This window comes from Paraglaciecola sp. QJM3NY_14 (assembly GCF_056173245.1).
On the sequence record NZ_CM149664.1, the window covers coordinates 2,652,886 to 2,883,571 of the forward strand.

Sequence of the window (230,686 nt, forward strand, 5' to 3'; positions counted from 1 at the left end):
ACGTTTTTCATATTATTTCCTTTACATGGCGATGGTCACAATCGCTAAATTTGAATGATAGAATTATCTACTTGGGTGAATGAATACTCACTGAATAAATTGCTTACCTTTGCTTAACAGAAGGTGCTAGCGACTAGCGCGGGTTCTTATATGATTATCTAACAACAGGTAATCTTTCATCTGCACCCCACTCACTCCATGAACCGTCATAAACTTGTATATTTTGATACCCGGCCTCATTAGCGGCCAAGGCTAAAACACAGGCTGTTACCCCAGAACCACAACTGAACATTAACTTGTCATTCTCACGAACACCTAATGCATCGAATTTAGTCCGCAGTCGTTGGGTGCTTAACAATTGTGCATTCTCAATGCAGTCACTAAAAGGTAAATTCAACCCATTTGGCATATGGCCGCTGCGAAGGTGAGGTCTCGGCTCTGCTACCTTTGCATAAAACCTATCCGCTGAACGGGCGTCTATGACATGACAGTCAGGTGCATCAAGTGCTGCTAATACACCGCTGGCATCGATCATAAGCTCAGCATGAAATTGACTAATAAAGTCTCCCTCTTGCTTCGCTTGCGACAACGTTTCGGCACATTTGAATCCCGCTTTTTGCCATTCAGGAAAACCACCATTTAACACATAGACCAGCTTGTGGCCCATGCACGTAAACATCCACCACACGCGTGGTGCGCTGAACACCCCCTGATTATCATAAACAATCACAATACTGTCTTTATTCACCCCAAGTTTTCGCACTTCTTGCTGAAATACCTCAGAACTGGGCATAGTGTGAGGAAGTGAGCTAGATGGGTCGCAAATCTGATGTTCAAAATCAAATACTTGAGCTTTAGGGATATAACCAGCAGGCATGGGTTCTGGCTCGCCTGTGGTGATCACGTTCATCGTACTCATGAAAACCATTATGTTCGCATCATCCAAATGCGCATGTAACCATTGTGGGCTGACAAGGGCTGAACTGTTTTGCACTGTGTTCTCCATTATAAATGTCGAGTCAATAAATCAAGAGTATTCTGGGTATCTGTTCACTGTTACGTGTTGAGCAAATATTCACATTATCAACCACTATACATGATCGTTTTAGCCGATGCGGATTAGCTCACTTCATCAATTTGTAATCACGATAATGTTTACCATTCAATGAGTAAGCGTGTATTTGATTGATGTGTGATGCAAATGTGTGTATCAAAATAGAGGTAAATTGCACCATTAAAGTGCAACCTTGCTTAAAATGTGCATCCTACAATACCTAACGGATATTTATTCCTTCAATTACAACACGTTAATGAGATATTCCAGACTGACCATTTGGTCAAATAATTGCAATGGACTCAGCCATCTTGACTAAACTTTATCAGTCAACAGCAACGGACACTCTTATGAACATCGTACAACAAATTCGTCGTTACATTTATAAACACCACCTCAATCTGCACAACAATTCGAACCCGACACTCCAAAACAATCGATATTCTTATCGTTACATGAATCACTATTTACAACTTCTCGTTTTCTTTGGTTGTACTTTGCTCCCCTTAAGCACAAAGGCAGGCACGCCAATGACCCCCAAACCGCATTGGTTTGAGTCATTTAAGCAACGGGCTGATAACACAGCCTTATATAACTTTTTATATGCGCTACCAAAAGGAGGTGACCTTCATCACCACCTTGGCGGTTCGGGCTTCAGCCATTGGTGGTACAACCTTGCTACTGATGAAAAAAACAATGGTGGATATCGCTATTACACTAAGGTGTTTATCAAACAATGTCATGGCTATGGCAGCAATGAATTTGGCGGAAATCCGCAATTATTGTTATTCAAGACGATTCAACACAGCCACTATGCAGCGCTGAGTGATTGCGAGAAAAGTGAATATCGCGAACTCACCGCGTTGTCAAACGAGCAAAAATCCGCATGGATGAATAGCATTAGATTAGACAAGCCGTTTGAAGGACGGGCTGAATTTTTTGAAAAGCATTGGACTCGCCTGGGCGATCTGAATCGCAATCCAATCATCATGGCAGAATTATTGGTTAAAAATATGCAGTCTTTTGCACGAGAAGGGTTGCGTTATATTGAAGCGCAAACCAATGCTAAAGGCGGCATTAAACCAGATGGCTCTCACTATTCGCCGGACGAGGTAGTCGATATATTCCGTCAACGGTTAGCCCAAAATGATGCCATCTCCACGGGTGTCACCGCTCGATTGCAATATGCGCTATTGCGCTTTTTACCCAACGCCGAACAAGAGCTCGAATGGATGTATCGCTTTGTTGATAGGCACAAAGACATCTACGTGGGTATTAATATGGTTGGCCGCGAAGACAACGATAAGGGTTATCCATTACGGTTTTTATCCACCTTACGAAAATTACGCCAGCGCATCCCGAATATACCGCTGGCTATCCATGCAGGTGAGGTAGATGAACCCAATTTTCATGTTAGGGACACCTTATTATTAGGCGCGAATCGAATTGGGCATGGTGTTAACTTAATCGACGATCCTGGCACCATGTTATTGATGCGTAACGACCGCTATTTAGTAGAGATTAACCTTGTTAGTAATTTACTGCTTGAATACGTCGATGAATATCATCAACACCCCTTCCCTGAATACCTGCGCACCGGGATCCCAGTAGCGTTATCAACCGACGACCGCGGTATGTGGGATTCAAATATGACAGACGAGTACTTTGTTGCCGTTAAAGAGTTTAATTTATCCTGGCAAGAGCTGACTGGTTTAGCCGAAAACTCACTCAAGCATGGTTTTGTTGACGAGCAAACTAAACGCGCGCTGCTGGCTGATTATCATTCCCGTATCAACGCATTTGAACGGGCGTTTTTAGACCAAGGGGCTAACAGTTTTAGTCAAACACCTGACCGTTACGGCAAATTTATCTGTCGGCAATACAGACTTTGCCAACCACAAAATAACTGAACCCCGAAAAACTTGTTACCCATAACAGATTAAAATAGGCCAACATATGCAGACTACTCGCCCCAAAAACGGTGAAATTTTATATTCTTTAACAGATGTCCCTTCTGTTGGTCATAGCACCACTGCTGCGCTTCAGCATATTATGGCTTGCTTTATTGGCATCATTACCCCCACATTGATCATCGGCTCTGTGCTTGGCTTACAGGCTGAAATACCTTATCTGATCAGTATGGCGCTGATGACATCCGGCGTATCCACCTTTATTCAAGCTAAAAAATTTGGGCCTGTCGGCTGCGGGCTTATCGCTGTGCAGGGAACGAGTTTTACTTTCATCAGCGCGCTGTTAGTCGCCGGTACTGCAATAAAAAGTCGTGGTGGGTCGAATGAAGAAATTATGGCTCTGATGTTTGGTTTATGTTTTTTTGGTGCCTTTGTTGAAATTGTATTAAGTCAATTTATTCAGCATTTAAAAGCAGTGATTACCCCGCTCACTACAGGGATCGTGATCACCACTATCGGTATCACCTTAATTAAAGTTGGCATGACCGATTTATCCGGCGGGTTCAATGCACCGGATTTTGGCGCGCCGCATAATCTCATCTTAGGCCTGAGCGTACTTATTACCGTGATTGCCCTTAATGCATCTAAATATCCGCTGTTGCGCTTAAGCGCAATATTCATTGGCATGTTAGTAGGCTGCATCATTGCTTGGTATCAGGGGATCCTGTCATTCAATAATATGCTGTCATCCCCTTTAATTAGTATACCTGAGCCGTTTAAATACGGTGTCACCTTTGACTGGGAACTGTTTATTCCGATCGCACTGGTGTACTTCCTAAGTGCAATTGAAACCTCGGGAGACTTAACCGCCAACAGCCTTTTTTGTAAGGAGCCAATTAAAGGGCCGATTTACCTCAAACGCATAAAAGGTGGAATTTTAGCGGACGGCGTTAATTCTATGTTGGCAGCCATGTTTAATAGCTTTCCCAATACCACATTCGGGCAAAACAATGCGGTAATACAAATGACGGGTGTCGCCAGTCGTCATGTTGGATTTTACATCGCTGGCTTTCTGGTATTACTTGGCTTATTTCCAGTTGTTGGCAGTGTCTTGCAGCTTATGCCTAAACCTGTGCTTGGCGGCGCGACGCTTGTTATGTTTGCCACTATTGCGGTTGCGGGCGTAAAAATACTGACCAGCGAGCCTATAGATAGACGAAAAAGCCTCATTATCGCAACGTCTCTAGGATTAGGTTTAGGTGTCATGATGGTACCTGAGACACTCGCCCAATTACCGCAATTAGCCAACAACATACTTTCATCTTCGGTGACCACTGCCGGTTTCTGCGCGATTATCATGAGCATTGCTATACCCGAGCCAAAAGCTGGTGAGCTGGAAGCAGATAATGTTGAGTCACAAGACCCGTCACTAGCGCCTCGATTCAATCACCCAGCAGTCACAGTGTTAGCTGATGAATCGCCAATCAACGAGTCTGAGCGGCAATGAGCAGCAACGAGAACAGCAACAAGTGAACGAATTTACCATTTCATAAGATTAAACACGTTCATTAACACCACCTATTTTTTACATAGCTACAAAAGTAATACCCATTAGTATGCATTTTTTGAGGGACGCACGTTATGCAAGCAAGCACATCACCGACGTTATGGCTTAAATCTCCAGAAGCGGTATTCACCGCCAACAACCAAAATGCTGGCAACGGCTTATTGATCCAAGGTAGCCGTATTATTGAATTAGTAAAAAGCGGCGAAACACCAAAGTTACACTTCGATGCTATAGAAAGCTGCACCGGTAAAGTGATCATGCCAGGCATGATCAACACCCATCACCATTTCTATCAAACCCTGACGCGTTGTGTGCCTGGGGCGCTCAATAAACCACTGTTTCCTTGGTTAACATTTTTATACAAAGTATGGAAAAACCTAGACGAAGAGATGCTATACAGTGCAACTAAATTAGCAGGGCTTGAGTTAATGAAGTCTGGCTGCACAACCATTGGAGATCATCATTATGTGTTCCCAAAACGACTCACTCATGCCATTGACGTTCAGGTTCAAGCGTTAGCAGAGTTAAGTTGTCGAGGTATTCTGACGCGAGGCTCCATGAGCTTAGGCCAAAGCAGTGGGGGGTTACCTCCAGATTCTGTTATACAAAATGAAGACATTATTCTCAAAGACTCCCAGCGCGTGATTGACGCCTATCACCAATCCGCTAACAAGCATGCCAGCCCGATGTTGCAAATTGCGCTGGCGCCCTGTTCGCCATTTTCTGTTTCTCAAGAATTGATGAAACAAACCGCCCTTTTAGCCAAGCAAAATGATGTATTGCTTCATACTCACTTAGCCGAGACCGAAGACGAAAATGCATTTTGCCAGCGCATCTACGGTGCACGCCCATTAGATTATTTAGAACAATGCGGCTGGTTAACCGACAGAACATGGCTAGCCCATGGCATTCACTTCACTCCAGACGAAATTGTCCATTTAGGCAATGCGAAAGTCGGTATTGCCCACTGCCCTTCTTCAAACATGCTGTTGGCGTCAGGCATATGCCCTACGTTGGATTTAATGAAAGCAGGTTGCCGAGTGGGTTTAGGAGTAGACGGCTCAGCATCAAATGACTGTTCGAACATGATACAAGAAGTTCGCCAATCCCTGTTACAACAAAGGTTACGTTATGGCGCTGTCGATATCACGGCTGAATATGCCTTAGGGCTCGCAACGAAAGGTTCAGCCTCTTTGCTTCATCGACATGACATTGGTGAGATCCACATAGGCAAACAAGCAGATTTAGCCATTTTTGACTTAAGCGAACTACGTTTCTCTGGAGCCGGAGACCCAATCGCGGCCATAGTGACGTGCGGTGCACATCAAGTTGATAAACTGATGCTGGCAGGTAAATGGGTTATAGAAGAGGGTCAACACTACTCAATTGACGAACAAGAACTGCAAATCGAGCATACAAAACTCGCCAAAAAGCTGCAATCTGCAGTGAATTAAACTAAGTCTGCAGGTATCGTGAATTTATTTAACCAATAGGTTCACGCGCCACATGGTCGTGTTACGGTGCAAATAAGTCATTTTCGAGCCATTTTGGTGCAACTAATAATGCTGCGCTACTATTTTGTGTCACCCTCATCGTGTTTGGTCTAATAAAAAATAAAATATATCATAAATATCAATACCTTACTTATTAGACTAATTACCTGACCATTTGGACAAGTCTTTGGCACCCTTCATGCTATTAGTCCGTGTAGCAACACCATAATTTCAAACTATACACACATCCATAAGAATAAAAGTGAGAGGAATACAGATGAACCATCCCTTATTTAAAAGCTCAACCTTGAGCAAAGCTGTTTTGTTAGTATTAGCCATGTCGCTAACTCCCACCATATCGGCTCAAGAATCGGCAACTCAGGAAACCGCCGATGTAGAGCGAATTGAAGTAACGGGATCACTAGGTAGTCTACCTGGTCAAGGCGTAGAAGCCGTTTTCGGCTTCGGTAAGTCAATTTTGGAGACGCCCCGTTCAGCATCCACCATCAGTGATGAAATGCTAGAGCGCTTTGCCGTCACCGACATAGACGATTTAGTTGCCTTCTCGCCTGGTACGTTTACTCAATCATTTTTTGGTGTCGCAGGCTCACTTGACGTGCGTGGTACGCCAGGCGAAACGTATTTTCGCGGCGTTAAGCGCTTAGACAACCCAGGTAACTATCCGACTCCTATTGGTGCATCAAGCCGCATTGATATTGTGCGTGGCCCTGCATCTCCAATTTATGGCCCAGCCAAAATCGGTGGCTACTTAAACTTTAATCCCAAGTCAGCACGCGCCAGTGGTGGCCAGTATCTTGAAGAAAATGAAGGCGCTTTTTCCTATACCTTAGGGTCATGGGATAAAAGTGTCATGACCGCAGAAATCGGCGGCCCTGCTACATTGGGCGGCAAAGAAGCAGGTTTCTATTTGTACGGCGAGGTTGAAAATTCAGGTAGCTATTATGAAAACTCAGGTACCGACCAAACCGTGCTACAAGGCTCATTCAATATCGATGTAACGGATAACCTTCGTTTCGAATTCGGCGGTATGTACCACGATTACGACGGTAACCAAGTGGCTGGTTGGAACCGCTTAACGCAAGATCTAATCGATAACGGCACCTATATCACAGGTACAGCGAAAAACATCGACACAGATGGTAGCGGTGCAATTTCTCATGAAGAATATGGCGCAGTGAACTTAGCAGGTAATGGTTTCTTTTACGCCGTGCCTTCTTTGTTCACAGATGCAGATGCTACTGATCTAATGCAATTAGAAAATGTGGGTACGACCACATTGGGCCGCAATCAAGTATTGGTCGCAGCTGATGATGTCTTGCAAAACACGGTACAAACCTTGTATTTCGATGCGATTTACTACAGCGATAACGGCTGGGAAATCAAAAATCAATTCTTCTATGAAGACTATGAAAACTTAAACGAGAACGCCTATGGTTTCGCGCAGTTTCACAACAGCTCAGTCGTTGAGAACAAACTTATCTTCTCTACTGAATACGAAAGCAACTCGTTGCTAGCACAATTTCAAGTATCACCGTCGATTCGTCACACCAACTTTTTACACGGTGATGATTTCACCTATGAGTTCTTCAACCGTCGCGATTTAACCATGGAATCCACAGCGCTTGATAGACGTGAAATGGCGACTCGTATCAACGACAATTACGATAACTACGATAAGGGCAATTATACCGATTATGGTATCGCTGCCATGACAGACCTAACATGGGACTGGGGTTTGAATATTGTATTAGGTCTGCGTTACGACACCATCGACATAGAAACAACAAGTCGCGGTGATTTATTGCTCGAAAAAGGTGACATTCTGTCAACCAGTGAAACGGTTGACGGTACGTCATGGAATACCAGTATTTCATATAAAACCGAGTTTGGCTTGATCCCTTATGTGACACTGGCTGAGCAAGCAACCTTAGTGGCCGGTCAAGGTGCGGAAATTGGCTACGGTCAGTTAATCGATGATGAAGGCAATAGCTACAACGGCGCATTTGATACATCTGAACTCACTGAGTTTGGTGTAAAAGGTTCATTCTTAGACGATTCGTTATATTTCGCCTTGTCTGTATATGAACAAGAGCGTTCTGATTTTAACGCACAAGCAATTGTGACCAACGCTACCACGCAAAACAAAGGTACCGAATTTGAACTACGTTGGGTAGTGAACGACCAACTAGTAGTCGGGGCCGGTTATACCAAAATGAAGGTGTATAACTTAACCGCGTACAACGACGGCAACGGTGGTTCATTGTTCGGTTTCTTAGGTGCTGAAGATTTAACCAGCTTAACTGACCCATCATTGGTGTTTGGTGGTAACCCAGTCGGTTTAACACTGATCCCTGAAGGTGCAAGTAAAGAATCAGCCAGAAAAGCCGGTATCCCTGAAAACATCTACACGTTAAACGCCACTTATGACTTCTTAAACGGTTATGCGGCGAGTGCCAGCATTGTGCGAGCTGATGAGACTTACTCTAGCTTCTCACAATCTGTGAAACTACCTTCGTACACCTTGGTGAATGCAGGTGTGACATACACCACAGATACTTGGTCAGCCAGCTTGAACATCAAAAACTTAACGGATGAAGAGTACTATCGTGCTAACTTCCCTGATTTGTTTGGTGCACAAATTGTGTTGCCTGAGCTACCACGTCACTATCAAGCGTCGGTATCTTATAAGTTCTAATCACCATTCATGTTTATAGGTGATTTATTCCAACAGACAGGTATGCTATTTAGCATGCCTGTTTTTTTATATACGGTTACATTATGCTAAAAACGTTTTCCAAATCTGCGCTTTGTCTCTCCAGTATCCTTTTTTTAAACCTTGCGTTAACTGCATGTCAAAGCACGACGCTATCATCAACTACATCGCCAACAAGCGCTGCAACCACGTCGCAAGCCGCCACTGAAATCACCCAACCTCTAGAAATTAAAGTCGTTGTGGTCACCATGTTTGAAATTGGCGAAGACGATGACGACAAGCCCGGCGAATTCCAAATGTGGAAAGAAGGCCAAAATCTAGATACCCGCTATGCATTTCCTATGTCACATCACGATATTTACGTGAATAAAGACACCGGCGTTATGGGCATAGTCACGGGTATGGGCACAGCAAAGGCAGCTGCGGCTATCATGGCCTTAGGGTTAGATCCTCGCTTTGATTTAACGCACGCCTATTGGTTAGTCGCTGGCATAGCCGGGGTTGACCCGCAAGATGCCTCAATCGGCTCAGCTGTGTGGGCCAATTGGTTGATTGATGGCGACTTAGCGCATGAAATTGACGCCCGTGAAATTCCTAAAGACTGGAAAAGCGGTTATTTTCCCTTATTTAGCGTAGAGCCTATCAGCGCAGAGCCAACAACGCCGAGCGATGAAAAGGTGCAAGCCATGAATGGTGAGGCTTATCAGCTTAACACTCAGCTAACCAAATGGGCCTATGAGTTAAGTAAAGATACTGCACTAAGCGACTACCCTGCCATGTACGAATTACGTGAAAAATACCTCAATTACCCCAATGCCCGTAAGCGTCCGTTTGTATTAATTGGCGACCACATGGCGGCAGCTACTTTCTGGCATGGAAAATTACTAAATGAATGGGCCAATGATTGGTCAGCCTATTGGAGTAACGGCCAAGCTAACTTTGTGACCTCAGGCATGGAAGACACCGGCAGTTATCAATCGATGATCTATTTGGATAACGCGCAAAAAGCTGACAAGTCGCGTTTTATGGTATTGCGCGCTGCTAGCAACTATTCAATGCAGCCCGACAGTCTAACCGCCGCAAACAACCTTGCCATGGAAAGCGGAGAGAATGGCTATGCTGGAATGCAATCAGCCCTTGAATCTGCCTACAGTGTCGGCAGTGTAGTGGTGAATGATATCATCGCTAATTGGGATATTTACAAAGATGCCCTGCCCTATGAGGCGTCAAAAGTGGCCCCAGATGAAGATACATTAAACGAGATGTTAACCCCGACCACTGAGCCAGTGGATGCCAAACTCAGCGCAGAAGAGCTAATAAAATCGCTTAATCTAACGGGTCATGTGGAAGGCGGCTTTTATCGTCAAACATTCAAAGCGGATCACCGCCCCATGTTAAGCACAGAGCATGGGGAACGCGTCAATATGACATCTATCTACTATTTGCTCAGTGCGAAATCGCCCATCGGTCACTTTCACATGAACCGCTCGGATATTATGCATTACTTCCACGTGGGTGACCCCATTACCTATTATTTGCTCAATCAAGACGGCAGCCTTGAAACTCATATACTCGGCCCTGATCCAACCCAAGGTCATGAGATGCAAATGGTGGTAAAAGGCGGTACGTGGAAAGCATCAAAAATATCCACGACCGGTGATTATGGTTATGGGCTTATTGGCGAAGCCGTCGCGCCGGGTTTTGAATATCAAGACATGCAGTTAGCTGAACAAGCAGAACTTGTCAGCACCTTCCCGCAACACAGCGATTTGATTAAAACCTTAACGCGCTAAGCGGCTCGCCAGTCGCGCTATCATGCAAACGATTTGGCCTAGTTTTCACTGGGCCTTATTATGTTCATTTGCGCTTATTCTCGCCTACTTCCTCTTATTTACACCCACCATTTTTATTGCAACTTATTCTGTGAAGCCTTGTCTCTAATATTACTGTGATAAAGACGGTTATTACCATTAAACACAGAACTCTTAGATTAAAGAATTTTTAGATTAAACCGACTCTACTGCCCGGCATTGCTAAGTAGACAAACCATAGCTTGTTTTATGCCACGAACTGCAAAAGGAACATCTTATGCCCCAGTTTTATCTATCACGTGTTACACAAAGACGTGTTGCTATGCTCATCGCTGGTGTCGCGATGAGCACATTGTTCACGGCCAGCACACATGCCCAACAAATGGGCAGCCCACTTGATTTTGTTAATTCGCAATTAGCTGAACAAATGAAAAATCAGGTACGCGCCATGAGCGACCCTGAGTTAGTAAAGGCGCGAGCACAATTACAAAGAAAGTACTACGAAGCACTTATTGAGGCTGGTTTTAGCAAAGAAGAAGCGATGAAAATTATTATTGCGGCGGCACAAGGAGATGCTAACTAATACCTTTCTACTCGTATAAATACGGTAAACATAAAAAAAGGGCCTGCTTTTAGCAGGCCCTTTTTGCGCATTATTCTCACTGAGTGTTATAACTTAGAAAGTGTACTGCACGGCAACACTGGCGTAATCAACATCGCTGTCGAAGCTGTCGATTTCTGACAAAATGCCGATTTCATCACGTTCAAACTCTAAGTCAAAGCGTGTGTATTCTAAGCGCACATCCCAACCTTCTGACACAGCGAAAGATGCACCCACGCCATAAAACAAGTCATCACCGTCTGTGCTGTCATTCACACCGGCTGCGTTGATGTCAGCGTCCCACCATAACTGTCCGCCTTTAGCGTACACGGTGATATATTCGTTGACTGGCAAACCCGCTTTTAAGCCAAGTGTATAGCCGTCAACTTCGGTGTTGAACGTATCGTTACCGTACTCGCCGAAATCAATGTAACCACCTTCAATCGATACGTATTGGTTAAACTGTGTGCCGATATACACATTGGCTGCGTTATCGTCACGATCAAAGTCTTCATCTCCATCCACATCTACTAAACCATAACCGGCACCTACATAAATACCGTGGTGATCAACACCATCATTCGTCGCAGCAAAGGAAGCACCTGAAGTCATAAGTAAAGAGGTCGCTGCTAGTGTCGTAAGGGTAAATTTTTTCATAGTTTATCTCCGTATTGCTTAATCAAGAGTGTTGGTTACAAAGCAAAGCTATTCACGTTGCTGAACTAGGCTTAAACAAGTGTTATGCCAAACCAATCCTAAGAATATAAATTCGCTAAAATACAATAACTTAACCTTTTACCGCCATATATTAGATAGGCCTTTCACAGCGTTCGCTTGTGAACAAACTGCTTGAGTGCTTGCAACTTTTACTGGCCAAAAAACAACCCGTTCGCTCGCGGTGTTCCGGTGTTTTTCATCTAACCGACAGCATCGATTTGCGCATACTTTGGCTCGTGACGAATAAGTGGGGGTTTACGCCAAACTATCGTTTGTTTGACCTAACCTAAAAAATTAGAAGTCGAGAAAAATCAGATAACACACTGATTTAATTGTAATAAAAGTTAATTTTTTACATGGCACAACTTCTGCTGTGTTAAGAAGAAAACAGACCAAAGCGCTACAAAGTTTACTTAACGCGTCACCACATGGTCTTTACACACATATTTAGCATCATAAAAATAACGATATAGGGGAATAAAATGACGATTAAAACGATACCGTTTATCAGTTTTAACGCACTCACGATACTTACATTACTTATGAGCACTGCACTGCTTTCGGCTTGTGGCGGCGCAGATGCCACCAGCACTGAGCCCGAACAAGCATTGGTCATCTCAGTGCCCGTAGAAGCAGGCGCACTGCATATCGGCGAGATTTCCTCTAATTACACCACCACAGCGGTACTTGAAGCCAAAGAAGAAGCCTACGTAGTCGCCCGCGCTTCGGGCATCATCGAACACATTTACGTAGAAGAAGGTGATTACGTCACCAAAGGTCAAGTACTTGCGCAGTTAGAGCCAGAGCGTTATCGCTTAAACCTCGCACGGGCAAAAGCGGATTTAATTGGCATCGAAAAAGAGTTGGCAAAAATAGACAAGGTGTATAACCAAAAGCTAGTGAGCGACGACACCTACGATAAAATTAGCGCCCAATACGCATCCACTAAGGCGACGTTATCGCTGGCGCAGTTAGACTTAAAAGAAGCCACTATCGTTGCGCCTATTTCTGGTTATATTGCCGCACGTAACGCCAAAGTGGGTAATTTAACCGAATCATTTCAACGTGCTCAAATGTTCCATATCGTCGAACAAAACGAATTACATGGCGTTGTCTACTTACCTGAAAAAGAACTGTCTCGGGTGCATAAAAATCAAGCGGCAAAATTAACCTTAAGTGCATTGCAAGACAGTACGGTCACTGCCTATGTTGAGCGCATCAGCCCAGTCATTGATGCCGCCACTGGCACGTTTAAAGTGACGCTTCGTGTACCAAATGATAAAAAATTGCTTAAAGCCGGTATGTTCGCCCATGTCAGTTTGAATTACGACACCCACCAGCACGCTACTCTTATGCCTCGTAAAGCCATGCTCAGCATTGATAATAAAGTCAATGTGTTTGTGGTAAATCACGGCCTTGCCCACAAACAAGAAATTCAAGTGGGTTATCAAGAGGGTGACTATGTAGAGATACTCAGTGGCTTGAAAGGCAACGAGCATGTGGTGATTACCGGTCATCAAAATTTGAAAGACCAAGCACCTGTAGAAGTGGTTAATGCCGATTCACTTATGCTACAGGCACATTCACCTGTTGAAGAGCCAGTTTCTAGCACTCAAAAGTCCATTGAATTTAACGGTGACGACGCGGGCGAAGCCGCAGATACAGACCCAACAGCCTCAAACGCCGATCACACTCGCTAAGTAAGGACACCTAGCATGAATATTGTTGATATAGCAGTTAAGCGCCCGGTCGCGGTGTGGATGTTCACCTTTGCCATTGTGTTATTTGGCATGGTGTCGCTGTCACGCTTACCCATTAACCTATTACCTGAATTATCCTACCCTACCCTGACTATTCGTACCGATTATGTGGGGGCAGCACCTGGCGAAATCGAACAGCTTGTCTCTAAGCCTATTGAGGAAACCATTGGCGTTGTTAAAGGCGTGCGTAAGGTCACGTCTTCATCTACCTCTGGGCAGTCCGATGTGCTACTGGAGTTTGAATGGGGCACTGACATGGACATGGCAAGTCTAGAGGTACGTGAAAAGCTCGATACCTTAATTTTACCTTTAGACGTTGAAAAGCCTGTGTTGCTGCGTTTCAACCCAAGTTTAGATCCCGTCATGCGCCTCGGTTTCGGTATTGGCAGCATCAGTAATACCGGAAAAAACGTTGACGTCACTCAAAGCGCCGCCCTTGATGTAACTAGCATGAAACGACTGCGGGAGTACGCAGAGCAACAAATTAAGCGTAAGTTAGAATCCATCAGCGGTGTAGCGTCGATCAAACTAGGCGGCGGCTTAGAAAGCGAAATTCACGTATTGGTTGATCAACAAAAGGCCAGTCAATTAGCCATCCCCATGAGCGACATCATCAAACGCTTAAAAGAAGAAAACGTTAATGCTGCAGGTGGGCGTGTCGACGATGGCTCTCAAGCTTACACCGTACGCACCCTTAATCAGTTCACTAGCATACAAGATATGCAAAATGTGTTTGTTGCTCGACGTGACAACAAAAATATCCGCTTAGGTGATATTGCTGTTATTCAAGATGCTTATAAAGAGCGGGATTCAATTACACGGTTCGACGGGTTAGAAGGTGTCGAAATTGCCATTTACAAAGAGGGGGATGCTAATACAGTACAAGTTGCGCAAAATGTAAATGCAGAACTGCGTCAACTAGAAAGCGCATTACCGGCTAACTACAAAATACAGCTGATTTACGACCAGTCAGTATTCATTGCTAATGCCATCGACGATGTAAAATCTGCAGGCATAATAGGCGGCGTGCTGGCGATGGTGGTGTTGTATTTATTTCTACGTAATGTTTGGCCCACCCTCATCATTTCTCTTTCTATTCCTGTGTCTATCATTGCCACGTTCAACCTTATGTATGGCAACAACATCAGCTTGAACATCATGAGTTTGGGCGGTATTGCGTTGGCCATCGGCCTATTGGTCGATAACGCCATTGTCGTGCTTGAAAACATAGAGCGGCACAAGCAAACACAAAGCGATGTTAAACAGGCGGCAGCACAAGGAACGAAACAGGTATCCATGGCGATCATCGCCTCTACCCTTACCACCATGGCGGTATTCTTTCCTTTGGTATTTGTTAAAGGTATCGCCGGTCAATTGTTTGCCGATCAAGCCCTGACCGTTACCTTTGCGTTAGGAGCCTCTTTGCTTGTTGCCTTAACCGTTATTCCTATGTTGGCGGCACGAGCGCGCTCGAAACCCGCTCATGGCGACACGTCCCTAGGTGTAACGGACAACGCTAACACGCATCAGCAAACACCACGCCCGTTAACAAACCCCTTTTATGACACCATTGACTTGTCTGGTGCAGGCTTTGACTCTGACTTTGACCCTAGCCTTAATAACAGCTCTGGTGGTCAGGCTGGTGTTAAAAGTGGCGGCGAACCAAGTGTCACTAAACGGATCTTCGCCACTCTCGCGCTGCCTTTTGTGTGGTTATCCCGTGGGGTGTTTCATTACCTACCCCTTATTTTATCTACAGCAGTACTCATCGTTTTTAGAGCGTTAGCTAAGCTAATGGGCTTTATTTTCAAACCGCTGCTATGGCTATTTGATAAAGGCCTCAACTTCGTGTCTTTTTACTATGCACGCTTACTAAAACTTGCACTGCGGGCACCCGCGTTGCTGCTGGTTGGCATAGTGGCAATGGCCGCCAGCTCATTAATGTTTATTCCGCGGCTCGGTATGGAGCTCATCCCGAGTATGTCTCAGGGGGAATTCTACGTTGAAGTCACGTTACCAAGCGGCACATTGCTCAGCCATACCGATAATACCTTATCCGCATTGTCCGCCTTTACCGAGGCGCAGGACGGCGTAAAACGCACTTATTCATTGGCCGGCACTGGCAGTTTAATGAACGCGTCATCCAACCAGGGCGGCGAAAACTGGGGCAAATTAAATGTTGTGATGCAAAGCAATGCAACAAGTGAGCAACTAAAAAGCCTACAACAGAAAATGCGAGACTACTTACTAAGACAAGCTGGGGTGCAGGCAGAGTTTGGCCAACCTGAATTGTTTAGCTTTGCAGCTCCGTTATCTATCGATTTAGTTGGCTACAACCTCACTAGCTTGGCTAAATACAGCGCAATCTTAGTAGACGCCCTACAACAAGACTCGCGTTTTAGCGATGTCACCAGCTCCCTGCAGCGAGGCACACCAGAGCTTAAAATCACCTTTGATCACGCAAAACTTGCTCAACTAGGCTTAAGTGCACCCCAAGTATCCACACTGATAAACGCCAAAGTCGGTGGTGAAGTGGCAAGCCAGTTCAATTTAGATGATCGCAAAATTGATATTCTGGTGCGCAGCCTCATCACGCAGCGTGATTCAATTGAGGATATAGGGCGCATTATAGTGAATCCTGGGGCACAGCGAGCCATTGCTTTAAATGCCGTAGCGGATTTGAGCATGTCTATTGGACCAAGTGAAATTACCCGCATCGGGCAAGAACGCGTCGCGGTGATATCTGCCAATCTCGCCTATGGTGATTTAGCCCAAGCTGTTGAGATGGCTAATCAACATATTAAAGACATGAACTTACCGTATTCGCTGCAAGCACGAGTGGCCGGGCAAAGCGAAGAGATGAAAACCAGTTTCGCGTCTTTGAAGTTTGCTCTGGCACTGGCTGTCTTCTTAGTGTATTTGGTCATGGCATCTCAATTCGAGTCGCTGTTGCATCCACTATTGATATTGCTCACTGTGCCGCTGGCATGTGCAGGCTCCATATTCGGCTTGTTTATCACTCAAACGAACATCAGCGTGGTGGTGTTTATTGGTCTTATCATGTTGGCAGGTATTGTGGTGAATAATGCGATTGTGCTTATTGACCGCATTAATCAGTTGAGGACAGAGGGCGTAATAAAGACACAGGCCATTATCGAGGCCGCCCACAATCGACTTCGTCCTATATTGATGACAACCTTAACCACTTCCCTAGGGTTACTGCCGATGGCGCTTGGGCTTGGCGAAGGTGCTGAGATGCGCATTCCTATGGCAGTCACCGTGATATTTGGCTTGCTGTTCGCAACGCTGCTCACCTTGTTCTTTATTCCGTGTTTATATGCCCTGTTTGATCGCAAATCAGATGCATTAATGGCGCAAAATGCGCAACCGACGAGCATGACAAACAAGGCGCTAGGTTATGAATAAGCCCGACATGCAACAGAATCAACAAGAGCAAGCCAAATTCGCCGCTGCAGGCGCCAGCTTAGCGGCCTTTGCTATGCGACGCCCCGTGACAATAGGAATGTTGTTCTTGTCCATGTTATTATTTGGCATCTTGGCCTCGCAACTATTACCGCTGGAGAAATTCCCCAGTATTGATATCCCTGAAATAGCCATTCGAATTCCTTATGAAAATGCCACACCGGCTGAAATAGAGAAAATGATCACTCGCCCAGTGGAAGAAGTACTGGCCACCATGTCAGGCATCAAGCGCTTACGTTCGAAGTCAACCGAAGACGCGGCTGAAATACAGCTACAATTTGCCTGGGACGAAAACCTCAAAGCCAAGGGCATTGAAGCCAGAGAAAAGATAGACGCCATTCGCAATGACTTACCTGCAGATGTAGAGCGAATTTTGGTTTATCAATTCAATACCAGTGATTTACCTATTTTCCAGTTGAGGGTATCCAGTGAGCGTGACTTGTCAGATGCCTATGACTTACTTGAGCGCAACCTTAAAATACCCATTGAACGAGTTGCAGGTGTGTCAAAAGTTGAGTTATACGGCGTGCTTAAAAAACAGATCGCTATTCGTATAGATACCCAAAAACAAGCAAGTTTGGGTATTACCAATACGCAACTGCTCAGTGCGCTGCGCCAAGCAAACTTTGCTATGACCACAGGCTCTTTTTACGACCTAGAACAAAAGATAACCATCAATCCACAGGGCGAATTTAGCAAAATAGAAGACATTAACGCGTTGATCATCAAAAAGGGCGTACTGTTAAGTGACATCGCCCGAATCGGTTATGAAAGCCCTAAGCGCACAGAGGGCAGACATTTAGATAGAACCTACGCCGTTGGCTTTAATATCTATAGGGAGTCAAACAGTAACTTGGTCGCGGTGTCCGATGCAGTCATGAAAGTCATTAACCACGCCGATGAGAGTCCTGCCTTTACAGGCATCACACTTTTCGTGATGGATGATGAAGCTGCCAGTGTGACCGAGTCCTTGGGCGATTTACTCAATGCAGGCTTACTCGGTGCACTGCTATCCGTTATGGTGCTGTATACGTTTCTACGAAACTTAACCACAACATTAATCGTTGTTTTATCTGTGCCCTTTTCTATTTGCATCACGTTAGGGTGTATGTACTTTATGGGGTACACCATCAACATACTGTCCATGATGGGTTTGATGCTTGCGGTGGGCATGTTAGTGGATAACGCCGTGGTAGTCACCGAGAGTATTCAACAAGAACGCAATCATTATTCTAACCCAATTGACGCCACAAAAGCTGGTGTGGGTAAAGTCAGCTTGGCGGTGATTGCAGGGACGACCACCACAGCAATAGTATTTTTACCTAACATAATTGGCGTTAAAGTGAATCTCACCATCTTTCTTGAGCATGTGGCCATTGCTATTTGTATTTCATTGTTTGCGTCTTTGCTTATCGCTCAAACCTTGATCCCCCTGCTTACTAGCCGATTATCCAGTGGCCTATCGAGTAAAACCGTGAATGCAACTGCTCAAGCACCTGGCATGGGTAAACTCGCCAAACAATACCAACGCGTCCTTAGCTGGTCTCTAACGCACCGTGGCCTAACGTGTGTTATTGCTCTACTGATACTCGTCAGCACGGCTATTCCTATGCAGTTTGTCACTGGGGATGATGATGACGACAACAACAGTCGGTTATGGCTTAACTATGACATACAAGGCAATTACAGTTTAGCTGAGGTCGAAAAGTCAGTCGACAAAATGGAAGCTTACTTGTACGCCAATCAAGATGCGTTTCAAATTGAGCAGGTCTACACCTATTTTACAGCGGGTGAAGCGACGTCAGCGCTGACCCTAAAAAATGATATGCTAATCTCCAAAGGCGAACTAAAAGAGCGGATCCTCAAAGATATGCCTAAGTTTGCCCGCGCTCGTCCATCCTTTAAGTGGGAAGAAGATAATGGCGGTGGTCTGCAGCTAACCTTATTAGGTGACTCTTCTGCATCCTTAAGTGACGTCGCTGAACGTGTATTACCAGCAATTAAGCGAATTGATGGCCTGACTGACGTGGGAATTGAGGGCAATAATCAGAAATTCGAACTGCAAGTGATTGTCGATCGAAACAAAGCTTATCGTTATGGGTTATCCGCCAGTGATGTTGCCAACACTATTGCCAGTGGTTTACGCGGTACTAACCTTCGTACCTTTAGAGACGCTGAAAGTGGTGAGATTGGGATACGTATGCTGTTCGATGAAGCACTGCAGGAGTCTATTACAGAACTCAAAAACCTCACCATTTCTCGCATTGGTCAGCGAACCATTACGCTAGATATGGTCAGCGAAACCAAAATCGTACCGCGCTTAGCAGAAATCCGCCGTAGTTACCGTCAAACCTCCTTGACTATAGGTGCCAATATGGAAGAGGACGTTACGCTGCAGCAAGCCAAAGAGCGGATCGAAAACGTGATGCAGTACCTCACCCTACCCGATGGCTATAGTTGGACCTTTGATGGCAGTATCGATAGACAAAACCAGAATGAAGCTGTCATGCAAACTAACATGTTATTGGCCATTTGCATGATTTATATCGTAATGGCTGCACTGTTTGAATCACTACTGTTACCCACCGCAGTCATCACCTCATTATTATTCTCACTGACCGGTGTGTTTTGGGCGTTGTTTGTCACAGGCACCGCTATGTCGGTCATGAGCATGATAGGCATGCTGATATTGATGGGAATTGTGGTGAATAACGGCATTGTGCTGGTCGACCGGATCAATCAGTTGATTGGTCAGGGTATAGCAATCAATGCCGCTGTCATTGAAGCATGTTTAACCCGGGTGAGACCTATTTTGATGACAGTTGCGACGACTATTGTTGGCTTAGTGCCATTGGCTGTGGGCAATACCTCTATTGGCGGTGATGGCCCGGCCTATTCCCCTATGGCAATAGCGATCATTGGTGGCTTAACCTTTTCTACCGCGACCAGCTTGGTGCTCGTTCCTCTGGCGTATGTATTACTGCTGCGCATGCGAGCGAAAACCGCACACTTAATAGAGACCTCGAAACAATGGGCGAATAAAGTCGTTAAGATTTAGCGTGGCGATGAAGCCTTTGAATTGTCATACATAAATTGAGAATTCAAAGGCTTTGGTTTAGGCTATCGAAAATTTTTCCAGTCGAGTTGCTATGATCACCCATCAGCCAAACCCTACCTATTTACCAAGCGAAGCCCGCTACCAAAATATGCCCTACAAACGTTGTGGTAAAAGCGGTATTCAACTACCCCGTTTATCCTTAGGTTTATGGCAAAATTTTGGCGAAGTCGATACATACAGCAATGCTCAAGCGATGGTACACAAAGCGTTTGATTTGGGGATCAATCATTTTGATTTAGCCAACAATTATGGCCCTCCCTACGGCTCTGCTGAATCGACCTTTGGCAAGATAATGACAAAGAGCTTAGCGCCGTATCGCGACGAGTTACTGATATCCAGTAAAGCCGGTTACGACATGTGGCCAGGCCCGTTTGGCATTGGTGGCTCACGCAAGTATTTGCTTGCAAGCTGTGACCAAAGCTTAAAGCGCACAGGACTTGAATACTTTGACGTGTTTTATTCCCATCGCTTTGACCCGGACACGCCGCTGGAAGAAACGATGCAAGCCTTAGATTATATCGTGCGCTCGGGACGTGCTTTGTATGTGGGCATTTCAAATTACAGCGCCGAGCAAACTCTACAGGCTATCGCTATTCTTAATGATTTAGGCACGCCATTGTTGGTGCATCAGCCCCGCTATAATATGTTTGACCGTTGGATTGAAGAGGGTTTGACCGATGTGCTTGCGGACAACGGCGTTGGCTCAGTGGTGTTTTCCCCATTAGCCCAGGGCTTTCTAACCAATAAGTATCTTAGGGGTATCCCTGAAGGTTCACGCGCTTCACGCACTGAGCAAATCCATCTGAGCGCTGACCATATCACTCAAGACAAAATAGCAAAGGTGCAAAAGCTCAACAAAGTAGCCATTGAGCGCAATCAGAGTTTAGCGCAGCTTGCATTGGCTTGGGTACTTCAACCCCAGGCTGTGACCTCTGCAATTATCGGCGCTAGCCGAGTGGAACAAATTGAAGACTGCGTAGCCGCTTTGAACAACCTACAATTTAGCCCAGAACAACTTGCCAACATTAACCAGATATTGGCGGGTTAATGGGAATATCGACAGAAATGCAAAATAATATTGATACTGATAGCAAAAACCAAGGCACCGCTGATGGTCAAACTGCAGACGGCAGCGAAGTTAAAAAGGACAGCGTCGCCCTGTGCATTATTAATCCTAAAAGCCCACAAAATATGGGCAGTATTCTGCGTGCAGCCGGATGTTATGGCGCTGATACCATCTACTACACAGGGGAACGTTACGCGCGCGCTCGAGCGTTCAATACCGATACTAAAAATGTCGGTTTAAACATTCCAGTTGAACAGATCACCACACCTGAGCCAGCGCCCGGCATAGCCATGGTGGCTGTCGAATTAGTAGAGGGCGCTACGCCCTTACCTCACTTTAGTCACCCTAAACATGCATACTATGTATTTGGTCCAGAAGATGGCTCTATTGAACAAAGCGTTTTAGATAGATGCCAACATGTGGTGTATGTACCGACTAAAGGCTGCATGAACTTAGCAGCGACGGTGAACGTATTACTTTATGACCGTCTCGCCAAATCGAACAACACCCAATACGGTGACCAAGTGATTGTTGCGAGTCGAGACACCAATAATAGGACCAGTGTGCTAAATAAAGCACAATCACAGGATCAGTAAGCGCCGACAATTAGCGTATTTTATGTGCACAACAGTGGTGATGGTTTACGCACAGCGGGTGTCGGACACCGCGTGTCGGTCACCGCGTATCTCGCTCTTTTCACGCATTAAGCTGGCGATTACGTGGCGTTATACATAGTGAAGGCATATTAGACAGATATTTATTTTAAAGGCGCGCACAGGTTACGCGTAACATAAAGTAGTGTATTTAAGAATAAGTTAACCGTAATAATTTCATTTTCTAGGATGAACACGTGAACAAAACTACATATTTATTTAGCAGCCTAGTACTGAGCATACTCTTTGTGCTCACCGCTTGTTCTGAACAATCAGAGGTTAAGCACGAAGTCATTCGGCCCATTGCCTGGGCAAAGGTAAAAACGCATGACTTGACCCAAGTGCGCAGATTAGCCGGTGCCACTGCCGCAATTGAAAAAGCGTCACTGAGCTTTTTGGTTGGCGGTAAAGTCGATGGTGTATCGGTTAATCTAGGCCAGAAAATCACTAAGGGTCAAGTGCTAGCCACACTCGACCAACGCAGTTTTAATCTTAACTATCAATCCGCTCAAGCGAAATATGCCCAAGCTAGCTCCGCATTGAACGAAGCTGAAAATGAGTATCAGCGCTATAAAGAACTTGTTGAACAAGGGTTGGTATCAAAGTCTGGTTTTGACAACGCAGAAGCAGCGTATAAATCAGCCCTAAGTAACGTTGAAGTCGCTAAAAGTCAGCTTGAACTAGCCACCAAAGACCGACAAGACAGTACCCTTCAAGCACCCTACGATGGCGTTATTACTAAACGTATGATCGAGCCATCACAGCAAATTTCTCCGGGACAAAGCGTATTTGAAGTTGAAGGTCACGGCGGTCTTGAGGTTCATGTGTCAGTACCTGAGAGTTTAATTCAACAATTATCCAACGGTATGATTGTTCCTGTGCGTTTCCCTGCTGCGCCAAATGTTGAACTAACGGGTGTTATCACCGAAGTGGGTACTCGAGCTGAAACCGCAAATGCATTCCCTATCACTATGGTCTTAAACGGCAGTTCACCGCAACTGCGCGCTGGAATGACGGCTGAAGTAGACATCACTTATATCAATGAGACATATGAAAACGCCTTGTCCCAAGTAGGAGATGGTCAAAGCACTGAGGGCCAATCTGCCGATGACCAAAGTGCTAAAGGCAAGAACCTTGGCGGTCAGATGAATGGCGCAAATGTAACGGCGAAAGAAACCATGATCATTCCTGTGTCTGCGTTAGGTGCGGGCTTGAATCAAACTAAGTACGTATTTGTTTATGACGACGCTACGCAAACCGTGTCAAAACGAGACGTAGTGGCCAGCAACATTTTGGGTAATGAGGTCTTTATCGCAAAGGGCCTCAAAGCGCAGGAAATTATCGCTATCGCGGGCGTGTCCTTTCTGCGAGATGGTCAGAAAGTGACCTTGCTCGATGCCAATGTAAAACGCTTCAACTAACGGCTGAGCACTATGAATCTTACGGAATTTTCTTTTAAACATCAGAAATTGGTACTGATGATCGTTGCTATTTTACTTATCAATGGCGTCATCTCCTACTTCACCCTGCCTGCACGTGAAGATCCAAGCATCACTATTCGTGAAGCAATTGTGAGTACTGCGTACCCTGGTATGTCGCCTGATCGTGTCGAGCTATTGATCACCAAAACACTAGAGGAAGAAATCCGCAAAATACCCGAAGTGGAAAAACTACGCTCGTCTTCCTCTACCGGTTTATCCGTTATTCACGTAGAAATATACGACCGTTACTTTAACTTAGATGCAATATGGCAAGACGTGCGCAATAAGGTGGCGCAAGCACAAGCCTCACTTCCAGAAGGAACCAGCGCTCCTTATGTGAATGATGAGTTTGGCGATGTATCAGTACTGACATTGGCACTCACCGCAGATGGTTTTGACTTAAGTAAGATGTTCGACATTTCAAAGCACACCCGGGATACCTTGTATGCGGTAAAAGGTACGAAAAAAATTGAATTACTAGGGGTACAAGATGAGCGCATTTATTTAGAAACGTCTAACGCGAAACTCTCTCAGCTAGGCATTTCTCCCAATGCATTAATGAGCGCACTTCAAACCCAGAATATCATTAGTTCGGGCGGACAAATCGACACAGGCTTATTGTCTTTTATCATTGAGCCTACGGGCAACTTTAGCAGTCTAGAAGACTTAGCCGAAACGTACATAACCATTCCAGGGACCCAAGAGTCAATTGCGCTTAGCGATATTGCCACACTTAATCGAGGCTACGTTGACCCGCCAGATGACTTAGCCTACTTCAATGGCGAGCAAGCCATTGTTTTCGCCATTTCTATGTTGCCTGAATACAATATATTGGAGTATGCCCCTCGCCTCAAAGCCGCCATTGAACAACTTGAAAGTTCTCTGCCTGTTGGATATCAGCTGCATATCGCCACGTACCAAGCCGAGCAAGTGGAAAAAACCGTTCAAGGTGTGTCTATGAACGTACTACAAACGCTCATTATCGTGTTGATTGTGGTGGTGCTCTTTTTAGGCATGCGCACTGGTCTAATCGTTGGCACGATAGTGCCATTTGTCATGCTCTCGACTTTAACTATTATGCAAGTTTTTGACATTCGTTTAGAGCGCATGAGTCTGGCCACGCTCATCATCGCCTTAGGTTTGCTGGTGGATAATGGCATCGTTATCGCTGAGGATTTTAAGCGACGTTTAGAACATGGCGAAGAGCGTTTCAAGGCCATGACCCAAGGCGGTAAAGAACTTGCGGTACCTTTACTCAGTTCATCCGCCACGACTATTTTGTTCTTCTTACCCCTGATGCTCGCTGAGCACGTTGCCGGAGAGTACACGCGTTCGGTATCCTTGGTTATCTTGATCACTTTATTGACCAGCTGGGTGTTGGCGCTATGCGTTACACCACTGTTGTGTTACCACTTTATCAAAGTGGATGAGCCTCAGGGTGGCGCTGATGCACTGGCTTCAAAGAAAGTTACAGGCCGTTACGAATCGTTCTTGCACGTGATCCTGCGCTATAAATTGCTCTTTATGGGCACGCTGTTCGCACTATTAATCGCGTCGGTATTCGCCATGAAAGTGATACCAAAACAGTTTTTTCCTGAATCTGATCGCAACCAATTGATCGTTAACATCGATTTACCCAGCGGCACATCTGAGCGGCAAACTAACACCCAAATGCGCAACATTATGGATTGGCTTGATAATGATTCAGGTTATGACTTTATTGAAAGCCATTCTGCTTATGTTGGTTTCAGCGGGCCACGCTTTGTATTGTCTCTGAGTCCTGAGGATCCCGCCGAGAATAAAGCCTTTATGGTGCTTAATATCAAACCAGATAACGACATCGCCGCATTAGCTATTAAGCTTGATGAAGATCTCGAAAACCATTTCGTCAACATCTCTGTGCGGGCTAAAAAGATGTTCTTGGGCCCGTCTGACTCAAAAACGATTAAAATCCAAGTTAAAGGCCCGGACAAAGACGTCATTTATCAAAAAGCTCAAGAGGTCATGGACCTGCTCTATGATGTGCCAGATACCCGGGACATCCGCAATGACTGGGAAAGTATGATCGCTAAGATTGAAGTGCGGGTTGACCAGCAACGTGCCCGCCGCGCATCAGTTACTTCACAAGACATCGCCAATTCTTTGCAAGCGTATTTCTCTGGTGCATCGGTCACAGAGTTTCGAGAAGAAGATGACATCATCCCTATCATGTTCAGGGCCAGTGACGCCGAGAGGCACAACCTAGACCGTTTACGCTCATTGAATGTGTTCTCTCAAGCCACGGGCAAGGCTATCCCGCTGTTTCAGGTAGCTGAGTTTTCACCGGTAAACCAATACTCGATTATTCAGCGCGAAGACATGTTTACCACTGTCAGTGTTGAGGCCAGAAATAGCCGTATGGCTGCAGAAGATTTAAAAGCAATAATCGATGCAGATATTCAAAAATTAGCCGCTGAGCTGCCGCTAAATCATCACATCGAATACGACGGTGTGATCGTGCAATCACAAGAAGCGCAACAGGCGCTTAGCGCAAGCATGCCAATGGTATTAGGCTTGATTCTGATTTTGTTAGTGGCGCAATTTAACTCATTTAGGCGTGCAGGCATTATTGTATTAACCATGCCTCTGTCCTTTATCGGAGCGGTACTGGGCTTAAGCGTTATGTTTGCACCGTTTGGTTTTATGGTGACCTTGGGCTTGTACAGCTTAGCGGGGATTATCATCAATAACGCAATTGTGTTGATTGATAGAATTGATATTGAGCGACGTGACGGTGCGTCTGATTACGATGCCATAGTGAACGCCTGTATTACTCGGGTCCGGCCTATTGCGATGACCACCATTACTACCGTGGCGGGCCTACTGCCATTGATACTCAGCCACGACCCACTTTTTTATGGCATGGCGTGTGTGATTGCTTTTGGTCTCGCTGTGGGCACGGTGCTGACGTTAGGCGCGGTACCTGTGTTGTACGCTGGATTTTTCAGGGTCTCCCGGGAAGAGTCGGCCAGCGCCGATTAAACAGGTCCCTCGTAGGTATAAAAGTAAAGGGAATGCTTAATGTGAACAAAAAAACCGGCTCACGTACCAGAATAACGTGAGCCGGTCTTTTTATATCTAGCAATTATTCTGGTGGGCTTTCAAGCGCAGCAATGGTCACTGGCACGCCGTTAAGCACTGCATTGCCAGACAATTCATCGAGGCACATTTCATCGGTCAAATCGTTGACACTTACGCCACTGTTTTGCTCAGCTAACGACCAGCTACTACCCGCTTTATTGTGACCCCAGCCATGAGGGATAGAAATCACGCCAGGCATGATCTTTTCAGTTAGCTCAGCGGCAATTTCCACTTGGCCTACCCTAGATGTAACAGTAATAAACTGCCCATCTTTAATATTAAAGCGCGCTGCATCATCTGGATGTATTTGCGCACTGCAACGGGGGTTTTGGCCTTTTTGATTGCTCTTCACGCCTTTCATCATTCTTGGGCTGTTATGTAACCAAGAGTTATTTGATTTCAAGTGACGGCGACCAATCAAATCTAACGTAACTGCTGAACGAGCGTTCAAGGGAGACAAATCACTGAAAAAATGGTGCTCAACTCTAGGCAAATCAGCCATGAAGTAATCAAATGCCATGCTGATTTTTTTGTCTGTGTGATAAATAGCCCCGGGTAACTCAGGTTGTAAAGGGCCTAAGTCGATGCCGTGAGGCTGATCGCGCAAGGTTTGAATACTAATATCGTGCTCGCCATTGGCGTAACGACCGGATTTGAGCATGTCGTCCACCACCCCAGTAGGCTCTTTATCCCACAATTTGGCATAATGCTCAGTGGCTTTACCATTTAGGTGATCGATGCGCTCTGCTAGGCCAAGGTATATTTGCCAATCTGTTTTGGTATCCGCTGGTTGGCTAAATAATGCAGGTGAAAATTTCGCACTGTTACGCACCGCGAAATTATGAAATACCACGTCGTAATGATCCCGCTCTAGAGCGGTGACGGGTGGCAAAATAATATCCGCGTGGCGACTGGTTTCGGTAATGTAGAAATCTACCGCCGCCACAAACTCTAGTTGCTCAAAGGCCTTATCTAGCTGTTTGCCATTTGATGTGGTGAGTACCGGGTTGCCCCCACCTATCACCATGGCTTTAATTTGCCCATCCCCTGGGGTGGTGATTTCTTCTGACAATGCAGCGACAGGATACTCACCCGCAAAGGCTGGCAACTTACGTACACGCGAGCTGTACTTACCCATGGTGCCACGCCCAGAGTGAGGTAAGGTATCTGCCGCAGGTTGGGTGAACATCATGCCGCCTCGGCGGTTGAAGTTACCGGAAAGCATGTTGAACAACATAATAAGGTACTGGGTCAATGTGCCAAAGACTTGCACACTCGCGCCCATTCTGCCGTAACAAAAAGCCGACTTTGCTGCGCAAAACTCGCTCACCATTGTCTCTATTTCTTCGCTGCTTATCCCTACTCTCTTTGCCACTCGCTCTGGTGAGTACGGTTTTACATATGCTTCAACTTGCAGTAAATCCGGAGCGTGCTCTAGTAGCTCTCCTGCATCCACTAAGCCTTTGGCAAATAACGTATGTAACATGGCTAACATCAGCAATACATCACTACCTGGTTTAATAAAGTGATGGTCGCAGCTTATATCTGCCGTTTCTGATTTTTTAGGATCGATCACCACCACCTTGCCGCCACGTTTTTGGATCGCTTTCAAGCGACGTTTAATGTGCGGCACTGTCATGATACTGCCGTTTGAAGCTAGAGGATTACCACCTATGATCATGAAATAATCGGTGTGATCAATGTCACCAATTGGAATTTGCAGCTGATGCCCAAACATCTGTCGACTCACAATATGATGAGGCAATTGATCAACAGAGGTCGCGGAATAGCGATTATGGGTGTTCAAGGCGCGATAGAAATACGGACCAAATAAGATGCTGCCCATATTGTGGGCATTTGGGTTACCTAGGTAGACCCCAACTGCATCTTTACCGTGCTTATGTTGAATGCCATGTAATTTTTCGGCGACCGTATCTAGTGCTTCTTCCCAGCCAATAGGTTCAAAGCCTGAGGCTGTTTTACGCATAGGTTGGCGTAAACGTTGTGGATCGTCGTATAAATCTTTAAGGGCAGCCGCTTTTGGGCATACGTGACCTTCGCTAAAGGGGTTCTTTTTGTCCCCAGCAATGGAGATAATTTCACGTTCCACTGTGGTCACTTCAATGCCACACATGGCTTCGCATAGGGTACAGGTTGAAAAGTGTTTTTGCGGCTGTGCTTGCATCACAACGTTATCCTTTAATTTACGTAAACAGAACGTTATAGATTTAACATCTTATACACAAGCATCATCGAAATTTATTAATCAGTCCTTCAGGCCTTGCTGTATGAGGTTCTCATCTAAACTCGGGGCCGAGTCCTTTGAGCATACTTAACAGTAATTTGTGTTTCTTCAGATCAACAGGTTTATGAATTATCTCGCTACTCGCGGGGTATTGCTCTAAACAATTATGATTAACGAAGTTACGGCTAGGGCGGATCGGCCGATGGGTTAAACCGCCTGCACAATTAGGGCATACATTTGACAATATCTGTTCAACACACACTGCACAAAAGGTGCATTCGAATGAACATATCATGGCATCTTTGGCATCAGGTGGTAATGCTTTGTTGCAGTGCTCGCACGTAGGACGTAGGGCTAACATAATGTTTATTCTCATCCTTTTTTCAAAATGTAAGTAATTGTTATCAAGTTGTATAGACACTCAGGCGCAATTAATTTACCCTTGTGAAACAAGACGTTAAAAGGCTTGGGTCAAGGTGTAAATGTACTCGTCTATGACGAATGTCTCAAGGAACATAATTGAATATAACCGATACAAGTGCACAGGATACCGTGCTCGAAAAACCTTCTTCTAAGAAAAGCCTATGGGTTGTCGTCGCTGTTCTGTTTCTGTGCGCAGCGCTTATTTATGTATTTTGGAGTACGGTACGTAACTGGTCGTCTGCGGATACCAGTCTGTCGATGCGAAATGTGCGGGTAGCCACAGTGACCGTAAAAGACTTTGTACGAGATTTATCCGTCCAAGGTCGTGTTGTTGCCGCCGTTAGCCCTCGTCTTTATAGCCCAGCGCAAGGCACGATCACCTTTGAAGTTGATGCCGGTGACAAAGTAACGAAAGGCCAATTATTGGCAACTATTGAAAGTCCAGAATTAACTAATCAGCTCAAGCAAGAAGAATCTAGCTTACAACGTAATAAGCTGGAATTAGACAGACAACGGATCCAAGGCAAAAAACTCGCCCTAGAGAAACAAAAAGCCGCGGATTTGGCTAAGGTTGCCACCGTAGCAGCAGAGCGTGAAAAGCGCCGCGCCGATAATGCCTATGCCACCCATGCCATAAGTCAAATTGATTTTGAAAAAGCCCAAGACGATTTAAAAAATGCGCAGTTGGTGCTCAAGCATGCATTGCAAGACGCCAGCTTAGATCAAGAAAGCCTCGACTTTGAGTTAAAAACCCAGCAGTTATTGGTACAACGCCAAGCGTTACAGGTATCAGAAACTAAGCGCCAAGTTGATCAGCTTCAAGTGCGCTCTCCTGTGGATGGCATCGTTGGCAACCTTGCGGTGCAACAGAAAAATCAGGTTAGTAAGAATCAACCGATTTTAAGTGTGGTGGATTTATCCGAATTTGAATTAGACGTTGATATCCCCGAGAGTTACGCAGACGACTTAGCAATCGGTATGGATGCACAAGTCAGTTTAAACTCTCAACAATACGCCGCTGTTTTAGTGACTATTTCCCCCGAAATTGAGAATAACCAAGTTGCCGGGCGTGTGCGTTTCGCCAAAGAAAACCATCAAGGCGAAGCCCTAAAGCAACCAGAAGGCCTAAGGCAGAATCAGCGACTGAGCACAAGAATACTCATGGAAAACAAGTCATCTGTGTTAACCCTACCCCGTGGTCAATTTTTACAAAGTGACAATGGTCGCTTTGCCTATGTCATTAAAGACAATATGGCATTACGCCAGCCTATTACGATAGGTGCGCGCAGCTTAAGTGAAGTGGAAATACTGGCCGGTTTGACCGAGGGTGACCAGGTTATTATCTCATCAACCGACGCCCTTGATGGAGCTGAGTCAGTGCTGTTAGCACGCTAGATTCACCAGTTCGTTAACACCACTGTCTTTATGCGATAAACAACAATAACCACAAGGTGAAGTATGTTAGCAATGAATAATATTGGTAAGGTCTTTACTACTGATGTAGTGCAAACCCATGCACTCAAAGATTTTACTTTACAGGTCAACGAAGGGGATTTTCTGGCCGTAACCGGTACCTCAGGCTCAGGTAAAACCACATTCTTAAACGTGGCAGGTTTGCTAGAAACGTTCGATAGCGGCGAATACACTCTTGATGGGCAAGATATTCAGGGCTTGACCGACCGCCAGCGCAGTCAATTACGCAATGAAAAGATAGGCTTTATTTTTCAAAGCTTTAATCTAATTCCCGATTTAAATTTATTTGATAATGTAGACGTGCCTCTGCGCTACCGTGGCTTTAATACTGCCCAGCGTAAGGAGCGAATATTGAATAGCTTAGAGCGAGTTGGCTTAGGCAAGCGTTTAAAACATTTCCCTGCTCAGTTATCAGGTGGTCAGCAACAGCGAGTCGCTATCGCTCGGGCGCTAGCAGGCTCACCACGATTTTTACTGGCCGATGAGCCAACAGGTAACCTAGATAGTGAGATGGCAAAAAGTGTGATGGCGTTGCTACAAGAAATCAACCAAAGTGGCACCACTATTATCATGGTCACTCACGACCAAAGTTTAGCCCAGCAGGCTCAGCGACAAATAGTGGTGCGCGATGGCCGTGTGTGTGACTCAAGTACATCAAGCACTTCGCCCCAAGCAGACAGCGTTCAACGTGTTTAGCTATTACTGCCGCTTGGCAATAAACAGTATTTTTCGCTCTAAAGTACATAGCGCGTTAACCATGCTAACCATCGCCTTGGGGATCGCAGCTTGCACTATTACACTAACGCTTGTTACTAGTATGTCAGCAAACCCAATAGCCCATAAAAGTGCACAATTATTTCGCGTTCAACTGGATAGCTGGGATCCGAATCAAGCCGCTGTGGCGCCCAACCTTCCCCCCGAACTTGTGACCTGGACAGATGCCAATAATATCGTACAGGCAAAATACGCTAAGCGGCAAAGCGCCAGTGCTATTACTTGGGGTATGGTGAACCCTGCAAAGCAAGGTTTAACACCTTTTTTGGCGGTGATGCGCGTGACCAGTAAAGACTTTTTCCCTATGTTCGATGTGCCGTTTATTTACGGTGCGGGGTGGGATGAAAGTGCCGAGCACAATAATGATTACGTGGTTGTACTGAGTAAAGAGACTAACCAACGGGTGTTTGATGGCGCTAACTCCGTGGGGCAAACCTTGACCATGCTTGGTGCCACCTTTACGGTTGTTGGCGTTTTAGACGACTGGCATCTTTCACCGAAATTTTACGACATGTCTTACGGTGCATTTAGCGACCCTGAAGAGATGTATCTCCCGCTGGGTTTAAAAGCGGAATTCGAATTGCCCCACGGCGGCATAACCAGTTGTTGGAAGGCAGTGGAAAGTGAGCGCTACGATGCATTTTTGAATTCGGAATGCGTCAATTTTCAACTTTGGGTGGAGCTTGATGATCCTAACGAGCTGCCCAAATTCAGTCTCTTTTTGACAAACTACGTCGAACAACAAAAGTCTCTGGGCCGCTTTCCGCGCCCGATTAACAATCGCTTGTTAAACGTAGAGCAGTGGCTCGATTACAAACAAGTGGTTAAACAAGATGTGCAAGTCATGTTTTGGCTGTCATTAATGTTTTTGCTGGTTTGCCTAATCAATGCCGCAAGTTTACTCAGTGCAAAGCTACATGCCAAGCACAGTGAAATAGGCCTGCGCCGAGCCCTTGGCGCTAATTTTGGCCAAATTGTTATGCAGTATTCACTAGAAATTGTATTAATAGGTTTTTGTGGCGGCGTATTGGGTATCTTTTTAGCAGTAGTTGGCTTGCAAGGTGTTGCTGCACTTTATGCCGGATACGGCCATTTAGTTCACTTGAATATCACCATCGCCAGCGGTGTAATTGCATTAGCAGTGTTAGGCACTATCGTAGCCGGCCTTGTGCCCGTGTACACAGCGTGCAGGCCGATGCCCGCCATGCAAATCAAGCAATAAGCAGATCATGTAGATGAACGTATTTCTTAATGTAGGTCCAATCTTTCGCGCCTTAACCCGGCAGCGTTTCAGCGCTATATTAGTTGTCTTTCAAATAGCAATTACCATGGCCATCATCACCAATGGTTTAGCAATAACTTGGGATCGTTTCAGTCATATTGAACGCCATACTGGTATTGATGAACAGCACACCTTCTTTTTGACCAGCTCTGGTTTTACGCGAGACTTTAACCCTAGAGCGACAATTGAAAATGACTTGAGGCTCATTCGCGCCACAGATGGTGTGATTGACGCAGTGCAGACCAATTCGTTTCCTCTGTCTGATAGCGGTAACTGGTATGAATTACAAACCAGCACCGATAAAGACGCTGCGCTCATCCCTGCAGCTAGTTACAAGTTTGATGAGCATGGTATTAACACCTTTGCTTTAACGCTAGTGGCCGGCGAAAATTTCAATGAGCAAGATACCCTATGGCTTAACGAGGCGGACAGTAAATGGCCAAGTCACGTATTGATCAGTAAAGCCACAGCGACGGCATTATTCGGTGAGTCAGATTGGCAAAGTGCGGTAGGCGAAACAATATATGTCAATCAAAGCACGGCTATTGTGGTCAAAGGCATAGTCGAACAATTGCATGCGCCTTGGGTCGAATGGCAGCACGTTGAAAATAGCATTATCTCCCCTGCCCGAGTGACCCATAACTCAGCACGCTATGTGATCCGTACCCATGCCAATAGATTAGATGATCTGATGCAAAGCCTGTCAGCAATACTCGCTAAAGAAAACACTCAGCGCGTCATACGTAAAATAAAGAGTATTCAACAAGCTAAAAACGAAATTTATGCCGCAGACATTGCGACTGTGAGCATTCTATTAGTCGTGATTATTGTATTAGCATTTGTGACCGCCATGGGGGTAGCAGGCTTGGCCAGTTTTAATATTGATAAGCGTCGCCAGCAAATTGGTATACGCAGAGCCCTGGGGGCAAGTAAACGACAAATTTTGCAGCATTTTATGCTTGAGAATGCATTGCTTTGCGCTATTGGCGCTGCTCTTGGCGTTGTACTCACCTTGGTGTTAAACATCTTTCTTGTTTCACAGTACGCACTTATCCCCTTGCCTATTTTCTATTTACCGATAGGCATATTTATCATCTTTGTGATCAGTCAATTAGCGGTGATTAGACCCGCAGTGCGCGCAATGAGCGTATCACCCGCCATGGCGACCAGAAGTATATAATTTATTGGCTGATCAATGGATATTACTCAACACGGATAAAGCACCAATGCCGTTTGATACATCATTTGCTGGCGCAGGCCTGCACGCTGCTGCTGCATAACCGACAACAAATGTTGCCATTGTTGTGGGCAGTGCAGCGATAAATTTGCTAGAAATTTGAGTTGTACATCTGGGTAATGTTGTTTAACTAAATGTGATGTTAGCCAATCTATTTTTGGCATTAAAAGATGGGAATATTGGCCCGATAGCGCAATACGCAAACCCGCTAAATCGAAATCGCCAAAATAAATCCTTGGGCAACGGGGACGCGCGTGTCGCCATTGTTCGAGCAACGCCTTAGTACCGCTGCTGTGTTCACTGTCACCACGGTAAATAACCAAAAGCTTAGCTAGTTCTTGCGTCACCTGCCCTTTAAAGCGATGCCAATCATTAAAACTATCGCGGTTTTCGATGACCAGAAGGTTGTCGAAATCCGCTAAATTCACCCTAGCTAAATCCAGTTCTACATTAACCTGCTCACACGGGTAAAACTGCTGATTAAACGCGTTGAGTGTTTGCATGTCATTTGATAACAAAGGCGCTTGATTAGAAAGCGCACACAGCACTAACGATTGCGTGGGTTTTATTCGTCCTTGCTTTTCATCAGTGCTTTTTAAGGCTGCACTTTGATGTGTATCCTCGCTAAAATCAGCAAAAATATCCTCACCCACACTCAACAAATAATTGTCGCGTATGGCCTCAATGCCATGACGAGTAAAACGGAAGTGCTTTTGCTTATTTAACCATTGCCCAGGCTGAATAAATTCTTGCTCGCACCAGGCCATAATATGGCTGACTGTGGCTATTTTGCTGGTGCGGGTCTGCTCATCATGCAATAAAGCAAAGTACTGTTCTTTGAGCAGCAGCTTGGCCTTAGGCATCAATGCGTCAGTCATAAATGCTAGCTCGCGGCCTGAAAATCACCGAAGAAACGCATGCCTAATTTAACATCTTGGATAATGTGCAGGTGGTTAAACGGACTCTTGCGCGCGCTGTCTTTTTCCAGCATGAAGCTTTGCTTATTTTGTTGCGGTAGGCCTTCGTATTCAGCCACAATCTGAAACAGCCACATTTCAGGCTCCCACGAAAGCTCATTCTCGGCGAGGTAATCGACCCCGCTGATCGCCGTGCTGCTCTCAATGACATGCAAGAAGAAATCTTCAACATCTTTGGCCAACTGCTTTTGCTCTGTGGCCACCAAATCTTGTACTGACGTGGCAAAGCCTTGAGTTTGCTTTTCTGAATGCGACTCAGGCACTAGATCTCGTGGGATAGCTCGTGCAATTTCAGCCAGTGCATAACTGTCTTGTGGCTTATCAAGGGCAACAAATGCTTGCGCAATGATACCGTGCGCTTGATTGATCACAGCGGGTACTTGACTGCGGTTTGGGTAATCCCCGACTTTGAAATTTGGGTGTTGACGTAAAAACGCACTCATTCGATTGACCAACAAAGCGCGCTCTTGTTGATGACGGAAACGCGCCATTAACAACACCAAACGTTTTTGTACTTCCAGCAAAGAGCCCGAATGCTCGGATATACGCGCTTGTAGCTGACTCACGAGGAGTTTTCGTAGGCCGCCGTCACTGCCAGCAAGTTGAATTAAATCATCAAAGCTAATGATTTTGAATCCATCGAGAATACGTCTTAATTGACGCTGCGCTAGTTCAATTTCAAGAATTTTATCATCTAGACTGCTGACAAAACCAAACTCGGTATTAAGCCTATGCCAGAGGCTTTCAATGGCATCGCCAAACTGCCCAGTCATGTCATGTACCCGCTCAGTCAGCAGTTGCATATGATGCTCACTTGCTGCGTAGTCGCCTTTTTGCCTAGCGGCTTGCAACGACTGCACTCGGGTATGAATTAAGTCTAAATGTTCGCCCACATCAGAGTTGATCTGGCGTTTGCGCTCATCTTGGGTTAACCCAGCGATGAGCTCATTAACATTAGGGCGTAAACTCAGGGGTTGCTGCTCATCTGGGCGCCATAAAATACGCCCATTGATTAATTTTTCAAGCGCCTGTTGGCTAAAGCTGCTTTCATCCACATGGCCTTGCAAATAACCTTGCATAAGGGCTTCTGCATGTTTGCCAATCAGCTCTAGGCGCTCTTTGCCCAGTTGAAATAACGGATTGCTCTGGGCATTACTTTTGCCTTCGTTGATGTTGCTCAAAACATGGCCTCTTGCTCAGGGGCATCTTCGTCAATGGGCACATTTTCTTCGTCTTTTATAAAGCGCACTAATTCGATAAGTTGCTCGACTTTACCGGTCACAATATAAAACAAGCGGTCTTTATGGGGCTGATAGATGTAGCCCAATTCTTTGATGCGCTTAAACACTTGCTTGATCTGCATATCAGCTTTGTCACTGGTGGACTTAAAAAGCTTGTCGTTAGATAACTGCCCTAACCGCTGAATAAGGGATTGGTTATCTACCACTTTTGATTCAAAGTCTTGCAATTTGATGGTGTCACCTGCACTAAGAGCACCATCGCGACCCATGGCTTCTTGCACCAATTGCATCCATTCGAGCATGGGTAACAATGATTGCACCGTCGCATTGAATTGTTGACTGAGTTGCTGCCGCGCTTGTTGATTAAGATCGCAATAGGCTAAGAAGTACACGGCGCCGTCTTCACTTTTTGCCACGCGGCGATTGAGAGGGCGCAAAAAATGATTCAGATCTTCAACCAGTTGTTCGTTTTGCAGTTTATGAAAACTGTGCTCGTCAGTCACCGCACAAATAAACTCGCCTTCAAGTAAACGCTCGAGTAATGGGCCATTTTCTATCATGCTGTCACCTGTGGTTTTTCGTTATCTGCTGTGTGGTTAGCATTGCTGCTGGATAGGCTATTTTGTTGCAAGCGTTCAGCAATACGACTGAGCTTAGGCTCTATCTTCTCAAGGCGTTGGCGCTGCTTATCGATTAAGTATCTGTGTTTAAACAGCATCAATACATCAGACTCAGGGTTAGGAAACGCCCCTAAAATATTGATGTAATTGGTATCACAGGCAGCGAACAGCTTTTCAACGTTGTGATAGGCAAGCGTACCAATTTCATCGATAGGCCAATGGATATCAATATTCGCTTGGTTTCTTAGCAAACGCGTAAAAGCCAGTAAGAACTTACACAAAATCAAATACGCCATACCGTGACTGGATGACTCCAGTAATTGCCTGTCATTTTTGATCACCAAATCTGAGCCGCCTTCATTTAGGTGCAGCTCTAATCGCAGCAAAGACTCAATGCTGTAATTGGCATCGTTTGGCAGCACTTCAACCACATCCGCTAAAGTATCTAAGTAGGTTTCACTGGGCAAAAAGGCATCGGATTTATTCCAGCTATCATACTGCTCGGCAAAGCGTTTAAGAGGAGTCCAGAAATTCAGTTCATCCACGGTGGAGATAATTTTTACCTCTGAGCGGGCAATCCCATCTAGGGTCAAATCATCTGATACTTCGTCGGTGAGGCGTTTACTCTGCAGTGAGATCTTACGGTTAATATCGCTAAACACAGTAAAGAATTTATTTAGATCCCCGCCTATGGTTTCACCCTGCTCAACGATTTGTCGCTGACGAGAAGCTAAAATACTCAACAAACGCTGCAAAATAGGTAGGCGGTCACGCACGTTGGCATCTTCATCAAGCACGCTAAACGCTTGTAGCATGGTATCTAAAAAGTCTTTGCCGGCATCTTTGCCGAGATTCGCTTCAAACTCTGACAAAGCCTCTTTAAGTTTTTTCTCACCGCGGCTGCGACTCTCAAGCGCCTCGGTACAGCGACTAATACGCTCGGCTTGATCGCCTAAATTAATATCGCTTTCATCATTCGCTTTAAATGAAAAGGCAATATTGGCTAATTGGCGCACCATAGGTTCAATTTCGGTGATCAATGCACTGCAGGCCGATAAGCGTTTTTCAATCGCTGACAAGGCTTGGCTTAACTCAGTGCGTTTGTTTTGGTATTGACGTTGCAGCGTACTTTGTTGCTGAGTTAGTTGCTGTGCAGATGCTTTAAGCTCGGCTTCTTGCTCAAGTAACATTGGGCGTTGTTTCAGCCAATCTGACTGCATAAATGCTTTATATTCGTTTAGCTCTTCGCGGCGACTGGTTACCGTTTGAATTAAGCTTTTTAGGCTTTCGGTTTTCTGTTTGAGTGCCTTGAGGGTATTTGGGTCGATATCTTTGTTAGCAAGCTCTTGGTTAAATGCCTCTTCAAGCTGTTTAATTTGCTCACGATTTTGCTGACGTTTTTGCTCAACTTGCTTTTCTAATTCATCTATTTGCTCATCAAGCACAGCCACTTCATCCTGCCAACCAGATTTAAATTCAAGCAGCTGCTCGTCGTAATCGGATTTAAGCAAGGCAATGGCGTCAGCTTTTTGCTCAAGTATTTGCTTTTTCTCTTGAAGTAACGTGTCTAGGGCCGCTTGTGCTTGTTGACGACGTTTTTGTAGCGCTATTTTGAGCTCGTCTGAGTAACGCTGCTTAGCGCTTTGGGCGTAACTGACTTCTTGCTCAGCTTGCTCAAAGGCACGATTGCGCTCTGCGACTACTTCGCGCTGCATTTCAGCTTCTTGATGCAATTGATCAAGCTCTGCTTCAGCGCTTTTTTGTTCTTTTTCGGCTGCTAATAAGTGTTTTGTTGCTTGCTCAAGCGCCACGCGCAATGCGGTTTCATCTTGGGCATAAGCGGGGGCATCAATCACTGAGGTATCTAATTGCACACCCAATAAATGTTGTTCGTCTGAGGTCTCTACTAACTTAGGGGAAAGATCTTTTCGCTCAAGCAAAGGCTCAACAATCAATTTCCCTATGGATTGCTCCCAACCGGGTTTATTGTCTCGTAAAAATTGACGCAGGCTGTCTTGCTCAGGGGAAAGCTGCTTATGCAATTGTTGTAGATGATCTTTACTTTGGCGGGTAGCAAGACGGGCTCTGTGCAGCGTTTTGTCAGCTTCATCACGTTTGTGCTGGTACTGCTGATGCAAAGCTTCAGCTTGTTTTTTAGCACCAGAGCTTTGTTGCCATGCTCGCTGGGCGAGCTCTAAACGTTTATCGGCCAGCGCCCCATTTTCCATTTCTTCATCGGTGGCAGAAGCATGCTTCGCTTGGTGCTCTTGGCGCACAATACTGCGCTCAACGTCCATCAGCTGTTGTTCAAACTCTGACCCTTGCTGCTCTTTACGCTGCTCGAATTGGCTGCGCAGAGCGCTTTCTTTTTCATGATGGGTTTGACGAACAGTTTCTTTTTGCTGCCTGATGACCTTCACGCTTGCCTGATTTTTACGAGATAGGCGCTCTAATGACTCAGATAATTTAAATTTCTGCTGCTCAAGTTGGCTTTGCAGATCTTTGTGTTGCTCTATGAGTAAGTTGTATTGCTCTAACGTTTGCTCGTATTCTTCCCGCGTTAGGGGTAATGCATCCATGTCTTTTTGCAGCTGTTCTATATCTGAGTCTTGGTACTTTTCGTACTGCTGCTGCAGGTGATCTAAACGAGAGGATTTGGCGGATAATTGCTCGTTGGTTTCACTGAGCCGGCTGTTCAGTTCGCCTTCTGCTTGCTCGAAGATATCTTTTTCAGCGCGTTGCTGGGTTTTATAGCTGTTCTTCTGTTCCTGCCCATCGGCTTTTTCTGTGGTTAGGTGCTGTAAGTCTTGTTCCAGTAACGGCTTCAGTAATAACAATTGCTGTTCAATGACATTGAGCTGCTCTGTTTGCTCCTGAATTTTTTCGTAATCACCCTGCATGCTTTGCAAACGCATGGTTTGGCGCATTTGGGTGATCCACTCACGGGCTTTGGTGTTTTTTACTGTCGTGGTGGGTTGTACTAAACCATCTTCTTCGAAAATGGCAGCCAGCATAGTACGCAGAGTATCCATCTTGCCTTCTTTAGCATGTACCGCACTGACTAGCTTTTCCATGTGGCGTATACGATGCGCACTAGACACCAAGCTGTATCGGCTTGCCAGTTGTCTTAACTTGGTGTTTTCACGCCCTGTTCCACCCACACTGGCATCGTTTTGAATAATGCCGCGAAACTCACTGGTGGCTTGAATTTTATGAGAGAAGTCTATTTGTAGTTGCCTGAGCTGCTTGATCCATTGATCTGGCAGCATCGCTTGTGCTTCGCCGTTTTCCATTTCAACAAGAATCTGCTCGCTGTTATAAGGCGCATCGATAAGACGATACTGCACCCCATCACTGCCTTTGCGCGTTAACACCACCTGACATTCTTGACCGTCTTCGCGCTGATATTCGTAAATTAAATAGCTATTGGCGTGGGGCAAATAGAATTCATCGAATTTTTTACGGGTCTTGGGCACCACTTTACTGGGCAGCTCGCCATAAAAAACGGGGATCAGGCGTTGCAAAGTGGTTTTACCCGATGCATTGGTGCCACAGATGTTACTGTGACCAGATACGTCAAGTTCAACAAAACCAGGAAGGTGACAATTAATTAGAATGATGCGGTGTAACCCAGGCATAGACGTCCTTTACTCAGGGGTAGAAAACATAAGCCAAATACATTGGCTAACTTCGTAACCCTAAATTTTACCTAGATTTATGCCGCTTGAATACCTTGAATATGAGTGGATTAACAAAGCTTAGTGATTAACGGATAGGGTTATAGACAGTGCGGATAAAAATTCGCGTTCTAACATGTGCGCTTATCTGTGCAAATATCGACTGCTTTAATGTGTCAAAGCACGCTAGGTGTGAACCGTTAGCGTTTAGTTCATCTCAAGCTTGCAGTTCCTATGACCTTTCACGAGGGAAAAGACCGATCCCGAGGCGAATTTGTTTTGGCTTTTACTTATTGAAATAGTAAGAATTAATTCTGAAATATCGGTTGGTTGCGGAGCAGGATTTCAACCTACGACCTTTCGCGGATACGAAGAGCTAGCCCAGAGGCGAATTAGCTTTTGATTTTGGAAATATAAGAATTAACTCTGAAGTATCTGTTGGTTGCGGGAGCAGGATTTGAACCTACGACCTTTCGCGGATACGAAGAGCGAGCCCAGAGGCGAATTAGCTTTTGATTTTGGAAATATAAGAAATAAACTGAAGTATCGGTTGGTTGCGGGAGTAGGATTTGAACCTACAACCTTTCGCGGATACGAAGAGCTAGCCCAGAGGCGAATTAGCTTTTGATTTTGGAAATATAAGAAATAAAACTGAAGTATCGGTTGGTTGCGGGAGCAGGATTTGAACCTACGACCTTTCGCGGATACGAAGAGCGAGTCCGAGGGCAAATTAGCTTTTGATTTTGGAAATATAAGAAATAAAACTGAAGTATCGGTTGGTTGCGGGAGCAGGATTTGAACCTACGACCTTTCGTGACTATGAAGAGCGAGTCCGAGGGCGATTTTTCTTTTCGCTTTTGATCTTAGATGAGATTGTACGAGTCAACACTGAAGTATCGGTTGGTTGCGGGAGCAGGATTTGAACCTACGACCTTCGGGTTATGAGCCCGACGAGCTACCAGACTGCTCCATCCCGCGTCCGATGTGGTGCAATATATAGAGACGTTCAGCGCAATACAAGAGAAGTTTTACTTATTAATACTGACTGCTGGTTTATCCCGCAGTTCGTGCTTATTTTAAGCGTTTAGCAGAAAATAACTCCGTTGATAAAGACCACGCCTGCTGCTACTAAAAGTTAATCATTACCAAAGAGCTCTCACACCTATCACCCACATCAATTTAAAACACCTTTCAATCAACTCTTATACTGTTTATACCCAAATTTCAGTGAGGATCGCAGATAAGGTATTTGATGTGTTTAACGATATGCCTTTATATCGATTAGTTTGGAATGTGAATTACGTTCTAACAACTCCAGGGGTCTACACAATTTCCCCCCAAGGTTTTGTTGTTTGTGTAAGCAGGATTTGAAACATTGGGCTTTCGCGGATACAAAGAACGAACCCAAGGGCGATTTAATTTTGGCTTTTAACTTTTTGAAATAGTAAGAATTAATTCTGAAGTATCGGTTGGTTGCGGGATCAGGATTTGAACCTAAGACCTTTCGCGGATACGAAGAGCGAGCCCGAGGGCGATTTTGCTTTGGGAAATACAAGAAATAATTCTGAAGTATCGGTTGGTTGCGGGAGCAGGATTTGAACCTAAGACCTTCGCGGATACGAAGAGCGAGCCCGAGGGCGAATGTGCTTTTTTTTGACTTTTTTGAGAATAAATCTAGAGGTATCGGTTGGTTGCGGGAGCAGGATGTGATCATACGACCTTTCGCGGGTACGAAGAGCGAGCCCGAGGGCGAATGTGCTTTTTTTAATTTTTTTGAGAATAAATCTAGAGGTATCGGTTGGTTGCGGGAGCAGGATTTGAACCTACGACCTTTCGCGGGTACGAAGGGCGAGCCCGAGGGCGAATATGCTTTTTTTAACTTTTTTGAGAATAAATCTAGAGGTATCGGTTGGTTGCGGGAGCAGGATGTGATCATACGACCTTTCGCGGGTACGAAGAGCGAGCCCGAGGGCGAATGTGCTTTTCTTAATTTTTTTGAGAATAAATCTAGAGGTATCGGTTGGTTGCGGGAGCAGGATTTGAACCTACGACCTTCGGGTTATGAGCCCGACGAGCTACCAGACTGCTCCATCCCGCGTCCGATGTGGCGCACTTTATATATCTTGATTGGCTATTGCAAGTACAATCAACAACGATCTGTTTAAATGGTCACTAATCATACAAACGGAACATTTTTTAAAGCAATATATAAATTCAGACGGTTCGTATACATTTTTTGAATGCTTTCTTGTGCCAGTCGCGCCTATTAAAAATAGCCCATGAAGTTACGTACTTAATTTCTGTAGAGATACAACAATTACTCGTGTGCTCATATGCTGTACTAGATGCGATTACAACTCATTACAAAATTTTCATTTTGTTACAAATTACTTTTTTAATCGAGCGTTTTATTTACCATCACCTCTATAAAATGTGAATGATAATCAGTAACATAGTCGAAAATTCAGTGTTGTAACCAAGTACTACGTATAGTTGGTCAGGATTTATATGTCTTTCATCGCTCGCCTTAAGTTACAACTTAAAGATTATTTCTATCTACAAGATGACTATTCCCCCTTAGCCAGAGTCGAAGCTTGGCGCATAAGCTCGCTCCGCATCATGCTCGTTTCGATTTTACTCTTGTGTTCTGTGTTTGTAATTCAAAGCGCCTGGCAAAGTGTGACAGAAAGAATAGCCTATGTTATTCCCATGTCCCTTACCTTTTATATTGCATTGACCGCTATGCTTTTCATCTCCCGCCGTCACTATTACTTGAGTTCTTGTGGTTTGATTGGCTTAATAGTGTTGGCAGCAATCAGTTTCAACGCCACCCAGAACAATCAAACCTTATCTATGCTCGGCCCTGTCGTCATGTACTCTACGCCATTTGTTGCTTTTATTTTATTAGGCTGGAAGGCGGGATTGTTTTGTATTTTTCTAAACTTTTTACCACTGTATATTTTAATAAACCAGATTTCATTAGCAGATTATTTCACCCCTTTTCCAGTACTAAAACATGCTAATTATTACTTGCATGTCATCTTGTTCGTTTTTACCAATATTTGTATTCCGTTGGCCATCGCTCGAGCGAGTATCGCAGCAAAGCGAGGTAACCAATTTAACATTGAGCGTAATCAAATACTCACTAGCCAAAACCAGTTATATCACGCTCTTTTTGTTGATGCTCAGACGGCGAAAATCATCGTTGATAACAAAAGAAATATTATTGAAGCCAACGACGCTGCTATCTCTCTTTTGCGCAACAATTTGCCTAAACAGTTTATCGGGGAACGAGTCGACAGCATTTTTCCGGAATTATCAGAACAAAATGACAAACTAGTTGTTAATCGTACTTTAGGCGCAAAAATGAAAGTACTCGAATTGAGTGCTCAGTCGATAAACGATGAGTTACACACCTTGATAACGATTCAAGATGTAAGTGCTAAAGCATTACTTCACAAGACTTTGGCGGTGCAAACCCAAGCAAGACAACGCCAGAAGCTATATGACGAGAACATTGGCTTGCCGAACCGACAATGGTTAGAAAATAAACTTTCAGCCAATGCGGCGCAATTCAATACTGTCATTTCGTTATGTGCGATTAGAATAAACAATGCTCACTTTATTGAACAAAAATACGGTTTCTTATATTTGCCAAAAGTGCTTAAAAGACTATCAACGATATTAAGTGAACAAATAGGTGATCGTAGTTGTATTGCAGTTCTTGATAAACATAGTTTAGGTTTCGCGATTTCCATTCTGGATGATGCAATCATCAAAAGTGCAATGCAGCAAGTGGTTTCAACACTCCCTAGAAGTATAGTGTTTGATGAAATCACCATACACGTTGATTGTAAGGCTGGTGTAGCTACTCATCAAATAGACGAAGATGTAAGCCAGTTAATCAATAACGCGCTGCATGCGGTGACAGATAATGACGCGGTGATAAACTATTATGAAACTGGCAGCCAACAGCGTTTCATTGAACATCAGGAAATCAGTATTTTACTTAATGAAGCGCTATCGAACGACGAATTATACGTGGATTACCAGCCTAAAGTGCGCGGCGATGGCACCATCATTGGTATGGAAGCGCTGCTGAGGTGGAATTCCCCCATCATTGGTGGCGTATCCCCAGGGGTATTTATTCCTATCGCTGAGCAGTCTGGTTTAGTGTTGAGACTCACCCGTTGGTTAGTCAACCACGTATGCATGCAGATAAGGCAATGGGAAGACGAAGGGCTGGATATTGTGCCTGTTGCGATTAATATTTCGGGCCCCGACCTAGATCAGCCTGATTTTAAAAAGTACCTAATTAATTGTGTAGTTGAACAGAACATCAAACCTCACTTCATCGAGCTTGAATTGACTGAGTCGGCCAAAACCCGAAATATCCCCGACGCCATAGCCACAGTGCAGTATTTAGCAAGCTTTGGATTCTGTATCACCTTAGATGACTTTGGTGTGGGCTACTCTGGTTTATCTAAATTAACCAACTTCCCAGTACAAAGAGTAAAAATAGACCGCCAGTTTATTACTAATATTCAAAGTGATGCTAAAAATGCGCAAGTTGTCGAAGCTATTGTGGCTATGTGTAAGGTGTTTAAGATTGATGTGTTAGCTGAAGGCGTTGAAGACCTACGAGAAGTAGACTGCCTATTAGAAATGGGGTGTAAAAGTTTTCAAGGTTTCGCATTCGCCCGACCAATGAGCAGACAGAGCATCGCAAAATTGATAGATAAGACGCAAATGCCAAACGTAAAGCTGCCATTACAACGTAAAAATATGATTAACAATTAATCCTCTGCCTTAAAAGGCAGCCTTGTTGAGGCAATTACATTTAGTGAAAGCTGACCTGCCCAATTCAGAATAATTAAAATAAGTTCATTCGTGCCACTTACTCAAATTTTTGCTTAATATCCAGTACGCTGGTCCAACTGTGATTAAATCATTCCTATCGAACAGCGTTCAATGCTCATAGGAATGATTACAGGAACAATTAACCGAATGTTAGACCCATTGCAGCGAGTGCTTTAGAACGCATTGATATGGATTGTGCCTCCTGCTCTACCCTTTCCACTTGTTCAAGATTATGTTTAGAGGCATCACTGATATTAGTAATGTTCGAACTGATACTGGCTGCGGTTGAACTTTGCTCGTCAGCGGCTATGCTCATTTGACTAGCTGATTGTGCGATATCACTCACATCGTCATATACTTTGTTCACCAAATCTTGAGTTTGTCTTGTTTCTTCAACGCAAGACTCTGCCGCGTTCTTCCCTTCATCTAACGTCTGTGACCACGTTAATAAAGTGCTTTGTATTTCTGAGACCGATGTCTGAATTTGAGTCGTCGCATTATGCGTTCTGCTAGACAAAGCACGCACCTCATCTGCTACAACTGAAAACCCTCTTCCGTGCTCCCCTGCTCTAGCTGCTTCTATGGCGGCATTTAAGGCAAGCAAATTAGTTTGGTCGGCAATCCCTTGAATCTCTTGCATAACATCATTAATGCGATCAGCTTCTTCTGCTAACGATGCCGCAGAGCCAGCAGATTTAGCCACATCAGTGGCTAAATCGCCAACTTTGTTCATGGTGTTTGACATAGCATCTGTTGCTTGGCGGCAATCTTGGTGAACACTGGTCACTTTTTCTGATGTGTGGCTAATATTACGAGTCACTTCATTGATGGATGCCACCATTTCCTCAACCGCAGTGGCGACTTGAGTTAATTCATATGCTTCATCTTCTACGCTTTTCTTCGTTCTCATCACGGCTTGCTGTAAAAACTTTACACCCGCATCTAAGGATGAAGTGCTATCAACCACTCGTCCGAGTATGGTGCTCACTTTCCCTTCTTGCATTTTCAATGCAAAAATACTAACCCCTGCGATCCCATCTGATGCGAAAATGGCACGGGAGACACTGTCATATTGAGCTCGTAGAGATTTTGCGTGGCGCCGCACATAAAGCAACTCCCCCTTAAAAATGACATAAGGTAGAGGAAAAAGGAACAGAGCAAAAAATGGAGACACAAAGGTTAATGCAATGAACACTGTTGCTAAAAAACTATAGAGCATGTCTTTGGCGCTCCATTTATCATCGAACCAACCAAATGCATTGCCCCCTTTATTCAATTTGGCATACAGTTGCTGCGCTTTCTTTTTGTAAGACCCGATAAGGTGGGTTCTTACGGACTGGTATCCCTTGAGTTCACCTTCTTCAAAAACAGGCGTAACGAACGCATCGACCCAATAATATCCACCTCCTTTGCACCGGTTTTTTACCGCTCCTCTCCATGCTTGTTTTGCCTTGAGTTTTCCCCACATGTCAGCAAATGCCGCTTTGGGCATGTCTGGATGTCTAACTATGTTGTGGTGTTGACCAATCAACTCTTCGCGAGAAAAACCTGAAACGTGACAAAAGTGGTCATTCACATATTGAATAATGCCGTTAGTGTCAGTCGTTGATACTAATTCTTCCCCAATTGCTACAGATACTTCACGCTCAATACTATCGTTCTGCACTTTACTCATGTTAGCTCCTTGCTGTAGCGTCTAGTGATAATCAGTGCCTAAGGATTGATAGGAATTCATACACTCACACTCATTTCTTTGTTTCTATCTGCATTTATAGTGGGTATCGACAAGCGACTCAAAAACTATACTAAAGTCTATGTTATTTTAAAGGTTATCAATAGGAAAGATGTCTAAATGGAAAATGAAGTGACGTTTCGTTAAGTCATTAAAAACAAAAATTTAATCATATTAAAAGTCAGTACAAATATTACTAAAACATTTAACCGGTCATTTACTGACGTAGTGGTTTATTCGTCTTGCCAGCGGTGCTTAATTTCTAAAATTTCAGGCAAGCAACCTTTAAATAAGGCAACAAGAGCGGGATCAAAATGCTTACCACTTTGTGCATGAATGAAATCCACTGCCTCTTGTACGGGCCACGCATCTTTGTAAGGTCGTTTGCTTGTGAGTGCATCGAACACATCAGCTATGGCGACGATACGGCCTTCTAGAGGAATATCTTCTCCCTTTAACCCATTCGGATAGCCTGTGCCATCCCATTTCTCATGATGTGTTAGTGATACCGTTTTCGCTAGCGCAATCAGATCTGAGTCTGAATCACCCAGTATTTCAGCACCGATTTCCGGGTGCGTTTTCATAATGGTGAACTCTTCATCGGTTAATTTTCCCGGCTTGAGCATGATGCTATCCGGAATGCCGATTTTACCTATGTCATGCATGGGCGCTGCGTGCAGTAAATTGTCGGCAGCGGTTTCGGTCAAACCATAGGCCAACGCCATAATTTTAGAATAATGACTCATGCGCAAAATGTGGGTGCCTGTTTCATTATCTTTGTATTCTGACGCCCTACCCAAACGTTGGATCACTTGTAAACGGGTTCGCCTTAACTCATCAGCTTGTACTAAAGATAAATGCGTACGTACTCGCGCCTTAACAACCGCTGGTGAAACCGGCTTAGTGATGTAATCAACTGCACCGACTTCGAATCCTTTGGCTTCATCAACTTCGTCATTTAGCGCAGTAACGAACATGACCGGAATCGCTCTTGTCTGTCGGTTATCTTTGAGACTTTTACACACTTCGAACCCTGTCATACCGGGCATCATGACGTCTAATAGAATTAAATCGGGTAAATCCCGCTCTACCAAGCGCAGCGCTTCTTCACCACTTTTAGCAAACGATAATCGGTATAGATCGCCAAGGATCCTCTTTAGTACTCTTAGGTTAGCCGGCTCATCATCGACGATAAGTACTTTTTGCTTGGTATTATGCTCACTTAACATGGTGTAAATTCATTCTCTTAATTCTTTGGACGTTTGTTACGACAGACTCGACATACTCAGCTGTTGTAATTGATGAACAGCTTGTTCAAATTCAAAATCATCTAATGCGTTTTGTATGCTTTTGCATCTATCCAATATAGTCTTATTTGCACCGTCAACCAGTGCTTGTGCTGTCTCTTCGTCGTATTCATTGTTTTGCGCTGAAGTTATAAGCGTTTCAATAATATCGACAAGCTCTTTTTTACTGAGTCTTTCATGGTTGTCTAGCTGAGAGTCTGTATCCGCTCCAACTTGCTGGGTGGCCAGGTAGCTATTTATTGCACCGAAGGCGCTATCGATATCTTTAAACACACTACCAAGATCTTGTGTGTTTTTTATCATTGCGCAGCGCTCTGCATCACTGATTAAATCGCTCAGCTGGGTTAGCGCTAGATTGCCGCTCAGCCCTTTAAAAGTATGCAGCTTGGTTTGTATTTCCTGCCAATTAGGAACCACTTGTATGCCCCCTAGTTCAACAATATTACTTTGGTTGTTTTCCATGAACGCTCTAACTTCTTTGAGCCAAACGCTCTTATCACCCCACAAACTGATCCCCTGGCGTTCATTTATTACATGTGAATCGTTAGAATTGACCTTATTAGGTTCTTCAATTTCACAGCTTAAATCGACTCCCAAAGCTTGGGCAATTTCTACATTTAAAAGCTCTATATCAACGGGCTTATTGGCAAATCCATCCATCCCTGCGTCTAAAGCAGCTTGTTTGTCCTCGGCTAATACGCTGGCGGTAAGGGCAATGATCGGCAAATAGGGCAAACTTTCAGTCTGCTCTTGTTTACGCCGCTCTTTTGCAGATGTGAGGCCATCCATGATGGGCATCTGAATATCCATCAATACAAGGTCAACCTTTTCGCTACGCATCCTAAGCAGTGCCTGTTTACCATCGCGAGCCGTCACAACCGTATGTCCTTGACGCTTCATTAACAGTGACAGCAGGTCGATATTTTGTTGAATATCATCAACAATCAACATAGTTAAAGGGGGTAAAGTACAGCGCTGATAAATCACGTCCATTGACTCATCAGATTTAGGCGGCGCGAGAGGCAAAGAAAACGAGAAACAGCTTCCTTTGCCAAACTCACTGGCTGCCGTTATTTTACCGCCCATGAGTTCAACAAGTTGTTTGCTGATCGTCGTTCCAAGGCCAGTGCCTCCAAAACGCCTACTCATACTGGCATCGGCTTGTCCAAAGGCATCAAATACCAAGGCTAGCTGCTCTGGCGTCATCCCTATACCAGTATCACTTACCGAGAAGTCAATACAGCCACTCGGTTTTACGCCTATGTTGATATCAATTCCGCCCTCTAAGGTAAACTTAATTGCGTTGCCAACTATATTGGTCAGAACCTGGCGGATCCTGTCCGGAGCGCCGTGAAATTGATTCTCCACGGTTGGATCAATATTGACATTCAGATACAAATTTTTGTTGCTTGCACCAAGCCAAAGCGTTGAAACAACCGAGTCAACTTCTTCTATTAATGAGAAGTCGCGCATCTCTAAATCAAATTTCCCTTTGTCTAGTTTGGCGCTGTCTAAAATGTCGTTCAAGAGGTGCAGCAAGGACTTTGCAGATTTATTTATTGTAGTAAGGTGCTTTTTCTGGTCAGGCTCAATTGCATCATCTAACAAGATGTCACTGAAACCTATGATCGCATTCATCGGGGTACGGATCTCGTGGCTCATATTGGCTAAAAAAGCAGCCCTCGCAGAAGCAGCTTGTTCAGCTTTGTCCTTGGCTAAGAGTAGTGATTGTTCCATTTCCTTACGTTCGGTGATATCCATGATAAAGCCATCTAGCCATCGTTGCCCTGACTCCTCGTCATCAACATGTGTACCATAACCAAGCAACCAACGAATATCGCCCTTTGCATTGTATATACGGTATTCCAGTTGAAATTCCCCATGGGGAAGTACTTTTTGCGTAATATCCGCAATATCGTCTGGGTGAACATGTTCATAAAAATGGCGCTTGGGATCAGGCGAGATGTAATCTTCCGCTGGATAACCTGTTATTGATTCAACCGCGTCACTGATAAACACCATGGGCCAGTTTTCCATATTCTTGCAGCGATAAGCAATACCTGGAATATTGCTGATCAAAGAGCGAAATTGTGCTTCGCGTTCGCGCAGTGCTCGCTCCATTTCGATGCGATACCGCAAGTCGGACATAAATGCCACGAAATGACTTTCTTTATTTAACCGAACATGACCTATTGCTAAACGTATCGGGATCAAACTGCCATCGAAGTGCTTAATAAGAGCGTCTCTTCCTCGACCTAAAGCATGGCCATTGTCCTGAGTACGATCGATAAGGTACTGATTAAATTCGTTGATATTCTCCTTTCTTATTAACACGCGCACATCTTGTCCAATGATGTCGTCAGAACGACAACCGACTAACTGGCAGAATGCGTCATTGGCGCTGTCTACAATGCCGTTACTGTCAAACCCTAACACCCCATCCACTGACGTGTTTATGGTTGCACGCAACCGTGCTTCATTTATTCGTGCTTTCTCAGTCAACTCTTTATATTTAAGCACCATGTTTGAGGCCAGTACGAGCACGATAATCCCAATGGTAATAAGCGCCACAGTGAAGCCTAAATATTGAGAAATGTACGCGCTTTGACTTGAAAATTCGAAACCTGGGGGGCGAACAAATCGTGCGGCTGCCATGCCTATATAATGCATGCCTGAGATAGCTAACCCCATAACGATTGCGGAAATGACGTTACGGTAAACTTTACCGTAACGCATAGTATCCATGAAGGTCAGCCCGAAGCGGATCCATAGCGAGAGCATTGAAAATACCACGGCAAAAACTATAGAGAGCGCGAACGTACCCAGGTCGTAACGCAGTTTTGGTGCCATTTCCATCGCACTCATGCCTACATAGTGCATAGTACCGATACCTGCCCCCATCAGAATGCCGCTTACCAGCAAACGATTCACAGAAACTGTTTTACGGGTGATGGTCGTCAGCGCAACCCAAGACGCTAAAATACTTGGTAGAGTTGAGGTAGCCGTGAGGCCAGCACTGTAGGCAATAGGTGTGCACAAAGAAAACGCCAACATACCGACGAAGTGCATCGCCCAAACTCCCCCGCCTAAGGCTACACTGGCTACGAGGGACAAGATCCTTCTTTTAATAACATTTTCCATGTAAGCACTTTGAGATGCGACGAGCATTGCCATGAATGACGCAAAAATCGCCAAACAGACTGATACAATAACCAACATCAGGTCAAATTCGCCTACGATCAGTAAATTGTCGTCTACGGGCGCAAACATTGTTTTTACAGCTTCATACATAAATATCGGACAGATAAAAAGGACAGAATAGATGCTTAAGGTATCGACTTTTAACCCAGTAACACCAGCTTTAATTTTGATAATGGTATGAAAAACCATATCTTTACACAATGGCAGTGAGAAAGATGATAAAATTTCCCACTTTCTAGATGAAAAGTATTTAAAATCTGCTGCTTAGAAATTTACCATGATCCGTAAATGAGGCAGGCTTATTTTATTTCCCAGATTACCGGAACACTATGCAACATTTCGAATACCAACAAAACAAACACAAACTTCAGATACTCAAACGGCTTTACATTCCTTTGGCATTGCTGTCATTAGCAGGTTTTTACATCGCCTGGACGTTAACGCAGTTTTCATCACAAGAACTTTGGCTCATTGCACGCAGTGCGTTGGTGGTGTTAGGTCCAATTGGACTACTTGTCATTGCACTGTTCACCTTTCATTATTGGATAAACCAGTGGCGCCAAACCGACTTTCCTTCGTTAACAATTGAGGATACACATTTATGTTTAAAAGACGGTGACGTTCACGAGATAGTGTATTTCGATAAGATGCACAGCATACGCTTAGTAAAGTCTGGCTCTACCCGTGAGGCGATCCAAATTATATTGCACAGTGGGCAAAGCATATTGATCCACAGTAACTTCCCTATCGAGCCAATTAAAACGCTGCTTAATGACCTACTTGATTGCAAGCTATAAGCTGTTAACCCTGCCTTAACCTTAAACGTCATAAACTATCGGTGTATTTTACTCATCACATCAATATGTTTTTGTGAGTAAGCCAGTCAATTGAGGTCGTTTGTTAAACGATCACCCTCGAATAATCCCGAGGGTTGGCTGTGCTAACATTCGTAAAACTTTGTTTAATGTGTCACAAAAGAGCCACCAACATGATTAATGTATTACTGGTTGAAGATGACATCGATTTAGCCAGCACCGTTGTCGACTACTTTGAACTTGAGTCTATGCAATGTGACCATGCCAGCAATGGGCTCATGGGTTTACATTTGATTGAACGCCAATCATATCAAGTCATCATCTTGGACATCAATATGCCCAAGATGGATGGTATTACCTTGTGTAAACGCATGCGCGAATTAGGTATTGATACTCCCGTACTCATGCTAACCGCTAGGGATACGCTGAATAATAAGTTAGAAGGGTTTCAAGCTGGTAGCGATGATTATTTGGTTAAACCATTTGCGATGCAGGAGCTGATAGCTCGCATTCAAGTACTTGGGCGTAGACGTAGCGGTGAAGTAAAGCGCTTATCGGTGGGCGACCTTAATTTTGATTTAACCCAGCGTATTGCTTCATTCAAGCAACACCCTCTCAAACTCTCCCCCACTGCGCTTAAAATTCTCGAGGTCCTCATGCGTGCCAGCCCGCAAACCGTTACTCGGCAAAAGATTATTCAAAGCGTTTGGGGGGACGATCAACCAGACAGCAATAGCTTAAAAGTCCACATTTATCACTTGCGTAAACAGCTCGATGCTTATGAAGCATCGATTACGTTAGATACTGTCGCCAGTGTCGGCTTTGCAATAAAAAAGAAAGCATAATGAAAAACGCGATGAAGATCCGCCCAAGCTTAAAACTGTATTTTTTTATCACTATGGTGTTACTCGGGTCCGTCATGACAATCGGTCTATCGATGCTTACCGTCAATTATTTTATCGATGGGTTGGACCGCGGATTAAATGGCGTTATGCGCGAATTGGTTATGACCACAGATGTACAGGATGGCCAACCTGCGAATTTCGCAGACTTTCAGATTGCGAGTCGTTGGCAGGATACTCCCGCTATAATTCAGCAGCGTTTTGATTCTCCCCCCATAGAGGAAAACGAACTATTAAAATCGAAAGACCAAAAATCGTTCTTTTCCTTACCCAATAATCTGTATTTTATCGCTATGATCCGCAATCAAGCTGGCGAACCGCGCTACATTTCTAAAATTATGTTGGATAAATTTAAACCTCAGCATAAAGCTAAGCCACTACTGTCAAGGTTTTACTGGATCATTATCACAGCAGTCTTAGTCATTACTATGTTTGCATGCTTGCTCATAATTCTGATGCGCAAAGTGGCTAAACCAGTGGAGTCACTTAGAGATTGGGCAAAAGCACTAAACCATGAAAACGTGCAGCTTCCCCCGCCCGATTTTACTTATAACGAACTTAACACCCTCGCCATTATCATCCAAAGTAGCCTTAATTCAGTCAATGAAAGTTTAGCCAGGGAGAAGACTTTTTTAAGTTACGCCAGTCATGAATTGCGCACGCCCATTTCTGTTATTCGCAGTAATGTTGATTTATTGCGGCGACTATGTGGCCAGACCCAGATGACAGAGAAACAACAGATAACCTTGGCACGTATCGAGCGTGCAGGCCTGACCATGAGTGACTTAACCGATACCCTATTATGGTTGAGCCACAATGATGAACAACCCGTGCCAATGGAGCGGGTTCAACTCGACGAAAAAGTGCAGCAGTTGTCATCTGAGTTGGTATATCTGTTAAATAGCAAGGAAGTAGATGTAAACGTCCAAGTGGAGAAATTTGCGTTTAATACCGCCCAGACGGCCTGTCACATTGTGTTGAGCAATCTAATTCGAAACGCCTACCAGCACACGCAGCAAGGTACTGTTGATGTAATTCAAAAAGGGAGTAGCGTCATTATTATCAATACCGCTGCACAAGACGAGAACACGGAAAACATACCGAATCTAGGAAAATCGACTAATTCTCTGGGTTATGGACTGGGTTTACAATTAAGCGAAAAAATCATCCATAGACACGGTTGGCAATATGAGGTGACCGATCAACCAGGTTGTTACCAGGTCAAAGTCGATTTTCAAGCTGCCAAGTAGGAGAAATTTGTATTTCTAGGTCATACTAAAGATCATGTTTACATGGGGTTACCGTTTAAGTAACTTAAAGGTGTGATGTATAGGAGTACAAATTGAAAGCCGCGCCGAGACCTTCAAACGATAAACAACGCGTTAGCGCTTTACATGAGCTAAACATATTGGACACAGTGGCCGAGGAGCGTTTTGACCGCATCACCCGCTTAGCTGCTCATTCTTTTGGTTGTCAGTTCGCGTCAATTTCATTTATTGATGAAGACCGTCAATGGTATAAATCTGTGGTTAATTTTCCAGCCACTGACTTAGACCGAAATATCTCCTTTTGCGCGCATACCATTACTCAGGATAAAGCACTGGTCGTCAAAGACGCTCACCTTAATGTATGTTTTAAAGACCACCCATACGTCATCAGTAACCCATTCTTACGCTTTTATGCAGGAATAAAAATCACCATGGATGGTTACCACGTGGGCTCTTTATGTGTCTTTGATACACAGCCCAAGTCATTTACTTGCTCTGATGAATTGATACTACAAGATTTAGCCAATATGGTTGAAAGTGAGCTGCAAAAAGAACAACTGACTCATGCAGCACAAACGTTACGGCAATATCAGAACAAATTAGACGAAACCCAAAAGCTCACTCGCGTTAGAAACACTATTTTAGAAAAAATTGTTCACTCTGTATCCCTTACATCCGTGCTACATGAGATCGTCAAATCGGTAGAGCTTGAATATCTGAACCAAAAATGCAGTATTTTGTTGCTCAAAGATAAAAAGTTGTTATGTGGAGCCGCACCTTCTTTGCCCAGTTTTTATAATGACGCGATCAATGGTATAGATATTGGCATAGGACAAGGCTCATGCGGAACAACCGCCTTTACTGGGGTGCGCACCGTGGTCGAAGATATCAGTAGCCATCCTTACTGGTCTGCATGGACAGAACTCGCTGAAAAAGCTGAACTCGGCGCCTGTTGGTCTGAGCCGGTCAAAGCATCTGACGGCACGGTATTGGGCACTTTCGCCATTTATCACGCTTATCCTGCCGCGCCCAGCAAGGAAGAAATACAACGAATTGAACAATTTGCTTACATTACAAGCATCGCAATAGAACGCCAGAACACCAGCGATTTGATATGGCACCAAGCCAATTTTGATGAGCTAACGCAGCTACCTAATCGCAATATTATGGGGGAGCATTTAAAACAAGCCCTAAATGTGGCGAAGCGTAACCAAACTCAAGTTGCTGTGATGTTCTTGGATCTTGACAATTTTAAAGACATCAATGATACGCTTGGGCATAGCGTAGGAGATGACCTGCTCGTTGATTGCGCCCAGCGCATCAAAGACTGTATTCGTCATAAGGATATAGTAGCCAGGTTAGGTGGCGATGAATTTGTTGTCATCATAAATGATATTGTAGATTTCAGCGGCCTTGAAAAAACCGCGCAAAAAATACTCAAAGGCCTATCTAGGCCTTACCATTTACAGAGTGAAATTGTGCATACTAGTGCGAGCATAGGCATCACTATTTATCCTGACGACGCTGATGATGTGTCTAGCTTATTAAAAAATGCTGATCAAGCAATGTATGGTGCGAAAGCAATAGGTAAGAACAACTATCACTATTACACCAAAAACATGCGAGACGCCGCTGTGAAACGAATGGCGCTAATAACAGATTTGCGTCATGCTATTGATAACGATGAATTTTTCATTGTTTATCAGCCTATCATCAATTTACTGGATCAGAGCATCACTAAAGCAGAAGCGCTAATAAGATGGCGACATCCTATTCGCGGACTTGTGGGGCCTGATGACTTTATTCCCGTTGCTGAAGAAACGGGCTTAATCTTAGATATCAGTGATTGGGTCTTTGAACAGGTATGTCGAGATGTATGTCAATGGCGCCAAGCACTGTGCCCAACATTGCAAATCAGTATTAATACTTCCCCCGTGCATTACACTGACCCCGAGCATTGTATTACCCTGTGGCTAGAAAAAATGTTGATAAATCGCACACCACCACAAGCCGTGCTCTTGGAAATCACCGAAAGCCTGCTGATGGACGCGAACAAAAGTATTTCCACTAAACTGTTTCAATTCAGGCAAGCCGGAGTTGATATCGCATTAGATGATTTTGGCACAGGGTATTCGTCAATTTCTTACTTAAAACGATACCCCACCGACTTTCTTAAGATAGATAAATCGTTTGTTCATTCCATGACAGAGGTCAGTAACGACAAAGTACTGTGTGAAGCCATTATCGTTATGGCCAAGAAATTAGGCATAAAGGTCGTTGCTGAAGGCATAGAAACGCAAGAGCAATATCATATTTTGCAGAAAATGGGGTGTGATTATGGCCAAGGTTATTTATTCGCTAAACCCCTTGAGCACCAAGCTTTTAATGCGTTATTGCAGCAGCATAAATCAACCTAAAATTGCGTCGTCCCATCCAAGCCCCCTGAGCCGTGTTTGTATATCCCATCGCTACTGGATAGCGTGCGCTATTTGTTGATAGAATCAACTAAACCAGCTTATAGGCGTCATATTAATGCATTCGCACTTCATAGAGCATATCTTTGCTATTTCAGAACGTTATCGAGTCACGATCAGGGCCGCCATAGATGCGAACGAGTTAGGCATAGGTGCTATGCACGTAAGAAGCTTGACGGTAATAGCAGAAACGCCAGACTGTACTGCAAATCATATCGTTACTCGACTGAGCCGTGACAAGGCACAAGTTGCAAGATTAGTAAAAGAACTACTTGCAGCCGACTTGATAAATAAAGACGCTCATCCGGAAGATAAGCGCAGCCAAATTTTAACGTTGAGTAGCGCTGGCAAAACATTGATGACACAACTCAAAGCTGCGAAAAAAACAATACAGTCACAAATGACCCAAGGGTTAAGTCCTCAAGAAATCGACCTTTTTGACACTATTGCTCATAAAATAGCCGACAATTTAGTACGTGAAGATACACTCTAGCGCGGAGCACCTACTGCCCCAGCGCTGCCATTGCTTCGTCTGTATATCGCTGTCCAAATACTTGGCAGCGTTCAATTTTAAGATTGATGTCTACCCATTGTTGCTGGCTAATGATTAATTCTGCGGCTGAAGCGTTTTCGACAATTCTTGAGGGGTTTCGTGTACCAGGTATAGACACATAATGTGGGCTTTGCTCAGCTATCCACGCTAAGGCTAATTGCGCCGGCGTACAATTTAACGACTGTGCAATATGATGTATCGCATCCACAAGAGCCAAATTATTGGCGAAGTTTTGTTCTGAAAAACGAGGATTCGTTAGGCGCCAGTCACCCGCCTCCAAGTCATCACGTGACGTGATGGCTCCAGTTAGAAAACCGCGGCCTAACGGGCTGTATGCGACTAATCCTATTCCAAGCTCATCACAAGTTGGTAAGATGTTCGTTTCAATGTCTCGGCTCCATAATGAATATTCGCTCTGCAATGCGCTGATAGGATGCACAGCATGAGCACGCTTTAGCGTATCACTGCCCGCCTCTGATAACCCCAGAAACCTCACTTTTCCTTGAGTAACCAAATCAGACATCGCACCGACGGTATCTTCGATCGGGACGTTAGGATCCATACGGTGCTGGTAGTACAAATCAATACAATCTGTACCCAATCGTTTTAAGCTTGCTTCACAAGCCTGTTTCACATAGTTAGGATGGCCATTAAACCCTAGAAAGCCGCCCGTATCATCGCGCATAATGCCAAACTTAGTGGCTAATGTGATCTTGCTTCGCGCGCCTTTGTGCTGTTTAAAGAACGTTCCAATAAGTTGCTCATTCGTTTTTGGGCCGTAAATATCGGATGTATCCCAGAAAGAGACTCCACTGTTGACGGCTTGCTCTAAAGTTGCAAATGAACGCTCGCGATCTTGGGTGCCGTAAAAATCTGACATTCCCATACACCCTAAACCGATACTGGACACCGTTAACCCTTGTTGACCTAATTGCCGCTTGTGCATTGCGCTGACTCCTTCAAAATAAATATGTAATGGGCAGATACAATAATAGCGGTGCCAGATATTTTTATGATTGGGTGATCCTCGAAAAACATTGCCTAATCCTACAATCTAGTACAAAGCCTCTTTTTCATTTTCGCGTAGGTGGCATACTAAATCACAATCAACAAGCTAAAACCTAGGTGTCGGTTATGACAGAGTTAATTAAAAAAGTATTTGAACTGGCGCCACATGAGGGAGACTTTAATACTAGCGTTCCACATTTAAGCCTATTTCGTAGAGACACGCCAACGATGAGCCCTATGCCTGTCATATACCAACCTAGTATATACATGGTGTTACTTGGCTCTAAAGCGGCCTACCTCGGCAAAGAACGCTATCAATACGATCCCATGCATTACTTAGTCAGTTGCGTGCCTTTGCCGCTGGAGGGGCAAATATTACAAGCCAGCGAGCAACGTCCCTATCTCGCCGCACGCATTAGCCTTGAAACCCACATGATCAATGAGTTATTGATGCAGATGCCAGATGAACCAGAAGCCCCCGTCACAGCAATCGACAGACAGAGTAACGACGGTACGTCATATAGGGGAATTTATGTCAGTAAAATGAACACTGACATTCAACACACCTTATCGAGGTTACTAGGTTGTGCCCACTCAACGACAAAAGCGCATGTACTAGGTCAACTCGCACTTAAAGAGTTAATTTACCACATACTGAACGCAGAACACGGCTCATTGCTACGGGCGTTTGCATGCCAAGACAGACAGCAATATCACATAGCAAATGTACTGCAATTTATTAATCGTCACTATGCCTCGAGCATGGATATTGCAACACTGGCCAGTAAAGCCAATATGAGTGAATCGTCGTTTTATCATCACTTCAAAGCAGCGACAAATACTTCACCCATTCAATACATCAAAATGGTGCGCTTACATGCTGCTAAACGAAAAATGATGTTTGAACAGCACAATGCCACCTCCGCTGCCTTTGAAGTTGGCTATACCAGCGCGTCTCAATTTAGTCGTGAATACCGTCGGCTTTTTTCAGTTCCTCCAGCACAAGACGCACGCACTGCTTCTAAGGTATGATGGAATGTCACTCTTGTTAGGATCCCTATGCGTACGTCAACGTTTTCCCTTTTGTTTCGCTTTATTTTCCTGTTGTCCTTTATCACAAGTGCATTTAGTTATGCAGACGATGAGTTAATACCCAGCATTGAAGAAATTCAACAACGTTTAAAAACTGCCTCAGATGCAGCACAGATTTCTGAACAACAAAAAGTCGAAATTGAAACCTCGTACCAGCAAGCGATTGAAAACATCCGTGCAACACAACAATTTGAACAGCAAAGCGAAAAGTACAAGCAAGCCATTAAAGATGCGCCAAAAACACTAACGAACATTAAGCAAGCCCACATTAACTTTACTCCGCCCACATTACCCAATAAGCCTCTTTCACTTCAAACCTTGGTTACTTTGTCAACAGATACCGAGGGTGAGGTCACCAGTGGTCGAGCAAAGGTATCTGAATTAAAAGCGGCACTAGATGATGAGCGGCGTTTACTGCTGCGCCAAATCATCAGTGATACACAAACTGCAATCGATACTACCAATGCTAATTTAGGGGCCGATGAAAGTGCTAACCCTAGCCAATTGGCGACAAGCGTAGCACAAGCCACCCAGCGTAAAATGCTGCAAGCCAAGATAGATTCACTGAAGCAGCGCCTCGCTTATCGTCCGGATCACCTCGCCATTCTTGACGCAGAAATCTCGTTTGAACAAAAAAAACTGAGCGCTCACCTTGAGTTACTTGACGCATTGACCAGATTACAAAATCAATTGGATGAGAAAGAAAATGCCTCTATGTTGGCTCAGCTTGAAGCAACTACTGCCTCTTTAATCAGCGCGCCAAGCACACTACAGGACATAGCCAAGCAAAATGAAGCATTAGCGAAAAAAGCCGCATCATTAACGGAACAACAAGACGCCACGAGTCAAAAGCTTAACGAGATCCAAACGCAAATAAATGAACTGAATAACAAATTTTCCTCCTTAAACAGACTCCTTGAGCTTGAGGTGTACGAATCCTCAGCAATATTTGGTAATGCGCTGCGACAAGAATGGGAATTAGCTTCACGCTTCGTTAATGGTGACGAGTGGATCAAGAAAACGGAGGGCTCATTGGTGGAGAATCGCGTTGCCATGTTCAGCATTAATCAACGCCGGGCACCCTTTGATACCTTGGAAATTAACGCGTTAATGAATCAAATCGGACAAGATAATGCCCGCTGGAAAGACGAGGTTAAAAGCTTAGTTGACCAGCGCAGAGAGTTAATATCTCAGCTAGGTTCAATTTATACCCAACACGTTGATGTGTTATCCGTGTTGCTCGATAAATTGCGCTATTTAAACGAACGCACCGAAACCTATAGCGACTTACTTGAAAGCAACTTATTTTGGATACCTAGCGCCACTCCGTTTGATTTAGGAACGATTGCGGCTGCGGGCACGTCTGCCAGTTGGCTCTTTCGTGCTGAGCACTGGCAAAATGTTTCTCAGGCAATCAATGCAAACTTACAACACAATCAAATCGGCGTAGTAAGTATATTCGTCGCCTTGATTCTTACCCTCTTGTTCAGAAAGCGTATTAAACAACGTCTCACACAAATAGCCCCATTAGTTGGTAAGGTACAAACTGATGCCTTTCAATATACCCTACTGGGGTTAGCCATTACCTTTGGGTTATCTTTGCCGCCTGCGCTATTACTCTTCGCAGCCGCATTACTTTGCGATGCACAATCAGGCTTCGCCAATAGCCTGAGTAATGCTTTTTTTGTCGGTGGATTAGTGATGCTCTACTTGGAATTTATGCTGCAAATTGTGCGTAAAAATGGACTGGGGGAAATCCACTTCAAATGGAGTGAATCGAATCTGGCTTTGCTACGTAAAAATAATCGTTTATTGATTATTGTTTTTATCCCTGTCGTCATCATTATGACCCTGTTGAACAATCAAGCCAGCGTGGAGATCCGGGAAGACTTAGGACAATTTGCGTTGATTATATTGAGCTTTTCCTTAGCTATTGCGGGCACCAGGGTTACGCGTAACGCCTACCAGCGTTACCGCACCTCACAGCACAGCGCTAAGCGTTTTTCCTACTTTTTGTATTCGTTGTTAATACTAGTCCCCGTATTCTTGATCATACTGTCGGCTATTGGCTATCAATACAGCGCTCAGCGCATCCTCGCTTTGCTACTCGAATCTGCGTGGTTGTGTACCCTCGCCCTGCTTTGCTACTACACGGCAGAGCGCGCGGTTTCGGTTAATGCACGACGTATCGCACTTGAAAAAATACGCAGTAAACGGGCAGCCTCGATTGTCGCCAATGCGCAACAAGAAGCCGCTGAACAATCCGGTGAAGGCGTACCCGAAATCATCGATACCCAAGAACTCGACAGACATACAATAACGGCTCAAACCAAAGCCGTTATCCGCCTAATTATTTGGTTGATGCTGCTAGCCGCTTTATCTATGGTCTGGCAAGACATATCACCCATCGCCTATTCGTTAGACGATATCGTCATGTGGGAAATTAGCAGCGACGACCCAAATTCCCCAGCACAACGCATCACGCTATGGAGCTGCTTGTTAAGCTTGGCCATTCTTGTTATCAGTTTTGTCGGTGTTCGAAACTTACCAGGTTTATTAGAAATGACTATCTTGGGGAGGTTAAATTTGTCCCCCGGCACGAGTTACGCTATTACCACTATGCTCAAATACAGCATAGTGATCATCGGGATTATTGTATCGGTGAATATACTTGGAGCCCAGTGGTCTAAACTACAATGGCTTATTGCTGCGCTGGGCGTGGGTTTGGGTTTTGGTTTGCAAGAAATTGTGGCTAATTTTGTATCCGGTATTGTTATCTTATTTGAGCGCCCTATACGCTTAGGCGATACCATCACTATTGCCGGTCACAGCGGCACCGTAACGCGGATCCGTATCCGTGCGACCACCGTCAGTGACTGGGACAGAAAAGAGCTTATCATCCCTAATAAAACCTTTATTACCCAAGATTTTATTAACTGGACATTATCAGACCCTGTCACCCGTATCGTAATACCTGTGGGTGTTGCCTATGGCAGTGACACTGATAAAGTCGTATCGTTACTCCTTCAAGTTGCGACTGATAGTCACAATGTATTTGACGATCCCGCTCCCGCCGCTTTGTTTTTAGCATTCGGGGCGAGCAGCCTAGATTTTGAGTTGCGTGTTTTTGCCCGTGCCGTTGTCGACAGAGCCATGGTGACCCATGAGTTACACATGCACATTGAAAAAGCGTTTAAACAGGCGGGTATTGAGATTGCGTATCCCCAACAAGATGTTCATTTAAACGTGTCAGATGCCATCGATGTGAATGTGCATTCTGACAAACCCGCTATGCCCTAGCACGCTATTTGATTAAATGTCTTAATGTAAGAATCGCGCTGTCAAACCCGAGCTTTGAAACCCAAACTGTAAAACAGGCCCTTAGCCTATTTCGCTCAAGATTGGTTAATCGCTTCACTGAAAATAACTCTAGGTGAATAACATTGCTGCTTTTAACGAGCATACGAATACAGGTAGAATGCCGCCCTAAGTTGCAGTTTAATTTAAGGTATTCATGCTCTTGCAAAAATCAGTAGCCCCTTTCGCGACGCTTTCTCTTGTACTACAAAGTTCCTTCGTCGTTGCGCAACAATCACCTGTTGAAGTCATCGTTGTTAGCGGCTCCCATCAAAACACTGACATAATGGCACTTAGCAGCAATGTTAATCTTATTGGCGAGCAAGAGATTGAGCGAGTCAATGCTGCCCTTGCCAGCGATATACTCAATCGAGCCAGCGGCGTATACGTGCAAGCTAACAATGGTGTTGAAAACTTGCCTTCCCTACGCTCGCCTATTCTCACAGGCCCGGGCGCTGGGGGGGCTTTTCTATTTATGCAAGATGGCGTGGCGACACGTGCTGCTGGGTTTGCCAATAACAATGGTTTAGCCGAGTTAAATTTGGCCCAAGCGGATGGCATCGAAGTTATCCAAGGCCCAAATAGCGCAGTATATGGTTCTAACGCAGTGCACGGTGTTATCAATGTATTGAGTCTCACGCCGAGCAATGGCGCAGACGTAGGCATCACATTTGGCCCTAATGATAGAGTTCAGTTTAACGGTGCATTGGGTCACATTGACGATAAAGGACCTGCAACCCAAGGCATCGGCCTGAATATGCAGGTTGTTGACGATGGCGGTTATCAAAACGACAGCGGTTTTACCTCGAGTAAATTAGGCTTACGTCATGATTATCAGCGAGACCAACTGACTATCCAAAGCTCACTGTCTGGTTTTGATCTTGACCAAGACACTGCAGGTTTTATCGCCTCTGGTGATAACGGTGAGGGTTGCTTTAGCTCTAACGTCGCGCCCGATAAATTATATAAAGATCGCTCAGCAATGGAGAAAAACTGTGATCCCGATGCGTATCGGCAATGGTCTTCCATTCGAGGCGCAACGCATATTGCTTATCAAGTTAACAACGATGAATTGATTAACGTTACACCGTATTTTCGAAGTAACAGTATGGAATTTCGCCAGCACTACCTCCCCTCACGCGCTATCGAAGAAAACAGTCACTTTAGCCTGGGTGTCAATTCTGATTACCAATGGCAAGTAAACCAATCCGTCTCCCTTGTGGTTGGCATCGATATAGACTGGACGCAAGGTGAACTGACCGAAACCCAAGAGCAAACAGACCGCTTTAGTTTCGGAAAAGCAAGACAACAAGGTGTGCATTTTGACTATGAGGTCGATTCATCGACCCTTGCACCATATATCCAAGTCAATTGGCAATATAACGAGGCGCTTGTCTTTACCACCAATGTTAGATTTGATAGCACAGAATATGACTATGATAATTTAATCGCGAATGGCACAACCAAGGCGGATGGCACATCTTGTATCAACAATGACGGTCAAGCTGTGAGTTGCTTGTATCAACGCCCAGAAGATCGCACTGACCGTTTCAATAACACCAGTGCCAAAATAGGCGCTAATTACCGTGTAAGTGATAATATCTCTTTGTTTGCGAATTGGTCTAACGGGTTTCGAGCGCCTCAAACGACGGATTTATATCGGCTCCAAAACCAACAAACCATAGGCACTATTGATTCCGAAGAAATTAACAGTATTGAAGCTGGCATAAGAGGTGCCTATCAAGTGTTAACGTTCCAAGGGGTCATATACCGAATGCAGAAGGATAACTTTTTCTTTCGTGATGACGATGGTTTAAATGTAACTAATGGCGAAACAAACCATAGCGGTGTTGAACTAACAGTTAGCATAAACGTTTTAGATAACTTACGTTTTTTGGCCAACTATGCGTACGCAAAGCATGAGTATGACTTTGATCGTTTAAGCAGTGGCGTTGTAAATGGCAACGAAATCGATACTGCCCCTCGTCAACAAGGCAACGCCCGCTTAGAATGGCAGCCCACGAATGCCACATCCCTAGCGTTAGAGTGGCAACACATTGGCAGTTACTTTCTTGATCCAGCAAATGAACATGAATATGCCGGACACGACTTGTTCAATATACGGGCCCAATGGCAAATCAATAAGCAGGTACGCCTTAATGCCAAGCTTGAAAATGTCTTCGATGAAGAATATGCCAGCCGAGCGGATTACGCGTTTGGCTCCTACCGGTATTTCGGTGGACAGCCTCGCGCGATATATTTAGGCGCAAATTACGCTTTTTAGTCGTTAAAGACATCAGATGGGCCAACGCCATTGAGCAGTATTGTTTTGCTTTAGTAAAATTTAAAGCGGGCTCTGCTGCTTCTGGCGATTAAATTTATCTGCATCCACACCTTTCTTCCAATAGCCAGTAGCGAATAGATTCATGCGCTCATAACCTAAGTCATCCAACAATATGCCTTTTATTGTTCGCACGCTACGCGCTTCTAAGCCGAAAAATACCTGAGTGTTGTCACAGGGCATTATTTTAGCGACCCTTTCAACGTGTTGTTCGAGTGTATGGCTTGATTCATCTTCGATATGCCACTCTATATTGAGGTGCACCCCCGCATCCATGGCGATCACATCAGCGCGTGTGGGTACAGTAATAATCGATTTTAAGTTTGCCTGTTTCGGTATGTATCTAGCAAAACCATTAACTGCGTTTATAGAGGTTAGATCACCAATAAGTAAGTAGTTGTCTTCATTGTAGTTGCTTAACTTAGGGGCTCCAGGGCCGGCAATTGCTGCGAAGTCCCCTACTTTGGCCGCACTAGCCCAATTCGTCGCTGGACCTGCGTGTCGATTGACTACAAAATCAATGGTTAACGCTAACGATCCTGCATCAAAGCTGCGAATGGTATAAGAGCGCTTAAATGCTGGTTTGGGTGCATCAAAAGCGAGTTCAGGAAATTGTTCCCCCGGATGAGGTACCAGTACCTTTACATGAGCACCTTCTTTTCCTTGGGGGAAACCAGCCAGTTGTTCTGAACTAAATACGATCCGACGTAAATGTGGCGACAATGATTCTACGCGTGTAACGCTAACTAAACGTGCTTTGGGTTTCATCTCAGCTCCTCAAGTGGTTGACAATATCAACTATATACTGATTACAATGATAGTCAATCATTAAATGAGAATTATTACTATTTACTACTTTGGAAGGGTAATCATAAACAAAACGCCTGATCGTAATGATCTAGGCGCTCTATTCTTTTGCTGAGTGTACTTTTACAAAAATATACGCCGATTATGCCACCGCAGCTGGTGGTACCATCTTACCGCCTGTGCCGATTTGCGCTGGTGGCACCATTTTCCCACCGGTTCCTATGAGGCTAAACGCGCTATTTGATAAATCAGCGACAGTAAAGCTAGGAGGTACCATCTTACCGCCTGTACCGATTTGCGCTGGTGGCACCATTTTCCCACCGGTTCCTATGAGGCTAAACGCGCTATTTGATAAATCGGCGACAGTAAAGCTAGGAGGTACCATCTTACCGCCTGTACCGATTTGCGCTGGTGGCACCATTTTCCCACCGGTTCCTATTAGGCTATACGCGCTATTTGATAAATCGGCGACAGTAAAGCTAGGAGGTACCATCTTTCCGCCTGTACCGATTTGCGCTGGTGGTACCATTTTCCCACCGGTTCCTATTAGGCTAGACGCGCTATTTGATAAATCAGCGACAGTAAAGCTAGGAGGTACCATCTTACCGCCTGTGCCGATTTGCGCTGGTGGCACCATTTTCCCACCGGTTCCTATCAAGCTTGGTGGAACCATTTTCCCACCCGTACCTATCGCAGATGCTGAGCTAGAGGCAAAAATAGATAAAACAACAGTGGCAGTAAGAGTGAATTTTTTCATGACTTAGATCCTATTAATATTTTCAGCGGAGAAATTTCCACCAAAATGATTATCAAGGATCTATATCGGCAATGTCACATATAAGGTTAAAATATGAACATATACACAGTATGTTGGGAAGAGACGAGTTTAGGCTTTAAACCAATTTTTCGATATTAGTATGTAACCTTGGATGAGGACCAAAAGGGCAGAATAAGTAGTTAGCCCGTGGAATATGTAGGGTGCGGCGTAGTAAACAAAGGTACTTGGAAGGTCAAAGACACGACGTAAAACGTACTCGACTAATATAAATTGGTGCAATAGTATGTAAAAGAAAACCAGTTGGTATAGGGTGTGATCCAGATCCAGCGAGCTATATTGCTTAGGAAAGTACTTCGCCATAATAAACACACGTGCAAAGAGGAAATGCCTAACCCACAGGTTTATCGTTAGCAACAGAACGTACCAAAAGATCATTGCTGCTTCTTGGGAAGTCAAATACCAATAAGCCTCAGCCCCAAGACATAGCACAACCACAATCGCTGTCGGCCATCGAAGACTATCTTCACTAACTTTATACAAGGTCCAACAGGTCACTAGATACGTAGCCAGTTTTAAAGAGACCTGGAATTTTTCGCTGATAACAAGAGGATAAAGTAATTCTGAAGACAAATTAGCGGCTGCAGAAATAATAATAATGCTGACAAGGTTAATGTCGCGAATAAATAACACGGCAACAAACCCTAATAGGGCTAGGTAAATTTTTTCGAACAGTAATCCATCACCGTAAGTGAGAAATCCGGCACATACAAAAAGAACCGAACCAAAGATTTTTGGGAGACGGGAAGAGCCTACAAACACAGGGACTTAGAATCTATCCGTGATAAATTTAAAGTAGCCTACGATTTGATTGACGAAATTGTTACGGGTTTCTTCTTTGGCCTTACTACGGCATACAGACCACCACTTTTTCACAACCTCAATTTGCAATGTTCGCAAAGATTCTGGCTTATTATTCTCTATCGCTGAAACCGTTTCACGACTCAACCCCAAGCGCAGCGCTAAATCACCTTGAGTATAACCCGCCTCTTTTCTGAGGTTTCTTAATATGACCGGCAGTTCACTGCTGTGTAAATCCATGATTAGTTTGCCTAAAAAAGCGGTTAATTAATTCGACTGTTAATGGTAACTATTTTACGACACCTAAGTAAAGAAAAATCCCCCATAACCACTAGAACATATATAGAAGCGTATTGAGAGGCTTATGCAAATTGCTTATAATTCAATCAACATAAAGACTAATTGACTTTTATTAATAAGTCACTTTGTTAATCAGTAGCCAGCGTATCGTCCACCTCAACGCTATTAGAGATACTTTTTTTAACTAATAATCGAGCGGTTTCGTGTTCAGCATGCACAAATGCGCATATCCCCATTCCCATTAGTGCCCTTTTCTCTTCTTGGCTATTAATTTTCACAATCACCTTAGCCTGAGGATGAAAGTTCAAGACGGCTTGGCAAATAATTTTCTTTTTGACTAAATTCGTCACGGTTAAAATAACACTTGCTGATTCTTCTATTTTCAATGATTCCAGAACGGGTCGTTTGTCTAAGTGTCCAAAGTAAGCCATGTAGCCCCGTTCTCGAGCAAGTAGTACATGTTGTAAATTATCGGAAATAATGATGAAACGTATGCCCTTCGCTTTAAGCTCCTTTGCCACAATACGTCCGACAATGGCAAAGCCACAAATGACGGTGTGCTGCTGTTCATTGATGGGGGTGATTTTATCTGACTCGAAGAATTCAACCACGAAAAATGAAGCTAACTTATAGATATTGTTGACCATAAAAGGCGTGACTATCATCGACAGCACGGTCACGAGAATAAGGAAGCTACCTAACTCGTTAGAAATTATATTTTCTGACAACGCCAGCGAAAATATCGCAAATGAAAATTCGCCTATTTGGCACAAAGCGATGGCAGTTTTAACTGCATCACTTTTATTTGACTTGCGGCGTATTAGCGCAAAAATAAATAGCGCTTTTGTCAGCATAGCTAATGCTAAAACACCCAGTACCATGAAGAACTCGTGATAAAAATAAGCGATATCTATTTTCGTGCCGATGGAAAAGAAAAACGCACCAAGCAAAATGTCTTTATAGGAAGCGATGTCTGACTCAACTTTGACATGAAAATTGGTTTCCGCGATGATCATACCGGCTATGAATGCACCTAATGAGTAAGTAAATCCCATTTCATGGGCAAGCAATGAGGCACCGATCACAATGGTCAGCACAGAGCCCAAAAATAGCTCTTCCAGTTTAGCATTTGTGGAAAAATGCAGCAGCCATTCAATAATCTTCTTGCCCAGCGTAAACATGAACACAATCACCAAGGTGGCTGACAGTAAGGTATTCAAAAGCACGTCACCTACAGACAGCTCGCTATTTGCTAAGAAGCTTATTAATAGCAGTATGGGGATCACGGCTAAATCTTGAAAAATCAGGATCGCCACCGATTTTTCACCATAAGGGGTCACAACGTCTTTTGATTTTTTCAGGTAACTTAAAACAATGGCTGTCGATGACAAACTAAACGCCAATGCAATAATCACCGACGCCGTAATTGTTTGTGAAAATAGATAGTAAGCGATAGCAAAAATGAGCAACGCACTACCCACGACTTGTACGAACCCATTGATAAACACCAGTTCCTTCATTTTTTTAAGCTTATTAAATGAAAGCTCTAAACCAATGGTGAACATTAAAAAGACAATACCAAATTCGCCTATCAGATCGAGAGAGTGCAACTTTTCGCTATCATCGAAATGGAAAATATTGCTAATAATGGTCCCTGTCATGATGTAGCCGATAATATGTGACACAGAAAGCTTCTTCAGCACTATGTTCAAGACAGTTGCAATGGCCAACGAAATAAAAATTATCAGTAAAACAGAATCCATGTATCTCAATCCAAATTCAATCTCAGCACAACGCTACATTGCACTAACAAACTTATAACAAAAAGGAACTTAAACAGTTATATTTTGCATTTATAGGAATAAGTAGAATATACCCGGCCTTTTAATATGTCTATTTGTATAAAATTGAAGATTAATCAAATCTGAGGGAATGCCCATGACAGTTTTCACAATGCCACTATAATTTGGGCTCAGGAACTCGCTTGTTCTATCGTGCTAGAAGATTTAATTCACTAAGTAGATTCGGCTTTGTAATGCTAACCCGTGCCTAACGTGGAGTAATAGCAATTTAAAACAAAACGATAAAGACATAAACATGAAAGCCGTTAAACAACTATTCATTGCACTTGATGCTGTTTCTTTACACATAAAAATTGACCTGAATAACGCTTTCCGTATTCACTTCGGACGTGTCAAATTCGAATCTATCCCAAGTAGTAAATCTTTAGCTTTTGCACTATTTTGTACATTGACGTTCATCGGCTGCTCATCAAATACCGCCGAAGCCCCATTAGCGCGTCATGCCTCATATGCTCAAACCAATCTATCGCCAACGTCAATGAACCCTCAGAGCATGCACTGAATATTGAGAACAACATTTTTGCTGGGCAAATCGCACCTAAGCTATCAGGTATAGGAGAGCATGGTTTTTATCCATCTACCGGCAATAAAGATGCATACGTATTTTTTAACCAAGCCATAGCCCTTACATATGGATTTAACCACTTAGAAGCACACCGCTCGTTTAAACAAGTCGCAGCGCTAGATCCAAGAAGCGCTATCGCTTTTTGGGGCCAAGCATTAGTCTTAGGCCCAAGTATTAATGGAGCATTGGAGCCAAGTGCAGTGCAGCCCGCTCATGAAGCCATAACTCAGGCACTTGCGTTAATTGAGTGCGCTTCTCCTAAAGAAGCTGCGCTTATTCATGCACTCAGGCAAAGATACTCCCTAGACGAGTCTCTATCTGATCGTAATCGTCTAGATGCAAACTATGCAGATGCTATGCGAGCACTGGTCATGGAATATCCGGATGATGCCAACCTTCGCACCCTATTGGCTGAAGCACTCGTGGTTATTCATAGCTGGGATTACTGGAAAAACGATGGTCGACCTAAAGAATCGACCGATGAAATATTAGCGATGTTAGAAGGCGGACTAAAGCTCAGCCCATCTCATGCAGGGCTAAATCATTATTACATTCACGCTGTAGAAGCTTCAAAACAACCTGAGCGGGGGCTCGCCAGTGCAAAAATACTTGAAACGGCAGTGCCTGGTGCGGGTCATCTGGTGCATATGCCTTCACATATTTATATTCGTACTGGTCGCTATCAACAGGGGGGACTGAGTAACGAACACGCCATTTTGGTCGATAATAACTACATCACACAATGCCGCCAACAAGGGGTATATCCATTAGCTTACGTACCACATAATCGGCATTTTTTATGGTCGATGGCTAGTATGCAAGGCAATAGTCAAAAAGCAATCAAAGCGGCTGAGCACATGGCGGCGCATATAGACACGCGTCTAATGACGCAAGAAGGTCTTGGAACCCTCCAGCATTATTGGGTACCACCTAGGTATGCTTATGTACGTTTCGGTAAATGGGAAAAAATCATGAACATTCCCAAACCTGCGGCAAAACTCTTATATCCGCTAGCGGTGTGGCATTACGCCCAGGGTAGCGCACTTAGCTCTAATGGACATATCTTGCAAGCGAGAACCCACCTACAACACTTGAAACAACGAGCGAAGAACAAAAACCTCAAAGATATAACAGTCTGGCAAATAAATGATGCCTACAGTGTCATTAATATTGCTGCGCTAGTGCTTGAAGGCGAAATAGAAACCAAGGCCAAGAATTATTCCGCTGCCATTGACGCGCTTACAAAAGCCAGCGCGCTTGAAGACTCACTTAACTATAATGAGCCTTCCGATTGGCACGCCCCTGTACGCCAGTCACTTGGAGCCGCACTACTTGCAGCCGGTGAATCGATAAAGGCCCAACACGTCTACCAAGCCGATTTACACGTATTTCCAGAGAATGGTTGGTCCCTTTATGGCTTACATCAGGCACTACTGGCTCAAGGGCTATCAACGGAGGCCAGCAAAGTTAACAAGCGATTTTTAAAAGCGTGGCAGCACGCTGATTTTGAGCTTAATGGTTCAGTAGTGCATTGAACAATGCCATTGAAGTATCAAATAGAATTTAAAGAATGCGGCACGTTTGCTTTCAATTAACATAGTGATTAAAACATGTGGACGTTATCAGTAATCTTATATTGTGAGTCGCTAATTAAGGCCGTATCATTGCGCCACAAATCAGCCAACTAGAGCTCACCATGACAGATACCCACATCGACTCAGCCGATTTTATGGCGCAAATTAAAAACACCCAAGAGTTATGGGCGTTACAAGATAAAACCAGTGACGGCTGGGTAATATTAGATTCGATTAATTTTGAAGACACGGACGTGATGCCACTATGGTCAAATGCGCAGCTCGCCAAAGAGCATTGTGTAGATGAATGGGAAGACTATATCCCCAAGGCTATTTCAGTATCAGATTGGCTGGAATTTTGGGTTGAAGATTTAGCCGAAGATAATGTTGTTATTGGTATCGAGTGGCGCGACGGTGGTGAATATTTAGAAGTAGAACTGGCAGACTTCAGTCAGATGCTCGCAGAAGTTGAAAAATTCTAAACATTTCGGTAAACAGAGGATTGAGGTTTGGTTTGTCATTTAATTCCTGTGGACCTACACCAGGTGTAAGTGACCTTATTTAATATACGGAGCCAAACTTTACTAGTATCGTCTCATTGAGGTCAATACCGTTTTTCAAAATTTCCGCTCTTTGAACCTCTACTTCGGCAATAGCTCCCGTTTGCAAGAACACAGGCGGATTTCTTGGTTACCCCACCCCTAAAGGCGTGCCCGCGGCAATATAATCACCTGGCTTTCACGTCATGCACTCGCTAATGAGTACAAGTGTGGATACCACGTCGAAAACCATGTCGTTGGTATTTGCTTGTTGCATCTCTTGACCATTTACGCGCATTTCAATATCCAGCCCTTTTTACACCTAGCGACAACCGATCTGGTGTGAGCAGATAGAGCCTAACGTTAAACAATGACTTTAACTAAGATGCCCATGACCTGCACTGTAGCAAAGATAAGCGCCCATGACATGTCAGACTAAAAAATTTGGCTTAAACACCAAGCAAACATAAATGCCAAGCTACCGAGTAAGGTCTCCATTACCGTCCATGTTTTCAAGGTGGTTTTTTCATCCATATTTAACAGTCTACTGACCAACCAAAAGCCAGAGTCATTAAAGTGAGACAACACCGTCGCGCCACCCGCAATAGCGATAACCAAGCAACACAAATCTATCGCAGACAAACCCGGCGTAACGGCAACCATTGGCGTTAATAGCGCAGCCGTAGTGGTCAGTGCAACTGTCGCTGAGCCCTGGGCCACGCGTAAACTGGCAGAGATAATAAAACCCGCTACGATAATCGGCATACCAGTATCGGCTAGTAAGCCTGCTAAAGCATCGCCAATCCCACTGGCTCTAAGCACACCACCAAACATGCCGCCAGCGCCTGTCACTAAAATCACCCCGCAAATAGGCGCTAAAGAGTCCCCGCACCACTGCTCAATTTTTCCCATGCCATAGCGACGGCTAAAAAGTGCAATGCTGACTAATAATGTAATAAGTAGCGCTACCGGTGTTTTGCCCAATAAACGCAACGTATGCACAAATGCACTTTCACCTTGGATAACATTCGCAGCAATCAACGTATTAAGGCCAGTATCCATAAAAATTAAGCACACGGGCAAGAGTAAAATCAGTATCACGCTAGAAAAGCTGGGCAATTCGCCACTGGTTAAATCCCTCGATGACTGTTCGTCTTGATTGAATAGCGAATGCAAAGGAATATCAAAACGTTTACCCGCATATTGACCGTATAGGTAAGCGCCCAGATACCAAGTAGGAATAGCAATAGCTAACCCCACCATCAACAGCAAACTAATATTCGCACCTAAGAATTCTGCTGCTGCAACAGGCCCTGGGTGCGGTGGTACGAAAGCATGCATCACGGCAAATGCGCCAGCTGCCGGCAAGGCATAGGTTAATACCGAGCCATTGAATCGCCGGGCTACGCTGAAGATAATGGGCATCATCACTATTAACCCAGCGTCAAAAAAGATTGGAAACCCAAAGCACAACGAAGCGACACCCAGTGCTAAAGGCGCTTTGTCTTCACCAAAACGATTGACTAAGTTGTCAGCCAATACTTGCGCCCCGCCCGAAACTTCGAGCAACTTGCCTATCATAGCGCCTAAGCCTACCAGTAATGCCACCGATGCGAGCGTACCACCGAAGCTGCTCATCAAAGTTGGCACCACTTCCATGATGCTGATCCCAGCGGCTAATGCAGTCACTAGACTCACAAGCGACAGAGCGATAAAAGCATGCAAACGAACACGCACAATTAGAAATAACAACGCTAGCACAGCGCCAAGTGCTAGCGTTAATAAGTACCAGGGTTCATGTGTAAAAGGCTGATTAAGCATATTGAATGTTCAATTTGTTGTAAGTTAACAACAAATTAACACTATCAAAGGGGAGATTCACCTTCTAATGATGAATAAAATTCAAAAAGACTATAAGGGTGAGCACGACTATTACTAGCCCAGTGTTCGCCCTTAGTAGATTAAATCTTCGGCTGGAATGCACCTGGCACACTTGAGAGCAAAATCAAAAGCGATACCTCGTTTTACTTTGTTTTTGTATTTATACTCTAGGATTATTTTTGAGCCGCAACTACCGATATTTCGACTAATAATTCAGGTCTTGCCATAGAGGCTTGAACGCACGCCCTTGCTGGTGCATGCCCATCTGGCACCCAGGCGTCCCACACGGTGTTCATCGCAGCGAAATCTGTCATATCCTTAATATAGATAGTAGCTGACAAAATATGCTCACGATCAGAGTCAGCACTCAACAAAAGCGCATCCACTTTGTCCAACATGGTTTGAGTTTGCTCTTCGATACCTTTATTGGCATCGGCTGCCACTTGGCCGCAGAGGTAGACCGTTCCCTGATGAATAACCACTCGACTCATACGTTGTTTAATTTCTTTACGCTCGATTGTTGCCACAATAGCCCCTGTGATTTTTAAGATTAACGAAAACAAAGGCCGAGATAATAGCAACAACTAAGTGATGAATGTATGTTTTTGCCTGCTAATGCTCTGTATCTTGCGAATGTCACCCATACGAGTTGGGTAACATGTTTTTTTGCATCTTAGTTTTTATTACATCTTAATTTTCATTACACAATGTAAGCTCAACATCGTACTTACCATTCATTAACTCAGTGACAAAAGCGCTCGCTTGGGTCATGTCAGCGAGGACATAAACGTGATGTTTAGCGCGAGTAAGCGCTACATAAAATAAGCGTCTTTCTTCTGCGTACGTAAACGTTTCTTGTTTGGGTAAAAGTGCCTCTACCACAGGTGAAGTGACTTTATCTGCCGGAAAGCCATGCTTGCCTGCAGTCATGCCGGTGATAATGGCGTAGTCCGCTTCCTTTCCCTTCGCTGCGTGAAACGACAAGCAACTTATAAGTAGCTTAGTGTATCGCTTATTGAGCGCTTCCAGACCTTCTCTATCCGGTAGTTGAAACCAAAAACGCGCTAGAATGTAGACTGTAGGCTTTGAGCGCTGCCGCAGTGTATTCTTCTTGCTGCTCTGTGTTGGTCCAATTTTTTCGGTCTTCCCGCGCTTATTATGTTGCTCAGATATTTCATCCACTTTGCCTGCTAAAGTAGCTAACGCTTGGTGCAGTAACTTTTCAGTATTTGATGACTGAGTCTCGCTGTTCAATCGAGTATCACTGTATAGAACCCTTATTCTTGGGTCCGCTACTTTAACGAGAGAGCGAATATTCTTGGTTATCTGCGCCGGATTTCGACTGATAAATTGAGTGGCCACATCACCAATTCTATTATTGAAACGAAACGTCTGGTCTAAAACATTTTCACTGCTGTGGCCGAAGTACTGGGTAAACTGCGTAGTCAAGCTCACATCTGCGCCACTAAATCGATATATGGCTTGCCAATCATCGCCAACACAAAATATAGACGCCGATTGACTTTGTTTGCGCGGTAACACCTCACGGCTTGAAGGCACACTCTCATTTTTTCTTGGTAACGCGCTAACAGAACGCGTGCTGTCTCTTAGTGATCGCACTAAACGAGCTCTAGGCTCTGAGATATCCTGAAACTCATCCACCATTATGTATCGCCATGGTGCTGTAAAATGCCCTTTTTCCACATACGTTATCGCTTTGCTGATCATATCTTCAAAATCAATGTAAGCGTGCTGGCTCAAATGCTTCTGGTAATGCTGAAATATAGGCCGCAGCAAAGTAAAAGCAATTTGTGCTTGCTTAGAATCAATTGCTTTGTCCTTTGAGGTAATATCTGCCAGCACAGCTTTTACACTGAACTTACTAGAAATAGCTGATTTGTATAAGCCGATTAACTGACAAAACAAGATTGCAAGTTCGCTCAAATAATTAGATTTTTGTAACGTGTTCAGCATCTTTTCATTTGATAAAGGAACGTTACTGACTTGTAATTTATTGTCAGAACGTTTTAGTACGCTGTTCAATTTTCCGTTAACGTATTGATAATAAAATAGTTCAATACATCTTGAACCATGATAGCTATACAGTTGTCGTTTATTTTCCATCATTGCTTGATAACGATTGTTATCGGTATAACTGGGTGTATTATCCTCATCATCTAGCACGTAATATTCGATATACACATCAGCGTGTGGTAAATAAAAATCTGCTCTGTTCCCACCCATATGCTTATTTTCAACGTCAAAAGCATATTTAGCTTGGTAACGATATTCAATGCCATTTCGATACAACCAGTTAGCAATGTGCAGGTGTCCGAAACAATTTACCGGCTCCCCTTTCAACGTACGCACATTGTTTTCATTCAAATAACGGGAGTAATCAGATAAAGCGTCAAAATCGAACGGACTCATTGATTGATAGTAATAGTTGCTTAAGTATTCAATCACTTGTTTTTGATAGGATACATTTTGCAGCTGATTTTCTAGGCTTGCCAATACCCATTGATTTTTCTTTTGCTCGTCATTCACCCATGGGGATAAGGTCGGCTTTTTACCTTCGACGCTGGTAATAATGTATAGTCCCAAGCTGTGAAAGGTGCTGGCTTTGATGCTTTGTCCGTCTAGCTTGTGCTTAATGCGCTCGTCTATTTCAGTGGCGGCTTTTTGACCGTAAGCCAGTAGTAAAATATCGTCTGGTTTCGCTTGACCGCTCGTTAGCAAGTAGCCTGCTCGGCCGACCATTACACTGGTTTTTCCGGTCCCTGCTCCAGCAAGTAGTAGATTATTGTCATCATCTATAATACAGGCACGACGTTGTTTGTCTGTTAAAGGGTTTGACTCAACTCGCTGAAAAAAATCTGCATGCAAATGAAGTTGTTTTTGAATGTAGCCTTCTCGTATTGCCGCAATATCCGCTTGCTCCCAATGATGCATTGCCTTTAACTTTGTAACAGCCTCTTTTACGGTACTGTCCAAAGGAGCATTCTGCGCCCAAGTGTGCCATCGTGGATACTCAAGCGCTACGCGCTGCTTAATGGCGATGACGTGTGAATGCCTGAGATACCTTGCTTGCGTCGCATTTTCTATGTTATTCACCAACTGCAATAATCTGCTTTGGTGGTAATTCCCCCACTCAGCCTGAATCTGACCTGCTTGAAATTGGCTACTACGGTATCCCAAAAAATGCAGTTCATGAGCCAATGCGTTTACCTGGAATATCATCGTAGCGCCAAGCCAGCGCCACTCAAAGACAGGTGGAATATCAAAATGTTGCCAAGATAAAAAGGTGACAGATTTCTTTCCACCGCTGCCTATATGGTTAGCACCCAAAAGTGATTTTAATTCTTTTGATAGTCTGGCACCTTCTGGAAAATACACACCGGACTCATCGAATTTAAGATCTACCTGTAGCGGGGAAAAAATTCGACCAAACCAGCTTAGGCTAATGAATCGTGCTTCTTCGGGGTTTGGGTCACGTGCTGATGGGGGCGTTATTGCATAATGTGGAGGATTGTCCGCACTTGGCGGTAAGGAATTCGAATGCAAGGAAACCTACTTGTTAATGAGTTAACTGAAAAAGAAAAAAGAAAATAACAAACTGGAAAAACAGTACGGGAGGCACAGTAGTACTTACTTTTTGTATGAATGGCACGTAAACAGCACAGACGTAAAGGCTAAATAAAAACAAAGTTAGAATAAACCAAAATATCGCCGCCATCTCATCACCGGATTTGGCTCTAAAAGGCGGCGTTGCTCAGCTGATGTTACTCTTTTAGTAGGTTCTTTTCACCCAGCCTACCAAATACCAACTGTCTGCTGCATTTTTGGATTTACGGATAGCGCTGATTTCTTGCAGATTTTTTAAGCTGCTTTCTAACTCATCTTCCATCAGAGCGCTGCGCTCATAACGGATCAAGTGAGAGTTAATTTTAGTCAACAAATCTTTACCGCTGATCGTATTAGTCCTGCGGGCTCTGACAAACCACATACACCAGATCACCATGGCGTCGTTTTCACTGATGGTCACCTCTTGCAAATCACTTATCAGGCGCAGCAGCTCAATGAAGGCGTAAATCCCCAGCCATGGCTCCTGCTTGTGCTGAAATCCACTGGGTTGGCTTCTCTCAATATGCTCAATCAACGTACTGATACTAAGCTTTATATTGCCGGGTTTAATCGCGTCTGCCGTTTGTTGATTAGTGCCGATGTTTGGATCTGTTTCATCGTTTGAGATGGGCTTTTTAGGGGCTCTAACTGAAATTGCAGGATTAAGGGTGGTATTGATAAGCTCTTCGGTAGAATCTGCCTCAATCCCCACCTTCAGCAGTGACGAGCGCAATACTTGATTCACTTCTTGCTTTTTACTATTAGCCACATCGATATCAGGTTCCATTTATGTACCTCCATTTTCATTATTATTTATGCACAAACTGAGGTACTTACTAACCTGACGTGTTCTTTTTAAGGCGTTGAGCCCTCAATTATCAGGACTACCATACGCTGCTTATATCTGCACATGCCGACAATAAATATTGTTTGTATGTAAGCTTCATCAGTTTGTTTAGGCTTATTCATAATCTCATACCATCTGCTTGTTGCCCGGTACGGTAAATTTGAATGCCTTAGCGCTTTAAATGCATCGCTATGCTACCACATAAACGCTCGAATATCTCGCTGTTAACCTATTACGCAACGTATCCAACGTGCAATTACCGGTGATAAACAGTGCATATCGTGACTTATGGCAGCAGAACGACAGGTAGATGCGTTTTTCACCCGCTGACTCGCTATCTTGAGCTATGCAGTGGCCTGTATACTCGCGTTGTTATTTAAATAGAAAGCACCCTTTAATAAGTTCTGTACTTTAAATAGATACTGCTTTTTAGATACGTGCAGCGCTTAGAATGCCAGCCAATTGTGTCGTTGCTCAACCAGCGTTTAAGTTTGAAAATGTACCTGAACTTGACCTTGAACTTGAGCTTGAACTTGAACTTGAACTTGAACTTGAATTTAACGACGAGACCATTGATAAAACTTGTGAGCATAAACGTGGCGACATAAAACATTGAACCGCTTTTTGCTCGGCACTGCCCACGCTTCCTTTGCAAATGCTACATAGGCAGTAAGAAAAAATTTACCTTCTAATTGCCCATTTCCCCGTGTTAACACGAGGGTATTGTATACCTCTAGCCTCAATCACCCCTTGGGGCACGGGTTCTTTATCCATCTTTACAATACCTTTGCAGATAATTCGACATTGGCATAATAGTTGATTTCTAGAAGAGTCGTTAAAGCGCGAATATCCGCTCGCAGGGACACTGAAATGTCTACCACAGTTCATTCATTCAACACCTAAAATGGAGAGAAATATGTTTTTTGAATCTTGGAGTGAAATAACGCGCATTGTCACTACTACCTTGATTATTTATCCCTTTTTGATCTTAGCGACACATTTAGTAGGGAAACGCTCATTTGCTAAAATGAACAACTTTGATTGGATAATCACCGTAGCAGCAGGCTCCATCTTAGGCTCTGCTATCTTGTTGAAAGACGTGGTCATTGCTGAAGTATTGGTCGCGGTTAGCCTACTTTTCCTTTTACAGTATTTACTTACCTGGGCCAGCGCCCATTTTTCGACTTTCGACAAAGTGGTAAAAACCTCGCCGCAACTCGTATTTTTCGACGGTGAGTATATAGAGCATGCGATGAAAGATGCACGCCTGACCCGCATTGAAGTAGAGGCAGGTGTTCGAAAAGCCGGTTTCGGTGATTCAAGCCGAGTCATGGCAGTGGTGTTTGAGGCTGACGGCGAGTTAAGTATCGTTCCGAAAAGTGAAATTCATGATCAACTTATTATGAAGTTACGCAGTGACGCCAGCTAATACCTATTGGCCAATCATTACAACCTCAGGGGTAAACGCCTTGTCCATTGCCCTTAACAACCTCAGGTATTGAAGATGACTGATGACTACTTTCATGTCCTCAACCTAATTGGTGTCGCTTTTTTTGCTGTATCAGGCACGCTGCTCGGCTACGAAAAAAAAGTGGGTGGCTTTGGCGTGGTCGTGGTGGCAAGTGTGACCGCATTAGGTGGTGGCTCTCTTCGCGACTTATTGCTGAATGAGCCGGTATTTTGGGTCGCCGATCCAGACTATTTGTACTCAACCTATGCTGCAATCTTCATATCAGTCGCATTTATTCGCTACCTGCCCCATGTTTCGAACTATTACTTCTTGCTTCTGGATGCCGTGGGCATGGCCATTTTTAATATAGTCGGTATTGAGAAATCTTTAATTGGCGGAACGGGTATGCTCATCGCCATAACCATGGGCACCACTACAGGTATTTTTGGTGGGCTGATCCGTGATGTAATTTGCAGGGAGGTCCCGTCAGTTATGCGGGGGGAACTGTACGCCTCTGCATGTGTATCGGGCGGTTTAGTCTATGCTGTGCTTTTCTCTTTTGGCGCGCCGTACATATGGTGTATTTTGGGCTCGTTATTTGCCACTGTCTTCTTGCGAATGGGGGCACTTCACTGGAACTGGCGGCCAAAAATATTCAAGAAACGCCATTATAAAGACTAACTTGCCATAAACTCATAGTAACAGAGCATTGAAGCGACTTAGCACGTCGCCCAACTGCGCATCAGGTTATGGTACACGCCAGTTAAGCGTTTTACTTCAGCATCGTTACTGCCCAGCTCAACTGTAAGTGCTTGAATAGATTGGTCCAAATCAAACAACATACTGCGCTGATCGTTACTGCGCACTAGACTTTCAATCCAAAAGAACGAGGCTGTTCTGCGCCCTTTTGTCACCGGATTAACTTGATGAAGGCTATTAGCAGGATACAGAATCACGCTACCCGCATTGAGCTTAATTTGCTGCAAACCAAACTGGGTTTCGATACTGAGTTCGCCGCCATCGTAGGTTTTTGGCTCTGATAAAAACAACGTGGCAGATAAATCTGTGCGTAGCATCTGATGACTATTTGGAATAGGCATCACAGATGCATCTACGTGTAACCCGTAATGCTCGCCGCCTTGGTAGCGATTAAATTTAGGAGGATAAATTTTATTCGGCAGTGCAGAAGACATAAACAACGCATTTCCCGATAATTTACGAATGACCGTATTTCGAAGTTCGATAGCCAATGCACTGCCATCGTCAAGTTGTTGATTATATTTTACTTTTGAAGCCTGACTACCCGCGGTGTGTTTACCATCTAGCCACTGGCCTTTATCTAATGCTTGGGTGAATTGGGTAACTTCTTTTTTAGACAGTAGGTCTTCAATAACGGTTAACATGGGCCTCTCTTTCGTTTATGTGTTTTTGCATTTTTTTACTTTGCTCGTAAGGTTTTTACGTCGTTATCGTCTTCGCTACACTTTCGCGCGAAATACAAAATCAGCCAGCTGATTAACGTTAATAAATGCAATCTAGGGTAATATCACTGATGGTTTCACATCCGGTTAATGCCATTGCAAGCTCTAACTCTTGCTGAAGTAAGGTCAGACTATGGGCAACTCCCAGTGCTCCTGCAACAGCCAGGCCATTTAGTACGGGGCGGCCAATTAATACACCGTTAGCACCTAGGGCTATGGCTTTAAAAATATCGGTACCTCGGCGAATGCCACTGTCTAACAGTATGGGAAATGCCTCACCTACTGCGCTTCGTACTGGCGGTAACAAATCAATGCTCGGGGCAAGGCCGTCTAGCGTGCGCCCGCCGTGGTTCGAAACCACAATACCCGCGCAACCACTTTCGACCGCTAACAAAGCATCCTGTGGATGGCTAATGCCCTTTATCCAAACAGGTAAGTGCGTATTGGTGCGCAGCCATTGAATGTCGTCCCAATCGGGCGCATCAGCCATCAAGCCGTTGAGTAACACACTTTGTCCAGGCGATAATGACTGTGCCTTTGAGGTGGGATAATTCACCAAATTTGCTGCCATCACACTGGGGGGTAATGAAAAACCAGCTCTTTGTTGGCGATTACGAAGGCCACTTACAGGAGCATCTACGGTGACCACTATGGAGGTATAACCTGCTTTCTCTGCTCGTCTTACCAAGTCAAGTGTATGCTCTGGATCCGGCTGCATGTAAAGCTGGAACCATTTACCTGTATGTTGCGCAGCGCTGATCTGTTCAAGTGGAAAGGTCGACAAGGTGCTGGTTAGCATCCCCATGTTAACCGCGTTAGCCGCTTCCACTGTGGCTAGTTCACCCTGTGGGTGCAACAAGCTTTGATACGCTAAAGGGGCAATCAACATTGGCCAACTAAACCGGTCTTTGCCCAAGGTAATTTCCGTGGTGCCTTTGGTAAATTTACGCAACACGCGTTTATTCATGCCGATAGCATCAAATGCAGTCCTATTCCGATTCAGGGTAATGTCGTCCCCTGCTCCGCCAGCAATATACTCATAAATACCGTGAGGCATATAGTCTTTCGCTAAACGTTCATAATCACTGATAGCAATCACATCGGCTGGAATTTGACTTAGTTTAGGTAACACGTAATGATCTTTTTTCATGGCTAAATCTTAACCCAAAACAAAAAAGGGAGCACGTTGTAAACCAACCTACTCCCTTGATTAAATTACACAAATTGTAATAAAACGTTTTTAGCTAAAATTAAAACTCGTACGTTAACGTTAGCTTGGCGTTTCGTGCTGCACCAATATAGGTAAATGCACCACTACGGTATGCTGCTAAGTAGTAATCTTTATCTGTCACGTTAGCAACGTTAAGACGAAGATTTAGCTGCTCACTGAAGGCATAGGTCGCGAATACATCGAACGAGGTGTAGCTAGGCACTTTATACGAGTAATCATCGATACCAGTGTTATAACCAGCTGCAGAGTCAGGCTGACCTGCGTACATCTCGCTTGAGTAGGTCATAGTGCCACCGAACGAGAAAGCATCGCTTGCTTGATAACGTAACTGCCAAAACGCACTGTTATCAGCAAAATTACTCAACGTGAGGCCTACACTGTCGGTGTCGAATGACTCAAGCACTTCGGCATCCATAAACGTCACACCAAACTGAGTGCTTAAGTCTTCGGTAATATTGCCTACCACTGAGAATTCAGCACCTTTAACGCGGTTTTTGCCCGTGTTTAGCGTACCGATACTGGCGTAGTCATCGTCACCGATGCTTTCCATTACGTCGTCTTTGGTGATTTGGAAAATAGCAGCGGTTAGCAACAACTTATCGTTATATACGTTCCATTTCGTGCCTAATTCGAAGTTTTCGGTGTCTTCCGGTTTACTGTCTGTTACTTGTTGAGGGTCGCCACAGATACCGCCGTAACCACAGTTGCCACCTAAGTCAGACTCGCCACCGTTGATGTTGCTTGATGTGCTGTAGGTCAAGTAAACATTAGCATCTTCGTTGATGTTGTATACCACGCCAACATGACCATTCCAAAGCGTGTCAGAATAGTCGTAAGCCGTAGCAACACCTCGACTGGTCACGACATTGTCGTAGTCGAAGCTATCAGCACGTACGCCAGCAAATACTGACCAAAACTCGTTAATATCAACCGTGTCCATGATTGAGACTGATACAGTATCAATAGAGTAATCAGAGTCTTGTGCACCCTTTTCAATGCTGCGACCCATAACACTGTTGATGTTATCAATATAGTTACCGTTTGCATCTACGATACAGAAACCAGCTGATGCACCACCGCGACCAGATGTCACACAGTTGGTATCACCAGTATTAGTCACATTATAAACGCCATTATCTACATCAAGAGCACTGTACTCTGCGCTCACTACAAAATTATGCTTTAAACCGCCAAGATCACGGGTTAAATATACGTTTAGCTGATCCGCGAAGTAATCCACCTCTTGCCAACCTTGGTGTGTGCTAAGGCTAACGGTTGCTGCGCTTGGTGCGTCTGGATCGCTAGCGTCACGGTTGGTGCCGCGGGCGCCTGTCGTCACATAACCGTTATCGGTCGTCCCGTAACGCATTAAGTTTTCAACACGCGTATCACTGTCTATTTCGTATTGCGCGCGCAAGGTAAAGGTATTAATTTCGGACTCAAGAAAGTCTTGTCCATCTTGAGAGTAAACAGGCAAATCCGCCACTGGCTTACCGCCGCCCGCAACAATATAAGTACCCAAGTCAGGGGTATCTTCTGCTTTTAAGTAGTAGTAATCAGCGGTAAGTTTTAACTTATCTGTTGCTTTGTAATCAACAGAAAGCGCAAGACCATTTCGTTCTTGATCGGCAGGGCCACGATCTGGAATTTCTTTATACGAATGCAAAATATTGGCGCGTACTGCTAGGTCGTCATTGATGCGTTTGTTGCTATCAAGGGCGATACGGCGGTAATCGTCTGTGCCTAAACCTGCTTCGAGCTTAGAGAAGTCATATTCCGTGCTCGCTTGCTTAGTAATGCTGTTAACCGCACCACCTGTTGAACCACGACCAGCAAACGTAGAGCTTGGGCCTTTCGTGATTTCAACTTGCTCTGTTGCAAAACTTTCACGGGTTGTCATGCCTGGATCACGTAAACCATCAACAAACACGTCACTGCGCGCTTCATGGCCGCGGATAATGTAACGATCACCAAACGCATTTCCGTTTTCACCTGTACCTAGGGTAATACCAGGTTGTGCCGCGAGGATGTCTTTTAAGTCAGTTCTTCCAGATTCTTGAATTTGGGTTTGCGTCAGTACGCTGATGGTTTGCGGTGTATCGGCCAGCTCTTTTACATGGCGTGAGTCGCCTGAAACTTGGGCTTTGTAGGGAGCACCCGCTTGTGCGTAAGGGTTGGTATCAACGGTACGCTCTTCAATTTGCATGGTGTCCAATACAATGGGTTCGTCTTCTTGAGCCATAGCAAACGGACTCATTAACATGCCGGGAACGCTTAATGCTAACAAGGTTTTATTAGTGTTAACCTTAGGTGAGCGAAGGCTCAATGGCGCTATTTGACACGTCTTTTTTCTACTCATGGGTAACTAATCCTTAAATGCTGAGTTGGTGATTAATGAATATTCAATGGGGATCACGAGCGTGATCTTTTCTCGTTTAATTGAATCGGGTACAAGTGGCAAAGGGTTGGCCTTTTGCAACATATCAAGCGCAGCCTTGTCCAGTTCAGCTGAGCCTGAGCTTTTTTTGATGCTAGAGGCCAATACATAGCCATCGTGATCGATGGTGAATTGCAACTGCACCACGCCTTCAATTTTTTGCTTCTTCAATTCTCTTGGGTAGGTTTTATACTTGCGCAAATGCGCCTGCAACTGCGCGAAGAAGTCATTCGCATTCCCAGCTCGGCCACCGGAGCGTGCTGAGCTAGCACTGCCGGTACCACGATTTGTGGCTTTTTGTGCAGTCGGTGCTGGTGCATTTTGCTGTGCTACTTCGGTAGTCGTCTTGGGCACGTCTTGCTGCTTTGTCTCGGTCTTTGTTACCTGGGTTTTGTTTACTGGCGATTCAGGAGCCTCATCTTTAGGTTCGACTATTTTTTGCACCGCATTTTCAGCTGAAACTTGCTCGATTACAGGTACGTCAATGCGATCCAATATTGGCTCAGGGTCGGTTTTCTCAATGACTGGCTCTACTTTAGGCTCAATGATGGACTGCGGCTTTTCTACTAGTTCTGGCTCAACTGTCGGCTCTGGTTCAGGCAACGGTTCAGGCTCTGGCTCTTGAGGAGCCTCAAGGGTTTCTTCTAATTGTTCAGACTCAACAAGCTGTTGATCTTGATACGCTCCGAGCATCCCTAAACCGACTTCAATACCGTCTTGTCCTTCTCCCATAGCACTGCCCTGTACTTCTTCGGGGGTAATTGAAAGGGCAGCAAATACGCTGGCGTGCAATGCGGCGGCTACAGCGATCGCTACCAACCACTGGCGTTTATGCCCGCTAGTATGAAAACTCGGCGAAAGTAAACCAATGATGCCTTGTGATTGATTGGCCATGCGCTGTTGTTCAGTGTTTTGTTGTGTAGCAGCACGCATCAACTTGCCTCTGTCGTTAGGGTGAATAAGTTGATGGTGCTAAACCCTGCAGCGCGTAACATATCTAGCACTTTGTCTAAATCTTGGTACGTCACTTGTTTGTCGGCGCGCACAGCAATATTGGCTGGGTGCTCCTGTAATAGTGTGCTCAATGCTTCTGGTAATTCGTTAACGCTGACAACCTCATTATTGAGATGGATCTCATTGTCTTTTGATAGTTGTAGGGTTATTGGTTGTGCGATAGCCGGTTTGGTTTGGCTATTGTCTGGCAAGGTTAATCCTGCATCCTGAATCTGCTCGATTTTCCCTGCAATCATAAAGAAGATAAGTAACAGAAAAACGATGTTAATCAATGGGATCAGATTGTCGTCACTGTTCGCTTTACGTTTTGAGCCCTGTGCTTGATTAAATAAGCTCATTGTTGCCCCGCTATCGCGTTAGCCTGAGGACGAGACTTACCCAAAGTAACTTGCGTAAAACCCAATACCTTCATGCGTGAAAGCGCATCAACAATGACTTGTACTTGCGTATCAGCTGCTGGCTGTAACACCGTTGGCAAATTTGTTTCAAACGCATTTGACAGGGCTGAATCTGTCAGCGTTGCGCTGTTGCCAACTGACAGTTGTGCATCGGATAACTGCCCGTCCGGACTTAAACGTAATAGTTGTGGTTTGCTGTCAGACAACACACTGGCCGCCAAACTCGATTGCATTTCCACAGTACTGAACTTAGTGAAGGACGAGGTCAGCATAAAGAACATCAGAAGAATAAATACCACATCGATTAATGCAGTCAGACTGATACTTTGTTTTCGGCGTTGCGGCAGTAGCAGGCTAGACATAGTAACTACTCAGCGCCTTGATGACTTGTGGGTTGCTGCTTAGTCGGCGATGGCTTTGAGCTAGACGCGTTTTTATTGTTCATTGCAGAGCTGTTAGCACTCGCGTAGATGGTGAACACGCGCTGGAGGTCATTTTGAATGGCTTGTGCCTCAACTTCCGCTTTACGTTCGAAGTAGCTATTAAGCATGGAAACGGGAATAGCCACAGCTAAACCAACCGCTGTGGTAAGAAGTGCTTGCCAGATCCCACCAGATAACACGGCAGGATTAACCTGAGCCCCGGCAGATTCCATAGCTTTAAATGCTTCTATCATGCCGATAACCGTACCAAAAAGCCCCATTAGGGGGGCTAACGTGGCGATAACTTCTAATACACGTAGGTAACTATTGAGCTGTGCGATGGCGAGTTGTGCTTGGCGATAAATTTCATCTTTGATGTCGTCTAATGCCAACGAGGATTTATCGATTAACTGCACCGTACTGCTAATGAGTGCTACGCGATAATTACGCTGACCATTCACTAGCAACAATGCTTGAGCGTGTTTACCTTGTTGTAAAAAACCGAATGCTTGTTCAATTGCATCAGCGGGTTTTGGGCGCGTGCTATAAAATTGCCATGCTTTAAATACACCGACACTTAACGCAACCACGGATAGGCTGATCAAAAGCCACACCACTACTCCACCATTTACAAGCAAATCAATCACAGCAACATCCTAATAACAATCTAAATGAGAACGATTATCAATTTACAACGTTATAGGATTTGTGACAACTGTTTATTGAACTAAATCTAACGATAATTGTCGATTTTTCTTATTTTGGTTATAAAGAATTCAATAAAAGCAGCATGCAAGTTATACACAGGCTCAAATTGACAGGGATAACCAATGTCAAACTAGCAACCAGCAGAGATTTATAAATAAATGATATTGACTTGTATTTAGAGTGTCAGGAGTGAATGTCTCTCAAAAAACAATGCTAAAAAGCCGAATGTTTTGCATTTGCGTATAAAAACGCAAGGGTGGAGGCACAGTTCATGCCTAATGACACACCAATGAACGCCTGATTTGCAAAGGATCTGTAGCGTCAATCAACACAAAGAAGAGGTACTTATACTGAGAAAAATACACAGGCATAGACACATGCTTAGAGAATAAAATGTCCGCTTTATCTTTTGCTCTTACCCTAACATTATTTGTTTTTCAGCAGATCTTGTAATGCTTTGGGTAATCGACCGCGTAGCTGATAAGTCAGTTTTTGTTCGTGCTTTTGCCAAAGGATCCCCAGATAAACAATACTCGCGCCGAATAATGTGAGCATAATAGGAAAAAGCCAGCTGTCTTTAAACACGTCATAAGCTAAGTATCCTAGATAACCACAGACCCCCAGTGCACCAAAGATAACCAAGACCCTACGTACCAACACAATGCCAAACCCCATCATAAGAAGATTGATACAGCAATAGGCTAACTTAGACAACTCGCTTTGAGAATGCTGCATAGACAAACCACACCAAAAAGCAATGGTGCCAAACAGGTACAACCAAAACGCATAATCCAGTGAATTGCGGGAGCGAATATCGACCCAAAATGCTAGGCCTAAAATGAGAAGGCCCATATACATAGAAACCACTGCACGTAATTCGAACTCGGGATAATCTGCGGTTAACATAACCGCGAGATCCATCGATAAGTACCACAGCGTGAGTGCAATGGGCATCAGCAAGAATGGATAGCGATAAATTCTCGCTAATACTGCTCCTACGGCTAATGTAGCCAACTCCATATACAGCCAGTGCCAATGAACGTAGCGATGATAATCACGGTAGTTGTCTTCACTCGGCCATACCCCCAATAGGTGCTGCAATCCAAAAACGGCTAACGGTGTTAAGCATATGACAAAGGTGGCACATATGCCTGCCACAGCAGGTAAGCCTTTCTTTGCCGAACGGTTGGCTAACATTATTCCTGCTATAGCGTATACCACACACAGCGTAACAATGCCCCACCCCCCAAATGACTCCCAGCCTAACGTCATAAAAAGTGTCATTGCGCCGATAGCGACAAGACCACCGAAGTAATAAAGCAGATGGGTGAAATCAAACTTTGCAGTGGTACTCGGTAAACCGTCAACGAACAGACTTAAGCGCTCAGCCTGTTCACGACTTAGGATACCCTCTTGCACCGCTTGTGCTAGCTGGCTCTGACTAATATCCATATGACTTTCTCCCTTTTAACGGTGACTTATGCAATGGCGTCTTGGCTCTTTTGCTGACTCACATCATCAAGCAATAGTAATAGCGAGCGATAAGGAATTCCGCTGTGCTGACTTAGCCCTATCTCGCACGTGCGACTATTACTGTAGCCTGCAGTGCAACTAGCTGGTATTTGATCCTTCAAATGGCGCAACGCGCTGGCATTTAGCTCAGGAACAAACATCCCTTTGTCCCCCGCAAAACCACAACATTCAATGCCCTGGGGCTCTATCACTGTTTCACTGCAGGTTCTTGCCAACGCCTGCAAATACGGTGCAAGGCCCATTTTACGGCTGCTACAGGTAACATGCAGCGCGACCGGCTCGACTTGCGCGGTAATCTTCAAATCGGCGATAACGTGCTTCACCATAAACTCGCTAGTCTCGAAAATTTGTAACCCTATTACATCTTTCAGTTCTTGGATTTGTTGCTTGCAAGGGCTCGTGTCAAACACAATGGGTATTTTTCCATCGCTGCTAATATCCCTTAATTGCTCAGCTAATTGTTCGCCCTTTTGCTGGGCCAAATCAGGGAAACCTTTACTGCTAAACGGCATACCACAACACAATTCATCAAGCTTTTCAGGCAACATGACCTGATAACCTGCCTTGCTGAAAATAGAGCGGGCGGCATCATATGTAGAGCGTTTCTCATTGTCTGAAGCAGCGGCCCCCATGTTGCGACTGGCGCAGCTCGCAAAATAGATGACTTTCTTGGTTTTAAGTGCACCGTCAATGGTTATTTTTTTCCCTTTACTGGGCCACTGACTTTGCCACAAAGGCAGATTTTTCGTAGATAATCGGTGCATTTTCGCACCTATCTTGTTAGTTAAAGGATCTCCTAGCAGTTTGGTGGCACTGCTTGAGAGCGCAAAACCAACTCCCGCAGATTTACTCACCAGCGAGAAGTGTTCTGCACTGAACTTAGCGATTATTTCGCCGACGTTTGTTTGTTTTTCGCTGCGTAACTGCCTAATTAAATCACCTGTATTGATTCCCACGGGGCATCGCTGGGCACACAGCCCAGTCGCTGCACAGGTATCTATGCCCATATACTGGAAGTCTGTCTCTAACTGTTGCAGCTCTTGGGTTTCACTGTCGCTTACACTCTCTGCTTCGCGCAATTGTTGTATACGCCGCCAAATCGCAATGCGCTGTCTTGGGGTATAACTCAACGCTTGAGATGGGCACACAGCCTCGCAAAAACCACACTCGATACATTTATCGACTATTTCATCTGCTTTTGGCAGGAGTTTAAGGTTTTTGATGTGACTTTGGGCGTCCTCATTGAGTATCACCCCTGGATTCAAAATTCCCAGTGGGTCAATAATCTCTTTGAGTCTTTTCATCACACTGTAGGCTTCATTCCCCCACTCTAACTCAACAAAGGGGGCCATGTTTCTGCCCGTGCCATGCTCTGCTTTAAGTGAGCCCTTAAATTCCACCGCTACAAGCTGAGCGACTGCTTGCATAAAATCATCGTAGCGCTGTATTTCACTCTGATCATCAAATGCTTGGGTGAATACAAAATGTAAGTTTCCCGCAAGCGCGTGACCAAATATGATTGCCTCTGAGTATCCGTACTGATCAAATAATTGATGTAAACGCTGGATCCCCTCGGCCATATTTTCGATAGGAAAACACACATCTTCAATAATTACAGTTGTGCCCGCTTGACGCACCGCACCTACTGCGGGAAACGTACCTTTTCGAATCGCCCACAATTGCTGGTTGAGTACAAGATCACGACTGAACGCAATAGATTGCACTGGCGCATAGGGGACTATACAGCGCTCGATATTAGCGCAATTTTCCGCCAACGCTTCTTGGCTGTCGGCACTGGTTTCAATGAGCAGCGCAGTGTAACCATCATAAGGCGTACAAAATGCATCAGGCAGCCCTGGTTGGCCCTTCACTGAATTAAGCGCGCGCTGATCCATCAGCTCCACTGCATCTACGTTTTGCTTTTCAAGCGACTTGACTAAAGCGCAGGCATGTTGAGCACTGGCAAATAAATACAGACCACTGGCTTTGTGTTCATGCTCTACAACGGTTTGGTAAGTAATGTCGGCGATAAAACCAAGCGTTCCCTCAGAGCCAATCATTAAATGCATCAGCACGTCCAGCGGCTCCTGATAATCGATTAATGCATTGAGAGCATAACCACAGGTATTTTTAAGGCGGTATTTATGGGTAATTAACTCGCGTAATCTTTCGTTCCCTTGGCACATTTGGGCCAGCATTTTAACCTCGTTCAGTAACGATGAGTGCGCCTCGCGAAACTGCATCTCACTGCCAGCATCACTGGTATCGACCACACTGCCGTCAGCTAAAACTATGGTCATGTCCTTTACAGTGTAATAACTATTGTGCGCTACACCGCAGCACATACCAGAGGCATTATTGGCTGCGATCCCCCCAATTTTACAGCTATTGATAGAGGCTGGGTCGGGCCCGATTTTACGACCGTAACGTGCCAGTATCCGATTAGCATCGGCACCAATGATGCCAGGTTGCAGCTTGATTCGAAGACCGTCATCGAAGATCTCATGTTGGCGCCAGTCGTCAGTTAACGTAATGAGCACTGAATCAGATACCCCCTGCCCTGACAAACTCGTACCTGCTGCTCGAAATGTAACAGCCACCTCAAATTGATGACTCAGGGCAAGTACTGATTGTACCTGTCGAAGGTCTGATAGTTTTAGGACGAGCTGAGGAATGAGTTGATAAAAACTCGCGTCTACTCCGAGTGCTCTGCGCCGGCTAATATCTTGAATAATCGCCTCAGGAGGTAATAGGGTTTCAATTTCACGCAGGTATTTGACAGGCAACGGCGTCATTTTATTGTCCTAATAAATCTAGTAAAGGATTGAGTTGGGAAGAAAATGGCATTTATGAGCAAAGAACAATAATGCCCAAAACATGCTAACTCGAATAAGAAGGGAAAGAATCGCATCTTGTGGGTAAGGCATCAAGTACAAACCATAACAGCTTTTATGCAATTAATTTTATCCAGGGTACTACCCATTTGACAATCACGATTACCGCTAAAGAAGGTTATATCTCACGATTGACTACTCAGGATGTCCAAGCTAATCCTAAGCACTGGCCTTTCACAGTGTAAACGCCTCTATTAGCTTCATGTCTAAGATTAGCACCTCATCAACAGATGAACGCTTTTGTGAAATATACTCCTTGGACAAAGTGGTTGGTATCAGCGCTTGGCGGCATTGAAGCACTGACTGTTTAAGTATGAAGGTTTGTTGAAAAGGTCGCTAATTCTTGTTTTGACGTGTTGAGCGCCAGAGCAACTGACATGATAAATCAGGCAATTGATCTGTAATTTCGGAAAATCTGTATGCTTTCAACATATACAACATCAATACTCACTATAGGTAACGAAGCATGTAGGTTGTTCAATATTGCCCAGAGCCTCTTAAAAGTAAGTGTCGAATAGTGATAAAAATGATAACAAGGTAAAAATAATGTAAATTAATACTATTAATCAGTCAGTTATAAGACCTATAAAATATCTTTTAATACCAGTAGCCTAGGCTTAAAACATTTTTGATTGGTCATTTCTGGTGCCCTCTAAGCTGACCAGAAAACGTTTTGACCGCGCTTTATGATAAAACATTATCAAATTATGAAATTCACTATGTTTTATTACATGGCCACTTTCAAAGATTCACTAAAAGTGTTTAAAATAGTACACAAGGCGAGCTTGATGTTACGCCAGTATTTTTCGCCTTAAAGGATGATGACTTGGCTCTTGCATGTCAGGTCAATTCGAATCGCACATACCGTTTTATCGCCACAGCAAACTGAAGGGTTAGTTAATGAATACACACAAATTGTCCGCAGAGTTAGCCAAGTTTGGCATTACCGATGCCACTGAAATTCTACATAACCCCTCTTATGACGTATTGTTTGAGGAAACGACACACCATAGCCTTGAAGGCTATGAAAAAGGAGTCGTGACCGAATTAGGTGCCGTCAACGTGAACACAGGCAAATTCACCGGCCGCTCCCCTAAAGACAAATACATAGTGCGCGATGATGTTACCAAGGACACCGTTTGGTGGTCTGATCAAGGTAAAAACGATAATAAACCGATTTCTCCCGCCGTGTGGGACGACCTCAAAAGCACAGTGACAAAACAACTCAGCGGCAAACGCCTGTTTGTGGTTGATACTTACTGCGGCGCAAATGAAGATACCCGCTTAAAAGTACGCTTTATTACAGAGGTCGCATGGCAAGCTCACTTCGTCAAAAACATGTTCATACGCCCAACTGATGAAGAATTGATTAACTACGATCCAGATTTTGTGGTGATGAATGGCGCGAAAACCAATAACCCAAATTGGCAAGAGCACGGAATTAACTCTGAAAATTTCGTGGCATTTAATCTAACCGAAAAAGTACAACTGATTGGTGGCACTTGGTATGGCGGTGAGATGAAGAAAGGCATGTTCTCAATGATGAACTACTTGCTCCCCCTTAGAAACATTGCCTCTATGCATTGCAGTGCAAATGTAGGAAAAGACGGCGATGTTGCAATCTTCTTCGGTCTGTCCGGTACCGGAAAGACCACTTTATCGACGGATCCAAATCGAGAATTAATCGGCGATGACGAGCACGGTTGGGATGACAATGGCGTGTTTAATTTTGAAGGCGGCTGCTACGCCAAAACCATCAATTTAAGTAAAGAAAACGAACCTGATATCTATAATGCGATTCGCCGAGATGCTTTGCTTGAAAACGTGACTGTTGATGCCGATGGTAAAATCGACTTTGACGACAACAGCAAGACTGAAAATACCCGAGTATCTTATCCTATTCACCATATCGACAATATTGTGAAGCCCGTCTCGCGCGCAGGCCACGCAAACAAGGTCATTTTCTTAACGGCCGATGCATTTGGTGTGCTTCCTGCGGTATCAAAATTGACGCCTGAACAAGCCCAATACTATTTCTTATCTGGCTTCACCGCTAAATTAGCGGGCACTGAGCGTGGTATCACTGAGCCTACACCGACGTTTTCTAGTTGCTTCGGCGCAGCGTTTTTAAGCCTTCATCCTACGCAATATGCTAATGTGCTTAAAAATCGTATGCAGGCTGCTGATGCGCAGGCTTACTTAGTCAATACAGGTTGGAATGGCACCGGCAAGCGCATCTCGATTAAAGCGACTAGAGCCATTATCGACGCAATTTTAGACGGCTCTTTAGATGATGCTGCCACGACCACCCTACCTATTTTCAATCTACAGATACCGCAAAAATTAGGTGAGCTAGACACAGACATTCTTGACCCGCGTAAAACCTATGAAAATGAAAGTCAATGGACCGATAAGGCAACAAGCTTAGCGGAATTGTTTATTGATAATTTTGATAAGTTCACGGATACCGATAATGGTAGAGTGCTGGTTGCGGCCGGGCCCAGCCTGTTTAGCCATGCTAAAAGCGCGTAGAACACGCTAACCTTATTTACTGAATATTGTTAACATAAGCAGGTACACCTAAGTGTATCTGCTTAGCTCCTCTTCCACTTTCTAATTCCGATCCTCGTCAGCATTACGATTCATCGCTTACTTCATCGCTAAATACTGTGCTTTGACGATATTGCTGCTTTTTAATCTTTGAATTTGTGTTATCGATCATAACGACATCACAATAAAGTGATGCAGCCTACCTACAGAGGTGCATATGTCTTATATCGATGGTTTTGTTGTTGCCGTGCCAAGCGCAAATAAAGAAGAATACAAAGCGTACGCCAAACAGTGCATTAGAATTTTCAGAGAAGAATACGGCGCATTAAGCTGCACAGAATGTTGGGGCGAGGACGTGCCTGAAGGTGAAGTGACTTCTTTTCCTCAGGCCGTACAAGCAAAAGCAGATGAAACCGTGGTGTTTTCGTGGATCACCTGGCCGTCAAAAGAAGTCAGGGACCAAGGCATGCAAAAATGCATGAATGACCCACGCTTTGACCCTGCTGCCGCCCCCATGCCATTTGATGGAAAACGCATAATCTATGGTGGTTTTGAAGTACTTGTAGATGAGTAATTAAGCCACAGTATTGCCCCTTAGTTTTAAGCAGTAAACGCTGAGCAAATGATGCATGCCTTTAAGCACATCTCGAGCAGCAGCTGGGAAGAATGGCTCGAGTTATAGGTTTGTTCGAGCCCGTCTCAAGTTACTTTAAATATACGCCCTCTCGAAATAACCTTGCCTACATTTTCTGTTGTCGCCATTCAATATCTTTCATTAAATTCCTTCAGAAGAAATAGGGGTAGCAAAAAGTAGGAAGAGTTGGTCAGACACATTAGTTTTAACAAATGAATAAAGTTATACCTATTATTGATCTAGCTCACATTCAACTTGGTTTTATTTGGCAATATATTTACCTTTAAAGATGCAGAATATACATTTTATTTTTTAAGACATGAGTTATGACATGAATTTAATCGAACTTATTGGTCAGTCCTCTTTTACAGAAATTGCAGTGCTTTTAGTGCTGGCTGCTTCATTGGGTTTTGTCGGCTTACTGTTGCGACAACCTCTCATTGTTAGTTTTATTGCTGTCGGTTTAATTGCCGGGCCTTCAGTGCTCGATATCGTGCATTCTAAAGATCAAATCACTCTTTTGTCTGAACTAGGCATAGCGATCTTGCTCTTCCTTGTTGGGATTAAGCTAGATGTAAAGTTAATTAAGTCTATTGGTGGGGTTTCGGTTTTAACGGGGCTAGGCCAAGTTATTTTCACGTCACTGATTGGTTATTTGATCGGTTTATGGCTTGGACTTGGTTACATTACTAGCCTTTATGTCGCCGTTGCGCTTACATTTTCTTCTACCATTATTATCGTAAAGCTTTTATCTGATAAACGAGAAATAGAATCCTTACACGGTCAAATTGCTTTAGGTTTTTTGATTGTGCAAGATTTGGTAGTGGTAGTCGCGATGATAGTGTTAGCGACTATTGGTATTGGCTCTAGTGGGCATGGTGATGCAAATAACTCTTCAGTTTGGCACGTTGCTATATCAGGATTGAGTTTACTGGGTTTTGTGATTGTATTTGTACGCTACATTGCGAATCCTTTAACGGAAAAACTCGCTAAAGCGCCTGAATTATTAGTTATTTATGCCATTGCACAAGCAGCATTGTTTGCAGCCATAGGAGATATAGTCGGTTTGGGCATGGAAGTCGGGGGATTATTGGCCGGCGTGGCATTAGCGTCAACACCTTATCGGGAAAGTATCGCAGCAAGACTCGCTCCTTTACGTGATTTTTTACTGTTGTTTTTTTTCATTGCTCTAGGGGCCACATTAGACTTATCAAAGCTTGGCACTCATTTACCGGCAGCTATTATTTTCTCACTGTTTGTTTTGTTTGGTAATCCACTTATTGTCATGTCGATTATGGGGCTGATGGGATATGGCAAAAGAACGGGTTTCCTAGCCGGCTTAACGGTTGCTCAGATTAGTGAGTTTTCGTTAATCTTTATCGCCATGGGCATAGGGTTAGGCCATGTACCGCAGGACATTTTAGGTTTAGTGACGCTGGTGGGTATTATCACTATTGGAGTTTCAACCTATATGATTACTTATTCACACCAACTCTATTCTTTTTTTGCTCCGTTGTTAGGTAAGTTCGAGCGCTCGGGTATACCTCGAGAGGCCTCTACCGATGAGAACTCAGGCAACCAATATCCAGTTATCATCTTTGGTTTAGGAAGACTGGGAACGGCTATTTCAATGCAACTCAAAAATGAGGGGATTAAAGTCTTAGGTATCGACTTTAATCCGGCGGCGATTAAACATTGGCATCAATTGGGGTTGGATTGTAATTTCGGGGACGCAACAGACGCCGAATTTATCATTGAACTGCCTCTCAAACATGCACAATGGATTGTGTCGACTATTCCTCATCTCCACACTGGCTTATCCTCTGAAGATAATCGAAAAACGGTTATTCAGTTAACACGTTCAGCGGGCTACACAGGGAAGTTAGCCGTTATTTCACAAGGTCGTGCCGAAACCGAAGAATTAAACTTACTCGGTGTTGAATTGGTGCTCGAGCCTTTTCAAGATACTGCAGACCGAGCCGTTCGCATACTTTATGAAGGTCTTGATATTAACGCCACTCAACAAGAAAAGGGATAATATGAAAAGGTTCAACAAATTCTTATATGTATTAAATAACGACTGTCTAAAACCCCCACCTTCATTATTACGCACTATTGCGCTAGCAAAAAATAATCAGGTCGACCTGACGGTGCTCCTTGTACTCCCTACCCTTTCAATTCCGAATTCGTTTAACACGGAAGGACTGAACCCGATAGAAATTGAACAGGTTATCTTCACTGAACAAGAGCAAAAGTTAAAGCAGTTGGTAACCTGTCTCGATGCAGACGTAAACATAAACGTGCAGCTAAAAGTTGGCAAAAGATACCTTGAAATTGTGCGTCTAGTGCTAGCTGACAAATATGACATGCTCATAAAAGAAGTGGACAAAGCAAACTGGCTCGACCATTTTATCGGTAGTGACGACATGCAGTTATTACGCAATTGTCCTTGCCCTATCTGGCTCATGAAGAAAGACGAAAAGCCCCGTTATAAAAATATTTTAGCTACCGTCGATTTTGATTCTGAAGATGTCAATACTTGCAACGATGAACTGAATCATATGATTATGAGTCTTTGCAGCTCTATCGCCGTGGCTGAATTTTCGAGAATACATGTGGCCACTGTTTACAATGCAACTCATGCAGGCTTTGTCAGCTTATGGGCCGATAACCCAGAGAAAATTGAAGAAGAAATGCTAGAGTCAGAGTTTCGTAACAGTCGTTATAAAATGGATTTACTGTTTGACAACGTAAAGCAAGAAATCGGAATAGACTCTTTTAACTTTTTGTCATTGATCCCTCATATCGTTAAAGGGACCGCGGGTGAAGAGCTCCCAAAAATAGCCAAAAAGATAGATGCGGACTTAGTCGTTATGGGAACGGTTGCCCGCACCGGAATTGCTGGATTGCTAATTGGCAACACCGCAGAGACCATTTTCAATCAGCTAAACAGTTCGGTATTGGCAATCAAGCCTCAAGGATTTGTTTCTCCTATAAAATCAACGACGTAATGCACGTGAATCGTGTGTTTCCCAGCATTCTTAGTGAATTAATAATTGGCTAAATATAATCCGCTGACAAAGAGATAGAATTAATTTGGATACCAAAACGGTCAACAACAGGCTGCTAGCTGCTGCCTTTGAGGCAAATAAGCTTAATCAAATATCGCCAATAGCGACAAAAAAAATTGCCCCATATCAAATTAGATTTGCATGCTCTTGATACCATAAATTCACACACTCTTCTTTCCAATACAGCTGAATTTCCTAAATACACGAGGCCACCATGCAAAAAACTGACACGGATATTGCACAATCTACATGGCACAGTACCTCGGCTGAGCAAACGCTTAAAAGCGTAGAAAGCTCGACTAACGGATTAACACAAGCTGATGCTGAAGCTCGTTTGTTAACTCATGGTGCTAACCGTTTGCCACAAGCTGACCGCAGCAACCCGTTCGTACGTTTTTTAATGCACTTTCATAATATTTTGATTTACGTGTTAATCGGTTCTGCAGTGATCACCGCTGTGCTTGGGCATTGGATTGATATGAGCGTTATTTTAGCGGTGGTTATTGCGAATGCTGTGATTGGCTTTATTCAAGAAGGCAAAGCAGAACAAGCGATGAACGCCATAAGGCAGATGCTAGCGCCTCGAGCCAACGTGATCCGTGACGCAGAGCGCACCAACGTTGATGGAGTAGATTTAGTTCTTGGTGACATAGTGTTACTTGAAGCTGGCGATAAAGTGCCTGCCGACCTCAGAATGCTCTCCGCTTATGGTTTAACAATTCAAGAAGCGATTTTGACTGGTGAATCAATGCCAGTCGAAAAGCAAAGTAAGGTCGTTGAAATCGGTGCGTCACTCGGTGATCGCACTTGCATGGCTTATTCAGGAACACTAGTCAGTACGGGTCAAGGCAAGGGTGTAGTGGTCGGTACAGGAAAAGACACAGAAATAGGTCGTATTAGCGGCTTGTTGTCGAAAGTAGAAACGTTAACCACGCCTCTAGTTGAGCAAATGGCGGTGTTTGCCAAGTGGTTGACTATTATGATCCTTGCCGTTGCCTCCGTGTTACTGGTGTTTGGGTATTTTGTTGAACACCATGACTTTACTGAAATGTTTTTAGCAGTAGTGGGGCTATCGGTAGCAGCAATTCCAGAAGGTTTACCGGCGGTTCTAACCATAACGTTAGCCATTGGTGTTAAAGCCATGGCTCAACGAAATGCCATTGTGCGTCATCTACCCGCGATTGAAACCTTGGGTTCAGTATCCGTTATTTGTTCTGACAAAACAGGCACATTAACTCGCAACGAAATGATGGTGGCTTCAGTACTCACGCAGCAACACTTACTCACCTTAGGAGGCAATGGCTATGAACCTAAAGGTAAGTTGACCCTAGAAACTAAAGCCGTGGCTATTACTGATTTTATACCTGATGAATTGGCGCAAGCTGCCGCGCTATGTAATGACGCCGCTCTGCGAGAGCAAGACGGAAACTGGCTAGTAGAAGGAGATCCTATGGAGGGCGCGTTACTCGCTTTTAGCGTAAAAATGGCCCTCAACCTAAAAGAAATTAACGCCACCTGGACCCGAACAGACGCCATACCGTTTGATGCTAAACATCGATTTATGGCTACGCTGAATCACAATCATGAGCAACAAGCCTGCATATTTGTAAAAGGTGCCCCAGAACAAATTTTGGCCATGTGTACACATCAAAAAGGCTTAAACGACAAATCAGAGCCAATAGATATAGCCTACTGGAACAACCAAGCTGAGACTATCGCTGGACTTGGCCAACGTGTATTAGCGTTTGCCATCAAAACAGTGACACCATCACACACCGTTTTAGAGCATGCTGATGTCACAGGCACGTTAACACTGATTGGTATGTTAGGCATGATAGATCCTCCTCGTACAGAAGCGATTAGCGCAGTTGCACAATGTTTCGAAGCCGGTATTCGCGTTAAGATGATAACTGGTGACCATAGCAAAACTGCAGCAGCTATCGGTAAGCAAATTGGCTTACAAATTACCGATAAAGTACTAACTGGTGTGGAACTTGATGATATGGACGAGAGCGCGATACGGAATGCTGTTCTTGGATGCGATATTTTTGCCCGCACCAGCCCAGAGCACAAACTACGATTAGTAATGGCGCTGCAATCTCATGGTATGACAGTAGCGATGACCGGAGATGGCGTGAATGACGCTCCCGCGTTAAAACGAGCCGATGCGGGGATTGCGATGGGCCAAAAAGGCAGTGAAGCTGCTAAAGAAGCTGCAGAGTTAGTGCTGGCCGACGACAACTTTGCATCTATCGTATCTGCAGTGCGCGAAGGACGAACCGTCTACGACAACCTCAAAAAAGTCATCAGTTGGACACTACCCACTAATGCGGGTGAAGCCATGACTATCATTGTCGCATTGTTAATGGGCATGACGTTGCCTATTACCCCTATTCAAATCCTCTGGGTCAACTTAATTACGGCAATAACACTTGGCATTGCATTAGCATTCGAACCGAGCGAAGAAAGCACGATGCGCCGCCCTCCTCGAGGGCGTAACGAACCTCTGTTGTCTAGAGAAATGATCTGGTATGTGATCTTAGTTTCTGTTTTATTCCTATGCGGTGTGTTTGGTATTCATATGTACGCCGTTGATCGCGGCTATTCTCTAGAACTAGCTCGAAGCATGGCTTTGAATACCTTAGTTGTAATGGAAATTTTTCAATTGTTTTTCATTCGCAATATCTACTCTACATCATTAACTTGGCAGGCTGTATGCGGTACTAAGGTAGTCTGGTTAGTTGTATCAATTATTACTGTGGCGCAATTTGCCATAACCTATTTTCCCCCTTTGCAAATCGTATTTGCTACAGAAGCGATCCCTTTATTCGATGGTTTACTGATCATAGGTGTAGGTATCGCCCTGTTCGTTATTCTTGAAATAGAAAAACAGATGAGGCTTTCGATGCAGCGAATTAAAGCTACCTGAGGCCTAATGAATATAAAACAGGCAGTGCTATATCTGTTCGTATCTTGTTTGAGCCACGGTTCGTTAGCAACAAGGCACCACACAAGTAAATTCACGAGCTGAATAGCTTCTTAAGCATTGCCATTGTTGCTGCACCAAAACCTCGTTCGACTTACTTTTCGATGAATGCTTGCTCAATAACATAATGCCCTTGGGAGCGTGAATTCGCTTTACTGAATCCCTTGGCGTCTAAGATAGCGGCTAAATCTTTTAACATGGCATCGTTGCCGCACAACATAAACCGATCATTTTCAGGGTCGATGTTGGGTAGGCTTAAGTCATCGGTCAATTTGTTTGACAGTAACAAATCGGTTATCCGTCCTTGATGAGGACACATTCCATCAGCCCTTTTCAAACTGTTGTATTGGTAGTCTTCTCGTGTCACTGTTGGGTAATACAGTAGTTTTTCTTGCACTATATCCCCAAAGAATGGATTGTTCGGTAGCGATACCTCTATCTCTTGCTGGTACGCCAACTCAGATGCCCAGCGCACACCATGAACCAATATCACTTTATCGTATTGATCGTAGATATTGGGGTCTTGAATGATACTCATAAATGGTGCTAAGCCCGTGCCAGTGCTCAGCAGATATAAATTTTTACCCGGCTGAAGATAACCCGCTACTAACGTACCTGTTGCGCGAGTCGTCAACATGACTTCATCGCCCTCTTTGATTTTTTGTAACTCTGACGTCAGCGCACCATCTGGTACTTTAATACTGAAAAATTCCAGCTCGTCGGCGTAATTAGCACTGGCAATACTGTAAGCTCTCATTAAAGGTTTACCCGCAAGCTCCAACCCGATCATGACGAACTGACCGCTTTCAAAGGTGAAAGATTTCTGTCTGGTGGTTTTAAAACTAAATAGCGTGTCATTCCAATGATGAACAAAAGTCACACATTCTTTAATCACATTGCGCATTCTTAAATTTCCTCCTCAAATAACTTCCAGTAGTATCCCACAACCACCTCAATAGTAATAATTCTTATTTGCATTTATTTGTAACGATAAATGTAAACAGCACTGCAAACAGTAAGCACTTTGCACCATAATCGCGCCCTAGCACTTGCTTGATGGGAATCACTTGTTAAATTAGACACCAAAAACTTAAACGTTTAAGTTCTTGGTGTTATAGGCTATCGTTAATAAAATGACAGAGTAAAAAGCTGTTAAGTCTTAGACGTGTTATGCATCACGCACCGTGGCGCAAACATTGCTGGAGTTTTGGTTATCTACAATTGCACATAATAGCAATGCAAGGTCAGCCTTAACCTATTGTTCACTGTTAGCAAATCAAGTTAGATGATATAAGCATTCACAACTTGTTATTACTCATTTTCTGCGTGGGTATCTTACTTGGGTATTACAGGCAAGGTACGCTGCGCAATTTAGGAAGCCTATTGAATCGCTTCCTACGAATTAATTAGGATTTTGTATGCACAACTTAGAATTGAACACCCAATTAGATGCTTATTATCAGCAAATAAAGTCAGTTATTTTAGACAAACAACATCCTGTCAGTGGCCTATTACCAGCGAGTACCGCCATTACGGTCCACGGGAATTACCAAGATGCGTGGGTGAGAGACAATGTTTACAGTATTTTAGCCGTTTGGGGTTTAGCCCTCGCCTACCGCAAAGTCGATAGCGACGATGGCAGAGGCTATGAATTGCAGCAACGTACCGTGAAGTTGATGCGTGGCTTGCTACGCTCCATGATGGCCCAATCCGAAAAAATAGAAGTCTTCAAGAAAACCCGCAATCCTATTGATGCTTTGCATGCCAAATACGACACCATCACAGGTGATAGCGTGGTAGGTGATGCAGAATGGGGCCACTTACAAATTGATGCGACCTCAGTGTTTCTGCTAACACTGACGCAAATGATTGCTTCTGGACTCGATGTTATCTGGTCAGACGAAGAAGTGTGCTTTATTCAAAATTTGGTGTATTACATCGAGCGTGCCTATCGCACACCAGACTTCGGTATTTGGGAGCGTGGCGCTAAAAGTAATAGTGGTAGCGTGGAATTAAACGCCAGTTCGCTTGGCATGGCAAAGGCAGCGCTTGAAGCGCTCTCCGGTTTTAATCTTTATGGCGCGAAAGGCTCATTGAGCTCAGTAATTCACGTTATTCCAGACAACATCGCTCAGTCGAACATTACCTTGAGCGCTATGCTCCCCAGAGAATCTAATACCAAAGAAATTGATGCGGCATTGCTCAGTGTCATTGGTTTCCCGGCGTTTGCCGTACCCGATAAAACCCTGTCAGATCGCGTCAGAACTGAAATCGTGACTAAACTTGAAGGCCGCTACGGCTTGAAAAGATTTTTACGTGATGGCCATCAAACCGTGCTTGAAGATGAAGGGCGTCTGCATTACGAAGATAAAGAGTTAAAGCAATTTGAAAACATTGAATCTGAGTGGCCGTTGTTCTACGCCTATCTTTATTTAGATGCTATTTTCACCGACAATAAACCACAAATTAAGCATTATCGAGACAGATTAGATAATGTACTGGTTGAACAAAACGGCTTTCAATTGCTGCCTGAATTATACTTTGTGCCCGCTGAATCAATTGATGCAGAGCGCGCAAAGCCACAATCACAAAATCGATTACCGAATGAGAACGTGCCATTAGTTTGGGCCCAAAGTTTATTTTTACTCGGTACCATGCTCGAAGATGGTTTGCTTAGGCCGGGTGACTTAGACCCCTTGGGGCGCCGTCACGGGAAACCGAAAATGCAGCCTGTTGTTCAGCTGATTTTTTTAGCAGAAGATGAGCTATTACAACAAGAGTTGGCCGCGCACGGTGTTGCTACAGAAACCTTAAGCGATATTGCACCGGTAAAGGTTTATCGGCCAGAGGATATCGCTGCGGTACATGGCCAAGTCGGCAGATGTGACAGTTTAGGGTTAACGGGTCGTATCCCTAGAATGCTAAAAAGCTTAACCACCAGCCGCGTTTATATGTTCAACAAGCAGCGCGCCGTGTGTTTAACCCCCTCTTTCATGCAACACGAGTACTTTTTAAGTTACGACATTGATTTTCTTGTGCGCCGCTTTAAGAGTGAGTTGAGCTATTTGCACTCAAATTGGACCGAAGTTGGGCGCCCGACTGTCACGGTATTATTAACGCATAACTTGTTGGATGGTGATCGCAGTTCGTTTTTTGAATTAATGGCGCAGATTGCCACAGGCGAAGTAGATGATATACCGGTTAAGCATGGCGCTATGGCGCAGCTCACCCCTACATCTGCAGTGGAACGAGTGGAGCAATTAAATGATTTAGTGCTGCCATCAGAGCCCCTACGAGATTTGTTCAGTCATTCTTGCGCCCTGTCGCTATCAGGCAATCATTTGGCGCTCACATCAGACCAAGAGCGAGAGATTGACTCACTCACTGATGCAAATGAGTTGCATGCTCGTCTTGAACACTCTAATAATTTGTATCAGCAAATTGCTCTTCTTGCCGCTATGAGCAAGATTTTATCGCTTGATAGCACCATTACCTATCACGGCCAACACCACACTGTTAGGTCGTTAATCGAAGAAATTTACTTGCAAGCAGGTCGGTTGCGTCTGTGGTCTGTGCTGCGTCACGCTTCAGGCTTGTTGGGCAAACTAGATGGTGACTTGGGCTTAGCCGTGAGCGCGTTACTTGTCGCCCAGAAGTTTATTCAAGTGGGCCGTGCTTACAGTGATGAGTCACTTATTTCTAAACCCTTACAAGACGACGAGCTGCTAGCCAAAATCAATCAATTTTGCCGAGAAGATGTGCGCGACCAAGTATTAACGCAAGAAGTGTTATTGTCCCTTGGCATGTTGGTGAAGTCTCGCCCTAAACTATTCAGCGAATTGTTAACGGTGCGCGTAAGTTACCTGATTGTACTGCTCACGAGTCAGATATCTCGGGAACATAACAAAACCCCTGATGAGGCGTATGAGCACATCATGAACTTGGCGCCTTCTGAAATTCAGGATCAGATCGAGGCGGTGCTCGAGGAATACCAAAACCTAGCTGACTTGCCGATTAAACTCGAAGAGCTTCATGCTGAATGTGTCTCGGGCAAATTGGATTGGGATCAAGACTCAGGCTTTGAAGAACTCGCTGAGCCAACTGAGGGCTGGTATGTATGGCGCCAACATCAAGGCGTAATAGACAGACGCCCCGCGGGTTTCATCCCGCAAGTTTGGAGCATATTTAAGCACACCACTGGGTTAGTTATTGGTAACAAAATGGACAAGCGTAACCGGGTTGCCAGTGATATGGTTCTCAGTGACATGACCCAAGGCGAAGCCGCATTTGCGCTGTTGATAGAGCAGATGTTAAACAACATTCAAGCGCCAGAGTATCGCCAGCTTACGGTGGAAACCATGAGCGCTCTCGGTCGCTTCTTTGAACAAAACCCAAGTTTACAGATTGATGAAGCGCTGATAGTTGATGTAACCATCGGCCATGCTGTGCACCTAGCCTACAGCGAAGTTCACCCCGAACGAATGGATAATTACGCAGAGCATAAAGGCCAAGCCTGGGATAGCTTTTATCATCGCTCTCCCATGGAAACCACCCTATTTATCGTCTCTGCGCTGCGCAAGTTGTTAACGTTACGCTCAGCAAGTGAAGGGTTAGCGAGTGAAGAGTTAGCGAGTGATGAAATAAAGAACATCGAAGCAGCAGATAGCCAACTAACCAGTGATAAAACTGCCAGCGGTGCATCACCTGCAGAAGCACAAGAGTAGGCTCAAGAGTAACCTCGAGAGTAGCCTCAACAGCCATAATTTCAGACGTTCTCAATTTTTTATAGTAAAGGTACTAGGTTTACATCAAATCTAGTGCCTTTTTCGTCAGTAGGCGAAATCGTTCACAACTGCTGCACGTGATCTTGTCAACAAACCATTTAGGCATGTTACACCGCGTTGGTTCATTACATCAGTTCTGCAGGATTGTTTAGGGAGGTATGTTCACAATAAAAAGCAAGGCGATAAAACACAAGTTCATGTGTTTATGGGGACACTGGCGATAGTATTCCTAGTAAATCAATCTGATATGGGTAAACTGCTCGGGTTTTAATTTGCCAACTTGGATGCGCATTCATGCCAGATTTAGCTCTTCTCGCGGTATTTATTCCCACTTTCTTTTTCGTTTCTATTACACCTGGTATGTGTATGACATTGGCCATGACCTTGGGAATGAGCGTGGGCGTTCGCCGCACAATGTGGATGATGATAGGTGAAGTCGTTGGTGTTGCCCTTGTCGCTATTGCCGCCGTCATCGGTGTGGCCAGTGTGATGCTCAACTACCCAAGTGTTTTTAACGTATTCAAATGGGTGGGCGGCGCATATTTAGCTTACTTGGGGCTCAAGATGTGTTTTGCTCATAATAAAGTCACCACAGATCATAACCCTACTTTTACCTCTCGCGGGAAGCTTGCGTCACAAGGCTTTATTACCGCCATTGCTAATCCCAAAGGTTGGGCGTTTATGGTGACCCTTTTACCGCCCTTTATTAGCGTAACCCAATCCCTTACTGGTCAACTTGTTGTGCTGGTGAGCTTGATCATGCTTAGTGAGTTTTTGTGTATGCTTATTTACGCCACCGGCGGCAAAAGCGTGCGCTTATTTTTAAATCGCGGCAATAACATCCGCTGGATGAACGCCATCGCTGGTAGCTTGCTAATTGGCGTCGGCGCCTGGTTAGCCTTTATTTAGGTTGGCCTCTAATTAGATAAGCCATTATTAGCGCTTCATCAAACGTGCGATGCGCAGCGCATTGCGAAGCCCAAGTATTAGCGAAGCCCACGTATCAATGAAGCCCAGGTATCACTTTTCTACTAGCCCATGGTCAACCGCATAACAGATAAGCTCAGCCAAGGACTCAATATTTAATTTGCTCTTCATATTGCGCCTATGCGCCTCAACGGTTCTAAAACTGATATTAAGAATGCGCGCGATTTCTTTACTCGATTTACCTTGGGCAACATGGGTTAAAATGAGCTGCTCCCGGGTAGTGAGCTTTTGACTGGTGTCTTTGATTGGCTTATCAATCAGCATTTTTGCAATTGAACTGCTGAAGTGGGTTTGTCCCTTAGCGACGGCCTTAATTGCGTAATACACCTCTTCCGATGTCGTGTCTTTTAAAATATAGCCAGATGCGCCCGCTTGAATCGAACTTGTCACAAACTCGGGGCTATCGTGCATGCTAAATATCAACACTTTGGTGTCATCGAGACTGTCAGTGATAATTTCAGTGGCATCGATGCCGTTCATAGAGGGCATACTGATGTCCATTAAGATCACATCAGGTTTTAAATCGAGCGCCTTTTCCAGTGCATCTTTGCCATCATGGGTCATGCCGACTATTTCAATGTCATCATAAAACGACAAACAGGCGCTAAGTCCCCCTTGTACCATAGGGTGGTCATCTACCAGCAATAGTCGTATCGGTTGCTCACTGTGTGTTTCGGTCATACTGATGGGCCTTGTGTAGCTGTGTGAGTATTAGCGTAGCTAGCTTTTGGAATTCGTGCAGTAACCTGTGTTCCGCCGTTTGACGAGCGTACGTTGAATTCCCCTAGATGATATTCTACGCGCTCGGCCAAATTTCGTAATCCTATCCCATAGTCATCAGGTTTATCTGTGTTGTGGGCATCAAAACCGCATCCATTATCGCTGATCGTCAACGTTAGCCACTTGTCTTTGATAGTCATCTCGATATTTACTTCGCTGGCGTGTGCGTGCTTTTGCACGTTAATTAAGGATTCTTGCACCACACGATATAAAGTCGTACTGATCCCATTTTGCACTAACTTTCGTACTGCTGGCTTAGTCACATTCACTGCGATCCCTGTTTGTTCACTAAATTCGGTGGCTAATGCGTCCATTGCGGCAGACAAACCCAACTCGTCTAATATTCTGGGGTGCAAATGATGGGATATTCGGCGTATTTCACTGATAGCATCTTGCAGATTACTTTGGGCGTGCTCCAACGGTTGAGGCTTATCGACCTTGGCTCTTTTCAGCCATAAACCTGTCGCTTCTAATGAGTACTTAATAGAAACCAACACTTGCACAATACCATCGTGTAATTCTCGCGATATGTGCCGACGCTCTTCCTCCTGCATGTTGATGATCTTAAGTCCCAATTCACTGATTTTTTGATCGGTCTTTTTCTTTTGACTCAAATTTAGAATCAGCCCCAGCAGAAATATAAGAAATATGGACGACATGGCCACGAGCAATATGATCTGCTTAGTTTTATTAATGTGCTGGTCAATTTCTCGCTGCAGTTTATTCAGTTGACTGTTTACGTCATCTAAGTACACACCCGTACCAATCATCCAATTCCATTTCTCAAGAAACACTGAGTAACCCATTTTTTCAGACATTTCATCCGCAGAAGGTTTTCGCCAAGGCTAACGGTGGAATCCCCCACCTGCCTTGGCGTTAGCCAGCAGAATTTGTATCGTCTTATCACCGTTTTCCCCTTCAAGCTCCCACCAATTTTTACCGACTCTGTAGGGCTCCTTAGGGTGCACCACGCCATTGCCATCACCGTCATAAACGAAAAAGTAGCCGTCGTTACCGCTGTAGGTCATATCGTGAATGATCTCGGTAACGCGGGCTTTCGCTTCATCGTCATCTATGGCACTGTTTTCATAAGCGTCTGACATGGCTGAGACAGCAAGTAAGGTGTAGTTTTTCAGCTCTTGATGCTTTTGTTCAATAAGAAAGTTTTCCAGGGTATCAACACTTTGATTGGAGAGGTCTCGGTATTCATCTGTCACTAAGAAGTACGTCAAGATAGACGTCAATACTACCTGCAGCACTGCAATAAACAGCAGTCTTAAGGGTAAAGTCATATTAATTGCGCCTTGAAGCCGAGCAAATTCAGCGTGTTAAATTATTGTGAACGTTAAAGTAGGATTATTTCAGTCTTTCCGCTTGGGCGCCAACCTACTTCTACCTAGGTAAAACTACCTAGTACAAATGGGTGTTCATACGAATAGTTACACACTCACAAACATTTAACATTCCTCTAACAGTTTTTCACTTGGCGTTAGCAAATCGCCGATGTGACCTTTGAACATTTATGAGGAATTCCCATGAAAACAACACATTTATTACTCACATTAGCACTGGCTCTAGGCCTCAACGCGCCAACCAGTGCCGCGGATGGCAAAAAGTATCGCTGGCGCCTAGCGGAAACTTGGGGCCCTAACTTCCCCATATTCGGTGATGCTAGCAAAAACATGGCAAAAATGGTCAAGGAGATGTCTGACGGGCGTCTAACCATTCGCATCGATTCAGCCAACAAACATAAATCAGCGCTAGGCATTTTCGATTTTGTAAAAAGCGGCCAATACCAAATGGGTCACTCGGCATCTTATTATTGGAAGGGCAAAGACTTTAACACCATGTTTTTTACCACAGTGCCGTTCGGTATGACCGCCCCTGAGCAATATGCCTGGTTCTATTATGGTGGCGGTATGGAGTTGATGAAAGAAACATATGATCAATACGGTATATTGTCGTTTCCTGGCGGTAACACTGGCGTGCAAATGGGTGGTTGGTTCAGAAAAGAAATTAACACTGTTGAGGATTTAAAAGGACTTAAGATGCGTATTCCTGGTTTCGCCGGTGAAGTACTGGCTAAGCTTGGAGCAAGTCCGACGAACATCCCGTCTGCCGAGCTTTACACAGCATTAGAGCGTAACACCATTGATGCCTTAGAATGGGTTGGCCCGTCTCTTGATTTACGTATGGGCTTTCACAAAATAGCGCCTTACTACTACACCGGCTGGCAAGAGCCTGCAACAGAGTTGCAGTTTATGGTTAATCAAAAAGCCTATGATTCCCTACCCGCTGATTTACAGAAAATCTTGACTGTGGCCATGAAAACCGCCGCTTACGATATGTATTCTCAGTCTACCCATGAAAATGGCGAGAACTTAAAAGCCCTACAAACCGAGTACCCCAATGTAAAAATCCGCACGTTCCCGCAACCAGTGATGAATGCCATTCGTGACGCGAATGACGAGCTATTGGCAGAGTTTGCAGCAAAAGATAAAGAAACAGCCAAAATCTTGAAGTCCATCAAGACTTACCAAGCGCAGGTACGCGCCTGGACTCAGTTCGCCGACCAAGCCTACCTAGAAGGCTTCGAGTCAAACGAGTAACAAAAAGGCTTGAAGACTCAGTTTAATGTGAGTCTTCAAGCCATTCCCTGTCCTTTTACTTACTTTTAATTTTAGGCTGGCTGCCTGTCACGGTTTGTTCCATAGGTGACGGCACATAGGCCCTGTGTCAGAGATTTATTATGAATACAGTCGTTAAGTTACTAGGCAAATTTATAGATGGCGTTGGCCATTTATGCAGTGTGCTGATGATGTTAATGATTTTGAACGTGTTTTATGACGTCATCATGCGTTACTTCTTCAATGAAGTCAGTATTGGTATGCAAGAGCTAGAATGGCACTTGTTTGCAGCCATGTTTATGTTCGGCATTGGTTATACCTTAAAAGCCGACGGCCACGTGCGCGTCGATGTATTTTACGACAACTTTAGCCCTCGAGTGAAAGCCTATATCAACTTATTCGGGGCCTTGCTGTTTGTGCTGCCCGTCACCCTGTTGATCCTTTATTACAGCTTGGACTACACCCTTGAAGCCTACGAAATGGGCGAAGGCAGTGCCGATCCAGGTGGCTTGCCCCATCGCTTTATTATTCGCGGTGTTATCCCCGTTTCATCGGTATTTCTTATTTTGTGCGCTCTGTACGTAATGCTCGAACAAATACAACGCCTCACAGGCACGTACATCCCTTCCACAGATCATAAGGACGCCATCTAATGACAGGTTTAGTTTTATTTGGCATTGCCCTGCTGTGCTTATTCATGGGGTATTCCGTGGCGTTTACCTTCGCTGGGGTATCCGTACTGATTGGTGTGATTGTGCTCGGCGCAGACCTATTCGCTTTTATGCCCTATCGCATCATGAGTATCATGGAAAACACCACCATGATGGCCATTCCTATGTTTGTTTTTATGGGCATAGTGCTGCAAAAAACCGGCCTTGCAGAGCGCCTACTCGAGTCGTCAGCCAAGTTATTCGGCGGTATATCGGGGGGCGTTGCCGTTTCTACTATTATCGTCGGCGCGTTATTAGCAGCCTCTACCGGTGTCGTTGGCGCAAGCGTCGTTGCCATGGGCGTGATCTCCTTGCCCGTCATGCTTAAAAATAATTATCACCAACCGACCGCAGCTGGTGTAATATGCGCCGCCGGTACGCTCGGGCAGATCATACCACCGTCTATTATCTTGATTATTTTAGGCGATGTAATGGGCGTTCCCGTTGGCGATTTGTTTCGCGCTGCCGTTATTCCAGGCGTATTACTGATAGTGGTGTATACCCTGTACATCCTAATTTTAGGAAAAGTTAAACCTGAGTTTTGCCCGCCGATTGACGTCACAGAAGATAAGCGAACCATCATTGTACAAGCCATTAAAGATATCTTTCCGCCACTACTGCTTATTGTTACCGTGCTGGGTTCGATTTTCACTGGTATTGCGACCCCCACGGAGTCATCAGCTATTGGCGCTGTGGGTGCATTAGTGTTGTCAGCTATGTATGGGCGCTTTTCATTCAAAGGTGTACATGAAATATCAGGCGAAACGGTAAAAGTCACCGCCATGATCTTCGCTGTGCTCGTCGGTGCTACGGCGTTTTCAATGGTGTTTAGCTACTCTGGTAGCGAATATCTTGTGGAGGACTTCTTCTTAGACTTACCAGGAGACAAATGGACCTTCATCATACTGGCCATGCTGACCATTTTACTCCTTGGCTTCTTTATCGATTTTATTGAAATTTCGTTCCTGATTGTTCCCATTCTGACGCCAGTTGCCATGGTGCTGGATATCGATTTAATTTGGTTCGCCATCTTAATTTCAATGAATCTGCAAACCTCATTTTTAACGCCACCCTTTGGCTTTAGTTTGTTCTATTTAAAAGGCGTGGCACCTAAATCTCTTAAAACCACCACCATCTATAAAGGCGTAGTGCCCTTTATTTTGATGCAAGTCTTGGTCTTGCTGCTGGTCGTTTTATTTCCTGAACACCTTATATTGCAATAACACACATAGGACACACACATGAAAAAATCTATGCTCGCGTTAGCCATGCTATCCCCCCTTGTAGCCAGCCAATCTGCACAAGCAGAAGTCACCGCTTATGGCCGAGTGCTATATGACATCGTTAAAGACGACACCTCTGATGACCTTTACTTCGGCCGCCACGAGTTCGCTGAATCTACCATAGGTGTTAAAGGCTCTGTTGAATACAATGAACTGACTTTCGGGGCGCAAGTGGAAATTGGCCTAGATGAAGGGGTATCTAATATCCTGCATGACGGCACCAACTCACGCAATCGTATTCAAGAAATATGGGTACAAGGTAAGTTTGGTAAAGTGAAAATGGGGACAGGCGCGAGTATTACTTGGATCGTTTCTGATGTGGATCAATCAGGCACTTGGTGGTCAGACCCACTAGGCATGAGCCAACGCTTTGGCTCAACTCGCCGCGGCCCGGTCGGTGAAAGCCAAACGCCATTCGTTCAAACGCAGTCCATTTTCAGCGAGCGTATCGTGTACGAATCTCCAACGTTTTTAGACGGTGCTAAATTCTACGCCCAATACGGCGAAGACAGCAGTTACGAAATGGCGATTAAATACGCCGCCAACGGTTGGCGCGTTAATGCATGGTCTACTGATTTCGGCGATGCAGACAACGATGACGACCCGCAAGCAAACATTGATGGTAATAGTACTGCTGGTTTTCTCGGAGCTGAAAGCGGTTACGGTATTCTCGCCGGCTACCTTCATGATTCAGGCGTTAACTTCAGCGCAACTTATGGCGTAGCTGACCAAGTGGACGGTGGCGACCGCGATTTTTTAAACTGGAAATTGGGTTATACCCAAGGCAAGCACGCGGTTAGTTACAGCATGGGTAATTATGCCTCAGAAGACGCCGCGGGTATTGAGGGACCTGACCATACTAGAACTACCGTCGCTTATCATTTTTCTCCTGTGGGCGGTGTCAGTTTCTGGGTGCAAGCGACCAAAGGTGATACTGACGAAGAAGAAAGCTTCAACGCATTTGCACTTGGTGGCATGGTGCGCTTTTAGTAATATTCGCTGTATCTGCATAGCAAAAAGTCCGGCTTCAGTTACACATTCCGCGTTAATGTTGCCGAACTTTTTGCGTTTCCCATTAGGTAAGGATTTTAATATGTGTACACTTTCCAAGACTGCATTAGGCATGACATTCGCTGGGTTAATGGCTGTCAGTACCGCTCCTCTCGCCCAAGAAGAGCTCGAAGGACCAGGCGTATTCTCTGGAGAAAAGGGCGAATTCTCTTTAAGCAAAATGTTCTCTGGCAAAGAAGCTCCCACACAAGACCAAGTGCAAGCCCAAGCAAAAGCAAAAGAGCAGAATAATAACTCAACCGTTACTGTCGCGGATGCTAAGCCAACAGCGTTAGGAGCAACCGCACGAAAAGACGAGTTTTCTCAGTTTAAAGCGTACAAAGTAGCAAAAACTAACAACAGCCCAGCCTACCAAGAATTTTTGCTGTGGCTCGAATTTCAAGACTACAAAAACAATAAAAGCGACTGATTAGTCGCTTTTATTTTGAACCAAATGAGCGGTTCATTATTTACATGACGCTGAAACGTTAGGCGCTATTGTGGGATAACTCCGCACGCGACACGCTCGCCGCCGCCACCTAGTGCTTTGGGTGAATCAGAATAATTGTCGCCACCCGCGTGGATCATGATTGCACGGCCTTCTATGTCATCCAATTCTAACTCTGGGGCGAATACTGGTTGGGTAGCGTTACCTTTTTCATCAACAACCAAAGTCGGTAAATCCCCTTCGTGGCCTTCTTCTGACCAAGGCACGCTGTGCTTATCGGTATCTTCTGGGTCATAGTGTCCTCCGGCTGCACCGCCTAACACTTTTTTGCCGTCTTTCATCGACGCAGAACAGTCGCCGTTTTGATGAATGTGAAAACCATGAACACCCGGTGTTAAACCACTTAAGTTAGGTGTAAACACCACGCCATCATCATCATAATCCTTAACCATCACGTTGCCGATGCTTTCACCGGTTTTCAGGTTATTCATCACTACTTTTTTGCCCTCTTCATGATGGGCGGCAATGCTTGTTGCGCTAAGAGCCAAAGAGATCGATCCCACTAGTGCTGGTAATAAAAACTTCTTCATAACGTCCTCCAAATTTTGCGATTAAAATTACCGCTGTCACTGAGTCGCCGAGATGCGGTAATCGGTGTTCGACTCAAAAAAGGGAGCATAAAATACACCAATGCGACATATACTTGCATAGACTCCTTCAAGCCGTCTATTGCAAGGGTAATAGCACTCCCCCGCTACTTAGTCGTCTAGTTGCTAAGCCCGCTTAAGATCGAATAAAAGCGTTTATTTACACAGATAGATGAATATTTTACATAGCTTTGACAATGCGTTAGCCGTGTCTCAGCCCAGATAAACAACTATTACTTTTATGTTGCGTCAATATATGCAAAATTTGCCTCGGCTAGCATTAACTTACATATTTAGAAATTTAGTATTTCATTGTAAGTATTATCCATATAGAAAGGGGAACACATGAGTCTTGAGCACGGAAATCATTTAATCACAATTGAAGATAATGTAATTGTAATTGAGCTCGCAGGAAGCTTTAACGAATTCGGTGCCAAAGCACTTACTGACGATATAAGAAAAGCAATTAAGCAGTTTGAAGGAGCCCCATTCTGTATATTGATAAACGACTTTGCCTTGGAAGGGATAACGCCAGAAGGCTACAAAGAAATTGATGAGTACAACGCGTGGCTCAATACTCAAAATATGATTGCCAAAGCGGTCGTGGTCAAAATTGACATATTATCCAAAATGGAGGAATCGCGTATTCCCGCGAAAGCCCAGCAAAATATTAAATCGTTTAAAAATATACCTGACGCTTTACTTTGGCTAAAGATGCAAACAGAACGCGCCGCCACATAACAGGTGGCGTTCTGCTGATTGTGGCCCTTCACTTATGACGTTTACCTGTCTGCAAGGCAACAAACTCAATAGGATTCCACCGCCTTGATTTTAAACCCAGATAGCCAACATAAATGCCCTATAAGTAATGACTGAGTATTAAACAGAGGTACAGGATGGAACTCCCACATGGACATTATTCAATCGTGCTTGATGAGCACATCGTCACGATTTCCCTCACTGATAATTTCAATCAGGCCAGCGAACAAGCCTTGGTTGTTCCATCCGGTGCCGTTCGAAAAATCAACGACCCGCGAATTCTCGCAAAGGCGGATCATAACGCTCGCAGCTATAGCAACGAGCCTGATGCATTTGTTTGGTTAAAGAAAGAGGCCACCATAAGCGACAAACCAGAAAATTAGTTTCTAATCCCCCCTTAACAACATGGAGAGACTCTTGAGTATCAAAAATACTGCCCAAAACTACGGTTTTCTAACATCACTTTATGAAACATGACCGAACCTTGAAGAAAATGACAAGGGGTCAGTAGTTCTGAGTAGGCTTTCACAAAAAACAGAGCATCTTTTGCAAGATGCTCTGTTGTAATGTTAAATGAAATCAGGCGTTATGTACTTGATTTAATTAATTACGCTTTGTCGTCACGTTTCTTATGATGACGTTTGGCACGCTTCTCACTGATCTCATTAAATTTTTCAAGCTGTTCAGCGGTTAATATTTGCTGCACTTTGACCCGCATATCGGCCATTTTCAACACTCTTGCTTTTGCACGTTCCGCACTTAAATCGGCGAGTTGATTAAGCTCTTGCTCATAACTGCCGTCGCTGGGATCAAGCGCCGCTAGTTGCGCTTTAAGCGACGTTTGTGTGCCCTTTGCTGGGCGGTTCGCTTTCATTTCTTCTTTCAACGCTTTAAGTTGATCTTTTTGCTCATCGCTTAAGTCGAGCACGCGTGCCATTTTATGAATGGGTAAGAAGCCTTGGCCTCTGTGACCGTCAGAATGCTTTGCACCCGCAAAAGCCGTTGTTGCAATACATGCACTTAATAAAACGCCAGTAATTAATTTTTTCATCTTAATATTCCTACTTAGTTTGGGTCATTAAAATAAATGACGTGGGTAAAAGGTTTATCTAATCAACGGGGCTCAGTATGCACATTACGTTCGATAAGTAGGGTTAAGCTAGTGTAAAGTTCAGTAAAGTTGATCCTAGATGAATGTAAAGCGGGTAATCTCTGCCTATGAAAAATGAAAAGTACAAAATCCTATTAGTAGACGACGATGAAACTCTTTGTTCTTTGCTGAGCGAGTTTTTGCAAGAAGAAGGCTTTGAGGTTGAAACGCTGCATTCAGGTAATGCCGCCACAGAGCGCTTATTGCAAAGTGATGAATTCGACACGGTAGTGCTCGATATAATGATGCCTGGCATGTCCGGACTTGACGTATTACGTAGCGTGCGCGCTAAACGCCAAGTTCCTATATTAATGCTAACGGGACGTGGCGACGACATTGACAGAATTGTGGGTCTTGAAATGGGCGCCGATGACTATTTAGGTAAACCCTGTAACCCAAGAGAACTCAGTGCACGGATTAAGGCCATCATTCGTCGCACCGAAAACTCCCTTGGCAACGGCGCAGCGGGCAAAACGATTGTGCATACTCTGTTACATGGCATAGAGCTCGATACTGGCACACGTACCGCGGTTGTGAATAACACCACCCTGCCATTAACCAGCGCGGAATTTAATGCGTTAAGTTTATTGATGGAGCGCGCTGGGCAAACCATTACCAAGCAAGACATGACGCAAGAAGTGCTAAACCGCCCACTTGAAGCTTATGATCGCGCCATGGACGTACACATTAGCCGAATTCGACAAAAACTATCCTCACAGGGGATAAACGATGTGATCAAGTCAATTCGCGGCGTCGGTTATCAGATGTTAACCGAGCAACAGCCAACCCAAAGCGACGACTAAGCATGGCAAGATTTAGCACTTTGTTAGCATCTGCGTATCACAAGATAGGCTTCAAACGCTTGTTCTGGCGTGTTTTTATTTGGTTTTGGTTATCCAGCTTGTTGGTGATGTTTGCCACCAGCTTTGTGATCATCAGTAAATACTCTTCAGAAGACTACACCAAACGCTACAGCAATGACGTGCTCACCCAAGCGGAGCGGATCGTATGGCGCTATGAGCAGACGTTGATTCCACATGCAAACCGGTCGATAAAATTAAAAAATTGGATCGATAAAAAAGAGAACCGCCGGGGTCATCTGATGTCGATGCTGATAATGGATGACACTAACCAGCGTATTTATCATTACCGCTTTAACAAAGTAAAACCTGAAAACCGCCTCGAATACTCGGTGTTAGGTCCCTCGGGGCGAAGCTACCTAGTTTTCAGCAAAAAACCGCAAGCGCCTAGAATATACACGCAACTAATGTATCGGTTCCAATCGCTGCAGTTCGTTTTCATTTTTTTTGCATCGGCATTGGTCAGTGCGTTGCTCAGCTGGAGTATAACGCGACCATTAAATTATCTCGGTTCGTTTAGTCGTCACTACGCCAACAAGCAAGAAGTTGCCCCGCTGCCGCGTGCATTGCTCACCCGAGGCGATGAGGTGGCTGACTTAGCCCAAGACATCGAATTTATGATCAATAAAACTCATGCCGCAGCCACTGCTCAGCAACAATTACTGCATGATGTATCCCATGAATTGCGTGCTCCACTGGCCCGCTTGCAAGTATCGGCTGCACTTATCGAACAGAAAAGCCCAGACAGTCGTCACGTTAAACAAATACACAATGATTGTTTGCGCATTGATCAACTTATTCAGCAGATCCTCGATTACTCTAAACTTGAACAGGGTAACCCAGCTCAGGAGCCTTGTAATATTAACGCTTTGTGCGAGCGAGTGATTAAAAACATGGCCGTTACCTATCCTAATATTCCAGTCACATTCAAAGCGGATAACAAGGCACAGTTAAATGGCTACCCAGAAGCATTATTGCAAGCATTCGACAACATCATTGGTAATGCCTGTAAATATTCATATGACGGGCAATCAGTAGACATTAGCGTACACAACAGAGAAAACAGTATCGTCGTCAGCGTACGGGATCATGGCCCTGGCGTGGATGAAAGTGAAATGGCTAAATTACTGCAACCCTTTTATCGCGCTGGCAATAAAATGCACACCAATGGGTTTGGTTTAGGGCTGAGTATCGCACTTAAGGCCATCAACAAACATCAAGGCGAACTTCGTATGTCAACACCCGGCGGTGGCGGATTGCTTGTTGAAATAATACTGCCTCAAGATACACTCGCTTAGCATATTGGGGCTCTTGCCATATATGATCAGAGCCCTCCCCTCAATATCGATATTGCGCAATATTGTGCGCGGCTGCTAAGCGAACTCTTTGATGATAGACGCTGACAAAGGCGCGCTATTATCCGTCAGTTTATTTTTATCTACCTGTTCCATGGCGTTAATAAGTTTTGTGCCCAAGACATAAGCTTTGGCATTATTGACGGCATCTACGGCTAACAACTCATTCCCTTTAAAATACCAAACCGAGAAACTATCAGGTTTATCTAACTCTTTGCGCATGACAACATCATCGTAACCTTGTGATAAGCCCACCATTTGCAACTTAACATTATATTGATCCGACCAAAACCAAGGCACAGGCTGAGTTTTGAATGCTTTATGGCAGATAGCAGCAGCGGCCACTTTCCCTTGGTCTAACGCATTTTGCACTGATTCAAGTCGCAACCATCGTTGGTAATGCGGGTTAAACTGGGCGCAACAATCACCGATAGCAAATATATCCTGTGCACTGGTTTGATTAGCTTCATTAACCACTATGCCATTGTTGATCTCCAAATTGGCTTTATCCGCTAAAGCAGTGTTCACTCGCACACCCACGCCCACTATGATGATATCCGCAGGGTATTCGCTACCATCACTGCACACAACGCTATTCTCATTTGCGTTTGTTTTTATCTCACTAACATTTTTACCATTATGTACCTCTACGCCATGCTGGCGATGCAAGGCATAAAAGTAGTCAGACATCAAAGGTGCAGTCACCCTCGCCAATAACCGAGGCTCTCTCTCAAGCACTGTTACTACCGCGCCAGATTTTCGTAACGAAGCGGCAGTTTCGAGTCCCACATAACCTCCGCCTATCACAACAACACGTTTTTGCTCACTTTGTTTAAACGCGGTAGCAATGGCATGTGCATCATCTGCGGTTCGAATAGTGTAAAGGTGCTTAGCAGAGTCAATCCCAGGGATGGGTGGAATGAGCGGGCTTGCCCCAGTGGCTAATACCAGCTGGGTATACGGATGGCGCGTACCATCATCAAGCAAAACCTGTTTGTTCTTACTTTCAACATCCACCACGCTCACCCCTAGCATCAAGCTAATGTCTGCTTTTTGATAACCTTGTTCAGGTTTTAGCAATTGGCCTGCAGGTTCATCTGCAATCAGGTGTGTTTTTGATAAAGGCGGCCTGTGATATGGCAGATTACAGTCTGCATCAATCAAGGTAATACTCCCCTCGTAACCCTCTTTACGTAGGGCAAACGCTAGGTTAACACCGCCATGACTCGCACCGACTACGATGCATCTTTGTTTTGAAATCGTTGTGCTTGTCATGACTAAGTCACCTTTTATGCTCATTTGTATTCTATGCCGATACATATTCGTGGATACTTTACTTGGGTGCAAAGTAGGTTGTTGCTGGTTAGCCTGCTACGGTCAACACTAAACCATCTAGCGCTGGCGTAATGTCAATTTGACAACACAAACGGCTGTATTCATTAGCATCATCGTCAAGCTCTAGCATGTCTTTTTCAATCTCACTGGCTTCGCCCACTAACGCAAACTGCTCCTGTGCCACATGCACGTGGCAGGTTGCGCAAGAGCACACGCCTCCGCAGTCCCCATCAATACCTGTAACGTTGTTTTCTACTGCTAGAGCCATCACTGAACCGGACTCGCCCTCGACCACAACAGGAATATTGCCTTGTGTCATAAATGTAATTTTTGCCATTTTCTAACCTTCTTTATTTTTCGCTTTCATGCGTGACAATCGTGCACGCGGATCGCTGGTAAAGTGAACTACCCACATGATGAGTAACGCGGAAATTTATCGAGGATGAATATTAACGTGCAGTTGATGAAACCCCACTTTACGTTCGAATTCGCCCAAATTTTCTATGTTTTCTTCGAAATCAATAATGTCAATTGAGCCCACTTTAGCCATCAAGGTTTCAATCAATACCCGCATAATTTGCCTAGCATGTGTGGCCCCTAAACAGTTGTGATGACTGAAACCAAAACTCACATGCGGGTTTAACTTTCTATCTAAGATGACGTCATTTGGCGATTCGAAAACACTTTCGTCGCGATTGGCCGATGCCCAGCAAAGGGACACGCGAGAATCAGCTTTAATCGCATGTTCACATACTTGAGTGTCTTGCGTGGCCACGCGGCCCATCTGGGTGAGCGGCGTGAAATAACGAATAAGTTCTTCAATCGCACGGCCAATAATTTCGGGCTCATTACGTAATCTATCCAATGATTCAGGGTGCTGCGCAAAGTAGCTGACCGTATTTGTCACGGCGTTGATAACGGTGTCTCGCCCGCCCGCAAAGGTGAGTATCATGATCCCTTTGATTTCTTCGTGTGTTAGCTTTTTGCCCTCAACCTCTGCCGCTAACAATACACTGTACAAATCGCCCTCTGGATTGGGGGATGAGGCCTTTATTTTTTCATCAATGTAATCATATAGTACGGCCGCTTTGTCGCCATCTAGGGGGTCATCTTCACTGCGAAACACATGCGTACCCCAGCCAATCCATGTATCTGCTTCACCGGCGTCGGTATTAAGTAATAAGGTAAGCGCACGCGATTGCAGGCATAGTGCAAAGTCTTCTACCACGTCAATGCTATCGGCCTTTAATACGTCATCCACCAAGGCATTCACTTGCTGAGCCAAGGTTTCTTGGTACTGCGCCTTTAAGGGGCGTTTAAACCAAGGGTCAAGCAAGGAACGAAATGCGCCGTGTAACGGCGGGTCCACTTCAAAAGGTATTTGCCGAGTGTCACGAATGTTCACTTCAGAGGGAATAACGATGCGACCTGGGGCTGCACCAGATTGAAAGGTCTTCCAATTGTGCGCTGTCTTACGCACATCTTTGAGGCGTAAAATCATAGTCACAGGATCATCTTGATCGTTCATATGCGCACACCCACTTGACACGCGAGCGTCTTTAAACGGATCAGAAGATTGGTAATTTTTCATAATAAGCCCCATGCAGTCTTGATGTTGATAACAACTGTTTAACAACTTGAGGACTATCTTAAGAGCGTAAAAGAAAGATAAATACCTAGATACTCACTAAAAATATCAAATTTCGACCTTGATTAAGGGCTGATGAGCGAAAAATAGGCGTTTATACCTAAAAAATAACATATTCGTATACAAAGGCCGATGAGAGAATAGTGTTTTCTAGGCTGTTTCTGCGATCAACATTCTGCGATTTATATCGCTTCGGTACTGATAAGGCGTTACGCCGTAATACTTTTTAAAATGAGCAATGAAGTGGGATGGGCTGGAAAATTCCATCTCGTAACTTATTTGAGTGACAGAGTATTTGCTTTGACTGAGCATTCGAGCCCCATGATAGAGCTTGTGTTGCAAAATATAATTGGCGTAAGTGTGACGAAAGACACTTTTGAATAAACGAGAAAAATGAGAAGTCGATAAGTGACATTTTTCAGCAGCCTCCCCCACCGACAAATTAACATACTTATCGTGTTTAAATAGATTAATCACCGGCAGCAAACGCGAAAATCCGTGAGATTGTTTTAGGGTATGCTCGCTATTTTGCGTCACCGCTTGCGCTTGATCCGCAATCCACAAAAGTAGTAACGACAGTAACGTAAGGCTCTTCTCACTGCGAGGTTGCTGTTCGAAACACTCCACCAGCCACCTGGTTTGTTGCTGAACGATCAACGTATTCTTGCTGTCCATTCTTAGGTGCATGCCGCGGTTAAACATTGGCTTGATAGATTGAAATTGCGGCAAATCAAGCACTTCAGGTAAGAACTGAATCAGGTACCAAGACTTAGCCTTAGGGCCTATTTCATAGTTATGCACTTCTAGCGCGGGTGTTAGCACTATGTCGCTATTGTGTAATGTAGAGTCTCCTTGGCTTGAAAAGTAGCTGCCCTGAATATCCTCAAAAATAATCAGTTCATGTACTTCATGAAAGTGCATCAAACATGAATACGGCTCTTCTTCTTGATAACTTACTTTTTGTATATCGAATAAATATTCTTTGGCTATACACAAAGGCTCACAATAGACATTTTGTTGTTTCACCGGAACCTCATTGTTAACAGTCAATCACTATCAATGTAAATCAGTCTACCCTCATTTGTGATACTTTGTCACCGGAATGTGACATAAATTGGCGCGGGTTCATGCTCTAATTTTGATACTTTTACAGAATAGAAAAACGTTGAGAGATCACCTTATGCAACACGTCGAACGCCAATCTAAAGCTATTGTGTCAAATGGCAGGGGCCAATACGAATTGGTCACTCTGCGGGTGTCGGCTCCAGGCCGAGGTGAAGTGCGAGTCAAAATACAGGCCTCTGGTTTATGCCACACCGATTGGGACTCCATTCAGAATTGGGATAAAACCTTTGTTGTTGGGCATGAAGGTGCAGGTGTCATAGACGCTGTTGGTGAGGACGTCACCGGATTGAACGTAGGCGATAAAGTAATACTTAATTGGTCAATCCCCTGTGGGCACTGTTTTGCTTGTCAGCAAGGAAATGTACACATTTGTGAAAATAACTCGCCCGTGTGCGGCAATGGCCTTTGCGGACATGCTCACGCTAGCGCGACAACGCAATCGGGTACGGCAATCGAGCGTTCGTTTCATTTAGGAACGTTAAGTGAATACACGGTCGTCAAAGCAGCGGCGATAGTTAAATTCGAGCATGACATCCCCTTTTCATCAGCCTCTATTGTGGGCTGTGGCGTTATGACAGGCTATGGCTCGGTCGTTAATGCAGCGCAAGTGAAAGCCGGTAGTACGGTCTGCGTCATTGGCTGTGGCGGGGTCGGTTTAAACGTGATTCAAGCGGCACGTATATCTGGCGCGCGAAAAATCATCGCAATTGACATCAACCAGGAACGACTTGAGCAAGCGAAAGCATTTGGCGCCACCCACGGACTTATCTCTATTCAAAACGATCTGGATTTTGCCCAAATGAGTGCATTGGTGAAAGAACTCACGCAAGGACGAGGAGCTGATTATGCGTTTGAATGTACGGCAATTCCCGCGTTAGGCTCGGCCCCTTTGGCACTTATTCGAAATGCGGGCACAGCGGTACAAGTTAGCGGTATCGAGCAGCGCATTGATTTTAACTGTGAGTTATTCGAGTGGGACAAAATTTACATGAACCCCTTATATGGTAAATGTAACCCACAAACGGACTTTCCAGCTTTATTGGACTTATATTCAAATGGCCAGCTCAAGCTCGATGAACTCGTGACAAAAACCTATTCACTGGAAAACGTGGCTGATGGCTTTGACGATATGCTCAACGGGCGTATCGCTAAAGGCGTTATCATATTTGATTAATCAGGAGACACCCTTGAGCATTAAACGACTAGAAGTATCGGCTCCTGAATATAGCCCAGCAAAGACACAATTCGTGACCATCCACTCTAGCTATTTAGATGCGCGCCACGACATCAGCTTGTATAACGCATACTCTACTAAGCCCGATATTCCGGTCATACTGTTTTTGCACGGTGTCTATGGCAACCACTGGGTTTGGATGAATCTAGGTGGCATACATCAGGTTTATGACGCTTTGCAAAATCAAGGGTTAGAAGAGTTCTTGCTGGTGATGCCATCGGATGGGGGCTTAAAAGATGGCTCTGCTTATCTGCCCCTTGGACAAACAGGTGATTATGAGAAGTGGATAATCGACGATGTCATTCAGGCGGTTAAACAAGTCAAAGCCCCCTATGTCACAGACAAAAGCCGTTGGTATATTAGTGGCTTATCCATGGGCGGATACGGCGCTTTGCGTTTGGGGGTAAAATATCCTGAGCAATTTAGTGCAATATCCGCGCACTCATCTATCACCCGAATTGAAGACATGGCGCAGTTTGTTAATACCCCTTTATCCTTTTATGATTGCGCCAATGCCAACGAAACAAACATATTATATTGGGCGGGAAAAAACGCCGCAGCTCTGCCCCCTATTCGTTTCGACTGCGGCACTGATGACCCTCTGCTTGCATCTAATCAGTGGTTAAATCGCCAATTTCTTGCCTTTGGCATCGACCACATGTACCAAGAGTATCCTGGGGCACATCAATGGTCATATTGGCATGAGCATGTGGCAAAAAGCTTTACATGGTTTTCAAACATCGAAAAGAGCCATAAAAAGCGATAAAAAGCAGCGTAGTGAGTTGTTTTTATCGCACTGAGAATGTAAATGATTTTGACAGCATTCACATTTGCTAATTAGCTCGCTCTCCTGCTAATAAGATTACCGCTTCCAGTACTACAAATCATGTAGAAACCGGTCAGATCTTGGCAGGTAGTAATTGTCATAGTCCAAAGACATCACGACCTGTTTCGCCCTGCCGATAATTTCATCACGTGGTATTAAACCTATCACGCGGGAGTCAGCACTGTTATCGCGGTTATCCCCCATAGCCAAATAGTAATTTGAGGGAATATCTACCGCGCGGAAGTTTGCTAACGCAGAGCCGTTATTTGCGACACGGATACGGTGTTGAATGCCCAGCAGATCCTCCGTGACCTCAGTGAAATCATCTATGTTGGCTAAATCTGCATAACCAATTTGTTGTCCGTTAATAAACAGCACGTTATCCATTAATGCGACGGTATCCCCGGGCACCCCTACCACACGTTTGACCAGTCTTTTTTCTGATACTGCAGAGTCGAATACAATAATGTCACCGCGCATCGGATCAGCTAACTTGTACAAAGAGTGATGAACGAAAGGGGTACTCACGTCATAGGCTAATTTATTCACGAGGATCCGGTCACCCTCGACTATGGTCGGTAACATAGAGCCTGTCGGCACTTCGTTCCAATCGGCCACAGCACTTCTAAACACGCACATCAAAGCAATGAACAACACCATCGCTCTGTTGTCTTTATACAGTTTAGTTAATTTTGTCATCATCTTAAGCCCTTGTTTATTCGAGCATTGTTTATCTGTGCAGACATGCTGCTATCGGCTGCGTGTTACCATCGCTATGCAAGTACTTAATATTGCAGCTAAGCGCCAATAATATCGTGTTCATTTGTTACCAATAATGTACGAAGCGCAAAGTGCGTTAACATTGGACTCATGATCTCCCTTGATGTTTGAATGAAAAATGAGCGTTTAATGCTACCTATGACTTTTTACCCATGTAATACTTGAATACTATTTATGCTGCTTACCTCATTTGCGCAAGTGTAAAGCGTAAGTTTTTGCTTAGCACGATATACACGGAGTTCACTTTGGATTGGAGGAAACCAATAGCACGACGAAATGCTGTTTTTTTATGTGCACTGCTATGCCATGGCAATGTCATAGCTCAAGTCGGCGTTAACCCGTTTCAAGTAGACCACATTCCTACTTATACAGAAATCAATCCGCTTAAACGTGCTATTGAGCTTGCCCGTAAGCAAGGCGAAATGAACAAAGCCGAAGCACTCACCGAGCAGTTTCAGCTGCTAGCGGTTAGCAAAAACGACGCCTTAGCACTCGCTGATGTGTATTTTGAACAAGCAAGGAATACCATGGAGCGCAATCATTATGCGCCTGCACATGACTTGCTCAAAAAAGCCATTAATGTGTATCAAGAACAAGGCGATCAGGCCGGACTCGCTAAGGCATATCGGCAGCGCGGATTAACCTATCGCTACCAATCTAACTATCCTCAGGCTTTAGAATACATCTATTCAGCTATGCAAATCAGTCAGCAGCAAAATGATACTTCTGCCGTTGCTTCTACCTACAATAGTATAGGGCTTGTGCTGGAGAAGATGGGACTGCTAGAAGGTGCAGCCCAAGCACATCAAAGTGCATTAGAAATGCATCATGCGTTGGATGATAAAAATGGTATCGCAAGCGCCCTGTACAACCTTGGTGACCTTCGACGCCTGATGGGAGACGACAAACTCGCTCTGACTTATTTTCAAGACGCTCTCAAAATAGATTTAGCCTCTGAGGAAAAGAAGTACATTGCTTACAGCCACAATAAAGTCGGCTTCCAGTTCATTCAACTCGCCGATTATGAGCAAGCTAGATATCACTTAACAGAAGCTTTGACGCTCTTTCAACAGATTCAAGCGCCAAGAGACACAGATTGGGCAATATTGTCCATGGCTACCTTAGAAATGAACTTGGGTAACTTACCCCTTTCTCGTACCATGTTAAACGGTGTTATCGAGCGAGCAATTGACAAGCGGTATAAGAGCTTATTGGTTGACGCTTATCGCACATCTGCGCAATTAGCCCTACTTGATGAAGATACTGAATTGGCATTGCAGCACATTGATGCGGGTGTGACACAAGCCAAAAAGAATAATGAATCCCATGACGAAGCGCTGCTAGAAGCGTTACGGGTAAAAGCGTATCTGCAGGAAGATGCCCTCAGGCAAGCCTTAGATGCTTTGCTTTATCAAAAAAAGTTAGACGATGAAATACTCAACACCACTCGAATCAAAACTATAGCGACACTGCAATCTCAAACAGAGTTCGTACGCCGTGCCCAACAAATTAAATTATTGGAAAAAGAACAGGCGTTAACTCAAGTCACATTGAAGCAAGCGCAATGGAGCAGAAACGTTTGGCTAGCGTCGATTGTCGTCAGTGCCATTTTATTTGCCCTTGTTTACGGTCGTATTTCCCAGCGCAGATTAAACAAGCGACTTAGCGAAGAAGTGGCACTTCGCACACTTGAATTGAGCCAGAAAAATGTCGAGTTACAAGCCGCCTATCGGGAAATGGAAGCCATTAGCCTAACCGACAAGCTTACTGGCATTAACAACCGGCGCTTTTTAGAGAATCACATAGAAACAGATTTAGAAAAAAGCCAACGAATTTATGATGATTGGCGAGATGGTAAAACACCCACACCTCACCAAGGGGATATTGTCGTTTTCATGATTGATATGGATCACTTCAAGCGTGTGAACGATGAACACGGTCATCATGTTGGTGACGAAGTGTTACGGCAACTTACAAAGCGCCTAGCGCGCGTGTTTAGGCAGTCAGATTATCTAGTGCGCTGGGGCGGTGAAGAGTTTGTTGGGATCGCGCGTTTTATAGATCGTAGTGACGCGCCCCTGTTGGCTCAGCGCTTACTTGATGAAGTCAGCGCTAGTCCATTTCGTCTTTCAGATAAAGCACTGTCTCACTACACCTGTTCTATCGGTTATGTGTGTTATCCGCCGATTTTAGAACACAGCCAGCAAACGGATTGGAAAACCTTGATCGCCCTAGCCGACGGATGCTTATATCAAGCCAAAAAAAGCGGACGTAACGCCTGGGTGGGCATTGAAAAAGTTCACCAACCGACAATGGACCTTATTGAGCTGTGTACGCAATATTTTGATGACTCGGCTCCTACTAACAAGATAACCGTGTTGACCTCGCAAAAATCCCACTAAGCGAATAATTTATCACAGTGATGATCATGTAACATTTCTATTGACTCGTACGTCTTCAATCCCCATGTTAATTTTTTGCACCCAATTGATTTATCATCTCTTCGAGCAACGATTTTGTGCGTCGTTTTCGAAGAAACCACGACAGGATCAACAAAAATGAATAAAACCAAACAACTATTTACCCACATTTCGTCACAAGGCGAACTCAATATCACGCTAAAAGAGGTCGACGTACCTAAGCCAAAGCCCCATGAGATAGTGGTGCAAATGCACGCAGCGCCCATCAATCCCTCTGATATGTGGCCCATGTTTGGCCCGGCGGATCTATCAAAAGCAACACTAAGTGATGACAAAACAACTTACAGCGCCCCTGTTCACCCAGGTATGTTGCCGCGCATTAAATCACGATTAGACCAAACCTTGCCTATTGGCAATGAAGGAGCAGGTGTGGTTGTGGCTGCTGGCGATAGCGAAAAGGCGCAATCTTTATTAGGCAAGACAGTCGCAGTGCTAACGGGCGCTTGTTATACCCAATATTGCTGCGTTCCTATTCAGGCGTGTATTGTTCATCATGACGATACCACGCCTTTGGCTGCGGCTTCGTCATTTGTTAACCCATTGACGGCACTTGGCATGGTTGAAACGATGCGCATGGAAGGCCATAAGGCATTAGTGCATACCGCTGCTGCATCAAGCTTAGGCATAATGCTGAATAAAATTTGCCTAAAAGAAGGTGTACAACTGGTAAATATTGTACGCAAACAAGAACAAGTAGATTTACTAACAAAGCTAGGGGCTAAATACGTTGTTAATTCTACTAGTGAGACGTTTAAAAAGGATTTGTACAAAGCAATAGAGGCCACCGGTGCAACGCTTGCATTTGATGCAATTGGCGGCGGTGAACTGGCAAGTGACATTTTAGCCGCGATGGAAGCGGTGGGTAGCAAAGATGCAACGGGCTTCAATACTTATGGCTCGCTTGATAACAAGCAAGTGTACATATACGGTGGCCTTGATTTCTCCCCTACCACACTCAATCGCGCATTTGGCATGACGTGGAGTGTCGGCGGCTGGTTATTGATGCGCTTCCTAGGCAAGTTAGATGCCACTAAGGTAGCCGAATTACATCAACGCGTGGCAGATGAAATTAATACCACATTCGCCATAGAATCAAGTGTAGAGCTTAGCTTTGAAGAAGCCTTAGACCCGCAAACAGTTGTTAAATATTTTGCTAAATCAACTGGCGGTAAGTACATATTGAACCCTAATAAGGGTTAATTATTTGCCTGACGTTTCACTGAGGGGGTAACCCTCAGTGAACTACTTACTGTTTACACTCACGCAGTCCTGCGTAGCATCGCCAAATCCAGCGCTTTTCGTCATCAATATTCTCACCTCGTGTTATGTTTAATGCTTATCGTTATATTGATAATAAAGTCGCGTTATGGAAAACTTTCAAAATCTTATTGAAAGTTAGGGTAGCCTTTGAAAAATCTGCATGATTTAAGAATATTTTGTGAAACCGCACAGCAAGGCAGCCTGTCAGCTTGCGCTAGGAAGATGGATTTGTCTCCTGCTGTGGTTAGCGCTTCGTTGAAACGTTTGGAAGGCGACCTGGGTGTTCTATTATTTATTCGGTCTACTCGAAATCTGCGGTTAACCCAGAAAGGCGAACAATTTTTACGCCATTGCATTGATGCACTCAGTATTTTAGATGAAGCCACCACGCAAATGCACAGCGAGGATACGGAGTTAAGCGGGGTTATTCAGCTTTCAGCCCCTTCAGATTTGGGCCGAAATTTACTACTGCCATGGCTTGATGAGTTCATGACGCTACATCAAAAATTGGAAATACGACTGCAGTTATCAGACAGCCCCGCGGACTTATATAGTCAACCAGTCGATTTAGCCTTGCGTTACGGCAAACCAAAAGACTCCGGCTTTATCGCCATTCCGGTTGCTGCTAACAATGTTCCGGTATTGTGCGCTTCACCCAGTTATATTGAACAATTCGGCTCGCCCAACACGTTGCAAGAACTCACTCAACACAATTGTTTATGTCACGGACATAATGATACTTTGCATTCTCGCTGGGTATTCAAGAAAGACAACAAAAACACCAGCATTGATGTAACCGGTAATCGGCAGTGTAAAGATGGCGACATCACCCGTAAATGGGCCATTGCTGGAAAAGGTATTGCTAGGAAGTCTCAATTGGATATCGTGCAAGACCTAATACAAGGGCGATTGATTGAGCTTGATGTAGATGGTTGGCAAGGAGAAACATTTCCTCTTAATCTAATTTGTGCTGAAAGGCGGTTACTCAGCCCAACCGTGAACGCATTTAAAATCCATCTACAACAAAAGGTCGCTGCGCTGCTTACCCAACTCTAACGCAGCAAACTGTCATCGAGCGCCTAGCACTGCTATATAGGCCTTAGTGTCACATTTGCTATAGAAGTAATTGGTTGGTATTTAACCGGTAGCCTACCCCTTTGACCGTGAGGATCCACCTTGGGTTATCCGGGTCCACTTCGACTTTTTTGCGCAGTAAATGCATGTACTGATATAAATCCGACTTGTTTGCGCGCCGTGTATCTGGCCATAGTTTCTCAATAATTTTTTCGGTGCTGCAAACATGGTCATGCACTTGCGCTAACAAGGTAAACAATTTGAACTCTTTGCTGGTTAGCATTACGTCCTTGCCCTGACAAAATACCGTTCTGCAGTTGTGATTTATGACAAAAGGACCAACCACATATTGCTCTTCTTCATCAAGTATTGTGCTATTGAGTATCATTGGTTGCAGATTACTTTGTACGGAACCAAATATCGCAGGAATACCGCGTCTATCAATAGCATTTCGCCGTTCACTATTGCGCCTTTCTTCCCTTTGATGGCTCTCATTAGCAATCACCTGACTGAGGTATCTGTCTAGACGGCCGCTTAAATCGGTTTCATCAAAATAGTTCACCCAGGACAAGTGATGATTGAATCCTGCATCACTTTTGCTGTAAATAGCACAAATGGGGATCTTTGACTGAGTATGAATTTGCTGCAATATTTTAAGATGCGAAGCCATTAGTTCTGCCGATACCGCTCGCAAATCAATCAATACCACCTTACATACATGATTGACGCTTTCAATATTGATTGGATACGTCGGTGAAACAGAGCGAAAAGAAAAATTATTGGCAATGCTGATACCCGTGAGTAAACCGATTAAAAAGCTGTCGTTTGATATCACCAGCACGCCTTGCTGTGCTTGAGTAAGCGTCATGATCTCATCCTTTAGTTGTCTTAACCAGATGGACTCTACTCACAAGACAGCCTAAATTTGAGTAAATAAAACAGAATCCTATTCTGAAATGTCTGATTAATTCACGTAACCCTAAGAAGATAGCAATAACCGAACCACTTAAATTAACATTAAGTAATACTGACACTTAATCTATACACTAATTATATTAATGTCTGTCATCAACCATTCATGTAAAAAAAACCGACATGAGAGTGTGCAGATGTTTTTAATTATTCAGTGCCAACATCCGCATTCATTAAAAAAATACGTTCATTCATTGTGTATATATTAATTAAAGAAGATTTTGTGATTTTCAAATTCCATTAAATAAACCTACCCCATATCGCCCAGAAAAAAGAGAATTTACTTTACCCTAATTTTAAAAGAACCAAGCTAATACTGGTCCTTAACGCTATTTTTGAGGTTAATTTAATATGTATTTAATGGAATTTTTAGTTTCCATTTAACTACAGTTGATGCGGGAGATTAAGAACAAGATAAATGTTCAATTTCCTTTTTCATAATTTGAATATTAAGGCGTTGCTATTTTCAGTGTGACGATCAGTGAATGGTAACCAATCGTTTTTTAATGGAGCATAAAAGATGAAATCATTTAATAAAAGTTTATTAGCAGCAAGCATGGCTGTCATACTCGGTTCAGCAACCAGTGTATGGGCAAATCCTACCAATACCGCAAACGAAGTTGCTGATTCGCAAACAGCGACAGCCAGTGCTGATAGCACCGGAGACTCTTCCGCTGCGGCAAATGAGAACTCTACCGCCAATACCGACAACAGCACTGACTCTTCTGACAACAGCGACGCAAGTTCTGCCTCTGGGTCTGAAGTTGCCGCAAATAATGGCAGCATGGCCGCAACTGATAATAGTGACAATTCAGACAATTCCGATGCGTCTGATAACAGTGATAACTCAGACAATAGTGATAACTCTGATGGCAGTTCTGCTTCAGGGTCTGAAGTTGCCGCAAATAATGGCAGCATGGCCGCAACTGATAATAGCGACAATTCAGACAATTCCGATGCGTCTGATAACAGTGATAACTCAGACTATAGCGATAACTCTGATGGCAGCTCTGCTTCAGGATCAGAAGTTGCAGCAAATAATGGCAGCATGGCCACAACTGACAACAGCGATAACAGCGATAACTCTGATATGAGTGACAATTCAGACAACTCTGATAACAGTGATAAATCCGACGGAAGTTACGCATCATCCACTGAATCTGCCGCCAACAATGGAAGTACGGCTATGAGTGATCGTTCTGACAACTCAGACAACTCAAATAACAGCGACAACTCTGACAATTCTGATAGCAGCAATAATTCTGATAACAGTGATAAAAGCGATGGTAGCTACGCTTCAGCCACCGACTCTGCGGCAAATAACGGCAGTATGGCGATGACAGACCGCTCTGATAACTCAGATAATAGCGACAACTCTGATAACTCAGATAATAGCGACAACTCTGACAATTCAGATAGCTCAAGCTCAGACAGCAGTGACAACAGTTATGCTATGGGCACTGAGGCGACTGCAAACAACGGCAGCACCGCCATGAGTGACCGCTCTGATAATTCAGACAGCAGCAATAACTCTGATAACTCTGATAATAGCGATAACAGCAACAATAGCGACAACAGCTATGCATCAGCATCAGACGCAGCAGCCAATGGCGGCAGTACCGCTAGCTCTGACCGTTCAGACAACAGCATGGCAAGTGCCAGTGCGATGGGCTCTGCAGCCGCTAATGGCGCAAGTACCGCCTCGGTAGACAACAGTGATAATAGCGACAACAGCATGGCGCGCGCCAACGCGATGGGTGCCGCGTCAGCTAATGGTGGCAGTACAGCCACCACGGACAATAGTGACAACTCAGATAATTCGGATAATTCAGACAACAGCAACAATTCTGACAACTCTGATAACGCTGACAACAGCTATGCTAATTCGTCCATGGGAGGCGCATCGGCTAATGGCGGTAGTACAGCCAATGTTGATAACTCTGACAATTCTAACAACTCAGATAATTCAGATAACAGCAACAATAGCGATAATAGCTACGCTAATGCAGCCGAAGGTGGCGCCTCTGCTAATGGTGGCAGCACAGCCACCGTAGACAACAGTGACAGCAGTGATAATAGTGATAACAGTGACAATAGTTATGCCAGTGCCGCCGAAGGTGGCGCCTCTGCCAATGGTGGTAGCACAGCCTCTGTTGATAATAGTGACAACAGCGATAACAGTGATAACAGCGACAGTAGCTCGGCTTGGTCCGAAGGCTGGGGAACGTCTGCGGCGAATAACGGCGGAGTGGCCACCACGACTTACAGTGTCAATGATTCATACTTAACTGGCACAGTAACAGGCAACTACGTCACGTACAGCTTTGATAATCAGTCAACTATCGCTAGTAATAATAGTATGTCTGATACGTTCAATGGAACCGCGGGTATCAACCAAAACGTGCAGAACCTAGGGCACAATGCCTTAGCTCAGCAACAAGTATCTTTCCAAGGGAATGTCAATGTGAACCCACAATAACCTCCTTATTGTAGGCTTCATTTCAAGGATAAATAAGTTACTGGCGGCAGCGCCAGTAACTTATTAATAAGGATACTAGCCATGAAGATATTATCGAGAGTTACCTGCGTACCATCTTTGTTACCGTTATTTTTATTTGTGTCTTTTTGTGTAACTGCACAACCAAATATAGATGAAATGCCACCCGTGTTGCTCGAAGATTTAGAGCAAGAACGTGGTATGGGTGGTGTGGTGGATGTGACCAACAACAGCCACTTAGAGGCTGTACTGACCAACAATCACAATTCAAATAGTGTGACCGGAAATAACACAATTGATCGCGGCTCGTTCAATGAAGCGGCCGGCGTTTTTTCTATTATTCAAAATACCGGTAACAACGTCATTATTCAGGACTCTACCATTATCACAGTGACCATTGCCCCTAATTAACGGATGAATAGGTGTACACATGAGACTTTTACTTTGTTTGTTACTGTTATTGACCACTTCCCCCGCTTGGGGCGGCCTAGTCGATTTTAACGGCCAATTTTCAATTAAAGTTTCCAGTATTGCCGAGCTACGCTTTAAAACCATTTACAAACAACAATATGACTTCAGCTGCGGCTCGGCTACGTTAGCAAGCTTATTATCGTTTCATTACGACGACCAAGTGAATGAATTAAGCGTGTTTAAAGACATGTTCGCACATGGCAACAAAGAAAAAATTAAGCATCAAGGGTTCTCTCTACTCGATATGAAACACTATCTGACTCGTCGGGGCTATAACGCAAATGGTTTCAAAATCACCCTCGAACAACTAGCCAGTGCGCAGCTTCCTGCCATCACGATTATTAATAACAACGGTTACATGCACTTCGTGATCATCAAAGGCAGTAATGACTCCGAGGTGCTAGTGGGTGATCCAGCAGTAGGTATTAAGTCGATAAAAATCGATGCTTTTCAACAGATGTGGGGAGACCGAATTGTGTTTGTAATACAAGACCGAAAGGATATAGCCGTTAATCATTACAAGAACGATCAACAAAACGATCATCTCGTTAGGGCAAACTTAGGGTTGGCCATCGACCATGCCAGCCTAGGGCTATTTAACGTATTGCAGCCCTCCAGCGTCGACTTTTAAGTGAAGGACTCATTTATGAATATGCCAGCAGCCGTTCGCACCTTAACCACTCGCATTAGCGCTATTAGCGTACTTTTAATGGCAACCTGCACCTACAGTACTCACGCCCTTTCTGCTAACAAATTGACTGAGCATACTCAGTGGGAGCCCGTTGCAGAAAGTGCGTTGGCAGAGTTGCGCGCTGGGTTTGTGCTGGGTAATGGCGTGGTGGTAGATTTAAATTTTCAAAAAAGCATATTCAGAAACGGCGAACTAGTCAGTCATTCCTATTTTCAAACCCCGCAAGACTTTGCTTTACTAAGTAAAGACCAATTTTCTTTGCAATCCATTTTGCCTACCAATTCATTAAATACCGTTTTACAGAACACATTAGATAACCAAACGTTATCCGCAATAACCAATATCGATATCACAATAAAAAACTTGGAGCATGCAAAACAGGCCTTTTCCCAAGACCAATTATATAACACGTATTTTAACGCCATAGCGCACCAGTAGCACCTAAGTCATAAGTGGATTCAAAGGATAAGGATGTAGCCTAGTGATGTATTAATAAGCCATATATCAATCGGCAGTTTGCCAGAACACGATGCGGCCAAAACTCATTATATTTAACTGGTAATTGCGTGAGTACTTGAACGTTAATGACTAAAGCGTCACCGGCAGTCTGAAGTTCAAACGTGTATCTTGCGCATCATCTGTCACACCGATCGCCAATGACAGACTGACGTTTGTTGAGGGCGAATATCGAAACGAGTAGCCTATAATTAACTGGCCAATATCGAGTTGGCTCCCGTCTATTTTTATATCGTTGATCTTTGATTTCAACACATGCTTATGAGAATAACTCAGACTCATGGATGCCCGTTCATTCAACGACACCCCAAGGCCGAAGCTGATCCCCGCGCTGTCACCTGGGTCAACATTACCCACCTCCTCTTCTGTGTCCATGTTGTATCCATAACTTAAATTTCCAAAAAATACGCCGGGATCAGTCGCATAAATAGCAGTAACACTAGGTTGAATACTCACATACCCCGAGCCTGTTGGCAGCTCTGTGGGAAATACCGCGCCAGGGGTCGATTGCATAAATTCAACGTCAAATGGGCTGGTACCCGTAGGAATAGTCGCTACAAGGTTTGCGACAAAAATGGGGCCTCCATCTTTTGGGTTATTGAGTTGATAACGGGTCGACACTTCAATATCCCCTAGCCCATGGCCGTCAGCGTTAAAGATCTCATCTTCACTTACCCCGACACTGACAGGGCGTGACCGCTGGCTATCACTTCGTGCGAGATAAGGCACTTTCAAATCGACTTCCCAGCGCTCGGTGATCCCATAACGGGCTGAAATACTGCCAATAAAGCTGTGTCGTTTAATTTCGCGCAGATCAATAAGCCCCACAACTAATGCTGGTATGAAAGAAAAAGCATCTAAGAAAACCCGATTGTTATCTGTATATGAATAGCCAAAAGAAGGCTCTAAGACGAATGTGCCTTTACCGGATAACACACCGCTAAAGGTATCTCCTAATTCAGGAATGGCGCTGGCGTCAATCACATTTGACGACTTAGGCGGAGCTTGTCCAACGGGCTTGTTTTGCGCCACGTTAGAGGTTGTTGATTGCGTTGGTTTAGTCTGCTTAGGTTTCGATGTTGATGTATTAGTACCAGCTACATTGTGTGATGTATTTTTATTCGCGCTTTCTTTTGAGTTTTCATCCGACCCCGTTGCCTGATTATTCGCCATAAGGGCATTCACCATGCGCGTCAGTGCTTCTATTTTTTCACCTTGCTTGGCTAATAAAACGCGCTGCCGTTCGAGTTCGGCCTCGTATTGATTGACGGATGTATCGTCGCCCTGAATATTCTGTGCAGCATAACTCATTGACGATGAACTTAGCCAAAAAGTCAGCGCAACTTTTGATAATTTGAAAGAAAAGAGGGGGGGTATCTGATTTACTACGTTTTCCATAACTAATCCTTTATTCGTTTACGAAAACATTTAAACTTTTACAACGTATAAATTAATTTATCCTGCATTAAAAATAGTGAATGAGTGAATAAAACTCAAATTTTAATCTATAAAACTGCATTCTAGTTATTAAATAAAAAGACTTAACCCCTAAAATGATAAGTGTAAAAAAACACCCGACACTAGTGATTAATATTGGGTGTTATGAGTTTTAATGTAGGTAAATAAAATAGCGTTTTATTAGTCTCTTAAAAATTGGCTTTAAATACCTTTTGAAATTTAACATTCAGTAGCGATTAAAAGAAATGGTAGCTCATTTACAATTTAATCGTACGCTGCGTATTCAATGTTTCCGAGGTAATACCTTGATCGCCCGTAGGCGCACCTAAAATAGCACCTATGGGTGCCGCCGGCGGTCCGCTAAAATCACTCGCCCCCTGTCTTGCTCCCTACCCCATAGGAGCTGTAAACAACGGTATTATCAGACCACTCGTATTTCACACTGACATTGTCGTTTAGAAAAACTATCAACATTCTGGATGGCTGGCGTGGTCTTTATGACGTTCGCATACGGCGCTATCGCGTTAAGTGGCTACGTTAAATACAAAAAATAACACCACCCTATTTCTGGATGGGACACACTTCGTAAAAAGGGCGCCATATTGCTATGGCGCCCCTTTTGATTGTAAATGCTTTAACCGATTACATGGCGCCTTTACCTAACGCTAACTCAATGGTGGTTTTGTATTCACGCAACTGTTTAGCAAGTTGCTTTTTATTGCGATTAAAACGCACCGTGGGAACCGGAATGGAAATCGCAATATTGCGCCCATAAGGGTCTTCAATCGCCACGCCAATTGCGCACACCCCTTCACAGTGTTCCTCTTTATCAAACGCTACACCATTCTTACGAATACTGGCGATTTCAGTGAGCAACTGTTCAGTGCTAGTGATGGTTGAATGGGTCAAGGCTTTAATAGGATGAGCGTCAACAAAAGCGATAACTTCTTCGTCACTCATGGTGGCAAGCATCGCCTTGCCATTGGCGCAGCTGTAGATCGAAAAGGCATGCCCTACCGCAGAGACCGCGCGTAATTGGTGGGTATCAGTGGTGACCTGATCAATAAAGATCATGTTTTCAGCGTCTTGCACAGATAAATCCACTGTCTCCCCTACTTCATCTGACAAGTTCTTCATGTGAGGTATGAGTACTCTGTCAATATCTGCTTTCGCCGCAGAGCCCAAAGACACGAGCCCCGGCCCTAAGCGCACGCGAGAGGTAGGACTTGCTGCAATTAAAAAACCTTCAGAAGCCAGTGAGTTAACGATACGCTGCACGGTTGAACGCGCAAGTTTGACGTTCTTGGCGATAGCACTAAGACTCAACCCTTCAGGGTGCCCCTCAAGCGTTCGCAAGATGTTAGCAGCACGAGAGATCACTTGTATCCTTTGGCGCGAGTTAGGTTCATTTTCCATATGGTCACCTCGTATTAGTAATATGAAAACACATACCTAAAATGTATCACGATACAATACACCTCAACCAGTTTTTATTGGTACTAAATGCACGTTATCAACCTAAGTCAAAGTAGACCGCACCACTACCTAACTATTTCTGACGGTTATCCACGCTCATTTGACCAGTACCCCGTGCGGCCAATATCAGCAATCCCGCCATAATGGCCATATTTTTTACAAAGTTCTGCGTTTCATGTGCAATATTGCCGCCTTCGGGTAAGTTCCAAAAATTATGCATAAATAGACTAATAATCAGCGTTAAGCCGGCTAATAAAAATGCCGCAAATCGGCCTTTAAAACCGATAATAATCGCCAGCCCAGCGGTTAATTGTATGACAATGGTAAGCAGTAAAAGCGGCGTCACAAGCGGAACGTTATGATGCTCCATGTACTGACTCATGGCGTCAAAACTTACTATTTTTTGTAGGCCTGGCGCTATGAAATATAAGCCAAGTAGTAACCTACCCACTAGCAGACACGCGGTTTCAAACATATTCATACGATTTCCTTATTGTTATTATTAAAGGCCACTGAGGCGCTGTTGCAAACACACTGATAATACAGCATGCGAAGGCGGATAAACTAGGAAGGGCTGCTCTTTACTGAGCATTTTTTATCGAGCCATAAGCTATGCAAAAAAAGCAGATGCTTGCGATTCTAGCAGCTCAATATTAAAAGCACTTAACCTCGTATAAATGCTTCATTGTCCCTAAAGTAAAAGCGATGGGTATGATAAACTTGCCGCTCTTTCACCCCAATGCTAAATCGATCTACACGACACACTATCGCAATGACATCTAATCAACCCTCTTGCTTTACGACGTTTTCTGCTGCTGTTTCCGCAGATATTTTGTCCTCTACGTTACCTGAAAAGTTTACGTTTCCATTTTACTACCAGCCTCACGCGTTGTGTCAGCTTGCAGCAAAAGAGCTGCAACAGCATATACTGACGCAAACAGACTGGTATCATAATTTCGGTTTAACTGACGACCCTGCATTGATTATTGGCAAAATGTTCGGAGTATTGTTGGTCAAAAACAGTGACGGCAAGCTGGGCTATTTAAGTGCTTTTTCCGGCAAGTTAGCTGAGCAAAATCACTTACCCAAGTTTGTACCTCCTGTGTTTGATATGCTGGCAAGCGATAGTTTTTTTCATGATGAGCAGCACATGATCAAGCAGATAACAGCCGAGCTTGATGTTATTTTGCAAGACTCTGCATACCAGCTTGCCAAAGACAACTTTGCCCATACCCAATCGAATTGCCTTGCTGAAATTGAACAAAAGCGTTTACGCGTCGTTGCGAATCGCGCTAAACGAAAAGCGCTACGAGATAATGCCACTGCTGAGCCAGAAAACGCTGAGCTTGAGTCGCTGTTTAAGTCCTTAGCAGCCCAAAGCATTGAAGAAAAGCTTGAATTTACCCAACACAAAAAAGATCTATTGAGCACGATAGCCTCGGCTAAAGACTCCCTCGATAAATTTGAACGACAAATACAATCCCTAAAGAAACGACGTAAAACACTTTCAGCACAGCTACAGCAGCGTCTTTTCGAGCAGTACCAATTTTTAAATGCGCTTGGGGATAACAAATCGTTGGCCGCAATATTCAGTGACACCGTTATGCGCACGCCTCCTGCTGGTGCGGGTGAATGTGCCGCCCCGAAACTGCTGCATTATGCTTATAGCCATAATTTAACGCCTGTTGCCATGGCAGAGTTTTGGTGGGGGGCTTCGCCTAAATCACAAGTGCGCAAACACAAGCAGTTTTACCCTGCATGTATTGGAAAATGCCAACCCATTTTGAATCACATGCTTGAGGGGTTAACAGTAGAAGAAAATCAGCTATTGAAAAACGCAGCTGACGGCGAGCAAATAGAGATCATTTACCAAGATGATGAAATGCTTATCATCAATAAACCGGCCCAGTTGTTATCTGTACCGGGTAAGCATATCAGTGATTCTGTTTATACCCGCATCAAAGCAATGCTGCCCCATGCCACAGGCTCATTAATAGTGCATCGCTTGGATATGTCCACATCAGGTTTGATGGTCATTGCGTTAAGTACTGCTGCCCACAAGGTGCTGCAAAAACAGTTTATCAGCCGGCAAGTCAGCAAACGCTATATGGCCCTTATTGATGGCATTGTAACTGATGAAAACGGCGTTATTACTTTGCCGCTAGCAGGTGATTTTTATGACAGGCCCAGACAGTGCGTATGTGAAAAAACCGGCAAACCAGCCCATACCACTTGGCAAGTGATTGAACGGCGCCACAAAACACAGCAAACCAAGGTATATCTGCACCCCAGAACAGGACGAACACACCAATTACGTGTTCATTGCGCCCACGAGCGCGGGTTAAACATGCCGATTGTAGGGGACGATTTGTATGGCACTCAAGCCCGTCGGTTACATTTACATGCCCAGTATTTGGGCTTGTTTCACCCGGTATCCAATCAATGGCTTGAGTTTAGCTGCAACCCTGATTTTTAAATTACCCCAGATCGGTATTTGCTAAAAGTCGATTATTTATAGCTTGAGCAGTGAAAGTCATCACTGCAATGAGTATTATACCCATTCTTCTCGCTACTATCGGTGTATATGGCTTCTCTATTTCCTTCTTTATCAAAACTGCCACTGACTACGGTAGCGCTTATTGTAGTCTGTGCAGGCTCATTTATTGGTCCTTTGGGCATGGCGTCTGTCAATATTGCGATCCCGGATCTTGCCGCTGAGCTTCAAGCCAACGCCAAAATGGTCAGTTGGCTGCCCACTATCTTTTTACTCGCGAATGTCGCGTTGATGCTGCCTTTTGGCAAGCTGGCGGATAATTACGGGCGCAAGCGCATTTATAGCTATGGTCTGGTGCTTAATGTTATTTCGTCCACCATGTGCGCTTTGGCATTTAATATTGAATGGTTATTGTTTTGGCGATTCATGCAAGGCGCAGCCGCGGCGATGATATTCGGTACCGGTGTGGCCATTTTGACCTCGGTTACCCCAGCAGAAAGACGCGGATTCGCGCTAGGGATAGCGGCAGCCTGCGTATACATAGGATTAACTGTCGCCCCAGCGGTTGGCGGCTGGCTCACAGAGTTATGGGGGTGGCGTTCAGTATTTTTATTTCAAGTGCCTTTAGTCGTTATGTTGCTGGTACTCATCAAAATGCGTATGCATGGGGAATGGAAAAACGAACGTAAAGCGAAATTTGATTGGCGAGGCTCGGGGATTTTCATTATTGCTGCCACATGTCTCGTTTTTGGGTTAAGCCAATTACCCTCCGTCTTGGGCTTTTTATTGCTGGGTATAGCATTGATTTTTATGGTCTGGTTCGTGGTTCATCAGTCAAAACGGGATCAACCGCTGATACGGGTACAGATGTTTAAGGAAAGCCGAGTATTCTCTATGTCTTTGGCCACGTCACTATTGATGTATGCCAGTAACTATCCCCTAACCTTCTTGCTCAGCTTGTATCTGCAATATGTGAAAGGATTTAGCCCGTCTGAATCTGGGCAAATTATCTTATTGCAGGCAATGGCCATGGCATTTTTAGCGCCACTGTCGGGTAAACTATCAGATAAGGTTCAGCCCAGATTACTCGCGACCACAGGTTGCGCTATTGTGGCGTGTGGCTTCTTTATTTTAAGTCGAATGGATATTGATACCCAAGCTTGGTATATCGGCAGCTCATTGCTGCTTGTTGGTATTGGTTTTGGTTTGTTCTCTACCCCTAATAACAACGCCATTATGGGCGCTGTGCACAGTACCGAGTTGGGCGTGGCGTCGGCATCATTAAATTTAGCGAGGACCATAGGTAACCTTGTTGGCATGAGCATGGTGAATTTGTTGGTGCATCATTACATTGGCGATGCGCAAATCGTGCCGCAGCAGTACCCAGCTCTATTACAGACGGTGCTTGTCGCGTTAAATATATCGTTCGGGTGTGTGGTTATCGCTTGCATCATTTCCGGCTTTCGTGGGCGAGAAGCAAAACCTGACACCCTTACCACAGTAAACGACAAAGATGAACCGGCCCCCTAGTTGAGTTATGCCAACACAAAAAAAGAGTTGCTCTAGGAGCAACTCTTTTTTTAAATATTGCCCTTAACCAAGGCCACGCTTTGTTCTACATTTATGACGCTTATTTACTCGTTCGTTTTGCCTTAGGTTTTGCTTTTGGCTTTGTCTTAGTAGCGCTTTTATCCATACGAATGACGGTCTGCGATGCCTTGTTAGTACGGCTGTTTTTACTGTGTTTACGCACCGTTTTAAGTAAAGATTCGCGGCTACTAAATGCAAAGTCAGGGCGTGAAATACGTTTAATTTTGCCGTTAATTAAACGCTCTATCCTCTCTACTGTGCGCTCTTCTTCACGGCTCACAAATGAAATAGCATTGCCCTGCTGCCCAGCGCGGCCTGTACGCCCAATACGGTGCACGTAATCTTCTGGTAAGTAAGGTAAGTTGTAATTCACTACATAATCAAGGCCTTGAATATCTAGGCCGCGGGCCGCCACTTCCGTTGCAATAAGCACCTGTAATTTGGCTGATTTAAAATCTGCGATTGCACGGCGGCGCGCGCCCTGGCTTTTATCAGCATGGCAAACTGCAGCATCAATTTTACTGGTTTTAAGAGCGGCCATCAGTTTATCCGCTTGCTCTTTAGTACTGGTAAAGACCAATACCTGATACCAGTTTTGCTCAGCTAATAACGTCTTGAACAAACGAATTTTGTCTTCTTCAGACACAGGATACATCACATGCTGCACGGTATCCGCAGCACTGTTTAATTGCGTGGCGCGAATCTCTTGGTGATTTTTAAGCAGCTTATGAGCAAGCTCGTTCACGGTAGGGGAAATGGTCGCTGAAAATAACAATGTTTGATGAGCAGAGGTGATTTGCGCCAGCATTTGGCGTACATCGGCGATAAAGCCCATGTCCAACATACGGTCGGCTTCATCGAGGACCACAAATTCAACGTTAGCCAATTCGACATTTTTCAACGTCATGTGCTCCAATAATCGCCCAGGAGTCGAAATAACAATGTCCACACCAGCTTTTAATTTACTGGCTTGGCCGCCTAATTTTACGCCGCCATAAAAAGCCGTGACTGAGATGTCAGTGAATTTCGCGTAGTTCGCAATATTGGTTGCTAGTTGTTCGGCAAGCTCTCGGGTCGGCGTTAAAATAAGCGCTCTGGGTGTACCCGGTGTCGTCTTTTTAGGCTTGTTTAACATTTGCTGTAAAATAGGCACAGCAAACGCAGCTGTTTTACCCGTACCTGTTTGCGCACTGGCTAACACGTCACGACCGCGGCGAGCAACCACAATGGCTTGCTGCTGGATTGGGGTCATTTTTTTATAGCCGCAAGCATCAATGGCTTGTTGCAATTCTGGCGCTAAATCTAATGATGAAAAGTTCATGCTAATTTCTCTTTCTGGCAGACAAAAACATAGACGCAACTTGTTTACATGCTATCTGTGTAAATAGTTGCCATGACGTTATTTATCATATCGTAACGTCTGAATGTTGAATTTGCGTGATGGGTTAAAAAACGATGGCGAAATATACAGGAAATTCTGTTTCGATTCACAACTATATCAACCAATACAGCACTTAATGAACCTAATCGGGCTATAACTGAAAATTACACGTCAAAAATGAAACAAAACACCCGCCACTTTCGCCAACAAAATGGCATCGAGCAGACCCCCTTGCTTGATTAAATATCTATTCATCAGTCTCACTCCTCCTGTTACGAATAAAATTTGGATCCCATCACATCTTGGACCGCACATCACAAAGTAAACATAAAATAGGCTTTCCAGGCACTGATGAAAAAAGTCATTGTCCTTATTGGTCAACACGTTAATACACATTTGCACTTTCGCCCAAACGAACGATGTTTCTGTATTGAGTTACGCTCATCGATTCTTAGTGGAACGTCCAAGACGTACATTGTTACAAGGCGCTTACTTCTTTTAGAGCCCTAAGATGGCGGGGGAATAACGCGTTTAGCAATAGCCAGTAGCTTCTGCCGCATCCAACTATTCAGTGGGTCGTGCACCGCTTGCTTATGCCAGTACATGTGTACAGGCAAAATGGGTACCTCGAACGGCAAAGGAACGACCTCAACGGGCATTTGTTGTTTTAGTAATCGCGCATAGGCGTTGGGCATGGTGAGCAACATGTCACAGCGACTGATGACACTGGTTGCAGCAAAGTAATGTTCACATTTTAAAGCAAACTTGCGCGCAACAGCATGTTTAGCCAGTGCCATATCTACGGTATTGACCGCAGAGTCTTTTAAGGTCACTAACGCATGCTCAGCCTTAATGTAATTAGCCAAGCTCATATCAGATAATATGGGGTGGCCTTTGCGGCAAATTAACGAAAAATGTTCATCACAAATCAATGTGTGCTGAATATCATCACTGGTTGGTGTAAGCACATCGATTACGATGTCGAGAGCTTGGCTTTCAAGAGCAGCCTCCATGTCTAGGCGGCTCACTTGGCGGCTGTGCACTGTAATATTTGGAGTGTTAGCCATCAGATCAGTGGCCAATTCAGGAAAGAATATAGACTCAAGGATATCCCTAAAACCAAACTTCATTTCGCGCTGATATTGATGGACGTCAAAGTCGCCAATGTCGTGCAAAGTGGACTCTAGCTCTGCCACCGAGCTAAGTACCCTGGGCATAATCGTTTGGCACAGTTGAGTGGCGATCATTTTGCGTCCGTGTCGCACGAATAGCGGATCCTGATATTTATCTCTGAGCCTTGAAAGTGCATGACTCACCGCGGGTTGACTGAGATGGAGTCGTTTACCTGCTCCAGTAATTGAGCCTTCTTGGTAAACCGCGACAAGAATAAGAAATAAATTTAAATCAATTTTACTATGCAACATATTCATACTTTGGAATAAAATAACATCATTCGTATTTATTCTATTAGTTATTAGACTGGTGTCAAATCATCCAAATTGGAGTAAGACGTGAGCAACAAGATTCAACAAGATGCGAAACACATGGCTATTGGCGCAGGTAAATTTAAAATTCCGATGCCGCCCTCGTTTAGTGATAAATTTGAACAACGTGAATACGAAAAACAACGCTTAGCCGCGGGTTTTAGAGCGTTTGCGCTACATCATTTTGATGAAGGTTTAGCTGGCCATATTACCCTGCGCGACTGCATAGAGCCTGATACGTTTTGGGTCAACCCTCTAGGTATTCATTTTTCGATGATTAAAGCTTCAGATTTAGTGCGTATTGATCATCTAGGAAACATTATTGATGGTGAACATGCCGTCAATAATGCTGCGTTTGCAATACATTCTCGTCTCCATATGGCTCGGCCTGATGTGAATGCGGTTGCTCACGCGCACACTAAGTATGGCAGAGCATTTTCTTCATTAGGCCAACCTCTGCTGCCAATTTCTCAAGACGCGTGCATGTTCTTTGAAAATCACGGTATTTTTGCCACGTTCACAGGTGTAGTGGCTGAAAAAGAGGAAGGCGATATGATTGCAGAATCGCTAGGCGAGCACAGCGCGGTTATTTTACAAAATCATGGTCTTATCACAGTGGGCTCATCGGTTGATGCAGCTGTGGCAAACTTTATTTTGATGGATAGCTGTTGTCAAAGCCAGTTACTGGCACAAGCTGCGGGGCCATTGACCTTAATAAATCCAGATATTGCCCGTAAGACCAAAGCAGCCAACGGCTCTGAGCTCGTGACCTGGGGCAATTTCCAGCCTTTACATTCGATGTTGTTAGCGCAAGACGCCAGTTTCCTAGAGTAGGCATTACGCCCAAACCTAGCCTATCGAGATGAACAACGCTGTTGCGCCTTGTTCATCTATTGGCGTTATCAGCCTTGTTGACGCAAGTAATCTAATGCGCCTATTACTGCAGCGACTTGGGCCAGAATGCACTCTTCCGGCGTAGCCGTTTCGCTATCAGGATAGACCTCAGTGGTTGTAGTGTAGCGTGCATTAGAAAACCCAGCACATAAGCCTAAATCTTTCAATGCATAGTTAATGACGCCGTGTTGCGTCATAGGTGCACCGATCAATTTACCTTCGCTATCAGGCAACGCGATATGCGTGACTTGCTCAACACTTTTCACCACCGCACGTTGAAATGCATCTTGCGGATTTTGGGTATCGCCGACGGTGTAAAAGCCATCAGGAATTTGCCATATATCTTGCACAACTCCGTCTCTTGCACCAAGGGCTGGTCTAAACTCGCTGTTATCCGTATCAGTCGTCTCATGTAAATCAATATGAGCGTGGATCGTTAGGCCGAGATTGCTCACATACGCCATGATTTGAGCCGCTTCTGGTGACATGCTTTGGGGTACAAATGAGCGATTTGGATCTATCGCCATTGGGTTCCAACGATTGATAGTTTCGTATCCCCACGGGCTGATACAGGGAGCGATGATAAGGTTAAAGTCCGTTAAATAATCAATCCCGTGACGCATAGCAAAACGCAATGCCCCTTGAACACCACTTGTCTCATAACCGTGCACTCCACCGGTGACTAATACAGTTGGTTTATTGAGGTCGAATTCTTTGCTGGTAATAGCATAGAGTGCGTAAGGGCCGCTTTCGTAATCCAGCGTGCCGTATTGCTCCACATTAAATTGAGAGCGAAGGCTGTCGATATGAACAACCACTTCATTTTGATAGCTTCGCTTAATGGTTTGTTGCGTTAACCATTGGTCTTTTTCAGGTTGTGTCCAAGGAATACCAGGTCTACCGATGTGATATGTGAGCTCTTGATTCATGAATTACCTTACAGATTTTTATCTAAACACGGTCCGTGACAATGCGTAGTATCATAAAGTATTTGCTGAGCAGTGTCAGAGAGAGACCAAATTATTCAAATTTAAATCAATACTCTATTGTCAGCTTATCTTGACTGTGAGGAATGGAACCTTGACGTGCTAAAAAGTCGTCGATGTTACTCAGTTGAGTAACATCGCATACGATAGGGAATGTTTATACAGGCTATACGGAAGGCTCTCGGGTAAAGCATCGACGCCTTGCTAAAGTACGTTGATTTTCCTGGCTAAGCAGCATGTCTATACCCTCTTTTTTCATAGGTGTTTTTTCGCAGCGGGTTAGTTCGCCATCCGCGACCAAGGATAAATATCGACTGCAACACACACGCAAAAAGGAAGTAAAGTTACTCAAATCTAACTCTGCTTCTTGTGATTCAAAATAAAGCTTAGTGATGAGCTGATTAACCGACATATCATCACGAAAGGCAATTTCGGCTAACACATCCCAAAAGAAATTTTCTAATCGAATTGAGGTCACAACACCTTCTATGCGCAATGACTTAGTTCTACTCAACCATTGTTCTGATTCTGCCTCAATGAACAACTGACACATACTAAAGCTCCTTTTAGAATGTCCTGACATACTTTAACGATAAATGAGTGTGTTCCAACTTGGAACCACGTACGAAGTTAATCATGAAGCACACCGGATAGGGTAACAAAACTATACTACAAAGTGCTTGGCTCTGCTTTTACCGCCGCAGTAAACCCATTTCGTGACGCAATTGACGTAAATAGTGATGCATGAAATCAGTTCTAATCCGCCCTTCTCTTTTCGCTTCCTCGGTGTGAAGCATTTCCTCTATCCTGAGCAATTTTTGAAAAAAATGATCAAGAGTAAACTGTGAATCATCGACATCTCTATACAAAGCAAAAGGATCATCAGGTTCGTATAAATCGCGCTGTATCGAGGTACCCACTTGCAAACATCTTGCAACACCTATCGCTCCAATGGCGTCTAGTCTGTCAGCGTCTTGCACCGCGCAAGCTTCTAAGCTTTTAGGTGCGACATTAGCACTGTAACTATGTGCAACAATAGCGTGATGAATATGGTCAAAATGCGTTTTTGGGTAGCCAATTTCGGATAAGAAGGTCACCGCTTTATCCGCCGCTAAGCGTGAGCTTGACGCTCTCTCAGGATGATCCTTTGGCAAAGTCACACAATCATGTAACCACACCGCGGGCATAACAACCCACTCGTCAGCCTTTTCCGCTTCACATAACTGTTTCGCATTTAGAACAACCCGCTTAACGTGTTGAAAATCATGGGCGGCGTCGGTGTCCATTTCTACTTTTATGAACTCAGCCATTTTGACCACGAATAGGTCCATTTTAGTCCACCTAATAACTCGTGCGTTACATCATCAAAGGTTGTATATTTTTCAATCACCTATTTTTAATAAGGTTATCGAATTACTTGAAGAATTAGGCACTATAATTGGTACGAAAACGAGCAGTTCGAATTACAAACAGTACATTATTCGGAATATTTACTAAACGCTAGCCTAAAAGCGGGTGTCATTTTCACACGGTATTCCGTCATCATCACCGTCCATTCTTGTATCTGGACAATGCTGTAAAAAATATTCAGCTTCAGCGCGAGATGTCATTTGTCCGCAATATTGGCGACCATCACAACGAAAATTCATTATCATGGGTGCCGGTTTTCTTGCTGGTGACGCTGATACTTTGGGTATTTGGTTAGCCCGCATTTCCACGGGAGATTGTCGCGTAGGTTTTTGCGCTTGTTGTGATTGCGAAGTATTCGATTGTGCTTCTGGCTCCCCAATATATTGAAGAGCGGCAAACAGCACAGCCGCTAAAATGATTAATTTTCCCATTTTCGAATTCTTTATCTATGCCCTAGCTTAGGGCAACAATATAACAACATTTGCCATCCAAACCAGCGTCGATAGGTATTTAAAGGCGTACATAGCTATTTTTTCTATGACCTATGCTGCTTAGTTTAATCTCGCAGTGTCCCAAGCGGGTTAATCTGTAACATCTTGTTCTGTTTATATTCTTTATGCCTTTGGGAATACCGTTCCAATAGGCTTGCCAGCCATACCCTGTACTTATCAGACTTTAGTGTTTCATTTACATCAATTAGTAAGCCGGTATGAGGTGATTTTTTTGAAAAGGAAAAGTACAGGTCGCCTTTCAGCAATCCATTAGGTGAGTCGACAATTTCACTATTAAGATCATACAGATTCAGCAAGTGTCGTCCAGATTGACGACCAAGTATCACTGCGTCAATTCTGTTAAGTTTCAACATCGATAGCAATGCTTGATGATTTTTGACGCGAATGACGTGGCTATTGTTAGCTAAATAATCATCTAGCTCATTGCCTAGGCTTACACCACGGACTAAGCCTATTAATTTGCCTTTAAGCGTTTCTAGGCCGTTAAAGTCAAAGTAATTGTCTTTATTGACAAACATAGCATTTTCATTCATTGCCATTGGCTCAGAGGAAAACACTGAATATTCTTCACGATGTGAATTTTTGAAAGAACAGATATTAAGATCAACCTCTCCTTTCTCTATCATTTGTTGGCAACGCTTCCATGGGCCTACGTAAGTAAGGTCAACATCGTATCCGAGTGCACCAAAAAGTTCAGTTGCGACCCGAGCACATACACCGACAATCTTATCGTCCTCAAGCCAATTCCATGGCGCATAATCGTGATGTCCACAGGCTGTCAATATAGGCTTGTGCTCAGCGCTCGAAACCTGAAACATCATTAAGCTTGCTATTAACCACACTACTAATCTGTAATTCAAATACTCAGCCTATATCAAATTAATCGCCTACAACGTCTCATTGTAGATTTCAGCGTGATTGAAAATAACGCAGTATGACGTAAAGCACCAATTTAAATGATGCGTAATAGTGATGCAACCAACTGATTTGAATAATAAAAGATAAAATTATCACTATGTATATAGCCACCATGCGATGGCTACCAGCGTGTTATTTGAAGATTAAAACACCTGAACTGAAGTATCTGCGTCCCATCCAAATTTCACCTCAAGCGTGTTGGTTTCACTGTCCCAACGGGTCCCACGGTTTGCGTTTAAAAACGTCGTTTTGTCTTTAATCTGTGGTAATTGTTTGTCACCCACCAGCACTTGATTAATATCTTGCGGCCAATTATGGATCCAAAGTGACACCATCCTGCTTCCCGGCATGCCTTTGAATTCTCCTGTGCGTTTAAGTTCAAACACTAAAGAATCGGGTTTGCTCTCGTCACCTTGACGCTTGGCTGTGAACGTCAGCGTTTCAAATGCCTTATTGCGAATAGCGTGAGGGTTTTTACCGTCATCGTTGTACATAACGGACGTGGACGTTAACGCGCTTTTATCCGCGTAATAATGTAAGTCGAGTGTTTTGGTTGAATAATCATCTGTACTCAGCACGGGTAACGTCATAGGGATAATAGCCCCACCTCTAGCCAAGACAGGCAGCAACTTAATGTCAGTAGGTATGGTTATCGTTTGATCACCCTCATAGCGCTCGTCACTCCAAAAATTGAACCAAGCTCCTTTGGGTAAGGTGATGCTGACCTCGTTCTGATTTGCTTGAGTGATAGGTTTAACCAATAACGCATCTCCCCAAAAATATTGATCCTTTACGTCGATGAGCGATAAGTCATTTTCGTTTTCAAAAAACATCGGACGCATCAAGGGCATACCGGTCAAACTGTTCTCAAATGCCAAAGAGTAATTGTACGGCATCATGGCGTAACGCAACTCTACATAGGTACGAAGAATATCCTTGGTTTTGCCTTTATGAAACACCGGTTCTGGGGCAATATTGTCTTGTGCGTGGGGTCTAAAAACAGGTTGAAAAATACCGTATTGCAACCAGCGAATATACATTTGCGGATCGAACACGTCGCCTCCTGCAAATCCGCCTAAATCAGAGTGAGTGTACCCCAAGCCTAGCAAGCCCATTTGCAGTGATAATTCAACTTGCGGTTTCAAGCCATCCCAAGAGCGACTCACATCACCTGTCCATGGGATCATGCCGTAACGCTGCGAGCCAACAAATCCAGAGCGCATCATAATGAAAGGCCTAGTATTAGGCGCTAGTGATACTTGATGTTGATAAACTTGTTCTGCCCACTTATGCCCATAGGCGTTATGCACTTCGTCACCAGTTGCAGAGGTTCCATTGAGGTTATGCAGAGCATCTGCTGGGTGCACCTCTGGCTCACCTAAATCTCCCCACCAACCCGCTACACCCTGTTTGTACAAAGCTGTGTAGGTTTGGTTAAACCAATCACGGGCGTCGTTATCGAACACATCAATTAGACCGGTATTGCCAAAGTAAAAATCGAATTGATAAGGATGACCTTCAGGATCTTTTACCAAGGCATTGTGCGTGACTGCCTCTTGCCAGTTTTTAGATGAAGACAGAATAAAAGGCTCAGTTATCACGACTGTTTTTACACCTTCTTTACGCAGATCACTGATCATCTTGACTGGCGTAGGAAAGGTTTTTTCGTCCCAACTCAAATTACCCATATGGCCTTTGATATCCGCTCCGAACCAATATAGGTCAAGCACGAGTGCATCCAACGGAAATCCGGATTCTTGGTATTGTTTTACCGTATCTCGCACTTCTTGCTCACTACGATAGCCAAAGCGCGAGGCGAAACTGCCTAATGCCCATCTAGGCGGTAAAGGCTGCTTCCCCGTCACAGTGACGAAATTTTTAATTAACGATGGGTAGGTTTTTCCTGCAACGACAATGTAACTGGTACGTCCACCTATCGCTTCAAAGCGCATTTCATCGCTATTGCTAGCACCTAAATCCATTTCCCCGCGGGCAGAGTTGTCGAATATCAACACGTATTTATTGCTCGACATAACAGCGGATAAACCGAAATACATCTGATTTGACTCAGTGGTGTAGCCGTAATGCGCTTTGTTATAAAGAGGAAAGCGCTGACCGCGACGATCCATCCCCACTATGCGCTCCCCCCCACCAAGTAACTTTTCATTTTCTTGCAAATCGAAACTAAAACCTCGCTTGTCAGCGTCAATGAACAAGCCTTGTTGCTCAGCTAACAGTAGTTTGTCATCACGAAAATAGCGGATCCGCAGGGGCGATTTATCTATTTGTGCACGAATACCAGGTGCGCTTAGCGTAAGGCGTGATGCATCATCTGATATCGTCAATTCTGTTTGCTTTGCGACCCCATCGATCGCAAATGATGGGAGTTGTTTAATGCCTTTGGGTTGATAAAAGACTTCAAGAGAATCACTGGCCAGTGCCGTAATGCTAAGTTTCCCTTCATCAGTTTGAATATGCAGTACTTGGCCATTCAATTCGTGTGATTGATACTCACTACTTGCCGCCGTAAATGCCAATAAAATCAGGCTAAGTCCAAATAACCGCATCATTATTTTTCGTCCAGTTGAAATGTGTATTGTTATCATAAGTAGGTGCGAATTCTCTTTAATGTGCTCATTGCTAATGCATTGCAGCAATAACATGTATCTTCAATATAGGTGTCGGTTAGGCAACTCCCAATTGATAACAAGCCTAATGTATCTCAAACAGCCATTCAATCGCATCGGTAAATGAATCACCCCAAAGTTGTTCATTGTGTTGCCCACCAGCGATGGATACGAATTGCATGTTTTCACGAGGGTGCCCCAGCTCTTTAATCAATCGCTGCATTTTGTCTGTATCAGCAATCATCCCGTCCCCCTCATTACTGCCGTATAACACGTATAGACGAGCGGAATCTTTGCTTCTATGTAGCCTGGTATCACTGAACACATCTTGCGAATACCAATAGGAGGGAGAAAAAATAGCGGCTTTGCCGAACACATCTGGGTAATTGTGTATGGCGTAGTGGGTGATTAAGCCGCCCATTGAGCTGCCCATCATCGCGGTGTTTTTTACATCGGCTTTAGTGCGATAGTTGTTGTCGATATAAGGTTTCACTACATCCACAATCAACTGCATATATGCTTTTCCTTGTGCTTCCCCAAAGCGTTTATTGGTCCATGGACTAAGCTCATTCATCCGAAAATCACCGCCGTTATCGATGGCAACAACGATAAATTTTCGTCCCGATGTTTTAGCCAGCGCGTTTAGACTTTCATCCACCCCCCATTCTTCAGCGTAAGCCGTGGCATTATCAAACAGGTTCTGGCCGTCATGCATGTAAATAACAGGGTATGACTGAGTTTCATGCTCATAATTCGGCGGTAGATAAAGGCGAACAGTTCTTTGGCGATCCAGTTCAGGTATTAAAAACGGATAAGGTAATACAGATACATTCGACGCGGCCGACGTCGGGCGCTGAATAACTTCGCCGCAACCAGATAGTACGAATAACGTGAACACCATACCCATCACTAAAAACAACAGACGACTCAAACTCGCTATCCAATTCCGCATTTATCCTGCCTTTACAATGTCGTTATCAAAAATTCTACCTGCGTGTTTTACTTCACGAGGTTCAGTACCACAGATTGTAACGATCCTAGCGTCATTGATATACGACCTTTTTGATTTTCCACGTTAATATTCATTTTTTGCTCACTGAGTAAATCGAACATCGTATATTCGCCGTCAGGTAGCCCCCATTGAGAAATTAAGTTTTCGGGGATCACTAATTCGAACTGTTTACCCCCTTGACTAAAGTTACTGACTACCACTATTTTTTGCTCGTCATTGAAGCGGCTAAATGCGTAAATAGACTCGCTGTAAGTTACTTCATTATTATCGCTGTTCTGATTAAGATTAACTGAATGCAAGTCCGCATAGTGCCCCGCCATCGCGCTTTGGCTTGCTGAGATACGTAACACCCGGCGATAGTAATCCCGGAGGGCTTTTTCGCTTGGGGCTAACATCGCACCGTCGAATTTTCCTTGGTTCATCCAGCGTTGATGCGCTGGAACGCCAGCATAATCAAAAATGGTGGTGCGAGAGGCTGAACCAAAGCCCATATTTTCACTGCCATCTTCCCCCACTTCTTGGCCAAAATAAATGAGTGTCGGCGCGCGGCTTATTAAGGCTGATACGATTAATGCCGGCTTTCCTAATTCACTGCTGCCAGCAAACTGAGGGCTAGCGATGCGCTGCTCATCATGATTTTCCAAAAAGTGCAGCATATGCATTTCTATATCCGCTACTTCTGAATGCGCTTTTGTAATAACAGAAGCGGGTAATTGACCTTGCATGACCCCTTTTAAACTGTCGTAAAAGCCGACTTTATCGTATAAGAAGTCCATTTTTCCCAGAGTAATATACTCTCGATACTTAGTCGGATCGTACACTTCAGCCAGTAAAAATGCCTCCGGATTGGTGTGTTTAATGTGCGAATTTAGGTAACTCCAAAACGCCACTGGCACCATTTCCGCCATATCATATCGAAACCCATCTACACCTTTTGCCAACCAGTACTGGGTAATATCACGAAATTTAATCCATGAGTCCGGCACACTCTTATTTGCCCAGAACACCACATGTTCATCGGCCGTTTTGTCGGCATATTGCGCGGGTAGCATAGCGAAATCATAGTTTCCATCAGGCTTAACGCCGTAATTCACTTTCACTGTTTCATACCAATCATTGGCATCAGGTTGTGCTTTGCGTGAACCATTGCCCGTCCACTTTGCGGGTGATTCTTTAAATTCCCCGTCAGCTGACGGGTGGGTTTCCCCGCCTAAAGGTTGATATCCTTGAGGGGCTTTTGGCACCATGAAATCTTGCCCAACGACATAATAAAAGTTGTTATCTCGCGCATATTCAAGACTTACATCATCCTTTTCACCGAAATCACTCATACCATCAGGTTTTGCCAGCGATTGATAATTTCTTGCCACGTGGTTAGGCACAATATCAATGATGACTTTCATGCCGTTTTTATGCGTGCGCTTTATCAGTGCCTCGAATTCTGCCAACCGGTTTGCTGGGTCATCTGCCAAATCTGGGTTAACCGTGTAATAATCCTTCACAGCATATGGCGAGCCCGCTCTGCCTTTAACCACATCGGGATCGTCATTTGAAATACCGTACTCGCTATAATCGGTGATCACATCGTGATGGGGTACGCCCGTATACCAAATATGACTGACACCAAGTTCTTTTATGCCTTGCAGGGCTTCATCGGTAAAATCACTGAATTTCCCAACGCCGTTTTCTTCAATGGTGCCCCATGGTTTATTGGTGGTATTGGTATTGCCAAATAACCGGGTAAACACTTGGTACACCACTGGCTTCACGTGCTCGTGCGTCATGTTCGCCACTGCGACGTCCCCCTTATCTTGAACGTTTTCATCTCGCTTACCCGACTCATGCGAACAGGCAAATAAACTACTAGTAAGCACTACAAGAGGCACACTCCACGCGCGAGTAAAAGAATATGAGAGCATGTATGACAACGGTAAACGCATAAAGATAGTGTCCAATACAGATAAATTAACAAATTAGTCACAAATCATACCTGCCATCCCTTACCCCGCATAGCGCCCTACATACGTATTCATCTCCATAGCAATGAAACAATCACGGTCAAGAAGCCTGTATGAGACAACCCTTCAAGTAAAGCACCAATCATTTTGTTAACAATTAATTACACTTTGTTAACCAAATAATATAATCTATTGCCCCCAACTAACCCAATTTACGTGTCGATTCAGTTTTAAGCGAGTTAGTTGAGCCTGTAAAACCACCACATACATAATAGGAACGCACTATGATAAAAGTCATTCCGTGGTTGCTTGTAACGTCGAGTTTGGTCGCGATACCAACATACATACACGCAACGACAGAGGTAGTTGTTAATTTGAATGTCAAACATTCAGTTGAAGGTAAATCTGAATTTGAGCGCAAAAACCATATAAAACTGCATTCCACGCTAAACGATAATGATTGGCAGGGTGAAGAAGACAAACTTAAGTATATGATGGAAGAGTTAGACGTTTATTTTGGTCGAGATAACGGTGGCACCGTTTGGAATTTTAACCAAGCCATTGAGGACCCAGCCAACATAGGTTATGCAGATCCGCAGAATATCATCGCTCGCGGTAAAGCTCAGCGCGAAACCAATTGGGGACAAAACAAGTCTGCTTTACATCAATACGATGGCCGAGGAGACTTGATGATAGGCGGCCAACCCAGAGCGCATTATCTAGGTAACACTTCACCTTGTTGCGGTGGAAGCGCTTGGCAAGCAAAAGGTGGCGACGCGGTAGGTGATTTCCTTGGACAATATGTTAACGAGTTTTTTCGTTCTGCGGGTGATCCCGTGACAAAGGGACACCTAGCGCCCGTTTACTTTGAGGTGCTTAACGAACCTCTTTATCAGGTAACGGATGCGCCACATGAACTCGGATTAGAGCAGCCCATCCCGCCAATCGATATTTTTACCTTTCATAACGACGTTGCCGATGCTTTTCGACAACACAACACCCATATAAAAATTGGTGGCTTTACGGTGGCATTCCCTATATTTGAGCAAAGAGAGTTTGCTCGCTGGGAAGAAAGAATGAAGCTATTTATTGATACCAGTGGCAGCCATATGGATGTGTATTCAACCCATTTTTATGATCTTGAAGACGACAATCGTTTTAAAGGTAGTCGACTCGAAGCAACATTAGACATGATAGATCAATATTCGCTACTCGCTTTAGGTGAAACCAAACCTCACGTTATTTCAGAATATGGCGGCCGAAATAGACCCATGGAAAATGCGCCTTGGTCTGCATTACGCGATTGGTGGTTTCTTAAAACCGCTAGCCCCATGTTAATGCAATTTCTCAGTCGTCCCGATTCCGTCTTAACCTCTATTCCCTTTGTCCCCATCAAAGCGTTGTGGGGCACGGCAGCAGACGGTACGCCCTACAATTGGCGATTACTTCGTCAACAAAAGGAAGCACCGAATGAAACCGGTGAAGACTGGGTATTTACTGAAATGGTCAAATTTTATCAGCTATGGTCCGATGTAAAAGGCACTCGCGTTGATACCTTTTCCACTAACAGTGATTTCCTTATTGATAGCTACGTACAAAATGACAAAGCATATGTGCTGATCAGTAATCTTACTGAACAAGCTGAAAAAATTGTTGTGCACAAGTACGGCGCGCCTGCGTCAAGTCAGCCCACAACACGCACTAAGCATCTGTATCTCAAAGGCGCAGCCCCCGCGCTTGATGAAACAAGTCATGCGTCAGATATCCAAGAAGTCACGATTGCTGCTGAAGCGACTATGGTAATCGAATACGATTACCCTTCAGACATCGTCATCAACGAAACATCACAAGAGAAAAAGTATTTTGCCACTGAATATTTAAAACCCATTTCAGCCAATCAAATCAGTCGCTTTAATATTAATTCGGTTGCTACAAGCGCGCTTGGTGAAGGCATATTGCGCGTTGTTGTTGGGCGCAAGTTAGGCAAGTCTCTCGCACCAACTATCGCTGTTAATGGAGAAACCTTAACAGCTTCAGCACAAATTTCTGGGGATATTCAGAACACCCGAGGCGACTTTTTTGGTGTTATCGAATTTCCTGTCCCCATTGACCTTTTGCGCACTAATAACGAAATAGATGTGACCTTTGGCGATGATGGGGGACATATTGCCAGCGTGAACCTTAAAGTGTTTAGCTTCACATCAGATGTCCGCCCCAGTGCTGGCCCTGTAAAGGGGATCACTATTGAGCCCACATCGGCTGTGGTCGCGGTGGGAAGCACACTACAACTAAACCCCACTATCACCCCGTACTTTGCCACCAACCAAAATTATTTTTTGCAATCCAGTGCGCCCGAGGTGGCTACTGTAACGCAAACAGGTTTGGTGAGTGCCTTAATGCAGGGGGAAGCGAGGATCACTGCAACCACTGAAGAGGGCAGCTTTATTGCTCAGGTAGACATCGAGGTTGAGTTGCCCTCCCCTACGTCGATCACATTCGATGATCAAAGCATGTACGCAAGTACGGTATATACCGCAGGTGAGGCTATGCACGTCACCACTGAGTATGATGCTGGTACGGGCCATACTGTGACGGCAGCACTTGGCGGGGTCGAATACAGACTGCGTCATTTAACCGCTAGTTTTGGCTTAATATCTGATGTTGCTATTGTGCAAGATGGTCACGCGGTCAATACTCAACGTGGTACATCTAGCGTCGAATTAGCCCTACCCGCCAATTTACAAGCCAGTGCAGACCTCCCTGATGGCGAGTTCTATTTTTTATTTGTTAGGGTGGTCTCTAGTAACGGGGAAACTCAATCAACAAGTGCTTTCCCGGTTAGTGTTGAAGCAGGCAATATTGACACAAGCCCGTCGTTAACACTGGATGATGCGCGTAAATATCGCGATACAATCTACAAAACAGACCAACAACTTACTGTAACAGCACATTATCAGGCGGGCGATGGAAATACAGTGACGAGTGAGCAAGGCGGCGTGCGCTTTTACCTACGTGAACTGGACGCAAATTTTGGCCTCATCAATGACATCATTATCGAAGATGCCTCAGCAATCGGTCAACAAGTAGGTGCTGCCACCGCTACCTTTTCACTAGCAGACTTAACGCCCAGCGCAGCCTTACCTGCTGGACATTTTTACTATTTGTTTGCTGTTTTTAATAGCACCAACGGCGATAAATATAACATTCCTGGTGTGTTTCCCATTCGTATCGAGCAAGAGGTGAGTGAGCTTTCCTTGACATTTAGCGAGCCGAATTTATATCGCACTAAAGACTACGAAGTGGGCGGTTCATTAGCGGTTTCAGTCGATTTTGATATGGGTACAGGCAACGCTGTCAGTGATGAGCTAGGCGGTATACGTTTCTTTTTACGCCATCTAAGAGAAGACTACTCTATGGTTAAAGACATCATACTCGAAGATGCCAATGCAATTGGTCAGCAATCGGGCTCAGCCAGCGTCACGTTTTCCCTTGCCAATATAGCGGCAAGTGATGCACTACCCGCCAATGATTTTTACTTTCTTTATGTACTCGTCAAGTCGACTGACGGCGCCACCCAAGACCTCGCTGTGCAACGTATCAACATCGTCAGCCCTGCGTTGGTCGGCGATTACGACCTAGATGGCGACGTGGATATCAACGACATACAAAGCTTAATCGTTGCGATTCAAATGCGGCAATCTATCGACCTGACTTTTGATATGAATAGCGATGGTACGGTTAACCTACTCGACACACGACTACTCATGAACGCATGCACCCGAACCCGCTGTGCACCCTAGCCAAACAAAATAAGAATAAGGAATATATCTCATGAAAAAATTACTGTTAATTTTAGCACTGTGTTTTAGCCTACCCAGCCAAGCGAACTTGCTTACCCTAGATGTCAGTTCGCCTGAATTAAACATAGGCGAGGCGCTTTCGGTCACCGTATCCGCTACAAATTTTGATCCATTCAGTACTCTGGGCTTTGAAATAGAATTTGACACTGATCTATTTGCTTTCGCTCCTAATTCGGTGGGCGGTGACTTAGCAAATACTGGAGCATTTATTTTTGAGGTCAGCGCACAAACGTATGGTGTTGCGATGTCTTTTATCGACTTTGAGGATTTTACGCAGCCAAACTTTAGTGCACTCACGTTTAATTTGACCGCTATTGCCTCTGGCTCCACTGACTTTACCTTAGCCAATATCCAATCCTTTATGCCCATTGACAGTGCGGCTCTAAACGCGTCAGCGCAAGTTAACTCAGTACCCGCAGCAGGCACGTTCAGCATTTTTCTTTTTACTTCATTTTGCCTCGCGCTGCGTCACCGCACTCGGGCCCGGTTAACTAGCTAAAAGGGACTAAAAAAGAGCCATAAAACACTACCACCTCGTATCAGGCGAACATCCGCACGTGTTCGCCCTGATGCGCACATTCTCCCCTGTCGGTAACGAGCAAATGGCAGCGTTATCGCACCACATTTAACTGCAGATATGACAGCAATTCCTACGTTATTTTATATCTTAACCAAGGTAGTATGATAATATCGCTCGCGTTTATACGCCCTTCCCCCTTTTCACAACTTGACTAAAAAATCGACATCGAAATCCCGTCACGTTAACTGAGTATCACATGCCCGATTACCCACGGTTACCCCATGAGCTGGAACGCTTAAGTGCGTTAAAAAACTTGAATATCATTGACACCGAGCAAGACCAATTACTTGATGCCATTACCCTTGAGGCAAGAAATCATTTTAATAGTAAATCTTGTTTAATCAGCTTAATTACTGAAGACCGTCAGTGGTTTAAATCAAAACAAGGCTTGGACGTAACAGAAACACCACGAAAAATTTCATTTTGTACATACGCCATTGCCGAGGAAGAATACTTGATCATTCCAGACTCCCTTGCTGATGAGCGTTTTAAAAATAATCCTTTGGTAACAGGCGCTCCATTTATTCGCGCATACGCTGGTAGTATTTTACATACAGGTGAAGGTTACGAAGTGGGTACATTTTGTCTGTTGTTTGATAAGCCTCGTGTGTTCACTGACGAAGATATCAGCGTTTTACGACGCTTCGGCGCCGCGGCAGAAAAAGTACTAATTGAAGGTTATAGCGTTCGATAATGTTCTTTAAGCGCGAGCTCTGACTACCTATTTTATGTGATCACAGGTTGTCTGTTTAGTACTTCAAATGATCCCTGCTATTGCTTTTTTTCAACGCCATTAAGCACTAGCACTTAATTTTTGGTATATCTCGCCACTGCGTCGTGTACTGAGGGGACAAAAACGCCCGCTTCATAGAAAAACGTTGCTCAAAGCCTTTGGCCGCCATTTGCACGGTTGAACGTCCGTAGCGCGAGTTAATATTGTCCATACATGCCATCAACCTTGAGTTGTCATTCGACGGGTTGAATAAATCATATTGATATAAATCCTGCTCATGTAAGTCCATCAACCCGACACCACATTTGTAATAATGTACACCTGGTTGAAAAAGCTGAGACATTGCACTGTCAACCGCATGAAGTATATTACGCGTGTCATTTGTGGGCACAGTGAAGCGATGAAAGAAAGAGCGCCGCACATACCCGCCATTATCATGGGGAGAATTAGTGGCAAAAAGCGTCATACTGCTGGTCACGCTTTTTTGTTTACGCAGTTTCACACTTACAGTTTCAGCATGACCAGCAAGCGCCGCTCGCAATTCATCATAATCAGTCACGCGACTGCCAAAACTGCGCGTACTGTATATTTCTTTCTTGGCCGCTCTTACGGTTTCCCAGCAGTGACGAATCTCGCCATTTAGCTCTCGCACCGTGTTTTCCACAATAATCGAAAACGCCTTTCTGATGTGCGACGGGTCACGGTTTGCAAGCTCCCACGCTGTGTGGATCCCCAGCGCATTCAATTTAACTCCTAAACGTTTTCCTATGCCCCACACGTCAGTCACAGCCAGTTGCTTCAGCACATGCTTACGCGCATCTTCATTGTCCAGCACTGCCACGCCGATAAAGCCACTCACATTTTTAGCCGCGTGATTGGCCACTTTAGCCAATGTAGGCGTCGGCCCTATGCCAACACAGATAGGCAACCTCACTTCCCGCCACACGGTTTTTCGAATACTGCTAGCATGATTACTCCAACCGTCTTGGGGCGCAGTTGCGTCTTTACCATAATATAAAAAGCATTCATCGATAGAGTACACATTGATGTCAGGGGCAAAGCGCGCGCATGTATCCATCATGCGTTGACTCAGGTCGGCATAAAGCTCGTAATTACTTGAGCGAATAACGGCACCTGCCGCTTCTAGCTCTTTTTTGACCTGAAAATAAGGTACGAACTTCTTCCCGACACCCATTCGTTTGGCAATGCCACACGCTGCACAAATACAGCCATCGTTGTTGGTCAACACCACCACTGGCTTATTGCGAATACTTGGATCAAACACTTTTTCGCAACTCGCGTACATGCTGTTGGCATCACATAGAGCGAACATTAGATTGGCTTTTTAAAAGGTCGATGCAGGCGGATCGAGCGTGTCACCACACCCTCTATTTGGAAATCATCGCCTTCTTGTAAAAAATAGGGGGGAAATCGATTACTGGATGACAGTAGACAACGCTGCACTTTATCAATCTTTTTACACACAAATACACCATTGAGGTTGGCGACCACCACGTCTCGATCTTTAATATCTTGGGCACGGTCGACAATCAGTAAGTCGCCGGAAAAAATACCGTCTCCGGTCATCGACTCCCCCTGTGCGATACCGATATAGGTCGCAGATGGATGGTCAATCAAGAGTTGGTCTAAATCTAGGCTTAGCTGGGTATATTCTGTTGCAGGGGATTCGAACCCAACAATACCGGCAGAGGCTTTAATAGGAATAAATTTCAACATATACTGTTATTATATACAGTATATGTCGAATTCAAATAACTTTAATTAATTTTTAGGGTGCAATTAGGATGCAACATGTGTGGAAGGCTTAATGTGATAGACAATGAGTTCGTTCAAGGCTTATGCGTCACCCTAGGTATCGATTTAACGATGACGCCGTTAGCGCCCAATCGGTTTATTCGCGCTGCAAGCGACGCGTAAATCATCCGCGAGCTTGAGGGTCAGCGTTTGTTTCAAAAAGCAACGTGGTGGCTGTTACTTGAACCGAGAGACACCGGCTTCAAACCCTCCAAATTTACCAGTTTTAATCCCCGCTACGATAAGCTAAATATACCCCGAACAGCTGGGTACCAACCTTTTAGGACGGCCCGTTGCATCATCGTTGCCAAAGGGTTTGGAGAAACTGAATTCGAACAGCGAGGTAATAAAAACATACCTAAGCACTACATGACGTTATTGCGCACAAAGGCGCTATCGCGTTTGGGGGCTTATACAAAAATATATCAACAAACAAAGCGCTGAGGTCAGCCTTGGCTGTTCAATTGTCACCCTGGCCTCACACCCTAAACTGGCGAATATTCACAGCACGTCAAGTCCCTTGATGCTGCCGCAGGAGGATACCTTAGATGCTTGGTTAGATACCCATTATCAGCAGATAGACAGCAAGTAGACAATTTCAACCACCTACTGCCCCCTAGAATAAGGCAAGACTAGTTTGCCACTGAGATAAATACGCCGAGCTTATACCAAGCTATTGGGTCGCCTAGCGTGATCCAGCGTGACATAATGTAATTTGTAACCCCTGTCATCTGGCGTTGAATGTCAACGGGACTTGGTTCTATCGGCCAACGTTAAGCAGAGTGGAGAAACCCTACATTATGACCATCGTCATTTCTGATAAGTATCCTAAAATCGCCAGAGCGCAGTTCAGCGCTATTCGAAGTGAAATACGGGATATTGCTAAGGTGCATAACTTAGGTAAAGTGGAAGAGTCGCTAAAATGGGGCGAGCCAAGTTTTTCAGTAAAAGGTGGCAGCCCTATCCGCATCGATTGGAAAGACAAAACACCAGAGCTCTTCAACGTTTATTTTCACTGCCAAACTCGGCTAATAGACACATTCAAAGAGGTGTATCCAAACAGTTTTACTTATCAGGGCAATCGCGCACTTAGTCTTCCTTTAACCAAAAGCATTTATGACACCCCATTAAACCAGTGCTTGTTAATCGCGATGACCTATCACAAGGTAAAACACTTACCACTACTGGGCGCGCAACCTACTTAAGCAGCGGGCGTTCTGCTATTCCTCAAACTCAACGCGCCATACTTACCCGTTACCAAGAAAGCTCACGGACCAGCACACGCAGGCAAGCGTTATACTGTGTGTTTTTTCTCGTTCACCATGATCAGTAGCTCAGCAGCAGCTTGAGCATCACATAAGGCTCGGTGATGATTATCAAGAGACAATCCGTATTCTTTGCTTAATTTACCCAACGAATAAGATGGTGAGCCAGGAAAATACTTACGCATTTCGCGCACTGTGCATAGCTTGGGCATAGAGAACGCTCTTTCTAATCGCCCGTATTCCAACTTAAAAAAGCCATAGTCGAAATTCACGTTGTGAGCCACAAAAATACAGTCTTGCATAAACGCCTCTAAATCATCTATAACTTCGCAAAAAAGTGGCGCGTCTTCGACCATATCATTACTGATCCCCGTCAAACGGGTAATAAAATGCGGCACCCGTCTTTCAGGGTTGATAAGGCTACTCCAGCTGTCGACCACCCTGGAGTCAATCACTTTAACCGCGCCGATTTCAGTAATGCGATGCCCCGGCTTGCATCCTCCTGTCGTTTCAACGTCAACCACGACATAGGGTTGTTGGGGGTTGTAACGCCACTCTACTTGACACACCCCGACGTTAAACCCGGCATTTTGCAATGCGTCGATACTCACCAGCTGATTGGCGCGAAGTTGATCCCCCGGCGCTTTCACCTCTTCAAAGCGCAGTTGCTGATTTTCAATCACCATTAAATCTGGGTAACCATCTTTTAACCCTTGGTAGTTTTTCGCCATTGCTCTTAAGTGGTCCGCTACCCATTGCCCGTTTACATGTCGTAAGAATACGCCAATGATCTCAAGCATCTTGGGGTGCCAACGAAATATACCATTAGGCTGGCCATAGTATCGACTTGCAACTTGCGTTAGGTATGCCATGGCATGGCTGGATACGCTGTTTATCTGGTGCTTGTGTTGGGGCTGGGGCTGGGGTTGAGATTGACATTGAGTGAACAGCACTAAGCGCGCTTCCACCTGAGCACCTAACTCATCGTACAGACAGTTTTCTTTTATCAGGCGTGGTCTGCGGTCAAACTCTGAGCCCGTTGCGCGCTCGGCCTCGTTAAACAATTCATGCCAAAACGTTAAACCAAATAGTGCCCTGAATAAGCGATTTTCGGTTCTATAGGCGAAAATATTTGCGGGCAATTGGGCTGGGGTTTGATCAAGAGATTCAGCCTGAAGCGCGCATTGCTGTTTACCCCCATGCGCAGCATTATCCACGCATAGATTTTGCCCCTCGTAGTAGCGTTTTACGCCTAATTCCACGCGATCTTTGTACACTTCATCAATGTAAAGTTTGTGACTGTGCTCACGTAAACGCTGGGTACGCACGCTTAACTTTGCTTGATTGAACTTACGTTGGTAAAAGTCAAACGCGAACAAACTTAGTTCGTCGTCTTTCGGTGCATCAAGTATCGCTTCAAGGGCCAACTTGGCGCGCTCTTTATCAAATTTATAGGTTTCCCTGATCAAGCGCTCTTGTGCTTTTTGGTGTGAAGATAAACGCCAAAATGCCAGCGCTTGTGTTTTAGCGTTCTCACTATCAATGGCTAGTAGGGCGCAGCCCAGCTCGTACCAAAAGTGTGCAGCATATTCATTGGCTGTAATCCCTACGGGCGTTTGTTGTAATTCTTGCTGTTGCGCAAATTCAGTCAGTCCTTCGGGGCACAGAGATCCCAAACGCTGTTTTTGCTGAGCAAAATAGAAGGCACTTTGGGCTTCTTCAATACCATCAAAGCGAGGGCCTTGCTGCTTAGATTTATTGCGCGTTTTGAGGACGCCCAAGTCCCGCATGGAGAACTTGTCTAGCGCGCTGTTGAGATTGCCAAAAAATAAAAACAGTAAGTATTGCCACTCATCAACGAATGTTTTTACTTTGAAATCGTCGCATAAGGTATGTTGGGTGATTGCCTCAGCGCTAAGCGTACGGGCTAGCGTTAATAAAACGGCTTTGGCAGCACTTTTTTTAAACGTTACCTGTTGCGAGCTTAATAATTCGATCAATTGCGCCTTGTTCAGCGTATCGAGAAAGGGACTGACATCGCTGGTAACAACCGAACGTAACACGCCACAGTCAGTGAGTATCGCTAGCTCCCGTTGGCAGTCTTCAATTTCCCCGTAGGTTAAGGTACTGCAGGCGATGAACAGGCCTTTTCGATTTACCACGCGCACAAACATGCATTGGGTGTTGTGCGCTAATTGCTCAAAGCGCTGAATAAAATCGTGATGTGCTGGCAATAATAATGCCGCGCAATGGGTCTGCGTATAAGCGAGGAACTCGTTAAAATGATCAAGGTAGTATTTCTCAGGCAATATTAGACCTGATTTCACGGGGCTTTGCATATAGGTTACGTTCTACTGAGGTATACGGGTTCTGGCACTGGCAGTCTTATCGTTCATGTAGAGTGATACTGTCAATCAATAAACAAAAGTCACCCTCTTGGCGATCGCTAATCAAAAAGCCCAGCTGTTTCACATCTAACCAATTCAGTGGTGGGGCCTCAAGCACTTTTTTGCCGCGCAACGTTGCCTTAAACTCACTCAATTTAAAGCGGAACGTTTGCCATTCATTCGCTTCAGTGGTGAACCCGACACCATAAGATGGCGCGCCTTTTTCAATACCTGCTTTCAATCGAAACTGATAGCGCTTGCCATCACCCATAACTCGAATCGACACCTGAGTTTCGTGAGGCACGTTTGATACAAATACTCGCCGATTTACGGAGGCAAAACCACCATTGTTCTCAAGTGAAACATGCCCGCTGAACACAGCGAGTTTGTCAACATGGGATAACTGTGACTTTGATACGCCACCCATTACGCCATCGTTTACCGATTGCCAACAGTCATTTTCATTAATTTTAAAAAGATTCATCGGTGACGCGCTCACTTTCTATTATCTATTGCTTATCGCCTATTTCAACAGGCCAATATTTTCATACAGTGGTTTATACAGTATTTTAACCAGCTTTACTGTTTTGACGCAAGTTGTGAATGCATATTTGCTAATCGGAAACTATGCGCAGCTGTGAGAGTTAGCGTTTATACGCTGAAGCGGCTTATAGGTTCATCATCGTATTTATAGTGCATTGCTGCTCTTTGCAGGATGGGTCAAGTACCCGAGTATTCGCTCGTTCATTGATTCATTCTTTTTGCCAGTACCAGCGCTGCAGATTGACCACGTGTTGCAACGCCCATACGCAGCGAGTATTCTACGTTTAACGATTCCAAAAAATAAGATTTTTCATGAAAATCAAAGCCATGAGTTTGTCCATTGCGATGTACTGCGTCATCGCCTTCGCAGCGCAAAATGACCAAATAATAGCACCGAGCGAAGACCAAGTGACCGATCGTTTTGCCGAACTTGCCCTTGAATGTGTGCACAAAGAATACCCCAACATCATAAAGCACATGATGACGAGCAAAGACGACGTCAAAACGCCCAAAGCGTTGTACCCTGCTTTTTACGGGTGTTTCGATTGGCATTCATCTGTACATGGCCATTGGTTGCTGACACGTATTGCCAGTCAGTACCCAGACTCAGCGCATTATCAGGATATAATGACAAGTTTGAGTCAAAGCTTTAGCCAAGCCAATATTCAGGGTGAGCTGGCTTATTTTAATCGTGAAGGCACAGGCACCAGTTTTGAGCGCCCTTATGGCTTGGCGTGGTTCTTACAGCTAACCACTGAATTACGTGAGTGGGACGACCCGCAAGCGAAAAAATGGCTAGCAACGCTTGGGCCACTGGAAGATAAAATCGTCGCGAACGTCAGCGACTGGCTACCCAAATTGTCATTTCCGATCCGTGTGGGCGAGCACAGCCAAACCGCGTTTGCCTTTGGTCTAATGTTAGACTGGAGTGAAACAGCGAACAATAGCGCCTTTAATCAACTGCTTAAAAGCACCGTAAGCCGTTTATACGCCAATGATGTTAATTGCCCATTAGCATATGAACCATCGGGCCAAGATTTCTTATCACCCTGCATTGCGGAGGCCGATTTAATGCGCCGCATTTTACCGCCCAGCGAATATGCGACTTGGTTAACATCATTTTTGCCGTCGATCCCCAAAAATGGAGACAGCCACTGGATGAGCGTAGCCACTGTCACAGATAAAAGTGACGGTAAACTCGCCCATCTGGATGGCCTAAACCTGAGCCGAGCGTGGATGCTAGAGGGAATTGCATCGGCGCTGCCAGCAGACGATAAACGAGTAGCCGCTATCCAAAGTGCAGCTCAGAAGCATCATCAAGCCGGCATAAATTCGGTGATCCACGATATGCACTATATGGGCAGTCACTGGTTGGGCAGCTTTGCGACGTACCTAACGACCGAGCGAGGGTTGCGTTAAATTACAGCGTTTTGTGCCTCGAAAGTGCAATTGTATATCACACTCACTTGGCGCCTATATATATAAAATTAGATGAAATAAAAGCGCAGTCAGTAGTAATACACTTTTATGAAGCTGACTGCTGTTACTCGATGGATAACGGGGTGCTTATTCCTCTACTTTCACCCATTGCTGATTATGTTTTTCCACTTCAAAACGCGCCCATGTGTGAAACTCGCGGCGTAAACACATATGTGTCTCATAACCACCATCACCAGCTAACACTTTGTATATTACCTTGTCTTTACTGGCATGAGTGTTTGCCGGTGCTGCATCAACGACCTGGCGAATACTCCACAATCGGCCCAATTTGCCATTACTGTATATACGCCCCGCGATAATACGGGATGGATGCGTGGTATTTTTTTCAGCATGCTTTTTGGCTAACTCCAATAAGTCCGTCAAGCCATCTGGGGTGATATCCACGTATGAATCTAACTCTTGCATAGCAGCGGCAAAATCTTCTTGGGTTAATTCATGCTCCCGCTCGGCCGATGGGGTACTAGCGCCTCTTTTTAGCTTGTGAGAAAGGTGCACCGGATAACGTCGCCAATCAAATAAACCATTAAACGCCAATGTAATAAGCATAATGACGATTAGGTTCAGCCCCAATGGCAACCATAAAAAATCATACCCCAAGGCGTTGATGTCTGCCCCGCCAACCACGATTGTAAGCGCAGTTGCTCCGCCAGGGGGATGAATGCAACGTAAGTAATACATAGCTCCTATTGCGCCGCCCACAGCAAAAGCGGCAACCCAAGACCCATGCCCTAGAAACTTTACGCTGGTTATCGCCAGCACAGCTGAAATGAGGTGCCCACCGATAACAGCCCACGGCTGCGAAAGCGCCCCGTGAGGCACAGCAAATAGCAAGACGGCGCTTGCCCCCATCGAAGCGATGATCATAATACTACTATGCATTGTTAACAGTTGTGCTTGCACTACAAAATGCATGACCCACATTATCCCAGCGATCCCTAAAGTACCCCCTAAGGCGGATATGATTTTTTCATTGTGACTGGTGGTATTAGCAGAAATGCCAAGTAGATGTCTAAGCTCGTAAAAAAAAGAATGTAGGCGCATTAAAAAATAGAATATTTAAATTTGAGCGGGGGATCTTAGTAAAAAACACGCTCTAAAGGCAAGACATTCGCTATACCTGCTGAGTGTAAGTTAGCTGTTTAAGATCTGTATTTGTTACGCTCATGCTTTTAAAGCGGCAATTAACAGAATATATCACTGCCCCTGTGGCAAATAACCGCCGCCTACGAATTGCCTAATGAGATACAATAAGTTGCAGTCTGACAACGCATTAATCCTCCTCTTCACTTAACCCCAATGTTTTTTTCACCTGCTCAAACAAGCCATCTGACTCCCCGCGAGAGGCTAAAGAGAGCCCCGCATCCGATAAATAAAAACTGTCCAGTGAAAACAAGTAATCTCGGCTTTGTGTTAAGTACGTGACTACGTCGTCTTCATGCACGTCGGCTTCTTGTAGTTGTTTTGCATATTCCTGAGACTGTCCAAGTTCGTAAAATTCTGACAACGAATTTAAATCATCTAGCTTACTTTGCAGCCTGGGGTTTCTATCGAGGTATTGTTGGAGCTGAGCGAGGCCTTTGTGTTCAGGGTCATGTTCGCTGCTAACGACCCATGCCCCCTCTTCTTGGGTGAGCTTAACATCAAAAGTAAGACCTAAACTTTTCGCTGTATCTGTGAGATCTTCAGTGACCCCGCGCATGTTGAAGCTAAGCATGTTATCTAGCGTTTGTAGATTAATGCCGTTCTCACCTGATTTTAAACGCGCTAACGCGTCATCAATGTTTCCGTTTGCTAAATTACTTTGCACATCAGACAATCCAGCAGAAATATTATTTTTCTGGGCATCTACCACACCTTGTAATGCGGCATCTGCGTCACTAGCGTTGTTAAGGTAGTCAAACAAAGTGGTCTTTGATTGTTGGATTTGCATTGCGTTGATTCCTAGATTTGCCCAAATAAAACAAAGTGGTATTTTACCGTTAGCACGCCGTGATAAATTGGCAGAGCTGCTAACGCTTATACGCATACCTAATACTGAAAATAGTGCAAACCTTGAGCCAATTGTGACAGAGACAACGTCCTTAGTCTTGAATCAGCCACACCCTGCTCATTGATACTGCAAGACGCCCTCAACACTGTGTTTAATACAAGCTCCTTATCTCAGCGAAGTATCTTTACACTTAGCGCGCGTATGTGGCTATTCGCAAGCATCTTCCTTCATGCTAAAGTTGGATAAACACCTGTTTCCCTTCACTTTTCAAAAAGGAATTCACATGAATTATTTTGTCGGCTCCTACGCCACCTCCCCTGCGTGGGAACAGTGGGACGCTGAAGCTGAACACGCTTATTTTACTAAGCTAAAGGCTCTTAAAAATGTGCAAGGTTTAGAGCACCCCTTCACCGGCTCGTTACATCCCCATGATGACGATTGGTTTATCGCTAACGTGAGTCCTGATTGGCAATTTGTATTTACCTGCGTGCCGGGCATCATGGGTGCATTGGGTAAAAACCCACACTTTGGCATCGCATCAGATGATAAAGCTGGTCGCCAAGACGCCCTCGCCTTTATGCAAAGAGCCTGCGATGCCATTGGCAAGTTAAATAAAGGCCTTGGCCGCAAGGCTGTTAAAGCCATTGAAATACAAACGGCTCCAGATCGAAGCAAAGCTGAGGGCTCGGCGAAATCTTTGCAGGCTTCATTAGAAACCATGCTCAGCTGGGATTGGCACGGCGCCGATATTGTCATTGAACACTGCGACGCACTTGTACCTGAGCACGACCACGCTAAAGGCTTCTTGTCACTTGACGATGAAATAGCGGTCATAAATGAACTTAATGCAGCAAACAATGCCAACCTAGGGCTACTCATCAACTGGGGGCGTTCAGCCATTGAAAGCATGAGCACTGAAGGCGTGTTAGCGCATATTGAACACGTTAAGGCTCACGATTTGCTCAAAGGCTTGATGTTCTCCGGTGTTACAGACCAAGATTCACCTTATGGCATTTGGAAAGACACGCACATGCCTGCAGCGAAAAACTCAACTGTTGATTTTGGCGCTGAGCATTCATTGTTGACAGAAGAAGAAATCCATCGCTCATTAGCGGCCTGTGGAGAGGCATTAACCCATGACTCGATTGTCGGTATAAAACTCGGTATTCGCCCCAAAGACGCGCCGCTTGAGCCTCGCGTGGGCTATAACCAATCTGCGTTGGCGATGATTGATAGATTTTTCAAGTAAGCAGTTTAATTGATTATGTTTCAGCTCAGCTAGCTATTACGTTTAGCCGTTTTCGATAGACGGCTGTAAACTGTGCACTTATAGGGTTTAGCCAACACACTCTTAACGTCAAAGGTGGCTCATGGAAGAAATAAAAGTAACTTGGGTTCAAGCAGCGCGCATTTGGTGGAGCTGGGCTTGGCGTTTTTTGATTTGGACGGTACCCACCGCTGTATTTTTCGGTTTTACTATCGGCTTCGCGCTGGCCTTTCTTGGCTTATCTATCGAGCCTTTTACCCCTTATATTCAAGGGTTCGGAGCCGCTCTTGGAATCTTTTTTGGTATTTTCGCCATGAAAAACATTATGGGTAAGCAATTTAATGGCTTTAAAATTATGCTGGTAAAAACCCGTGACGAGAAAGACTTCTAGACTGGTACTATCATAGGAAGTAATTAGTAACTGCAAAGTAAAACCAGCGACGGACTCCCTGCGCAGCACTTTACATAACGTCACCTCAAATACCGTAAAGTGAAGTACCGTCACCTTAACTAAGTTGCTGTGGCGCAGACATGCCACACATTCATCAAAAAGCGCTATCCACAGATAGCACTATTTGGCATTCCCCCAGTTACCAACTCAAATCATCTGGAATTTCGTAGTCGGCGTACCAGTCTTCATCTTCACTGTTCTTGGCTTTTTCTTCTGGCAGAATATCGGCGCGATACAGTACGTAACTTTCATCTCGTTCAGCAATTTTATCTGCCACCGGCATAGGAATAAGTTCATACACGTCATTGAGTTTAACGATCGCAAGCTGGCCTTGAGTAATTTGGGTATGGATGTTTTTATCAACATAAATACGCTTTATTACATTATTATCACTGAAGTTACATGCAATATCGCCCACTTTACGCGATTGTTTGTTGACGTTAATCATCTGCACAATTTGTGCTTGAACCGCTTTTTTCTCTGCTTCAGCTTTGGCCTTTTGGTTCAACTCTCTATCACGGGCTTTCTTTTGCTCGGCGGCTTTTTCAGCGGCAATTTTACTTTCGTTGGTTTGTTGAACATTGTGATTCTTTTTCTCTTTTGCTTGTTTGTGCTTTTGCTGGCGCACTTGCTTCGCTTTTTTCTTGTCAGCGAGGCCTGCTTGTAAAAGTTGTTCTTGGAGTGACAATGCCATACTCGTGCCTATTGGTTTTGTAGAATGCATAAAGCCGGCAAGATAAGTTACCGGCTTTTTATTATGGGTAATCAATACTTTATTATAAGTAATGAGGACTGGGTTTCAAAAGCGCTATTTTGCTTTTTTACGCTTATCTTCTACCGTCCATTTGTTATCTGTGTACCAAGCGGACCAGCCAGTGGCTTTGCCCTCTTCGTTTTCACTCATAACATATTGTTGCTTGGTTTTACGACTGTAGCGCACGAGCGTGTCGTTACCGTCAGGATCTTTAGCCGGCGCATCCGCCAAATAATAAAACTTAGGTGAAATGCGATCCCTAAAGCGCGCTAATTCAGCCACAAGCGGCGCGCGAGTTTCCCGTGATTTAGGGAAATTATGCGCTGCCATGAATATACCCGAGGCACCGTCACGCAATACAAAATGCGCATCTGATTTAGTACACTCTAATTCAGGCAAATCCACTGGGTCTTCTTTAGGCGGCGCAGCTTCACCGTTTCGCAGTAACTTACGGGTGTTCTTACATTCTTCGTTAGTGCAACCAAAGTACTTTCCGAAGCGGCCGTTTTTAAGCTCCATGTTTGAACCACATTTGTCGCACTCGATAATGGGGCCGTCATAACCTTTTATTTTGAACGTGCCTTCTTCAACTTCGATACCAGGGCACGTAGGCGTATTACCACACACATGCAGTTTACGAGTTTCATCCACCAAGTAGCTGTCCATGGCGGTAGCACAAATCGGACAACGTCGTTTCGCTCTCAGTAACTCAGTCTCAAGCTCTTCTTCGTCATCTACCTTGATAACTTCGTCACCAGAGGTGAGGTTCATGGTTCCAGTGCAGCGCTCTTTCGGTGGTAAGTTATAACCAGAGCAACCTAAAAACACACCGGTACTGGCGGTACGCACGTTCATTGGGCGACCACATTTGGGGCAGGCAATATCTGTTGGTACCGCTTGGTTTAAGCGCATACCGCCGTCTTCGGGATCTTTTTCCGCTAGGTGCAGCTTCTGTTCAAAATCACCGTAAAAATCATTGAGTACGTCTTTCCACGAGACTTTGCCGTTGGCAATTTCATCTAGCTCTTGTTCCATCTTGGCGGTGAAATCAAAACTCAGCAGATTATCAAAATTCTCCAGCAAGCGATCGTTGACTATTTCACCCATTTTTTCAGCATAGAAACGCTTACTCTCAAGCCGCACATAACCGCGATCTTGGATGGTAGAAATGATACTAGCGTAGGTTGATGGGCGACCAATACCGCGTTTTTCCAGTTCTTTTACCAAGGATGCTTCATTAAAACGAGCCACAGGTTTAGTAAAATGCTGCTTCGGATCAAGTTGTTTAAGATTAAGACTTTCGCCTTCTTTTACATCCGGCAACAAGAAGTCTTCTTCGCCTTTTTTACGCTGAGGGTTTTGTACTTTAGTCCAACCGTCGAACTTCAACACGCGACCTTTTGCGGTCAACTCATAACCATTAGCTGATACGCGAATGGTGCTCGCATCGTATTTTGCAGGTGTCATTTGACAAGCAACAAACTGACGCCAAATAAGCTCGTATAAGCGCTGCGCGTCACGTTCCATTTCAGATAAAGACTCTGATTTAAGCAGCACATTTGACGGGCGGATAGCCTCGTGAGCTTCTTGAGCACCTTCTTTGCTACCGTACTTTAGGGCATTTTCTGGTAAGTATTTATCACCAAAATTCTCGCCGATGTAATCACGACAGGCATCGACCGCTTCTTTGCTCAAATTGGTTGAGTCGGTACGCATATACGTGATGTGACCCGCTTCATACAAGCGTTGAGCCATCATCATGGTCTTCTTTACACCAAAGCCTAAGCGCGTGCTGGCGGCTTGTTGCAAAGTTGAGGTTATAAAAGGTGCTGATGGACGAGATTGAGTCGGTTTTGAATCACGACTCACAACCTTGTAATCAGCCCCTTCTAAATCGGATAATGCCGCATCTGTTTGCGCTTTATTGACCGGCTTAAATGCTTTGTCATTGTATTTAGCAACTTGCATACGCAGGTCACTTTGTTTTGCCGTGACTAGGTCCGCGTGCACGTCCCAAAACTCTTCGGGTACAAAGGCTTTAATTTCACGTTCACGCTCAACGACAAGACGTACAGCAACAGATTGAACACGACCAGCGGATAAGCCTCGAGCGACCTTTTTCCATAATAATGGCGACACCATGAAGCCCACAATACGGTCGAGGAATCGACGAGCTTGCTGTGCATTAACCCGCTCAACGTTGACTTTCCCAGGTTCAGAGAAGGCTTCTTGAATGGCGTTTTTGGTGATTTCGTTAAACACCACACGCTGATAATCTTTTGAGGGATCATCGATCAATTCTTGTAGATGCCAAGCGATGGCTTCCCCTTCTCTATCCAAATCCGTTGCGAGATAGATAGTGTCAGCATTTTTGGCTAACTTTTTAAGTTCGTTAACGACTTTTTCTTTACCGTTAAGGACCTCGTAATGGGCTTCCCAATCGTTTTTCGGATCGACGCCCATACGATCAACTAATTTGCGATATTCATGCTCGCGTAAATACGATTCACGCTTTTTTTCCGATAATAATTTTAGCTCTTTTGCCGGTTTTTTAGGCGGAACTTTGCCTAAAGCTTTCGTTGGAAGGTCTCGAACGTGGCCTACACTAGATTTAACAATAAAATCTTTTCCGAGATATTTATTAATTGTTTTCGCCTTTGCCGGTGATTCGACAATGACCAGAGACTTTGCCATATAATTAGTCTTAACCTTTGTATTTATTAGGGTTTTTAGATGAACCGTAGAAGAATTGTTCGTTCACCTCTATAAAATGCTTTTTAACATATATCGACAAAGTGAATAGAAAACAAGTTCTTCTTCATACTTATCCGATAATCGTCATACGTAAGCACGATTCACTGTTCATAAATTAATCACCTCGATTGGCAGCGACTTTAAAACCAGTATAATGCCGACCATGACACACCTAGATGAAGATGGAATGGTCATTTTCAAGGTCAACTTTTTCGCTTTTAGTTTAGCGAATACTGATGCGCACATGAGGATAGAATGAAGCAGTTTGAAGTGAATTTTGATGGACTCGTTGGACCAACCCACAACTATGCTGGTTTATCATACGGTAACGTTGCCTCGCTAAATAATGCGAGTGCACAGAGTAGCCCTAAACAAGCCGCTAAGCAGGGCTTGAAGAAAATGAAAGCCCTAGCTGACCTTGGTATGATTCAGGGCGTGTTGGCTCCTCAGGCGCGTCCTGACGTGGATGCGTTACGTCGTTTAGGCTTTTCCGGCTCTGACGCCAATGTTTTGCAGCAAGCTGCTAAGCAAGCCCCTGCTATATTTCAAGCCTGTTGTTCAGCATCTAGCATGTGGACAGCCAACGCCGCTACGGTTTCACCTAGTGCGGATACCGCCGATGGTAAGGTCCATTTTACTCCTGCGAATCTGACCAATAAATATCACCGCTCCTTGGAGCCCCAAGTCACTGGCAATATTCTCAAAGCCACATTTGCTAATCAGCAGTATTTCAGTCACCACAATCATTTGCCCGACAATGAGCATTTTGGTGATGAGGGCGCAGCAAACCATACGCGCTTGTGTCGTGAGTACGGCGAAAGGGGTGTCGAGTTATTCGTATATGGGCGTTATGCCTTTGATAAAAGCAAACCAGCACCGGTGAAATTCCCTGCTCGTCAAACATTTGAAGCCAGTCAAGCCGTTGCCCGCTTACATGGACTAAGTGACGACAACGTCGTGTTTATTCAGCAAAACCCAGATTTAATCGACCAAGGTGTTTTTCATAATGACGTGATTTCTGTGGGGAACCAAAATGTGCTCTTCTATCACGAGCAGGCTTTTCTGGATACGGATAAAGCATTCGCTGAAATCAAGCAAAAATACGGTGCGGGCGATTTACACTTTATCAAGGTAATGACAGAGCAAGTAAGTTTACAAGATGCCATAAAAAGCTACTTGTTTAATACCCAACTGGTGACACTGGCGAACGGCGAGATGGCGATCATCGCCCCTACCGATTGCGAAGAGAATCCTGCGGTTTCAGCTTATCTAAATGAGCTGGTTAGCCTAAATACGCCGATAAAACACATTCGCTACTACGATGTAAAACAAAGCATGCGAAACGGCGGTGGGCCTGCCTGTCTGAGGTTACGCGTAGCCATGAACGAGACTGAATTGGCCGCAGTAAATCAAAGCACTATGATGAATGATGCCCAGTTCGAACGCTTAAATAATTGGGTTGATAAACATTACCGTGACCGTCTATCGGTAGATGATTTGCGTGATGTCGCCTTGCTCAATGAGTCTCGTACAGCCCTTGACGAACTCACCCAGTTATTGAAACTCGGGTCGGTTTATCCGTTCCAAAAAGTCTAAAGCGTTGTCTTATTTTTTGGGAATTTAAAGCTGTTTAGGTTGTTTAAATCCATTAAAGAGAGCATAAAAAAAGCCCTATATCACGGTTGTGATATAGGGCTTTCTAGTTTGAAATGTTCTGTTTATAAAATGTCGTTGCAGTTGGCTGACTCACCATAAGGATTTGCGGGAGGTGCTGACGCTGAGTCTGTTAAATCGTCCGCTGCTACGCCTAAGCCATAATCATGTTGCTCAGATGACTCGCTGCCTTGAGATTCACCGTTAGCGGTAATGGATACGGTTGTCCATGCTCCAAACGCTTTTGGGTAACTAAGGGTAAATACTACCTGGCCATTTTCATCTGTCGTCCCCTGAGATTGAACTGCTACAACGTTGCCAGGTGTTAATTGTTCATCAGCGTTTATATCTTCACCTTCGTCAAGAATACCATTTCCGTTAACATCTTCGTTATCACACACCGCCGTAACATTTTTATTCCAAATGTTAGTAGTGGTATTAAACGTCCAGAATCCTTTCTCATACGTTCCCCCTTGTTTGAAAGACTTCGGCGGCGCTGAAAAGGTAATGTTGGCATTTTCCACCGGGTTAGAATCAGGGTCGGTTACAAACGCTGAGAACTCTTTTGTGTATGATGATTCAGTGGGCGATTGAATGGTATTGCCCGTACCAAAGACGATATCGAACGGCTTGTCACCCACCGTTAACAAAGTGAAGGCCGACACGCTTTGGGTATCATCTACTGTGCCGTACACCTTCACCCCTTCAAATGTGCTTAATGCATTTGAGGTATACACCGTTTTCGCAATGCCGCTTCTATCCGTTGTGGCTTGATTCGGTGAAATTTGCCCACCGCTCACATCATCCAGTAAAAAATTAATGGTTTTGCCTTTGACCAAATTGCCTCGAGCATCGCGCACCACTGCGCTAATGGTACTAATTTCACCTGTGGGGCCGATAGAGTCAGGTGTGGCATCCACTATGATGTTATCCGCTACCGTCGCAGCGAATTCTATTTGAGTGCGCGCCGTCACTTGATTGCCGTCACTGTCCGTGCCCGTCGCTGAAACCGTTGCAAACCCCGCATTATCAGATGAGATAGAGAAACTCACTAAGCCATCACTATCAGTATTTTTAGTACGCGTGGCTATGGCCCCTCTTGAGGTGGTCAACGTTACTTGAGCACCCGATACCGCAATGTTGTTTGATAACCACGTTAACCCAAGGGACTGAGCATCGTTCAGGTTAACTTCTTCAGTAGGCACACTGGTGAAACTAAAGTTATCCGCTTGAACCGCCAAGGTGAATTCACTCTCATCGTTTAGGGCACTGGCCGAAATCGTTTCAATTCCAGATGTATTGCCTGTATAAGTAACAGTGACTTGACCATTGGTGCCTGTCGTCGGTGTGGTGGTGCTTAACAGCCCGTTAGCAGCCGATAAGTTAACCTGCTGATTGGCTATACCATTGCCATCTGAGTCAAGTAAGCTAATGGTTAAATCAACGGGGTCGTTCAATATGACTGAACTTGGACCATCAATATTCACCGTGGTGCCTATAACAGATATCAATAAAGTCTGGCTCAATGTGCCACTTGTGGCTGTCACTTGAATATCACGATTCTGACGGTTATTTTGCGTCGTCAATGACGCCGTTGCTTGGCCATCATTGCCCGTTGTGCCCTGCGTAATCAGTAACGCCGCGTCAGCATCAGCTGAGAACACCACATCAACTCCTTCCATCAAAACGTTTTGCGCATTTTTAAGCAGTGCGATTAGCTCTATGCTGTCGGTGCCGCTTGAAGGCAATTGTACTGCACCTGCAAATAAGTCGAGCGAGCTGGGCTGCTCATTCACTTGTGTAGTGCCTTGTGAGGTAAAGGTTGTGCTAGCTGACTCTCCGCCAGTGAGGGTTGCTATAACCTCTCCAGAGCCTGAGCTCCCCCCCACCAATAAGGTTATGCTGGCCTCACCTGTTGTGCCGGTTGAAGCAGTACCTGAGTCATTATTAAAATCAGCTAAGCCTTCTGGGCTGAAGGTAAAGGTGACAAGCTTATCTGTCGCGATAGCCCCTGTATTGTCGGTTACCCGAGCAGTTAGCGTTAGCGGGGTATACGCACTTAGTTGCGAAGCAGTTTGCTGGTTTGAATCTGTTAAGGTCAAGGCAATTGAGTAGGTAGTGGTGTCGCTTGGGTTATCACCTGAGTTAGGTGTCTCGCCCCGGGTGATTGAATCAGAGCCGCCTCCCCCACAGGCAAATAAAGTAAACAATATAAGGCTGCTTAAAAGCAATCTTGTGCGTTGATACATACAAATAGTCCTTTGTTTTTAACAGTTAACCAATGCGGTGTGTCACACATATGAACATTTTAATTGTTCAGCTTATTGGGCAAACTTGCTAACCTATGGGCAATAATAATAAATTCAGGAAAATCATGAGCCAATCCCTCCCCTCCAACCCCGAAAAATTCAGTTTAACAGCCAGAATATTTTTCGGCATGCTGGCCGGTATCGTTATCGGTGGCCTTCTCCAGCAACTGTTTGATGATAGCGGAGATTTTTCGTTTAGTGTATTTGGGTTAGAGGTTTCTACGTATGGACTTTTAGTCGATGGTATATTTAATGTTGTCGGGCAAATTTTTATCGCCAGCCTCAAAATGCTTGTCGTGCCCTTGGTGTTTGTTTCATTGGTTTGCGGTACCGCAAGTTTGTCGGATCCCAGTAAACTAGGGCGTTTAGGCGGCAAGTCTATTCTGCTTTATATCGGCACAACCGCCATTGCCATTTCTCTAGCGGTTGGTTTTGCACTTTTGGTCTCCCCAGGTGAATCGATTAGCATGACCACGGACGCTGCCTATCAAGCAAAAGAGGCCCCGAGTCTTGGTCAAGTCATTATCAATATGATGCCTTCAAACCCAGTCAGCGCGATGGCCGAAGGTAATATGCTACAAATCATCGTGTTTTCGGTGTTATTCGGCGTGGCTATGTCGATGGCGGGGGAAGCAGGTAAACGTTTAACGTCTATGTTTGAAGATCTTAGCGAAGTGGTGATGAAACTGGTCACTATATTAATGAACCTAGCGCCATACGGCGTATTTGTTTTAATGGCCAAACTTTTCGCCACCATCGGTTTTGATACCATTGCCGGTTTGCTTAAATACTTCTTACTAGTGATGTTCGTACTAATGGTGCATGCGTTTGTGTCATACCCCATTATTTTGAAGCTTTTAAGTGGACTCAGTCCAATCATCTTACTGCGAAAGATGCGTGACGCAGCCATTTTCGCTTTTAGTACCTCAAGCAGCGGCGCGACCTTACCGGTTACGCTAGAAACGGCAACCAACAAACTTGGCGTTAAGCCTTCTGTTGCATCTTTCACCATTCCTCTTGGCGCGACAATAAACATGGATGGCACCGCGATTATGCAAGGCGTGGCGACGGTGTTCATCGCACAGGTTTATGGTATCGATTTATCCCTAGGCGATTACATGATGGTGATAGTGACCGCAACACTAGCATCCGTTGGAACAGCGGGTGTGCCTGGTGTTGGTTTGATCATGCTGGCCATGGTGCTACAACAAGTCAATTTGCCGGTTGAAGGCATTGCTTTAATTATCGGCGTTGATCGCCTACTCGATATGACACGCACCTCGGTTAACGTGACAGGTGACTGTATGGTGGCCTGCATCGTCGCCAAAAGTGAGGGAGAATTTGATATTGACAGATACAAGGATCCTGACGCAGGTAAAGAGGAAGAAACATTGCATTCGCCAAAAGCGAGTTAGCCGTTGCTCATCATGAGCGGCCGCTAACAATGCGAGCCATAGAATGATAAAAGGCAGTGCATTAAAAACGCACTGCCTTTTTTATGGTTAAGTTTTAAGGTTAAGCTATCTACCCTTCTAATGCCCCAAAACAGTGGCGGGGTTAACCCTAGCTGCCTTGCGCGCAGGATAAAGGGTTGCCAGCAAGGTCAATGCGATAGCGATGAAGCCGGTAATATAGACCTCATGCCATTTCAAGGCAGACGGTAAGAAGTTGATAAAGTAAATATCCCCGGATAAAAACTGAAAACCTGTTAGACGTTCAATACCTTGGGCGACCGAAGATAAATTTAACGCCATTAAAACGCCGCAAACCAAACCAATTACAGTGCCTATTAGGCCATTTATGAGGCCCTGGAGCATAAAAATCAGAATAATACTGCGGTCGGTTGTGCCCATTGTTTTGAGCATGGCAATTTCAGATTGCTTCTCGTTTACCGCCATCACTAACGTCGACACAATATTAAAACACGCCACACCTATCACAAGTATCAACGTGATATACACCACCACACGCACCAATTGAATATCTTGGTATAAGTGACCTTGGGTCCGAGTCCAATCAGACATGAAGACTTCATGGGGGAAACCATAACCGATCTCACGGGTAATCATGGGGGCGGCGAATGGGTCGTGATAGCGAAAACGCAGACCTTGCACGCCATGAGTGACCCCTAGGGTTACTGAGGCCAATGGCAAATGCATATAGCCAATGTGATTATCTAACTCACCGCCAATTTTAACTTCACCGACCACGGTTAACCAAAGTGTTTTAGGAGCCCGAATGGACAAGTCATCACTTAACTGAGGTAGCAGCAGTTTCACTTTATCGCCTAACGAAATACCCAGTTTAGCCATCGCTCCAGCCCCCAGCATTACGCCCTGCTGATTGGCGCTAAACACCTGCCATTGCTCGGCTGGTACACTGCTAAGCATGCCGTCATTTTCTGCGTACTTAGTATCGATGCCCACTAACTCAATGGCTTTCATTTTTTTGCCTTTCTGCAACATGCCCGTGGCCTTTGTGTAGGGCTGAACAGACTCAATGCGCGGGTCTGACTGTAAGGCTGTTACTTCTTTTTGCCAATCGGAAATACCCTGACTACTGACGGCATACAGTTCACCATGTGGAATGATTGATAAAAGTCGGTCTTTAAGTTCTCGTTCAAAGCCATTCATAACAGATAGCAACAAAATCAGTACGAAACAGCCTAAGGCTATGCCAAATGTTGACGAAGCAGAAATAAACGAAATGTAGCCATTTTGCTGCTTACTGCTGCGAAATCGCCACGCCAATTGAAAAATTAAATTCATCTAATTTCTACTTTTAATCGAGTTGTGGGCTAAGTTGCCCATTGACTAAACGCAGAGAACGGTCGAGGCGTTTCGCTAACTGAATATCATGGGTGACCACGATAAAACTTGTTTGGCTGATGTCACGCAATTCATTCAACAACTGATAGATCCCTTCACCGGTTTTGGTGTCCAAGTTACCCGTTGGCTCGTCGGCCAACACTAATTTTGGCTGATTAACCAATGCTCTGGCGATCGCCACGCGTTGTCGCTCTCCGCCAGATAACATACTTGGCCTGTGTGTTAAGCGGTGGGCTAAACCGACCTTTTCAAGCATATTCTGTGCATGGTGCATCGCTTCTTCGCGTTTTTCATTGGCAATCAAGCGAGGCATAGCCACATTTTCCAGCGCACTAAATTCAGGTAATAAATGATGAGCTTGATAGACAAAGCCGAGTGATTGATTACGAAATTTCGCCTGTTCGGCACTTGTGAAGGAAAAGATATCCTGTTGTTCAAAAAGTACGGTGCCCGATGTGGGCTGATCCAATGCCCCAAGTAAGTGTAATAAAGTACTTTTTCCTGAGCCTGAACTGCCAATAATGGCGAGCTGTTCAGATGTATTCACGCTTAGATTTACATTATTTAGTATCTGAACACTTTCTTTACCATCGTCATACTGTTTAGATAAATGGTCACATTTCAGCAGTTCATGCATATATTCGTTCTTACCTTTGATGTCAGTCTTTAGCTGTCGTTTATGATTTTGTTTGTGATGTTTTATGCAAAGCCGCGCGTTCACGGCGACGCCACATCAACCTCGCTAATTTTTTCATACTCACGTTTTTATCGTTTTCATCGACGATTTCCACTCCCAATAAGGACTCCGTGAGATCTTCGTCCGTTAAGATACCTTCTAGTCCGCCATATTCGTCCACCACTAATAGCATATTAGCGCGCCTGGTATGTAATGGATGCAAAGCTGCTGACAGTGGCATACTGCTTAACAGCGTGACCATATCCTTGCGATATACGCTCAGTGGGTTCTTTTCATTTTTGCGGATCATGGCTAGCAAAATGTCTTTTTTTAATACGTAACCCGTTATTTTCTCTGGTTCTGATTGCTCATAAATTGGAATACGGGAAAATTCAATTGTTCCATGTTTATGATAAAACGCTTCGACCGTCATGTTTTCTGGAACAGAAAAAATAACCGTACGGTGGGTCATGGCACTTTTTATTTTGAGTTCATCAAGGGCCAACAAGTTCTGTAATATATTCGCCTCTTGCTTTGCTATTTGCCCTTCTTGATAGGATTCATCCGTTAACACCGCCAATTCGGCTTTACTCAGTCCTTTTAAGGGCGAGTCATCGCTAAACCCTGCCGTCAGCTTGTTCGCCAGCAGTACAAACGGGTAGAGGCACAAGATTAGGTACTTAAGAAAATACGCTGTGGCAGGGGCTAGCTTTCGCCAGTAGGTGGCGCCCATTGTTTTTGGGATGATTTCTGAAAAGACCAGAATGAACAAGGTTAAAATAGCAGAGATAACGCCCATGTACACTTCGCCAAAGACGGCAACCGCTTGGGCTCCAGCCCCCGCAGCCCCCATGGTGTGGGCCACTGTGTTCAAAGTAAGAATTGCTGCCAGAGGGTTATTAATATTTTGAACTTGCTGGCGTAGGAGTTCTCCACTTTTGTGTTTTTGCTTCTCAAGCACAGATATATAAGCAGAGGACACACTCAATATCACGGCTTCTGCAATTGAGCATATAAAAGATACTCCCAAAGCCAAAACAATATAAAACATCAGTAAGATCAAACTAACCCACCTATTCGTCAATCGTTCGTGCAAAAATATAACATCAACACGGTAAAATTCAGAACAAGCAGTTTACCTTAAGCATACGATAATGACATGAATTTCAGCCACATAGCTAAGCATCACACAAGATAAGTTGTTTCAAATATTTGCCAAGAATCGGCGAAGATAACGTAGAATAAAACTGGGATAAAAAAAGAAGAAAAATTAATGGCGGAACGGACGAGACTCGAACTCGCGACCCCCGGCGTGACAGGCCGGTATTCTAACCAACTGAACTACCGCTCCCCATATAATTTTTGTTGTTTTGAAATTGGCGGAACGGACGAGACTCGAACTCGCGACCCCCGGCGTGACAGGCCGGTATTCTAACCAACTGAACTACCGCTCCGCTGTTTCAAAACCGAAAATATTAAAAGAAATTGGCGGAACGGACGAGACTCGAACTCGCGACCCCCGGCGTGACAGGCCGGTATTCTAACCAACTGAACTACCGCTCCAGTTTCTTTAATACTTTCAACGAGTTAAGAAGTTAATCTAGGACCTTCCCCTCAACCGCGGCGCAGATAATACGGTTAACCCCGTATCGAGTCAACTGCTTTTTCTGGATTTTATCGCTTAATTTCAATATTTTCGTTTGTTTGCCTACGCAGTGAGCAATTTGACCAAAATGCATTCAACATTAGGCTTTTTTCTTAGGGCTATCTTTCTTCGAGGCTTCCTTTTGCTTCTTATCGGCTTTATCACTTTCCCCTTGAGCATCGTCTTTTTTACGTGCAAAGGGCAATTTAAGCCGTGAAAACCATCCTGGTTTACTCTCGCTCGCGTCACTTTGTTCTGTGTTCTGGTTTAAAACCTCGCTAACCGTGAGCGGTTTTTCTCTGGTAACAAACCAAATTAGCGCCCCCCCCACAATTAATAGAAATACATTGATACCGACTATCAACATGATCAAGGTCGATGTTTCCATTTCGGGCTCAGCGTCGAGCTGAGGTTGTGCCATCAATAGCTCACCTTGTTCATCAGTGACTTGAGTGCCCTCCCCTGTTGCCGTTTCATCTATCACAGGCTCTACAAAAGGCTCTTCTGTTAAGAAACTAAATTCGGGCACATCCAGAATAAGGTCACGGCCATCTATGGTCTTACCAAATGCAGTTAACTTCACGCGATAAACACCATATTCATAATTGACGATCAGGTACTCACGTATATCCGGTGACTCGTCAGTAATGGAAAAGTTTTGAATATCGCCATTTGGAAATTTGACTTTACCGTCAATCAACAGGGATGACATATCGATATGTTCCCGGTCTGCATCGACCATCAGCTTGTGGTATCCACCTCCCCCGCCATTTTGCTCAACCGTAATATGAATGGGATTGGGATATAGCATCACCGGCTCGCCCACTTGCTCTCGTGAGAACATTGGCGTGCTTACCATAAAAGTAGGGATCCACTCACCAGCAGCCACTGACAAATTAAACTGTCCAGTGAATGTGCCATCCAGCGGAATTTCGTCCATCCCCTGGCCATTGTCTTCAAATGTTGCAATAGTTTGCGAGTCAGCACCAAAATTATTACTGTCTGGATTGTTTGTGCTGAAGAATTGCATGTTGAGCGTAACGACGTCTCTAAACTCGGTGTAATTGATGGGCTCGCCACCATTGGTGAGATAAGCGGTTTGCTTGAGAATCTCGCCAGAGAAGATAACACTGGGTAACGGCTGTGCATGAAGCGATAGCTCACTAATCACCATCACTCGGCTACCCGGCTCAATTTCGCCTATCGCTTGCCAAGGGCCTGGCATCGGTTTTTTAATACTGACCATGTCATAGGTTGCAGTATCGAACCAAAAAATATCTTCGCCATCAGCTTGAGACTGATAGATTTTACTGCCATCGGGCTTTACTAATACAACAGGTAAACTACCGTATTCGCGAAAAAAGACCATGGTAATTTCATCCACCTCGAAATCAATTCGAAAACGGTTTTGTAAAAGCTCAATACTATTTTGAAAGTCATTACCTAAAGACGTAAGTGGATTGGATGGGGCCTGTTCTGCTTGAGGCGTTTGTGCGCTAACAAAAGCAGGTAATATAAGCGCACTAAATAACAGACATTTTAACATAGCATCCCAAATGTGTTGAAAATTGGCGCTTATTCACGCCACAAACAAGAACCGCCTTCTTTATTAACCAGATCTAAACGCTTCTCGTGCTCTACTAATTCATCGGCTGTGGCGCGTAAAACCTTTAACTGATTTAACTGAGGATCAAGCCTTCGAATGCGTTCAACCTGACTGCCACCATCGGAGTTCGACTTACCAGACAAATTAAGATCCGTTTGCCCGCCAGTCATCATAAGATAAACGTCAGCGAGTATCTCGGAATCCAATAATGCGCCGTGCAATTCTCGATGGGAGTTGTCTATACCGTAGCGTTTACACAAAGCATCTAGATTGTTTTTCTGACCTGGGTGAATTTGCCGCGCCATTTCGAGTGTATCTAACACGGTACACATATCACTGGTTTTTTTGCCCGCCATCGCAGCAACACGAGCAAACTCGTGATCCATAAAGCCCACATCAAACGGCGCATTATGAATAACGAGCTGAGCGCCACTGATGAACTTTACAAAATCAGCAGCAACATCTGCAAAAAGCGGTTTGTCTAACAGATACTCGTTAGTAATACCGTGAACTTCTATCGCTTCTTGTTCAATGAGTCTTTGGGGATTAACGTACACATGAAACGTGTTACCTGTTAAGCGGCGATTTAATAACTCCACACAGCCTATTTCAATGATTCTATGACCTTGCCTAGGATCGATACCGGTCGTTTCTGTATCAAGTACGATTTGTCTCATGTTTTCTCTATTTGTTTCGGGCTGACGTTAAGTGTTGATTACATTATACTGCGAAAAATTTTAAATGATTGATAAGTGAAATGAAACACATAGAAATTTATACTGACGGTTCTTGCCTGGGTAATCCAGGGCCAGGTGGTTATGGTGCGGTGCTATTATTCAATCAGCACAGTAAGGAATTAAGCCAGGGCTTTGTTCACACCACGAATAATCGAATGGAGCTGCTGGCCACGATTGAAGCGTTAGCTAGCCTAACAGAGACGTGTAAAGTTGATTTAACCACCGACAGTCAATATGTAAAAAACGGCATCAATCAATGGATAAAGAATTGGCGCAAGAATGGTTGGCGTACTTCAGATAAAAAACCGGTTAAGAACGTTGATTTATGGAAACGCTTGGATGAGCAAGTTGGTCGACATGACGTTAAATGGCATTGGGTAAAAGGCCATTCGGGGCACCCCATGAACGAACGATGCGACGTGTTAGCACGAGATGCGGCGTCAGGTAAGAATTTATTACCCGATGAAGGGTTTCAAGGATAAGCGGTACGCAGCTAGTTCTGTGCAAAGGAGCCAATGACTGGCTCCTTCTAAGGCACTACTTGTCACTCCACACCGCATACTCATTACCGCAAGGGTCGCAGAAATGAAAGCGATGCCCGCCAGGAAAACTAAATACATCTTGTACTATCTTTCCTCCATGCGCTTTTATTTCGGCCTGAGTCGCTGCTAAATCTTCGCTATAAAGTACAACTAAAACACTACCATTGTCGGTTGATACACATTTCTGCGCACTAAACATACCACCGTCAATGCCTGCACCGGTGAAGGCCGTGTATTCTTGACCATAGTCAGTAAACTCCCAGCCAAATACCGCAGTGAAAAAAGCCTTTGTGACACGTATATCTTTCACAGGAATTTCGATGTAGTTAATTTTATGGTGTATTGACATCATTCGTCTCCAATGGTTGATTGGCAGATGCGCCCACCTAATGATTATACGATTTTTTTCACAGATTCAAGCGTAAATGAAAAATGTAAAATTCGTTAAAATGTCGCTAACGGTAATATCTCTGCAGTAAAAATCAGCAAAAGTTACATTAATTTACACTTGTAGATTCTAACGAGTAAAGATTTTCGTTAGGATGCATTATTGTTTTTATGTAAGTGAACCAAATTTTATATGTCAACCGATAAAAGTTGGACCAAGGCGCTATTTGGCGGCATCTGGTCAGTACTCAATTTTAGCCGTAAGTTATTCTTTAATATTATCTTTCTCGTTATTGCCATAGGCATAATCTCGTTATTTTTTAGGGACAACGGGCAAATAGGTGTGAAACAAGATTCAGCATTAGTGCTGAATCTCAAGGGTGACATCGTTATTCAGAAGCACGCCATTGATCCTTTCGAAGCGTTTATGCAAGAAGCTTTAGGTCAAGCAAACGAAAAACCTGAGGTTTTGTTACAAGATATATTGCTCACGTTGGATAACGCTAAGCAAGACAGACGAATTAAAGCACTCGTACTCGACTTGCACGAACTCAGCGGCGCAGGTCTTGACAAGCTTGAACAGGTTGCACAAGCGATAGACGATTTTAAACTCAGTGAAAAACCCGTTTACGCCATCGGTGACTACTACACTCAAGAGCAATATTACATTGCCAGTCATGCTGACCACGTTTACATGAACCCCATGGGATGGATGTTATTTGAAGGGTATGGTCGTTTCGGCATGTATTACAAATCAGCCCTTGAGAAAATCAAAGCAACCACTCACGTATTCAAAGTCGGTACTTACAAGTCAGCGGTTGAACCCCTGCTTCGCGACGACATGTCACAACCCGCTAAAGAAGCCAACAAGGCATGGTTAAACGGTATGTGGTCACAATACAAAAACAGCGTTGCTGAAGCCAGAGGGCTGTCTACCGATAACTTCGATGAAAAAGTAGACGAGTTTATGGTTAAGTTTGAAGACGCAAATGGCGATTTCGCCCAGTATGCCTTAGACAACGGCTGGGTAGACGGTTTAAAAACACGAGAACAAGTACTGCAAGAGCTTGTGTCGGTCGTGGGCAAAGATGAAGACGCCAAACTCGGTTATACCAATATCACCTTTAAACATTACTTACACATTGTTAACCCACCCCTTCCCCATTTAAATACAGGTATTGATAAAGTCGGCGTCGTGGTTGCTAAAGGAACGATTTTAAACGGCGAGCAAAAACCCGGTACCGTTGGGGGAGATAGCACCGCAGAATTACTACGCAAAGCGCGTTTAGACGACAGTATAAAATCGGTAGTTTTATATGTGGATTCACCTGGGGGTAGCGCATTTGCTTCTGAGATCATTCGACAAGAAATTGAAAACCTCAAGGCAGCGGGTAAACCAGTAGTTGCACTCATGAGTACCTATGCTGCATCAGGTGGCTATTGGATTTCAGCCAGTGCCGATGAGATTTGGGCTGCACCGAGTACGATAACCGGCTCAATCGGTATATTCGGTATGTTCGTTAGTTTTGAAAACACACTGGATTACCTTGGAGTGCATACCGATGGTGTGGGTACAACTGACTTCGCAGGCATGGGGATTACTCGCGGTATTGACCCGAAAATGGGTCAAGTATTGCAGCGCAGTATTGAGCATGGCTACGATCAATTTATATCTTTGGTGGCTGAGGAACGTCACATGAGCAAGGAATCTGTGGACAACATAGCGCAAGGTCGTGTGTGGATTGGTGAGACCGCTTTGAAATTAAACTTGGTCGACCACCTCGGCTATATTGATGACGCAGTCTCTGCGGCGGCCGCCCGCGCTAATTTATCAGAGTATGACGTCACCTATGTAGAGCGCTCTTTAAATAGCAGTGAGTTATTTTGGAAAGAGTTATTCTCAAATGCCTCTGTTGTGTTAGCGAGGACCCAGTTTGCTCAAAGTGACAGTAAGCTAATGAGCCTGATCAACAAAGTAACAGCCGATTTCGATAATGTGGCAAAACTTAATGATCCTCGGGGCGTTTACGCTTTTTGCCTAACCTGCGATATTTAGTAAATCTTTTAGCCGCGTCAATGTGTTATTTTTATTGAATAATACATTGGCCTGCTAATTATTCCTCAAACCATTCTACTTCATAAGTGCACACTAAGCGCCCGATAATGAACACGGCTTCCATCCCCACTACCTCACTTAATCAGATAGACATGCAAAGCAATGTTGTAGAACGCGTGCGTATTTGCATGAAGCAAGCAAATACGCAACTGCAAAGCAACCTAGCTATGCCTAAGATACACTTTAACCAAAGAGGTAGAATAGCCGGTTGTGCACGCTTGCAATCGAACGAGTTGCGTTTTAATCCGGTTCTTTTGACAGACAATTACACTACATTCATCAACGAGGTAGTGCCCCATGAAGTCGCACATTTAGTGGTATTTAACCTCTATGGGCGAGTGAAGCCACACGGCAAAGAGTGGCGAGGGATAATGCAACAAATATTTGGGTTAACAGGCCATACCTACCATCAAATGGATGTGACTAAAGTGAGCGGAAAGCGATTTCCCTATCGATGCGCATGTGGTGAAGTTCAGCTCAGCATAAGACGGCACAACAAAGTTAAACGGCAGCAGCAACAGTATATTTGCCGCCAGTGTCATAGCGTGTTGATTTGCGCAGAAACAAAAAACGATTAGAACCAGCGCTGAGTAAAGGCCTTATCGAGATCGTCAAATGCAGTTTTGAGTAAAACAGCAAGCTCTTTGTATTTCGGACGAGATTTAGCCCCCCCAACTTTACAACCTTGCTGTTGCATCTTCTGATGGATATCGCGATACCAACTCGAGGTCGTAGGGGGAAGCCATTGATTAGCCCGATGGCCTAACCACAACAGTCCTTGTACAGGGATAGATAAAAAGAAAATACCCATGGCCACAGCATTGGGCAAGGTCTCTACCCCAGTAATTGAATAAGCAGATGCGACAGTTAGTACTGCCAAAGGTGGCATGGTTTTAATGGCGAATTTAGTGGCGGAAATAACCCGACATTCAGGAAACAGTGGATACAGTTCCTTTTTAATTGGCCAAGTTTGCATATATTGCTGGCCATCTTTAAATAAAGTAAATACGGTTTGTGCCATGATAACCTACTTAATAAAATTACATGCCCAGTTCAGAGTTACTCAGAATATTAGCGAAAAGATCACTGTTTAGAAAGTTATCCTTAGGATTAGTTCGGCCTAAATAACAATGAAATATTACTTATAGTTAATTTTTCATACCATAAAGATTGAAAGTTACCTGTATAGACGCATTTCTATGCGTAATAAAAAGAGAACCGCTTTACCTCATTGGCGCTATTGCATAAAATCGCCCACAAAATTACTTTGGAGACATTCATGTCTGAATCAAGACACGTAAAATTACTTATTTTAGGCTCGGGTCCTGCGGGTTACTCGGCTGCTGTTTATGCGGCGCGCGCAAACTTAAACCCTGTACTGTTAACTGGCATTCAGCAAGGTGGGCAATTAACCACGACAACTGAAGTAGAGAACTGGCCCGGCGATGCTGAAGGACTAACAGGTCCTGATTTAATGGTTCGTATGCAGCAGCACGCTGAAAAATTCGATACTGAAATCATTTTTGATCACATCAATAAAACAGATCTGACAAAACGCCCGTTCACCTTAGTGGGTGATGCAGGTACCTACACTTGTGATTCACTGATTATTTGCACTGGGGCGTCCGCAAAATATTTAGGAATGGAATCAGAAACAGCATTTATGGGTAAAGGTGTTTCGGCCTGTGCTACTTGTGATGGTTTCTTTTATCGTAACCAAAAAGTTGCTGTGATTGGCGGCGGTAACACAGCCGTTGAAGAAGCGCTTTATTTATCTAATATCGCATCAGAAGTGCATGTTATTCATAGACGTGACACCTTTAGAAGCGAAAAGATACTATCTCAACGCTTATTAGATAAAGCAGAGAACGGCAACGTAACCCTACACTTGAATAGCACGCTTGATGAAGTGCTTGGCGACCAAATGGGCGTCACGGGTGTGCGCATCAAGTCGACCACCTCTGATGAAAGTAAAGAGCTAGATGTAATGGGGCTGTTTGTTGCTATTGGTCATCAACCGAATACGGGGATATTTGAAGGCCAATTGGAGATGAAAGACGGGTATATCAAAGTGAACAGTGGCACCGCCGGGAATGCAACACAAACCAGTGTTGAGGGTGTATTTGCTGCAGGTGATGTAAGTGACCATGTATATCGCCAAGCCATTACATCAGCAGGCACAGGATGTATGGCAGCACTAGATGCTGAGAAATTCTTAGACGCCCTATAAACGTTCTACAGATAAGGCCTCACATGAGGCCTTTTACTTCACTGAGTCAGTATGATTGAACTGTTTCAATTAGATAAATCCTTGCATTTCCCCCCGCCAGCTCACGCGTTAACTGATCCTCCCGGCCTGCTCGCTTTTGGCGGTGATTTGTCGGTAAACCGCTTATTACATGCTTATCAGCAAGGTATATTTCCTTGGTTCAGTGCCAATGAACCAATTTTATGGTGGTCACCAGACCCGCGAGGCATTTTGCTTTTAGATAATTTTAGCGTGTCGAAGAGCTTAAGGAAATTTATTCGAAAAACATCATTGCGCGTCACAGTCAATCGGCGCTTTGATGAAGTCATATATGCATGCGCCAAAGTAAAACGGCAATCTTCGGGAACTTGGATCACGGATGACATGATCAATGCCTACATAGAATTGCATCGCTGCGGTGGCGCGCACTCAATTGAAGTATGGGATGATGAAGAACTCGTTGGCGGCTTATATGGTGTTACCCCCGGTAATGTATTTTGCGGTGAATCAATGTTTCACTATGCGACGAATGCGTCCAAGCTTGCTATGTTTTACTTAGTGGAACTTTTACGCCTAAACGGCTGTGAGTTTATTGATTGTCAGTTACAGAATGATCATTTGGCTAGCCTAGGATGCATCGAAATGCCAAGGGCTGAGTTTTTAAACAGGCTCAAAGAAGCAGTGAAACACCCAATGGATCAATCGTTGTGGCTTCCTAGAGAATTAACGCAACCATAATGAAATTTGGAATTAGTCAGAGTTTTCCTTGCAGTTACTTGCCTGATGAGCAGGAAACACTGCTCGTGTACGCAGAGGAAACAGAGCACAACACCTATTATGAAATGCTAATGGCCGCTGGTTTTCGCCGAAGTGGTGCTCAGGTTTATCGCCCCCATTGTGGCGTCTGCACTGCTTGTCAGGCTATTCGCGTGCCAGTAGCTGACTTCGCACCATCCAAAGGCCAAAAGCGTATCCTCAAACGTAACAGCGATATAACGGTCGTACTCAGTGAGCAAGACAAAGCCCACTATTACTCCTTATATGAGAAATACATCAATACGCGGCACCAAGACGGCAGCATGTACCCTGCCACGCCAGAGCAATACGCAAGCTTTGCCCATGGTGATTGGTTAGACCCACTTTACATTGAGTTACACTTGTCAGGTGAATTGGTCGGCATTGCTGTAACTGACGCATTGGAAAACGCACTTTCGGCAGTGTACACGTTTTTCGAACCTTCTTTAGCTGAGCGCTCGTTAGGTACGTTTGCGGTATTGCAGCAAATTTCGATAGCCAAGCGGTTAAACAAACAACATTTATATTTAGGCTATCAAATCGATAACTGTCAGAAGATGCAGTATAAGCGCAATTTTTTGCCCCACGAGCGCTTTATTGAGCAAAAATGGCAGCTAATTTCAAAAAAAGACTGGTAAAGCTTTACACGGCCGTCGTTATTGGGCAAAATCTGCGCGGCATTTTTGAGACTTATTATTTACAGAGGTAACAGAGCTACATGGCGAAAGAAGATTGTATTGAAATGGAAGGTACAGTGTTGGATACCCTTCCAAATACTATGTTTCGTGTCGAATTAGAAAACGGTCACGTTGTTACTGCACATATTTCAGGAAAGATGCGTAAGAACTATATCCGCATCTTAACAGGCGACAAAGTAACATGTGAAATGACGCCATATGATTTATCTAAAGGGCGTATTATTTACCGCGCTCGTTAGAATACAGTAAAAGAAAAGGCCCAATGTTGCTAAAACATTGGGCCTTTTTCTATGTCTGTAATTTAGTGGTGAGGGCCGTTTGGCCCTCACACTTACCTGCTCAGCTCTCTAGGCTTCAGATTTCTCTTCTTTCAACGCTTTGAAAGTGAAAACCAGTTTCTTGTTCTTCAACGAAATCTTGACGCTTCCACCCTGGCTAAGTTCACCAAACAGCAATTCACTGGCAAGCTCTTTCTTGACCTGCTGTTGAATAACACGAGACATAGGGCGCGCGCCCATGTTTCTATCATACCCTTCTTGCGCTAACCACTGCCTTGCTTCGTTTGTTACTTCCAAAGATACACCTTGGTTATCCAACTGAACTTGCAGCTCAATAATAAACTTATCAACGACTTGCAATATCACGTCTTGCTCCAAGTGATTGAACCACACAATCGCGTCTAAACGGTTCCTAAACTCGGGGGTAAACACTTTATTGATTTCAGACATTGCATCATGGCTATGATCTTGTTGCTTGAAACCAATCGATTTACGAATAGTTTCCTGGACCCCAGCATTCGTGGTCATCACCAAAATAACATTGCGGAAGTCCACCTTACGGCCATTGTTGTCTGTCAGTGTTCCGTGGTCCATTACCTGCAATAGGATGTTAAACACGTCTGAATGGGCTTTTTCAATTTCATCCAGCAGCACCACAGAATGAGGGTGCTTAATCACAGCATCCGTCAGTAACCCGCCTTGATCAAAGCCTACATACCCTGGGGGCGCACCAATTAAACGGCTCACTGCGTGACGTTCCATGTATTCAGACATATCAAAGCGTAATAACTCAACGCCCATAATATTTGAAAGCTGTTGGGTAATTTCCGTTTTACCAACCCCCGTTGGGCCAGCAAACAAAAAGCTACCAATTGGCTTGGTTTCTGCACCGAGGCCTGCTCGAGACAAACGGATAGCGTCAGTCAATGTATCGATTGCTTGATCTTGACCAAACACCACCAATTTTAAATCTCTATCAAGATTTTTCAGCGATTCTTTGTCACTGGATGACACAGACTTTTCAGGGATACGTGCAATTTTTGAGATGATGTGCTCAATATCCGTCACACCAATGGTTTTCTTGCGTTTCGAGGGCGGCAATAGGCGCTGACTTGCCCCGGCCTCATCCATTACGTCAATTGCTTTATCTGGCAAGTGGCGTTCATTGATATATTTCGCTGACAACTCTGCCGCGGCGCGAATCGCTTTCTGCGTGAAGCGCACACTGTGATGCTCCTCATACCGAGACTTAAGGCCCATCAATATTTTTGTGGTATCAGCCACTGACGGTTCGATAACATCCACTTTCTGGAAGCGACGTGCTAATGCACGATCTTTCTCAAAAATACCTTGGTACTCTTGATACGTGGTCGAGCCCATACAGCGCAGCTCTCCGCTACTTAATTTGGGCTTTAATAGGTTTGATGCATCCATGACTCCGCCAGATGCTGCACCCGCGCCAATGATGGTGTGAATTTCGTCAATAAACAAAATTGCATCGGGATCCTTAGCTAACTCTTTCAATATCCCTTTAAGGCGCTTCTCGAAGTCACCACGGTATTTAGTGCCCGCTAAGAGGGTACCCATGTCCAGAGAGTAAATTACGGCGTTAGCGATGACGTCAGGCACATCATTGTGAACAATTCTAAAGGCTAAGCCTTCCGCAATCGCTGTTTTACCTACCCCTGCTTCACCGACCAATAAAGGATTGTTCTTTCGGCGACGACAGAGTATTTGAATACTGCGCTCCACCTCAAAGTCACGCCCAATCAGAGGATCAATTTTTCCCTCTTTGGCGAGCTCATTTAGATTCGTGGAATACTGATCTAGCATAGACGAACCAGATTCTTGACCTGCGCCCTCTTCGTCCTGCTCAATAGAATGCGGTGTCTCTTCATCATTCTTGGACACGCCGTGGGAGATAAAGTTAACCACATCAAGGCGAGTAACATCGGCTTTTTTCAGAATATATACTGCCTGCGATTCCTGCTCGCTAAAAATAGCAACCAGAACGTTGGCTCCTGTCACTTCTTCTTTACCCGAAGATTGAACGTGAAATACCGCACGTTGCAATACGCGCTGAAAACCCAAAGTGGGCTGAGTCTCGCGTTCGTTATTTGCGTCCTCAAGTAATAGTGGCGTAGTGTCTTTTACAAAATCGGTTAACTCTTTTTTGATAATATCGACATTTGCACCACACGCCTGTAGTGCTTCGGTTGCAGAGCCATTATCAAGCAAAGCCAACAGAAGGTGCTCGACTGTCATGAACTCGTGTCTATGCTCTCGAGCAAAGATAAACGCTTCATTCAACGTTTGTTCTAATTCTTTATTTAACATTTTTAGACCCTCTTACTGCGCTAAACCTGTTCCATAGTGCACATCAACGGGTGTTGATGCTTCTTGGCATACTGGGTGACTTGCATTACTTTTGTTTCGGCAATCTCGGCGGTGTAAACCCCGCATACTGCTCGACCTCGATAGTGCACGGTCAACATAATTTGATGGGCTTTTTCTGAGTCCAAGTTGAAAAACCTAACCAATACTTCGATCACGAAATCCATCGGTGTGTAATCATCGTTATTCAGCAAAACTTTATACATGGGTGGTGGCGCTAACTTTTGCTTAACCGTGTCTAGCTGCTTTTCACGCTCTATGTTTATTGTGTTGTCTTTGCTCATAATAAGAAGAATAGTGCCCTTAGTGCAAATTTTGCAGTTTTATTAACATTCGTTTATTTATCAATTTACCCTTGACAAAAACAGGTTAAAAAATCTACATTTTCTAGTGCGACATCTGTTATTTTAACATTTTCGCCTTTCCCATGGTTCATTGTGGGGATAAATATGCGTCAGTTCAAGGGATTAAAAGGAAGCAGAAGTATGGCTGTTGGCAAAGTAAAATGGTTTAACAACGCAAAAGGGTTTGGTTTTATCGTTCCAGAAGATGGTGGTGATGATATTTTTGCTCATTACTCAACTATCCAAATGGAAGGTTACCGCTCGTTGAAAGCCGGGCAAGAAGTTAAGTATGATGTGCAGCAAGGGCCTAAGGGTCTACACGCTGAAAACATCGACTTTAACGGTGAGCCCGAACAATAAAAGATTGGTCATAAAAAAAGCAGACCTGAAGGTCTGCTTTTTTATGCTTAATTAAAAATTTTTATTTATAATCTTTTAGAATGGTGTTCAATGTTGCACTTGGGCACATTGCTTGAGTCAGCAATGCATCATCTGGGTAGTAATACCCACCAATGTTTTCTGGCGAACCTTGAGTTGCATCAATCTCAGCAACAATTTTAGCTTCGTTGCTGCTAAGCGCTTTGAACAATGGCGCAAATTTAGCCGCTAATGACGCATCTTCAGCTTGCGTCGACAACGCTTCAGCCCAATACATCGCAAGATAGAAATGACTGCCTCGGTTATCAAGTTGCCCTGCTTTACGCTGAGGTGATTTACCTTCGTTTAGCAATTTCTCGGTCGCGGCATCTAATGCTTTAGCCAATACTTTCGCTTTCGCATTGTCATTTTTGATTGCCAAATCTTCAATTGATACAGCAATTGCTAAAAACTCACCGAGTGAATCCCAACGTAGGTGACCTTCTTCAACAAACTGCTGAACGTGCTTAGGAGCACTACCGCCAGCGCCTGTTTCAAACAAACCACCACCGGCCATCAAAGGTACGATAGACAACATTTTTGCACTGGTACCCAATTCAAGAATAGGGAACAAATCTGTTAGGTAGTCGCGTAAAACGTTACCAGTTACAGAAATCGTGTCTAATCCACGAAGGGCGCGTTCCATTGAATAACGAATAGCACGCACAGGCGCCATTATCTCAATGTGCAAGCCTTCTGTATCGTGATCTTTTAAGTAGGTATTCACTTTTTCGATTAGCTGAGCATCATGAGCACGCTCATCATCTAACCAAAAAATTGCCGGGTCGCCAGATTGGCGCGCGCGGTTAACTGCTAGTTTAACCCAATCTTGGATAGGCGCGTCTTTCGCCTGACACATACGCCAAATATCGCCCTCTTCTACGTCATGCTCAATCAACACATTTTCGTCTTGATCAATAACACGTACTTTACCAGCACCTGTCATTTCAAATGTTTTGTCGTGAGAGCCGTATTCTTCCGCTTTTTGCGCCATCAAACCAACGTTTGAGACAGACCCCATAGTGGTGGGATCAAATGCACCGTGGGTTTTACAGAAGTTGATCATCTCTTGATAGATAGTCGCGTAAGTGCTTTCTGGGATAACCGCTTTAGTATCATGCAGTTTTCCATCAGGACCCCACATTTGCCCAGAAGAACGGATCATTGCTGGCATTGAAGCATCAACGATTACGTCACTTGGTACGTGAAGGTTAGAAATACCTTTATCTGAGTTAACCATCGCAATAGGAGGACGGTCAGCGTAGCAGGCATTAATATCTTTTTGAATTTCAGCGCGCTGAGACTCGGGTAAAGTGGCTATCTTGTCATAAACACTGCCCAAACCATTGTTAGCATCAACACCTAATTCTTCAAATAACGCAGCGTGCTTTTCAAATAATTTCTTGTAAAACACTTTAACACAGTGACCGAATACAATCGGGTGAGACACCTTCATCATGGTCGCTTTAACATGCAATGAGAAAAGAATACCGGTTTGCTTTGCATCTTCAATTTGTTCTTCGAAGAAATCACAAAGGGCTTTCTTGCTCATAAACATGCCATCAATCACTTCGCCAGCAAGCAAATCAACTCGTGGCTTCAATACGTTTACTTGACCGTTATTGTCAGTGAATTCGATGCGCACATGACCGGCGTTTTTCACCGTTACAGACTTTTCACCTGAGTAAAAATCACCGCCGCGCATGTGGGCAACATGAGTTTGTGACGCTTGGCTCCACGCTCCCATTGAATGTGGATTTTTGCGTGCATAGCTTTTTACTGCTTTAGGGGCACGGCGGTCAGAGTTACCTTCACGAAGCACTGGGTTTACGGCACTGCCTAATACTTTAGAGTAACGCGCTTCGATGTCTTTTTCTTCATCAGTCGCTGGGTCTTCGGGGTAAGCCGGTACATTGAACCCTTTATCGTTCAATTCTTTTATAGCAGCTTTAAGTTGTGGCTTAGAAGCACTGATATTAGGTAACTTAATGATATTCGTTGCTGCGTCTTGTGTGAGCTCGCCCAACTCTGCTAGGGCATCAGGTACTTTCTGCTCGTCACTCAAATAATCAGCAAAATTGGCCAAAATACGTGCTGCTAATGATATATCGCTAAGTTCGATTTCAATGTCAGCAGATGAAGCGAACGACTCAACTATTGGTAGCAATGAGTATGTTGCCAGCGCGGGAGCTTCATCAGTTTTCGTATAGATAATCTTTGACTTCTGAGTTGTCATTATATACCTCAAATGTTGCGGTAGAGAGCTACCGGATTAGTGTAGACTGATATAAAGCACATTGGCTGCTGCTAAATAGCGGTCATTTAGTAAATTTATCAGGAATTAACACATCCGATCCTGACATCAGGTAAAGTGAGATTGAAAATTTCGCCCGAAGATAATAAACAATTCGTGCCAGAGTGCAAAATAACTCAGCTGTTTTATTCATAATAAGTTACAAGAAATGAACATTGATCAATATAAAAAGCCAAAAACGCCCGCCAGCCGTACAAAAATTGTACTTTTTAATAAACCCTTTAATGTCTTAACCCAATTTACCGATGCCACTGGCAGACAGACCCTGAAGGATTTTATCCCTATTCCTGATATTTATGCATCCGGACGTTTAGATAAAGACAGCGAAGGTCTACTTGTACTCACTAATGACGGTAAACTACAAAGCAAACTTACCGACCCTAAAAAGAAAACGTCAAAAACCTATTGGGTTCAAGTGGAAGGGATCCCACAAGAACGACAGTTACAAGCGTTGCGTGACGGAGTAGAACTGAAAGATGGTTTAACTCGCCCTGCTAAGGTTGAATCAATGCCTGAACCCGCCTTATGGCCTCGCACACCGCCAGTGCGTTTTCGGCAGTCCATTCCTACCAGTTGGCTATCTATCACCATTAGCGAAGGTAAAAACCGCCAAGTTAGACGCATGACTGCCCATATCGGCTTCCCTACCCTTAGACTAGTTCGCTATCGAATCGGAAATTGGACGTTAGACGGCATCGATACCGGTCAATATGTGGAACTCGATTAGCATCACCCGTACAACATAATGTCACATATTATGCTTACAATGCAGATGATCTATGCGCGGTTATTTGCTAGAATTCGCCACCATTTTTACTGAGACTTTACTATTTATCATGCCTTATATTCATTCTCTTAGTGCTACCGAGTTAGCCAGTAATAGCCAGAAAAAGGTTATTGTTGGTATGTCAGGTGGTGTCGATTCTTCTGTTTCAGCCTATATCTTGCTGCAGCAAGGCTATCAAGTTGAAGGCCTTTTCATGAAGAATTGGGAAGAAGACGACAATGATGAATATTGCGCAGCGGCTGACGATCTAAAAGACGCTCAAGCAGTTGCAGATAAGCTCGGCATAGTATTGCATCAAATTAACTTTGCGGCAGAGTACTGGGACAACGTGTTTGAATATTTCCTTGAGGAATACAAATCAGGACGCACGCCGAACCCAGATATCATGTGCAACAAAGAAATTAAGTTCAAAGCGTTTCTTGAATTCGCCGCAGAAGAACTTGAAGCCGATTACATCGCGACTGGACATTATGTGCGCCGCCGTGAAGTGGATGGCCATTGGCAAATGCTTCGCGGTATGGATGATAACAAAGACCAAAGCTACTTTTTGTATACCTTAGGCGAACAGCATGTTGGTCAGACGTTATTCCCAATTGGTGATATAGAAAAACCACAAGTACGCGAAATTGCTCAAGAACAAGAGCTTATCACCCACGATAAAAAAGACAGCACCGGCATTTGCTTTATTGGTGAGCGTAAGTTCACTGATTTTCTATCCCAGTACCTCCCTGCGCAGCCCGGCGTTATCGAAACGCCAGAAGGCCAAGAAATTGGCCAGCATCAGGGGCTGATGTATCACACCTTGGGTCAACGCAAAGGCCTAATGATAGGTGGTATGAAAGAGTTCGGTGACGATCCATGGTACGTGGTTGACAAAGACATGGCACGTAACGTTTTGATTGTTGGACAAGGTGCAGACCACCCTCGCCTTTACTCCAACGGTTTAATCGCCAATCAATTGCACTGGGTCGACCGAACGGGACCTGCCTCGCCAATGAAATGCAGTGTTAAGACACGTTATCGCCAGGAAGACATTGCCTGCACACTAACACCAGAATCTGACGGCAACGTGCGGGTTATGTTCGATGAGCCACAAAAAGCAGTGACTCCTGGGCAATCGGCCGTGTTTTACTTAAATGAAGTCTGCTTAGGTGGCGGGATAATAGAGAGCTATATTCGTTAATGCAAAACTCGAACAAGAAGAATTTAAACACCAGCGAAATAGAAAGAAGTCTGGCATTAGCAGGTGTATGCCAAGCGGCAGCATTAGTTAAACAAGTGTCTAAGCATGGAACGTGCGACGAGCAGGCATTCAAAGCGAGCATTGAAAGCATCATCATCACCGAACCAGATAATACTGAACAGGTGTATGGCCAAATCGGCAATTTAAAAATCGGATTTGACATGCTGCGTGCGCAACTAGGGAATAGCGCGACCCCAAAAGACACAGAAATTACTCGCTATATCGCTAATTTGCTGAGTATTGAGCGCAAGTTAGCCCGCTCAGCTAAGCGGATGAATGAATTGGGCGACAGAATTAATCATATAAAACGCCAACAACTTCACTTAGATTTGTTTGAAGGGCAAATGCTGTCTAATTTGGCCAGTATATACAGTGATGTTGTTAGCCCTGTTACCGCGAAAATTCAAGTATCTGGCGACCCAGAGCTGCTCAAGCAAAGTGATAATCAACATAAGGTGCGAGCTCTGTTATTAGCAGGTCTGCGCTCCGCTGTATTGTGGCGACAGCTCGGCGGTAAACGCCGACAAGTATTATTCAACCGGCAGCGCATTTTAGAGTGCGCTGAACAAGCATTAGCGCAAATTAACCAATCACGTTAGGAGCACACATTTCATGCAGTTATCCGCATTAACCGCCGTATCCCCCATTGACGGGCGTTACGCTGAAAAAACAGCAGAGTTACGCAGTATATTCAGTGAGTTCGGTTTACTAAAGTATCGGGTACAAGTTGAAGTTCGCTGGTTACAAAAGTTAGCGTCAACTGCATCTATCGAGCAAGTACCAGCCTTTAGCGCAGAGGCAAATACATTACTCGATAACATAGTGGCCACGTTTGATGAAAGCCACGCAGGGCGTATCAAAGAAATTGAGCGCACCACGAACCATGATGTTAAAGCGGTTGAATACTTTCTAAAAGAACAAGTAGCGGATAACGCAGAGCTGAATGCAGTAAATGAATTCATTCACTTTGCGTGTACCTCAGAAGACATCAACAATATGTCACACGCACTGATGCTTAAAGAAGCGCGCGATAGCATTATCTTGCCCTACAGTGACAAATTAATTAGCGAGCTTAAACGCCTTGCCAAGGAATATCAGAATATTCCGATGATGGCACGTACCCACGGTCAACCCGCTTCACCCACTACTATGGGCAAAGAAATGGCCAACGTTGCGTATCGTCTAGAGCGCCAGCGTAACCAAATTGCCAATGTCGCGGTGCTCGGTAAAGTAAACGGCGCCGTAGGTAACTATAACGCGCATTTATCCGCGTACCCTAGTCTTGATTGGGCGCAGTTTGCAGAAGAGTTCGTGGCTAGCTTAGGCGTGACATTGAACCCTTTCACCACGCAAATTGAACCCCATGATTATATCGCTGAATTATTCGATGCCATTGCACGTTTCAACACCATATTGATTGATTTTAACCGTGATGTTTGGGGTTATATTGCATTAGGTCACTTTAAGCAAAGAACCATCGCGGGGGAAATTGGCTCTTCCACTATGCCCCATAAAGTGAATCCTATCGATTTTGAAAACTCAGAAGGTAATTTGGGCTTAGCCAACGCTTTGTTTGGTCACTTAGCCACTAAACTTCCTGTATCTCGCTGGCAGCGCGATCTAACTGACTCAACGGTGCTAAGAAACTTAGGTGTTGGTGTGGGTTATGCCATCATTGCCTACCAAGCCACCCTGAAAGGGATCAGCAAGCTACAAGTGAATGAGCAGAGTTTACTGGATGAATTAGACAACAACTGGGAATTACTCGCAGAGCCGATTCAAACCGTTATGCGTCGTTATGGCATTGAAAAGCCATATGAAAAACTCAAAGAATTAACCCGTGGCAAGAAAGTAAATCAGCAAATCATGGCTGAGTTTATCGATGGACTCGAATTGCCAGACGAAGCGAAAACGCAGCTCAAAGCACTGACGCCTTCCAATTACATCGGCCAAGCTGTTGAGCTTGTAAACCAGATTTAAGATGCAGATTATTAGAGGGGAAATCATTCCCCTCTTTCGTGTCTTATCGCACTGCTAGGCCCCCTGAACGCCCAAATTTACACCCCACCTTTTTAGCCTATACTCAATTCCTCATGGTCAAACGGAAGACCCTATGGTCACTCAATTATTGCACGCATGGATTTGGTGTGGCATTCCTCAAAATACAACGGCTGATATTAACCCAACGCGGATAAGCAATATCATCAGCCTAATGGTGATATTTGTACTTTTGTTGCAAGTGCCCATTATTGTTTATTATTGGCACTTCGGTGGCGGATATAAAATAACCTTAGTCGTAAGTCATGGTGCGCTTTTTTGTCTCGTTCCCCTTCTGAATCGTACGGGCTTGCAACGCGAGGCAAAATTCATCTTGGTTGGTCTATTTATCAGCTACATCGCGTGGTCAAGTGTTATCTGGCAAGCTAATGTGAACGTACATTACTATTTACTGTTGGGCGTGTTCATTTGCCCTTTTATCTTTAACGCCCAAACTATCGCCATGTGGATATGTATCGAGTCTCACGTCGTTGTTTTTCTTTTGATTGATGGATATTACATTTGGCAGGTTAACCCGCAATATTTATCTGAATACCATCAGGTCGCCAGTTTTTCCAGTGCCGTTTTTCTTGCCTTATCCTGCACCTTAGCCAGTATGCATGTTGGACGAAATATGACGCGAACTCAGCAAAAGCTTTTCATGGCCAATCAACGCTCAGAGGCACTACTGCTTAATATTTTGCCGCGCCCCATCGCCCAGCGCTTAAAAACCGTACAAGGTAAAATCGCTGACCAATATGATCACGTTTCAATATGCTTTCTCGATCTCGAAAATTTCAGCTTGCTCGTAAAAACGCTTAAGGCCCAAGCGTTGGTCGACTTACTCGACGACGTTTTTAGTCAATTCGATCGATTAAGTGAACATTATGGATTGGAAAAAATAAAGACCATTGGCGATGGCTACATGGCAGCAGCTGGTGTGCCTGACATCAACAACGCCCATGCGGTGCAATGTTGCGCTTATGCGTTAGCGGTAAAAGACGCCTTTAGCGCACTACAACATAAATATCACTTAACCACTGGGCTACGTATTGGTATTGGCTCAGGGGAAGTCGTAGCAGGCGTTATTGGTCGCAGCAAATTCTGTTACGATTTGTGGGGTGAAGCTGTTACCCTAGCGGCCAGAATGGAAAGCCACGGTCGAACCGACCAGATTCAAGTGACCCAGTCTACCTACGAAATGGCCAAGCATAAATATTGTTTCGAGCCACGAGGTGAAGTCAAGATCAAAGGATTGGGGCAAATTAAAACCTATTGGCTGCTTGGGGAAATTGAATAATCCCTTTTCCATTCATCCTATTTTCAGCGCACTGTAACGTTATAAGGCACAAGGGTTTTCCACACGATGTACGTATTTGATAACTTTGATCCAACACTATTTTTAGACTCTCACTGGCAAAAACGCCCAGTCGTGTTTAAAGGGGCATTTTCGCAATTTGTAGACCCTCTTGATGAAAATGAGCTCGCGGGCTTAGCCCAAGACCCAAGGATAGATTCGCGAATAGTGTCATCTGAAAATGCCAACTGGCACGTTCAACACGGGCCAATCAGTGACTTCGAACATGCCTGCCAAGGTAGCTGGAGTCTGTTAGTACAAAGTGTTGATCAACATGTTGATGAAGCTGATGCCCTTATTCGCATGTTCAATTTTATCCCCTATTGGCGCTTAGACGATCTGATGGTGAGCTTTTCCAATACCGGGGCCGGCGTAGGTCCTCATTTGGACCAATACGATGTATTTATTATTCAAGGTAAAGGCAGCAGGCGCTGGCAAGCGGGTAAACGAGGCGAGTATTCAACTTACCACCCCCATCCAGATCTCAGTCAAATACAGGGGTTTACCCCCATCATAGATGAGGTACTGCATTCGGGAGATATGCTATATATACCGGCAGGTTGCCCGCATAATGGTGTCGCATTAGAAGACTGCATGAATTATTCAGTAGGCTTTCGCGCCCCAACACAACAAGATTTACTCTCATCACTAGCGGATTACAGTATTGATTTAGGCTTATTTAAAAAACGCTACCAAGACAAAGGATTAACCCCAAGATCTGATCCCAGTGAATTAGCCGAAGAGGAAATCCGCAGTTTTCGAAACATGCTGCATGACGCTATCGACTCACCTGATTTCACGCGTTGGCTGACTTCTCACTTCAGTGATACTCAACTAAATCAGGGTTACGATGAGCAACACAACCCAGATTATTCTTTACAAGAGATACTAGTATTATTCCAGCAGCAAACAGTGTTTGAGCGTCAACCTGGCATACGCCCTATTTACTTAGCGCAATCGGAAGAGAACACATCATTGGAGTTCTTTATTGAAGGCCAAGCATTTTTTGCTCCACCGGAGCATGCTCAAGCAGTGCGAGCATTTCTTCAGTCGCCTTCGTGGCAATTTGATTTGCACAGTGATAAAGGCACCGCTGTCACGATCAATCACTTTTGGGTACAGCTTATCAGCGAATTGGTTAACGCTGGCGCCTGGTTACCTCAAGAAGAAATGTTTTAGCGCTCAAGTATCTCAGTAGCGCTGAACAGTAAAATAACTACGCGCCATTGCAGTGCACGCTATAGTATTACTCTCGGTGTTTCTGTGCTCGGTCACTTTCAATACTCGGTAACTTTGCGCACGGCAACGGCTATCAATCTTCTTGCAAGTCGCTTATGTCCTCAATTAAATCTTCGATTTCATTGAGGGCCTTTTTCTTTTGTTTTGGGCTTAGCGATTGGCCTAATGCCTCAAGCATCGAAGCGTACACTTGATTGTTATGGGCTGATATAGCCATCAGTTCGTCACTTTGGTATTGCTCTGGGTGGGACAAAAGCGCTAAAAAGCGCGACGTAAAGTCTTCTTCATGGCGCGAGTTGAGTAACATATCGTAGGCAGCCTGCTGGATACGTTGACGATAATCCATCCATAAATCAAAGCTACTTTTAAAGTCATCAGCGTAATTCACCACTATCTCTTTTTGTGCTTTGCTTAGCTTTCCTATGAACTCTTTAACGTTATCCTGAGTATCTTCAGTGTTCTTTTCTAATCGTTCGTCAAATGTGCGATCCGCGCGTTTTTCAATGCGCTCTTCATTTTGCTTCTGTATTTGGGCAAACAAATCGTTGACTTGTTCATCGGTTAATTTTGGGGCTAAATTAACCAGTTCAGGACTAACATGATCTCTAAAGCGTACCCAATGCTGTTTGCCTTCTTCAAAATGATTCAACCACTGGGCCTTGCTAACATGCCCCGCAGAAACCTGTTGATAAACCTTTTGTAGGTGGGCTTTATACTCGCTAAGTTCGTCTTGACGATGCCAGTGCATCCATTGTTCAACGTGGTTATCTAAAAGTGATTTCTGACTTTTATCCAGCTCAACATAGTCGTCTATGTACCAATACATCAGCCAATCTATATTGTTATAAGCGAACTTTGAGCTACACCCTGTAAGTAGCATACCAAGGGTAAAAACGACTAAAATTAATTTATTCATGTCTGTCTCAATCACGCAGGTGAACTAATACCCGAATATAACCATTTAGCCACTCGAAGTCGTGACAATTTCGCCTACTCACTCTACTCTGATTGTTACTAAATATTAGCTATTAATCATATTCTTAACGTTATCTCTGTGGCTTCGGCTGACCTTTAACTCGGTACCATTGGATAAAATCAAGTGGTATTCGCCACTGATATGACTGACGAGTTTTTGCACATATTTGATATTCACTATCGCTGAGCGATGCACTCTTACGAATATGCGCGGATCCAACTCTTCTTCTAACTCTTTCATGGTACGGCGCATAATATGTGTTTGCTCTAGCGCATGTACACACATGTAATCGCCAGCGGCATCTATCCATTGAATTTCAGCGACGGCGACACGCGTTACTTCTGTGCCATCTTTAATCGCTAACACATCACCGTATTGCGTGGTATTGAGCGCTTCACCACTGGCTAATCGGCGTAAAATATCCTCGCAATCGTCCCCAGTAAAATCAGCCACTACTTTGGCCAGCGTTTGCTTATGATCTGACTCACTGTGCAACATCACGTGACTGATGACTTTATCTACCGCTGCACGCAAACGTTTCTCATCAACGGGTTTGAGCACATAATCTAGCGCATGCGCATCAAATGCCTTTATTGCATATGTGTCATAAGCGGTCACAAAGATAATCATGGGTACAGGCTGGTTAAGCTCACGCAACTTGTTGATCACTTGAAAGCCGTTTAAGCCTGGCATTTGAATATCGAGGAAAATGAGGTCTGGGCGTAACTGCGGAATGAGGGTCACCGCTTCAAGTCCGTTTTTACACTGGGCAACGAGATTAATTTCTTCGAACTGACCCAAGCGCATCGCTAAGCCTTTGCGTGCTAGAGGCTCGTCGTCGATAACAATAGTGTTAATTTTCATGCACTGCTTCTTGTGTCTCAAATGGGATACGAATAAACACTTTTATACCAGAAGGCTGGCTATTAGAAATACTAAAAGAGAAATCATTTTTGTATAACGAGTCCAAACGCTCTTGAATATTTTGCAGACCCACGCCATTTTCGCGATACATTTGGCCTTCTTCAATGTCCGCCCCTGGCCCATTATCGGTCACTTCTAGCATCAGATCTCGGCCAAATACTTTAGCTGAAATCGCAATACAGCCACCCTCTTCTAATTTTGAAATAGCATATTTAATTGAGTTTTCGATTAATGGCTGCAAAATCAAGCTAGGCACTAATGCTTCATTTGCACTGGGTTGAATGTCCCAAATAACAGTCAAACGGTCTTCAAAGCGCACTTTTTCGATGGCTAAATAAAGGGTTAATGCCTCAATTTCTTGGCGCAATGGCACTTTTTTTATAGGGTCTTTATCTAGGGAATAGCGCAAAAAGTCGCTGAGGCGAGTTACCATAGACTCAGCGGTTTTGTTGTCTTTCATTAAAATCAGTGTCGAAATGGCGTTTAAGGTATTAAACAAAAAATGCGGATTAAGCTGGTAACGTAACATCTTGATGTGTGCTTGATGCGCCATGGTGGATGCTCTGAGGCTATTTTGTTTTTCTTTAAGCAACATTTGGTAGTTTTTAATACCAAAATAGAGCCCAGTCCAGCAGCCAATCATGATTAAGGAATTCACCGTATTGGTAAAATACATGTACCATTCTTCAGGACGATATCCCTTTTTATATATTTCCCAATAGTTGATGTTTTTCACTAATGCCCACATTAGCGCAATCGTATACACGCTAACGAACACCACCATCAACATTTTCAACGGGCTGAGCTTCATAGCGCGGGCGTAAATGTAACGCAAAGGAATGGTCAATAACCAACCCGCATAGGCATTTAAGATAATCACGAACAGCCAAATACTGCGCATATCGTGCAGGAATGAACCTATATAATAAATTACCGCGAAACCACACCACCCAAGCGTGTGTAACGTCCAAAACATTCGTTCACGGGTGTCAAATAACGCCTGCCACTTCATTTAAGAAACACCATTAGAATCCAATCAAATCACGATTATACGGGAAAGAAGAAGCAAGTGCTGACGGTTGGGCGTGCGCCCTTCCCCGTTTATCGCATCTTGAGAGCTATTATGGCTTAAAACGGGGATGAGGTGTTTAGTACGCGATATTCATGCGTTTAAGCCAATGTACCCACCACCAAGCAGGCCCTACGAGTAAAAACTGTACATCCTTGAAAAAGGACGGGCTTTTACCTTCGATTTTGTGACCTACAAACTGCAGGATCCACATCACCACAAAGATAGCCAAACAGACAATCCATACTTCGTATATTGAGCTTTCAATCAGCATAATCCCGTATAAAGACACGACGCTCAATAGGGTCATAGCGGCCCCAATTGGGCCTGATAATCGAAAGTAGTACACCAACATTGGAATGACCGCAATGTGCGCCCACGTCACATCGAAGTGCATCAACAATTCAGGGCGAGGAATAGACCACAGTAGCCCCAGCGTAACAAAGTAAATTGCCGGCACGGCAATCGCATGAATTAAGATATTGAGCTTATTGGTATGGCTGTGACCATACTCGTTCAACAGAATTTCTATACGGCGCATGTACACTCTCGCTCTATTTTTAACAATAATTTAACAGTTGGTTTGAGGATACCGAAAACCTAATGTCTCGTCTATCCGCCTTTTTGCTAAGGCTATTCGGTATTGATTAACAGTTGGCTCAGCAGCTTGGCCACGTCATTTTCATCATCGCAAAATTGGATCCCGAAATAATGCCGAGTATCATCCTCTTTCTTATTTCGCACATGACCGGACAAACTGATGTCATCCCCCTCTGAATTTGGTATCAGTAACTCAAGTTCCTGATCCACAGTTGGCTTTACCCCTTTTGCGTCGCGCCCAATACTGATCATACAACCCTGATTCGAAATATCGCGCACCAAACAAGGTACAATGTGGCTGCGCTCTTGGCTATCAATTAACAACGCAGCGATGCGCGTTTGGGCTCGCTGTTCAGCGCGTAAACCGTGACTTTGAATACTTTCAGGGAATGAGGTAAATACCAACTTAGATGGCCGGGTGATCACTATGATTATTTTGACTTTGAATGCGACTATCTCTCCCGTTTCATCTTCTAAAATGCAGCGCACAATCATAGTATTATTCATGTAAATTGCGCCACCAAGACCTGCCCACTTGTTCTCATCAGGGAATCGGAAGATCAGATTTCGGCTCCCATCTATGCCCACGAATTCCGTTTTTACTCGTCTTTTTAATGTTGGCGAGTGAATTTGCAAGTCTACAATCATGCCCGGTCGCATCGATCGCAGCTTAAATAAATCATCACTTGATAGCCCGCTATTGTGTGGCAAAGGTCAAATATCCTGTAGTATCAAAAACAAAGTAAACTGTACTTTGTCCATTTAACGTAAAATTTACTTTAATATAAAGTGTTTTCGTAAAGATTCATCCTCAAATTGAATTTATTCAATGCGAATCGACTTCAGTCATCTCCATGTTTTTTAAGGTTTTAGTTCATGCTTCAACATTCTGCTGATATCCACTACACCCTCAACGTTTCTTCTCTTGCCGGGCATGTGCTAGACGTCTCATTACAGATTAATATGCCCTCAAGTGATGGTCATGAACTGACGTTACCCGCTTGGATACCCGGCAGTTACATGATCAGAGATTTCGCGAAAAATATCGTTGAAATATCCGCTCAAGACGCCCAAGGTCAGGCATTATCGATACATAAACTAGATAAACAAACTTGGAAGCTGCCAGCAAACTCTGGCCCAATAACGGTAAATTACAGTGTTTACGCGTTTGATTTATCGGTACGCAGTGCTTACGTATTTGACGATTTTGCCTTTTTTAACGGCACAAGTACTTTTTTAGCGATCAAAGAGCACCGTGAAGCACCTGTGCTAGTGACCCTAATCAGGCCTGAACAGGCCCAATGTCAGCATTGGCGCGTGGCAACTACCTTGCCCCTTGCTAAAGCCACCGAGCATCACGATTTCGGGGACTACTGCGCTGACAATTACAACGACTTGATAGACCATCCCATTTTAATGGGAAATTACGATATCGTGCCTTTTGACGTTGTTACCCCAGTAGCCAGCACCTCTTCACAACAAAGCGCTGAACATACCTGTCACTTTGAGTTAATTCTGGCCGGCGGACATCGCAGCGATACCCAGCGCATGGCTGCAGACTTGCGTAAACTCTGCGCCCATCATTTCGCCTTATTCGGCGATACGCCGCCCGTTGAGCGCTATCTGTTTATCACCATGCTAACAGGCAAAGATTTTGGCGGCCTTGAGCATATGTCTTCTACAGCACTGCTTTACAGCAGAGATGATTTGCCCAGTACCGCCCAAGCAGATCACATGCCTGATGGTTATCGGACTTTTTTGAGTTTATGCAGCCACGAATTTCTGCATACTTGGCATGTAAAACGTACCAAACCCGCTGCGCTGCAGGCCAGCACCCTCAGTCATGAAGCGTATACTCCCCAACTATGGATTTACGAAGGCTTCACCAGTTACTACGACGATTTAAGCCTTACCCGCAGTCATGTGACGAACAATGAAAGCTATTTAGAAGTATTAGGCCAAACGCTTACGCGTTTAGAGCGAAATGCGGGTCGCTTTAAACAAACCGTTACAGCCTCAAGCTTTGACGCCTGGACCAAGTTCTATCAACAAGATGCTAGCGCCATCAACAACATTGTCAGTTATTATGTCAAAGGGGCTGTTATCGCGCTGTGTCTTGATTTGCACATACGCGCGGCAAGTCAACACACTAAAAGCTTAGACGATGTCATGCGTTACTTATGGCAGCACCATGGCAAAATGGATATAGGCACGCCGGATGACATTATTCAACATATCGTACTCAACGAAATGGGTTTACCACTCGCTGCGTTTCTGCAAGATGCATTGCACACAATCAAAGAGCTCCCGGTCAGCGACCTATTGCATGACGTTGGGGTGACATTGCACAAGCGCCCACGTATTGATGCCAGCGATGCGGGTGGAAAGCCTGCTCCTCGGGTCCAAAGGACTCAATTTGGCGCAGCCTTTAAAGCTGCAGATACCGGGGTATTAGTGACCCAAGTTAGCGAAAATACGCCAGCCTATAACGCTGGACTACAAGTGGGCGATCAGCTGATCAGTTTTGATGACTGGCAAGTGTCCGCTGCAAACTTACTGACAATTTATAATCAATATGCTGCCAAAAGTAACGTGACGGTAACGGCTCTGCGCCACCAACGGCTTAAACAACTTGACCTCACCGTAGAAAGTGCCTCGCTAGACACGATTTACTTGACCATATCGGATGTGCAAAAGTTGAAAAACTGGCTGCCTGTAAGCAAATAAACGCTTCCCTCATGGTGATGCTCCCCGTAAAGAGAACAGCAAAATCACCAAGAGGGGTAGTTAATCCTGGCCCTTGCACCATTTTTGTACATTTGACTGCTTTGCCGGCAAAATTGGTGCAGGTATCACTGCTTTATCCCAGCCGTACTTTATAATTCTCTTTTAAATGAAGGTCATAGCCAAATATATCTCGGGCATGAACTTTGCTGTATACGTTAGCGCATTGTAAATTTGCTATTTATTCAAATAATAAAAAGGACACGTCCATTGCAAACACAACCACTCGATATACAGCAATTCATTTCGGATATGCCAAAAGCAGAGCTGCACGTACACCTTGAGGGCACTCTGGAGCCTGAACTAAGTTTTGCCTTAGCAGTAAAAAACCGTATTCCGTTGGAATTTGACACCCCAGAGCAACTCATCGCCGCGTATGATTTTCACGACCTGCCTTCATTTTTAAAAATTTACTACGCGGGCATGAATGTACTGATAAAAGAAGAAGATTTTTATCAGCTTACCTGGGACTACTTGACCAAAGCAGCCAGCGAAAATATCGTCTACGCAGAGCTATTTTTTGATCCCCAAGCGCATACATGCCGTGGGGTAAGTTTTGAAACCATCATTACCGGCATTCATAAAGCGCAGTTAGATGCAGAGCAAAAGCTTGGCATTAGAAGTCAACTGATTATGTGCTTTTTGCGCGAGCTTAGCGCTGAGTCAGCAATGGAGCACCTTAAACTTGCTATGCCCTATCTACCATGGTTAGTGGGCGTGGGGCTAGATTCTAATGAGCGCGATAACCCACCCGCTAAGTTTGCCGAAGTGTTCGAATATGCCAAAGCGTTGGATCTAAAGTTAACGATGCATTGCGACGTCAATCAGCACAACACTCTGGTGCACATTAAGCAGTGCTTGGACGACATTCAGGTTGACCGTATCGACCACGGGGTAAATGCCCTACAAGATCCCGCTTTGCTAGAAAAGATTAAGCACAAGCAACTGGGCTTAACCGTATGTCCTATTTCCAACCGATTCGTGGTGCAATCATTAACCTCTAATGAGGTTCGTCAAATGCTTGAACATGAATTACTGGTTACCATCAATTCTGATGATCCTGCATATTTTCGCGCCTACCTAAATGAAAACTTTATCGAGCTACAAAAAGAAGGGCAATTTAGCGCACAAGAGATGGTTACTTTAGTAGAAAATGCCTTCAAAGTTTCATGGTTAAAAGACACTGAAATCAGTCAATATCTTTATCAGGTAAGCCAGTATGTAAAACAAGCTGAATACCAAGCGGCTTAAGCGATTTCTCGCTAATTTAACGCCAATTTAGCGCTTATTTAGCGCTGTTAACCATAGAGCTTATTGTGGGTGACGCTAATGGTCATTAGCCTTATTTTCAAGAAGCTAAACGGATGTATAACTGATAACCGCGAACGTTTATCAATGGTTGTGATACACATTTTGATTGTTATCCCCGCGCTGTGAAGCGCACTATAAGGGGATAACTTCAAATGAACCGTTAAGGACCAACCATGATAAAGGCCTATGCTGCACACGAGCCAAAAGGCGAACTAACCCCCTACGAATACGACCCGGGCGAACTAAAACCGAACGAAGTCGAACTTGACGTTATGTATTGCGGCGTGTGCCATAGTGATTTGAGCGTCATTGATAACGAATGGGGGATCAGTAAATACCCAGCAGTAGGCGGTCATGAAGTAGTGGGGAGAATTCGCCAAATCGGCGATGCGGTAAAAGGCTTGAAAGTCGGCCAAGTTGCAGGCTTAGGCTGGCATGCTGGCTATTGCACTCATTGTCACCAATGCGACACTGGGGATCACAATTTATGCGCCAAAGCACGACCGACGATCGTTGGTCATCACGGCGGATTTGCCGACAAAGTTCGTGCCCAAGAAACCGCTGTGGTGGTTATTCCTGATGGAATCGATCTCGCATCAGCTGGCCCTCTATTTTGTGGCGGCATAACGGTTTTTAACCCCCTAAGCGAGTTCAATATCAAACCCACGGATAAGGTGGCGGTCATCGGTATCGGCGGTTTGGGGCACCTTGCCTTGCAGTTCTTAAACGCGTGGGGCTGTGAAGTCACCGCATTTACCTCAAGTGAATCCAAGCAAAAAGAAGCGCTGTCATTAGGCGCTCACCGCGTTATCAATTCCCGAGACAAAACCGACATCAAACAAGCCGCAGGGGAATTCGACCTTATTATTTCAACCGTGGCAGTCACACTGGATTGGGAAGCATATATAAGCACCCTAGCCCCTCGAGGACGACTGCATTTCGTTGGCGCCATTACCGAGCCGTTAAACATCAGCGTGTTCTCGTTAATGTCGCAACAGCGCAGCGTGTCAAGCTCACCAGTTGGCAGCCCAGCAACCATCGCAAAAATGCTTGAATTCGCTAAGCTGCATGACATTAAGCCCGTTATCGAAACCTACTCTTTCGATGAGATAAATCAGGCACTCGAGCACCTGCGTACAGGGGATGTGAAATACCGCATTGTTTTGAAGCGCTAAGCGTTTGATGCTATAGCATCGCGCCCTTAGGCTATCTGCCCAAGGGCGCAATGTGAATCCCTTCGATACTAAATCAGCCCCGAGGTGGTGAAGTTTCAAGGTCCTGTTTGCGCCACAAGAAATACACGACCGGCACCACCAGTAAACTCAATATCAAAGCACTTGCCATGCCACCCACCATTGGGGCAGCAATTCTACTCATCACCTCAGAGCCGGTGCCACTCGCATACATCACAGGGAGCAAACCTATCACTATCGTTGCCACTGTCATCATGACAGGGCGCACTCTTAATCCCGCTCCGTGGATAACACTCTCTCGTAGATCCGTTAAGGTTATGTGCTTGGCATCGCGAGCCGCATTTATTTGCAATTGCGCATATGCCTGATTCAGATACACCAACATGATGACGCCTATTTCAACCGCCACCCCCGCCAGCGCGATAAAACCGACGCCAACCGCCACAGACAGATTGTACTGCGCTAAATACAGTAGCCACACACCACCTATCATCGCCAGTGGTAACGTACCTAAGATGATGGCAACCTCGGCAAAGCGCTTGAAATTCAGATATAACAACAAAATGATGATCGCCAACGTCAGCGGTACGACATACGTGAGCTTGTCTTTTGCACGCTCAATGTATTCGTATTGACCGGCCCACGTGACGCTGTAGCCAGCAGGTAAGTCTAGCTTCTGTGCAAGTAATGCCTGACCATTTTCCACGTAGTGGCTGACATCGATATCTTGAATGTCGATAAATATCCAGCCATTAAGACGAGCATTCTCACTTTTGATTGCCCCTGGACCATCGTCAAGATAAACCCGAGCCACCTCACCTAAGGTTATATGCTGCCCATCTGCTGTCACAATGGGTAGCAAACTAATTTGCTCTGGTGAATCTCGATAGGCCTCTGGGTAGCGAACATTGATAGGATAACGCGCTAAACCTTCTACCGACTCACCCACATTAACGCCGCCTATCGCCATTGATACATCTTGTTGAATAGCGCGAATGCTCAAGCCATATCGGGCAGCGGCTTCTCTGTCTATATCAAGCTTGATATAACGCCCTCCCACTGCACGCTCGGCATATACCGATGCTGAGCCTTGCATAGGCGTTAATAACCGCTCGATGTCTTGCCCTATTCGTTGAATGACGTCTATGTTCTCACCCGCAACTTTGATGCCCACAGGGGTCTTTATACCGGTCGCTAGCATATCTATGCGAGTTTTAATCGGCATCACCCAAGCGTTAGTGATCCCGGGAAGCTGCAATGCGTCATCCAGAGCGTGGCGAATATCGTCTTTTGTCATGCCTTCGCGCCATTCGCTTTTAGGTTTGAACTGAATGAATGTTTCAATCATGGTCAACGGCGCAGGGTCAGTGGCGGTGTCTGCGCGGCCTATTTTACCAAACACGTTTTTTACCTCTGGTACGGTGCGTATAAGTTTGTCAGTTTGTTGTAATATTTCTCGCGCTTTGCCGATAGAAATACCGGTATACGTGCTGGGCATATACATCAAATCCCCTTCATCCAGAGGCGGCATAAATTCAGAGCCAATGTGTTTAAGCGGATAAAAACCAACCACTGTAATCATACCCGCTGCCACTAAGGTTGTTTTTGGATAGCCCAAAACGGTTTTTAGTGCGGGCATATACAAGGCGACCAAGCCGCGATTAATCGGGTTTCTGTGCTCACTTATGACTTTTCCTCGTATGACATACCCCATCAGCACAGGCACCACACTGATGGCTAAGCCGGCCGAGGCTGCCATCGCGTAGGTTTTGGTAAATGCCAACGGTGCAAACATTCGCCCTTCTTGTGCTTCAAGCATGAAAACCGGTAAAAAGCTGACGGTGATAATTAACAGGCTAAAAAACAATGCGGGCCCGACCTCAGAGGCAGACTTGGCCACAATATCCCACCGATTGGCGTCTGTCAGTGGTGTGTCTTGCATATGTTTATGCATGTTCTCAATCATCACTATCGCCCCATCGGTCATCGCCCCTATAGCGATAGCAATTCCTCCAAGAGACATAATGTTGGCGTTAATGCCCTGCCAATACATGATCACAAACGCCACGAGTATCCCCAGGGGTAAACTGACAATGGCCACTAAAGATGAGCGAACATGAAACAAAAACAATGCGCACACTAGCCCCACAATCAACAACTCTTCTAGCAGCTTGGACCATAAATGCGTGACAGCGCTGTTGATCAACTCTGAGCGGTCGTATACCGGCACCACCTCTACACCAGCAGGTAGGCCTTGCTTAAGCACCTCCAGTTTTGCTTTAAAGGCTTCAATGGTCTTTTGCGCATTTTCGCCAAAACGCATAACGGCGATACCGCCAACGACTTCCCCTTCACCGTTTAGCTCGGCAATGCCTCGGCGCATCTGAGGGCCTAGTGCAATACTCGCCACATCGCGCAACAACACAGGTACTCCCTGCTTGTTAACACCAAGTGGAATGCGAGCAAGATCGTCACGTTGTTGCACATAACCATTAATTGAAACCAAATACTCAGCTTCGGCCATCTCAACCACTGACGCCCCCACTTCCTGATTGCCTTGCTGTATCGCGGTTTGTATTAAGCTTAACGGAATATTGTAAGCACGCAGTTTATTCGGGTCGACCACCACCTGATACTGCTTAATCATGCCGCCAATAGCAGCGACCTCGGAAATACCCGGTACGGTTTGCAATTCGAATTTTAAAAACCAATCCTGTAATGCCCGCAGCTCGCTTAAATCATGTTGCCCGCTTTCGTCCTTAAGGGCATATATATACACCCAGCCCACGCCTGTAGCATCAGGGCCCAATTGCGGTTTGGCTTGCGACGGCAAATTGGGGCTCACCTGAGACAAATATTCCAGCACCCGCGTTCGGGCCCAATATGGGTCGGTATCGTCACTAAAAATAACGTATACGTAAGAGTCGCCAAAAAATGAAAAACCACGAACGGTTGTTGCTCCAGGCACAGACAACATGGCCGTGGTGAGCGGATACGTTACTTGGTCTTCCACTACTTGTGGAGTTTGACCGGGATAGCTGGTTTTAATAATGACCTGCACGTCAGATAAATCAGGGATCGCATCCACAGGCGTATGCTTGAGACTAAAAAGCCCCATGCCAACCATCATCCCTGTTAACAGCAGCACTAATAGCCGATTGTTTACGGACCAACGAATCACATGCACAATCATGGTGTTTCCTCATCGACGAATGAGAGCTTAGTGATCACAAAGTCACCGTCACGTATTTCGAAGGTAAATTGAATCGCCTTGGTTTCTTGCAGCCTATTAACTTGGGCGTGTTCAAGCTCACTACCCAGCACAAAGTTCATCGTGGTTGGCCCGCGATTCCATTTTTCAATCCCGGCGCGACTGATATTTACCTGCCTAGTAGACACATCAACGCTATTAATGACACCGCGAACGCTTGCTCGCTGAATATTTGGCTTGTTCGCATCAAAGTGGGTATCCATATCAGGCATGTCTTGCGTATCAGCCATGCTTTGCATGTTTGGCGCACCATTGGGCTCATAACGCTTAAAATCTGACGAAATACTGCTCTGTGAATCCAATAAAAACTGCGCCGAAACTACCACCTCGTCTCCCGCTTGAATGCCACTTAGTATTTCGATGAAGTCCCTGTTCATGCGCCCAAGCTTGACCTGTATAGATTTAAAATAACCATCTCCTAAAGCGAGTACCACGCGATCCTGAACACCCGTTCGAATAACGGCGCTACGCGGCACAAGTACCACGGGCAGGCTTGAGTTTGCCTTGATCGTAATATTTGCGAACATATTTGGCTTTAGCAGGCGATCGGGATTTTCGAAACGAAGACGCACACGTAAAGCCCGGGTTGTTTCATCTAACGACGGATAAATATAATCCAATTTTCCTTGCCATCGTCGCCCTGGTAAGTACCCCACGCTCATCGTCACCCCAAGCCCTTCTTCGAGCAAGTCAACTTGTTGCTCGAAGACTTCAGCCTCTACCCAGACCTCATCCAAACTGGCAATCGACATCAAGGTTGTACCCGGCTCTACATAAAACCCGTGGCGTATTTTAAGGTGTTCCAGCACCCCAGATTGAGGCGCGTAAAACGTCACGCTTTGCATTACTTCATTGCTACTATCAAGTTGGACTAATGCTTCTTGTGGCATGTGTAATGACTGCAACCGTAAACGCGCTGCTTTTATCAAAGCGTGGCTCTTACCTTTTTTCGCTAGTAAATACTCTTCCTGAGCACTGACCAACTGAGGTGAATAGATGCCATATACTTTTTGCCCTTTGGTAACAGCTTCACCTGCGGTGCTGACATACAAGGCATCAACCCAACCCTCAACTCTTGGGTGCATATGCACAATTTTGTCTTCGTTATAGCCCACGTATCCCACTGTTTGAATAGTGTTTTCAAGGGGGGCACTGCGCGCAAAGTCTGTACGTACACCTAAATTGTTCACCACATTGGGTGACACTTTTACCCGTCCTGCCTGCTCACTTTGCGAAGTGCCACTGCCATCATCGCCAGCACCATAAAACGGAATAAGATCCATGCCCATGGGGGATTTACCCGGTTCATCACGGCGGAAATTTGCATCCATTGGCGCCACCCAATACAAAGGCGTTTTTTTAGGTTGCGTTTGGGCGGAATCACCTGAGTGACTCATACCCGTATTCGATGCTTGCTCGTTAAACTGTGTGTAAATAACAAGGGCAATAACTGCACCGGCAACAAACGAAATGGTGACACTGAAAAAGGGTTTCATGGGCGATTTTCCTGATCATGCGAAGACAGCAGTGACTGCCCAGGTAGAAAATAGTTAATTTTAGCGCGCACTTTTTGCTGCTTTACCACTAATGCAAGACGTTCAAACTCCGCCTCGTTAGCTGTGATCAATACCTCTGATGCCAGTGCTAAACTGCCGTAGTCGTGACTTAAATTCGCCACGCTAACCTCTTTTTGCTCAGCAATATTCGGCAGAATAACCCCCTCGTAATGCGCTACACGCTTTTGGTATTGGCGGTATTGCACCGCTAAGTCATTTAATTGCCCCACCATTTCACGCATAACCAAGCGATACTCTGTTCGCATCGCTTCTTTTTGATGATGTGCAGCAGCCAAAGCATTATCTTGTTTAGCACGAGAAAAAAGCGGCATGTCCATGCTCACACTTACTGACCAGAAGTCAGCGCGACGTTGATTGAAGGCGTCATCTTGACGATAGGCGTAACCTAGATTTACCCCCCACAGCGGAGCATATTGTGCTGCTGCTAACTTAACGTCCCCTTCGCTAGCGCTAATAGATTGCTGCGCGGCTTTAGCTCGGGGATGCTGCGATACGACCGCCTGTAATGTGTTCAGCGTCGCTTGTGCGTTTATGGGTTCGTGTACAACGAAGCTAGGCACTGCAGAAAATAATGGCAGGTGCTGATGTGCCGCCTCATCTAAATGACAGGCTTGTAATTGCAAAGACGGCGGCACTTCGTCATGGGCAATTGTGGGGTTGTTATCATCATATCCATCTTCCCGAGCTAACCATTGGCACAACTTGGCTTGTGTTGAACGTTTGCTGCTATTGATTTCAACAATTCTGTCGTCCACTTTGGCCAAGGTGAGTTGCGCCATCAGCACATCATTTTGGGTGGCTCTGTTACGGCGACTGGCAAACGTGGTCGCGTAATTCGCTTTACTAATATCAATCAGTTGCTGCAATGTCTCTCGCAACTGCAAAGCCAGTGCAATCTCTTGATTTGCTTGGTATAAGTCTAACCACATCAGCGTCACGGTTAATGCGACTTGCTTCAAACGATCGTCACGCAGAAAAGGTTGAACAGCAGCAAGTTGTTGGTAACGCTGGCGGCTAATACGGCGACTTTGACCACGGGTGAACGATTGCTTCACCCCCACCTTAAACTGGGTCATGGGCTCTTGATCTAGCGCAAAGCCGTCGCTAGGTACGTTCAATAAACCAAATGACAGTTCAGGATTAGGTAAAGAATCACTGGCCAGCCCTTGAGCACGCAACGCGTATTCTTTTTGTTGGCTACCGTCTAACCATGGGTCTTGCTGCTGGGCTTGTAAAATGGCTTGGGATAAAGACATTCCCCAACTCATTGATGATGCAAATACTAGGGGTAACAGCAAGCAAGCTGTAAGCAGCACTTTGTTTTTGACTTGACCCAATACCTTGATACGTAGAGGGTGCACTAAAATAGTCAACGTCATGATGTGTCTCGACAAACATTTTTAAGCGATGCGATCTGAGCGCTTTATTCTGCGCATTATATTCTGCGCTCTTACACGGTAAGAGGTGCATAGCACAGGGCGCATAGTCAGTTTCACATCGCTTGCGTTATTTCGAAGAGAAAGAGTGAGTCATTCACCTCGCTTTCTCGATTAAAACAATATTTGGGCAAATTTAAGCCCAATTAGATTGTGTTAACCGCTTATGGGAGGGCGTTTTGCTCTAGATTGGAAGGGGTTCGCGGTAGAGAACAAAACACTGATGATTTTGTCGTCTGAGCGAAAGAAAATCATATCAGTAGTAGAGGCAATTATCACCCCTGCACCGCAAGCACTTTCGGGACAATGGCAAGAATCGGCAGTGTCTTCGTCGCAGCACGCCATTTGCATATCACTGGCCTGAGCCTGGTGGTCGCTGGCGATACCTGACTTAGCGAGCGTGTGCGACGCCTGCATCAAACACGGCGCATCGTCATCACTTTGGGCGGTATTTAGCGTTTGATTTTGAGTATGCGAGCGCGGCATGGAAGCATCATCAGCGCCCATTTGCATGCTGATACATGTCATTCCATTCACCCCAAAAGATTGCATGGCAAGCAGCAATACGATCAACAGGTAAGATGTAAATTTATGACTCATGAAATGCAAATACTCATCTTGTGCACTAAAAATTCGGCGTCGATATGCCAAGTAACCTTAGTTTATCCTTTAATTACGGTAACTTGCACGACAAATTTGCAGGCGTATTGTTAATGGTTGTGTTGGCGCTTATTAATTCGTCAGCACCATAGCGACAACAAATTGTCGGCGCATTAAGCTTGCTACGCGCCGTCATATTCAATACCGCCGCGTTTAGCGCTGCTGTATTACAGTCTATTGCTTTTGACTCTGTCGCTTTCTACTCTTCACCTCTCGGCTCAACTGCTCTAGGCAGTGACGGCAATACCTTACGTGCCAAAGCCACCCAAAACGGACTGGCAAATAAACTCAGGGCTATCACTGCCACGGTCACATGGTAACCATAATCACTGATAAGCTTTGATTGGCGGCCAAGCGTAGCCAATATAAAGCTGAACTCCCCAACTTGAGCAAGCATCGCCGCAGCATAAAGGCTTTTTGTCCAACTGACGTGCAATAAGCGCAGTGTGAAAGTCGCTATCAAGGTATTACCCACCAGCACCATGAGCAGCAATGAGATTAATAAGGTGCTGTTTTGCACGATAAACTGCACGTTTAGCAACATGCCGATAGACATAAAAAATAACGCAATAAACACCACATGAAAGGCTTGTAAGCTGCTTCTGATCCACATCGAATCTTTCATTTTCGCCACCAGCATGCCGCCAACAAAGGCACCTAGTGCAGTCGATAAATGCATCAACCCAGACAACAAGGCTAAGCCAAAACAACATAAAAGCGCGCCAAAAACTTGAAGTTCGTGGTTCACCTTAAGCTTATTCAACCACGTGAATTCAATGTATTCTTGATTCAGCAACCAACGTACTAGTAACAACACACCTATGCCCGCCCCAACCTGCATGGCGATCACATCGGACTGCACCCCGGTTTCATCCATCATGCCAATCACAATGACCATGGGGATCACAGCCAAATCTTGCACCAGTAACACGCCTAACACATGCTGACCTTGCTCACTATGCAACTCGTTGCTGTCTTGCATCAATTTAAGCACCACAGCCGTACTACTCAAACTCAGCACAAAGCCCAATAACACGATACGCTGCAGCGACCAATCAAGCAGACTACCGACCAAGTATACGCATGCCACACACAGAACAATTTGTAATCCTGTGCTGCCAATAGACACCCGCCAACTACGCCGTAACTTATCAGGGCTCACCTCCATACCGATGAAAAAAAGCAGCAGTATGACGCCGAACGAGCCCATGGTCTCAATCACATTAATGTCGTTAATTAGGCCTAAACATTGGGGGCCAACAATCAGCCCCGTCACAATATAGGCCAAAACAAGAGGGAGCTTGAAATACCTAAAGGCAAGTGAAAGAAATAGTCCAATCAAAGTGGTTCCCACCACTGCGGGTAGAATAGGGTCAAAATGCATAGTGCTCAATTTACAAGTTTTTTCATCTACTAAAAAGACAGCGGCTAGGCCAAAGGTTCCCGTTTGACAAGCTTTGTCACACTTTTGAGTAGTCGCACAAACGCCGTGCTGACTGTTCGTACTTAGCAGTGTTAGCGCTATCCGATAGGCAGCTATGTGGTGTAAATCGACAAGGTTGCATCTTGTTTTGTTGGTAGGCTGCTCAGAGACAGCCTCAGGGCTTTGATAATTGATGTACTTTATCGACGCATTTTTTTGACTTACTTTATTGGCGTACGCTATTGGCGCACTCTATTGGCACTCTTTGTTTGGCGCACTTCGTTGAATGAAGTATGAAAAATGTTCCCTATCAGGTGTAGTTGGTACTCAAAGACAACCAAAAGATTCAAGGCTTTTTGCACATCATTTAGCGCTGTCATCGGCTGGAAACCTTTATTCTAGGACGCTAAGCCCCAAATGCTAAATCCGGTATTTTCCTTGCTACTTTGAATCTAGAAGTGAGTTGCTGCTGTTGACGTTAGCACCGCATAAATTGAATTACAGAGAACTAAACGTCTGAAAGACAGAGGATTGCGGATTGCGGATTGCGAATGGAAAATCAAAAATCGAAACTCGCGCATTATAAACACGACAAAGAGTGCAAAAAGTAAACGGGAGGTAAAATGGCTGGTGGTTGGGCAAAAGACGGTGCAGTACAAGACCAGATAGACGCGAGCGTTGAAGAAGCGGTAGCCCGCGCAAAGAGTCAGATGTTGAAAGGCGAAAGTGCTGAATTCTGTGAAGAATGTGATGAACCTATTCCTGAGCGCAGACGCGTCGCATTACCCGGGGTTCAGTTGTGTATCAATTGCCAAACAGAGATAGAAAAGCACGCAAGTGTTACCTCCTCTATTAATCGCCGCGGCAGTAAAGACAGCCAATTAAGATGATCCGCAGCGCTCCCCATCATAGCTTTGCTGCCTGACATCGAATTGACGATTGGCTTATCAAGCTCGCCACCTGAAATCACAATGCTTGACTCTGAGGTTTGATATATATGGTCTTTAAAGCTATCTGAGCCAACTGGTGTAAACCAAATTGGGTAAAGTGAATGATGTAAACCGAATTGCTTAATGCAGATGATTTACACCGAATATGCAAAACAAACGCGTTTAAGCCAGAGAAACCAAACACAGCTCTTATAGCCACGTAAGGCTAATCCCCCAGTCTACATCGTATGGCAGCATGGGCGTTTTTATCCCTTGCCATTTTAACGTCAATTTTTACTGCTAGCATGGCTGCTGGTAAGATGGCTGTCCTAATGAACATGGTTTTTTATCGCGACATATCGCATGTGAAATACAGCTTGTTGAAAATAGCGCGCGAAATACAGGGCGTAATAAGGTCAATACATGAATAACAAAAATGGCTTAAGCCAGCTGCAAGAGTCCACTTTCAGCAAAATATTTACACTACTCGCTTTGAAATTAGGCTGCGCAACAATCCTGGCAATGATGGCCAGCAATACATTTTCAGCTAGTTTTAATTGCCAAAATGCGGCCCAAACTGACGAAAAAATAGTATGCGGAAGTACAGAGCTGTCAACGTTAGATGAACAACTTAGCAAACGGTACAAAGTCGCCATCGCTAACAATCAAGCTCAGCCGACAAAGAAACTTGAAATTCAGCGCAGCCAAACCCATTGGCTTTCACAACGCAAGGCGTGTCATTTCAGTTTTGATTGTATAAAGCGAGTTTACCGAAAAAGGATCAATTCACTCATCGCATTGTCTCGCACCGAGAGTGCTTTTTCTTGGGGTGGTAACTATCGCCAAACACCAAGTACCAGCGCAACGCGTTTAGGCTCAGCAAGAGAGCGACAACCTATCAAAGTGCTATCACAAACTGATGTCATGCTTAATGGCTACCCTTGGTTTCAAATTGAAATCGACGGGCAAAAAGCCTATCAATGGGGCGGGATCATCTGCGATCCCCTCTTCCCAAATACAACCTTTTGTGAATAAGCTGGTTTTCTTACCGCATCACAAATAGGGGCCTGTAACAATAAAGCGCATACTGATTTTAGCCATTAAATTATTGTTCTACTTCAAACGGCGGTCTTGGGCGCTCGTCCACCATCAGTTTAAACACATCAGGGCGCGAGTAATGCCCTGCAGGGTCTAAATCGTAACGCGCCTTAATGATGTCATCTAAGTCGATTTCAGCGCTGATCAAGCCTTCTTCGTTATACAATGGCCCAGCGAGTATTTCGCCCATTGGCGATACGATCATGCTGCCACCACGAATTAATGGCTTGTCCGCTGGCCATGCCTGATCGAGCATTTCGCCCTGCTTAGGTGGCCCTTGATATTGGCAGGCGCTGACCAGAAAGTTCCGTCCTTCGTAGGCAATGTGGCGCATACTTGCCTGCCAAATATCTCGGTCGTCCACGGTAGGTGCGCACCAAATATCCATACCCTTGGCGTACATAGTGCTGCGAAGCAATGGCATGTAGTTTTCCCAGCAAATGGCAGCCCCCACTCGCCCTGCCGAGGTATCCACAATAGGGATCGTCGAGCCGTCGCCCTGGCCCCATATTAGGCGCTCGCTAGCGGTTGGCATGAGTTTTCGATGCTTAAGCACCTCCCCCGCCTGAGTGATGAATAACGCGGTGCAATATAAAGTACTGCCGCCCCGTTCAATAATGCCAATCACCACAGCAGTATTACATTCACGCGCTAATTCGATTAAGGCTTGCACCTCAGGGCCATCTATTTCAACCGCTTGCTTAAAATAAGCCATATACTGTTCGCGCCCTTGTTCGGTGCGATAACCCACACGCGTGCCAAAATCAGAGCCTTTTGGGTAACCCCCTAAAAGGGCTTCAGGCATCACCAATACATCACACTGGCTATTAATAATGGCGTCTTTAAAGCCCAATATCCGCTTTAGCGTGTCGCTCGTGCCTAAGGCAGATGAGCCAAGTTGTAATGCTGCAATCGTTTTAGTGTTCATTAATATGTGTGCTTCCCAATATTCCCAAGTCGTAACGTGAATGTGCCGCATTTTTCAACGTGCTGTCAATATGCCTATTCATGCTTAGCAGTTATCCCCTCACTTGCACTGGTGTGCTGTGGGCCTTACTCTAAGATAAAAAATAAAAAGGCCTAACCATGACAGCACAAACAGTAACACCTGAAACAGAAAACCACGCTGGAACACAGGAACAGAGCGCTTCTGCTTTTCCGAATTTACTCAGCCCATTGGACTTAGGTTTCACCACATTAAAAAACCGCACGCTGATGGGCTCAATGCACTTGGGCTTAGAGGAAGAAAAAGGGGGTTTTGATAAGTTAGCCGCTTTTTATGCAGAACGTGCCAGAGGCGGTGTCGGCTTAATCGTTACCGGCGGCATAAGCCCTAACATTGCTGGATGGGTAGCCCCGTTTGCTGGGCGCATGAGCAGTTTGCGCCACGCCAAAAAACATAAAGTCATTACAGATGCGGTGCATCAAGAAGGAGGCAAAATTTGCATGCAGATTTTGCACTCAGGTCGCTACGGTTACCATCCGTTTAATGTCTCTGCGTCAGCAATTAAAGCGCCTATTGCGCCATTTAAACCCAAGGCACTCACCTCACGTGCAGTTAAACGCACCATTGCCGATTATGTGGCCTGTGCAAGTTACGCCCAAGTCGCCGGGTACGATGGTGTGGAAATAATGGGCTCTGAAGGCTACCTGATAAACCAGTTCTTCTGCGAGCGTACCAATCAACGGGATGATGAATGGGGCGGTAGCGTAGAAAACAGAGCCCGCCTAGCCGTTGAAATAGTCACCCAAACACGGCAAAAAGTCGGTAGCGATTTTATCATCATCTATCGCTTATCCATGCTGGACTTAGTAGAGGGCGGAGCACCATGGAGCGAGGTGGTTTACCTAGCTAAAGCCATTGAACAAGCTGGTGCAACGCTTATCAACACAGGGATTGGCTGGCATGAAGCGCGAGTACCTACCATAGTTACGTCCGTTCCCCGGGCAGCATTTAGCTGGATTACGCAAAAGATGAAAGCTGAGGTTTCGCTTCCGCTCATCACCACCAACCGCATTAATACTCCTCAGATCGGCGAAAAAATATTAGCTGAGGGCCAAGCCGATATGGTGTCGATGGCGCGCCCCTTCTTGGCAGACTCACAGTTTGTCGCCAAGGCCATGCGCGACGAATCAGACCAAATCAATACCTGTATTGCCTGCAATCAAGCCTGTTTGGATCATGCCTTTGCCCAAAAGCGAGCCAGTTGCTTAGTCAACCCACAAGCGTGTTATGAAACTGAACTTATTTTCAAAACAGTCTCAGTCCCAAAAAAACTGGCGGTCATTGGAGCAGGCCCTGCAGGTTTGGCGTTTGCAACCTATGCTGCACAGCGCGGCCATGATGTGCACTTATATGATCAAGCATCTGAAATTGGAGGGCAATTTAATTACGCCAAGCAAATCCCAGGCAAAGAAGAGTTTTACGAAACCTTGCGCTATTACGCCCGCATGATTGAGGTATACGGAGTGACCTTACATCTAAGAACCGTGGTAAATGCAGGGCTGCTGGCTGAGCAGAAATTTGACGAAATAGTCATGGCGACCGGCATTAAGCCTAGGCATTGGGATATTGAAGGCAGTGACCACGAAAAAGTCATGAGCTACATAGAGGTGCTAAGAGATCACAAACCGGTCGGGCGAAGAGTAGCCATTATAGGTGCCGGTGGCATTGGTTTTGATGTGGCTGAATTTCTAGTAGAAGACGAAGCCCTGACCACCCACCTTGATAAGTGGTTAGCGCATTGGGGAATAGACAAAACCATGACTCACCCAGGAGGGTTGACAGCACCTCAACTATCAGAAGTAAACCGGGAGGTGTACTTGCTGCAACGCAAATCGAGCAAAGTTGGTGCGGGACTGGGTAAAACATCCGGCTGGGTGCACCGTGCATCACTCGCCCACCACAATGTGCAAATGATCAACTCAGTTGAATACGTCAAAGTGGATGATGCGGGGCTGCATATTAATATTCAAGGTAAGCCACGCGTATTAGACGTAGACCATGTCATTGTTTGTGCTGGTCAAGAGCCACTAAGAGAACTTCACAACGGCTTACTATCCCTAAGTGTACCTGTGCATATTATTGGCGGCGCTGATGTTGCAGCAGAATTAGATGCCAAGCGGGCAATCAGGCAAGGTGCTGAGCTGGCAGCTAAAATTTAGCGCCTTTAGCACACGCTAGTACTCTTAGAAATGGCAATAAAAAAACCGCTAACGGATGAGCCATAGCGGTTTTGTTTTATCTTTTAGTAAACGCCTCATGGCAGTGTAAAGATGATTGATTGGCAATCAATAATCGCATTGGCGCTGATTGATATGCTTTGCCCTATCAGCAAAGTGTGCACTGAGCAAATCGCTTAACGCCTCACGTGCGGCGTTGGCTTGCGCCACTTCTTCGTCGGTTACCGTCTTTGCTATACGCGTGTAGTGATAACCATAAAAATTCACACCGGCACTTTTAAGGGCATTAGCCATGTTGTCAATATTGTGCTGCTTGTCATCCACAAATACCACTGAGGAATACTCATGACCTGTGCGTGCCAGTAAATCAAGCAACATTACGCCTTTATTCATGCCTTGGACCATAAATACGCCGTCCACATAGCTCACATTTGCAGTACGCCCACCGAGGGTATAGTCATAATGCAAGCCAACATCAGGTGAAGTTAAAGACTTATCGCTAAAGTCCAGTTGGTTGCGCGCTAACTCACGCATGGTGCCCGCACGATAGGCTCCAGAGCGTGCGGTTAAAATAACCACGTCGTTGCTCACACCGTTCACCAATGTCGCCATATCAGCTTGCGTAGGTTTGTTCACCGCTATTTCAAACACCATGCCTAAGGTATCGAACAAACAATTCACTTTTTCGCTGTCTTGGGTAGCAATGACTTTACCGCTAGGACTAATGGCTCGGCCTCGTTGCCAGTCATACCATTTATCACTTCCAAAAAACTCCGTCGCGGTCAGCAGGGTGTCGTCTATATCAAATACCAGCAACGTAGATTGTGCGTCTAAGGCATTAGCCTTATTAACGGCATCTTGTAGGTCATTTGATGAGTAGACCACATTAATGATCTGTCCGTGCTCTATGCTTGTCGCGGTAGCACTTTGCACGGTAGAGGCTTGCGTATTGCCATTACTGCTTAGGCCTGAGGCGCAGCCTCCTAAAAGCAGTGAAACGCTGAGCCCAAACATACCGGCATACATCAATGATTTACGCTGCAGGCGCGTTACATTGGCCTGATTTACACTAAGGTTTTTAAGCATTATTATTTTATCGTTCTATGCAAAATAGGCGAAGATAATACAACACTTACCGTATATCGTGTAGCCACAATTCCGCGTTAAAGTAGTGAAACCAACTTATTAACTCGTTATTTAACAGTATATGTGGCTAGGCTTCTGCACACCCCCTATCAAATTCACATGTTAATGAATAACAGAAAAGTTCAACTTTAATTTGT

General features: G+C 44.6%; 175 protein-coding genes, 5 tRNA genes and 1 pseudogene (1 of these 181 cut by a window edge). 89 read left to right on the forward strand and 92 right to left on the reverse strand.

From position 1 onward, the window contains the following. Positions 1-11 carry the start of an SIMPL domain-containing protein gene (locus AC0VYA_RS11170; protein WP_475488289.1) on the reverse strand. It extends 691 nt beyond the left edge of the window, so only the first 11 of its 702 coding nucleotides appear in the window; the start codon lies at positions 9-11; its stop codon lies off the left edge, out of view. Between the two features lie 143 nt (positions 12-154). Further along, positions 155-994 (reverse strand): sulfurtransferase, encoded by an 840-nt coding sequence (locus AC0VYA_RS11175; RefSeq protein WP_475488290.1) that lies wholly within the window; start codon positions 992-994, stop codon positions 155-157. A gap of 410 nt (positions 995-1,404) precedes the next feature. On the opposite strand from AC0VYA_RS11175, the gene AC0VYA_RS11180 reads away from it, so the two are divergent. From AC0VYA_RS11180 to AC0VYA_RS11205, 6 genes are all read left to right on the forward strand, one after another. Next, positions 1,405-2,964 carry an adenosine deaminase family protein gene (locus AC0VYA_RS11180; protein WP_475488291.1) on the forward strand — a complete coding sequence of 520 codons (1,560 nt, stop codon included), beginning with the start codon at positions 1,405-1,407 and terminating at the stop codon, positions 2,962-2,964. Between the two features lie 46 nt (positions 2,965-3,010). After that, on the forward strand, positions 3,011-4,471 hold the full coding sequence (locus tag AC0VYA_RS11185; protein ID WP_475488292.1) for a uracil-xanthine permease family protein: 1,461 nt from the start codon (positions 3,011-3,013) through the stop codon (positions 4,469-4,471). A gap of 134 nt (positions 4,472-4,605) precedes the next feature. Then, complete coding sequence (locus tag AC0VYA_RS11190) at positions 4,606-5,985, forward strand: 8-oxoguanine deaminase (RefSeq protein ID WP_475488293.1); 1,380 nt, start codon at positions 4,606-4,608, stop codon at positions 5,983-5,985. Positions 5,986-6,301: 316 nt separating this feature from the next. After that, positions 6,302-8,740, forward strand: coding sequence for a TonB-dependent siderophore receptor (locus tag AC0VYA_RS11195; RefSeq protein WP_475488294.1), 2,439 nt, complete (start codon positions 6,302-6,304; stop codon positions 8,738-8,740). Between the two features lie 83 nt (positions 8,741-8,823). Next, entirely contained in the window at positions 8,824-10,551 is a 1,728-nt protein-coding gene (locus AC0VYA_RS11200) for a cupin domain-containing protein (RefSeq protein ID WP_475488295.1), read from the forward strand. A 295-nt stretch (positions 10,552-10,846) separates the two neighbouring features. Continuing rightward, complete coding sequence (locus tag AC0VYA_RS11205) at positions 10,847-11,152, forward strand: hypothetical protein (protein WP_475488296.1); 306 nt, start codon at positions 10,847-10,849, stop codon at positions 11,150-11,152. A gap of 93 nt (positions 11,153-11,245) precedes the next feature. Here AC0VYA_RS11205 and AC0VYA_RS11210 read toward each other — a convergent pair whose 3' ends face one another. Next, on the reverse strand, positions 11,246-11,827 hold the full coding sequence (locus tag AC0VYA_RS11210; RefSeq protein WP_011575028.1) for a porin family protein: 582 nt from the start codon (positions 11,825-11,827) through the stop codon (positions 11,246-11,248). Between the two features lie 542 nt (positions 11,828-12,369). On the opposite strand from AC0VYA_RS11210, the gene AC0VYA_RS11215 reads away from it, so the two are divergent. From AC0VYA_RS11215 to AC0VYA_RS11245, 7 genes are all read left to right on the forward strand, one after another. Further along, on the forward strand, positions 12,370-13,587 hold the full coding sequence (locus AC0VYA_RS11215; RefSeq protein WP_475488297.1) for an efflux RND transporter periplasmic adaptor subunit: 1,218 nt from the start codon (positions 12,370-12,372) through the stop codon (positions 13,585-13,587). 15 nt (positions 13,588-13,602) lie between these two features. Further along, positions 13,603-17,073, forward strand: coding sequence for an efflux RND transporter permease subunit (locus AC0VYA_RS11220; RefSeq protein ID WP_475488298.1), 3,471 nt, complete (start codon positions 13,603-13,605; stop codon positions 17,071-17,073). Further along, positions 17,066-20,188 (forward strand): efflux RND transporter permease subunit, encoded by a 3,123-nt coding sequence (locus AC0VYA_RS11225; RefSeq protein ID WP_475488299.1) that lies wholly within the window; start codon positions 17,066-17,068, stop codon positions 20,186-20,188. Before AC0VYA_RS11220 ends, AC0VYA_RS11225 begins: the two co-directional genes overlap by 8 nt. Positions 20,189-20,279: 91 nt before the next feature. Continuing rightward, entirely contained in the window at positions 20,280-21,296 is a 1,017-nt protein-coding gene (locus AC0VYA_RS11230) for an aldo/keto reductase (RefSeq protein ID WP_475488300.1), read from the forward strand. A gap of 17 nt (positions 21,297-21,313) precedes the next feature. Further along, complete coding sequence (locus AC0VYA_RS11235; protein WP_475488301.1) at positions 21,314-21,910, forward strand: RNA methyltransferase; 597 nt, start codon at positions 21,314-21,316, stop codon at positions 21,908-21,910. A 254-nt stretch (positions 21,911-22,164) separates the two neighbouring features. Then, positions 22,165-23,388: an efflux RND transporter periplasmic adaptor subunit gene (locus AC0VYA_RS11240; protein ID WP_475488302.1), complete on the forward strand. Its 1,224-nt coding sequence runs from the start codon at positions 22,165-22,167 to the stop codon at positions 23,386-23,388. A 12-nt stretch (positions 23,389-23,400) separates the two neighbouring features. Then, positions 23,401-26,469 (forward strand): efflux RND transporter permease subunit, encoded by a 3,069-nt coding sequence (locus AC0VYA_RS11245; RefSeq protein ID WP_475488303.1) that lies wholly within the window; start codon positions 23,401-23,403, stop codon positions 26,467-26,469. Positions 26,470-26,572: 103 nt separating this feature from the next. Here the strand turns inward: AC0VYA_RS11245 and AC0VYA_RS11250 are convergent, their stop codons facing one another. Together AC0VYA_RS11250 and AC0VYA_RS11255 are read right to left on the reverse strand one after the other, a co-directional pair. Further along, positions 26,573-28,753, reverse strand: coding sequence for a molybdopterin-dependent oxidoreductase (locus tag AC0VYA_RS11250; protein WP_475491062.1), 2,181 nt, complete (start codon positions 28,751-28,753; stop codon positions 26,573-26,575). A gap of 112 nt (positions 28,754-28,865) precedes the next feature. After that, a complete protein-coding gene (locus tag AC0VYA_RS11255; protein WP_011575037.1) occupies positions 28,866-29,189 on the reverse strand; it encodes a DUF1272 domain-containing protein in 324 nt (107 codons plus the stop codon). A 143-nt stretch (positions 29,190-29,332) separates the two neighbouring features. Here AC0VYA_RS11255 and AC0VYA_RS11260 point away from each other — a divergent pair, with 143 nt between their 5' ends. The 4 genes from AC0VYA_RS11260 to AC0VYA_RS11275 all read left to right on the forward strand — a co-directional run bounded on the left by AC0VYA_RS11260 (position 29,333) and on the right by AC0VYA_RS11275 (position 33,945). Further along, complete coding sequence (locus AC0VYA_RS11260; protein ID WP_475488304.1) at positions 29,333-30,631, forward strand: efflux RND transporter periplasmic adaptor subunit; 1,299 nt, start codon at positions 29,333-29,335, stop codon at positions 30,629-30,631. 63 nt (positions 30,632-30,694) lie between these two features. After that, entirely contained in the window at positions 30,695-31,405 is a 711-nt protein-coding gene (locus tag AC0VYA_RS11265) for an ABC transporter ATP-binding protein (protein WP_041713726.1), read from the forward strand. Beyond that, entirely contained in the window at positions 31,398-32,705 is a 1,308-nt protein-coding gene (locus tag AC0VYA_RS11270; RefSeq protein WP_475491063.1) for an ABC transporter permease, read from the forward strand. The genes AC0VYA_RS11265 and AC0VYA_RS11270 overlap by 8 nt, the downstream gene beginning before the upstream one ends. Before the next feature lie 13 nt (positions 32,706-32,718). Continuing rightward, positions 32,719-33,945: an ABC transporter permease gene (locus AC0VYA_RS11275; protein ID WP_475488305.1), complete on the forward strand. Its 1,227-nt coding sequence runs from the start codon at positions 32,719-32,721 to the stop codon at positions 33,943-33,945. Between the two features lie 26 nt (positions 33,946-33,971). On the opposite strand, the gene AC0VYA_RS11280 is transcribed toward AC0VYA_RS11275, so the two are convergent. The 6 genes from AC0VYA_RS11280 to AC0VYA_RS11305 form a co-directional block, all read right to left on the reverse strand. Beyond that, the gene (locus AC0VYA_RS11280) at positions 33,972-34,880 is read right to left on the reverse strand and encodes a DUF7281 domain-containing protein (protein ID WP_475488306.1); all 909 of its coding nucleotides are present in this window, start codon (positions 34,878-34,880) and stop codon (positions 33,972-33,974) included. A 5-nt stretch (positions 34,881-34,885) separates the two neighbouring features. Further along, entirely contained in the window at positions 34,886-36,160 is a 1,275-nt protein-coding gene (locus AC0VYA_RS11285; protein ID WP_475488307.1) for a hypothetical protein, read from the reverse strand. Further along, positions 36,157-36,780: a condensin complex protein MksE gene (locus AC0VYA_RS11290; protein WP_006991898.1), complete on the reverse strand. Its 624-nt coding sequence runs from the start codon at positions 36,778-36,780 to the stop codon at positions 36,157-36,159. Before AC0VYA_RS11290 ends, AC0VYA_RS11285 begins: the two co-directional genes overlap by 4 nt. After that, a complete protein-coding gene (locus tag AC0VYA_RS11295) occupies positions 36,777-40,478 on the reverse strand; it encodes an ATP-binding protein (protein ID WP_475488308.1) in 3,702 nt (1,233 codons plus the stop codon). The genes AC0VYA_RS11290 and AC0VYA_RS11295 overlap by 4 nt, the downstream gene beginning before the upstream one ends. 940 nt (positions 40,479-41,418) lie before the next feature. Next, positions 41,419-41,495 (reverse strand) — tRNA-Met (locus tag AC0VYA_RS11300). Positions 41,496-42,538: 1,043 nt separating this feature from the next. Beyond that, positions 42,539-42,615, reverse strand: a tRNA-Met gene (locus AC0VYA_RS11305). Between the two features lie 410 nt (positions 42,616-43,025). On the opposite strand from AC0VYA_RS11305, the gene AC0VYA_RS11310 reads away from it, so the two are divergent. Beyond that, on the forward strand, positions 43,026-45,317 hold the full coding sequence (locus tag AC0VYA_RS11310) for a putative bifunctional diguanylate cyclase/phosphodiesterase (RefSeq protein ID WP_475488309.1): 2,292 nt from the start codon (positions 43,026-43,028) through the stop codon (positions 45,315-45,317). A gap of 199 nt (positions 45,318-45,516) precedes the next feature. Here AC0VYA_RS11310 and AC0VYA_RS11315 read toward each other — a convergent pair whose 3' ends face one another. The 3 genes from AC0VYA_RS11315 to AC0VYA_RS11325 all read right to left on the reverse strand — a co-directional run bounded on the left by AC0VYA_RS11315 (position 45,517) and on the right by AC0VYA_RS11325 (position 51,707). Continuing rightward, complete coding sequence (locus AC0VYA_RS11315) at positions 45,517-47,052, reverse strand: methyl-accepting chemotaxis protein (RefSeq protein ID WP_475488310.1); 1,536 nt, start codon at positions 47,050-47,052, stop codon at positions 45,517-45,519. A 290-nt stretch (positions 47,053-47,342) separates the two neighbouring features. Next, positions 47,343-48,338 (reverse strand): response regulator, encoded by a 996-nt coding sequence (locus AC0VYA_RS11320; protein ID WP_475488311.1) that lies wholly within the window; start codon positions 48,336-48,338, stop codon positions 47,343-47,345. A gap of 36 nt (positions 48,339-48,374) precedes the next feature. Continuing rightward, positions 48,375-51,707 carry an MHYT domain-containing protein gene (locus tag AC0VYA_RS11325; RefSeq protein WP_475491064.1) on the reverse strand — a complete coding sequence of 1,111 codons (3,333 nt, stop codon included), beginning with the start codon at positions 51,705-51,707 and terminating at the stop codon, positions 48,375-48,377. Positions 51,708-51,946: 239 nt separating this feature from the next. Here AC0VYA_RS11325 and AC0VYA_RS11330 point away from each other — a divergent pair, with 239 nt between their 5' ends. The 5 genes from AC0VYA_RS11330 (at position 51,947) to AC0VYA_RS11350 (ending at position 57,569) form a co-directional block, all read left to right on the forward strand. After that, positions 51,947-52,414, forward strand: a complete 468-nt coding sequence (locus AC0VYA_RS11330; RefSeq protein ID WP_011575050.1) for a hypothetical protein — start codon at positions 51,947-51,949, stop codon at positions 52,412-52,414. Positions 52,415-52,605: 191 nt separating this feature from the next. Then, a complete protein-coding gene (locus AC0VYA_RS11335) occupies positions 52,606-53,277 on the forward strand; it encodes a response regulator transcription factor (protein WP_475488312.1) in 672 nt (223 codons plus the stop codon). Then, positions 53,277-54,584, forward strand: a complete 1,308-nt coding sequence (locus AC0VYA_RS11340) for a sensor histidine kinase (protein WP_475488313.1) — start codon at positions 53,277-53,279, stop codon at positions 54,582-54,584. Before AC0VYA_RS11335 ends, AC0VYA_RS11340 begins: the two co-directional genes overlap by 1 nt. Positions 54,585-54,676: 92 nt before the next feature. Then, a complete protein-coding gene (locus AC0VYA_RS11345; protein ID WP_475488314.1) occupies positions 54,677-57,019 on the forward strand; it encodes a bifunctional diguanylate cyclase/phosphodiesterase in 2,343 nt (780 codons plus the stop codon). Between the two features lie 115 nt (positions 57,020-57,134). Next, positions 57,135-57,569, forward strand: coding sequence for a MarR family winged helix-turn-helix transcriptional regulator (locus AC0VYA_RS11350; RefSeq protein ID WP_475488315.1), 435 nt, complete (start codon positions 57,135-57,137; stop codon positions 57,567-57,569). 10 nt (positions 57,570-57,579) lie between these two features. On the opposite strand, the gene AC0VYA_RS11355 is transcribed toward AC0VYA_RS11350, so the two are convergent. After that, positions 57,580-58,575: an aldo/keto reductase gene (locus AC0VYA_RS11355; protein ID WP_475488316.1), complete on the reverse strand. Its 996-nt coding sequence runs from the start codon at positions 58,573-58,575 to the stop codon at positions 57,580-57,582. A gap of 188 nt (positions 58,576-58,763) precedes the next feature. Between AC0VYA_RS11355 and AC0VYA_RS11360 the strand changes: the two genes are divergently transcribed. The 3 genes from AC0VYA_RS11360 to AC0VYA_RS11370 all read left to right on the forward strand — a co-directional run bounded on the left by AC0VYA_RS11360 (position 58,764) and on the right by AC0VYA_RS11370 (position 65,370). Beyond that, positions 58,764-59,669, forward strand: coding sequence for an AraC family transcriptional regulator (locus AC0VYA_RS11360; protein WP_475488317.1), 906 nt, complete (start codon positions 58,764-58,766; stop codon positions 59,667-59,669). Positions 59,670-59,696: 27 nt separating this feature from the next. Beyond that, positions 59,697-63,029: a mechanosensitive ion channel domain-containing protein gene (locus AC0VYA_RS11365; RefSeq protein WP_475488318.1), complete on the forward strand. Its 3,333-nt coding sequence runs from the start codon at positions 59,697-59,699 to the stop codon at positions 63,027-63,029. Positions 63,030-63,243: 214 nt separating this feature from the next. Beyond that, positions 63,244-65,370, forward strand: a complete 2,127-nt coding sequence (locus AC0VYA_RS11370; RefSeq protein ID WP_475488319.1) for a TonB-dependent receptor — start codon at positions 63,244-63,246, stop codon at positions 65,368-65,370. Between the two features lie 60 nt (positions 65,371-65,430). Here the strand turns inward: AC0VYA_RS11370 and AC0VYA_RS11375 are convergent, their stop codons facing one another. From AC0VYA_RS11375 to AC0VYA_RS11390, 4 genes are all read right to left on the reverse strand, one after another. Continuing rightward, positions 65,431-66,195, reverse strand: a complete 765-nt coding sequence (locus AC0VYA_RS11375; protein WP_475488320.1) for a siderophore-interacting protein — start codon at positions 66,193-66,195, stop codon at positions 65,431-65,433. Between the two features lie 181 nt (positions 66,196-66,376). Then, a complete protein-coding gene (locus tag AC0VYA_RS11380; RefSeq protein WP_475488321.1) occupies positions 66,377-66,991 on the reverse strand; it encodes a hypothetical protein in 615 nt (204 codons plus the stop codon). Between the two features lie 846 nt (positions 66,992-67,837). Further along, positions 67,838-68,110, reverse strand: a complete 273-nt coding sequence (locus AC0VYA_RS11385; RefSeq protein ID WP_006992215.1) for a helix-turn-helix transcriptional regulator — start codon at positions 68,108-68,110, stop codon at positions 67,838-67,840. A 188-nt stretch (positions 68,111-68,298) separates the two neighbouring features. Continuing rightward, positions 68,299-69,933, reverse strand: coding sequence for a cation:proton antiporter domain-containing protein (locus AC0VYA_RS11390; RefSeq protein ID WP_475488322.1), 1,635 nt, complete (start codon positions 69,931-69,933; stop codon positions 68,299-68,301). A 480-nt stretch (positions 69,934-70,413) separates the two neighbouring features. On the opposite strand from AC0VYA_RS11390, the gene AC0VYA_RS11395 reads away from it, so the two are divergent. Beyond that, positions 70,414-72,132 carry a tetratricopeptide repeat protein gene (locus tag AC0VYA_RS11395; protein WP_475488323.1) on the forward strand — a complete coding sequence of 573 codons (1,719 nt, stop codon included), beginning with the start codon at positions 70,414-70,416 and terminating at the stop codon, positions 72,130-72,132. 161 nt (positions 72,133-72,293) lie between these two features. Continuing rightward, positions 72,294-72,653, forward strand: a complete 360-nt coding sequence (locus AC0VYA_RS11400) for a DUF2750 domain-containing protein (protein ID WP_011575064.1) — start codon at positions 72,294-72,296, stop codon at positions 72,651-72,653. Between the two features lie 256 nt (positions 72,654-72,909). Here the strand turns inward: AC0VYA_RS11400 and AC0VYA_RS11405 are convergent, their stop codons facing one another. The 5 genes from AC0VYA_RS11405 to AC0VYA_RS11425 form a co-directional block, all read right to left on the reverse strand. Next, entirely contained in the window at positions 72,910-73,008 is a 99-nt protein-coding gene (locus AC0VYA_RS11405) for a hypothetical protein (protein ID WP_367643188.1), read from the reverse strand. Positions 73,009-73,145: 137 nt separating this feature from the next. Continuing rightward, positions 73,146-74,531, reverse strand: a complete 1,386-nt coding sequence (locus AC0VYA_RS11410) for a GntP family permease (RefSeq protein ID WP_011575065.1) — start codon at positions 74,529-74,531, stop codon at positions 73,146-73,148. Positions 74,532-74,764: 233 nt separating this feature from the next. Next, positions 74,765-75,118: a Rid family hydrolase gene (locus AC0VYA_RS11415; RefSeq protein ID WP_473480785.1), complete on the reverse strand. Its 354-nt coding sequence runs from the start codon at positions 75,116-75,118 to the stop codon at positions 74,765-74,767. A gap of 163 nt (positions 75,119-75,281) precedes the next feature. Beyond that, a complete protein-coding gene (locus AC0VYA_RS11420) occupies positions 75,282-78,155 on the reverse strand; it encodes a UvrD-helicase domain-containing protein (protein ID WP_475488324.1) in 2,874 nt (957 codons plus the stop codon). A 226-nt stretch (positions 78,156-78,381) separates the two neighbouring features. Next, positions 78,382-79,002 (reverse strand): hypothetical protein, encoded by a 621-nt coding sequence (locus AC0VYA_RS11425; protein WP_475488325.1) that lies wholly within the window; start codon positions 79,000-79,002, stop codon positions 78,382-78,384. A 511-nt stretch (positions 79,003-79,513) separates the two neighbouring features. Between AC0VYA_RS11425 and AC0VYA_RS11430 the strand changes: the two genes are divergently transcribed. The 3 genes from AC0VYA_RS11430 to AC0VYA_RS11440 all read left to right on the forward strand — a co-directional run bounded on the left by AC0VYA_RS11430 (position 79,514) and on the right by AC0VYA_RS11440 (position 81,193). Then, positions 79,514-79,678 carry a hypothetical protein gene (locus tag AC0VYA_RS11430; protein WP_475488326.1) on the forward strand — a complete coding sequence of 55 codons (165 nt, stop codon included), beginning with the start codon at positions 79,514-79,516 and terminating at the stop codon, positions 79,676-79,678. A 300-nt stretch (positions 79,679-79,978) separates the two neighbouring features. After that, positions 79,979-80,491 carry a YetF domain-containing protein gene (locus tag AC0VYA_RS11435; protein WP_473480795.1) on the forward strand — a complete coding sequence of 171 codons (513 nt, stop codon included), beginning with the start codon at positions 79,979-79,981 and terminating at the stop codon, positions 80,489-80,491. Between the two features lie 75 nt (positions 80,492-80,566). After that, positions 80,567-81,193 carry a trimeric intracellular cation channel family protein gene (locus AC0VYA_RS11440; protein ID WP_011575070.1) on the forward strand — a complete coding sequence of 209 codons (627 nt, stop codon included), beginning with the start codon at positions 80,567-80,569 and terminating at the stop codon, positions 81,191-81,193. A 38-nt stretch (positions 81,194-81,231) separates the two neighbouring features. Here AC0VYA_RS11440 and AC0VYA_RS11445 read toward each other — a convergent pair whose 3' ends face one another. The 9 genes from AC0VYA_RS11445 to AC0VYA_RS11485 form a co-directional block, all read right to left on the reverse strand. Then, positions 81,232-81,915, reverse strand: coding sequence for a Fe2+-dependent dioxygenase (locus AC0VYA_RS11445; protein ID WP_011575071.1), 684 nt, complete (start codon positions 81,913-81,915; stop codon positions 81,232-81,234). 118 nt (positions 81,916-82,033) lie between these two features. Then, on the reverse strand, positions 82,034-83,143 hold the full coding sequence (locus AC0VYA_RS11450) for an alpha-hydroxy acid oxidase (RefSeq protein ID WP_475488327.1): 1,110 nt from the start codon (positions 83,141-83,143) through the stop codon (positions 82,034-82,036). Positions 83,144-83,243: 100 nt separating this feature from the next. Beyond that, positions 83,244-85,583, reverse strand: coding sequence for a TonB-dependent receptor (locus AC0VYA_RS11455; RefSeq protein WP_475488328.1), 2,340 nt, complete (start codon positions 85,581-85,583; stop codon positions 83,244-83,246). A 6-nt stretch (positions 85,584-85,589) separates the two neighbouring features. Then, the gene (locus AC0VYA_RS11460; protein ID WP_475488329.1) at positions 85,590-86,594 is read right to left on the reverse strand and encodes a TonB family protein; all 1,005 of its coding nucleotides are present in this window, start codon (positions 86,592-86,594) and stop codon (positions 85,590-85,592) included. Then, positions 86,594-87,013 (reverse strand): biopolymer transporter ExbD, encoded by a 420-nt coding sequence (locus AC0VYA_RS11465; protein WP_473480807.1) that lies wholly within the window; start codon positions 87,011-87,013, stop codon positions 86,594-86,596. The genes AC0VYA_RS11460 and AC0VYA_RS11465 overlap by 1 nt, the downstream gene beginning before the upstream one ends. Further along, entirely contained in the window at positions 87,010-87,435 is a 426-nt protein-coding gene (locus AC0VYA_RS11470) for an ExbD/TolR family protein (RefSeq protein ID WP_475488330.1), read from the reverse strand. Before AC0VYA_RS11470 ends, AC0VYA_RS11465 begins: the two co-directional genes overlap by 4 nt. A 5-nt stretch (positions 87,436-87,440) precedes the next feature. After that, positions 87,441-88,142 carry a MotA/TolQ/ExbB proton channel family protein gene (locus AC0VYA_RS11475; RefSeq protein WP_475488331.1) on the reverse strand — a complete coding sequence of 234 codons (702 nt, stop codon included), beginning with the start codon at positions 88,140-88,142 and terminating at the stop codon, positions 87,441-87,443. A gap of 487 nt (positions 88,143-88,629) precedes the next feature. Further along, positions 88,630-89,655, reverse strand: coding sequence for a DUF2157 domain-containing protein (locus tag AC0VYA_RS11480; RefSeq protein WP_475488332.1), 1,026 nt, complete (start codon positions 89,653-89,655; stop codon positions 88,630-88,632). A 26-nt stretch (positions 89,656-89,681) separates the two neighbouring features. Continuing rightward, positions 89,682-92,531, reverse strand: a complete 2,850-nt coding sequence (locus AC0VYA_RS11485; protein WP_475488333.1) for an FAD-binding and (Fe-S)-binding domain-containing protein — start codon at positions 92,529-92,531, stop codon at positions 89,682-89,684. Positions 92,532-93,530: 999 nt separating this feature from the next. Between AC0VYA_RS11485 and pckA the strand changes: the two genes are divergently transcribed. The 5 genes from pckA to AC0VYA_RS11510 all read left to right on the forward strand — a co-directional run bounded on the left by pckA (position 93,531) and on the right by AC0VYA_RS11510 (position 101,814). Continuing rightward, positions 93,531-95,162 (forward strand): phosphoenolpyruvate carboxykinase (ATP), encoded by a 1,632-nt coding sequence (gene pckA / locus AC0VYA_RS11490; protein ID WP_475488334.1) that lies wholly within the window; start codon positions 93,531-93,533, stop codon positions 95,160-95,162. 235 nt (positions 95,163-95,397) lie between these two features. Further along, complete coding sequence (locus AC0VYA_RS11495) at positions 95,398-95,754, forward strand: DUF1428 domain-containing protein (protein WP_475488335.1); 357 nt, start codon at positions 95,398-95,400, stop codon at positions 95,752-95,754. A gap of 391 nt (positions 95,755-96,145) precedes the next feature. Continuing rightward, complete coding sequence (locus AC0VYA_RS11500) at positions 96,146-97,852, forward strand: cation:proton antiporter (protein WP_049765954.1); 1,707 nt, start codon at positions 96,146-96,148, stop codon at positions 97,850-97,852. A 1-nt stretch (position 97,853) separates the two neighbouring features. Beyond that, the gene (locus AC0VYA_RS11505) at positions 97,854-98,825 is read left to right on the forward strand and encodes a universal stress protein (protein WP_475488336.1); all 972 of its coding nucleotides are present in this window, start codon (positions 97,854-97,856) and stop codon (positions 98,823-98,825) included. A 274-nt stretch (positions 98,826-99,099) separates the two neighbouring features. Then, the gene (locus AC0VYA_RS11510) at positions 99,100-101,814 is read left to right on the forward strand and encodes a cation-transporting P-type ATPase (protein WP_475488337.1); all 2,715 of its coding nucleotides are present in this window, start codon (positions 99,100-99,102) and stop codon (positions 101,812-101,814) included. A 151-nt stretch (positions 101,815-101,965) separates the two neighbouring features. Here the strand turns inward: AC0VYA_RS11510 and AC0VYA_RS11515 are convergent, their stop codons facing one another. Continuing rightward, the gene (locus AC0VYA_RS11515; RefSeq protein ID WP_475488338.1) at positions 101,966-102,775 is read right to left on the reverse strand and encodes a ferredoxin--NADP reductase; all 810 of its coding nucleotides are present in this window, start codon (positions 102,773-102,775) and stop codon (positions 101,966-101,968) included. A 514-nt stretch (positions 102,776-103,289) separates the two neighbouring features. Here AC0VYA_RS11515 and AC0VYA_RS11520 point away from each other — a divergent pair. Next, positions 103,290-106,595 (forward strand): phosphorylase b kinase regulatory subunit alpha/beta, encoded by a 3,306-nt coding sequence (locus tag AC0VYA_RS11520; protein WP_475488339.1) that lies wholly within the window; start codon positions 103,290-103,292, stop codon positions 106,593-106,595. Between the two features lie 354 nt (positions 106,596-106,949). Continuing rightward, complete coding sequence (locus AC0VYA_RS11525) at positions 106,950-107,564, forward strand: LysE family translocator (protein WP_475488340.1); 615 nt, start codon at positions 106,950-106,952, stop codon at positions 107,562-107,564. Positions 107,565-107,675: 111 nt separating this feature from the next. Here AC0VYA_RS11525 and AC0VYA_RS11530 read toward each other — a convergent pair whose 3' ends face one another. The 3 genes and pseudogenes from AC0VYA_RS11530 to AC0VYA_RS11540 all read right to left on the reverse strand — a co-directional run. Continuing rightward, positions 107,676-108,323, reverse strand: coding sequence for a response regulator (locus AC0VYA_RS11530; protein WP_011575088.1), 648 nt, complete (start codon positions 108,321-108,323; stop codon positions 107,676-107,678). Continuing rightward, entirely contained in the window at positions 108,320-109,192 is an 873-nt protein-coding gene (locus tag AC0VYA_RS11535) for a sensor histidine kinase (RefSeq protein ID WP_475491065.1), read from the reverse strand. Before AC0VYA_RS11535 ends, AC0VYA_RS11530 begins: the two co-directional genes overlap by 4 nt. Continuing rightward, positions 109,187-109,714: pseudogene (locus AC0VYA_RS11540) on the reverse strand (cache domain-containing protein); the annotation flags it as partial. The gene AC0VYA_RS11535 and the pseudogene AC0VYA_RS11540, both read right to left, overlap by 6 nt. Before the next feature lie 243 nt (positions 109,715-109,957). Between AC0VYA_RS11540 and AC0VYA_RS11545 the strand changes: the two are divergent. The 5 genes from AC0VYA_RS11545 (at position 109,958) to AC0VYA_RS11565 (ending at position 114,522) form a co-directional block, all read left to right on the forward strand. Next, positions 109,958-111,031 carry a TRAP transporter substrate-binding protein gene (locus tag AC0VYA_RS11545; RefSeq protein ID WP_475488341.1) on the forward strand — a complete coding sequence of 358 codons (1,074 nt, stop codon included), beginning with the start codon at positions 109,958-109,960 and terminating at the stop codon, positions 111,029-111,031. Between the two features lie 140 nt (positions 111,032-111,171). Then, positions 111,172-111,702, forward strand: coding sequence for a TRAP transporter small permease subunit (locus tag AC0VYA_RS11550; protein ID WP_475488342.1), 531 nt, complete (start codon positions 111,172-111,174; stop codon positions 111,700-111,702). Next, positions 111,702-112,982, forward strand: a complete 1,281-nt coding sequence (locus tag AC0VYA_RS11555; RefSeq protein ID WP_011575092.1) for a TRAP transporter large permease — start codon at positions 111,702-111,704, stop codon at positions 112,980-112,982. Before AC0VYA_RS11550 ends, AC0VYA_RS11555 begins: the two co-directional genes overlap by 1 nt. 18 nt (positions 112,983-113,000) lie before the next feature. Beyond that, on the forward strand, positions 113,001-114,032 hold the full coding sequence (locus AC0VYA_RS11560; RefSeq protein WP_475488343.1) for a porin: 1,032 nt from the start codon (positions 113,001-113,003) through the stop codon (positions 114,030-114,032). A 103-nt stretch (positions 114,033-114,135) separates the two neighbouring features. Then, positions 114,136-114,522, forward strand: a complete 387-nt coding sequence (locus AC0VYA_RS11565) for a hypothetical protein (RefSeq protein WP_475488344.1) — start codon at positions 114,136-114,138, stop codon at positions 114,520-114,522. A 65-nt stretch (positions 114,523-114,587) separates the two neighbouring features. Here AC0VYA_RS11565 and sodC read toward each other — a convergent pair whose 3' ends face one another. Beyond that, on the reverse strand, positions 114,588-115,130 hold the full coding sequence (gene sodC, locus AC0VYA_RS11570; RefSeq protein ID WP_475488345.1) for a superoxide dismutase [Cu-Zn] SodC: 543 nt from the start codon (positions 115,128-115,130) through the stop codon (positions 114,588-114,590). 402 nt (positions 115,131-115,532) lie between these two features. On the opposite strand from sodC, the gene AC0VYA_RS11575 reads away from it, so the two are divergent. Next, the gene (locus AC0VYA_RS11575) at positions 115,533-115,928 is read left to right on the forward strand and encodes a hypothetical protein (RefSeq protein WP_475488346.1); all 396 of its coding nucleotides are present in this window, start codon (positions 115,533-115,535) and stop codon (positions 115,926-115,928) included. Positions 115,929-116,083: 155 nt separating this feature from the next. After that, a complete protein-coding gene (locus AC0VYA_RS11580) occupies positions 116,084-116,329 on the forward strand; it encodes a hypothetical protein (protein ID WP_475488347.1) in 246 nt (81 codons plus the stop codon). 224 nt (positions 116,330-116,553) lie between these two features. On the opposite strand, the gene AC0VYA_RS11585 is transcribed toward AC0VYA_RS11580, so the two are convergent. Further along, on the reverse strand, positions 116,554-116,997 hold the full coding sequence (locus tag AC0VYA_RS11585) for a Spy/CpxP family protein refolding chaperone (RefSeq protein ID WP_475488348.1): 444 nt from the start codon (positions 116,995-116,997) through the stop codon (positions 116,554-116,556). Positions 116,998-117,164: 167 nt separating this feature from the next. Between AC0VYA_RS11585 and AC0VYA_RS11590 the strand changes: the two genes are divergently transcribed. Both AC0VYA_RS11590 and AC0VYA_RS11595 read left to right on the forward strand, forming a co-directional pair. After that, complete coding sequence (locus AC0VYA_RS11590) at positions 117,165-117,899, forward strand: response regulator transcription factor (RefSeq protein WP_475488349.1); 735 nt, start codon at positions 117,165-117,167, stop codon at positions 117,897-117,899. 2 nt (positions 117,900-117,901) lie between these two features. Continuing rightward, complete coding sequence (locus tag AC0VYA_RS11595; protein WP_475488350.1) at positions 117,902-119,254, forward strand: sensor histidine kinase; 1,353 nt, start codon at positions 117,902-117,904, stop codon at positions 119,252-119,254. Between the two features lie 75 nt (positions 119,255-119,329). On the opposite strand, the gene AC0VYA_RS11600 is transcribed toward AC0VYA_RS11595, so the two are convergent. The 4 genes from AC0VYA_RS11600 to AC0VYA_RS11615 form a co-directional block, all read right to left on the reverse strand. Beyond that, entirely contained in the window at positions 119,330-120,586 is a 1,257-nt protein-coding gene (locus tag AC0VYA_RS11600) for an NAD(P)/FAD-dependent oxidoreductase (protein WP_475488351.1), read from the reverse strand. 88 nt (positions 120,587-120,674) lie between these two features. After that, positions 120,675-120,983: a 2Fe-2S iron-sulfur cluster-binding protein gene (locus AC0VYA_RS11605; protein ID WP_473480858.1), complete on the reverse strand. Its 309-nt coding sequence runs from the start codon at positions 120,981-120,983 to the stop codon at positions 120,675-120,677. A 96-nt stretch (positions 120,984-121,079) separates the two neighbouring features. After that, positions 121,080-122,237 carry a cytochrome P450 gene (locus AC0VYA_RS11610; protein WP_475488352.1) on the reverse strand — a complete coding sequence of 386 codons (1,158 nt, stop codon included), beginning with the start codon at positions 122,235-122,237 and terminating at the stop codon, positions 121,080-121,082. A 207-nt stretch (positions 122,238-122,444) separates the two neighbouring features. After that, positions 122,445-123,320, reverse strand: a complete 876-nt coding sequence (locus AC0VYA_RS11615; RefSeq protein WP_011575104.1) for a helix-turn-helix transcriptional regulator — start codon at positions 123,318-123,320, stop codon at positions 122,445-122,447. Between the two features lie 154 nt (positions 123,321-123,474). Between AC0VYA_RS11615 and AC0VYA_RS11620 the strand changes: the two genes are divergently transcribed. Together AC0VYA_RS11620 and AC0VYA_RS11625 are read left to right on the forward strand one after the other, a co-directional pair. Further along, complete coding sequence (locus AC0VYA_RS11620) at positions 123,475-124,593, forward strand: Zn-dependent alcohol dehydrogenase (protein ID WP_475488353.1); 1,119 nt, start codon at positions 123,475-123,477, stop codon at positions 124,591-124,593. Between the two features lie 13 nt (positions 124,594-124,606). Further along, a complete protein-coding gene (locus AC0VYA_RS11625; RefSeq protein WP_475488354.1) occupies positions 124,607-125,419 on the forward strand; it encodes an alpha/beta hydrolase in 813 nt (270 codons plus the stop codon). A gap of 111 nt (positions 125,420-125,530) precedes the next feature. Here the strand turns inward: AC0VYA_RS11625 and lepB are convergent, their stop codons facing one another. Continuing rightward, a complete protein-coding gene (gene lepB / locus AC0VYA_RS11630; RefSeq protein WP_473480865.1) occupies positions 125,531-126,181 on the reverse strand; it encodes a signal peptidase I in 651 nt (216 codons plus the stop codon). A gap of 323 nt (positions 126,182-126,504) precedes the next feature. On the opposite strand from lepB, the gene AC0VYA_RS11635 reads away from it, so the two are divergent. From AC0VYA_RS11635 to AC0VYA_RS11645, 3 genes are all read left to right on the forward strand, one after another. Continuing rightward, positions 126,505-128,661, forward strand: coding sequence for a tetratricopeptide repeat-containing diguanylate cyclase (locus tag AC0VYA_RS11635; protein WP_475488355.1), 2,157 nt, complete (start codon positions 126,505-126,507; stop codon positions 128,659-128,661). A 156-nt stretch (positions 128,662-128,817) separates the two neighbouring features. Continuing rightward, positions 128,818-129,939, forward strand: a complete 1,122-nt coding sequence (locus AC0VYA_RS11640; RefSeq protein WP_475488356.1) for a zinc-binding dehydrogenase — start codon at positions 128,818-128,820, stop codon at positions 129,937-129,939. 207 nt (positions 129,940-130,146) lie between these two features. Beyond that, entirely contained in the window at positions 130,147-131,055 is a 909-nt protein-coding gene (locus AC0VYA_RS11645; protein ID WP_475488357.1) for a LysR family transcriptional regulator, read from the forward strand. A gap of 58 nt (positions 131,056-131,113) precedes the next feature. Here the strand turns inward: AC0VYA_RS11645 and AC0VYA_RS11650 are convergent, their stop codons facing one another. Further along, a complete protein-coding gene (locus AC0VYA_RS11650) occupies positions 131,114-131,941 on the reverse strand; it encodes a winged helix-turn-helix domain-containing protein (RefSeq protein ID WP_475488358.1) in 828 nt (275 codons plus the stop codon). Between the two features lie 624 nt (positions 131,942-132,565). On the opposite strand from AC0VYA_RS11650, the gene AC0VYA_RS11655 reads away from it, so the two are divergent. The 4 genes from AC0VYA_RS11655 (at position 132,566) to AC0VYA_RS11670 (ending at position 136,142) form a co-directional block, all read left to right on the forward strand. Beyond that, positions 132,566-134,524 carry a dentin sialophosphoprotein gene (locus tag AC0VYA_RS11655; protein ID WP_475488359.1) on the forward strand — a complete coding sequence of 653 codons (1,959 nt, stop codon included), beginning with the start codon at positions 132,566-132,568 and terminating at the stop codon, positions 134,522-134,524. 81 nt (positions 134,525-134,605) lie between these two features. Continuing rightward, positions 134,606-134,953: a hypothetical protein gene (locus tag AC0VYA_RS11660; RefSeq protein ID WP_475488360.1), complete on the forward strand. Its 348-nt coding sequence runs from the start codon at positions 134,606-134,608 to the stop codon at positions 134,951-134,953. Between the two features lie 19 nt (positions 134,954-134,972). Beyond that, the gene (locus AC0VYA_RS11665; RefSeq protein WP_475488361.1) at positions 134,973-135,644 is read left to right on the forward strand and encodes a C39 family peptidase; all 672 of its coding nucleotides are present in this window, start codon (positions 134,973-134,975) and stop codon (positions 135,642-135,644) included. Positions 135,645-135,659: 15 nt separating this feature from the next. Then, a complete protein-coding gene (locus AC0VYA_RS11670; protein ID WP_475488362.1) occupies positions 135,660-136,142 on the forward strand; it encodes a hypothetical protein in 483 nt (160 codons plus the stop codon). A gap of 150 nt (positions 136,143-136,292) precedes the next feature. On the opposite strand, the gene AC0VYA_RS11675 is transcribed toward AC0VYA_RS11670, so the two are convergent. From AC0VYA_RS11675 to AC0VYA_RS11685, 3 genes are all read right to left on the reverse strand, one after another. Continuing rightward, positions 136,293-137,618 carry a transporter gene (locus AC0VYA_RS11675; protein WP_475488363.1) on the reverse strand — a complete coding sequence of 442 codons (1,326 nt, stop codon included), beginning with the start codon at positions 137,616-137,618 and terminating at the stop codon, positions 136,293-136,295. 702 nt (positions 137,619-138,320) lie between these two features. Continuing rightward, positions 138,321-139,094, reverse strand: coding sequence for an IclR family transcriptional regulator (locus AC0VYA_RS11680; RefSeq protein ID WP_475488364.1), 774 nt, complete (start codon positions 139,092-139,094; stop codon positions 138,321-138,323). Between the two features lie 133 nt (positions 139,095-139,227). Then, positions 139,228-139,635, reverse strand: coding sequence for a DoxX family protein (locus AC0VYA_RS11685; protein WP_011575125.1), 408 nt, complete (start codon positions 139,633-139,635; stop codon positions 139,228-139,230). Between the two features lie 291 nt (positions 139,636-139,926). Between AC0VYA_RS11685 and AC0VYA_RS11690 the strand changes: the two genes are divergently transcribed. Then, a complete protein-coding gene (locus AC0VYA_RS11690; protein WP_475488365.1) occupies positions 139,927-141,630 on the forward strand; it encodes an RluA family pseudouridine synthase in 1,704 nt (567 codons plus the stop codon). Positions 141,631-141,738: 108 nt separating this feature from the next. Then, positions 141,739-143,178, forward strand: a complete 1,440-nt coding sequence (locus AC0VYA_RS11695; protein ID WP_475488366.1) for an MFS transporter — start codon at positions 141,739-141,741, stop codon at positions 143,176-143,178. Positions 143,179-143,278: 100 nt separating this feature from the next. On the opposite strand, the gene AC0VYA_RS11700 is transcribed toward AC0VYA_RS11695, so the two are convergent. Next, positions 143,279-144,559, reverse strand: coding sequence for a DEAD/DEAH box helicase (locus AC0VYA_RS11700; protein WP_475488367.1), 1,281 nt, complete (start codon positions 144,557-144,559; stop codon positions 143,279-143,281). Positions 144,560-145,125: 566 nt separating this feature from the next. Next, a complete protein-coding gene (locus tag AC0VYA_RS11705) occupies positions 145,126-146,043 on the reverse strand; it encodes a LysR substrate-binding domain-containing protein (RefSeq protein ID WP_473480891.1) in 918 nt (305 codons plus the stop codon). A gap of 87 nt (positions 146,044-146,130) precedes the next feature. Here AC0VYA_RS11705 and AC0VYA_RS11710 point away from each other — a divergent pair, with 87 nt between their 5' ends. After that, positions 146,131-146,937 (forward strand): class II aldolase/adducin family protein, encoded by an 807-nt coding sequence (locus tag AC0VYA_RS11710; RefSeq protein ID WP_475488368.1) that lies wholly within the window; start codon positions 146,131-146,133, stop codon positions 146,935-146,937. Positions 146,938-147,005: 68 nt separating this feature from the next. Here the strand turns inward: AC0VYA_RS11710 and AC0VYA_RS11715 are convergent, their stop codons facing one another. The 8 genes from AC0VYA_RS11715 to AC0VYA_RS11750 form a co-directional block, all read right to left on the reverse strand. Next, positions 147,006-147,926, reverse strand: coding sequence for a M14 family metallopeptidase (locus tag AC0VYA_RS11715; RefSeq protein ID WP_475488369.1), 921 nt, complete (start codon positions 147,924-147,926; stop codon positions 147,006-147,008). Between the two features lie 223 nt (positions 147,927-148,149). Then, a complete protein-coding gene (locus AC0VYA_RS11720; protein ID WP_011575132.1) occupies positions 148,150-148,536 on the reverse strand; it encodes a ribbon-helix-helix domain-containing protein in 387 nt (128 codons plus the stop codon). Between the two features lie 139 nt (positions 148,537-148,675). Continuing rightward, positions 148,676-149,314 (reverse strand): HD domain-containing protein, encoded by a 639-nt coding sequence (locus AC0VYA_RS11725; RefSeq protein ID WP_475488370.1) that lies wholly within the window; start codon positions 149,312-149,314, stop codon positions 148,676-148,678. Positions 149,315-149,488: 174 nt separating this feature from the next. After that, a complete protein-coding gene (locus AC0VYA_RS11730) occupies positions 149,489-149,824 on the reverse strand; it encodes an excalibur calcium-binding domain-containing protein (RefSeq protein WP_475488371.1) in 336 nt (111 codons plus the stop codon). A 125-nt stretch (positions 149,825-149,949) separates the two neighbouring features. Continuing rightward, a complete protein-coding gene (locus tag AC0VYA_RS11735; RefSeq protein ID WP_475488372.1) occupies positions 149,950-150,765 on the reverse strand; it encodes a substrate-binding periplasmic protein in 816 nt (271 codons plus the stop codon). 201 nt (positions 150,766-150,966) lie between these two features. Further along, the gene (locus AC0VYA_RS11740) at positions 150,967-153,393 is read right to left on the reverse strand and encodes a glycoside hydrolase family 31 protein (RefSeq protein WP_475488373.1); all 2,427 of its coding nucleotides are present in this window, start codon (positions 153,391-153,393) and stop codon (positions 150,967-150,969) included. Positions 153,394-153,535: 142 nt separating this feature from the next. Then, entirely contained in the window at positions 153,536-154,402 is an 867-nt protein-coding gene (locus AC0VYA_RS11745; RefSeq protein WP_475488374.1) for an alpha/beta hydrolase, read from the reverse strand. Between the two features lie 47 nt (positions 154,403-154,449). Beyond that, on the reverse strand, positions 154,450-156,381 hold the full coding sequence (locus AC0VYA_RS11750) for an alpha-amylase family protein (RefSeq protein WP_475488375.1): 1,932 nt from the start codon (positions 156,379-156,381) through the stop codon (positions 154,450-154,452). A gap of 323 nt (positions 156,382-156,704) precedes the next feature. Between AC0VYA_RS11750 and AC0VYA_RS11755 the strand changes: the two genes are divergently transcribed. The 3 genes from AC0VYA_RS11755 to AC0VYA_RS11765 all read left to right on the forward strand — a co-directional run bounded on the left by AC0VYA_RS11755 (position 156,705) and on the right by AC0VYA_RS11765 (position 161,554). Further along, positions 156,705-160,220: an Ig-like domain-containing protein gene (locus tag AC0VYA_RS11755; protein ID WP_475488376.1), complete on the forward strand. Its 3,516-nt coding sequence runs from the start codon at positions 156,705-156,707 to the stop codon at positions 160,218-160,220. 31 nt (positions 160,221-160,251) lie between these two features. Beyond that, positions 160,252-160,779, forward strand: a complete 528-nt coding sequence (locus AC0VYA_RS11760; RefSeq protein ID WP_475488377.1) for a hypothetical protein — start codon at positions 160,252-160,254, stop codon at positions 160,777-160,779. Positions 160,780-161,056: 277 nt separating this feature from the next. Next, positions 161,057-161,554, forward strand: a complete 498-nt coding sequence (locus AC0VYA_RS11765) for a GAF domain-containing protein (RefSeq protein ID WP_475488378.1) — start codon at positions 161,057-161,059, stop codon at positions 161,552-161,554. 106 nt (positions 161,555-161,660) lie between these two features. Here the strand turns inward: AC0VYA_RS11765 and AC0VYA_RS11770 are convergent, their stop codons facing one another. After that, positions 161,661-162,926, reverse strand: a complete 1,266-nt coding sequence (locus AC0VYA_RS11770) for a Y-family DNA polymerase (RefSeq protein ID WP_475488379.1) — start codon at positions 162,924-162,926, stop codon at positions 161,661-161,663. Further along, complete coding sequence (locus tag AC0VYA_RS11775; protein WP_475488380.1) at positions 162,926-163,330, reverse strand: LexA family protein; 405 nt, start codon at positions 163,328-163,330, stop codon at positions 162,926-162,928. The genes AC0VYA_RS11770 and AC0VYA_RS11775 overlap by 1 nt, the downstream gene beginning before the upstream one ends. 75 nt (positions 163,331-163,405) lie before the next feature. Between AC0VYA_RS11775 and AC0VYA_RS11780 the strand changes: the two genes are divergently transcribed. Together AC0VYA_RS11780 and AC0VYA_RS11785 are read left to right on the forward strand one after the other, a co-directional pair. After that, positions 163,406-163,531 carry a hypothetical protein gene (locus tag AC0VYA_RS11780; protein ID WP_301547043.1) on the forward strand — a complete coding sequence of 42 codons (126 nt, stop codon included), beginning with the start codon at positions 163,406-163,408 and terminating at the stop codon, positions 163,529-163,531. 677 nt (positions 163,532-164,208) lie between these two features. Then, complete coding sequence (locus AC0VYA_RS11785) at positions 164,209-164,613, forward strand: DUF1801 domain-containing protein (protein WP_475488381.1); 405 nt, start codon at positions 164,209-164,211, stop codon at positions 164,611-164,613. 89 nt (positions 164,614-164,702) lie between these two features. Here the strand turns inward: AC0VYA_RS11785 and AC0VYA_RS11790 are convergent, their stop codons facing one another. Together AC0VYA_RS11790 and AC0VYA_RS11795 are read right to left on the reverse strand one after the other, a co-directional pair. Then, on the reverse strand, positions 164,703-167,012 hold the full coding sequence (locus tag AC0VYA_RS11790) for an exonuclease domain-containing protein (protein WP_475488382.1): 2,310 nt from the start codon (positions 167,010-167,012) through the stop codon (positions 164,703-164,705). A 46-nt stretch (positions 167,013-167,058) separates the two neighbouring features. Next, positions 167,059-167,544, reverse strand: coding sequence for a CIA30 family protein (locus tag AC0VYA_RS11795; RefSeq protein WP_475488383.1), 486 nt, complete (start codon positions 167,542-167,544; stop codon positions 167,059-167,061). Between the two features lie 371 nt (positions 167,545-167,915). On the opposite strand from AC0VYA_RS11795, the gene AC0VYA_RS11800 reads away from it, so the two are divergent. Then, on the forward strand, positions 167,916-169,022 hold the full coding sequence (locus AC0VYA_RS11800; protein WP_475488384.1) for a DUF2891 domain-containing protein: 1,107 nt from the start codon (positions 167,916-167,918) through the stop codon (positions 169,020-169,022). 147 nt (positions 169,023-169,169) lie between these two features. Here the strand turns inward: AC0VYA_RS11800 and AC0VYA_RS11805 are convergent, their stop codons facing one another. Next, on the reverse strand, positions 169,170-170,144 hold the full coding sequence (locus tag AC0VYA_RS11805; protein WP_475488385.1) for an HPP family protein: 975 nt from the start codon (positions 170,142-170,144) through the stop codon (positions 169,170-169,172). Between the two features lie 229 nt (positions 170,145-170,373). Further along, entirely contained in the window at positions 170,374-171,033 is a 660-nt protein-coding gene (locus AC0VYA_RS11810) for a hypothetical protein (RefSeq protein ID WP_475488386.1), read from the reverse strand. 343 nt (positions 171,034-171,376) lie between these two features. Between AC0VYA_RS11810 and AC0VYA_RS11815 the strand changes: the two genes are divergently transcribed. Together AC0VYA_RS11815 and AC0VYA_RS11820 are read left to right on the forward strand one after the other, a co-directional pair. Then, positions 171,377-172,342 carry a DUF4862 family protein gene (locus AC0VYA_RS11815; RefSeq protein WP_475488387.1) on the forward strand — a complete coding sequence of 322 codons (966 nt, stop codon included), beginning with the start codon at positions 171,377-171,379 and terminating at the stop codon, positions 172,340-172,342. 121 nt (positions 172,343-172,463) lie between these two features. Further along, a complete protein-coding gene (locus AC0VYA_RS11820) occupies positions 172,464-172,751 on the forward strand; it encodes a hypothetical protein (protein WP_475488388.1) in 288 nt (95 codons plus the stop codon). 199 nt (positions 172,752-172,950) lie between these two features. Here the strand turns inward: AC0VYA_RS11820 and AC0VYA_RS11825 are convergent, their stop codons facing one another. Together AC0VYA_RS11825 and topA are read right to left on the reverse strand one after the other, a co-directional pair. Next, positions 172,951-173,505 carry a DUF2058 family protein gene (locus AC0VYA_RS11825; protein ID WP_473480930.1) on the reverse strand — a complete coding sequence of 185 codons (555 nt, stop codon included), beginning with the start codon at positions 173,503-173,505 and terminating at the stop codon, positions 172,951-172,953. A gap of 114 nt (positions 173,506-173,619) precedes the next feature. After that, positions 173,620-176,259, reverse strand: a complete 2,640-nt coding sequence (gene topA / locus AC0VYA_RS11830; protein WP_475488389.1) for a type I DNA topoisomerase — start codon at positions 176,257-176,259, stop codon at positions 173,620-173,622. Between the two features lie 315 nt (positions 176,260-176,574). Here topA and astB point away from each other — a divergent pair, with 315 nt between their 5' ends. Beyond that, complete coding sequence (astB, locus tag AC0VYA_RS11835; RefSeq protein WP_475488390.1) at positions 176,575-177,915, forward strand: N-succinylarginine dihydrolase; 1,341 nt, start codon at positions 176,575-176,577, stop codon at positions 177,913-177,915. 122 nt (positions 177,916-178,037) lie between these two features. Here the strand turns inward: astB and AC0VYA_RS11840 are convergent, their stop codons facing one another. Continuing rightward, a complete protein-coding gene (locus tag AC0VYA_RS11840) occupies positions 178,038-180,221 on the reverse strand; it encodes an Ig-like domain-containing protein (protein ID WP_475488391.1) in 2,184 nt (727 codons plus the stop codon). 125 nt (positions 180,222-180,346) lie between these two features. Here AC0VYA_RS11840 and AC0VYA_RS11845 point away from each other — a divergent pair, with 125 nt between their 5' ends. After that, positions 180,347-181,696, forward strand: coding sequence for a dicarboxylate/amino acid:cation symporter (locus AC0VYA_RS11845; RefSeq protein WP_011575156.1), 1,350 nt, complete (start codon positions 180,347-180,349; stop codon positions 181,694-181,696). A 117-nt stretch (positions 181,697-181,813) separates the two neighbouring features. On the opposite strand, the gene AC0VYA_RS11850 is transcribed toward AC0VYA_RS11845, so the two are convergent. The 8 genes from AC0VYA_RS11850 to dnaQ all read right to left on the reverse strand — a co-directional run bounded on the left by AC0VYA_RS11850 (position 181,814) and on the right by dnaQ (position 187,713). Next, positions 181,814-183,049: a lipoprotein-releasing ABC transporter permease subunit gene (locus tag AC0VYA_RS11850; RefSeq protein ID WP_475488392.1), complete on the reverse strand. Its 1,236-nt coding sequence runs from the start codon at positions 183,047-183,049 to the stop codon at positions 181,814-181,816. A gap of 13 nt (positions 183,050-183,062) precedes the next feature. After that, positions 183,063-183,746, reverse strand: a complete 684-nt coding sequence (gene lolD / locus AC0VYA_RS11855; protein ID WP_006990856.1) for a lipoprotein-releasing ABC transporter ATP-binding protein LolD — start codon at positions 183,744-183,746, stop codon at positions 183,063-183,065. Between the two features lie 40 nt (positions 183,747-183,786). Then, entirely contained in the window at positions 183,787-184,848 is a 1,062-nt protein-coding gene (locus AC0VYA_RS11860) for a CNNM domain-containing protein (protein WP_041713771.1), read from the reverse strand. 211 nt (positions 184,849-185,059) lie between these two features. Next, positions 185,060-185,136, reverse strand: a tRNA-Asp gene (locus tag AC0VYA_RS11865). 26 nt (positions 185,137-185,162) lie between these two features. Then, positions 185,163-185,239: transfer RNA gene (locus tag AC0VYA_RS11870), tRNA-Asp, on the reverse strand. A gap of 32 nt (positions 185,240-185,271) precedes the next feature. Beyond that, positions 185,272-185,348 (reverse strand) — tRNA-Asp (locus tag AC0VYA_RS11875). A gap of 182 nt (positions 185,349-185,530) precedes the next feature. Then, a complete protein-coding gene (locus AC0VYA_RS11880) occupies positions 185,531-186,976 on the reverse strand; it encodes a TIGR03503 family protein (RefSeq protein WP_475488393.1) in 1,446 nt (481 codons plus the stop codon). Between the two features lie 29 nt (positions 186,977-187,005). After that, positions 187,006-187,713: a DNA polymerase III subunit epsilon gene (dnaQ, locus tag AC0VYA_RS11885; protein ID WP_011575161.1), complete on the reverse strand. Its 708-nt coding sequence runs from the start codon at positions 187,711-187,713 to the stop codon at positions 187,006-187,008. An 80-nt stretch (positions 187,714-187,793) separates the two neighbouring features. On the opposite strand from dnaQ, the gene rnhA reads away from it, so the two are divergent. Further along, positions 187,794-188,255, forward strand: coding sequence for a ribonuclease HI (gene rnhA / locus AC0VYA_RS11890; protein WP_473480939.1), 462 nt, complete (start codon positions 187,794-187,796; stop codon positions 188,253-188,255). A gap of 55 nt (positions 188,256-188,310) precedes the next feature. Here the strand turns inward: rnhA and AC0VYA_RS11895 are convergent, their stop codons facing one another. Then, positions 188,311-188,664, reverse strand: coding sequence for a VOC family protein (locus AC0VYA_RS11895; protein WP_475491066.1), 354 nt, complete (start codon positions 188,662-188,664; stop codon positions 188,311-188,313). Between the two features lie 231 nt (positions 188,665-188,895). Here AC0VYA_RS11895 and sppA point away from each other — a divergent pair, with 231 nt between their 5' ends. Both sppA and AC0VYA_RS11905 read left to right on the forward strand, forming a co-directional pair. Beyond that, positions 188,896-190,758, forward strand: coding sequence for a signal peptide peptidase SppA (gene sppA / locus AC0VYA_RS11900; protein ID WP_475488394.1), 1,863 nt, complete (start codon positions 188,896-188,898; stop codon positions 190,756-190,758). A 107-nt stretch (positions 190,759-190,865) separates the two neighbouring features. After that, complete coding sequence (locus AC0VYA_RS11905; RefSeq protein ID WP_475488395.1) at positions 190,866-191,396, forward strand: SprT family zinc-dependent metalloprotease; 531 nt, start codon at positions 190,866-190,868, stop codon at positions 191,394-191,396. On the opposite strand, the gene yfbV is transcribed toward AC0VYA_RS11905, so the two are convergent. Next, positions 191,393-191,839, reverse strand: coding sequence for a terminus macrodomain insulation protein YfbV (gene yfbV / locus AC0VYA_RS11910; protein WP_473480943.1), 447 nt, complete (start codon positions 191,837-191,839; stop codon positions 191,393-191,395). The genes AC0VYA_RS11905 and yfbV overlap by 4 nt on opposite strands. Positions 191,840-192,097: 258 nt before the next feature. Here yfbV and trxB point away from each other — a divergent pair, with 258 nt between their 5' ends. The 4 genes from trxB to infA all read left to right on the forward strand — a co-directional run bounded on the left by trxB (position 192,098) and on the right by infA (position 194,798). Continuing rightward, on the forward strand, positions 192,098-193,048 hold the full coding sequence (gene trxB, locus AC0VYA_RS11915; protein ID WP_006990866.1) for a thioredoxin-disulfide reductase: 951 nt from the start codon (positions 192,098-192,100) through the stop codon (positions 193,046-193,048). Positions 193,049-193,099: 51 nt separating this feature from the next. Further along, positions 193,100-193,804, forward strand: a complete 705-nt coding sequence (aat, locus tag AC0VYA_RS11920; protein WP_475488396.1) for a leucyl/phenylalanyl-tRNA--protein transferase — start codon at positions 193,100-193,102, stop codon at positions 193,802-193,804. Then, positions 193,804-194,499 (forward strand): arginyltransferase, encoded by a 696-nt coding sequence (locus AC0VYA_RS11925; RefSeq protein ID WP_475488397.1) that lies wholly within the window; start codon positions 193,804-193,806, stop codon positions 194,497-194,499. Before aat ends, AC0VYA_RS11925 begins: the two co-directional genes overlap by 1 nt. Positions 194,500-194,579: 80 nt before the next feature. Further along, a complete protein-coding gene (gene infA / locus AC0VYA_RS11930) occupies positions 194,580-194,798 on the forward strand; it encodes a translation initiation factor IF-1 (RefSeq protein WP_006990869.1) in 219 nt (72 codons plus the stop codon). 108 nt (positions 194,799-194,906) lie between these two features. Here infA and clpA read toward each other — a convergent pair whose 3' ends face one another. Continuing rightward, positions 194,907-197,174, reverse strand: coding sequence for an ATP-dependent Clp protease ATP-binding subunit ClpA (clpA, locus tag AC0VYA_RS11935; RefSeq protein WP_011575169.1), 2,268 nt, complete (start codon positions 197,172-197,174; stop codon positions 194,907-194,909). A gap of 20 nt (positions 197,175-197,194) precedes the next feature. Then, the gene (gene clpS / locus AC0VYA_RS11940) at positions 197,195-197,515 is read right to left on the reverse strand and encodes an ATP-dependent Clp protease adapter ClpS (protein ID WP_006990871.1); all 321 of its coding nucleotides are present in this window, start codon (positions 197,513-197,515) and stop codon (positions 197,195-197,197) included. A 201-nt stretch (positions 197,516-197,716) separates the two neighbouring features. On the opposite strand from clpS, the gene cspD reads away from it, so the two are divergent. Next, positions 197,717-197,935, forward strand: coding sequence for a cold shock domain-containing protein CspD (gene cspD / locus AC0VYA_RS11945; protein WP_006990872.1), 219 nt, complete (start codon positions 197,717-197,719; stop codon positions 197,933-197,935). 61 nt (positions 197,936-197,996) lie between these two features. Here cspD and AC0VYA_RS11950 read toward each other — a convergent pair whose 3' ends face one another. Continuing rightward, entirely contained in the window at positions 197,997-200,228 is a 2,232-nt protein-coding gene (locus AC0VYA_RS11950; protein WP_011575171.1) for an NADP-dependent isocitrate dehydrogenase, read from the reverse strand. 226 nt (positions 200,229-200,454) lie between these two features. On the opposite strand from AC0VYA_RS11950, the gene AC0VYA_RS11955 reads away from it, so the two are divergent. The 6 genes from AC0VYA_RS11955 (at position 200,455) to AC0VYA_RS11980 (ending at position 206,909) form a co-directional block, all read left to right on the forward strand. Continuing rightward, positions 200,455-201,033: a pseudouridine synthase gene (locus AC0VYA_RS11955; protein WP_011575172.1), complete on the forward strand. Its 579-nt coding sequence runs from the start codon at positions 200,455-200,457 to the stop codon at positions 201,031-201,033. Between the two features lie 109 nt (positions 201,034-201,142). Then, the gene (mnmA, locus tag AC0VYA_RS11960) at positions 201,143-202,276 is read left to right on the forward strand and encodes a tRNA 2-thiouridine(34) synthase MnmA (protein WP_475491067.1); all 1,134 of its coding nucleotides are present in this window, start codon (positions 201,143-201,145) and stop codon (positions 202,274-202,276) included. Continuing rightward, positions 202,276-202,935, forward strand: coding sequence for a high frequency lysogenization protein HflD (gene hflD, locus AC0VYA_RS11965; protein ID WP_011575174.1), 660 nt, complete (start codon positions 202,276-202,278; stop codon positions 202,933-202,935). The genes mnmA and hflD overlap by 1 nt, the downstream gene beginning before the upstream one ends. 13 nt (positions 202,936-202,948) lie before the next feature. Continuing rightward, complete coding sequence (gene purB, locus AC0VYA_RS11970; protein ID WP_011575175.1) at positions 202,949-204,316, forward strand: adenylosuccinate lyase; 1,368 nt, start codon at positions 202,949-202,951, stop codon at positions 204,314-204,316. Positions 204,317-204,449: 133 nt separating this feature from the next. Beyond that, a complete protein-coding gene (locus tag AC0VYA_RS11975; protein WP_475488398.1) occupies positions 204,450-205,673 on the forward strand; it encodes an adenylate/guanylate cyclase domain-containing protein in 1,224 nt (407 codons plus the stop codon). 66 nt (positions 205,674-205,739) lie between these two features. Then, the gene (locus AC0VYA_RS11980; RefSeq protein ID WP_475488399.1) at positions 205,740-206,909 is read left to right on the forward strand and encodes a cupin domain-containing protein; all 1,170 of its coding nucleotides are present in this window, start codon (positions 205,740-205,742) and stop codon (positions 206,907-206,909) included. A gap of 133 nt (positions 206,910-207,042) precedes the next feature. Here AC0VYA_RS11980 and AC0VYA_RS11985 read toward each other — a convergent pair whose 3' ends face one another. The 5 genes from AC0VYA_RS11985 to AC0VYA_RS12005 form a co-directional block, all read right to left on the reverse strand. Further along, positions 207,043-207,885 (reverse strand): DUF6279 family lipoprotein, encoded by an 843-nt coding sequence (locus tag AC0VYA_RS11985; protein ID WP_475488400.1) that lies wholly within the window; start codon positions 207,883-207,885, stop codon positions 207,043-207,045. Between the two features lie 105 nt (positions 207,886-207,990). Further along, the gene (locus AC0VYA_RS11990; protein WP_473480956.1) at positions 207,991-208,809 is read right to left on the reverse strand and encodes a response regulator; all 819 of its coding nucleotides are present in this window, start codon (positions 208,807-208,809) and stop codon (positions 207,991-207,993) included. Further along, positions 208,799-209,881, reverse strand: a complete 1,083-nt coding sequence (locus AC0VYA_RS11995; RefSeq protein WP_011575180.1) for a sensor histidine kinase — start codon at positions 209,879-209,881, stop codon at positions 208,799-208,801. Before AC0VYA_RS11995 ends, AC0VYA_RS11990 begins: the two co-directional genes overlap by 11 nt. A gap of 136 nt (positions 209,882-210,017) precedes the next feature. Continuing rightward, complete coding sequence (locus tag AC0VYA_RS12000; protein WP_011575181.1) at positions 210,018-210,479, reverse strand: Mpo1 family 2-hydroxy fatty acid dioxygenase; 462 nt, start codon at positions 210,477-210,479, stop codon at positions 210,018-210,020. Between the two features lie 92 nt (positions 210,480-210,571). Beyond that, the gene (locus AC0VYA_RS12005; protein WP_473481309.1) at positions 210,572-211,198 is read right to left on the reverse strand and encodes a PilZ domain-containing protein; all 627 of its coding nucleotides are present in this window, start codon (positions 211,196-211,198) and stop codon (positions 210,572-210,574) included. Positions 211,199-211,414: 216 nt separating this feature from the next. Between AC0VYA_RS12005 and AC0VYA_RS12010 the strand changes: the two genes are divergently transcribed. The 3 genes from AC0VYA_RS12010 to ahr all read left to right on the forward strand — a co-directional run bounded on the left by AC0VYA_RS12010 (position 211,415) and on the right by ahr (position 215,808). Beyond that, positions 211,415-213,265 carry a M61 family metallopeptidase gene (locus AC0VYA_RS12010; RefSeq protein ID WP_475488401.1) on the forward strand — a complete coding sequence of 617 codons (1,851 nt, stop codon included), beginning with the start codon at positions 211,415-211,417 and terminating at the stop codon, positions 213,263-213,265. Positions 213,266-213,532: 267 nt separating this feature from the next. Continuing rightward, the gene (gene add, locus AC0VYA_RS12015) at positions 213,533-214,573 is read left to right on the forward strand and encodes an adenosine deaminase (RefSeq protein ID WP_475488402.1); all 1,041 of its coding nucleotides are present in this window, start codon (positions 213,533-213,535) and stop codon (positions 214,571-214,573) included. A 233-nt stretch (positions 214,574-214,806) separates the two neighbouring features. Further along, positions 214,807-215,808 (forward strand): NADPH-dependent aldehyde reductase Ahr, encoded by a 1,002-nt coding sequence (ahr, locus tag AC0VYA_RS12020; protein ID WP_475488403.1) that lies wholly within the window; start codon positions 214,807-214,809, stop codon positions 215,806-215,808. Positions 215,809-215,881: 73 nt separating this feature from the next. Here the strand turns inward: ahr and AC0VYA_RS12025 are convergent, their stop codons facing one another. The 5 genes from AC0VYA_RS12025 to AC0VYA_RS12045 form a co-directional block, all read right to left on the reverse strand. Beyond that, positions 215,882-219,019 (reverse strand): efflux RND transporter permease subunit, encoded by a 3,138-nt coding sequence (locus AC0VYA_RS12025; protein ID WP_475488404.1) that lies wholly within the window; start codon positions 219,017-219,019, stop codon positions 215,882-215,884. Continuing rightward, positions 219,016-220,593: an efflux RND transporter periplasmic adaptor subunit gene (locus tag AC0VYA_RS12030; RefSeq protein ID WP_475488405.1), complete on the reverse strand. Its 1,578-nt coding sequence runs from the start codon at positions 220,591-220,593 to the stop codon at positions 219,016-219,018. Before AC0VYA_RS12030 ends, AC0VYA_RS12025 begins: the two co-directional genes overlap by 4 nt. Next, positions 220,590-222,053 (reverse strand): TolC family protein, encoded by a 1,464-nt coding sequence (locus AC0VYA_RS12035; protein ID WP_475488406.1) that lies wholly within the window; start codon positions 222,051-222,053, stop codon positions 220,590-220,592. The genes AC0VYA_RS12030 and AC0VYA_RS12035 overlap by 4 nt, the downstream gene beginning before the upstream one ends. A gap of 213 nt (positions 222,054-222,266) precedes the next feature. After that, complete coding sequence (locus AC0VYA_RS12040; RefSeq protein ID WP_232283221.1) at positions 222,267-222,710, reverse strand: hypothetical protein; 444 nt, start codon at positions 222,708-222,710, stop codon at positions 222,267-222,269. A gap of 259 nt (positions 222,711-222,969) precedes the next feature. Continuing rightward, positions 222,970-224,154, reverse strand: a complete 1,185-nt coding sequence (locus AC0VYA_RS12045) for a cation:proton antiporter (protein ID WP_475488407.1) — start codon at positions 224,152-224,154, stop codon at positions 222,970-222,972. A gap of 662 nt (positions 224,155-224,816) precedes the next feature. On the opposite strand from AC0VYA_RS12045, the gene AC0VYA_RS12050 reads away from it, so the two are divergent. Beyond that, a complete protein-coding gene (locus AC0VYA_RS12050; RefSeq protein WP_006990895.1) occupies positions 224,817-225,083 on the forward strand; it encodes a DksA/TraR family C4-type zinc finger protein in 267 nt (88 codons plus the stop codon). A gap of 462 nt (positions 225,084-225,545) precedes the next feature. Next, the gene (locus AC0VYA_RS12055) at positions 225,546-226,157 is read left to right on the forward strand and encodes a lysozyme inhibitor LprI family protein (RefSeq protein ID WP_475488408.1); all 612 of its coding nucleotides are present in this window, start codon (positions 225,546-225,548) and stop codon (positions 226,155-226,157) included. Positions 226,158-226,227: 70 nt separating this feature from the next. Here AC0VYA_RS12055 and AC0VYA_RS12060 read toward each other — a convergent pair whose 3' ends face one another. Continuing rightward, positions 226,228-227,148, reverse strand: a complete 921-nt coding sequence (locus tag AC0VYA_RS12060) for a carbon-nitrogen hydrolase family protein (protein ID WP_475488409.1) — start codon at positions 227,146-227,148, stop codon at positions 226,228-226,230. Between the two features lie 158 nt (positions 227,149-227,306). Between AC0VYA_RS12060 and AC0VYA_RS12065 the strand changes: the two genes are divergently transcribed. Beyond that, on the forward strand, positions 227,307-229,385 hold the full coding sequence (locus AC0VYA_RS12065; protein WP_475488410.1) for a 2,4-dienoyl-CoA reductase FMN-binding domain-containing protein: 2,079 nt from the start codon (positions 227,307-227,309) through the stop codon (positions 229,383-229,385). Positions 229,386-229,511: 126 nt separating this feature from the next. On the opposite strand, the gene AC0VYA_RS12070 is transcribed toward AC0VYA_RS12065, so the two are convergent. Beyond that, complete coding sequence (locus AC0VYA_RS12070; RefSeq protein ID WP_011575194.1) at positions 229,512-230,489, reverse strand: DUF2608 domain-containing protein; 978 nt, start codon at positions 230,487-230,489, stop codon at positions 229,512-229,514. Between the last annotated feature and the right edge of the window lie 197 nt (positions 230,490-230,686).

What these genes read in the sequence shown, in the direction of transcription:
- AC0VYA_RS11610 (WP_475488352.1), bottom strand. Translation starts at nt 122,237, where the DNA reads ATGAAAAATTACCAATCTTCTGATCCGTTTAAAGACGCTCGCGTGTCA.
- AC0VYA_RS11370 (WP_475488319.1), top strand. Translation starts at nt 63,244, where the DNA reads ATGCTCTTGCAAAAATCAGTAGCCCCTTTCGCGACGCTTTCTCTTGTA.
- AC0VYA_RS11690 (WP_475488365.1), top strand. Translation starts at nt 139,927, where the DNA reads ATGACATCTAATCAACCCTCTTGCTTTACGACGTTTTCTGCTGCTGTT.
- AC0VYA_RS11360 (WP_475488317.1), top strand. Translation starts at nt 58,764, where the DNA reads ATGACAGAGTTAATTAAAAAAGTATTTGAACTGGCGCCACATGAGGGA.
- AC0VYA_RS11880 (WP_475488393.1), bottom strand. Translation starts at nt 186,976, where the DNA reads ATGTTAAAATGTCTGTTATTTAGTGCGCTTATATTACCTGCTTTTGTT.
- AC0VYA_RS11795 (WP_475488383.1), bottom strand. Translation starts at nt 167,544, where the DNA reads ATGAATCTTTTTAAAATTAATGAAAATGACTGTTGGCAATCGGTAAAC.
- AC0VYA_RS11245 (WP_475488303.1), top strand. Translation starts at nt 23,401, where the DNA reads ATGAATCTTACGGAATTTTCTTTTAAACATCAGAAATTGGTACTGATG.
- AC0VYA_RS11295 (WP_475488308.1), bottom strand. Translation starts at nt 40,478, where the DNA reads ATGCCTGGGTTACACCGCATCATTCTAATTAATTGTCACCTTCCTGGT.
- AC0VYA_RS11430 (WP_475488326.1), top strand. Translation starts at nt 79,514, where the DNA reads ATGCCAGCCAATTGTGTCGTTGCTCAACCAGCGTTTAAGTTTGAAAAT.
- ahr (WP_475488403.1), top strand. Translation starts at nt 214,807, where the DNA reads ATGATAAAGGCCTATGCTGCACACGAGCCAAAAGGCGAACTAACCCCC.
- AC0VYA_RS12030 (WP_475488405.1), bottom strand. Translation starts at nt 220,593, where the DNA reads ATGAAACCCTTTTTCAGTGTCACCATTTCGTTTGTTGCCGGTGCAGTT.
- AC0VYA_RS11675 (WP_475488363.1), bottom strand. Translation starts at nt 137,618, where the DNA reads ATGGAAAACGTAGTAAATCAGATACCCCCCCTCTTTTCTTTCAAATTA.
- AC0VYA_RS11765 (WP_475488378.1), top strand. Translation starts at nt 161,057, where the DNA reads ATGCCCGATTACCCACGGTTACCCCATGAGCTGGAACGCTTAAGTGCG.
- AC0VYA_RS11325 (WP_475491064.1), bottom strand. Translation starts at nt 51,707, where the DNA reads ATGTATGAAGCTGTAAAAACAATGTTTGCGCCCGTAGACGACAATTTA.
- AC0VYA_RS11655 (WP_475488359.1), top strand. Translation starts at nt 132,566, where the DNA reads ATGAAATCATTTAATAAAAGTTTATTAGCAGCAAGCATGGCTGTCATA.
- AC0VYA_RS11955 (WP_011575172.1), top strand. Translation starts at nt 200,455, where the DNA reads ATGAACATTGATCAATATAAAAAGCCAAAAACGCCCGCCAGCCGTACA.
- AC0VYA_RS11905 (WP_475488395.1), top strand. Translation starts at nt 190,866, where the DNA reads ATGAACACGGCTTCCATCCCCACTACCTCACTTAATCAGATAGACATG.
- AC0VYA_RS11650 (WP_475488358.1), bottom strand. Translation starts at nt 131,941, where the DNA reads ATGACGCTTACTCAAGCACAGCAAGGCGTGCTGGTGATATCAAACGAC.
- AC0VYA_RS11195 (WP_475488294.1), top strand. Translation starts at nt 6,302, where the DNA reads ATGAACCATCCCTTATTTAAAAGCTCAACCTTGAGCAAAGCTGTTTTG.
- AC0VYA_RS11190 (WP_475488293.1), top strand. Translation starts at nt 4,606, where the DNA reads ATGCAAGCAAGCACATCACCGACGTTATGGCTTAAATCTCCAGAAGCG.
- AC0VYA_RS11775 (WP_475488380.1), bottom strand. Translation starts at nt 163,330, where the DNA reads ATGTTGAAATTTATTCCTATTAAAGCCTCTGCCGGTATTGTTGGGTTC.
- AC0VYA_RS11465 (WP_473480807.1), bottom strand. Translation starts at nt 87,013, where the DNA reads ATGAGCTTATTTAATCAAGCACAGGGCTCAAAACGTAAAGCGAACAGT.
- AC0VYA_RS11745 (WP_475488374.1), bottom strand. Translation starts at nt 154,402, where the DNA reads ATGCGGAATTGGATAGCGAGTTTGAGTCGTCTGTTGTTTTTAGTGATG.
- AC0VYA_RS12035 (WP_475488406.1), bottom strand. Translation starts at nt 222,053, where the DNA reads ATGACGTTGACTATTTTAGTGCACCCTCTACGTATCAAGGTATTGGGT.
- AC0VYA_RS12040 (WP_232283221.1), bottom strand. Translation starts at nt 222,710, where the DNA reads ATGAGTCATAAATTTACATCTTACCTGTTGATCGTATTGCTGCTTGCC.
- infA (WP_006990869.1), top strand. Translation starts at nt 194,580, where the DNA reads ATGGCGAAAGAAGATTGTATTGAAATGGAAGGTACAGTGTTGGATACC.
- AC0VYA_RS11455 (WP_475488328.1), bottom strand. Translation starts at nt 85,583, where the DNA reads ATGAGTAGAAAAAAGACGTGTCAAATAGCGCCATTGAGCCTTCGCTCA.
- AC0VYA_RS11605 (WP_473480858.1), bottom strand. Translation starts at nt 120,983, where the DNA reads ATGGCAAAAATTACATTTATGACACAAGGCAATATTCCTGTTGTGGTC.
- AC0VYA_RS11350 (WP_475488315.1), top strand. Translation starts at nt 57,135, where the DNA reads ATGCATTCGCACTTCATAGAGCATATCTTTGCTATTTCAGAACGTTAT.
- AC0VYA_RS11230 (WP_475488300.1), top strand. Translation starts at nt 20,280, where the DNA reads ATGATCACCCATCAGCCAAACCCTACCTATTTACCAAGCGAAGCCCGC.
- AC0VYA_RS11705 (WP_473480891.1), bottom strand. Translation starts at nt 146,043, where the DNA reads ATGTTGCATAGTAAAATTGATTTAAATTTATTTCTTATTCTTGTCGCG.
- AC0VYA_RS11480 (WP_475488332.1), bottom strand. Translation starts at nt 89,655, where the DNA reads ATGGATATTAGTCAGAGCCAGCTAGCACAAGCGGTGCAAGAGGGTATC.
- AC0VYA_RS11730 (WP_475488371.1), bottom strand. Translation starts at nt 149,824, where the DNA reads ATGGGAAAATTAATCATTTTAGCGGCTGTGCTGTTTGCCGCTCTTCAA.
- AC0VYA_RS11435 (WP_473480795.1), top strand. Translation starts at nt 79,979, where the DNA reads ATGTTTTTTGAATCTTGGAGTGAAATAACGCGCATTGTCACTACTACC.
- hflD (WP_011575174.1), top strand. Translation starts at nt 202,276, where the DNA reads ATGCAAAACTCGAACAAGAAGAATTTAAACACCAGCGAAATAGAAAGA.
- AC0VYA_RS11250 (WP_475491062.1), bottom strand. Translation starts at nt 28,753, where the DNA reads ATGCAAGCACAGCCGCAAAAACACTTTTCAACCTGTACCCTATGCGAA.
- AC0VYA_RS12070 (WP_011575194.1), bottom strand. Translation starts at nt 230,489, where the DNA reads ATGCTTAAAAACCTTAGTGTAAATCAGGCCAATGTAACGCGCCTGCAG.
- rnhA (WP_473480939.1), top strand. Translation starts at nt 187,794, where the DNA reads ATGAAACACATAGAAATTTATACTGACGGTTCTTGCCTGGGTAATCCA.
- AC0VYA_RS11620 (WP_475488353.1), top strand. Translation starts at nt 123,475, where the DNA reads ATGCAACACGTCGAACGCCAATCTAAAGCTATTGTGTCAAATGGCAGG.
- AC0VYA_RS11695 (WP_475488366.1), top strand. Translation starts at nt 141,739, where the DNA reads ATGGCTTCTCTATTTCCTTCTTTATCAAAACTGCCACTGACTACGGTA.
- AC0VYA_RS11500 (WP_049765954.1), top strand. Translation starts at nt 96,146, where the DNA reads ATGAATTTAATCGAACTTATTGGTCAGTCCTCTTTTACAGAAATTGCA.
- aat (WP_475488396.1), top strand. Translation starts at nt 193,100, where the DNA reads ATGATTGAACTGTTTCAATTAGATAAATCCTTGCATTTCCCCCCGCCA.
- AC0VYA_RS12000 (WP_011575181.1), bottom strand. Translation starts at nt 210,479, where the DNA reads ATGCGCCGTATAGAAATTCTGTTGAACGAGTATGGTCACAGCCATACC.
- AC0VYA_RS11340 (WP_475488313.1), top strand. Translation starts at nt 53,277, where the DNA reads ATGAAAAACGCGATGAAGATCCGCCCAAGCTTAAAACTGTATTTTTTT.
- AC0VYA_RS11400 (WP_011575064.1), top strand. Translation starts at nt 72,294, where the DNA reads ATGACAGATACCCACATCGACTCAGCCGATTTTATGGCGCAAATTAAA.
- AC0VYA_RS11950 (WP_011575171.1), bottom strand. Translation starts at nt 200,228, where the DNA reads ATGACAACTCAGAAGTCAAAGATTATCTATACGAAAACTGATGAAGCT.
- AC0VYA_RS11560 (WP_475488343.1), top strand. Translation starts at nt 113,001, where the DNA reads ATGAAAAAATCTATGCTCGCGTTAGCCATGCTATCCCCCCTTGTAGCC.
- trxB (WP_006990866.1), top strand. Translation starts at nt 192,098, where the DNA reads ATGTCTGAATCAAGACACGTAAAATTACTTATTTTAGGCTCGGGTCCT.
- AC0VYA_RS11550 (WP_475488342.1), top strand. Translation starts at nt 111,172, where the DNA reads ATGAATACAGTCGTTAAGTTACTAGGCAAATTTATAGATGGCGTTGGC.
- AC0VYA_RS11310 (WP_475488309.1), top strand. Translation starts at nt 43,026, where the DNA reads ATGTCTTTCATCGCTCGCCTTAAGTTACAACTTAAAGATTATTTCTAT.
- AC0VYA_RS11740 (WP_475488373.1), bottom strand. Translation starts at nt 153,393, where the DNA reads ATGATGCGGTTATTTGGACTTAGCCTGATTTTATTGGCATTTACGGCG.
- AC0VYA_RS11525 (WP_475488340.1), top strand. Translation starts at nt 106,950, where the DNA reads ATGCCAGATTTAGCTCTTCTCGCGGTATTTATTCCCACTTTCTTTTTC.
- AC0VYA_RS11925 (WP_475488397.1), top strand. Translation starts at nt 193,804, where the DNA reads ATGAAATTTGGAATTAGTCAGAGTTTTCCTTGCAGTTACTTGCCTGAT.
- lepB (WP_473480865.1), bottom strand. Translation starts at nt 126,181, where the DNA reads ATGATGACAAAATTAACTAAACTGTATAAAGACAACAGAGCGATGGTG.
- AC0VYA_RS11595 (WP_475488350.1), top strand. Translation starts at nt 117,902, where the DNA reads ATGGCAAGATTTAGCACTTTGTTAGCATCTGCGTATCACAAGATAGGC.
- AC0VYA_RS11515 (WP_475488338.1), bottom strand. Translation starts at nt 102,775, where the DNA reads ATGCGCAATGTGATTAAAGAATGTGTGACTTTTGTTCATCATTGGAAT.
- AC0VYA_RS11725 (WP_475488370.1), bottom strand. Translation starts at nt 149,314, where the DNA reads ATGGACCTATTCGTGGTCAAAATGGCTGAGTTCATAAAAGTAGAAATG.
- AC0VYA_RS11460 (WP_475488329.1), bottom strand. Translation starts at nt 86,594, where the DNA reads ATGCGTGCTGCTACACAACAAAACACTGAACAACAGCGCATGGCCAAT.
- AC0VYA_RS12010 (WP_475488401.1), top strand. Translation starts at nt 211,415, where the DNA reads ATGCTTCAACATTCTGCTGATATCCACTACACCCTCAACGTTTCTTCT.
- AC0VYA_RS11275 (WP_475488305.1), top strand. Translation starts at nt 32,719, where the DNA reads ATGAACGTATTTCTTAATGTAGGTCCAATCTTTCGCGCCTTAACCCGG.
- sppA (WP_475488394.1), top strand. Translation starts at nt 188,896, where the DNA reads ATGTCAACCGATAAAAGTTGGACCAAGGCGCTATTTGGCGGCATCTGG.
- AC0VYA_RS11440 (WP_011575070.1), top strand. Translation starts at nt 80,567, where the DNA reads ATGACTGATGACTACTTTCATGTCCTCAACCTAATTGGTGTCGCTTTT.
- AC0VYA_RS11565 (WP_475488344.1), top strand. Translation starts at nt 114,136, where the DNA reads ATGTGTACACTTTCCAAGACTGCATTAGGCATGACATTCGCTGGGTTA.
- lolD (WP_006990856.1), bottom strand. Translation starts at nt 183,746, where the DNA reads ATGCATGAACTGCTGAAATGTGACCATTTATCTAAACAGTATGACGAT.
- AC0VYA_RS11685 (WP_011575125.1), bottom strand. Translation starts at nt 139,635, where the DNA reads ATGAATATGTTTGAAACCGCGTGTCTGCTAGTGGGTAGGTTACTACTT.
- AC0VYA_RS11180 (WP_475488291.1), top strand. Translation starts at nt 1,405, where the DNA reads ATGAACATCGTACAACAAATTCGTCGTTACATTTATAAACACCACCTC.
- AC0VYA_RS11265 (WP_041713726.1), top strand. Translation starts at nt 30,695, where the DNA reads ATGTTAGCAATGAATAATATTGGTAAGGTCTTTACTACTGATGTAGTG.
- AC0VYA_RS11975 (WP_475488398.1), top strand. Translation starts at nt 204,450, where the DNA reads ATGGTCACTCAATTATTGCACGCATGGATTTGGTGTGGCATTCCTCAA.
- AC0VYA_RS11720 (WP_011575132.1), bottom strand. Translation starts at nt 148,536, where the DNA reads ATGTGTCAGTTGTTCATTGAGGCAGAATCAGAACAATGGTTGAGTAGA.
- pckA (WP_475488334.1), top strand. Translation starts at nt 93,531, where the DNA reads ATGAATACACACAAATTGTCCGCAGAGTTAGCCAAGTTTGGCATTACC.
- AC0VYA_RS11580 (WP_475488347.1), top strand. Translation starts at nt 116,084, where the DNA reads ATGGAACTCCCACATGGACATTATTCAATCGTGCTTGATGAGCACATC.
- AC0VYA_RS11640 (WP_475488356.1), top strand. Translation starts at nt 128,818, where the DNA reads ATGAATAAAACCAAACAACTATTTACCCACATTTCGTCACAAGGCGAA.
- AC0VYA_RS11315 (WP_475488310.1), bottom strand. Translation starts at nt 47,052, where the DNA reads ATGAGTAAAGTGCAGAACGATAGTATTGAGCGTGAAGTATCTGTAGCA.
- AC0VYA_RS12060 (WP_475488409.1), bottom strand. Translation starts at nt 227,148, where the DNA reads ATGAACACTAAAACGATTGCAGCATTACAACTTGGCTCATCTGCCTTA.
- AC0VYA_RS11185 (WP_475488292.1), top strand. Translation starts at nt 3,011, where the DNA reads ATGCAGACTACTCGCCCCAAAAACGGTGAAATTTTATATTCTTTAACA.
- AC0VYA_RS11215 (WP_475488297.1), top strand. Translation starts at nt 12,370, where the DNA reads ATGACGATTAAAACGATACCGTTTATCAGTTTTAACGCACTCACGATA.
- AC0VYA_RS11770 (WP_475488379.1), bottom strand. Translation starts at nt 162,926, where the DNA reads ATGTTCGCTCTATGTGATGCCAACAGCATGTACGCGAGTTGCGAAAAA.
- AC0VYA_RS11405 (WP_367643188.1), bottom strand. Translation starts at nt 73,008, where the DNA reads ATGCGCGTAAATGGTCAAGAGATGCAACAAGCAAATACCAACGACATG.
- AC0VYA_RS11385 (WP_006992215.1), bottom strand. Translation starts at nt 68,110, where the DNA reads ATGGATTTACACAGCAGTGAACTGCCGGTCATATTAAGAAACCTCAGA.
- AC0VYA_RS11585 (WP_475488348.1), bottom strand. Translation starts at nt 116,997, where the DNA reads ATGAAAAAATTAATTACTGGCGTTTTATTAAGTGCATGTATTGCAACA.
- topA (WP_475488389.1), bottom strand. Translation starts at nt 176,259, where the DNA reads ATGGCAAAGTCTCTGGTCATTGTCGAATCACCGGCAAAGGCGAAAACA.
- AC0VYA_RS11495 (WP_475488335.1), top strand. Translation starts at nt 95,398, where the DNA reads ATGTCTTATATCGATGGTTTTGTTGTTGCCGTGCCAAGCGCAAATAAA.
- purB (WP_011575175.1), top strand. Translation starts at nt 202,949, where the DNA reads ATGCAGTTATCCGCATTAACCGCCGTATCCCCCATTGACGGGCGTTAC.
- sodC (WP_475488345.1), bottom strand. Translation starts at nt 115,130, where the DNA reads ATGAAGAAGTTTTTATTACCAGCACTAGTGGGATCGATCTCTTTGGCT.
- AC0VYA_RS11575 (WP_475488346.1), top strand. Translation starts at nt 115,533, where the DNA reads ATGAGTCTTGAGCACGGAAATCATTTAATCACAATTGAAGATAATGTA.
- AC0VYA_RS12065 (WP_475488410.1), top strand. Translation starts at nt 227,307, where the DNA reads ATGACAGCACAAACAGTAACACCTGAAACAGAAAACCACGCTGGAACA.
- AC0VYA_RS11815 (WP_475488387.1), top strand. Translation starts at nt 171,377, where the DNA reads ATGAATTATTTTGTCGGCTCCTACGCCACCTCCCCTGCGTGGGAACAG.
- AC0VYA_RS11235 (WP_475488301.1), top strand. Translation starts at nt 21,314, where the DNA reads ATGCAAAATAATATTGATACTGATAGCAAAAACCAAGGCACCGCTGAT.
- AC0VYA_RS11845 (WP_011575156.1), top strand. Translation starts at nt 180,347, where the DNA reads ATGAGCCAATCCCTCCCCTCCAACCCCGAAAAATTCAGTTTAACAGCC.
- AC0VYA_RS12005 (WP_473481309.1), bottom strand. Translation starts at nt 211,198, where the DNA reads ATGCGACCGGGCATGATTGTAGACTTGCAAATTCACTCGCCAACATTA.
- AC0VYA_RS11380 (WP_475488321.1), bottom strand. Translation starts at nt 66,991, where the DNA reads ATGAAAAAATTCACTCTTACTGCCACTGTTGTTTTATCTATTTTTGCC.
- AC0VYA_RS11790 (WP_475488382.1), bottom strand. Translation starts at nt 167,012, where the DNA reads ATGCAAAGCCCCGTGAAATCAGGTCTAATATTGCCTGAGAAATACTAC.
- AC0VYA_RS11510 (WP_475488337.1), top strand. Translation starts at nt 99,100, where the DNA reads ATGCAAAAAACTGACACGGATATTGCACAATCTACATGGCACAGTACC.
- AC0VYA_RS11810 (WP_475488386.1), bottom strand. Translation starts at nt 171,033, where the DNA reads ATGCAAATCCAACAATCAAAGACCACTTTGTTTGACTACCTTAACAAC.
- AC0VYA_RS11255 (WP_011575037.1), bottom strand. Translation starts at nt 29,189, where the DNA reads ATGAGAATAAACATTATGTTAGCCCTACGTCCTACGTGCGAGCACTGC.
- AC0VYA_RS11785 (WP_475488381.1), top strand. Translation starts at nt 164,209, where the DNA reads ATGACCATCGTCATTTCTGATAAGTATCCTAAAATCGCCAGAGCGCAG.
- AC0VYA_RS11535 (WP_475491065.1), bottom strand. Translation starts at nt 109,192, where the DNA reads ATGATTGGTACGGGTGTGTACTTAGATGACGTAAACAGTCAACTGAAT.
- AC0VYA_RS11200 (WP_475488295.1), top strand. Translation starts at nt 8,824, where the DNA reads ATGCTAAAAACGTTTTCCAAATCTGCGCTTTGTCTCTCCAGTATCCTT.
- AC0VYA_RS11485 (WP_475488333.1), bottom strand. Translation starts at nt 92,531, where the DNA reads ATGACGCCGTTGCCTGTCAAATACCTGCGTGAAATTGAAACCCTATTA.
- AC0VYA_RS11555 (WP_011575092.1), top strand. Translation starts at nt 111,702, where the DNA reads ATGACAGGTTTAGTTTTATTTGGCATTGCCCTGCTGTGCTTATTCATG.
- AC0VYA_RS11545 (WP_475488341.1), top strand. Translation starts at nt 109,958, where the DNA reads ATGAAAACAACACATTTATTACTCACATTAGCACTGGCTCTAGGCCTC.
- AC0VYA_RS11450 (WP_475488327.1), bottom strand. Translation starts at nt 83,143, where the DNA reads ATGAAAAAAGATCATTACGTGTTACCTAAACTAAGTCAAATTCCAGCC.
- AC0VYA_RS11210 (WP_011575028.1), bottom strand. Translation starts at nt 11,827, where the DNA reads ATGAAAAAATTTACCCTTACGACACTAGCAGCGACCTCTTTACTTATG.
- AC0VYA_RS11330 (WP_011575050.1), top strand. Translation starts at nt 51,947, where the DNA reads ATGCAACATTTCGAATACCAACAAAACAAACACAAACTTCAGATACTC.
- AC0VYA_RS11840 (WP_475488391.1), bottom strand. Translation starts at nt 180,221, where the DNA reads ATGTATCAACGCACAAGATTGCTTTTAAGCAGCCTTATATTGTTTACT.
- AC0VYA_RS11365 (WP_475488318.1), top strand. Translation starts at nt 59,697, where the DNA reads ATGCGTACGTCAACGTTTTCCCTTTTGTTTCGCTTTATTTTCCTGTTG.
- AC0VYA_RS12055 (WP_475488408.1), top strand. Translation starts at nt 225,546, where the DNA reads ATGAATAACAAAAATGGCTTAAGCCAGCTGCAAGAGTCCACTTTCAGC.
- AC0VYA_RS11220 (WP_475488298.1), top strand. Translation starts at nt 13,603, where the DNA reads ATGAATATTGTTGATATAGCAGTTAAGCGCCCGGTCGCGGTGTGGATG.
- AC0VYA_RS11355 (WP_475488316.1), bottom strand. Translation starts at nt 58,575, where the DNA reads ATGCACAAGCGGCAATTAGGTCAACAAGGGTTAACGGTGTCCAGTATC.
- AC0VYA_RS11680 (WP_475488364.1), bottom strand. Translation starts at nt 139,094, where the DNA reads ATGGAAAATGAACCTAACTCGCGCCAAAGGATACAAGTGATCTCTCGT.
- AC0VYA_RS11425 (WP_475488325.1), bottom strand. Translation starts at nt 79,002, where the DNA reads ATGGAACCTGATATCGATGTGGCTAATAGTAAAAAGCAAGAAGTGAAT.
- dnaQ (WP_011575161.1), bottom strand. Translation starts at nt 187,713, where the DNA reads ATGAGACAAATCGTACTTGATACAGAAACGACCGGTATCGATCCTAGG.
- AC0VYA_RS12045 (WP_475488407.1), bottom strand. Translation starts at nt 224,154, where the DNA reads ATGCATTTTGACCCTATTCTACCCGCAGTGGTGGGAACCACTTTGATT.
- AC0VYA_RS11670 (WP_475488362.1), top strand. Translation starts at nt 135,660, where the DNA reads ATGAATATGCCAGCAGCCGTTCGCACCTTAACCACTCGCATTAGCGCT.
- AC0VYA_RS11995 (WP_011575180.1), bottom strand. Translation starts at nt 209,881, where the DNA reads ATGAAGTGGCAGGCGTTATTTGACACCCGTGAACGAATGTTTTGGACG.
- AC0VYA_RS11800 (WP_475488384.1), top strand. Translation starts at nt 167,916, where the DNA reads ATGAAAATCAAAGCCATGAGTTTGTCCATTGCGATGTACTGCGTCATC.
- AC0VYA_RS11780 (WP_301547043.1), top strand. Translation starts at nt 163,406, where the DNA reads ATGTGTGGAAGGCTTAATGTGATAGACAATGAGTTCGTTCAAGGCTTA.
- AC0VYA_RS11700 (WP_475488367.1), bottom strand. Translation starts at nt 144,559, where the DNA reads ATGAACTTTTCATCATTAGATTTAGCGCCAGAATTGCAACAAGCCATT.
- AC0VYA_RS11820 (WP_475488388.1), top strand. Translation starts at nt 172,464, where the DNA reads ATGGAAGAAATAAAAGTAACTTGGGTTCAAGCAGCGCGCATTTGGTGG.
- AC0VYA_RS11715 (WP_475488369.1), bottom strand. Translation starts at nt 147,926, where the DNA reads ATGAATCAAGAGCTCACATATCACATCGGTAGACCTGGTATTCCTTGG.
- AC0VYA_RS11760 (WP_475488377.1), top strand. Translation starts at nt 160,252, where the DNA reads ATGAAAAAATTACTGTTAATTTTAGCACTGTGTTTTAGCCTACCCAGC.
- AC0VYA_RS11750 (WP_475488375.1), bottom strand. Translation starts at nt 156,381, where the DNA reads ATGCTCTCATATTCTTTTACTCGCGCGTGGAGTGTGCCTCTTGTAGTG.
- AC0VYA_RS11805 (WP_475488385.1), bottom strand. Translation starts at nt 170,144, where the DNA reads ATGCGCCTACATTCTTTTTTTTACGAGCTTAGACATCTACTTGGCATT.
- AC0VYA_RS11530 (WP_011575088.1), bottom strand. Translation starts at nt 108,323, where the DNA reads ATGACCGAAACACACAGTGAGCAACCGATACGACTATTGCTGGTAGAT.
- AC0VYA_RS11980 (WP_475488399.1), top strand. Translation starts at nt 205,740, where the DNA reads ATGTACGTATTTGATAACTTTGATCCAACACTATTTTTAGACTCTCAC.
- clpA (WP_011575169.1), bottom strand. Translation starts at nt 197,174, where the DNA reads ATGTTAAATAAAGAATTAGAACAAACGTTGAATGAAGCGTTTATCTTT.
- AC0VYA_RS11290 (WP_006991898.1), bottom strand. Translation starts at nt 36,780, where the DNA reads ATGATAGAAAATGGCCCATTACTCGAGCGTTTACTTGAAGGCGAGTTT.
- AC0VYA_RS11205 (WP_475488296.1), top strand. Translation starts at nt 10,847, where the DNA reads ATGCCCCAGTTTTATCTATCACGTGTTACACAAAGACGTGTTGCTATG.
- AC0VYA_RS11985 (WP_475488400.1), bottom strand. Translation starts at nt 207,885, where the DNA reads ATGAATAAATTAATTTTAGTCGTTTTTACCCTTGGTATGCTACTTACA.
- AC0VYA_RS11825 (WP_473480930.1), bottom strand. Translation starts at nt 173,505, where the DNA reads ATGGCATTGTCACTCCAAGAACAACTTTTACAAGCAGGCCTCGCTGAC.
- AC0VYA_RS12050 (WP_006990895.1), top strand. Translation starts at nt 224,817, where the DNA reads ATGGCTGGTGGTTGGGCAAAAGACGGTGCAGTACAAGACCAGATAGAC.
- AC0VYA_RS11410 (WP_011575065.1), bottom strand. Translation starts at nt 74,531, where the DNA reads ATGCTTAATCAGCCTTTTACACATGAACCCTGGTACTTATTAACGCTA.
- AC0VYA_RS11335 (WP_475488312.1), top strand. Translation starts at nt 52,606, where the DNA reads ATGATTAATGTATTACTGGTTGAAGATGACATCGATTTAGCCAGCACC.
- AC0VYA_RS11850 (WP_475488392.1), bottom strand. Translation starts at nt 183,049, where the DNA reads ATGAATTTAATTTTTCAATTGGCGTGGCGATTTCGCAGCAGTAAGCAG.
- AC0VYA_RS11375 (WP_475488320.1), bottom strand. Translation starts at nt 66,195, where the DNA reads ATGAAACCCAAAGCACGTTTAGTTAGCGTTACACGCGTAGAATCATTG.
- AC0VYA_RS11470 (WP_475488330.1), bottom strand. Translation starts at nt 87,435, where the DNA reads ATGTCTAGCCTGCTACTGCCGCAACGCCGAAAACAAAGTATCAGTCTG.
- AC0VYA_RS11320 (WP_475488311.1), bottom strand. Translation starts at nt 48,338, where the DNA reads ATGTTAAGTGAGCATAATACCAAGCAAAAAGTACTTATCGTCGATGAT.
- AC0VYA_RS11280 (WP_475488306.1), bottom strand. Translation starts at nt 34,880, where the DNA reads ATGACTGACGCATTGATGCCTAAGGCCAAGCTGCTGCTCAAAGAACAG.
- AC0VYA_RS11990 (WP_473480956.1), bottom strand. Translation starts at nt 208,809, where the DNA reads ATGAAAATTAACACTATTGTTATCGACGACGAGCCTCTAGCACGCAAA.
- astB (WP_475488390.1), top strand. Translation starts at nt 176,575, where the DNA reads ATGAAGCAGTTTGAAGTGAATTTTGATGGACTCGTTGGACCAACCCAC.
- mnmA (WP_475491067.1), top strand. Translation starts at nt 201,143, where the DNA reads ATGCCTTATATTCATTCTCTTAGTGCTACCGAGTTAGCCAGTAATAGC.
- AC0VYA_RS11660 (WP_475488360.1), top strand. Translation starts at nt 134,606, where the DNA reads ATGAAGATATTATCGAGAGTTACCTGCGTACCATCTTTGTTACCGTTA.
- AC0VYA_RS11590 (WP_475488349.1), top strand. Translation starts at nt 117,165, where the DNA reads ATGAAAAATGAAAAGTACAAAATCCTATTAGTAGACGACGATGAAACT.
- yfbV (WP_473480943.1), bottom strand. Translation starts at nt 191,839, where the DNA reads ATGGCACAAACCGTATTTACTTTATTTAAAGATGGCCAGCAATATATG.
- AC0VYA_RS12025 (WP_475488404.1), bottom strand. Translation starts at nt 219,019, where the DNA reads ATGATTGTGCATGTGATTCGTTGGTCCGTAAACAATCGGCTATTAGTG.
- cspD (WP_006990872.1), top strand. Translation starts at nt 197,717, where the DNA reads ATGGCTGTTGGCAAAGTAAAATGGTTTAACAACGCAAAAGGGTTTGGT.
- AC0VYA_RS11390 (WP_475488322.1), bottom strand. Translation starts at nt 69,933, where the DNA reads ATGGATTCTGTTTTACTGATAATTTTTATTTCGTTGGCCATTGCAACT.
- AC0VYA_RS11505 (WP_475488336.1), top strand. Translation starts at nt 97,854, where the DNA reads ATGAAAAGGTTCAACAAATTCTTATATGTATTAAATAACGACTGTCTA.
- clpS (WP_006990871.1), bottom strand. Translation starts at nt 197,515, where the DNA reads ATGAGCAAAGACAACACAATAAACATAGAGCGTGAAAAGCAGCTAGAC.
- AC0VYA_RS11520 (WP_475488339.1), top strand. Translation starts at nt 103,290, where the DNA reads ATGCACAACTTAGAATTGAACACCCAATTAGATGCTTATTATCAGCAA.
- AC0VYA_RS11755 (WP_475488376.1), top strand. Translation starts at nt 156,705, where the DNA reads ATGATAAAAGTCATTCCGTGGTTGCTTGTAACGTCGAGTTTGGTCGCG.
- AC0VYA_RS11445 (WP_011575071.1), bottom strand. Translation starts at nt 81,915, where the DNA reads ATGTTAACCGTTATTGAAGACCTACTGTCTAAAAAAGAAGTTACCCAA.
- AC0VYA_RS11895 (WP_475491066.1), bottom strand. Translation starts at nt 188,664, where the DNA reads ATGTCAATACACCATAAAATTAACTACATCGAAATTCCTGTGAAAGAT.
- AC0VYA_RS11665 (WP_475488361.1), top strand. Translation starts at nt 134,973, where the DNA reads ATGAGACTTTTACTTTGTTTGTTACTGTTATTGACCACTTCCCCCGCT.
- AC0VYA_RS11600 (WP_475488351.1), bottom strand. Translation starts at nt 120,586, where the DNA reads ATGACAAGCACAACGATTTCAAAACAAAGATGCATCGTAGTCGGTGCG.
- AC0VYA_RS11225 (WP_475488299.1), top strand. Translation starts at nt 17,066, where the DNA reads ATGAATAAGCCCGACATGCAACAGAATCAACAAGAGCAAGCCAAATTC.